The following is a 228,686-nucleotide window of genomic DNA, read 5'->3' as shown; positions in this document are numbered from 1 at the left end:
AGACAACTTTAACGGCGAGTGCTCCGAGGTGGGTATGTACTTGGCTATGGCCAGAGTGGCACACCGTGAGGGCTATCCGGAGATCGGTCTGTACTGGGAAAAGGCCGCTTATGAAGAGGCAGAGCACGCTGCCAAGTTCGCCGAGATGCTGGGCGAGGTGGTGACCCCCTCTACCAAGAAGAACCTGGAGATGCGTGTGGCTGCCGAGAACGGCGCTACCCTGGGCAAGTTTGAGTTGGCTAAGAAGGCTAAGGCTGCCAACCTGGATGCGATTCATGACACCGTGCACGAGATGGCTCGCGACGAGGCCCGCCACGGCAAGGCCTTTGAAGGTTTGTTAAAGCGCTATTTCGGCGAATAAGTACCCGGTATAAAAATAGCCCTGCGGTGTGTGCCGCAGGGCTATTTTATATTGATTTACCTTTTGCCTCCCATGACAAGGGCGGCTCGTGTGGTTATTCCACCGTTACGGATTTTGCCAAATTCCGAGGTTTATCTACATCCAGACCGTTTTGCTTGGCGATATAGTAGCTAAGCAGCTGGTAGGGCAAAATGGACACGGCAGGTGCCAGCAGCGGGTGGGTTTCCGGTACGCGGATCATGGTGTCAATATCTGACGCCCGCACATCTCGGTTGGTGACCACCAGTACCTTGGCGCCTCGGGTGATGACCTCTTTCAGGTTGCTGACGGATTTGTCCACCAGCGCCGGGTCCGTAATGGTGCCGATGACGGTGGTGCCCTTTTCAATCAGGGCAATGGGTCCGTGCTTCAGCTCGCCGCTGGGGTACGCCTCCGAGTGGATATAGGAGATCTCTTTCAGCTTCAGCGACGCTTCCAGGCTGGTGGTGTAGTCGCTGCCCCGGCCGATAAAGAACACATCGGTCTCTCGATGGATCTTGTCTGCAAAGGCTTTCACTTGGGGCGCGCACTTGAGTGTCTCTTCGATCAGTGCCGGCAACTCCAGCAGATCGGCTTTTAGGTCGGCGGCCACACCGGCGCCCAGACCCAACAACTCGGCAAAGTGAATGGCCAGCACCGCCAGCAGCACCACTTGGGCAGTATAGGCCTTGGTGGAGGCAACGGCGATTTCCGGTCCGGCGTGGGTGTAGACGGTGTAATCCGCTTCTCGTGTAATGGAGGAGCCAATCACATTGCTGACGGCCAAGGTGGCGGCACCGGCAGCCTTTGCCAGCCGCAGGGCGGCAATGGTATCGGCAGTCTCGCCGCTTTGGCTGATAAAAATGCACAGGGTGTGGTCATCTACCAACGGGTCCCGATAGCGGAACTCTGACGCCACATCCACCTGGGTGGGAATATGGGTCAGGTGCTCAAACATGGGCTTGGCCGCCAACCCCGCGTGCATGGCGGTACCGCAGCCGATAATGTAAATTTGGTGCAGATTTTGCAGCTGCGCCGCAGTGAAGTCCAGCCCGTCCACTTGGGTGGGCGCACCGGCGGTTACACGGGTACCGATGGTTTCCCGTACGGTAGAGGGCTGCTCGTACATTTCCTTGAGCATAAAGTCCGGGTAGCCGTTTTTCTCCGCCGCGGTGGCATCCCAGTCAATGCGCTGGTGCTTCTTCTCAAAGGGGTGCAGCTGTTCGTCATAGAAAGTGATATTCTCTCGGGTGATGACTGCGTACTCCTGGTCATTCAGCAGGTAAAAATCCTTGGTGTAAGACAGAATGGCCGGAATATCCGAGGCAATGTAATTCTCTTTGTACCCAATGCCGATGACCAAGGGGCTGGATTTGCGCACCACAATCATTTGGTCGGGCGTTTCGCTGCACAGCACCTCAATGGCATAGCTGCCCTCCAGCCGCTTGCACGTCCGCTGGGTAGCCCGCAGAAAGCGCTCCTCTGCCGGTCCTTTGTCTGCAAAATAGTAGTGGGCAATCAGGTTGGGGATCACCTCGGTGTCTGTTTCGCTTTTGAAGGTGCAGCCCTCCAGCTCCAGCTCACTGCGCAGATCCTCATAATTCTCAATAATGCCGTTGTGTACCACGGTAAATACCCCGCGGCTGTCCAGGTGAGGGTGGCTGTTCTCCTTGCTGGGCTTGCCGTGGGTGGCCCAGCGGGTGTGGGCAATGCCCACGGTACCGGTGAGGGCGTCCAGCTGCGGATCCTGGTACAGATTACGCACCCGACCGGTGTTTTTCACCACCGTGGGAGTGCCGTCCTCCAGGGTGGCAATGCCGGCAGAGTCGTATCCTCTGTACTCCAGTTTCATCAGTCCACTAAGTAAAATCGGACTGGCCTTTTGGCCGCCGATATAACCTACGATACCGCACATAATTGCGTACCTCCATATTGTGCCTTACCATATAGGTAGGACTAAAATGTGGATTTTGAAAAGACAAAACCCAGTCTATTATAGCAAGTAGGTAGGGAGATTTGTGGCATTTTATGAAAAATTCACTTAATGTTCACAATTCGCATAAGTGTGCAATTACGGTCGCGTATATCTGTATAAGCGGCAAAATATCGGACAAAATAAAGAAAATCGTCTGTCAAAGCCGGTCAGAATCCCCCGCTTGTCAGGGCTTTACAGGTGTGTTACAATAAAGAAAAAGGGAGGGAACCCAGTGAAGATCAAATTGAATCCGGATAAAGAGATGGTCAAAACCGTGCGAGAGGGCTTAAAGCGCACCGGCGGCTACTGCCCCTGTATGCTGGAGCGTTCGCCGGACACCAAGTGTATGTGCAAGGCGTTCAGAGAGCAAAAGGAGCCGGGTTTTTGCCATTGTCGGTTGTATTATAAAACAGAGGAGGATGACTAAAATGGCCGTTATGACCGTTACAAAAGAGAATTTTCAGGAAGAAGTGATGCAGGCCGGGTGCCCGGTGCTGTTGGATTTTTGGGCCACCTGGTGCGGCCCGTGCCGTATGGTGTCGCCCATTGTGGATGAGATCGGCGCAGAGGTTACCGGCGCCAAGGTGGGCAAGGTGAATGTGGACGAGCAGCCGGAGCTGGCCCAGGCCTTTGGCATTGCCAGTATTCCCACTTTGTTGGTGATTCGGGACGGCCGTACGGTTAATCGTGCCGTAGGTGTTCGCTCTAAGGAAGAGATTTTGCAAATGCTGGACTGATACGGAACATATAAAAAGCGACTGCACTTTTTGCGCAGTCGCTTTTCTTTGTCTTTTTGCGATTTTATTATGCTTTTTTCTTGTCCTTTTTGCTGACGGCGGTATTCTCCTGGCCGCGGAACACCACGAATTTGTCATAGAGGAATTCCGTGATCATATTGGTGGCCATAGTCAGCCCCAGCACAATGTAGTTGATGGCACTCACATCCGCAAACTTGGCGGTAAAGTAATTGCCCAGCAGGGTGGAGATGGGGGTAAACACCAGGTAAAAGGCAAAGACCTTTAGCATGGCCACCGGCACATTGGCGGCGGACTTAAAGGTGAATTTGCGGTTAAAGGTGAAGTTCCACACCACAGACAGGATCAGGGCGGTCAGGTACATGGGGCCGTACTCATTTTGCATGATCCTGGCAAAGGTAGCGTTGCTCTCCATGGCGCTTTGAATGGCAGGCAGCTTGACGACCACCTCGCTCAGAAGGGTAAAGGTCAGCACCTGGATAATGCCGGCGGAGGCGGAGAATAAGGCAAATTTGATAAATTGACCAAAGCTCTGCTTTTCTTTCTTTTCAGTGGTATTGCTCATAAATTATGCTTCTTCTTTCTCTGTTGCAGGGGTTTGGGGTTTCTTCTTGCGGTGAATGATAAAGCGGTTACAGGGATAGGTCCACAGCGTGGGGATCGCCATACCGATCAGCTTAATAACCATGTCCCAAAAGCCGCCGGTTAGGTTGTGCCCTTGGGCAAAGGTGGTCATAGCAGAGCCGATCCAGCCGTTGGCAAAGATGGTAAACACCACCATAATGGCATAGAGGATCATACTAAGTGTGGGGTTCACATCTGCCTTAAAGGTGATCTTTCGGTTTAGGATAAAGGCGATGCCGTAGCCCACGGTGGTGGAGATTAGGTAGGTGTACAGATAGCCCTTGGACTCAATGCCGATCATATTCAGCGCGTCGTTGGTGATGGGCTGATCCAAAAAGGGCTTAAACACCGTTGCCAGCAGTACCATGTGTACCACCAACTCTACGGCCGAGGAGCCGCCGCCGGCAATCATAAACTTAATGAATTTCCAGATTTCTGCGTGCTTCTCTGTCCAGCGGACGAAGGCGTTGTCTTTTTTCTTTTCGTTCATAATGGTCCTCCGTTACAGTAGTTTGGCCAGTAGAATGATCAGGGCGACGATTACCGCCAGCCCCACCACAGTCTTCACGATCATGGGAATGGCTGCGTCCATGGTGGCCGGAGCCTTGCTGGACAGGTAATCAAACACCGGGCGGTGCACCTTGGTGCCCACCAATTCTTCATAGGTGCGGGTGTAGGTGTCGTAATGCGTGGGGTCGTCCTCATGCAGAACAAAGCAGCGCACGCCGCGCTTGGTGCGGTTGCCGTACACATTAAAGCCGGCGGACTGGGTAAAGCCCAGGTCCATATCCTTGTACCGGCCAACAAAGCTGTTTTTGTGGTCGTGGCCTACAAACACGCCCAGAATATCGCCCTTTTCGTGCAGGGCATCAAACTCGCCGTTGTTGATGTCCGGAATGGAGGGCGGCTCCTCCAACATATCGCCGGGACGGCAGGTATCGCCCAGCTTGTAGAATTCGTTTTTATGGGTGCGGAAGGCTTGGATGGCGCCTTTCTCGCTTTTTTTCACCCGTCGCAGCACATGGTAATACTCCGGCATGGGAATGTGCTGGAATACCAAAGAGGGCACATAGTGGCCGGTTTCTGCCTTCAGTGCGTCCCGGGTCTTGCGATACCAGTCGATAATGGCCGGATCAAAGGCCTCATACCCGCCGCCCTTGGCGTCGGTGCCGGTGTCGAACAGGTACAGGTTCATCACCGTGCGCCCGGAGCCGTCAGAGGCGGTCAGGGGCACTGCGTAGGTGCCGCCGCCGGGAATGCCCTCTGCTTGCTCTCCGATACAGCCGGGCAGGGATTTGTAAATGTCGTTAAATTGGTCCGCATTGCTGATGCCCACTTGCCGATCGTGGTTGCCAAAGGTAACGGCAAAGGGAATGTGGCGCCGGGTTACCGGCTCCAGCAGGGCGGTAATGGTCTTGGCCACAGCGGCCTCCAACTCTTTTTTGGTCTTGCCCTTGTAGGTCACGCCGTAGCCCTTGATTTGGTCGCCGGTGTAGATGACCAGATCCGGGTGCTCCGCCTCCACCGCCGCGTCCAGCAGTGCCAGGGTGTCCGGTGAGATGGCCGGAATCTCTTGCATATCGGTGATTTGCATGATTTTCAAGGTGCCGTCCGATTTGAATTGCATCGCATTTCCCCCTACAGTCAATGATTTTTAATCCAAAAAGAGGACGCGGCGGAATGCTTATAAGTCAGCTCCGTTGCGTCCCCGGTTGTTTTTATTGTAGCATTTCCCTGTGCCGCTGTCAATATTTTGTTGTTCTTGTCTGTTTTCGACGGCGCATTTTTGCCGGTCTTGTGTGGTATGTAGGTACTATCTATATTTAGAATTTATATGTGCGGAAATATTATGTTGCAACTATACTAATTCTGTGATATATTGGAAGAAAGGAGGATTAAAAAATGAAAAAGTTAGGGATATTTGTGTGTATGTTGGCGATAGTGACCCTTTTTGCTGCTTGTGGGGACACCACGCAGAAAACGGATTCAGACGCGACAACTGTGCCTTCGGCTTCGGAGAGTGTGGATAATAAAGAATCAAGTGCGGAAAAGAGTAGCGTATTTTATGAAGACAAAACATTGAAGGCAACATATAAAGGCATATCGGAAATGTCGGGTATTGTTATGCTCAATGTCACATTGGAAAACAAAACGGATGAAGAGATTACCGTTTTACCGATGGATTCTTCCGTAGATGATACAATGGTACAGTTTACCAGCGGTGTGCCTGCTACGATGCAGGGCGGGAAGAAGATGAACCAGGCATGGATCATCGGTACTAAGCCTAAGAAAGATGTTTCGCTTTCTTTGTCTATTTGTGATAAGGATATGCACGAGTTAAAACGAACGGATGTTTTGACAATTGACACAAAATAATATAGATATAGGTAAGGACCGGCTACTGATGAGTAACCGGTCCTTTGTTTTATTGTGTTAAAAGTTGTGTGTTGCTAAGCAAAGTTTATAAATTGCGGCGGCACGGCGGGAACGGCAAATTCGTGGTGCTCCAGCACCCGCATAATGGGTTGGGTTCGGGCCAGCGCACAGGCGTCAATTTCCAGCAGCACAAAGGTGGCGTCTTGTCCGATACGACCCACCTTCCAGTAAAAATAGCTGCTGTTTGCGATGTAGTCCGGGTCGTCGGTGATGTATACATAGCCGCCCCGGTTGGCCGGGCGCAGTCCGTGGGCGTGAATATCGGCCATATTGTCCAGTATCGTCCAGTGGTACAGCCGAGCACCGGGTGCCGGGCAGTAGGGTGCTGCAAAGCGGACTTCCTCCCGGCGGCGAGGATTCAGCAGTCGTTCCGTCAGATAAGAGGAGCAACCGTAGGCCAGCACTGCCTGCACAAAAGCCCGGCGGCTGTTGTGCCCGGGATAGCGGCGGACCATTTGCCGGGTGTCCCCAATGCGCGCCCAGACCGGGCCGCCCTTGCGCCGCACCGCCAGCTTGTAGCGCAGCTTTTCCCCAAGGGAGCGCCGCTGCGGGGGCATGTATGCAATTTTCACCGTGCGCATAGGCCGCTCCCATCTCCTTTGCTGCAAATTCGTACAGTTTCTCTGCTACCATGGTACACAAAACGGAGCAAAATTGCAAGCCCCCTGCGTTTCGTACATTGCGGCAGTATTACGGATAATAAAAAATGCGGGCCGATGTAGGCATCGACCCTACAAAGCAGTTACTGATCTGCCGCCCGCCGGTCTTGACTTTTGGCTCTTACATTAAGACATAAACAATTTTAATATCTTATATTGACAAGGCGTAAATATTATGCTATATTCTACTTGAAAGGGGAAAATGATATGAATACGTTACAGTTTGACAAATGCCCCGCTTGCGGCGGCGTGCTCTATACGGCAAAAGTGGCTTGCGAAAATTGCAAGGCGGAATTTCCGGTGACTCAACCGCTGTCGCGGTATGATACACTGTCTGCACCGCTGTGCGCATTTTTAGATTGCTTCTTAAAGAATCAGGGCAATATTAAGGCGGTAGGTGAAGAACTGGGTATTTCCTATCCCACGGTCAAGCGACGGCTGGATCAACTGTTGAACGCCTTAGACCTGACCGAAAAAAGCCAGTCGGAACCTGTGCATTTAGACCCGGCGGCATTCGGTCCTGTTCACCAAGACAGCAATATTCCGTCTGAGATCGTGCGGTACAAGCTGTTTGCAGCGGGCGGTGCGGTGACAATACCGCTGCTGGATGGAAAGCCCTGTCAAATTATTGCTGACCCGGAGGGCAAAACCTTTGTCAGCGACAAACTCAGTCAAAAAACATTCTCAATGGAATATACGGTGCTTGACACCATTGTCCAACTGCTGCTAAACAGCAAAAACTATACTGCGCCTAAAGGCAACGGTCATGGCAAAGCGGACAAGGTGGGCTATGGCAAATGCACAGAGGATACAGTAATGGGCGCCATTGCTGTAAAGTATTTTCGCAAGCAGTACGGCGAGTCCACCTATGACCCGGTATTTGTCCTGGCCGCCGTGTTGGACTGGGCAGGGATAGCGACCAACCAGCGCGGGTATTTAACCCTTACGCCGGCATATTTGGAAAAATGCCATTTATGAAAAACGCTGCTCATGCAATGGCTATCGCAGCCGCCTGCTTACTTGTGCTCACTTGTCCGTTTGTGCCCCGCGGTACGCCCACAACGCATATAACACAAACAGAATGCACAACAACCCATACGGTGCAAGCAGAACGCACAATAACGGCAGTCTGTACACAGGCCTCACATAAAGAAACCACCAGCCGGGAGCAAACCAAACATAGAATCGCCAAAAAAAGAGCCACCCTAGATGTCAGTTCTGACACTTATTATCATGTGGTAGAGAATACGGTTCGGAAATATGTTGAGCCTGCGGGCTATACCGTTACTCGAATTTCCCGCTTGCAAATACCCTATTTTAATATCGAGTGTCGGGCACAGCAAAAAGAGGTGGGCGCATTGCCGGAAACCGCTTTTAAGATCACCCAAAAGATTTACAACGACCTTTTGAAGTATGACTTTTCTGCGCCTGGCGATATTTTGCAACGGACAAATGAAATTTTGTCCATCTCTTATATTGTCTATGACGGTGCACAGGCAAGCACCCGCTTTGATATTCAATTTAACCTGGCTCAAATCGACCGAACCAAATCCTTTGTAGAAAACCTGACCCTTAAGCAGTTGATCCGGTATCCAAGCATACCATAGAAAATATTGCCACGGATGCCAATCCCCCGATGCCTTAAAACGGCACGGGGGATTTTTGTTTTGCTCGCCGGGTTTACGTGATATGGTACATTGCGGCGGTATTCCGGATAATAAAAAATGCGGGGCGAGGCGGGCAAAAGAAAAAAGCCGATCTCAAAAGAAATCGGCTTTTGGTGGACACGAAGGGAGTCGAACCCTCGACCTCTGCAATGCGAATGCAGCACTCTCCCAACTGAGCTACGCGCCCGTGTGGCTATTATTATACCACGCAGGTGGCGGCAGGGCAAGGGGTAAATTAAAATTTATCGTGCCAATTCCGCCGCGGCGATCCGCTGCCGGGTGCGTGGCAAAAAAACTTCCCTCGCAAGGCTCTGCAAGGGAAGTCGGTGGCAAAATTACTTTTGCTTTTTCTTGATTTTATTCAGCTTGGCGTTGATCTCTAAGATCTGCTCCTTGGTAAACAGGCCGCCGGCCATCATGCACACGCGCTTGACGGTGAAGCCCTTGCCCATGTCAATCAAGCTCTTGTTGATTTTCATGCCCTTGGCCATATCTGCCATGCCGCCGGTGGAGCCGCCCTTGTTCTTCTTCATATTGGCCCGCACCATTTGCACGATCCGCAGGGCCAGCAGCTTGCCCCGGGTGGTGGCCAAAATATCGCCGATGGTGTCGTTAATGCTCATATAGCCGGGCGGGGTCTCGATCTCAAACCAGTTGATGACGGCGCCCTCCTCTTGGAGCACATAGTCCCGGTTGGGCTCATTCACATGGCGCAGGTGACTCTCGTCCGTGCAGTCCCCGGCCTTGGCGGTCAGGGTCGTCTCGCCGCTGTTTGGCACATCAAAGTAGAAAAACGGATATTCTCCCTTTTGCTGCACGCCCAGGCTCTTGCCGTTGGCAAACAGCTCTACCTGGGGCTGGTTGGTGTAGACGGTGACCTTGGTCACATCCTCGGTGCGGTCCACATACCGCTTGCCGCAAATGTGGACGAACGGCTCCTTGGACAGCCAAGCCTTGTAAGCATAGAACGCGTCTTTCTTATACTGCCGGTCAAAGGTTACCAAGCCCTTGTGGTTCATACCGTTCTCGCCGCCCTCGCTGCGGGCATCTGCGGCAAAGTCAAACATATTCCACACATGGGTGGACCACATCCAGGGGCGCGCGGCGATTTGGCGGATTACATCCTCGTGATACTTGGCCTGGTACTCCTCGGTGTAGTCGCCCTGCTGGGGGTCAGAGGTGTGCCAGTTCAGCGCCTCACAGCCGTACTCGCTCATGCCTACCGCCCGATCCGGGTACTTCTTGTGAAATTTGTCAAACCAGGGGCCGTACATCTCGGTTTTGCCGCCGTACCAGCCAAAGTAGTGGTTGTAGGACAGCACATCGGCGATCTGTACGTATGCCTCTCCGGGATCGCACATACTCAGCACCGCTATGGTTGTGGGGCGGGTGGGGTCCATTTTATGCACCAGGTCGTTCAGCGCCCGGTGGTTCTCCAAAAGGGAGGGATCCGACGCGCCGTTCATGGTGATTTCGTTAGACAGACCCCACACCACAATGCTGGGGTGGTTGCTGTTTTGGCAGATCAACTCCGTCATTTGGCTGATGGTGTTGGCCTTGCCCCCGGGCATGTGACGGGAGATATAGGGAATTTCTGCCCAGACCACCATACCTCGCTCGTCGCACAGGTCATAAAAGGTCTGGCTGTGTTGGTAATGGGCCAGGCGAATGGTGTTGGCGCCCAGCTCGCAGATCAGATCCATATCCTCCGTGTGCTCCTTGGCGGTGAGGGCGTTGCCGATCCCCGGCCGATCCTGGTGGCGGGAGACGCCGCGCAGGGGATAAGGTTTGCCGTTTAAGATAAAGCCCTTTTGCGGATCAATAGCAAAGCTGCGGCAGCCAAAGCGGGTGGCAATTTCGTCTACCGCTTTGCCGTTTTGCAGCAAAGTGACCGTCAGGGTATACAGGTACGGGTCCTCCGTGCCGTGCCACAGGTGGGCGTTTTCTATTTTGATGTTGGTCTTTGCATCGGCAGCGTCCGCATCGGCTTCTGCCACCGGGTCGCCGTTCCTATTGGTGATGGCAAAATGCACGGTGCAGCCTGCCGGTGCAGTCACATACGCCGTGGCAGCCACCGTGGCGTCGGTGCCTTGCATGGAGGGTACCACTTGCACGCCGGGAGCGCCGTAGTAGTCCAGGTCAAAGTGGCTCTCTTCCACGCCCAGCACGGTTACATCCCGGTAAATGCCGCCGTAGAAGGTGAAATCCGCCATCTGGGGATATACCGTTTCATTGGGGCTGTTGTCTGCATAGACCACCAGCAGGTTTTCCGGCAAAATTTCCGGCAGCTTGGCACGGAAGGTGGAGTAGCCGCCGTCATGCTTGGCAATCTGCCGACCGTTCCAGTAGACCTGGGCGCTGCTGTTCACGCCGTCGAATTGCAGGTAATGCACCGGGGCGCTGCCCAGTTCATCGGCGGTGAGTGCCTTGGCGTAGGCGCACTTGCCTCTGTAATAGTCGTTGCCGCCGTCCTGGCCGTCTGTGCCGTTCCAGGTGTGGGGTAGGTCCACCGACTCCCAGTCTGTGGGCAGGGCTGTGGGGGTACTTTGGGGCTTTTTGCAAAAGCGCCAGTCTTTGTTTATGTTGATGATTTGTCGCATAGGGTTGCCTCCGGGTGGATTATTTTACTTTTTCCTGGGCGTTGTCGTCCAGATTATACAGGAAATGCATACTGATCAGGCTGATCAGTGCGCCAATAAAGGGCAGGAACGCGGTGACGAAATAGATCTTCTCCGGTACACCGGCAGCCTGCTCCAGGGCGCCCAGCTTTTGGTCATAGCCGGTCATACCGATGGCCCAGCTGACTACGGCGGCGCCTACACCCTGGGCAATTTTGCGGAACAGGGAATAGGTGGCGTAAATGGAGCTTTCCTCCCGGCGGCCGGTTCGGCGCTCCTGGTAGTCGATGCAGTCTGCCACCAGCGCCCACATCAAGGTCAGGTAAAAGGCAGAGCCAAACATGGCGATGGCCACCAGTACGATCCAAACATAGGGGTTACGGATCCGCACAAAGGCAGCCACGCCGGCAGAGATGGCCGACAGGACAAAGGGATAGGTGCACAATTGCTTTTTGGTGAATTTCTTGAGCATGGGCTTTACCAGCAAAATGCCCAGCGCCACCGGACATCCGGCCAGCATGGTAGCAATGGTGATCAGCTTGGTGTTCTGGAAATAACACATAAAGATATAGGGCATGGAGGTGGTCACCGTCATCATCAGCGCCAGGTATGCCACGGTGCTGATGGTCACGCCCATCATGGGTTTGTTCTTAAAGAAAGAGCCAAGAGTGGCAAAATAGTTGAACTTCTGTTTCTCCAGGGGCTGTGCAGCGGCAATGCGCTCGGTGGTCATGCGCCGCAGCAGGTAGAAGGATACCAAACCGATGGCACCCATCACGCCCACAAAGATGATGAACAGCTCACCGCGGGGATTGTCGTTCTTGTCATATACCAGCAGGGGCAGCAGGATCATAATGGGAATCTGGGCACACATAGCGCCGATACTCCGCCACTGGGACAGGGAGGAGCGGCCCGCCGGGTCGTTGGTAATGCAGCTTTGCATGGAGCCGTAGGGCACATTCACGCTGGTGTACGCCACGCTCCACAGGCAGTAAATGCCCAGGCACATGGCGATCTTTACCCCGTAGGGTGCACTGGGTGCATAAATGAACAGGGCGATACTGGACAGCAGCAGCACCGGGCTGGCCCACTTGATCCAGGGCTTAAATTTACCGTCCTTGCCGGGTTTGGTGGCATCGCACAGACCGCCGATAATGGGGTCGTTGATGGCGTCAAAAATTTTGCCCAGCAGAATGAGAATGGCAAAGTGCTTGGGATCAATCTTCATACAGGTGACATAGAACAGCATCAGGTAGCTGTTAATGAATGCAAAGCTCATATTGCATCCAAAGTCGCCAAAGGCATAGCCGATCTTATCGCGCATACCAAAGGGGCGCAGTTGTTTGTTGGTGCTCATATCCATATCGGTTCCCTCCAAATTCCTATTTTGTACGGTGTGCACATCTCTTTTTATTATACATATTCTATAAAAAAATGCAATGGAAAGTGATGGGATTCATCCATTTTGTGTATAATGCGGCAAAAGGAACCGGATTTGTCTAAGATTTTTCAAGCAAAGAAAAAGGGCGGCTGCGGTGCAGTCGCCCTTTTGATTTATTGCTGTTTGAACACACGCTTAGGATCCTTGACCAGCAAGATCGCCAGCCAGGCGATGGCGCCCAAGGTTACGGCAGAGAGACCCAGCAGACTGTCGTTCAGTATCTCGCTGAAGCTCTGCTGAAAATACGCCGCCCCTTCGCTGAAGTATTCAAAGAAGAAGTCCACCAGCCACATCAGCCCGGCGCCCCAGTAGATCAGGCACAGCGTGCCCAGTCGGTAGGTTTTGCGCTTTTCGCAGGCGTACCAAGCCACGGTGGCCGCCACGGCAGCCATCAAGGTTAGCAGCAGGCACATATTAACCCTCCTGTGCAGCCGTTTTGGCGCGCTTTTTGAACTTGGCGCTGACCACGGCAACTGCCACGCCCCATACAGCGGTGACAACGGCGCTCATAGTCACACCCACCGTAGCCATTTCATGGAGCATGACCGTTTTGTCCTCTGGATTGCTCATGGCCGTTAGAAACGGTGCAAACAGAGTCACCTCGCCGTGCCACAGATGCTCAAAAGCCAGCAACAAAATGCCGCCCCACAGCAGACCGGACAGCAAGAACAGCTTGCGGCTCCAGGTAAATTTCTTCTCCTGGGCAGGTGCCTCAGTGCCCACAGCTTCATGGGCGGGCAGCGTGAGCTTTTCTTCCTTTTTCTTCATGGTCAGCGCCACAGCGGTGACCACCACGGCCTCAGCGGCCGGTACTAAGAAACATGCCATTTGGTTATCCTCCCGATATTGCGCCGTTGGGCGCTTACTTGATGTTTTCATTTTACCACGGCGGCGGGGCAGTAGCAACCCACCGTGGGGGATTTTTTTAGTCTTTATACTGCCCGGCGAATTTTGTGCGCAGGGTCATGCGTAGCACATTCTTTGCCGTGCGTTGCAGCTCGCCCAAGGTGATGCCGTCGGGCTTGCCCAGGGTCGCCAGCAGACTGCCGTCGTTGGGCGCTGACTTGCTGATGGCGGTTTTGGCGCCGGGCATCAGCACATCAACCTGTGCCCGCACCCGGTAGCCGTTGTCCCGCAGCTCCGGGAACTCCGGCGAGGGGGCGTAGCGCATCCACCAGTCGGTCATCACATTGCCGGTGTAGCCCCATTCCTCCCGCAGCAGGGCGGTGCACAGCTGGTAGTTGTAGTGGCTCCACACGCCGTTGATCTTGTTGTAGCTGGTCATCAGGTTCTTGGGATGTGCTTCTTTTATGCAGATTTCAAATCCCCGCAAATAGATCTCCCGCAGGGCGCGGGCGCTGACTACGGAATTGTTGTGGTTGCGGTTATATTCCTGATTGTTGCAGGCAAAGTGCTTGGGGCAGGCGGATACCGGAGCGCTTTGCAGACCCTGTACCACCGCGGCGGCCAGCTTGCCGGTGACCAGCGGGTCCTCGGAGAAGTATTCAAAATTGCGCCCGCACAGCGGATTGCGGTGGATATTCATGCCCGGCGCCAGTAGCACATCGGTGCCCTTGTCCACCATCTCCCGCCCCATGGCGGCGTACAGGTCCTGTACCAGCGGCAGGTTCCAGCTGCAAGCCAGGGCGGTACCGCTGGGCAGCAGGGAGCAGGTGGCCCGCAGGCGAATTCCGGAGGGGCCGTCGGTGGTGATTACCGGGGGTATGCCTTTTTGGCGCAGGCTGTCGCTGACCCCGGCCATGGCGCCCGCATTGCCGGAGGCACCCAGTGGGCTGTCCATCATGCCCTCGCCGCGACTGAGCAGTTCCATCTCCGTGGTAGACAGCTGCGCCACAAAGTCATCCAAGCTGACGCTGCCCTCGGCCACATCTGCCAGCACAAAGCCCTTGTTGCCGGTGACCGGCAGGGCAGGGGGCAGATGATCCAGGATCTCCTGCTTTAAGTCTACGGTGGCGGTGGGCACCGGAGCGTAGGACCGGGTCACTTTGCCGTTTTGTTCTGTGGCGGTGAGTCGGTCAAAGCCGCTGTCCGCCGGGGGCGCCAGCAACTGGCAGCACTGCTCCAGCACCAGCGTGTCCGCCAGGTGCAGGTCAGCGCAGGGGACAGCGCTGCGCACATCTGTACCTAGGCAAAAAGTGTAGTCCCCCGCTTCCAGCAACCAGGCGTTTTTGTGCCCGGCAGCGCCGCTGTCGTCAAAGCTGGCAAAGTGCCGATAAGGGGCGGTGAGGGTCAGGCTTTGGTGCTTGCCGGGGGCCAGTTCCTCCGTTTTGCCAAAGGCGATGAGCACCTTGGCGGCCTTGCCCAGTGTACCGCAGGGACAGCAGGCGTACAGTTGTACCACCTGTTTGCCGGGCAGGGCGCCGGTGTTCTCCACCTGCACCTGCACGGTGACCGTTTGGTCCTTGATCTCTGTTTTTTTCACCTTACAGGCAAAGTCCGTGTAAGACAGACCATAACCAAAGGGGTACAGCACCCGCTCCGGCGCAAAGGTCTCAAAGTACCGATAGCCCACAAAAATATCTTCTGTATAGCGGTTCTCTGCTTTGTTGCCAAAGTTCTGTGCCGGGTAGTCGGCGTAGGTTTTGGCGATGGTGTCCGTCAGGTGGCCGCTTGGGTTCACCTGCCCGGTGAGCACATCCGCTACCGCGTTACCGCTTTCCATGCCCAGCTGCCAGGCCAGCAAAATGGCGCTGATCTTGTCGCCGTAGGCGTCGATTTCCGCAAAGTCCATAATGCTGCCGATATTCAGTACCAGCACCACTTTTTGAAAGGCGGTGGTCACTGCGTCCAGCATGGCCTTTTCTTTATTCGTCAGGTAAAAACTGCCTTTTTTCAGCGTGTTTTCCCGGTCCTCACCGGCGCTGCGGCCAATCACCACCACGGCGGTTTGGCACCGCTTAGCAGCCGCCTGTACCCAGTCTTGCTTCACCGGCATTTCTGCATAATAGCGGGGCCAGTGCCCCCAAAATCCCGGGTCCGGGTCGTTGACAGAGGCGGTGCACCAGCTTTCATAGGCGGCCAGTACGGTGCTGTCCAGCTGCACACCGGCGTTTACCAGCCCTTGCACCAGGTTGATACTGTACGGGGCGGAAACATCGCCGCCGCTGCCGTTGCCTACATAAAAATAGTTCTTCTGCACCCGGCCAAACAGCGCCACCGGCGCAGACAGATCCAGGGGCAAAGTGTGGTTGTTGTTCTTCAGCAGCACGCAGCTTTCCGCACCGGCTCGTCTGGCCAGCGCCGCCACCTCCGGATTGCCCGGTTCACCGGTGATCCGTCCGCTTTGCTGCTGTGCCAGCTCCGCCCCGCCAAAGGTTTGCAGCACTTTGCGCACCGCCTTATATCCCCAGTTGGTCATAACCGTACCTCCATTATGAAAATCTATGCCCATCATAGCAAATTCCGCCGAGAATTACAATAGGAATCAAAAAAGCGGCGTGTATCGCACACAGCAAAAAACAAAACGCATTTGCTGCACCAAGACAAAAAAACACGGACACTCAAGGGAGTGTCCGTGTAGGTTGCTTGGCGTGAACTTATTTCAGCTCAACGGTAGCGCCAACCTCAGTCAGCTTAGCCTTCAAAGCCTCAGCGTCAGCGGTGGGCATTGCTTCCTTAACGGTAGCGGGAGCGCCGTCAACGATAGCCTTAGCTTCCTTCAGACCCAGGCCGGTAGCCTCACGAACGGCCTTGATCACCTGAATCTTGTTGGCGCCAACATCGGTCAGCACAACATCAAACTCGGTCTTCTCGTCAGCAGCAGCGGCGCCACCCTCAGCGGGAGCAGCTGCAACGGCGACTGCGGCAGCAGTAACGCCAAAGGTCTCTTCGATTGTTTCCTTGAGCTCTTTAAGCTCCAGAACGCTCAGTTCTGCGATGGAATCTACAATAGCAGTGATTTTCTCGGTTGCCATGATAATTACCTCCGTAAATTATAATAAAAATTAAATTATTCTGCTGTTTCTTCAGCAGGAGCTTCCTCAGCGGGAGCAGCCTCTGCGGGAGCCTCTTCGACCTCTGCAGCGACGGGTGTTGCACCGCCCTTTTCTTCCAGTGCTGCAACGGCACGGGCAATGCAGGCGATGGGCTCAACAACAAGACTTGCGATCTGAGCCAGCATGGCCTCTCTGGAAGGCAGCTTGGAAAGCGCAATAACCTCGTCCAGAGCGATCACTTTGCCGTCCAGATAACCGGACTTAATGGCAAAATTGTCGTGGCCGTCTGCAAACTTTTGCAGAATGCGGGCAGATGCCACATAGTCATCGTCACAGGTGGCGATGGCGGTGGTGCCTTCCAACACAGACTCAAGGCCTTCCAGACCGGCAGCCTCAGCTGCTCTGCCCAAAAGGGTGTTCTTTACGACAGTGTAGTGCACACCGGCCTCACGCAGCTCGTGACGCAACTGCGTGTCATCGGACACGGTGATGCCTTTGTAGTCAACCACTACACCGGCGCAGGAATTCTTGATCCGGTCAGAAAGAGCGGCAACCTGCTGCTTTTTCATTTCAAGAACTGCTGTACTTGGCATAAAACATAACCTCCATAAGTATTTGCCGCAAAATGCGGTCTTTATGGCTGTTTAGCAAAACAAAAAGTGCATTCCGATGTACCTCGGAATGCACAAAATGACATAGATATTGCACCGCAGGGTGCGAACCATGCACATTCATTCCTCGGCAGGCGATCAACTTACGCCAAACGGCACCTGCTGTCTTTGGCTGAACAGCGATAGTATTTTAACACAAGGCACGAGCCTTGTCAATACCCAAAAACTTATTGAGCAGAAACAGTACCAACTTTGTTGGGGTTGATACGCACGCCGGGGCCCATGGTGGAAGCCACGGCAACGGACTTAATATACTGACCCTTCAGTGCAGCCGGCTTTGCCTTGATGATGGCGTCCAGCAGAGCGTTGAAGTTCTCCAGCAGCTTCTCCTGCCCAAAGGAAGCCTTGCCGATGGGGCAGTGAATGATGTTGGTCTTGTCCAGACGGTACTCGATCTTACCGGCCTTAGCCTCGGTTACAGCCTTAGCCACATCCATGGTTACGGTGCCGGCCTTGGGAGAGGGCATCAGACCGCGGGGGCCCAGCACTTTACCCAAACGACCAACGAAGCCCATCATATCCGGGCTGGCAACGGCCACATCAAAGTCCATCCAGCCGCCCTGGATCTTCTCTACCAGGTCAGCGTCGCCAACGATGTCAGCGCCGGCCTCGGTAGCAGCCTTGGCCAGGTCGCCCTTGGCAAATACAGCCACGCGCACGGTTTTACCGGTGCCGTTGGGCAGCACCACAGCGCCACGCACCTGCTGATCAGCGTGACGGGAGTCAACGCCCAGGCGAATGTGTGCTTCAATGGTTTCGTCAAATTTAGCTGTGGCGGTCTTAACAGCCAGGTCAAGTGCCTCAGCGCTATCATACAGATTGGAGCGGTCTACCAGCTTGGCGCCGTCCACATATTTCTTTCCGTGTTTCATTACAAATTACCTCCAGTGGTTAATCGGATCTTTCCTCCCACAAGGGACTCAGTCTTCTACTACAATACCCATGCTGCGAGCAGTGCCGGCGATCATGGACATAGCGGCCTCCAGAGAAGCTGCGTTCAGGTCGGGCATTTTGGTCTCAGCGATCTTCTGGACCTGCTCCTTGGTGATGGTGGCTACCTTGTTCTTGTTGGGAACGCCGGAAGCCTTGTCAATGCCGCAAGCCTTCTTGATGAGAACGGCTGCGGGCGGGGTCTTGGTGATGAAAGTGAAAGAACGATCTTCATAAACGGTGATCACTACGGGAATGATCAGGCCGGCGTCGTTCTTGGTTCTCTCGTTAAAGTCCTTGGTGAAAGCCACGATGTTTACACCGTGCTGACCGAGAGCCGGGCCAACCGGGGGGGCAGGGGTCGCCTTACCGGCCGGGATCTGAAGTTTAATTAAACCTACTACCTTCTGTGCCATAATAATTTTCCTCCTAAATTGTGGTCATTGGCGGGGCGCTGTGCGCTCCTCCCACGCACCGCAAAAAGCGGTGATAATCAGCGGCAAGCCGCGTATTACCAAATGTTAGTCTTTGACCTTTTCAAGCTGGTCAAGCTCAAAATCAACTGATGTTTCGCGCCCAAACATGGAAACGGTGACCTGTGCGCTGTTGTTGGGAATGTCGATGGCGTCCACAGTGCCGGAGAAGCCCTCCAGCGGGCCGTCGATCACATTGACCAGATCGCCTACGGCGTAGTGCACCTCTACGGTGACCTTCTCCACGCCCAGCTTGCGCACCTCTTCCTCCGTTAAGGGAACAGGCTTGCTCTCCGGACCTACAAAGCCGGTGCAGCCGCGGGTGTTGCGCACCACATACCAGCTGTCGTCGTTCATCACCATTTTGATGAGCACATAGCCGGGGAAGATCTTGCGCTCCACTTCCTTCTTGGTGCCGTCATCTTTGATTTCTACCACCGTCTCGGTAGGGACGACCACATCCTGAATCCAATCGTGCAGGTTGCGGTTCTCTACCACGGTCTCAATGTTGCTGGCTACCTTGTTCTCATAACCGGAAAAGGTGTGGGCAACATACCATTTTGCTTCTTCCATACTAAACAGAACCTCCGTAAATTGCTGTGATCCGAATGGGGGCGCTGCCCCTGCGTGCGTTCGGGTCTTTATTTGGTGGTCTGTTCGGTGGTGGCCTCAGCCAAAGCCGCCGAAGTGGTTTTCTGGGTAGTGGTTTCGCTGGCAGCGGTGGTGGTCTCGCTGTTGGTCTTCAGGCTCTTAATGCCCTTCATACCCAGGGTCAGGCCGGTGTCTACCAAATAAATGCACACGCCGACGATGATCACGACTACCAGTACGGTTAAGGTGTTTTTGAGCACGTTCTTACCGTCTGACCAAACGACTTTTTTACCCTCTGATTTTACGCTTTTGAAGAATGAACCAATGGATTTGAACGGATTTTTCTTGGCTTTTTTTGCCTTTGACTTATCTGCCTTGGCGTCGGACTTTTTGGCAGGCTTGCTGCTCTTTTCCGGCTTTGCAGACGCTTTCTTTTCGTCAGCCATTGTCAGTCCTCCTGTTATTTCGTTTCTCTGTGCAAGGTATGCTTTTTGCAGAAACGGCAGTACTTGTTCATCTCAAGTCTGTCGGGCGTATTCTTCTTGTTCTTCATTGTGTTGTAGTTGCGCTGTTTGCACTCTGTGCAAGCTAAGGTAATCTTAACTCTCATTAATAAGCACCTCCGTTGTATTTCGATTGTGTGTGAATCTCCCTCGTTGCGCCACGCAATGCGCACCTAAAAATGGGCAAAAAATAAAACCCCACTTACCGAGGTACAAACACTATACCACAACCGCACCCGTTCGTCAAGGGGAAAATCAAAATAAAAGCCGCTTTCATGCAAGGCGGCGCAAGAATTGTTTGCATTTGGCGGCGGAATATATTATGATATGTATATTCTATATAAGGGAGGCGAAGATATGCGGGTACTGATCGTGGGCGGCGGCGCAGCGGGATTGTGCTGTGCCATACGGTTGCGGCAACTGGACCCGGCGCTGCAGGTCACGGTACTGGAGCGGCTGGAGCAGCCGGGCAAAAAGCTGCTGGCTACCGGCAACGGCCGGTGCAATTTGACCAATATGCAGGCGCCCCACAGCCGGGCGGTGCTGGATTTCTTTGCCTCTCTCGGTTTGATGACCCGACAGGAGGATTTGGGGCGCGTATATCCTTACAGCCTGCGGGCAGCCACGGTGCAAAATTTGCTGCTGGACGCCTGCCGCACCTTGGGCGTGCGCTTGGTTACCGGCTGCCGGGTGGAAAAGATCCTCCCCGGCTTTACGGTGCAGACGGATAAGGGCGCCTTTGCCGGTGACAAGGTGGTGGTGGCCTGCGGCGGGCAGGCGCAGCCGGCACTGGGCAGCGATGGCAGCGGCTATGCCTTGCTGCAAGATCTGGGTCACAGCTGTACACCCCTGTATCCGGCGCTGGTGCAGCTGACCTCCTCCAGCAAATACCCTCGCAAGCTCAAGGGGCAGCGCACCCGAGCGGCAGTAGCCGTCACTTTGGACGGTGAAACCGTGGCGAAGAGTCAGGGCGAGGTGCTGTTTACCGATTACGGTTTGTCCGGCATTGCGGTGATGGATGTAAGCTGGGCGGTGGGGCAGAACTTTGCCCGCCCCTGGCCGCAAAAGTGCTGCGCAGTGCTGGATTTGGTCCCGGAGTGGAGCGAAAATCAGCTCTTGTCTTACCTGCGGCAATTCGGCTCCCTGCGAGGGATCCTCAGCGCAGAGGTGACGGAGATTTTGGAAAAACAGGCGGCGGGCGACCCGGCTCGGCTGGTGCAGATCGCCAAGCACTGGCAGCTGATCGTTACCGGCACCAAGGGCTACGCCTTTGCCCAGATCACCGGCGGCGGTGTGCCCCGGACGGAATTAGAGGGCTTTGCCTCTCGGCGGGTGCCCGGGCTGTATATTGTGGGCGAGGTGCTGGACGAGCAGCAGCCCTGCGGCGGTTATAATTTGAATTTTGCCTTTTACAGCGGTCTGGCGGCCGCCGGGCAGATAGTGGAGAAGCGGAATGATACGAGTAAGTGAGTTGCGTCTGGAACTGGATGAGGACGAGAGCCTGCTGCGCAAAAAGGCAGGCAAGGTGCTGCGCACCGATCCCAAATATATTGAAAAACTGACGATTTTTAAAAAGAGTGTGGACGCCCGCAAAAAGGACGATGTGCACTTCTCTTATACGGTAGATGTGACCCTGGGGCTGGACGAGGCCCAGGTGCTGCGCCGCTGCCGCTCACCGAAGGCCAAGGCGGCGGAAGAATACAAGTACACCCTGCCGGTGAACCGGCGGCAGTCCGCTTTTCGCCCGGTGGTGGTTGGTTTTGGTCCGGCGGGTATGTTTGCCGGCCTGATCTTGGCTGAGGCAGGACTGCGCCCCATTGTGTTGGAGCGCGGCAAGGATATTCAGCGCCGCCAGCAGGATGTGAACGCCTTTTGGCAGCAGCATATTCTCAACGAGGAGAGCAATGTGCAGTTCGGCGAGGGCGGTGCCGGTACTTTTTCTGACGGCAAGTTGACCACCGGCATTAAAAGCCCCTTTATTCGCCAGGTGCTGCAAGAGCTGTATGAGGCCGGTGCGCCGGAGGAGATTTTATGCGCCGCCAAGCCCCATATCGGCACGGACCGACTGACTGTGGTGGTGCAGAATATTCGCAAAAAAATTGAGCGCCTGGGGGGCGAGGTGCGCCTGGAATGTCGGCTGGAGAATTTGATCTTAGCCAACGGCTTTATCCATGGGGTCACTTACAGCCATTTGGGTCAAACGGTGGATATGGAGACGGATGCGGTGATCCTGGCCATCGGCCACAGTGCCCGGGACACGGTGGAAATGCTTTATAAAAACGGCGCGCAAATTATCCAAAAGCCCTTTAGTGTGGGCGCCCGCATTGAGCACCCCCAAAAGCTCATTGACAAGGCCCAGTACGGCGCTTTTGCCGGTCACCCTAAGCTGGGGGCTGCGGATTACAAGCTCAGCTGCCACGGTCTGCACCAGCGAGGGGCGTATACCTTTTGTATGTGCCCGGGGGGCACGGTGGTGGCCGCCGCCAGCGAAAAGGGCGGCGTGATCGTCAACGGCATGAGCACCCTGGCCCGGGACGGCGAGAATGCCAACTCGGCGCTGCTCGTGGGTATTGATCCGGTGGACTTCCCCTCGGAGCACCCGCTGGCGGGGATGTATTATCAGCGAGAGATTGAGCAAAACGCCTTTGCCCTGGGCGGGGGCGATTACCGTGCACCGGCGCAGCTGGTGGGCGATTTCTTAGCGGATCGGGAAAGTCGGGCGCTGGGCAATGTGCAGCCCACCTGCCCTACCGGGGTCACGCTTACCAACCTGCGGTACTGCCTGCCGGACAAGGTGCGTACCACCATGCAGGCGGCCATTACGGAGATGGACAAGCGGCTCCACGGCTTTGCCCTGCCGGACGCGGTGCTTACTGCGCCGGAAACCCGCTCCTCCAGCAGCGTGCGGATTTTGCGGGACGAATTTTGCCAGTGCAATCTGCGGGGGGTGTACCCCTGCGGTGAGGGCGCCGGTTACGCCGGTGGCATTGTGTCCGCCGCCGTGGACGGCATAAAATGCGCCCACGCTGTGCTGGCGGATGCGCATTAAGAATAAAGTAATAGGTATAGAAAAAGCACCCCGACGGGGGGTGCTTTTTTGATGGATGCGAAAGACGAAAATCCCCCAGTCAGCTACGCTGCCGGCGCCTAACGGGCGCCGGTTAGGTGGCGGCATTGCCGTATGGATTTTGTGTATTGTAATCTGTCAGTAAAAATAGGCTGCTTACTTCAACTGCAACAGGCGGCGGACAAAGTAGATCACCAGCCCAAAGGTGGCCAGCAGACCCACGGCGGCCAGTACAAGAAAAATCTTATATCCATTGCCCAGGGAGGCCAGCGCCACCAAAGAGAGCAGGGCGCTCACCGCCAGCTTTACCCAGCCGATCATGGTCTTTAATGTGCGGTAGACGGCGGTGCGGTTCTCCTCCGTTACGGTCACGCCGGTGTTCCAAATCCCGGGGAACTGCTCTAAAATCGTGATCAGCACATACAGCACCCACCCCAGCACCGGCAGCTGCCACAGGGTGGTGCGGGGGGTCCAACTGTCTATTTGGCCGTCGGCAGCATAGTGCCCGGGAATGGTCATGGGAATTTGCGACCAGCGCACCAGCAGGTACAGGGTAACGGCTGCCAGGCAGGTCACCGCCGCTATGTTTAACAAAATATCCGTTTTTGTGTTTTTGATTTTCATACCGTGACCTCCATGGGAAAATGGAATCCTCTGTTTTGCCGCCCTTGTAAAGGAGGGAGGCTTGGGGGTGAAAATACGATTTGATATGCCGTGTCTCACCTTCTATATACCATATCGGAGAAGAAATGGCAAGAGGTTGGCGTTTTTAGGTGACGGGTGGTGATTTTGTCTAACATTCAAGGTTATTCTTGACTAACCAAGCGGCCGGGTGGTATGCTTTTGTCACAAAAGAAGTACCCGCTTGAGGGAGTAGTTTGCACGCCGTGGGCGTGTGGCAAGTCAACAAACTGACTGCGGCGCTGTGCCGGGTCTGGCTTGTCTTAATGAACGAGACTCTTGCACGCCTGTTTTTCGTGCAGCAGTCTTTTATTTTTTACCCAAAAGACCTAACGCACGGCAACGGCGGTAGGTCTTTTTCTTTGTAAAAATGAAGCAGGAGGACTTTCTATGCAGGCATTTACCGCAGAAAAAACGGAGCTGCTGGCAACCTACGGTGCAGACGCGAACCGGGGGCTGACAGAAGCGCAGGCACAGAAAAACAAAGAACAGTACGGCGCCAACGCCCTCACCCGACGCAAGCCGGACTCGCTGCTGAAGCGTCTTTGGGATGCAGCCACGGAGCCGATGCTCTTAATGCTTATTGCAGCCGGGCTGATCGCCCTGGCGGTGAACATTGTGCGCCGGGTTACCGGCGGCGAGGCGGACTTTTTGGAGTGCGTGGGCGTGTTCGTAGCCATTGCTTTGTCTGTGGTGATCAGCGTAGTGATGGAGGGGCGCAGCGCCAAGGCGTTTGAGGCCCTGTCCAAAATCAACGCGGATATGACCGTGCGCGCGGTGCGGGACGGCCAAACCGTTACCCTGCAAAGCGCCCTTCTGGCGGTGGGCGATGTGGTGTTGCTGTCTGCCGGAGACAAGGTGCCGGCGGACGGACGGCTGCTGGAGAGCACCGCTTTGCGGGTGGATGAATCTGCCCTTACCGGTGAGAGCTTTCCGGTGAAGAAAGACAGCGAACTGGTGCTTACGGACGAAAAAACGCCCTTGGCGGAGCGGGCCAATATGCTTTATAGCGGCACATTCGTTACCGAGGGGAACGGACGGCTGCTGGTGACGGCGGTGGGCGACGCTACGGAATTTGGCAAGATCGCCGGCGAGCTGGGCAATGCAGAAAAAAGCAGCACCCCCTTGCAGGAGAAGCTGGCCCGCCTGGGCAAGACCATTACCGTGCTTGGCGTGATTGCAGCGGGCATTGTGTTTGCGGCTCAGCTGATTTTCTTTGCCCTCCACGGCGGTCTGCATTTGGAGGCGGTGATGGAGGCGTTCATCACCAGTATCGTGCTGATTGTGGCGGCGGTGCCGGAGGGACTGCCCACCATTGTGGCGGTGTCTCTGTCTATCAATATTATCAAGCTAAGTAAGCAAAACGCCCTGGTGAAGAAGATGATCGCCTCGGAGACCATCGGCTGTATCAGTGTGATCTGCTCGGACAAGACCGGTACTTTAACGGAAAACAAGATGACCGTGCGTGCCTTTTATGACACCCGGTGGCATAAAGAAGCGGCAGCGTTGCAAAACGAATACCTGACCCATAATATCTGCCTGAACACCACGGCAGACTTGGCACCGGACGGCGGCTTTATCGGCAATCCCACGGAGTGCGCTATGCTGCGGTTCTTTGAGCAGGCAGATACCGGCAACACCTACCGTCGGGAGCGGGAGGACCACACCCGGCTGTGCGCGTTTCCTTTCTCGTCCGAGCTCAAGCACATGACCACCATTTCCAATGTGGACGGGCGCATTCTCTCTTATGTAAAGGGCAGCCCGGAGTGCGTGCTGGATATGTGTGCCTTGAAACCTGACCGTCTGGCGGAACTGTGCCGGGTGCTGGTGCAGGCAGAGGAGCAAGCCATGCGGGTGATCGCCTTTGCCCATAAGGAGTTGGCGGAGATGGAGGACTTCTCTGCAAAGGAGGCCCACCGCCGAATGGAAAGCGATATGGTCTTTGACGGCTTTGTGGCCATTGCGGACCCGCTGCGCAGCGATGTGTACGACGCTGTGGCCGCCTGCCGCAGCGCCGGGGTGGGGGTGAAGATTCTTACCGGTGACAATATCGTTACCGCCACCGCCATTGCCAAGGAACTGGATCTGCTGGCGGACGGTTGTGTGGCACTGGAAGCCAAAGAAGTGGAAGAAATGAGCGACCGCCGGCTGCAAAAAATGCTGCCCAAGATCAGCGTGATTGCTCGCAGCACCCCTACGGTGAAAATGCGGGTGGTGAAGCTGCTGAAAGCACGGGGTGATGTGGTGGCTGTCACCGGCGACGGGATCAACGACGCACCGGCGCTGAAGAACGCTGATGTGGGGATCGCCATGGGCATTTCCGGCACGGAGGTGTCCAAGGAAGCCAGCGATATTGTGCTGTTGGACGACTCCTTTGCCACCATCGTTAAGGCCGTGGAATGGGGCCGCAATATTTATGAGAACTTTAAGCGGTTCATCAGCTTTCAGCTGACGGTGAATATTGCCTCTGTGATTTGCGTATTTGTGTCTGTTCTAATGGGGCTGCCGGCGCCCTTTACCGCCTTGCAGCTGCTGTGGATCAATATTATTATGGACGGCCCGCCGGCCCTGACCTTGGGACTGGAGCCTGGATACAGTGACCTGATGCGCCGCCGCCCCACCAACCGCAGCGAGAATATTATCTCCAAGGGTATGCTGGCGCGGATCACCGCTACCGGCGTGTATATGAGCGTGGTGTTCCTGCTGCAATACAAGCTGAATTTCCTGGGTGCTGCCCAGGGCGAGATGACCACCGTGCTGTTCACCCTGTTTGTGCTGTTTCAGCTGTTTAATGCCTTTAACTGCCGGGAACTACACAGCGAGAGTATCTTTTGCCACCTGTTTAAGAACAAGCTGATGCTGTTGGTCGTGGGCTGCACCTTTGTGCTGCAAGTGCTGATCATCCAGTTTGCCGGTGCGTTTTTTGGCACCGTACCCCTGGGGATCACCATGTGGGGCAAGCTGTTTGCTCTGGCATTCTCCGTTATCGTCCTTTCTGAGGTCATTAAGGTTTTTGCCCGTCTGTTCCAAAAGAAAAAGGCATAACAAAAAGCATAATCATTGGATAAAAAACAAGACCGTGTGTACGAAAAGGTACATACGGCCTTTTGTGATTTTTGATTTTATCCGAAGCGACCGGTAATGTAGTCCCGGGTGCGGGGGTCGGTGGGGGTGTCAAACAGCGTCTTGGTCGGGGCGCACTCCACCATCTCTCCCAGCAGAAAAAAAGCGGTTTGGTCGCTGATCCGGGCAGCCTGCTGCATATTGTGGGTTACAATGGCGATGGTGTACTTCTTTTTCAGCTCCAGCGCCAGCTCCTCAATTTTGGCGGTGGAAATAGGGTCCAGGGCAGAGGTGGGTTCGTCCATCAGCAGCACATCCGGCTCCACTGCCAGTGCCCGGGCAATGCACAGCCGTTGCTGCTGCCCGCCGGACAGGGCCAGGGCGCTTTTTTTCAGTTTGTCCTTCACTTCGTCCCAAATGGCGGCGCTGCGCAGCGCCTGTTCCACAATTTGGTCCAGCTCCCGCTTTTTTCGCCTGCCGTGGGTGCGGGGGCCGTAGGCGATGTTGTCATAGACGGACAGAGGAAAGGGGTTTGGCTTTTGAAATACCATACCCACCCGGCGGCGCAGCAGGTTCACATCTGTCTTTTTGGCATAAATATCTGCGCCGTGGAGCAGCACTTTGCCGTCTATGCGGCAGGTGTTGATGGTATCGTTCATGCGGTTCAGACACCGCAGCAGGGTGGATTTGCCGCAGCCGGAAGGGCCGATCAGGGCGGTGATTTGCCGCGCCGGGATCTCCAGAGTGATGCTTTTCAGCGCCTGGAAGTCACCGTAATATAAGTTTAAGTTTTGCACAGAGAATGCAGTCATTGGCTGTCTCCTTTCTTGTGTTTGCCCAGTAGCAGATCGGACAGGGCGTTAAGCAATATGACCACCGCCAACAACACCACGGCAGTGGCATAGGCGGCGTCCGTATAAAGTCCCTCCCCGATGAGGGCGTACATGTGTACCGCCAAGGTGCGCCCGCCGTCGGTGAGCCCGGCGATTTTGGCTACCGTGCCGGCGGTGTAGATCAGGGCGGCGGTCTCACCCACAATGCGGCCTACGGACAGCAGGACGCCGCCGAGAATACCCGGCAGCGCCGTAGGCAGCAGAATTACAAACACCGTGCGCAGCCGTCCGGCACCCAGGCCAAAGCTGGCCTCCCGGTAGCTTTGGGGTATGCTGCGCAGAGCCTCCTCCGTGGTACGCATAATGGTGGGCAGGATCATAATGGCCAGGGTCAGCGCTCCGGACAGCAGCGACAGACGCAGGTGCAATGCCTTTACAAACACCAGGTAGCCGAACAGACCGTACACAATGGAGGGAATACCTGCCAAGGTCTCTGTGGTTAGGCGAATGGGCGGCACCAGCCGGTTGCCGGGCTTGGCATATTCCGTCAGGTAAATGGCGGCGCCCACCCCCAGGGGCACGGCAATCAGCAGGGTCACACCGGTCATGGTCAGGGTGTTTAGAATGGCCGGCAGCATGGACAGGTTCTCCGTGGTATAAGTGGGGCTGAACATAGACAGCCGCAGATGGGGCACGCCCCGTACCAGCACATACGCCACCAGCAGCAGGAATACCCCGGCAGTGAACAGCACACAGGCCCACAGGGCGGCCCGCACCAGTGCGGCGCGGGCGTTTTTGCGGCGCTTTAATTTCGCTTCCATAGGCGCCCTCCTTGCTTTAGAATGGAAAACAGCAGGTTGATAATGAGAATAAAGACAAACAGCACCACCCCGGTGGCGATCAGCGCTTGGCGGTGCAGATCGGCGGCATAGGCCATTTCCAGCACAATGTTGGCGGTGAGGGTGCGCACGCCGTCGGTAAGGCTCTTGGGGATGATCGGTTGATTACCGGCCACCATACTAACGGCCATGGCCTCGCCGATGGCCCGGCCGATCCCCAGGATCACCCCGGCGCTGACGCCGCTTTTGGCTGCCGGCAGCAGGGTGCCCAGCACAGCCCGCTCCTTGGTGGCGCCCAGAGCCAGCGCCCCTTCGTAGTAGCTGTTAGGCACCGCTCGCAGGGCAGACTCGGACACATTGATGATGGTGGGCAGGATCATAATGCCCAGCACCAGGGAGGCGGTCAGCACCCCTTTACCGGAAGTGCCGAACAGTGCCTGCACTGCCGGCACCAGTACCGTCAGGCCAAAAAAGCCGTACACAATGGAGGGGATACCCGCCAGCAGATTGACCGCAGGCTTCAGCACCCGGTACAGGGGCGCAGGGCAAAATCGAGCCAAAAACACGGCGGTGCCGATACCAAAAGGCACGCCCACCACAATGGCTCCGGCGGTTACATAAATGCTGCCTATGATCATAGGGAAGATACCGAATTCGTTTTGCAGCGGGCGCCAGTTCTGCCCGGTGAGAAAGGGCAAAACCCCAATTTGGCGAAAGGCGGGCGCGCCCCCGGCAAACAGAAAAATACAGATAAAGATCACGGCCAGTACGGACAGTACCGCAGCCAGGGCAAACACCAGGCGCATGGCCGTTTCTTTGATTTTTGCAGTCATAAAAATCCTTTGCATATATGGCAATTGGGGCGCCACAGCGCCCCGTTTGATTTGATTTTGCTTTTATTTTACATCTGTCCAGTCCGTAACGGCACCGGTGTAAATTTGGCACACGGTGTCCGCAGTGGCGGCTTTAAGAGGATTGGCCTTGTTGACGATCACCGCTACGCCGTCCATAGCGATCACGGTGGCGTTTACGCCCTTGGCGGTTTCCGTGTCTTTCAGCTCCCGAGAGGCCATGCCGATGTCACAGGTGCCGTCGGCAGCGGCGGTGATCCCGGTGGTGGAGTCGCTTTGCTGTACCTCTATCGTAGTGCCGGCGTTGATCTTTTGGTACGCCTCCGCCAATTTTTCCATTACCGGGGTAACAGAGGAGGAACCGGCCACCAGCACCTTGCCCTTGGCACCGCTGCTTTTGAATGCACCGGTATTGGATCGGCTCACATAGTGGTTATCCTCAATGATCTTTTGGCCGTCGGCGCTTTGAATGTAGTTGATAAAATCCTTGGCTGCCGGGCTTAGATCGTCTTTGGTGACGATGTTAAAGGGGCGGGAGATCTTGTAGCTGCCGTTCTTTACATTCTCGGCAGTAGGCTCTGTGCCGTCAATGGTCAGGGCCTGCACCGTGTCGTTCAGGCTGCCCAGGGACACATAGCCGATGGCGTTCTTGTTGCCGGCCACGGTGGTGAGCATAACGGCGGTGCTGTTGGTGATCTCTGCTGCGGTGGTGGTCTTGTCTATCTTATTGCCGTTTGCGTCTTTTTCCTCGATCCCCAGCAGCTCTATAAAGGCGCCCCGGGTGCCGGAGCCTTCCTCTCGGGATACAACGGTAATGCTGCCGGTAACGCCGGCGGTGGCGTTCTTGTTTCCCTTGTCACTTTTTCCGGCGGAACAGCCGGCGAATACGCTGCCCACCAGCGCCCCGGCTACGGCCAGGCTTAGCAGAACTTTTGCGGTTTTATGGGTTCTTTTTTGTTTCGTCATGATACATTCTCCTTTTTCGCACTTGGTGTGATTTTTGCAGCGTTGGCTCGCTGCTCTGGTTTTAGTATAGCCGGATGATGTTAAAACCGCGCCCACTGCTGGGTAAAAGATAGGTAAAAGATTTTTTTCATTTGTTAAGGTTTGTTAAGGAAAATGTGTGAAAATGGGAATAATCTTGCATTTTGTACAAAATTCCTGCCGCAGAGATAGGAATTCGGGGCGGGGATTTGTTTACTTTGCCTATGTCAATTTTTACCGATTTGTGCTATAATAGTGATGTTCAAATAGAAAAACAGGCGAAAAAACAGTGTATTATTGTATTATCAAGAAAGGTGAGTGTCATGCAAATCGGTACTTTCGTGCATTACAGTACCAAGGGCATCTGCCAAGTGCGCGAAATTGAAACCATGAAGTTCTCCAGCGAGACCAAGGACTACTATGTGCTGGTGCCTGTGTTTGACCGGAACTCCAAGTATTACGTGCCCACGGATTACGATCCCCAGCGGATCAAAATCCGCTCAGCCATTGCCCCGGCAATGGTGGAGGAATTGATGGGCTATGCCAAGACCTGCCAGCCCTATGAGTGGGTGAGCAACGTCCACGAGCGTAAGGCCAAGACGGAGGAGATCCTCCACAGCTCGGATCATAAGCGCATTTTGCGGTTGATTAAGACTCTTCGCTGCCATGAGGAGCACCAAAAGCAGATCGGCAAGAAAATGTATCTTTCAGACGCCAAGGCGCTGCGCAGTGCGCTGCATATCATCAGCGATGAGTTTGCCTTTGTGCGGGGGGAAGATCCCAAGACCGTAGCCGCATATTTAGAAGCGGTATAAATCCAGATTATAAAAAAGCGTCGTATCCTGAGGATACGGCGCTTTTTTGCGCCTTTTTGGCAAACCAGTGCGTCTGTAAATGACGGATTTTATGCATGTTTTACCACAACCGTTCAAAACCGTGCAAAGAAAGCAGCTTTATTTGCATAAATTGCCTAAAAGAGCAGGCGCTCACTGTGCGGAATGAACGAAAATGAAGGATTGAACTTGACGGCTTTTGCTTACCGTGGTACACTTTGGGTGTAAGGACGAGGGCGACAAACGCCCGGAAAATTCAGAAAGGAACCGTCTATGCTTACCCAGGAAAGACACTTGCAGATTTTGGCCCAGTTAGAGGAAAAAGGGACCGTATCCGTTGCGCAGTTGACCCAGCTTTTGGGCGCCAGCGAAAGCACGGTGCGCCGGGATCTGATTGCGCTGGATCGGCTGGGCAAGCTGCACAAGGTGCATGGCGGCGCCACTTTGACCCGGCGGGATTTTATTCGCCGGGAGGAGAAGCTGGACGAAAAGCTGCAGCTGCACATGGACGAAAAAGAGATGATCGCCGCTTACGCCGCTGCCCAGGTGGACGATACGGATTTTGTATATTTAGACGCCGGCAGCTCCACCCTGTTAATGATCGACCACTTGCAGCCGGGTGCCACCTTTGTGACCAACGGTCTTCTTCACGCCCAGCGGCTGGTGGCCAAGGGTATGAAAACCTATGTGCTGGGCGGTGAGCTGAAGCACTCCACCGATGCCATCATCGGTCTGGCGGCAGCCAAGAATTTGCACAACTACAATTTTTCCAAGTGTTTCATCGGCACCAACGGTATTGCCATTCGTCAGGGATTTACCACGCCGGACACGGACGAGGCCTACTTAAAAGCGGCGGCCATGGAGCGCAGTTTCGTCAGTTATGTGCTGGCAGACGCCAGCAAGTTTGACAAAGTATCTACCGTGAGCTTTGCGCCCCTGGATCAGGCGGCGATCATCACCGATCGGCTGCCGGACCCGGAGTACGGAGAACGCACGGTGGTAAAGGAGGTTGCGTTATTATGATCTATACCGTAACGTTGAACCCGGCGCTGGACTACATTCTGCGCCTGCCCCGGTTGAGCAGCGAGGATGTAAACCGGGCGGACAGTGCCCAACTGCTGTGTGGCGGCAAGGGAATCAATGTGTCCATGGTGCTGTCCGGACTGGGAGTACCCACCCGGGCACTGGGGTTCGTGGCCGGATTTACCGGCCGGGCACTGGAGCAGATGCTGCAGGCCCAGGGGATCCAAACGGATTTTGTGCCGCTGGCAGCGGGCAACACCCGAATCAATGTGAAGATCTTTGCCGATCGGCAAACGGATATTAACGCCCCCGGCGCCCAGCCGGCAGAGGCGGAAGTGGAGGCTTTGTTCCACAAGCTGGAGGGACTGATGCCCGGCGACTTTTTGGTGCTGGCCGGGGCGGTACCCAGCCAAATGCCCGGCTCCATTTATGAGCAAATCTGCGCCAAGCTGCAAAATAAAGGCGTGCATATTGTGGTAGACACCACCGGCGACGCGTTGCTGGCAGTGCTGGATTACCACCCGTTTCTTATTAAGCCCAATCACCACGAGCTGGGCGAGATCTTTGGCGAGGACATTCGCCCGGACGATGAAGAGAAGATTCGCTTCTTTGCAGCCAAGTTGCAAGAGAAAGGCGCACGCAATGTGCTGGTGAGTCGCGGCAAGTACGGCGCCACGCTGCTGGCAGAGGACGGCAGCACCCACTCCGTGGGCGTGGTGCCCGGCAAACCGGTGAACAATGTAGGCTGCGGCGACTCAATGGTGGCCGGGTTCCTGGCCGGGTACGCAGACAGCGGCGATTACAAGACGGCGCTCCAGTGGGCTTCCGCCGCCGGTAATGCCTCCGCCTTTTGTGAGGGCGTGGCAGACGGCGATACCATTCGCCGGTATAAGACACAGTATTTTGCCGACTGAGAGCAGTCGGAGAATAATTAAATGTGCAGGGCGACGCCCTGTGTAAGGAGGGTTCTCTATGAAGATTAAAGATTTGCTGTCTCCTCGGGCGATCCGGCTGAACGCCCCGGCTGAAAGCAAAAGCCAAGCCATCGACGCGCTGGTAGAGCTGCACGCGGCAGCAGGCAACCTAACGGACCCGTCGGCCTACAAGGCGGCGATCCTGGCGCGGGAGGGGCAGGGCACCACTGCCATCGGCGAGGGTATTGCGGTGCCTCATGCGAAGAGCGACAGCGTGGCCCATGCGGCACTGGCGGCGATGACCGTGCCCGGCGGTGTGGATTATGACGCCCCGGACGGCAAGCCCAGTTCGCTGCTGTTTATGATCGCGGCTCCGCCGGACGGCGATGTGCATTTGGAAATTCTCTCTCGCCTGATGGTGATGCTTATGGAGCCGGAATTTTGCGATCGGCTTCGTGGCGCCAAAACGGCAGAGGAATTTATTGAAATTATTGACGCCCAGGAGCGGGCCAAGTACCCGGAGGAGACCCCGGAGGATACGGTGGTAACCGCACAGGCGGCTCCGAAAGGCTATCGTATTTTGGCGGTGACCGCCTGCCCCACCGGCATTGCGCATACCTATATGGCTGCCGAGGCGCTGGAAAAGGCCGGTGCGGCCATGAATTGCCCCTTAAAGGCAGAGACCAACGGCTCCGGCGGCGCTAAAAATGTACTCACCCGCCGAGAGATCGCTGACTGTGACGGTATTATCATTGCAGCAGATAAAAATGTAGAGATGGACCGCTTTGACGGCAAGCCGGTATTGCAAACCACGGTTTCTGCCGGTATTAACAAACCGCAGGAGTTAATCCAAAAGGTGCTGGACGGTAAGGCTCCCATTTACCACGCAGAGGGCGGCGCAGCCCCCGTCGGGGATGACGATGAGAAAGAGAGCTTCGGCCACAAGGTGTATAAACACCTGATGAACGGCGTATCCCACATGCTGCCTTTCGTGGTCGGCGGCGGCGTGCTGATTGCTCTGGGCTTCTTGATTGATACATTGGCCGGTAACGCCAATGCCGGCGGCAACTTCGGCCAGACCAACCCGGTAGCGGCGGTGATCTTTTGGATCGGTAAAGCGGCATTTAGCTTTATGATTCCCATTTTGGCCGGGTATATTGCCCAGTCCATTGCGGATCGTCCCGGTTTGCTGCCCGGTATCGTTGGCGGTTATTTGGCCACCATCGGCGCCACGCTGCAGTCGCCTACCGGCGATGACAAGGCTGTGTCCGGATTCTTGGGCGCGCTGCTGGCCGGTTTTGTGGCCGGTCTGTTGGTCAACGGACTGAAAAAGGCCTTCTCCTGGATGCCCAAGAGCATGGACGGCATTAAGCCGGTGTTCCTGTATCCCCTGTTCGGCACTGTGTTGATCGGTCTGTTTATGTTGCTGATCAATCCCTTCGTGGGGTATATCAACTTGGCGTTGTCTGCCGGACTGAAAAGTCTGGGCGAAACCTCCCGCATTCTCCTGTCCGTTGTTCTGGCGGCTATGATGGCCACTGACATGGGCGGCCCGTTCAACAAGGCGGCTTATGTGTTCGGTACGGCTTCCGTCGCCACCGGCGATACCTGGATCATGGCGGCGGTGATGATCGGTGGTATGGTGCCGCCTATCGCCATCGCTTTGTCCACCACCTTTAACAAGAAGAAGTGGACCAAAGAGGAACTGAAAAGCGGTCCGGTCAATTATGCGATGGGTCTGTGCTTCATCACAGAGGGCGCGATTCCTTATGCGGCGTCTGATCCGCTGCGCGTGATTCCGTCCTGTATGGTTGGCTCTGCCGTAGCCGGTTTGGTCTGCGCGCTGTTTGGCTGTGCTTGCCCGGCACCCCACGGCGGTGTTTTCACTTTCGCAGTTGTGGATCATCCTCTGGGCTATATTGTGGCTCTGGTTGCAGGCTCTGTGGTCGGTGCGTTGATGCTGGCCCTGCTGAAAAAGAATAAAACAGAGAAGGAGAGAGCATAATGGTATCTCAGGTAACAAAGGTGATCAATAAAGAGGGCTTCCATATGCGCCCGGCAAATATGTTCGTTAAGGAAATGACTGCATTCCAGAGTGATGTGCATCTGATCTTAAACGGCAAGGACATTAACGCCAAGAGCATTATGAACATTATGGCCGGCTGCATTAAGTGCGGCAGCCAGCTGGAAGTGCGGGCCGACGGTCCGGACGAAAATGAGGCGCTGGCCAAGGCGGTCAGTCTGATTGAGTCCGGCTTAGGCGAGGCATAAGAAATTTTGCACACAGGGAACGGCTCTTTGGGGCAGTTCCCTGGCTGTGTTTATTAAGTTGAACAAGGAGAGGGAGCGATACCATGCTAAGAGGAACAGGCGTAAGCGAGGGCTGCGGCATCGGCAAGGCCTTGATCATTCAGCACCGGTCGCTGGATTACAGCGGCGTGGTCTTTGGCGGCGCCCAGCAGGAAAAAGAGCGGCTTCGGGCAGCCATTAACGCATTTATGCAAAAGACGGAGCAGCTGCGGGATCGTCTGCAAGCCTCTGCCGGAGAGAAAGAGGCAGCGATTTTAGACGGTCACATGGAGATGCTGCGGGATCCGTTTATGCTCTCCCAAATGGAGGAGATGATCGACGGCGGCGCAACGGCGGAAGCGGCGGCTGATGGGGTGTGCAACCAATTTATCGCCATGTTTTCCGGCATGGACGACGAGCTGACCCGTCAGAGAGCCAGCGATATTGCCGATGTGCGAGAGGATCTGCTGGGTATTATGCTGGGTGCGGAGCAGGTGGATTTGGGTGCCATTGAACCGGGCACGGTGCTGGTGGCCCACGACTTTACCCCCTCTATGACCGGCAAAATGAACCGGGAGCATGTGGCAGCCATTGTGGCAGAGGTGGGCGGTATGACCTCCCACAGTGCCATTTTGGCGCGGGCCATGGGCATTCCGGCGGTGCTGTCCGTCAGCGGTGCAGTAGAGGCGTTGCACACCGGCCAATGCGTGGCGGTGGACGGCTTTCGCGGCACAGTGCTGCCGGAGCCTACGCCAGAGCAGACGGCGGAATTTAAGCGGCGGCAGCGGGAATATTTGGCAGAGCGAGAGGCGCTCAGCCGCTATTGCAATCTGCCTACCGTCACCAAGAACGGCGTGAAAAAGGCCGTGTACGGAAACATCGGCAAGCCGGAAGATGTGCAGGCGGTGGTGCAAAACGGCGGTGAGGGTATCGGCCTTTTCCGCACGGAATTCCTGTTTATGGATCGGATGTCCCGCCCCACGGAGGCAGAGCAGTTTGAGGCTTACGCCACGGTGGCCAAGGCCATGAACGGCCGGGAGGTCATCATCCGTACGCTGGACATTGGCGGTGATAAGGAAATTCCCTACTTAGAGATTGAAAAAGAGGACAATCCGTTCCTGGGACACCGGGCCATTCGCTACTGTCTGGACCACCCGGATTTGTTTTGCGACCAAATCCGCGCCATTTTGCGGGCAGCCAAGTTCGGCGACTTAAAGCTGATGCTGCCTCTGATCACCTGCAAGGAAGAGATCCTGGCAGCTAAAAAGCTGATTGAGCAGTGTCTGCGGGAGCTGATCGAAGCCGGCGAGGATGTGCACCCGGTGCCGGTGGGTATTATGGTAGAAACCCCGGCTGCGGCGCTGACTGCAGCGGAGCTGGCCAAGGAAGCGGACTTCTTCTCCATCGGCACCAATGATCTGACCGGCTATGTGATGGCAGTGGATCGTGGCAATCAGGCGGTGGCGCGGCTGTACGATCCTATGCAGCCGGCAGTGCTCTCTGCCATTGAAATGACCATTAAGGCCGCCAAGGCCGCCGGTATTCCGGTGGGTATGTGCGGCGAGGGGGCGGCGGACCCCCGACTGATCCCCCATCTGCTGGAGTGGGGACTGGACGAATTCTCCGTGTCTGCCGCTTCTATTCTGAAAACCCGCAAGATGATCAGCGAGGAAGAAGCGTAAATATCGTACCCTTTTACGGCTCCCCTTGGAAACAAGGGGAGCTGTCGCATTTTGCGACTGAGGGGATAAAACGACCGTAGGGCGGGGGCTTGCTCCCGCCGCATACCCCTGCTGGGCACGCGTCGATTAAAATGGAATGTGTATTGCAAAGGGGTGTAGCGTATGCTATACTGAGAATAGAAAATCGGGGCGGTTTACCGCTTTTTGCGCCGAGAGGAGGTTGCAGCCCATGCAAATGCTGTATATATGGATTCTTGCCGCCGTCGTATTTGGCGTGCTGGAGGGGATTACCGCCCAGCTGGTGTCCATTTGGTTTGTGCTGGGCGCGGTGGCTGCGGCTGTTGCGGCAGCCTGCGGCGGGGCTGTTTGGCTCCAGGGGGTGCTGTTTGTGGCGGTGTCCGTGGTGGCGCTGCTGGCCACCAAACCGCTGGTGAAGAAGTACCTGCGCCCTCGTATTCAGGCCACTAACGCGGACCGCTGCGTTGGCCGAACCGGCGTGGTTCTGGAAGATATTGACAATTTAGCCGCCACCGGACAGGTGAGAGTGTGCGGCAGTGTGTGGTCTGCCCGCAGTACGGACGGCGCGCCCATTGCCGCCGGAACCACGGTGGTGGTGGATCGCATTGAGGGCGTAAAGCTGATGGTGCGCCCTGCCAAGGCTCCGGTGGGCAAAGTTTAATCTTGTTATCCATTTTTATCTATATAGAATGAAAGAAAAGGAGAATTTGTATGTTAAAGTGGATCATTTTAGCTGTGGTCATTCTGGCGCTGATTGCGCTGGTGCTGGCCAACATTCGTATAGTGCCCCAGTCCAAGGCGTTTGTTTTGGAGCGGCTGGGCACTTTCTACGCCACCTGGGAGACCGGTCTGCATGTAAAAATTCCGTTCATTGACCGGATTGCCAAGACCGTTTCTCTTAAGGAGCAGGTGGTCGACTTTAAGCCCCAGGCGGTGATCACCAAGGACAATGTGACTATGCAGATCGACACGGTGGTGTTCTTCCAGATCACGGACCCCAAGCTGTACACCTACGGTGTGGAAAGCCCCATTTCTGCCATTGAGAACCTGTCTGCCACCACGCTGCGTAATATTATCGGCGAGATGGAGCTGGACAGCACCCTCACTTCCCGCGACACCATCAACACCAAGATCCGGGTGATTTTGGACGAGGCCACGGACCCTTGGGGTATTAAGGTGAACCGGGTGGAGTTGAAAAACATTATCCCGCCCCGGGAAATTCAGGACGCCATGGAAAAGCAGATGAAAGCGGAGCGCCAGCGCCGCGAGGCCATCTTGACCGCCGAGGGCGAGAAGCAGAGCCGTATTTTGGTGGCCGAGGGACACAAGGAGTCCAAGATCCTGGAAGCAGAGGCAGAAAAGCAGGCGGCCATCCTTCACGCCGAGGCTGTGAAAGAAGCGAAAATTCGCGAGGCCGAGGGTGAGGCTGCAGCCATTGAGGCGGTGCAAAAGGCCACCGCAGATGCTATTCGCCTGCTCAATGAGGCCAACGCCGGTGATGCGGTGATTAAGCTGAAAGCGCTGGAGGCGTTCTCCAAGGCTGCCGACGGGCAGGCCACCAAGATCATCATTCCGTCGGAAATTCAAGGCCTTGCCGGTTTGGCAGAGGGCGTTGTGTCTGCCGTGCAGAAATAAACAGATAAATGGGTATAAAAATGGAAACAGGGAACGGTGTGTACCGTTCCCTGTTTTTTGCGGGCGGCAGATTGCCGCCCCTACCGTAGGGCGGGGGCTTGCTCCCGCCGCTCCTTTTTACGCAAAAACACCCCTATGGCTCTTGCGGGTCATAGGGGTGTTTGGCATATTTATTGCGCTTATTTCTTGCTGTTCATACGCGCTGCGGCAGCGGTGACGAAACCGCGGAACAGCGGGTGCGGGCGGTTGGGACGGCTCTTGAATTCCGGATGGAACTGACCGGCCACAAACCAGGGGTGATCCGGGATTTCCACCATCTCTACAATGTGGTTATCCGGCGAAGTACCGGCAAAGATCATGCCCCCATTCAGCAGGTCCGGGCGATAATCATTGTTTACTTCATAGCGGTGGCGGTGGCGCTCATAGATCATAGAGGCGCCGTACAGGCTATAGGCCTTGGACTCCGGGTTCAAGGTGCAGGGGTACTGACCCAGGCGCATGGTGCCGCCCATGTCCGTTACATCCTTTTGCTCCGGCAAAATGTCGATCACCGGGTGGGTGGTGGACGGGTCGATCTCTGCCGAGTTGGCGTCTGCCATGCCCAGCACATCCCGGGCAAATTCAATAATTGCAATCTGCATACCCAGGCAGATTCCCAGGTAGGGCACGCCGTGGGTGCGGGCGTAGCGGCAGGCGTTGATTTTGCCTTCTATGCCACGGGAGCCAAAGCCGCCGGGTACCAAAATGCCGTCCATATCGCCCAAGATGGCGTCCAGATCCACATCATCGCCCTCCAGGGTCTCCGAGTCGATCCAGTGAATATCCACGGCGCTGTGGGTGGCAATGCCGCCGTGCTTCAGCGCCTCGTTGACGCTGATATAGCTGTCGTGCAGCTCCACATATTTGCCCACTAGAGCGATTTTGACCGTCTGTACCGGGTGGCGCAGCGCGTCCAGCATTTCCTGCCAGTCGGCAAGATCCGGTGCACCGGGGCAGTCAATGCCCAGCTTGCGGATCACCACATCGTCCATGTGCTGCTGGTGGAGCATGATGGGCACGGCATAGAGAATGTCGCAGTTGTTATTTTCAATGACGCACTCCGGATCCACATTGCAGAACAGGGAGATCTTGTGCTTGATCTCATCCGTCAGCGGGTGCTCCGTGCGGCAAACGATAATATCCGGATTGATGCCGATGGAAAGCATTTCCTTTACACTGTGCTGGGTGGGCTTGCTTTTCAGCTCATCGGAGGCTGCCAGGTAGGGCACCAAGGTCACATGGATAAACAGGCAGTTCTCTCGCCCGGCTTCCACGGCAAATTGGCGAATGGCCTCCAAAAACGGCTGGCTCTCAATATCGCCTACGGTGCCGCCGATCTCTACCAGGCATACATCGGCGCCGGTGTCTGCGTTGCGGGCGATGGAACGCTTGATCTCATTGGTCACATGGGGAATGATCTGAATGGTCTGGCCGCCATACACGCCCTTGCGCTCGTCGGTGATCACTTTCCAGTACACGCGTCCGGAGGTCAAGTTGGAGTTTTGGCTCAGGGACTCGTCAATAAAGCGCTCGTAGTGCCCCAGGTCCAGGTCCGTTTCCGCGCCGTCGTCGGTAACGAATACCTCGCCGTGCTGTACCGGGTTCATGGTGCCCGGGTCCACATTCAGGTACGGATCCAGCTTCTGCGCGGTGACCTTTAGCCCTCTGGACTTCAGCAGTCGGCCCAGGGAAGCGGCGGTAATACCCTTGCCCAGCCCGCTGACAACGCCGCCGGTAATGAAGATATACTTGGTTTTGCCCAATGAAATCACCCTTTCTGTGTTGTAGTCTGTATATAAAATGATATTGGGTCGATCAGTAAATGACCTTTTTGTCGCTTTTTGCCGTGCAGGTCAGGTGCACGCCCAGCTTTTTCAGCGTGTTCTCATCCACGGAGGACAGCAGCACGGAACAGTGCACTTCGCAGTCCCGCAGCTTGCCCAGTTGTTCCAGCGCCAGGGCGGCATTGGGATCCGTCACCGCGCACATAGACAGGGCAATGAGCACCTCGTCCGTATGCAGCCGAGGGTTGTGGCTGCCCAGGTGGCGGGTCTTTAGCGCCTGGATAGGACGGATCACCTGCGGCGAGATCAGCAACGTTTCGTCCGGAATACCGCCCAGGTGCTTTAAGGCGTTGAGCAGCATAGCGCTGGCGCAGCCCAGCAGCTCGGTGGTTTTGCCGGTGATCAAATCGCCGTTTTCCAGTTCAATGGCGGCGCAGGGCGTGCCGGTGTTTGCCGCAGTCCGGGTTGCAGCTGCCGCGCAGGCCCGATCGTCGGTATTCAGTCCCGCCTGACCCAGTAGCAGCTCTAATTTATAAATTTCGTCGCTGCATTCCTTGCCGCGCAGCGCGTTGCAGCAGGCGGTAAAGTAGCGGCGCAGAATTTCCTCTTTGGCGGCGGTGCAGACGGCGTCGTCATCCACAATGCAGTTGCCGGCCATATTGACTCCCATATCCGTGGGGGACTGGTAGGGGCAGGTACCATAGATCTTTTCAAATGTGGCTTTCAGCACCGGAAAGATCTCCACATCCCGGTTGTAGTTCACCGTGGTCTGGCCGTAGGCCTCCAGGTGCCAGGGGTCGATCATATTTACATCCCCCAGGTCCGCGGTGGCAGCCTCATAGGCCAGGTTCACCGGGTGGTTCAGAGGAATGTTCCAGATGGGGAAGGTCTCAAATTTTGCGTACCCGGCCTTAATGCCCCGCCGATTCTCATGGTACAGCTGGGACAGGCAGGTGGCCATCTTGCCGCTGCCCGGACCGGGGGCGGTGATGATTACCAGGGAGCGCCGGGTCTCAATATAATCATTTTTGCCATAGCCGGCGTCGCTGACGATCTTGCTGATGCTGGCCGGGTAGCCGTCGATCAGATAGTGGTGGTACACCGCCACGCCTGCCGCCTGCAGCCGGGCCTCAAAGGCGTCCAGCTTGGGTGAGGGGGCGTACTTGGTGAGTACCGCTGAGCTGACGGTCAGCCCCTTGGAACGGAACGCCTCGATCAGCCGCAGGGTGTCTATATCATAGGTAATGCCCAGATCGCCACGCACTTTGTCTTTCTCAATATCCTGGGCGCTGACTACAATGACGATCTCCGCCTGGTCCTTTAGCTGCAGCAGCATTTGCAGCTTGCTGTCCGGCTGAAAGCCCGGCAGTACCCGGCTGGCGTGGTAGTCGTCAAACAGCTTGCCGCCGAATTCCAGATACAGCTTGCCGCCGAATTCGGCAATCCGCTCCCGAATACGACCGGATTGCATCTCTAAATATTTTTGATTGTCAAAACCTACTTTTTTCATAATCCCTCTACTTACGCACGAACATTAAAATAAGAAAAACGGCTGTACGCCTGTACAACCGTCTGTACTTATACATTATACTGGAAAGTGCCCGCCAAATCAATAGCCAGTTCTATTTTTTTGACAAAATCAGTCTTTCTCTGCGATGGGATGGCTTTTTTCTGCCTGCAGCTTTTTGCAGTCCACCGCCAGTCGCCAAACCCACAGCCCCACAGCTACCGCCAGCAGCACGATGAATACCGCCATGCCCGGTCGGGTGTAAGCGTGGAGAAAGCGCAGTACGGTAAAGAGGGGGAACAGACCGGCACCTGCCAGCGCCGCCAGAGCCTCTATCCGGTTGGCTGTGTTCAGGTGTTGCATCTCCGTGCGGTAGCGCACCAGCCCGATGAGAAAAACCATGGCTCCCACCACCAGCACAAAGGCCAGCACCAGCAGGTAAATCTCAATAAACATATAAAAGGGCTTGACCCAAAACAGCCGCACCTCGGTGATCAGCCCGATCACGCTGCCCGCCACCAACAGCGCTCCGGCCACGATCTTGGCCACCTGGTAGCGGCCTTGGGCACGGCGGGCTTCTGCGGCGCTGACGCTTTGCTGAATCTGCGCCGGTACTTCGCCGGTGAGCAGCTCGTCAATGGTGATGTCCAGGGCAGCAGCCAGTCCCGGCAGCAGCGAAATATCCGGAAAGCCGTCGCCGTTCTCCCACTTGGAGACGGTGCGGTTGCTAACCTGCAACTGGGCCGCCAGTTGCATTTGGGTCAGCCCCAGCGCCTTGCGGTGGGTGCTGATGGTGCGCCCAATCTCTTTTGCGTCCATATCTGCGGTGCGGGGACCGTTGGTTCCCGCTCTCCTTTCCCTTGTTTACGGTTTTATTGTAGCAGAAAGGGAGAATCTTTGCAACAGGCGGACGGTGGAAGTTGTCCACGCTCCGTGGAACTGCAATTTTTTTGGCTTTATACCGCGGCTTTTCTTTACATAGTCCCGGGTGCGGGTTATACTGGTAACAGAAAGACGGTGGTGGCAAAATGGTACAGCTTTATTACGGTGACGGCAAGGGCAAGACCACGGCGGCGGTGGGCGCAGCAGTGCGCGCGGCAGGTGCCGGGAAGTCGGTGCTCTTTGTATCGTTTTATAAGGATGGCTCCTCGTGCGAGGTGGCGGCGCTGGAGCGGCTGGGGGTGCAATGCCTGTTCCCCCGGGAGCAGTTCCAAATGTTTTGCCCGGTGACGGCAGAGAAGCAGGCGGCCTTGGCAGCGGATTATGCCCGGCTGCTAACGGAGATTGACGCGGTGGCGGCGGATTGCTTTTTGGTGGTGCTGGACGAGGGGGCAGATGCCTTTGCCGGTGATCTGCTGCCTCGGCAAGCGGTGCTGGACCTTTTGCAGCGCCATGGCAAGGACCGCGAAATCATCTTGACCGGCCACAGCCTGCCGGCGGACTTGGCGCCCTTGTGCGATTATGTTACCCGTATGACCAAGGAACGCCACCCCTTTGATACCGGCGCGCCGGCACGGCGGGGGATCGAATACTGAATACCCGTTGCAAATGGCTGCCGTTTGTGGTAGGATGATATTGTTGACCGAACCATACACTTTTTTGCATTATGAAGGGGGATTCATTTATGCGCAACCATGAGGTAACCACCATCCAGCCGCTGCTGGGACCGGATGGGATTTTGCAGGAGCCGGGTTGGTCTCGGCGGCCGTTGCAGCTGTACAGTCGGGCGGATATTAAAAAGCGCCCCACCCGCATTAAGGAGTGGGACTACTATTCGGTGCTGTCGCCCTCCGGGGACTTTGGCGTGTGCTTTACCCTGTCGGATGATGGGTACATTGGCTTGCAGTCCGTGACTTTTTTGGACTTTAAGCATGCCTTTGAGCACACGGAGACCATTTTGAACGCCTTTCCCATGGGTAAGCTGCACATGCCCACCGTGTCCTCCGGCGGCAGTATCCGCTACTGCGACAAAAAGCTGGGTATGCAGTTTAATTTGGATTTTGAGCAGCGGGAGATCAAGTGCCACTTTAAGAATTTCTATAACGGCAAGCCCCTGCGGGCGCAGATCTTCTTAGAGGACCCACTCCAGGACTCCATGGTGATCGCCACGCCCTGGCTGGAGGACCCGCACGCGTTCTACTATAATCAAAAGATCAATTGTATGCGTGCCCGGGGCAAGGTGGAGTTTGACGGCAGAATTTATACCTTTGACCCGGCTACGGACTACGGCGCTTTGGACTGGGGTCGCGGCGTGTGGACCTATGACAACACCTGGTACTGGGGCTCCGGCTCCGGCACGGTGGACGGTCACCGCTTTGGCTTTAATATCGGTTACGGCTTTGGCGACACCTCCGCCGCCTCGGAGAATATTTTGTTCTACGACGGGGTGGGGCATAAGCTGGACGATGTAACCTTCCTGATCAGCGATAATTACACAGATCCCTGGAAGTTTACTTCCTCGGACGGTCGGTTTGAGATGGACTTTGTGCCCATTATCGACCGGGCGGCGCTGCTGGATGTGAAGCTGATCTGCTCCGACCAGCACCAGGTGTTTGGCCGCATGAGCGGCACCGCCGTGCTGGACGATGGCACCAAGGTGGTGCTGAAGGACTTCCTTTGCTTTGCAGAGAAAGTGCATAATAAGTATTAAGAAAGTGACAGAAGATGGCAAAAAAGGAACTGAAAACCAATGTAATGCGGGTGCTGGACAGCAAAAAGCTGGCCTATAACCACTATACCTATGATAATTCTACCGTGAACGGCGTGGAGGTGGCACGGCTGCTGGGCCAGGAACCGGACCGAGTGTTTAAGACCTTGGTGACCCGGGGCAAAAGCGGCGGCTTCTTTGTGTTTATGGTGCCGGTGGCGGAAGAACTGTATCTGAAAAAGGCGGCTCGCGCCTGCGGCGAAAAGGCGGTAGAAATGCTGCCCCAAAAAGAGCTGCTGCCCCGCACCGGCTATGTGCACGGCGGCTGCTCGCCCATTGGGATGAAAAAGCAGTTCCCCACCTATATCCACCAAACGGCGGCGGATTATGACACCATCTTCTTCTCTGCCGGGCGCGTGGGCGCCCAGGTGGAGTTGCCCCTGTCTGCTCTGCAACAGGCTCTGCCTGTCACCCCGGCGGATATTATTAAAGCATAAATCAGCAAAAAGCCCTTGCTTCGCAGTTGCAAAGCAAGGGCCTTTTTATGCCCTCTGTAAAGGAGGCGTTTAGCACACGGAAAAGTCTGCATTTTTTTCAAATAATCTGTTAAGTGTACGCTGTCGGCGTATAGCTTTTGATAGGGTGTTTACCTATAATAGAGGTGCAAAATACAATTTCTGTTGGAGGTCAAGAATATGAAAAGAGTGCTTAGCTTGGCGCTGTCTCTGGTGATGCTCTTGAGCGTTACCGGCGGACTGGGCCTTACGGCGTATGCGGGGGACACCTATTATGAAACGGAGGATAATGACTATTACACCTCTGCAGATTATGTGCCGGTGAATTCTACCATTTATGGTGCGTGTAAAGAATATGATTCTGATTGGTATAAGTTCACCTTATCTTCTCCTGCCAAGGTGAATGTGCAGTTCTCTTTTAATCGTGCAGATGCAGATGGAGATTGGAATGTGTCTCTACATAAATATGATGGTAACGGAGAATATACTCGTTTAGATTATAAAGATGTCAATGTGTATGACGGAAGTTATACTTTCTCCTCAGAAGGACTGCCCGCTGGGACATATTTTGTAGAGGTTTATGGCTATAATTCTGCATGCAATCGACAGTATAGTGTAACGCCCAAGTGCACTTATGTGTCAAACTGGGAAACGGAATTCAATGACTATTATACTTCGGCGGATCCTCTTTCTATAGGAACAACACGCTATGGTGTCTGCCGGGAATATGACAATGATTGGTACAAGTTTATTCTGAATTCCTCTTCCAGTGTTTCAGTGACATTTACACATACCAAGGCAAGCGCTGATGGAGATTGGAATGTATATTTGTACAAATACAAAGGCGATGGAGAATACGCTCAAGTGGCTTATAAGAATGTTTGTGTCAGCGATGGTAACTATACATTTCCGACTCAGGGACTATCTGCAGGAACTTATTTTATACAGGTTTATGGTTACAATTCCGCCCTTGGTCGCCAGTATGGCGTGACCGTGAACTACTCTGTCGGCAAGCCGGGCAAATTCCGGGTGAGCAGTCGGGGCAGCAATTCGCTGAAACTGGCGTGGAACAAACCGGCCGGTGCCACCGGCTACCAGTTGCAGCGCAAGAGCGGCAACAGCTATAAGGCCCTGGCAACGGTAAAAGGCACTTCTTATACCCATAAGAGCCTAAGCGCCGGTGCCGGTTACACCTACCGGGTACGGGCATACCGCACAGTGGGCGGCAAGAATTATTACAGCGGTTGGGCGTATATGACCGCTTATACCAAGCCGGCCACACCCAATTTGACCGGTCTGAGTGCCACTAAGAGCGGCCATAAGATCAAGGCCACCTGGAAGAAAGTGGGCGGCTCTGCCAGCGGCTACCAAATCTATTGGGCCAAGGACAAGAACTTTAAGAAAATGGTGTCCAAGACCACCGTGTCCGGGCAGAAGAAAACCAGCTATACCGGCAAGAACTTCACCAAGGGCAAACGCTATTATGTGAAGGTGCGCGCTTATAAGACGGTGAAGGGCAACAAGATTTACGGTGCTTGGTCTAATGTGCGCAATGTAAAGGCAAAATAATCCGTTTTTAAAACGACAAATCAATCCCACAGATTGGGATGGAAAAGCAAAGACCTCGCCGGTGGCGGGGTCTTTTGTAGGTTACAGGCAATTTTGGATATAGCGGCAATAATCGGCCAGGGGGTCCAGGGAGGTCAGGTCGTAGAGCATACGGGCGCCCACGGTATCCTCCAACTCATTAAAGACCCAACGGCCTTGGTGGCGCACAAAGTCGATGGCGTAGTAATCCGCCTGCACCAAGGCGGCGATGTCGCGCACCTGCGCCCGTTCTGCCGGAGAGAGGGGATAGACCGCAGCGCTGCCCCCCAGGCAATAATTGGAGCGAAAGTCTGTGGCGGAGCGGCGCAGGCAGGCGGCGTAGATTTCGCCTCCCAGCAGCCACACCCGCAGGTCCTGCCCGGGGGTATCTGCCACCGCCTGATAGACCAGGTTGCCGTCCTGTGGCGGCACCGGCTCGCCGGACCGGATCAGGCGCACGCCCTGCCCGCCGTGGCCGTCCTTTGGCTTCACCACCATAGGCGGCTCCGTTTGGTCGATGGGTAAGATCTCCACGCCCTTTGCCGCCATAAAGCGGTAGCAGGCGTCCTTATCGTTGGCCAGGGCGCAAAAGGCTGCCGGGTTAAACACCCGCACGCCCTGCGACTCAAATCGCCGGGCCACCGCCGGGTCGTTGGTACGGTTGATGACAAAATCCGCCGGGCCGTTGTAATCCGGGGTGTGCAGTTCCGCGCCCAGCAGCGTGTGGAATTTAGTTACAGAAAATGTGTTGCGCCGTGCCTCCTCCGGCGAATACAGCACCACGCCGCTCATTGCAGCGCCTCCTGAATGGCTCGGAACAGCAGGGGCGCTGTGTCAATGCCGGTGCACTTTTTCAAATTTACCAAATGGGCGTTGGAATTGACCTCGCACACGGTGCCGTCGTCCAGCAGATCCACCCCGCCGAATAGCAGCCCCAGCTTTTCCGTTGCGGCCAGCGCCAGCGTTTCCTCCTCCCGGGTGGGGGTGTAGGGACGCATTTGGCCGCCGTTGGTAATATTGGCCCGGAAGTCCGCCGGGTTGTACCGCTCCATGGCGGCTACGCACCGGCCGCCGATCACCTCGATCCGCTTGTCGTGTCCGGCGCTCTCTTTGCAGAATTTTTGCAGCAGGAAGGGGCGGGCGGTAATATGACGCTCGATCTCTTCCTTGCTATGGCACAGAAACACCTGGGCGCCAAAGGAGCCGTAGCATTCCTTAAACACCAGCGGCAGCCCCAGGTGCTCTATGGCCCCGTCAATAAACGGAGAAAAATTGTTGTCCTCAAAATAAGTTATGGGTGCCACCATGGTCTCCGGCTGGGGCACGGTGCAAAGCAGGGTTTGGTAGGTCAGCGCCTTGTTGTCGCACAAGGCAATGGCCTTGGCGCTGTTAAACACCGGCAGCTCCTGCTGTTCCAAGGCGTGGGCCAACGACACATCCTTGTCCCAAAACAGTACAAAGTCTGCTTTGGGCACAGCCAGACGCAGCTCCAAATTGGAGTAGATTTTTAGATCGATCCCGCAGGCTTTGGCGCCGGCAAGCAGCAGTTTGTCCTGCTGGGTATATTTTTCGCTGTGCAAAAAGGCGTTGATGGCTAAAATTCCCGTCATTTTGTTACATCTCCATAGGTAAATTGGCAGTAATATTGTAGCATTGAGCATTGCTTTTTGCAATGCAAGGGTGTAAAATATTGCTATCATCTCGGCACGACCGGGTATAAAGGAGAATGGCTATGACGGAGTACAAACTGAAATACGGTTGCAACCCGAACCAAAACCCTGCGCGCATTCACATGGACGGGCAGGCGCTGCCCTTTCAGATCCTGAACGGTGCAGCGGGCTACATCAATCTTTTAGACGCATTCAATTCCTGGCAGCTGGTGCGGGAATTAAAGGCGGCCACCGGGCTGCCCAGCGCCGCTTCCTTTAAGCATGTTTCTCCCGCCGGTGCGGCGGTGGCGAAGCCCTTGACGGCAGCGGACCGCCAGGTGTGCTTTGTGCCGGAGGGGCTGGAGCTGAGCCCCATTGCCCAGGCGTATGTGCGCGCTCGCGGCTGCGATCGGGTGTCCTCCTTTGGCGACTTCGCCGCCCTTAGCGACGAGTGCGATGCCTCTGTGGCCCAGTTCCTGGTAAAGGAAGTGTCCGACGGCATTATCGCGCCTTCTTACAGCGACGAGGCGCTGGAGATTTTGAAGAAAAAGCGCCGTGGCAACTATCTGATCATCCAGATGGACCCGAACTATGTGCCCCAGGAGACGGAGACCAAGCAGGTGTTTGGTATTAAATTTGAGCAAAAGCGCAACGATGCCAAGATCTCCATGGATCTGTTCAACGAACTGCCCACGAAGATAGACACCTTGCCGGAGAGCGCCAAGATCGACCTGCTCATCAGCATGATTACCCTAAAATATACCCAGTCCAACAGCGTGTGCTATGCCAAGGACGGCCAGACCATCGGCGTTGGCGCCGGGCAGCAGAGCCGAATCCACTGCACCCGCCTGGCCGGCAACAAGGCAGACAACTGGTGGCTGCGAAATAGTGAAAAAGTGCGCACTTTGCCCTTCATTGACGGCATTCGCAAGTGCGAGGCAGACAACGCCATTGACCTGTATATCAGCCCGGAGAGCGATAAGCTGCTGGCAGACGGCGTATGGCAGCGGTACTTTACGGAGAAGCCGGCGCCCTTTACTGCGGAGGAAAAGGCAGCTTGGCACAAAGAACTCACCGGCGTGAGCCTGGGCTCTGACGCGTTCTTCCCCTTTGAGGATAACATTGAGCGTGCGGCAGAGAGCGGCGTGCAGTACATTGCCCAGCCCGGCGGCTCTGTGCGGGACGGCGATGTGATCGCCTGCTGTGACGACTTCGGTATGGCCATGGCCATGACCGGTATTCGTCTGTTCCATCACTAATGAAAGAGCAAGTGCTTGTGTGCCCCGTCTGCGGCGGGGCACTTTTGCGTACAGAACGGCAGTACACTTGCCCGGCGGGCCACAGCTTCGATGTGGCAAAAGAGGGGTATGTGAACCTGCTTTGCACCTCTAAATCTGCGGATAAAATGGGCGACAGTAAAGAGAGCGCCGCTGCTCGTCATGCCTTTTTGGAGCGTGGGTACTACGGCTGCCTGAAGGAGGCGCTGACGCCGCTGTTGCATGGCAATGTGCTGGATATTTGCTGCGGTGAGGGGTACTATGACAGCGTGCCTGCCGACGGTGCGCTTTACGGCTTTGATTTGTCTAAGACGATGGTGCGCCTGGCGGCTAAGCGAAAGAACGGCGGCCAATACTTTGTGGCGAATTTGGCTCGTATGCCGGTGGCAGAGGGTAGCATTGATACGGCACTGCATTTGTTTGCGCCCTTTCACGATCGCGCGTTTGCTCGGGTGTTGGCGCCCGGCGGGCGGCTGTACAGCGTGACCCCCGGTGCGCACCATTTGTGGCAGATCAAAGAGACGGTGTACGATCGGCCTTATCCCAATGACGAGATCGTGCCGAAAAGTCCGCTCCTGGAGATGGAACGGCAATTCCGGGTGGCGCAGGAAGTGCAGATCCCCGCGCCGGATTTGCAAACCCTGTTTGCCATGACCCCTTATTATTATCGTACCGCACCGACGCTGCGCCAGCGGTTGGATGCAATAGAACAGCTGCCGGTGACCTTGGACTTTTTGGTGACGGTGTACAAAAAAAGATGACCCGTCTTGCAAAGGGGTAGAATTTTTGGTAAAATAAACAGAACAACACAGTGAAGGAGTACGGCCTCATGGATCTGAAAACAGCAAATCGCCTGCAACAACTGCGCAAGGAGAACGGTTACAGCCAGGACGCCTTGGCGGAGAAATTGGGGCTAAGCCGCCAGGCAATCTCCAAGTGGGAGCGTGGCGAGTCCTCACCGGATACAGACAATTTAATTGCATTGGCCGAGCTGTATCACATGACGCTGGACCAGTTGTTAGGTGGCGAGCCGTCTTTGCTGACGCCGCCGCAGCCTTCTCCCCGCCAGGCCGCTGCTGTGGCGCAGCCGGCAGAGCAGCCGAAAACGAAAGAGAAGCGCCACGCCCTTCACGGTAAACTGGGCAAGAGCCTGTTTAAGTTCCCGTTCCCGGCAGTGGTGGCTATTGTGTATGTGGCTTTGGGGCTGACCGTTGGCTGGCACCCTACCTGGCTGGTCTTTCTGCTGATCCCCATTTACTATCATTTTGCCGGCGCTTGTATGACCAAGAGCCAAAAGGCCTTTATGATGGCACAGCCGATTCCGGAAGTCATCATCACCGTGTTTCTGGTACTGGGTGTTTGTGCAAAGTTGTGGCACCCGGCCTGGGTGCTGTTTCTAATCATTCCGGTGTACTACTGGCTGGTGGCCGTGTATGTGAAAAAGCCCAAGAAAAAATAAGATAGGCAATACAAAAACCGCCCCTGCGGTCCGTTTCGGATCACAGGGGCGGTTTCGTTTATTGATTTGGCGGCGAAAGCCGTAGGGCGGGCATGATCCCTTTTGGGATTATGCAGGCGGTAGATTGCCTTTCATATAGATTCGAATACCAATCGCTTTATTCCAAATACAGCACCGGCTCGCCGGTCGTAAGGGTAGCGGGTAGGTCCAGCACACGCTGATTTTTGGACCCGCGAAAGGCCAGGGTAATATCTGCCAGTTCTTCCTCATACCGTCCGTCCACCAATATGTTGATCAGTCCCAGCAACTCCCGGGTATGGGGGGTGCAGGCGCGGCATTCGCCGCTTTTGCCCAGCAATTCTTCTAAGGTAAAGCCGGTGTAGCACCACACGGTCTTGCCCGGTAAGGCGGTGCGGAACCGACGAAGAAATGCCAGCAGCGGCGCTTGATTTTCCGGCTCAAAGGGCTCGCCCCCCAGCAGGGACAGGCCGCTGATCCAGCGGGGACGGGTGGCCTCAATGATATCGTCCTCCACCGCTTGGTCAAAGGGCTTGCCGTACAGAAAGTCCCAGGTGACGGCGTTAAAGCAGTTTTTGCACCGATTGCGACAGCCGGAAACAAACAGAGAGGTGCGCACGCCCTCTCCGTTTGCAATGTCATTTTTTTTAATCTCTGCGTAATTCATCTTATAAGTGCAGGACCCGGTCCTTGATCTCCTGGGTACGGCCCTGGTTCCAATACTGGGTGCCGATGTAACCGCAGGTGCGGCGGGCCACATTCATCTTGTCCTGATCGGTGTTGCCGCAGTTGGGGCACTGCCAGATCAGCTTGCCGTCCGCATTTTCTACGATCTTGATTTCACCGTCGTAGCCGCAGCACTGGCAGTAGTCGCTCTTGGTGTTCAGCTCGGCGTACATAATATTGTCATAGATATACTGCATCACCTGGAGCACCGCCGGAATGTTCTGCTGCATATTGGGCACCTCCACATAGCTGATGGCGCCGCCGGGGGACAGCCGCTGGAACTCGCTTTCAAATTTCAGCTTGGTAAAGGCGTCGATGGGCTCGGACACGTGCACATGGTAGCTGTTGGTGATGTAATTCTTGTCTGTTACGCCCTTGATGATACCAAAGCGCTTTTGCAGGCACTTGGCAAATTTGTAAGTGGTGGACTCCAGCGGGGTGCCGTAGATGGAGAAGTCAATGTTTTCCTGCTTTTTCCACTTGTCGCAGGCGTCGTTCAAGTGCTGCATCACGGACAGGGCAAAGGCCTTGCCGCCGCCCTCATCGTCCGTATGACTCTTGCCGGTCATATAGCGGGTGCACTCATACAGCCCTGCATAGCCCAGGCTGATGGTGGAGTAGCCGCCGTACAGCAGCTTGTCGATCTTCTCGCCCTTTTCCAGGCGAGCCAGTGCGCCGTACTGCCACAGAATGGGCGCCGCGTCGGACAGGGTGCCCTTCAGTCGATTGTGGCGGCACATCAGCGCCCGGTAGCACAGCTCCAGCCGCTCGTCAAAGATCTTCCAAAACTTGTCCATATCCCCGCCGGAGGAGCAGGCAATGTCTACCAGGTTCAGAGTTACAACGCCCTGGTTGAACCGGCCGTAATATTTGGGCTTGTTGGTCTTGGGGTCTATATACGGGGTCAGGAAGCTGCGGCAGCCCATGCAGGTGTAGCAGTGGCCTTCTCCGTTTTTATCCACCTTATATTCCAGCATTTTCTTTTCGCTGATATAGTCCGGTACCATGCGCTTGGCGGTGCACTTGGCGGCCAGCTCGGTCAGGTACCAGTAGGGGGCGCCCTCATGGATATTGTCCTCCTCCAGCACATAGATCAGCTTGGGGAAGGCGGGGGTGATCCACACGCCCTTTTCGTTCTTCACGCCCTGGATCCGCTGGCGCAGCGTCTCCTCAATGATCATGGCCAGGTCGGCCTTTTCCTGGGCATTCTTGGCCTCGCCCAGGTACATAAACACGGTCACAAAGGGTGCTTGGCCGTTGGTGGTCAGCAGGGTGACCACCTGGTACTGAATGGTCTGCACACCACGACGGATTTCGTCCCGCAGGCGCTCCTCGGCGATCTTGTTGATCTGTTCTTGATCGGCAGTGGCGCCGAAGGCCTCAGCCTCTTTTTGTACAGAAGCGCGGATCTTTTCCCGACTGATCTGCACAAAGGGCGCCAAGTGAGCCAGGCTGATGGACTGGCCGCCGTACTGGGAGGAGGCTACCTGGGCTATAATCTGGGTGGCGATGTTGCAGGCGGTGGAGAAGCTGTGGGGCTTCTCAATCATGGTGCCGCTGATCACGGTACCGTTTTGCAGCATATCCTCCAGGTTCACCAGGTCGCAGTTGTGCATATGCTGGGCAAAGTAGTCGCTGTCATGGAAGTGAATAATGCCCGCCTCGTGAGCCTCCACAATATCCTGGGGCAACAAAATGCGCTTGGTGATGTCCTTAGACACCTCGCCGGCCATATAGTCCCGCTGCACGCTGTTCACGGTGGGGTTCTTGTTGGAGTTTTCCTGCTTGACCTCCTCGTTGTTGCACTCAATGAGGGAGAGAATCTGGTTGTCGGTGGTGTTGGCCTTGCGGATCAGGGAGCGGGTGTAGCGGTAGCGCACATAGCGCCGGGCCACCTCAAAGGCACCCTGTGCCATGATTTGGTCCTCCACAATGTCCTGAATTTCCTCTACGGACAAGGCCCGGTTGGCCTTTACCGTCTTGAATTCCACATACTCGGCGATCTCCTGAATTTGCGATGCGGTCAGCTCCTGCTTCTCACAGGCGGCGTTGGCTTTGGTGACGGCTACTACGATTTTGTTCAGGTCAAAATCCACTTCGCTGCCGTTTCTCTTGATGATCTTCATACCATATCCCCTTTTCTCAAACTTATTACAAAAAGATTACAAATCTCGTTCGCAAGCGTGGTTCTATTGTAGCACGCACAGGTGCGCTTGTCAATATGCAAAACCACAATATATTGGGTTTTATTTTGACAATATGGCACAAAATACGGATATATAGATATTGGACAATTGGCGCAAAATGGGTCTGAAAACGGCGAAAACGCCCGCCGTTATGCGAAAAAAGGTTACAAACCGGTACCTGTGGGCATAAAAAATGCCCCAAGATCTTGGGGCAGAAGGGTGATAATCCCTCAGTCAGCTGCGCTGACAGCACCTAACCGGTGCCCGTCCCCTCTGTCGCTGTGCGACATCTCCCCGCACTGCGGGGAGTCACCCTTTACAAGGGAGCCTAAAAAGATGAAACCGATATGCCTCCCTTGTAAAGGGAGGTGGCGACGCCGTTAGGCGTCGACGGAGGGATTGTTGTGTTTGCCATGAGAATAAAAAATGCGGGCGGATGCTATCCGCCCCTACGGTATTGTGGGGTCCCAAAAAGGTTTATCGTAGGGGCGGCAATCTGCCGCCCGCGGGGTTTTGTTATGAAAAATATACGGTATTTGGCTTATCCCACCCGGGCGCTTTGCAGCAGGGCGGCGTCGGCGGGGGAAAGGGCGGCCTGTTTTTCGGCTTTATACAGGGTCAGCAGCAACAGGTTGTCCCCGGCGGGCAGGGCGTAGCAATAGGCATACCAGCTGCCGGTCTCCGTGGGCAGGTCGCTCATAATATAGGTATAGCGGGTGCCGCTCGGCAGCGTGCCGGTGCCTTTTTCTTTATATTCCACGCCGTTGTAGTCTTTGTTCAGCTCCAGGTTGTCAAAGGCGGTCTGGTCTTTGGCGGGCACGATTACGCCTACCAGCTCCGCATATTTGCTGCCGTTTTGGTACAGGATGGTGTCTTGGGCGGTCAGGTCCGCCGTTAGATTCAGGGTTACCGACAGGTGTTCTTTGTCTTGGTATTTGGCGGGGGTGTAGGCGTCCCAGTCCTGGGTCTGCATCACCGGTGCTTGCAGGGTGACCGGCGTGGTGGGCGCAGCGGTGGGCTCTGCCGTGGCAGCCTCTGTGGTGGGGGTTGTGGGTGTTTCGTTCTTGTCGGCACAGCCGGTAAACCCGAAAAGCAGGGCGGCCGTCAGCAGCAAGGGCAGAATGAATTTTGCGGATTTTTGCATAGATGCACACCTCATTTCCTCTTTGCCCTCATTGTAGCGGATTTTGCCGGGAATTGCAAGCAAAAAGGACGGCCGCGCACCGGCGGTCGTCCTTTTCTGTGTTACATATAGGTTTTGTTATTTCGCAAGGGCGGCTTTCATCTCTGCCACATAGGCGCCCACTTTTGCCGGGGCGTCCTTGCCGTACTTGGCCACCAGCTCCACAATGCCGGAGCCGACGATCACCCCGTCGGCAAATTGGCCCATTTGGGCGGCCTGCTCCGGGGTGTGAATGCCAAAGCCCACGGCCACCGGCACATCGCTTACCCGGTGGGCCAGCTCCGTTACGGCGGCCACATCGGTCTCGATCTTGCTGCGGGTGCCGGTTACCCCCATGGAGGACACCTGGTACAGGAAACCCTCTGCCTCCTTGGCGATCATCATCACCCGCTCGTGGCTGGTGGGCGCTACCAAAGAGATCACAGCAATGCCGTACTTTTTGGCAATATCGGACAGCTCGTGCTTTTCTTCATACGGCAGGTCCGGCACGATCACGCCGGAGATTCCGCTGTCCGCTGCCCGCCGGCAAAACCGATCGTAGCCATACCGGAACAGCACATTCAGGTAGGTCATAAACACCAAGGGAATGTCCATTTGGGCAGATACCTCTGCCACCAGGTCAAACACCTTGTCCGTGGTGACCCCCTGTGCCAGGGCGCGAATGTTGGCCTCCTGGATTACCGGCCCCTCGGCAATGGGATCGGAGAAGGGAATGCCCACCTCAATCAGATCGCAGCCGTTCTTTGCCATTTCTAAGAGAATTTGGCGGCTGGTGTCCAGGTCCGGGTCACCGGCGGTGACAAAACCGATAAATGCCTTTTTGTTTTCAAATGCAGACGCAATATTCTTATTCATGTAAATCGACCCCCCTGTATCTTGCAATGGCGGCCACATCCTTATCGCCGCGGCCGGACAAATTCACGATCATAATCTGGTCCTTATCCATCTTAGGCGCCAGCTCCATGGCGTAGGCCACCGCGTGGGCGGACTCAATGGCGCAGATAATGCCCTCGGTGCGGGCAATGTACTCAAAGGCATCTACCGCTTGGTCGTCGGTGACAGGCACATATTGGGCACGGCCAATGTCGTGCAGATAGGCGTGCTCCGGCCCAACACCCGGGTAGTCCAGCCCGGCGCTGATGGAGTACACCGGCGCAATCTGGCCAAACTCGTTTTGGCAGAAGTAGGACTTCATACCGTGGAACACACCCTCGCTGCCGCAGGTCATGGTGGCGGCGTTCATGGCAGTGTCCACCCCCTTACCGGCAGCCTCGCAGCCGATCAGCTGCACACCCTCGTCCGGGATGAACTCATGGAAGATACCCATGGCGTTGGAGCCGCCGCCTACGCAGGCCAGCACCGCGTCCGGCAGCCGCCCCTCTTTTTCCAAAATTTGCTGGCGTGCTTCTCTGCCGATGACGCTTTGGAAGTCACGAACGATCATGGGATAGGGGTGGGGACCCATCACAGAGCCCAGCACATACAGCGTATCGTCTACCCGGCTGACCCACTCCCGCATGGCCTCGTTTACTGCGTCTTTTAAGGTGCGGGTGCCGCTCTTTACCGGGTGCACCTTAGCCCCCAGCAGCTCCATACGGTAGCAGTTCAGCGCCTGACGAATCGTGTCTTCCTCGCCCATAAAGACCTCGCACTCCAGCCCCATCAGCGCAGCGGCGGTGGCGGTGGCTACGCCGTGCTGACCGGCGCCGGTCTCGGCGATCACCCGGGTCTTGCCCAAGCGCTTGGCCAGCAGGCACTGACCCAGTACATTGTTGATTTTGTGGGAGCCGGTGTGGTTCAGGTCCTCGCGCTTTAAGTAGATCTTGGCACCGCCCAGGTCCTTTGTCATTTTCTCTGCATAGTACAGCAGGCTGGGACGACCGGCGTATTCCCGGTTCAGGGTGTCCAGCTCGACGCAAAAGTCCGGGTCGTTTTTGTAATGCTCGTATGCTTTTTCTAAATTTTCGATTTCGTGCATCAGGGTCTCGGGAATGTATTGCCCGCCGTGAATGCCGTATCTGCCTTTACTCATGGTGTACGCTCCTTACCAGTTTTTGCATTTTGTTTTTATCTTTCACGCCGTTTGTCTCTGCGGCGGAGCTAAGATCTACGCCGTAGGGAGAAAAGGCGGCAATGGTTTCTGTCATATTTTCTGTGTTTAGTCCCCCGGCCAGGAAAAACGGTCGGTCACAAGGGGGGATCTGTCGGTCTTTGGGGGCAATGCCATCGCCCCGCCCGCTGTCAAACAGCAGGTAGTCTACCGGATAGCTGCCCGGTGGCGCCGGTTGGTCCTCGCCGGTGACAAAGACCTTGATTTTTTTCGCCCCGTGGATGGCGGCGCAGTCTGCCGGACTTTCCTGGCCGTGAAACTGGACTGCATCGATGGCCCCGCAGTCTACGCAGGCTTGAATGTATGCCGGCGTTGCGTTGACAAACACCCCCACCGGCACAATGCCCGGGTCCAGCTGCGCCCGCAGAGCCAGCGCCTGTTCTTTGGTTATGCTGCGGCGATAGCCGGGAGAGAGAATAAAGCCGATATAGTCCGGACGGCTCTCGTTGGCGGCGGCAATGTCTGCCGGGGTGCGCAGGCCGCAAATTTTGATCCTGGTCATCTCAGCAGGGCCTCCACCGCTGCCCGTCGGTTCGGGGCGCGCATCAGCGCCTCGCCGATCAGAGCGGCGTCCGTGCCGTTTTGGCGCAGCACTTCTATATCCGCCGGGGTGGTAATGCCGCTTTCGGACACAAAGCGAATCCCCGCCGGCACCAGTGCACGGTAGCGGCTGCTGTTGTGCACATCTACGGTAAAGTCCTTTAAGTTTCGATTGTTGACCCCGATCACCCGGGCGCCGGCAGCCAGCGCGCTGGCGATTTCTCGGTCGTCGTGGGCCTCCACCAGGGCGGACAGCCCCAGGGTGTCGCAAATTTCAATATAGCGGCGCAGGGTGTCCGTGTCCAGCAGGGCACAGATCAGCAGCACCGCCCCGGCGCCCAGCACCTTGGCCTCATAGATTTGGTAATCATAAAGGGTAAAGTCCTTACGCAGCACGGGAATGGGCACTGCCGCTGCAATCTCTTGCAGGTAGCGGTCGTTTCCCAGAAAGTAGTCCGGCTCCGTCAGGCAACTGATGGCAGCAGCTCCGGCGGCTGCGTAGTCCCGGGCAATGTCCAGGTAGGGGAAGTCCGGGCTGATGAGGCCCTTGGAGGGACTGGCCTTTTTCACTTCACAGATCAGGCTGACCCCCGGTGTCTCCAGCGCCCGCTCAAAGGCAAAGTTCCCTTTGGGCAGCGCCAGGGCACGGCTTTTTACAATGTCTAACGGCGTATCGGTCATCCGCCGGGCATAGCGTGCCCGGGTGGCGTCTGCCAGTCGGTCTAAGATCATTGGTCGTCCTCTTCATTGGTTATGCGGATAAAGGCTTGCAGCTTTTTGTAAGCGCTGCCGTCGTCGATCACATCCTGTGCCTTTTGCATAGCGTCTTTCAGGCTCAGGCCGTCAATGGCCACATAGATGGCCGCACCGGCGTTTAGCACGGCGGCGGTGCGCTGCGCAGGGGTGGACTTGCCCAGCAAAATATTCTTGGTGATTTCTGCGTTTTCCAGTGCGGTGCCGCCTACCAGGTCGGCCTTGGTGCAGCGGGTCAGGCCAAAGTCCTCCGGCTTTACGGTGTAGCGCTCCACCTTGCCGTGGCGCAGCTCCGCCACCTCGGTCTCGCCGCAGGCGGAGATCTCGTCCAGTCCGTCCTCGCCAAAGACCACCAGGGCGTCGGTGACCCCCAGCTGGTTCAGAGCGGCGGCGATTTTGTCTACATAATCGGCGTTGAACACGCCCAGCACCATGCGGGTGGCGTGGGCCGGGTTGGTCAGCGGACCCAGCACATTAAAAATGGTGCGAATGCCCAGTTCCCGGCGTACCGGCGCCACATATTTCATGGCGCTGTGGTACTTTTGGGCGAACATGAAGCAGATGTTCTCCTCCCGCAGGGCACGCTCCATCGTCTCTTTGCTGGCGTTGATGTTGACGCCCAGCGCCTCCAGACAGTCGGCAGCGCCGCTCCTGGAGGAGGCGGCCCGGTTGCCGTGCTTAGCAATGCGTACCCCGGCGGCTGCGGCAATAATGCCGGCGGTGGTGGAGATGTTGAAGCTGCCGGATTTGTCGCCGCCGGTGCCTACAATGTCCAGAATGTCACCGTCGCTGTCCAGGGGCAGCGCCTTGGAGCGCATGGACTCGGCGGCCCCGGCGATTTCTTCGTCCGTTTCACCCTTGATGGACAGGGCGGTGAGGAAGGAGGCGATCAGCGCCGGGCTGGCCTGACCGGTCATAATTTCGTCTACGCTTTCTTTCACCTGGTCGTAGGTTAGGTTTTCTGCCTGCATCAGCTTTTCAATGGCTTCTTTGATCATGTTTATCCCTCCAAAAAGTTGCGGATCAGTTGCAGGCCGTCCGGGGTCATCACCGACTCCGGGTGGAACTGCACACCGTAAATTTCATATTCTTTATGCTGCACCGCCATAATTTCGCCGTCCGGCGCCGTAGCGGTCACTTCCAGGCAGTCCGGCAGGTCCGTGGCTGCCAGGCTGTGGTAGCGGGCCACGGTCATGGGACTGCTGAGTCCGGCAAACAGGCCGTCGGGGCAGGTGATCGTCATGTTGCATTCCCGGCCGTGCATCAGTTCCTTGGCGTAGGTAATGCGCCCACCAAAGGCCTCGCAAATGGCCTGGTGCCCCAGGCATACCCCCAGCATTTTGCACTTGCCTGCCAGGGCCGGGATCAATTCCTCGCACACCCCGGCGTCTGCCGGTCGGCCCGGTCCGGGGGAGAGGATCACCGCTGTGGGGTGCAGCGCCTCAATCTCCGCTACGGTTAAGTCGTCGTTGCGGATCACCTGCACCTGCGGGTCCAGGCTGCCTACATATTGATACAGATTGTAGGCAAAGGAGTCGTAATTATCAATCAGTAGGGTCATTGGGCGTCACCTGCGCTTTCTCGTACCGCCTGTACCACAGCCATAGCTTTGTTGATACACTCGGTGTGTTCTTTCTCCGGCACGGAGTCGGCCACGATCCCGGCACCGGAGCGAATGTACACGATCCCGTCCTTCTTATAGGCAATGCGAATGGAGATACAGGTGTCCATATTACCGGTCAGGTCAATGTAGCCGATGGCACCGCCGTAAATGCCCCGCTTGCTGCCCTCCAGCTCATCAATAATCTGCATGGCGCGGAACTTGGGCGCCCCGCTAAGGGTTCCGGCAGGGAGCACCGCCTCAATGGCGTCCAGCGCGGTCTTGCCCGGCGCCAGCTGCCCCTCCACCTCAGATCCGATGTGCATCACATGGCTGAATTTCAGTATTCTGTGGTAAGCGCTGACTTTTACGGAGCCAAAGGCGCTGACCCGGCCCAGGTCGTTGCGCCCCAGGTCCACCAGCATATTGTGCTCGCTTAGTTCCTTTTTGTCTTGCAGCAGTCCGGCCTCCAGCGCCGCGTCCTCTGCGGGGGTCTTGCCCCGGGGGCGGGTGCCGGCCAGTGGGTAGGTAAACAGCTTGCCGTCGGTGAGTTTGACCAGTGTTTCCGGCGAGGCACCGGCGATCTCAATATCGTCGGACGAAAAGTAGAACATATAGGGAGAGGGATTTTGCCGCCGCAGAATTTGGTAGGCGTCAAACAGGCTGCCCTCCATTTTGGCGCTTAGGCTGTTCGACAGCACCACCTGGAAAATATCGCCCTCCCGGATATAGCCCTTGGCTTTCTCCACCATCGCGGTGTAAGCGGCCTGGTCAAACTGGGGGGCAAAGTCCGCTTGCAGCCGTGCTTTCGGCGGGCAGGGGGCTGACGGACTGTCTGTGACCAGGCGGCACATGATCTCCAGCTCCTTTTGCCCTCTGCGATACCCGGCCTCCGGATCGCGGGTATTCATATTGAAAATGAGAATGATTTCCTCTTTCACATGGTCAAAGGCAATGACCTTGTCAAAGAGCATCAGGTCCACATCGTTAAAGTTGCCGTCCTCTGCGGCGGTCAGCTCCAGCCGCGGCTCGCTGTATTTGGCATAGTCGTAGGCAAAGTAGCCCACCAGACCGCCGGTAAAGGTGGGCAGCTCCCGCAGTCGGGGGCTTTTGTGCCGCTCCAGCAGGGCAGCAATATGGGGCTTTGGACTGCCGGTAAAGGTGCGCGAGCCGTTCTCGTCAATGACGGTGCCTTTGCCGTCCTTGCAGTGGATCTCCGCCTGGGGATCAAAGCCCAGGAAGGTGTACCGCCCGGAGCTTTCCTTGTCTTCGCAGGACTCCAGCATATAGCAGTGGCGGCTGACGGTCTTTAGCTTTTGCAGCACCTGCGTGGGGGTCACCGTGGCCGGCAGGGTGGTGCTCAAGGGCACGGTGTTGTACTTCTCGGCCAACCACAAAATCTGCGCTTTCGTGGGTTTCAATTCCATTCTACTGCTCCTTTCGGTGTTCACAGAGCCGGTAGAAAATAAAAAAACCTTGGCAGTCAAAAAGACTGCCAAGGACGAATAACTTGATTCGCGGTGCCACCTTGGTTTACGGTGCGAAAGCACGCATACGCTCTGCGAGATACCATCATATCTCCGGCCACTGACGCAGGCCATCTCGTCACGGAATACTGGGCAAATTGCCGTTCACCGTGCCCTCAGCGGTCCATTTAATGCGCTGCATTTCCACCCCATTCCCAGCAACAGGGGCTCTCTGTGGGCGCACGGTGCATTTTTATCTCCGCCTCATCGGTTTTCATTCACTTGTAGAGTCATTGTATCAAAGTCCCGCCCGTTTGTCAATAACAATTTTGCAAAGGCGCTCTCCGGGGTGGTGCTTGTCCATACGCCCGGCAGGTGAGCGGCGGTTACATAGGCGGCAGCGGGCTTTGGGGTCACAAAGAAACAGGGTACGCCGGCTTCCTTGCAGCGATGGGCAAATGCGGTCGCCGGCTCCGGTACGGTGGCACTGTGGTACATGCGGTGGAGCACCGCATCCACGCCGGTCAGATCAAAGGCACCGTAGTCTATGCCCGGGTGGGGCGTGATTTGCAAAATGCGGCGCCGGTGGAACGCCGGGGCCTGGACCGGCACAAAGGGCACCGATGCGTGGTGGAACCGATCGTTGCAGTCCGCCTCGGTGGTGGCCCAGGCCGGATGCAGTCCGTCGTAGGCAATTTGCACACCGTCTTTGGCACCGCTTAGTAAATATTGCACCGCCAGGTCCAGGTTGGGCAGGGCGTTGCTGTCCGGTGCCTCCGGCGGGGTGCCCGCGGCCACCAGCGCCAGCGGCTTGTCCGGCAGCAGGTGGGCCAGCAGCGCGGCTGTGTAGGTGAGGGTGTCGCTGCCGTGGAGCAGCACCACGCCCCGGCAAGCGCTGTAATCGATCCCCTGCATATAGGTGCAAAGCTGCTCCAGGTACGCCAGGTCGGCATGCTCGGAAAAGCGGTCAAAGGCCGCTCGGCCGATCAGATCTACCCCCGCCGGGGGCGTATATAGGTTTAGAATCTTCAGCGGTGCGTCCGCCGTAATGGTGGAACCGGCCTTGGCGCCGATGGTGCCGCCGGTGCCGATCACCAGGATTTTTTGTTTCGTCATAGGATCACCGCTTTTATTATGGCACAAATATCGCCCGGTTACAAGCGGGCTTTACAAATGACTGGGCGGGGAGTACAATAGATATAGAATTTGTTCGAGGTGAGCGTTATGGATAAGCGAAAAGTTGTGATCATCGGCGCCGGGCATGTAGGCTCCCACTGCGCCATGGCTTTGGCCTTTGGCGGCGTGTGCGAGGAGATCGTGCTGCTGGATACGGATTTGGAGAAAGCCCGCGCCAACGCCATGGATGTGGCAGACGCCTGCTTGTTCACGCCCGGCAGTTGCACCGTGCATGTGGGGAATTATGATGACTGCAAAACGGCGGATATTATTGTTATTTCCGTGGGTCAGCCCCGCAAGCCCGGGCAAACGCGGCTGGACATGCTGGACGACTCGGTGCGTATGCTCCGGGATGTGTGCAGCCACTTAAAGCCGCTGGATTATCAGGGCATTGTGATTACCATTACGAACCCGGCGGATATCATTGCGGATTTTACCCGCAAATCCCTGGGGCTGCCCCGGGAACGGTGCTTCTCTACCGGCACACTTTTGGATACCGCCCGGCTGAAGCGCACCATCAGCGAGCTGGCCGGTGTGGATCGCCGCAGCCTGACTACCTGCTCCTTGGGCGAGCACGGCAATTCCTCGCTGATTCCCTTCTCCTCCACCACCATCGGCGGTCGGGATTATACCGCCCTGCGCCGGCAGGATCCGGTGCGCTACGGCAAGCTGGATGAGGATCTGATTTTGGAGCGCACCCGCCAGATCGGCAACGAGATCATTGAAGGCAAAGGCTCCACGGAATTCGGCATCGGCGCAGCGCTGGCGGATATGGTCAAGTGTATTCTCCGGGACGAGCACCGGGTGCTGCCTGCTTCCGTGCTGTTGCAAGGGGAGTACGGTCAGCAAGATCTGCACGCCGGTGTGCCCTGTGTCATCGGCAGGGACGGCATTGAGGATATTATCGAGCTTCCCTTGAACGCTGCGGAACAGCAGGCGTTTGAGGAGACCTGCACCGTAATTCGCACCCACATTGCCCGCGCCGCCAAGGTGGCTGCCGAGGCGTGATGTTTGCGGTGGGGAATGGCTCTCCACTCTACGATTAACCGAGTTTGCGGCGGGAGCAAGCCCCCGCCCTACGGGGTAGGGGCGGATATCATCCGCCCGCAAAATCCATCAGTCGCGCAGCGACAGAGGGGACGGGCACCGGTTAGGCGGTGGAGGGATTGCAGGCAGATGTCACCATGCTGTATATAAATAAAAAGCAGGACCATTCTTACGGTCTTGCTTTATTTTTTGTCCGTGAGGTAGAGAATGTAGTCGGCGCTTACCTGATAAAAGGCGGCCAGCCGACAGATCAGCTCGTCGGTTAGGGGCTGTACTTCTCGTTCCAAATAACTGTATTTGCGCTGCGTAATGTCCAAGGCTGCAGCCACCTGCTCCTGCGTCAGATCGTGGTCGGTGCGCAGGTCTTTTATGCGTGTTTTCACATCATCACCCAACCACAGTATAGCCTAGATAATATTTGTCTATTGACTTTTAGATAAATATTATCTATAATTGAATATACGAAAGAAAAATGCAGGATAGGAGGAATAAAAATGAAAGGGTTAGCCGTGCTTTTCTTTTGGGTCTTTGTGGCTTTTTTGGTGTGGGTGATTGTAGCGAAGAAGAAAGGCGGTCCCATGAAAATACAGCTGATCGTTTGTATTGCGGCGTTTGCGTTGTTTGCTTTATGCACCGGTTTGTCCGGCGGAAAAAGTGCGTCGACTAAGCCGGAACCTACCATCACAGCGCCTGCGATAACAGAAGCCACCACTGCAAAGCCCACGGTGGACACGCTGGATTTTGAGATCACTGCCGGAAAACACGGTACATACGGTAAGGATCTGGTGCTGAATAAAGATACGGAATTTGAGGATCATATCATCGGATATTTTGTGCCCGCAGGTACTTATCAGGTGACCAATGTGGATGCGTACCCTACCCAGATGACCGTGTACCAAAATAAAAAGGTTAAGCAGGGCGAATGGGAAGAATGGGCGAACGGTAAAGCTTATTTGCTGGATGTGCAGGAGACCAAGTCCGTGACCATTCCGGAGGGCTATTTTATTAAGGTCACGGAGCCGACCCACATTCACCTGGTTCAGAAAAAATAAGGGAAAGGAGAGAAGAATATGGTTTGTCCAAATTGCGGCAGCACCAATGTGCTGGTGACCAACGAGCAGACAAATGGCAAAACAAAGACCAAAAAGCGGGGGATCATTCCCAATATGCTGTATAAAATGCTGCGCCTTTTCTGCTGTCTGATGATTTTTGGCTTTTTTATGCCCAAGACGATGACCAAGAGCAGCACCAAGTTTAAGAATGCAACCGTAGGCATTTGCCAGGATTGTGGGCATAAGTTTACCGTGAGTAAAGGATAAAATTTGTGGAGTACGCGGCGGGAGCAAGCCCCCGCCCTACGGTCAACTGAGGGAGCGCCCTCATAATATAACGCAAAAAGAAACCCCCACACGCCGGGCGTGCGGGGGTGATTTTATGCCGTTTTTGGCTTATTTGGTGGCTTCTTCCACAGCCACTGCGCAAGCCACGGTAGCGCCTACCATGGGGTTGTTGCCCATACCGATCAGGCCCATCATCTCAACGTGAGCGGGAACGGAGGAGGAGCCGGCGAACTGTGCGTCGCCGTGCATACGACCCATAGAGTCAGTCAGACCGTAGGAAGCGGGACCGGCAGCCATATTGTCCGGGTGCAGGGTACGGCCGGTGCCGCCGCCGGAAGCCACGGAGAAGTACTTTTTGCCGTTCTCCAGGCACCACTTCTTGTAAGTGCCGGCAACCAGGTGCTGGAAGCGGGTGGGGTTGGTAGAGTTACCGGTGATGGAAACATCTACGCCCTCGTGCTTCATAATGGCAACGCCCTCAAGCACATCGTTGGCGCCGTAGCACTTTACGGCAGCGCGCTCGCCGTCGGAGAATGCCTTTTCTTCCTCAATCTTCAGCTCGCCGGTGTAAAAATCATAATCGGTCTTTACATAGGTGAAGCCGTTGACACGGGAGATGATATAAGCAGCGTCCTTGCCCAGGCCGTTCAGGATGACCTTCAGGGGCTCTTTGCGAACCTTGTTGGCGGTACGGGCAATGCCGATTGCGCCCTCAGCGGCAGCAAAGCTCTCGTGGCCGGCCAGGAAAGCGAAGCACTTGGTGTCCTCGTGCAGCAGGCGGGCGCCCAGGTTACCGTGGCCCAGACCTACATTACGCTGCTCGGCAACGGAACCGGGAATGCAGAATGCCTGCAGGCCGATACCGATGGCTGCAGCAGCCTCGGAAGCGGTGGCCACACCTTTTTTCAGTGCAACGGCCACACCCAGGGTGTATGCCCAGCTGGCGTTATCAAAAGCGATGGGCTGCACGCCCTTTACGATACCGTCTACATCAATGCCCTTGGACAGGCAAAGATCTCTTGCCTCCTCCAGGCTGGAGAGACCGTACTCGGCAAGGCACTTTTCGATCTTGGCAAGTCTTCTTTCCTTGCCTTCAAACTTTACATCATTTGCCATGGTATTGTCCTCCTTCTCTTATTCTTCTCTGGGGTCAATGTACTTTGCAGCGTTAGCAAAGCGACCGTAGTTGCCAATGTTTGCCTCGTAAGCCTCGTTGGGGCTCTTGCCGTGACGAATATCCTCCAGCATTTTGCCCAGCTTTACGAACTCATAGCCGATGACCTCGCCCTCTTCGTCCAGAGCCATGCGGGTCACATAACCCTCAGCCATCTCCATGTAGCGCACGCCCTTCAGCTTGGTGGAGAACATGGTGCCCACCTGGCTGCGCAGACCCTTGCCCAGGTCCTCCAGAGCAGCGCCGACAACCAGACCGTCCTCAGAGAATGCAGACTGAGAACGACCGTAAGCCAGCTGCTTGAAGATCTCGCGCATAGCCACATTGATGGCGTCGCACACCAGGTCGGTGTTCAGGCACTCCAGCAAGGTCTTGCCGGGCAGGATCTCTGCGGCCATAGCGGCGGAATGGGTCATACCGGAGCAGCCCACAGTCTCCACCAGAGCCTCCTCTACGATACCGTTCTTCACATTCAGGCTCAGCTTGCAGGCGCCCTGCTGGGGTGCGCACCAGCCGATACCGTGAGAGAAACCGGAGATGTCGCTGATCTGGTAGCTCTTGACCCACTTACCTTCTTCAGGAATGGGAGCCGGACCGTGATGCGGACCCTTTTTAACGGTACACATCTGCTCAACTTCATTTGAATAAGTCATGATGATTTACTCCTTCCAACAATACTTAATAATTTATCAAAATTACCAAGGTTATTATAACCATTTTTTTGCTGCGCTTCAAGACTAAAACTATAAAAAAATGTCGCTATTTGTAAGAATGTTTTAAGCAAGTTGTTGAAAGTTTTGCCCCAATACAGTATAGTATAGGTAAAAGAATGACTTTGAGGTGACTTTTTATGCAGATCAAACCGGGCTTTGCCATGCGCAAGATCGCCGGCAGCAACATAGTGGTGCCTGTGGGCGCCGCCTCGTCGGATTTTAACGGTATGATTACCCTGAACGATACCGGGGCTTTTCTTTGGAACTGCTTTTTGCAGCCCACCACCGAAGCGCAGGTGGTTGAGGCGCTGATGCATGAGTATGAAGTGGAACGGCAGCGTGCTGCCGCGGATGTGGCGCATTTTGCCGCGCTGCTGCGGGAGAACGATTTGCTGGCGGAATGAGAAATTGCGGGCGGCAGGTTGCCACGCCTACGAGGAGTCATCCTTGTACAAAAGGAAAGGTTGCAAATTCTATGCCCCCCTTGCAAAGGGTGACTCCCCGCAGTGCGGGGAGATGTCGCGTAGCGACAGAGGGGATGGGCGCCCGTTAGGCGGAAGCGGCATAGCCGCAGGGGGGATTGCGCCAGAGGCGATGGGAAATCCCTCCGTCTGCTCGCAAGCTCGCATCCACCTCCCTTTACAAGGGAGGCAAAAAGGTTGTCATATCGCACCTGTCTGTTAACAAAGGCAGGTGTTTTTTTTGCAAAAAAATGTCAAAAACGGGAAAAAAGGGGCGATTTATTGACATTGATTCCGTTTTCGTGTACTGTTATAAGTACAGGTGTTAGTTATTTAGCACTGTATCATAACAAACACGCTCGTTTTGCGGGCATGTGAAAAGGGGTATCGTATGTCCAAGCGGAATTCCGGGAATAATCCGGAGGAAAAAACAGATCTGCGTATTCGGCGCACCAAAAAGTCCATTCGGGATGCCTTTTTTGAATTGATTGACGAAAACGGATTTGATTCCGTTACAGTCAAGGATATTACCGACCGGGCGCTGATCAGCCGGAATACCTTTTATTTGCATTATGAGGACAAGTTTGATCTGCTTAATAAAATCAGCAATGAGCTGATGCGCAAAGTGTATTGGCGGGTGAGCAAAGATCTGATCAAGATCAAGGATCTGGACTTTACCATTGATTGCACCGCCGCACTGCTGATCAGTATTCAACGGGTGATCGACGAGGATCGGGATTTGTATCGGTTGCTGTTGACGGATCCGGGCACCGTGGTGTTCTCTGAAAAGATCGAGAAAACCATTCGCACGGCGTTGGACCTGATCAAAGGGGACATTGAGGGGATCAGTGACCTGAGCATTGAATATATTATTACCGGTATGAAAGGGGTTATTCGTTACTGGGTGACCCATGATGATATGGATATACAAACCGAGGCGTACAATTTTGCCCGGATTCATCTGGGCTCCATTTTGGAGATTATTCGTCACAGCAAGGATGTAAAGCACGGACGGGTTCCCCGGGAGAGCTATTGATATGTCCGGCAAAAAGCCAAAGCGTTCTTCCAAGAACTTAAAGATCAACACCCGCATTGTGCTCACCACCGTGCTGGCCATTGCCATACCGCTGGTGCTGGTGGCGCTGGTGTGTCTGGGGCTGCTGCACAGCACCTCCCACACCTTTCAGTTGGCGGCGGAGACGGCGGACAGGTACAGCCTGGTCAACCAGATCGGCTGGAATCAGACGGTGAGCAACCTGTCCGATGTGTTGCTGCGCACCAAAGATACGGATGCAGAAAAGCTGGCGGATATTACCGCCTACGCCGCACCGCTGGAGAAGCGGGGCGTGGCGCTGGAAATTCGACGGGGTGACAAGGTATTTTATCGAAGCGCTGGGTGCAAGGATGTGCTGGGGCGTGCCCGGCAGATCGTGGCCTTTGATTCGGAAAAAAATGTGTACCACTTCGGCCAGGACGGGCTGGTGATCGTCAGTCATGTGCAGGCCGGGGATCAGCGCTGCCGCCTGGTGCTCACCGGCACCGGCTATACGGTGGCGGATCAAACGGAGCCGACGGCGCGGGGCACGCTGTCGCGTCTGTTGATGGGGCGTACCGGATTGGTGGTGCTGGCCATTGTACTGATTTTTGCCGCTGCGGTGGCGGCGTTTTCTTTCTTTACCAGCCGCACCATTGTGCGCCCCATTCAGAAGATTGCCCGGGGAGCGGACGCCATTGCCGGCGGCAATCTGGATTATCAGATCGACTATGACTCTACCAATGAGTTGGGCCAAACGGTGGAGAGCTTTAACGCCATGCGCCTGCGGCTGAAAGAGACCATTGAGAGCCGCGAAAAAAGCGAGCAATTGCGGCGGGAGATGACCGCCGGCTTTGCCCATGATCTGCGCACTCCGCTTACCAGCATTAAGGGCTACGCCGAGGGGCTGCGGGACGGCATTGCCAACACGCCGGAGAAGCAGCAGCGGTATTTGCAGACCATTTACGACTCCGCTGTGCAGACAGAGAAAATTCTCGATGATCTGCTGGCGCTGTCCAAGCTGGAGCTGGGCAGCACAGGCAACGATCGCTCCATTGTGCAGCTACAAGCGGTGCTGGATGATGCTGCGCCGGAGCTGACGGCTTTTATGGAGGACCGCGGCTGTACCTTTGCGCTGGAGAATCACTGCCCGGCAGATACGCAGATTGAGATCGACACGGACGCTTTTCGCCGGGTGTTTTTGAACATTCTGGGCAATGCGGTTAAGTACGCTCGCCCGGGTGTGCCCGGTCGGTTGGCATTGACGGCCACCGCCTATGATCGGGTGGTGATCCTGGAATTTGCAGACAACGGCATTGGCGTGGATAAGGATCAGCTGCGCAAGATTTTTGACGCCATGTACCGCACGGATCCGGCCCGCAGCCAGGTGAGCCAGGGCAGCGGACTGGGGCTGGCAGTGTGCAAGCAAATTGTAGAGCAGAACGGCGGCTCCATTTGGGCCCGCAGTCATACGGATGCGGGGCTGTCGATTTTTATTTCGTTACCCAAAAGGGAGCGTGTTGCAGATGAAGCAGATATTGATTATTGAGGACGACCCACGCATTGCCGGGCTGGAGCGGGATTATCTGGAGGCGGCAGGCTTACAGGCATCGGTGGCAGCGGACGGCCCCTCCGGACTGCGCACGGCGTTGGATGGTCGGTTTGACCTGATTTTGCTGGATATTATGTTGCCGGGAATGGATGGACTGGAGGTTTGTCGCTCCATTCGCCGGGAGCAGAATGTACCGATTATCTTAGTCAGTGCCAAGAAAGAGGATTTGGACAAGATCAAGGGCCTGGGCGTTGGTGCGGATGACTATGTGGTTAAGCCCTTTTCCCCCAGCGAGTTGGTGGCCCGGGTGCTGGCGCATATCAGCCGGTATGAGCGGCTCACCGGCGACGGCGCTGCGCACCCGCCGACCAAGGACGCAGTGCTGGAGAGCGGTGCCCTGCGGTTGGATCCTGCCACCCGCCGTGCTTGGTTTCGGGAGCAGGAGGTGGCGTTGACCAATAAGGAGTTTGAGCTGCTGTATTTTTTGGCCGGCCACCCGGACGAAGTCTTTAGCAAGGAACAGCTGTTTGATCGGATTTGGCAGTACAACAGCTTGGGCGAGACCTCTACCGTCACCGTTCATGTGAACCGGATTCGAGACAAATTCAAGGAGCTGGATTCTAATTTAGATCTGATTCATACAGTGTGGGGTCGTGGCTATCGCTTTGTCCCCGCTGCGGTGTAGATGAATAAACCAAATACCCCTGAACCGAAGTGTTGGTTCAGGGGTGTTTGGTATTAGTCTAACAGTTTGGCTCCCTTGGAGCGATTGCATTTCCAGCATAAAGTTTGCAAGTTGTCTACACTGGTCATACCGCCTTTTGAGATGGGGACGATATGGTCGATCTCCAGCAGCAAGTGTGGCTCTTCCTCAACACTGACGCCACATTTTTGACAAGTATAATGGTCACGCTGTTTAATGGATTCACGCAACGCCGGAGTCATCAATGCACGCTGCCCTGCGGCAGACTTTTTGAACTTGATGGTATCAGACAAATATTGTACAAATTTCTCCAAATTTGGAATATCCATAACAATGTCATAGGCAAAAGAACTGTTGCCGCCAGAGCTGGTGTATTGAAATGTGTACTTGGGAAAGTACATGTTGCTCAGGTCAATGTCCTGAAAACCCAGTTTGCGCAATAGCCGTCTGCGCGAAAATTTCATAATGATTTTCGGAATGTCATTTTGAATTTGTGCGAGTATATCATTTCGCTGCTGTACCAGTAGTTGCTTACCTTGCTCAACGGCGGAAAATTTGTTTAAGACGGACTCAAACATTTCCAAAGTGTTTTCGTTCGGCTTAATATTGAAGTATTTGCACAAATACTTGAACGGCTGATTTTGTGCATTGCTGCAAACCTGGCGAGAGCAGTTATATACAAATTTGGATTGTTTGCGGGCATTGAACGCTGGGCGACGGTAATTCCATTTGCTGTTGTTTACAAAAGTTGCCTGACCGTAGTCTATATGTTGTATTTCTGAATAGCAATCTTTCAGCGTTTCGATATGTTCGTTTAGCGCATTGCAATCATTGGTGTAGCTGGAAATGCGCTCTTTAATGGATAGAAATTTTTGGCTTTTGTAATACACGCTTTGGTAAATCAGCCAAACGATCAGCAGTAGAGGAATACCAAAGCAAATAAAGACTGTAAGAATGAAAGAAATGGTGTACGCAGCAGTTTCCATAAAATTATCCCCCTAAGAATAAAAAGTGCGCAGCAAAGCCACGCACAAAAAACGCATGGTTTGCTGCGACACAAGTGATTCTGCATAAGGCATGCGAAAATCCCACGCATTTTTATCGAGAGATAAAAAAAGCATGTCCTGTATGCAGAAAAAATATTCACTTGTGTCGCAAGGCTATTGTACCATGAATCTGCTGTGTTTGCAACTAAAAAATTATTGAGATAAAGAATGACCGCACCATTTCCGGTGCGGTCATTTTTGTATTTTTGTTTTTGTCACACAAACACAAAGTGGATCAGGAGCATATAGCCGATGGTGCCCACAGCGATGCTCAGGAGGGTGTTTTTGCGCCACAGATGCACCCCGGCGGTGAGCGCCACGGCGATCAGCTGGGGCACAATGTAGTTCACATTGCCCTGCTCAAAATCCTTAAGACAATAGACGATGAGAATGCCCAGGATCGCTACCGGCAGCACATTGCCCAGGTACTGCACGAACTTGGGCACCTGCTTTTTGCCCCCAAACAGGGCAAATGGAAATAGGCGGGTGGCAAAGGTACAGACGGCGGCCACCAGCACCATGATCAGCAAATGGGTGTTGGTCATTTGGCAGCCCTCCGTTCCGGATCAAAGAAGGGGCGACCGGCGGACAGCACCGCCACGGTCAGCACCAGGGAGGGAAGCAGGAATTTGTCTGCCCCGAAGATCAGCAGGCACAGAATGCCGGCGCACAGCCCCAGAGCGCCGATCAGCCCGGCGCGACCCTTTTGGTTGCGGATCAGGTCAATAAAAATCACCACAAACAGGGCGGTCATAGAGAAATCAATGCCGGTAAAGTCCATGGGCAGGGCGGCGCTGAGCAGCGAGCCCAGCACGGAGCCGATGATCCAGTACACATGGTCAAGCTCGCCGATGAGAAAGCGCGCCCGGGGCTCGTCCACCCCATCCGGCACAGACAGGATGGAGGCGTTTACCGAGTAGGTTTCGTCCGTTAAAGTAAAGATCATAAAAGGATAGCGCCAGCCGCCGGCCTTGAACTTTTCAATATAAGACAGGCCATAGAACATGTGGCGGGTGTTGATAAACAGCGTCATCAGTGCGGTGGTGGCCAGCCCGGCGCCGGAGGAGATCAGCGACACCAGCAGAAACTGGCCGGACCCGGCATACACCAGCAGCGAGATCAGCGCTGCCCACACCCAATTGTAGCCGGCCTTAAACAGCATGATACCGAACGCTGCGCCTAAAAACAAGTAGCCGAACAGCACCGGCAGTGATTGCTTGAACGCAAAGCGCAAAGTCGCGCTTTTGTTATATTTCATAATTCCCTCTCCGCATACATAAAATGTGCACAACGATTATACCACCTTTTGCGGAAGAATCAAGGGTGAAGTGCGGTGGCGTGGGGATTTGCAGCGCGTGCTTGCGTCTTTTGTCTATCGTACCGTATTTGATTTGATGCTTGGTAGGGGCGGCAATCTGCCGCCCGCAAATTCCTCAGTCAGCTGCGCTGACAGCGCCTAACTGGCGCCCGTCCCCTTTGTCGCTGCGCGACATCTCCCCGCACTGCGGGGAGTCACCCTTTACAAGGGAGCCTAAGGTGTTGTAACCGATTTGCCTCCCTTGCAAAGGGAGGTGGCTGCGAGCTTGCGAGCAGACGGAGGGATTGGACGGCGGGAGCAAGCCCCCGCCCTACGGCAAGTAAAACAAAAAAACTGCCCCTTGATTTTCAAGGGGCGATGTTATTATACATTCACTTTTCCGTGCCCAGCAGGGCGGTGTATTCCCGTGGGGTCATACCGAATCGGCGCTTAAACAGGGCGATAAAATGGGATTGGGAGGAGAAGCCCAGGCTGTAACACACCTGCTCGGCGGCGCAGCCCTCCCACAGCAGGGTTTTGGCCAGCTCCAGCTTTTGGGCGGTCATATAGGTGCTCAGATTTACGCCCAATTCGCATTTGAACAGATGGGAGAGATAGTCCGGCGACAGGCCGCAGTGGGCGGCCACGGCAGCCACCGTCAGCTTGCGGTCCGGGTTTTTGTTGATATAGGCAATGCAGCGGCGCACATGGGGTGAGTAGGTCAGGTCCTTTTGCGCCCGGCTGACCATATTGGTCAGTTCAATGGCGCCGTCCACAATGGCGGCGTGCACGGTGCGCTTGGTGCTGGCCGCGTCAATGCGGCGAATAAAATCGTCCGAATACGCATAGGCGTTGCTTTCGCCCAGTCCTCCTTGAATGGCGTAGCGGGTGGCCAGGGTGATAAAGCTGACAGCCATATATTTTTGCTGCTGCAAGTCGTTCTCTGACATTTGGCCTACGGTAATATTTTGTATGCCGATCTGCCCCAATTCGTAGATCAGCTTTTTCAGATCACCCCGTTGCAGGCAGGAGAACAGGCGCACCTCGTCCCGGTATGGGGTATGGTGCAGTCGCTCCAGCGCGTGGTGCCCGGTTTCTTCCTTGACGCTTTTCGGGATCACCCGAATACTCATTAAAGATGCACTATCCATTTGAATTCCCCCTAAGTGCAGTATAGCTGCCCGGAGGCTGTCCGTCAACCGGGGCGGCGCAAGTCGATGGGGATTTGTTGTATTTTCGCGGCTTTTTGATAGACAAAATAGGGGGGTGTGCTATGATAGCGTTGGAAAGGAGTGACCAAAATATGAAAAGTAAGACCAAGACTCTGCCTACCGACGCGGTGCTGCGGGATATGCTGAAACAAGCCGGACTGGACAGCGCGGGGGTGCAATTTCGGCTGCTGGGGGACGGTATGTTCAACGCCGTTTTTGCAGCGGAGACAAACCCGCCGGTGGTGATGAAGATTGCGCCCAGACCCCAGGTGCCGGTGATGACCTATGAGCGGGATATGCTGGCCACCGAACTTTACTGGTACGATCAGATCCGGCAGCACACGGAGATTACCGTGCCGAATATTCTGTATAGTGACCCGGCGGGCAACCTGTGCGGCGCGCCCTGGGTGGTGATGGAGCGACTGCCCGGGGTGCACCGAGACAAGTGCCCGCTGCCAAGTGCGGAGAAACACCGGCGCACGGCGGAGATGTTGGCGCAGATCCATAATGTGTCCGGCACGGGCTACGGTTATGTGCAAAATGGACTGTATGAGAACTGGGCGGACGCTTACATTTCCATGATCGAGAACCTGCTGGCAGATGCCCGGCGTATGGGCAAGACCAGCCGCCGCGGGCAGCGCCTGCTGGCGTATGCCCGGCAGTATCGGGCGGTGCTGGCGACGGCACCTTGCGTGATGGTGAATTTTGATCTGTGGAGCAGCAATATCCTGTGCCATACGGTGGGCGGACAAACCCGGTTTGCCTGGATCGACCCGGAGCGCAGCCTGTGGGGCGACCCGGTGCTGGACTTTTTGCCGCTGGAGTCCTTTACCGCGCCGCTGGACAAAAAGATTTTGTCCTTGGCAGCCCACAACGCCCTTTGCCGGGTACCGGTGCAGGTCAACCGAGAGACCCGGCTACGCTACGCCTTTGCCCAGGGGTTGCTGGCGTTGATCCAGGAAGTGGAAAAATATTATCGCTATACGCCCTTGAGCCAGGGCTGGATGGTGGATATAGGTGGTGCTTCTGTGGCTTACAAGGCGGCCTTTGCCGCTTTGCGCCGTGGGTAAGGGCGGGCGCCAAAAGGCGCAGGACAAGGCGCAGGCGCTGACCACTGCGCCGGTGACCGGCCGTCTGTTGCGGCACCTGCCGTACACTCTGGCTTCGCTGCTCTTTAGTGCCTTTTATAATGTGGCGGACACGTTGTTTGTCAGCCACGGGGTAGGCGACCTGGCGGCTGCGGGAATCAGCGTGGTCTTTCCCCTGACGGTTTTGCAGGGCGCTATTGCCCAAATGGTTGGCGCCGGTGCCGGGGCGATGGTGTCGCCCTGTTTGGGGCAAAAGGACTACCGGGCGGCAGGCCGGGTCACAAAAAGCGCCATGGCGTTCTTTTACACCACAGCGCTGGGGATCACCTGTATTTGCTTGTTGTTTCGCACGCCGCTGCTGCGGCTGTTCGGTGCCACGGCAGAGATCTTGCCTTATGCTCGCACCTATTTTACTATTTTGGCGGCGGGCAATGTGTTCTCCACCGGGTTTTCGTCTATTATACGGGCGGAGGGGCGTATGGATTACAGCCTTTGGATCTGGCTGTTGCCTACCGGGGTGAACTTGCTGCTGGATTGGTTGCTGATCTATCGGCTGCACCTGGGCATTGCCGGTGCGGCCTGGGCCACGGTGATCGCCCAGGCGGCGAGCTTTTGTATGAGCGTATTGTTTTTCACCCGGTTTTCCTGCCAGCAATTCCGTGGCGTGCGGGCGGATCGCGCCACCGTGGGGCGGATCTTGACTCTGGGGCTGCCCACCTTGGTACAAATGGGCAGTCTGTCTGTTGTGCTGGTGGTGATGAACGGTTTGTTGGCGCCTCGGGCAGGCACAGTAGGTGTGGCGGCCTTTGGCTATGTGAGCCGGTTGGCGGAATTTGCCTTGGCGCCGTTCTCCGCTCTTTGCTTGGCAGCAGCGCCTATTATCGGCAGCAGCTACGGCGCCGGACTGCACTGCCGGGTGCGCCAAACGGTGGTGCGCACGGTGCAGTTGGGATTGGTGTATGCGGTGGTTGCTGTGGCAGTGTGTTATGCTTTGAGCGGAGCGCTGCTGGGTATTTTTACTCGCGATCCGGCGATCGTGCAATTTGGTACCCACTGCTTGCGGCGGTTGGCACCGGCTCTTTTGTTCTTGCCGCCGGTACTGACGGTGAGTGCCTATTTCCAGTCGATAAACCGAGCCAAATCGGCGCTGGTTACTGCCGGTGCGCTGCCGTTGTGCCTGTGCGTGGGTGCGTGCCTGGCGGCACCCCTGGGCACCGGGGCTGTTTGGTGGGCCGTGCCCATTGCTGCCGCCGTTTGCGCCGTATTTTGCGGGGCGCTTTATATTCGGCAGGCAGGGAAAAGAAAGCGTCGGGCTTTGTAGCTGGTGTGATGTTGTTTGTAATTTTCGGTAAGGGGGCAGATTGCCGCCCTTACGGTTTTGGATATACAAAATAAAAAGGAACGGCATTGCCGTTCCTTTTTCATTATTTATCTATACCTAAGAGAATGTCTACTGCATTTTGCAGATTTGGTTTTTCTCTGTAAGCGGTAATGACTTGGCGCTCGTGCTCGGTCAAGTTTTGTTCCGGTGTCGGCAAATCTAACAATTCGCTGGGTGAAACCTCCAGCGCACGGCACAGCTTGGCCAAAATATCTGCGTTTGGGCGACAGGCGCCTTGCTCCCAGTTGGACAGGCGACCGCTGCTGATATGCAAACGGTTGGCCAATTCGACTTGCGTTAGGCCGCGTGCCTCACGGAACTGGCGAATTCTGGCACCGATTTCATACTTCAAGACCATCACCTCTGTATTGATTATACACAACAAAATTGAAAATTCAACACCGTTTTAAAGAAATATTGTAATTAAATGTTGACAATAAAGAAAGTCTTTATTATAATTGTATTGACTACAGAAATTCTTTAGAATGGTGATGGATATGTGCGTTTATGAACGAGTGCGATTATATCTGCGCAAAAATCATATCCATCTGCACACCATTGCCAAGCAAAGCGGCATGTCCGGGGTGGCGTTTTATGCAATGCTGCACGGTTGTCGCCCTTTGTATGCGGACGAATTGCGAGCCATTTGTTTGGCACTGCAGGTGCCGCCGGAGACTTTTATAGAAGGTTGGCAGTCAAGAATAGAAAGTTGGAGGGAAAGAGAATGAGCGATCAGGTACAAGACTTGAAGAAAGCGCTGAATTTAGAAGTGTTTATCCGGGACAAAAAGGACGAACTGAACCGGCTGGAGCGGGAGCAATTCAAACAAAAGCCGGATCCCCCGCAGCACCAAACGATCCAACCGGCGTATCCGGAGAAACCAAAGCCGGATTATGGATATTATTTGCGGCACTATAACACGAAAGCGACTCGGGTACTGAAAATATATCATGTAAAAAATGTATCATCGGCGATTTTGGTATGGTTTGTTATTCAAATTATGCTCTCTGTCGTTAACTTTATTGCCAATCGTATTCCAATTGAGACGGTTAGTCATATCGTAAATGGAATTGCTTATTTAGTCGATTTGGCACTGATTATTCCGCTTCTGATTTTCTTCTTTTCCAGTCGATTTGATTACAGAAAGAAAAAGGAAGATGTGCGCAGCGCTATGGCGGCGGAACAGCCGGACTATGTGGCGGCTTGCAAGGCGGCAGATGAACAGGCTGCCCGGGCTCAGCAAGAAGAAGACGCACGATATGCGGCGGCAAAGAAAAAATACGAAGAAGAAACTATGCCCCAGTATGCGCAGGCGCTGGATGCTTGGACAAAACGCAAGAATGCTGAACTGATTAAAGGGCAGCAAGAACTGGATGCGGCGGTACAGCAGCTAATGGCTCATTATGAGCAGACCAAAATACTGCCTCTGTCTTACCGGCGTATTGATGCTATGCAGCACATTTATGATACCGTTTCTACATCCAACTGCACTATTCAGCAGGCCATTGACCTGTACGATCGGCAGGAACAGTACAAACTGGAGCAGCAGCGACTGTATCAGCAGGAAGAGGCTAATGAGTTGCAGCGAGAGGCCAACGCACAAGCCGCGGAACAGGCCAGACTGATGGAAGAGCAAAACGATATTGCAGATCGTGCCAGAAAAGAGGCCAATATTGCCGCAGTGGTCGGAGCCGTGCAGCGCCACAGTATCAATAAGAAGCTGAAGGAAGTAAGTGATCCAAAGAAGTAAGTAATCCAAAGAAGATAAAATAGAAAATCCCCGAGCTGCTGCCCGAGGATTTTTCTGTTTGGCTGTATTTAGCACACCGGTTACCTTGCTCCCTTAGTCGCTGCACTACATTATCTCACTGCACCTCAGGGAGTCACCCTTTACAAGGGGGCCTAAAAGGTTGCAAAACAAAGCCTCCCTTGTAAAGGGGGAGGGGTTGGACGGCGGATGCTGTTTTTGGAACAAGCCAAACAAAAAAACGCGCCCCTTGCAACAAGGGGCGCCAAAGGGTTTGAATTATTCTTTTTCTTTCTGTTCTTCCCGGGGCAAAATGTCCTTTCGGGCGGGGGTGAAGAATTCTAGCCAGCGGGTATCCCGATAGACCCGGCAAAAAGCGTGGGGCACATTGCCGGGCACCTGCACAATGTCGCCGGCGTGCATACGGCGCACTTCGTCGCCCACCTGCATATCAATCTCGCCCTCCAGTAGGTAATCCACCTGGGTGTGTGGATGGCTGTGGGGCGGCTGGGCAGTGCCAGCCTTGCACTCCATTAAGACGAACATATAGTTTTTGTCGCTGCACAGCAGCTTCCGCCGGGCGGTGGGCATCAGCTGCTCCCAGGGCAGATCCTGGTACGGGTTCAGTTGCATAGGAATATCCCCTTTTCGTTAGGATAACTTCACTATACACCCGGGCAGGAATTTATGCAAGAAAAAAGGTGTTGACTTTAACGCTTTTATGTGCTAAACTAAAATCATCATAAATTTACCGAGAAAAGGGGTTATTACAATGAATAAGGTTGTGAAGAAGATCGCTGCCGTGGCGCTGTCCGGGCTGCTGGTGGCTTCTGTATTTGCCGGTTGTTCCGGCGGCAGTGCCAAGGACACTTATACCGTAGGTATCTGCCAGTCCATGCAGCATCCGGCACTGGACAAGGCTACCGAGGGCTTTAAGAAGGCGCTGACGGACAAGCTGGGCGACAAGGTGACTTTCAAAGAGCAGAACGCCGCCGGCGATTCCACCCTGTGCTCCACCATTGTTAACCAGTATGTGTCTCAGAATGTGGACCTGATCATGGCCAACGCTACGGACGCACTGGTGGCTGCCCGCACGGCAACCAACACCATTCCGATTGTGGGTACCTCCGTCACCAGCTACGGCGTGGCTCTGGGTCTGAAGGACGAGACTGCCACCAAGACCGGGATCAATGTGACCGGTACCGCCGACCTGGCGCCGCTGGATAAGCAGGCCGCCATGGTTAAAGAGTGGGTGCCGAATGCCAAGAAAGTGGGTATTCTGTACTGCTCAGCGGAGAAGAACTCCAAGTACCAGGCTACCGTTGTGGGCGCAAAGCTGAAGGAAATGGGCCTGGAGGTGAAGGAATACACCGCTGCGGACTCTAACGAGATCGCTTCTGTGACCAAGCTGGCTTGCCAGAACAGCGATGTACTGTATGTTCCCACAGACAACACCATGGCCTCCAGCGCCAAGACCATTGACAACATTGCAAAGCCTGCCGGCGTACCCATTATTGCCGGTGAGGAGGGCATTTGCTCCGGCTGCGGTATAGCCACTCTGTCCATCAGCTATTACGACATCGGCTACAAGGCCGGCGAAATGGCTTATGACATTCTGGTTAACGGCAAAGACCCGGCAACCATGGACATTGAGTTTGTGCCGGAAAACAAGTTGACAAAGGAATATGACGCCGCCCGCTGCAAGGCACTGGGCGTGAAGGTGGTAGACGGCTACAAGGCAATCGAAAGTTAAACATTGCCACGATGCCGGGCAGCAGAAATGCTGCCCGGTTTTTTGTGTGGTTGATTAGCGTGTGGTTCGGTGGTGGAGAGATTGGTGTCCTCTACTTGATTTTTTACGGCGGATTTGGTAAGATAGGACTACGCTTTGCGAATTTAGCACTTTAAATTGAAGGAGATTGTGCAATGAGCGGATTTTTAGCTTCTTTGCCCGGTGCTTGTGCCCAGGGTATCATCTGGGGTATTATGGCAGTGGGCGTGTATTTGACCTTTAAGGTTCTTGATTTGGCCGACTTGACGGTGGACGGCAGCTTTGGTACCGGCGGCGCCGTGCTGGTGGTGTGTACCATTGCAGGGATGAACATTTGGCTGGCTATGCTGCTGGCGTTCTTGGCCGGGTGTATTGCCGGACTGGTTACCGGTATTTTGCATACCAAGTTTGGCATACCGGCGATCTTGGCAGGTATTTTGACCCAGCTGGCGCTGTATTCCGTAAACCTGCGGATTATGAGCGGTCGTGCCAATGTGGCGCTGAATATTGATGAATACGGGATCTTGGTATCCCTGCGGTATATTCCCAAATCCATTCTCGTCGGCGGTGCTTTTGCGCTGGTGATCATTGGGTTACTGTACTGGTTCTTCGGCACGGAGCTGGGCGCCGGTGTGCGCGCCACCGGGTGCAATGAGGCCATGGCCCGCGCCAACGGCATCAACACCGGGTTCAACAAGGTGCTGGGACTGGTGCTCTCCAACGGCATTGTGGCATTGTCCGGCGGCCTGCTGGCCCAGTATCAGGGCTTTGCGGACATTAATATGGGCCGTGGCGCTATCGTTATCGGCCTGGCGGCTGTGATCATCGGCGATGTGATCTTTGGCAAGCTGTTCAAGAACTTTGCTCTGCGCCTGCTGGCAGCGGTGCTGGGCGGCGGGATCTACTATATTGTCATTCAGTTGGTGCTGCAAATGGGTCTGAACGCCAACGACCTGAAGCTGTTCTCCGCTTTGGTGGTGGCGCTGTTCCTGGGCGTGCCGTACTGGAAAGGGCAGCTGAGCGCCAAGCATGTAAAGACGAATAAGGGGGGCAAGGACAATGCTTAAAATCACAGGTGTACAAAAGACATTTAACCCCGGCACCATCAATGAGAAAAAGGCCCTTTGCGGCATTGATCTGACCTTGAACGAGGGCGATTTTGTAACGGTAATCGGCGGCAACGGCGCCGGCAAATCCACGATGCTGAATATGATCGCCGGTGTGTATCCGGTGGACTGCGGTTCCATTGTGATCGACGGCAAGGATGTGACCAAACTGCCGGAATACAAGCGCGCCAAGTTCATCGGCCGTGTGTTCCAGGACCCCATGACCGGCACGGCTGCGGATATGCAGATCGCCGAGAATTTGGCCATCGCCGCTCGCCGTGGCAAGGGGCGAAGCCTGCGTTCCGGCGTTAGTAAAAAAGAAAAGGTTCAGTATGCAGAGATGCTCAAGGAGCTGGATCTGGGGCTGGATACCCGCCTGACCTCCAAGGTGGGCCTGCTCAGCGGCGGTCAGCGCCAGGCGGTGACCCTGTTGATGGCCACTTTGAAGAAGCCGAAGGTGCTGCTGCTGGATGAGCACACCGCAGCGCTGGACCCCAAAACCGCCAAGAAGGTGCTGGATCTGACGGAGAAGATCGTGGCCCGAGATCACCTGACTACCATTATGATTACCCACAATATGAAGGACGCCATTGCCATCGGCAACCGGCTGATTATGATGAACGAGGGCAAGATCATCTATGATGTAAGCGGTGAGGAGAAGAAAAAACTGACCACCAAGGATCTGCTGGATAAGTTTAAGATTACCTCCGGTGAGGAGTTTGACAACGACCGGGTGCTGCTCTCTACCGAGGCGGGGGAGTAAGTCCATCAAGCAAAACAAAAGACGGAACCATGTAGAGTGGTTCCGTCTTTTTTGCGCTTTTTACAGGGGGACACCCGGCGGCGATTGTCTATATCCGGATCTCGTTGCCCGGCACACAGTCTTACTATACCACGCGCATACCGGCCGGACTTCAGAAAAGCCACCGGGTTTATTAGAAATACTGCGATTTTCGCCCCACCGCCGGTAAAATAAAAAGCAGCCCGGTGGACTGCTTTTTATTTATGGAATTTTGGTAATCGGTTCCTAAAGCAATTGGTCCAGGCGGGCAAATAGCCGCTTTTGACGGCCACTTTTTGAGAGCTTATATTGGCAATATCCGTGGTGTAATAGGGCACCACACCTCGAGCCAAAGTCTCTATGGTCAGCATATTCACCAGCTTTACCTCGATGCCGTTGCCGCGATAGGCAGGGCGCACATCCACGCCAATCTGCCACATTGTCTGGCTATCTGCGCTGACACGGTTCCTGCTTTATTTATCAGGTATCTGGCTATAACAATGGTTTTGTTGTTATTGTCCATTGTACTGCTTAAATACGGTGATTTTATCCGGAACCTCATCTGACACGGTGATTTCTATGTTGAATGTATTTCCCTTATAGTCATTTTCGTATGTATAAACATTGTCGCCGTCGGAATCGTAATTGCTTGAAAGTTCGTTGCCGAGTCTTTTGCTCCAATCCGTTTTTTTTGAATTCCCGTCCAAACCAAAAGCAGTGTATCGGTTGCGCGTATCGTCGGTGTAATTTATGGCGATGCTGTAAATATTGTTCGTGCCGTATTCACACATAATCACAATGTCGCCGAAAGTGTGCCTTGTGTAAGAATCCAAATTCTTTTCAGCCTCGGTTTCATTACCCAAAACCTTTTTTGCATCCTCTAAATCACCCGAAAATAAATCGCTTATTTCCGTCTTTTCAATTTGTGCGGATGTTGTTGTATTTTCCGTAGTGCTTTCGGTTTGATTCAGATTGATTTCAATGGATTTATTGCCTGCTTTTTCACCAGTTTCCTTGGTCTTTTTATACAAGTCCTTATCCATTTTCAAAATGTTGACCTCAAATAGAGTGTCTTGACTGGAAACTGTGACAGTCTTTAATCCGGCAAAAAATCCGTTGATATACCATCCAGTTGTTTTTTCGTTACACATGCTGTTATATATAACTTTATACACTTCATCTATTTGGCTTTCTTCAATTCCTTCATACGCACATAACGCCAATGCCGTATTTAATGCCATGTTGCCGTATAGGTCATCTTTGCCTTGACCATTACTAAATACAGTGGTGACATCAATTACGGGGCGAACATCAATAATCTTGCCATTGAGACAGTCAATATAGAATCCCATAATGTGATTGTTATTTGCAGTATAGGTATATGTTATCACATCACTGTCTTCATGTTCGGTTTTATTGTCATATTTATAAAAATTGTCAGCGTTTTCGGAGTCTACTTCGCTTTTGTCGGCTAAACTTTTAAGAAGGCTATTTATTTTGTCGACGAAATCATCGGGCGATTCATCATAATAGTAGTATATTCCGCTGTTTTCCGCGATTTCGGTGTCGCTTTTTATCCATTTTGAAGCTGAATCTGCCGCTTTGTCTGTGCTGTCGCTGGATGGCATCAGCATTGCTATTGCAACCAATAATATATTTATCCCTAAAAAGACACCAAGACAAATTAAAACAACCTTTTTTACTTTTTTCTTTTTCTGAGCTTTTGCATCAACATCATTTTCAACTTGAACAGCAACTTTGTTTTTGCAGTTTGGGCATTGTATGTCCGTGTCATTCATCATCGCTCCGCATTTTTCGCAGTATTTCATATATTGACTCCTATAATAAATTCATGGCGTATTGTAATGCAATAAACCGCAAATCACTTTTTGCACTTCCAATGCTTAATGTTACAATTCCTGAGCTTTCGTTATAGCTGAATATCAGCGTGCCCGAATTGCCGTATGATTCGTTTTCGCATTTTTTTGCATAAAAAACTTACTAAATTTCTGATTATCTTTTCATAAGTTGGTAAATGCCGATATATCCCGTATTTTAGGGCTTTATCGGTATTTTCTTTTTGGAAGATACCTTGCATAAGCTGGCATTTACCAGCATGAAAATGCAACCAAAAGTAGTAAATGAGTAGTAAATATAAGCTCCGATATTAACAAGCCAGTCTTTCCAGTTCCGCTTTTGCAGATTGAAATGTACCGTGTGCGTAATAGCCAAGTGTCATGGTTATGTTAGCGTGTCCCATGAGATATTGCAGGGTGTTTGGGTTCATTCCTCTATTTGCCATATTCGTACAATAAGTATGCCTGAATGAATGTGGTGTGATGTTCGGTAACTTATCCGTGTGATACTTGTTATATTTCTTAATCAATCCTCGCACCATACCCTCATAGTTTCCTGCAACTTTAGGCAAGCCCTCACGGTTTAAGAATAGGAAATTGCTGTAACCACCTACAATCAGCGGTTGTGCTTTTCCTCTGCTCTTTAGTATTCTTTGGATTGCTTGATAAGCCCGTTCTGTCAATGGAAGTTCCCGTTTTCCGTTTTTGGTCTTTGGTGTTTCAATATAGTAGCCTATTTCGCTATCTTTCAATAGCTGGTGGTCTATATTGAGTATTCTGTTCTGCATATCAATATGCGTCGTCAGTCCGCAAAATTCAGAAATACGAAGTCCCGTTTCCAGCAGAAGCACAACCTCATCATAATACTTGCTGTAAATCTTGTCCTTTTCCATAAAGGCAAGCAGGCGTTCTTCCTGCTCTGGTGTAAGGATAACTTTCTGCTCCGTATCATCTTCCAGAACATCACTTAGCTTAAATTCAAACGGGTTCTTTCTGATACAGTCGTCTTGTATCGCCATGTAAAATGACGCTTTCAAGGAACGCTTATAGTTATCAATCGTTTTATAGGCATATCCTTTTTCACTCATTCTGATAGCCCATTCTTTAGCGTCCGATTGCTTCACAGTATCAATCGCCCTCATACCCAACGGGTCGTTTTTCAGAGCGTTCATAAGATACTGTCGTCCTTTTTCAGTAGCCCTTTTGATGTTCTTTCTTTGGCTGTTCTTCTTGTCGTAGAGCTGGCAGACTGTCATTTTACCGCCGACTGTGTCGATACCGTCGTTAAGGTCTTTTTTTATCTGTGCTTCTTTTTCCCTCAACGATATATCATCACGCTTTCCAGCAGGTGTCTTGTCTGTCGGTACAAGTTTCCAAGAATAGACAAATTGTGGCTTTCCGTATATATCGGTATATTTATAAACGTATCTTCCGTCTTTTCGCTGGCTCTCTCCATTACGCAAATTGCGATTTTTACCGTCTTTTCGTTTTACATTAGACATAGTGTAAAGCTCCTTTCCGTCATGGAATGAGCCGTGATACGCTATATTTATTATACCATATCTACGGCTCAATGACATTAGATTTCGTCCAATGTATCTATGATTTTTTCAAATTGTTTTCGCTTAATCTGAATACGGTTACCGTTCACGATAACCCAGCCAGCGTCAATATTTTCTTCGGCTAATTTACGCAATTTCTTTTCGCCAATGCGGAAGTATTTGGACGCTTCTTCAATCGTCAGCGTATATTTTTCCCAGATAGGCACATCAGTATTGTTCATAATCTATGCACCCCCTTTACTGTGTGTCATTTTTTACAAGCAGGCAGACGGCTTTGGAAAGCTCCGTTAGTATCTCAACTATTCCCATTCTTGTGGGCAGAACCGCACCATGCGGACGTATCATTATTCTGTGAGGATAGGTCGTGGCAAAACGACTTTTCCAACAGTCGCTCTCGGATCACTGCGTGGGTCGCTCGCTTTCTTTTGAAAAGGTCGTGGCGTACAGTCCCCGTGGCTCGCTATCTCACAAACGTATCTGTCTGCTTTATTCAGTTGTCAAAGAGCTGTGGCGAAAGCGTGTTGCTTTCATGTAAAAGCAGGGGCAGAGCAGGAAAGAGGGGATTGAACAAATCATGCTCTGCGGTTACTGCTTGTTATTCTTCGGTTTCTAAAGGAATATCAAAGTCCAAAATCATTTTGATAAGTGCTTCTCTGATACGTCCTTTTAATTCCATGTCTACGACTATGCAGACATTACCATATTTGTCGTAGAACGGACGCAAACAACATTTTGATATGTACGGGTCATACAACGCCAGTATCTTTTCAATCGCATTTACGTTGCCGTCCACAGCCGACGAAATAAGGTAAAATGACGGGCGTGTGTTATTCATCATTCATGTTCTCCTTTAATTTTTTCTTGATTTCTTCAAGTGAGTTCTTCCTACTGCGGAACGACGTTGAACGGTTAATCTTTAATCTGTCGCCGATTTCTGTATCGCTCATGCCTAAGAAGAAATACATCAACAAGATTTCTCTGTCTTTTTCAGACAGATACTTAATCGCTTCTGCTAAATCATCATCAAGGACACGAACCTCAATACCACATACATCAAAGGCGGTATAATCGCTTTCGTATTCGTCCCAGACTGCCAGCTTTTCTACGACGATTTCTGGAAGTTCACAATAGGAAATTTCCTTATTTCTTCGTCGCTTTAATTCTTTGCGATAATTACGGACAATGCCTTTCACTACACGTTTGAGCTTGCAGTCAAATTGACATTGTATTGTCTTTTGGAAGTCCGACGGTTTCATATCATCACACCCCCTTTCCGTTATGACGTGAAAAGTGTTTATCCCTCTTTCCGCACCATATCTGTACAGCAAGGTGTGATTTGTTGCATGATTTTGAAAAAAAATGAAAAAATTTTTTCGGGTACAAAAAAAGCCCGCACAAAACATATAGTCTGTACGAGCTATTAAAGCTGTGAGATATTCAGTTGTTAATAAAATGCTGTTAGGTAGTGTATGACCGTATAAGATTATGCTTAAAACTTTCCATGACACAAGCCCCCTTACAGCACTTGATTTCTATTAAACTTTTGTCTTTTTTGTAATCTTGTAAATATATTCTTCTGGAGTAGGGCGTTTATTTCCAAAATACTTTCTGAAATTCTCCTGCACTTCTGGGTCGGTGCTGTTCATAGCTTCATCAATCGTCGCTTCAATATCAGCTCGAACATCAGCTAATGACACACCGCCAGCTTTTGCACCAGCTTTCAATGCTTTTTTAATATCTCGTTTTTTAAGTCCTATCATAGTATTACCTCGTCACAATTTACTGAATGTTTTAGAAATGTTTTTCAAAATGCTTATATAGAATAATCCCTAAAAATGTTTGCAGTAGGAATAAACCAAATATAATGCCTATAATCCATGCTTCAATATGAAGTAACGCAAGTACAAAAGCAACAAACAAGTACACGAAAGTCATTAACTGATATACTAAAGAACCAGCTTTCATTCTTAAAAATATTTTTCTTTCATCAACATTATTGATGTGATTTTCTCTATTTATATTTTGTAATTTTTCTTTATTTTTTGGCATTTCATAATAACAAATTTTCAATAATTGAACACCAGAAGCAAAAGCTAAACCGAACCCCATTGCGTAAAAAAGTGTAGCGTAATAATCAGTATCAATAACGAAATATCCAAAACATATAAAGATTATACCTATAATAATCTCAATGATAAATGATAATTTTTTCTTCATTGTTAATTCCACCTTTCAAAAGACTACATTTTCTGTATTAAAAAAATCGTTTTATGGTTGTTCAAATTATCCTGAATGTAAGTTTACTTTAGCTGAACATTTTAGAAAGAAAAAACTAACCAAAACGAATGTAAAAGAATTACTGGAGGGAAAAGAAACCCTGGTAAAAGGAATCAAAAACAAAGAGAAAAAGCCCTACAATGCCGTTGTAAAAATTGGGGAAAAGGGATATATTGATTTTATATCTTTCTCAAAATAAACATAAAAGCCCTTTAAAGAGGGCTTTTATATATTAATCACAAATCACTTATCACAAATCACTTATCACAAATCACAAGTGATTTGTGATTGTTGATGATAAAATAAGAATAAGAAGAAATAGAAAGAAGTGAGTGATTGTGGGAAATTTAGGCGCACAAAAAGAAAAACGAAATGATACACCAATCAGTGCAAAAAAAGATATAATGGGAGATAAGACGGTTCGTGTTCGTGCTGACTTGCACCATATCATAAAAATCGAAACAGCAAAGAATGGCGGAAACGTAAAAGAAGTTATGGAAATAAGACTTAGAAGCAAACTTAAGAGTGTGTTGATATTGCAGTATCTTAAAATTTTGTGTATAATAGGAATTGAAGTTAAATTAGATGCTAAAAATTTGTAATTAAGAAGGAGGGATTCGTCATGTTGGTATTCCAAATGCGTAATGTAGATAAAACATCTACTATTTTGAAACAGACTAAAAACAGTGATTACGCAGATAAATAAATACGTTAGATTAATTCCTACCAGTGACTAATCTTATGACTTTTTAAACAGATAACTAAAATTACAAACAAATCGTTTAACTTCTGTATTTATTTACAGATGTAATCACTTCAGGAGTGATTACATGAACAAAAATATAAAATATTCTCAAAACTTTTTAACGAGTGAAAAAGTACTCAACCAAATAATAAAACAATTGAATTTAAAAGAAACCGATACCGTTTACGAAATTGGAACAGGTAAAGGGCATTTAACGACGAAACTGGCTAAAATAAGTAAACAGGTAACGTCTATTGAATTAGACAGTCATCTATTCAACTTATCGTCAGAAAAATTAAAACTGAATACTCGTGTCACTTTAATTCACCAAGATATTCTACAGTTTCAATTCCCTAACAAACAGAGGTATAAAATTGTTGGGAGTATTCCTTACCATTTAAGCACACAAATTATTAAAAAAGTGGTTTTTGAAAGCCATGCGTCTGACATCTATCTGATTGTTGAAGAAGGATTCTACAAGCGTACCTTGGATATTCACCGAACACTAGGGTTGCTCTTGCACACTCAAGTCTCGATTCAGCAATTGCTTAAGCTGCCAGCGGAATGCTTTCATCCTAAACCAAAAGTAAACAGTGTCTTAATAAAACTTACCCGCCATACCACAGATGTTCCAGATAAATATTGGAAGCTATATACGTACTTTGTTTCAAAATGGGTCAATCGAGAATATCGTCAACTGTTTACTAAAAATCAGTTTCATCAAGCAATGAAACACGCCAAAGTAAACAATTTAAGTACCGTTACTTATGAGCAAGTATTGTCTATTTTTAATAGTTATCTATTATTTAACGGGAGGAAATAATTCTATGAGTCGCTTTTTTAAATTTGGAAAGTTACACGTTACTAAAGGGAATGGAGATAAATTATTAGATATACTACTGACAGCTTCCAAGAAGCTAAAGAGGTCCCTAGCGCCTACGGGGAATTTGTATCGATAAGGGGTACAAATTCCCACTAAGCGCTCGGGACCCCTTGTAGGAAAATGTCCTAAGTGTGGCAACAATATTGTATTAAAAAAATCGTTTTATGGTTGTTCAAATTATCCTGAATGTAAGTTTACTTTAGCTGAACATTTTAGAAAGAAAAAACTAACCAAAACGAATGTAAAAGAATTACTGGAGGGAAAAGAAACCCTGGTAAAAGGAATCAAAAACAAAGAGAAAAAGCCCTACAATGCCGTTGTAAAAATTGGGGAAAAGGGATATATTGATTTTATCTCTTTTTCAAAATAAACATAAAAGCCCTTTAAAGAGGGCTTTTATATATTAATCACAAATCACTTATCACAAATCACAAGTGATTAATCACAAATCACTTGTGATTTGTGATTCTTAATGATACAATATTACTATACAAAAAAAGAATGGGGCGTAGTTATGGAGAAGGAAAAACTAAAAATACTTGAAGAATTAAGACGTATTTTTATCTAAATAACGAGCTGTTATAACCCATGTAATTTGTCCGATAGCAATAACTCCTGCTATCGAAAAAAACACAACTTTACTCATATATCCCATAAAGACAAGAGCAAATAATACAAGAACCAATAATGTAAGTGTTACTTTATAAGCATTCGCAAGAGAAGCATTAGTAATTGCGATATTTCTTTCATCATTTTCTAATATTTGCATTTCTTTTGTTGGCTTACTGAATATATCACAACCCATAAAAATCAATATTATTCCAATAAGCGTTGTACCATAGACAACCAAATCTGGACGAGGTACGGGCAATAGTTGGTGTACGCCTAAACCATAAGTTAGTAAACCACCTAAAAAGATTATTACACCGATAAATAATTCAACTTTTTGTATCTTATGTTTCATTTGCTTTCCTCCTCATAAATAAATATTTCTTCAATACTCATTTGAAAGTACCTTGCAATTTTAAAAGCTAAGATAATAGAGGGATTGTAGCGTCCATTTTCTAAAGAGCCTATTGTTTGACGAGATACTTCAAGAGCAGTCGCTAAATCTTCTTGTTTAATACCTCTTTGTTTTCGTAATTCTTCTAAACGATTTTTCACAACATACCCCTTTCTTGAACAAATGGAATGTTTGCTTTCCTTTTCTAATCTTATGATACTCCTGCAAGTAAAGAATGTCAAGCAAACTTTCCATATTTTATTATCCTACAATCTTCCAGTTGCTATCCTTATGTAGCACAAGTTCATACTGCGATATTTGTGTAGCCTTTGTCTGATTATCAAGGAATTTCACAGCAACTTTGACTTTCACATTGTCCCCGTCCTTTGTAAAGATAGGGTTTACCAGTTCAGCATAAATGTAGTCCCTGCCGATAGGCTCAAGCACATTTCCCGATACATAGTAGGCAAGCTCTTTTTCTGTGGCTGTCGGGTACAGCTTAAAGAATGTTTCAAGAAATGCAGTAGCGTCATTGACGGTATCAGCGTCTACACTTGCATTTGCTTCTGGTGTCTTAGGCTCATAATCTGATTTCTCGATTGCTGGTGCAAGGGTAGGGTTCTGAACGATTACCATATCCCCGTCAGCGTCTACATGGACTTTTACGGTATAGGTTGCTTTCACATTGCTTGTCTGTTCTCCCTCTTTTATCTGCTGATCCACTTCGTAGGTAGCAGAAAAAGTGTCCGTTCCCGACTGTTCAATACTCCATACAATCACATCTGTAACTGTGGAGCTGGTCGGTATATCGGTTCTAATGGTATCCACATTCAAGTCCTGCAATTCCTTTGTCAGATAACCGCTGATTGCCTGCGTCCTTGCTTCAATCGCTTCTTTGCTGTTACTCCATGTGTAGTAGGGCTTTGCAAAGTTCTTCACAAAATTTTCTATCCCGTTGGTGTCCTGCAAGCGAAGCTCTATGATTTCTTTTTCATGGGTCGTGTGCTGGTCGATAGCCGTAAAATTCTTATACGCCCCAAAGCTCACGCTTGCGATAAGCACCACCCACAATGCAATCACGGATTTTTTATGTGTGCCTACCTTGAAAGTACGCACCTTTTTTTCTTTGGGTTCTTTGATAGTTTCTGTCTGTTTCTTATTCTTTCTAAACATGATGAAATCCTCACTTTCTATTGTTTTACTCGTCCTGCACCGATTAAGTGCTGTTGCCAGTAACTACTACTTAGGTCTGCATATCCTATCGGGTCGCCTGCGTGGTACATCTGTGTCGGCGAAACAAGAATACCGACGTGTGTTACATAACTTCCAGCGTTATAGGTAGAATGGAAAAATACCAAGTCCCCAGCCTTTGCCTGCGAAAGTGGAAGATGTTGGGTTGCGTCATACTGTGCTTGTGCGGTTCTCGGTAAGGAGATACCAGCTTTTCCATAGCACCATTGCGTCAGTCCCGAACAGTCAAAAGAAGTGTTGGGATTGCTACCGCCATACACATATTTCCAGCCTTGATATTTTAACGCTTCATTCATGACCTTTTGTGCCAGCTCTCCCGATACCTGCGGAACAGTTAAATACTGATTGACTAATTCGACGTAAAATTGATTGCCATACTGATACCGCCAACCCCCGTTCTTCGCAACGGCTATCGGGTTGGTGTAGGTTACTTTCTTTCCACCCGATTTCTCACGGGCGAAGCTCTCTGCAAGGTTAAAGGTGTGTTTCTTTCCTTTTCCTGCCACATATCCCACATAACCACCGCCATAGTTATAGGACTGTATCGCTACATTCAAATCGTCGATACCTTGATTTTTACAGGAAGAAAGCAGGGACGCAAAATACTTACACCCCTGCTTGATTGAGCTTTCCGTATCTAAAGAGTTGGGCGGTAAACCAAGACTTTCTGAACTCTGCATAACATCTTCTGCCGTACCGCCACTTTCTACTTGAATGATAGCCAGTAGCACGTTGACATACTCGGAGATACCGTTTTCTCTGGCGTATTTTTCCACCATAGGCTGATGTTTCAAGACTTCTGCGGATAAATTCATACCCGTAATGCCAGAAGAAAAGTTGCTGTTCTCGTCGTCGCTGTCCGCACTAATGAGGACACCAAAGAAAAGGACTATGGAAAAGAGGATAGGAAACAGACTGCCAATAAGAGCGATATGTTTCAGTTTCATTTTTTCTTCTGTCCTTTCTTCGTTACAAGGTTACGGTTCTTTTCGGTATGTTCCGTTGTACGCTTTGATTGTTCAAAGGTCTGTTTCTTTGTAGTACGCTCTGCTTTGTAATTCTGGCGTGTTTCCTGCGATACTACTTTTTCTACATTCTGCCTATGTACTGGCTGTGCAGGCTGGGTCGCTTTCTTATCAGAAGCACCAGAAGATAACGGACGCTCTTTCACAACATTTGTCTTGACTGGTTCACTTGCTTTTGAAGTGGTCGCTGTGGCAGGACGTTTCACTTCCTGCATTTTTTCCGCACTCGGCTTTGGAATGGTTGAAGCTGTGGCTGGTCGCTCATGGGGACGGGTAGCTCCCGTTGTCGCTGATCCGTCCGTCTTTCTTTGTCTTGCTTCTTGTGCCTTTTGAAGCTCCATACGTTTGTCAGCGATATTCTGTCTATGCTGTTCCTGCTTTTCCAAGCGTCCCGTCTGTCTGGACTGCTGTTCCTGCACCATGCCACGCTTGAAGTCTGATACGCTGGACTTTGCCTTTTCCTTTGCGGAATACACCGCATAAGCGGTCTGTGTCGGCATATCCTTGATATTCTCTTTGACAGCGTTAGCCTTGTCTTTCACTTTATTTTTCGTATCTAAGACAGCACCCACCTTTGAGCCTGCACGCTGTCCCATGCTGGAAGTGGTATTGCCCCGATTTTCTTTAGAAGCCGTATTTTTTCTTTCGGCTCTCTTGCCAGCAACGGCACTTCCAGCTACCGCACCAGCCACACCACCCGAAATACCGCCAGCACTTACCGCCCTTGCAATACGGTGTTCCATACGCCTAGCCCTATGTCGCATAAACAGATACGGTCTGCGGAAAATTCTTCGTCCCATGTTTTGACTGTCGCCAGCATTAAGTGAGAACATACTCATTAAGTCGCCCAGTTTCATATAGATACCAGCAAAACACACTATCTGCAAGAACGCCACCATAAAGAACGGGTAGTCTGTGGAGATGTTATAAAACATACTGGAAATGCTGAACGCCACCGTTACAATGAGCGTTATTCCTGCCCGTGTCATTATGGTATTAAATACCCTCACGATTGCCTGCTTTGCCATGCTTTCATAGCTCGGTATCATGGAAAGTAGAAAGCTGATAGGTAAAAACATTGCAAAGATAATAAAGAGTATCTGGCTGAACAACATCATACCCGTAAGCAAGAATACAAATATCGTGATACCTAAGTTAAAGAATAGCAGGAAGAACACCATACCTAAACGGTTTACGACCTGCGGTATCGTCAGATTGTTGTTGTCATTGTCCTCGATTTCTGTTTTCACGACTTCCTCTCTGGTCTTGCCGTCCTCGTCCTCTGGACTTACTGATACCAGAGCTTCTACACGGTCTGTCCCGATTTCCTCTGCGTTGCTGTTACCAAATTGAAGCAAGAGCCACGGCTGTTCCACTTGAATGGAAAACAAGCTGTCCCGTATCAAGTCCACGCTGTCCTTGCCCTCGCTGTCAGAGTTGGGGAGCATGATTTTTGTTCCCAAGTCCAAAGAAGCGGTACTGATGTCTGATGAAAATTCATTTATCTTCTTGATGTAATCGGGAGCGTAGGCAATAAAGGAAGCGGACAACACGAACACCACCACAAAGTTAATAACAGCGTGAAGTGCCTTGCTGGTTTCGCGTTTGATAAGTCCCGTATAGGCAACATAAAGTCCCACTATTAAGATAATGAGAAGCAGGAAACCGACATAGAAGCCCGTAGAAGAAAAGCCGTTCTCGGTAACGCCTGCAAGGGTCTGTATGCTTTGTCCGATACTGTCTGCCATATCGTTAATAAAATCAAGTTTGTATGCTTCCTGCACCACATAGCCCGTAGCATTGCTTAAATAAAGGCTTATCGTCCAGACAAAATTGGTAATGCAGTAAAGTCCGTACTGCACCGATTTTCCGATACCGTCCAGCCAGTTCCATGGCAACCACGACCAGCTATTATCCACATAAAAATCAAGCTGGTAATTCGACAGCGGATATTTTGAGTAAAGATTTTCTGCGTTTATGGTATCGTCCACAAGCCCCGTCGCATGAGCCACCGTCCCCAGAAGTGAGAGCAGGATAAGGGAGAGTGCCACGACAAACAGAGCCATTTTGAGAAAGTGAAGTATCTTCCTTTTTGTGAACGCACCTTTTATCCTTTCTTTCATCACTCCACCTCATTTCTCTGTACGGGCGGTCTGGTATCAAAGGCGTGTAGCAGTTCTTCAAAGACTGGGTGTATCTGCACCACACCGACACGCCCGTATAAGTCCTGCAATAAGCATTGTCCGTTCTCCAAATCACGCAAGCGTTTCTGGTTGTTCTCGTCGTCCTTGTCGATACCGAAAAATTCTAAGGTCTGCTTTATCTCGTTGATGTCAGTAGAACGAAAGGCAAACTTCAAGCCGATATTGTTTTTCAGACTTTCCTTTGACACGTCGCCAGAAGATTGTGTAACAAAATAGACGCCTGCCTGCATAGCTCGTCCAGCACGCACCAGCTTATTTGATAAAGTTTCGCCTTGTGCCACATTTAAGAACGCCCACGCTTCGTCAAGGTCTACAATCTTAAAAATGCTTCTGTCTGAATGGATAAAATCAAGGGCAAAGGTACTAATCACAATCAGCATAGACACCGACAATAATTCAATGGTCGTGTATTCCTCAAATGTTGTATCCTTATCTGGTAATACTAAGTCCGCTACTTGAATGATATTGAGTTGGTTATCCAGACTGATTGCATTTTCCACCGTACCGTCTGAAAACAGCAGGTGTGCAAAGTCGTAGTCCGTGAAGCTGTCGATATGTTCTGCGATATTTCTTGATATGGGTGTATCTTCACGGCGTAGCTCGTCTATCACATGGAGCAAGCCCCGACTGTCGCTCTGGGTAACGGAGCGTACCGCCTTACGAAGTACAGGGAATTTTTCGCCGTCCCTAGAGGAAATACCCGTAAGGAATGTTAAGATGTCGATTGCCAGACTTTCAGCGTCTTTTACATTCTTCATAATCACGAACGGGTCAAGAAGTCCTGCATTGTCCTTGTCGCTGGTAAGGTTTACGATATTGATTTCATGGGCGATTTCTGGGAGCGTTTCTTTCCAGTTGCCCCTCTCAGCTTTGGGGTCTAAAATGACTGCTTGACCGCCAAACAGCACCGCATAATATACCAGAAGATTGTTGCAGAATGACTTTCCACCGCCAAGCGAACCGACAAAAGCAGAAGCAAGAGCGTTTGTTACTGTACCTTTTACACCCTGCGAAGCTAACGACGGTTGCAGGTACACATTTCTTCCCGTATCAACGGAATAGCCCATATAGATACCCGTAGTTTCCCCTAACTGCTGGGTCGCACCAAAACCAAGACCTGCCAAGAAATCTGATTTTACATACTGCACGTAGTCATTGATATATCGCTTGCTGGCAGGAAGAAATTCAGAATGAAGCCCCAGCATATCCCCAGCAGGACGCACCAGCTTTACATTGAGGTCGTCGTAAAAATCTTTGACTTCATCACAACGGCGTTTTAATTCGTCCAAATCATCAGCCGATACACGCACTACATAAGAGAGCTTATACATACTTTCTTTTGTCTGGTCTAAGTCCGTTTCCAGCTCATCCACGCTGTCTAATGCGTCCACCACATTTGAGCTTGTTTCACTTCCTGCTTGATAAGCGTGATTGTCAAGGTCTTTCAATTCCTTTTTCTTGTTGCGGACGGTTGTTAATGCTTTACGGTTCTCCACGATTTCTACATTCATAGAAGTATCAACGGGGAATGTGAATTGCTGTTGCTGGAAATAGAAGATTTCAGACGACGGAAAATCAAGCTCGCCAACAATCGCATTGACGGTAAAGTAGGACACATAGCTTTCCCTGTCCTCATGTTCCAATCGCAAATACCGCTGGCTTTCCTCAATCACACACCTTGTCGGACGGATAAGGTCGTAGTATTTTATCAGCGTTTCTTTCTGTAATTTCTTCTTTGGTAGCTGGTACTCATAATCTTCATAGGCGATACCGTCCCTGCCGTAAAGATGTTCCATGAGATACCCAAAATCATGGATTTCCAAGCGACGCACCTTAAAGCGACGGGAGATTTTATTTTCCAGCAACTTTTCCATTTTCATATAACGGTTGATTTCATCATTCGGCATGGAAACAAAGTCATTCATCAGCGTGTGGTTCACTTCATGGAGAAATTCCTTGAATGTCAGCCACGCCGATTTTTTGATGTTCTTCAGATTGAGCTGTTCTTCCGTAACCATGAGCTTAAAGCCAAGAAAAAAGCGGTAGTCCACTTGATTGTCCCCAATCATTGATACTAACGCTTCGGTCTGTTCGTCTATCTTCTGGCAGGCAACTTCCTTTAATTTCCCCGTAACCAGCTTCTTTGACTGCTCCTGCATACTTCGTATTGAGCTTTCCGTTGCAATCTGCAACGCATGAATTTTTCCCTCACGGGACTGTGCGATAAGCTGTCGGAAACTGTCATGCACGATAAATTTCTGCTCTGCGGATAGGAAAGAATAGTTGTATGGTATCAGCTCATAATAAGCAAACACCTCATTGTCCTTATTCCAGACAAGGTTATTGTCAATATATTTTATCGGGAACATAGTTCACACTCCTTACTGCCGTGATTGTTTCATTGAGTATCTGCTTATGCAGTTTTACGGCTTTTCCTGCATAAGTGATTTTCGGTCGCAGGGCATAGGTTATCTGTGATTTCAAAAAGCTGTACGGCTTCTTTCCGTCAAAGGTTTTCTGCGACATAAACCATGTGAGAGCAACGGGAATACCAAAGTATTTGAGAAATGCTCCCTCAATCATGGAAAGTGGGGGAATATCCCCAAACAGAATAATGAGAAATTCCGTAATCACAAACCATGTAATCTGTGTAAAGGTAACGGGAAAGGGTAAGTTAAAGTCATTGATTGCATACAAGACTTTTTCCACGTTCCAGATACCCGTATAAGATTTAATCTTTTTCAAGTTCTTTCAGCTCCTTTCGTAAGTTTCTAAATAGAAAAGGACAGCCATTTTCAGACTGTCCCTTAAAGAGAAATACGCTGTCAGTAACAACAATGCTTGTCGCTGATCTTCCAGCGTTAATATGGTATCTCGCACATACCTCGGCTTGTTTCAATAAAGCAACCGCCCATATCCAAATCTCGCCCGTAGGCTTCATAGTCAATGTAATTCTGTAAGCTGGGTGGAATGTCCCCAAGTGCCTGCAATTCGTCTATGTAGTAATAGGCAACGTCTGTCATAGTTTCACAGTCGGGATAATAATAAATATCGTCCTTGTGTTCCACGACTTCTTCCAGCGTCCCGTAGTGGCTGATAAATTCGTCCAGACACTCTACAATATAGTCGGGAAGTTCCTCTATCATTTCATACATCTCATTGAGTTCTTCAATGGAAACATACTCGCCAATCGCAATGGGGAAGTTGTCGGTATCATGGATAGCGTATTCCTCATACTGTTCATTCAAGCCGATTTTTTCTTTCACATCTTCCTCGTCAATGGGGAACGTGAACCAAGCACCGACTAAATAGCCCTCATTGTATTTGCCAAGATTAGCAATGTAAACCGCCATATCATCAATCATAAGCACCACCTCATTTCCTACTCTGGCAGTTCAAAGATACCGTGTTCTGTTACTAAAAATTTCCCGTGTTCCTGCAAGTGAGAAGCGTAGGCTTCAAAGTCAAAGTAATATTCTTGACAGTCCTCGGATAAATGCTTAAATGTCGGGTCGTTCATCAGCTTTTGCCTTGCAACATCTATCATGCTTTTGCAGTCGGGATAAACCGTAATCACGTTCCTGCAAATATAAAGTGCTTCTAAATTTTCATACACGGTAAGAAGTGATACATATTCTTCCTGCATATCGCTTGAAAGCTGGCGGTACATAAAATCTAATTCGTTGAGCTGGTACACGCTTGTATGTTCGTGGACTTCATCAGCAAAGGGCAGTACCTTTTCGATAATGCGGTAATCCCCACTTTCTGCACCGACACCTAACTTTTCTTCAAACTCTGCAACATCTATCGGCAGGTCAAACCAGTATGATGTTGTTTCTTCGCCAGTTGTTCCTTTCGTTTCCACCAGCACCCTTGTTTCCTGCATTGTTCCTCACGTCCTTTCTGTTGTTTCATCACATCTTGTAAGGTCTGGTACGACATACCAAACACATATTTAGAAAAATCTTCTAACTGTCTTTCTTCATAATCGGCAGGGTTCAGTCGTTTCATTTCCTGCCACACCTTACGCTTGTAAGAGGGCAGGTCGGAAATATAATCACAGCCGACTTTCGTCTGCATATCCTTAAAAATATCGCTCATTTCATCACTCCAATCTAAAATTTAGGTAAGAAAAAAGCAGTCAATCCTAAGACTAACTGCTTTGTGTGTATGGATATGAAATTGTCAAACTGGGATTTATCAATATAAACTACCATGGAAAAATATAATAAAATACCAAAGTACTTAATACAATTCCGACAATATACATTTTTCTATAGTTTACTTTTTTGAAAAATATTATGGTAAACACAACAGCTCCTATAATATCCATTAACAACTGAAATAGGAATGTTTGATGTTCCAAAAAATAAATAAAAACTGCTATTGTTTCAGCAAATAATGCTCCTACTGGTAAAGAATATAATACTGAACTAAAAATATGTTCCCTATTCCAATAGTACAGAATAAATGCTGCTATTGCACAAGCGATTGACCAAACAGTAAACAATATGAATAGCCCAAAGCGGAATCCGCCGGAAAACATAGGTATAAACATTCCTAATATTGCTTGTAAAGCATAAAAACTTAATGTCATTCCAAACATATACAAGAACGAACTAATTCCTGCACAAATATTTGAGGTGCTTAACATAACGATGATAGTATTGGTAATAATCCAAAAACCAAACAATGTTTGAGGTGATGAAAAACTCCATAGTGTATCTGCGGGAAAATAATCTAACAGTCTACATATACACCCTACTAATATACCAATTACAAATATCGCTGTATAAGACTTATATGTATTTCTTAGTTTTATATTTGACACAATAGTTTTCCTCCTAAGTTCAAATTCATATTTGTCGTTTTCTTCATATCCATATTATATCACTCACATATTAGCACTACAATAAAATTTTATGCACCGATAATCTTGTTGAACAGCTCTAACAGTACATCTTTCACACCGCCGGCATTGAATACCAAGCCGACAGCAATCAAGGCAACTACCAAGAAGCCAATGAGCTTTGAAAACTCACGCTTGAACCCTAAGTAGATACCGATAACCACAATCGCCATAAGCACTAAGCTCTGTGCGTTTGATAAAAACCATTGATATAAATTTTGTCCGAAATTCATTTAATTGTCCTCGCTTTCTTTTAATTGTTCCATTTCATAGTCAGCTTCTTTGCCGACATTCAAAATACACATCAAGACTACGCCGATACCCATTCCCATAGATACCAGCAGGAAGTCTTTTAATAATACCCACATTTTTTATCACTCCTAACTTTCTACTAAATCTTTTGCAGGGGTCGTCTGCTGTTTGATTATCATTTCATGCTTTTCTGTGAGCTTTGCCTGCTGTTCGATTGTTTCCATGTAGTCTGTACCGTTTCCCTTATCAATCTTTTTCAGCATTTTTAAGGTCGGTGCTACCTGCCGTTGTACCCACCGCAATGTGCGGTCTAAGGTGTAAGGCTCTGGTTTTGTCGTCAGCTTCAAGCTCTGTCTGTTATCGCCGATAAACCAAGCCCAGCGGTCATTGAGCTTCCAGTCATTTTTTCGCTTGTCGGGTTCTTCATCAACAAACCGCACATACTGATTGATGATAGAAAAAGCGGTCTGTTCTGCGTCATAATAGGTCAGTAAATCTCGTACCGCATAATAGGCTCGTTCATTGCGAAGCCGTATTTCAAAACGGTTGATAATGTCGGCTTCTTCCAGAGGTGTCCCTAACTTGACGTACTGCTCATAGTCCTTTTCATAGATACAGAAATACACATCTGATTTCAGCGACCCAAGATAAAGGGTACGCCCCATATATTCTCTGTCGTCCTCTCTGTGCTTGATAAGCTCGCCCGACTGGTAAAACTTATAGCTTCTGGACTTTCCGATATATTCCCGTTTCCTGCATTTTTCCGCAAGCTCTGGAATATCCAAAATGCCCGTATGGTCGTTGATAGCAAGGTCGATACGCTTCATCACGCCACCGTCTATAAGTGCGTCCATAAGAAAGTCATACCAGCTTCTTTGCTGTGCCAGCAGGTAACTTTCAAACTGCCTGCAACCACGCCCCTTTAACTCTAAAAGGACACCTTTTTCTTCGTCAGCCGACGTATAGATAAAGATGTCCCCTAAAGAGTAATGCTCCGTATAACTGTAACGCCCGTAATTTTCATGGAGCATATAGTTGATATTCAGTTTTAATATATCTTTGATGATGTGCTGTATATCCAGCGTGGGAAAACGAATTTTCACATAATCAAACAGCATGGTAAGCGGTGCTTCTGGATTGAACTTTGCCAGTTCTTTATGCAGAGTATTCAGAAGTTCCTTTGACGGCTTCATTTTTCCGCTTTCTATCTTGTTGAGATATTCTCTTGTGATACCAGACGCCACCGCCAGCCTGCCTTGTGAGATACCGTAAGCAATCCGTTTTTCCCGTAATTCTTTTATCCATTGTTCTTCATTCAGAACCATACCCCCAATCTGTCAAGTGTGAAGTTTTTTAAGGCGACTTCACAGCCGATTTTTGCTAGGAAACCATGCGATAAGCCTTATGTTTCCTGTGTTTTTCGTCTATTGTCTATTTGCAAACGTACCCCTCTGTTAGATACCGAGGGGTTTTACCTGCTGGCGTGGCTTACGCCACACCAGCAACGGCTAGTCCGTGCCGTCGCCTTTCGCTTCGCACGTCGCCGTCCCGTCCTGCCTTGCTTGTGAAAGAAAGCCGATAGTCTGCAAAAAATCATGTCCTTTTGGAACTAAAGGCGTGTAAAACTCACTTATAACGCTTGTTCCCACATCACAATAGCCACGTCCCTTGATACGCTTCTGAAAAAATTGCTTTTTCACATCTGAACCGAACAGCATACCGTAACCTAATTCGCTGATACGCCCCAAGCCCACACGGAAATTGAAGTTATCTCTGATACCGTCCGAGAAATACTTTGCGTCTGGACGCTGGCAGGCAACGATAAGGAAATAACCTGCTTGTCGTCCTAACATAACGATTTTCTTTAACTGGCTAAGTAAGCTCACACTTTCTTTCGTCCCCAGCATTTCAAAAAATGCTACATATTCATCAAAGATAAGAAAGCAGGGTGGCAGTCCCAGATAGGCATAGTTTTCGCCCGTCTTATAGTTCGGGTGTTGCTTCATTTCCTCACTTCGCTGTACCATGCCCTCATAAAAGGCATTGACACAGTCTATCATTTCTTCTTTGGTGTGATACACATTTCCCATAACTGTTCCCAAGTCCGCAAGGTCAGCGTTCTTCGGGTCTAAGATATAAAGGACAGCGTTTGTATGCAGTAAGGCTTCAATGAGCGTCAGCAGAAAATAAGTTTTACCACCACCAGTCCCACCAGCAATCAGAGCGTGAGGGAGTGCGTCATATTCCCAGACAAGATTTTTCATCAATCTAAGACAACCGTTTTCTGCCCGTACTTCATCAATGGTAATGCGGTTCGCTATCATATCATAAAGCAGGGTATATTCGATATAGCCGTCATGCAGGGTCTTGTCGGTCAGCTCACAATACAAGCCACTTTCCAACTTATCCTCCAACCGTAAAAGCTGGTCTTGATATTTTCCCAGCGTAATTTCACAGCGGATATGAAGAAGTCCTTTTTCCATTTGATAATAAATCTTTGGAAACCAGACGATTTTTTCCCTTGATCTGCTTTGCAGGTCAGTAAAAAAACCGCTGTCTTGTACGGTATCGGCTTCATACCACTTATTTTCCAGTATCATTCTTGCCAGCTTTTGACGGTGCAGTAGCTTCTTGAAACTGTCGTAACAGAAGCGGTAATACAGAAAAGCGACCAATGCACAAACACCAGTCGCTATCAGTATGGTTATGAAGTTGTAAAGGGAAAGCGTAAAGCCATTGTCTAATAAGCTGAAATGTTCCCAGTCGGTACGCATGAGCTGTTTGCTATTCAGTAGCAGGAGAACTGCCACGAACACAAACAGAAGCGTCTCTATGGAAAAATGATAAACAAGGTGCTTGTCGCTGGCTCTGATACGGTGTCCTTTGTTCCAAATCATACGCATAAATCAATCACTCCTTTCTGGGTATGAAAAAAGCAGTCAATCCTAAGACTAACTGCTTTGTGTGTAGGGATATAAAATTGTAAAACTAAGATTGCATTTCAGATATGGATTTGAAACCCCTCATAGCTGAATATACCATTCCCTTGTTTTAATTTCCCTTCATTTGACAAGTTGTGAAAAGCTGTCTCTATCTTGTCAATTATAGTAACTGGAATAGATAAATGATGATGTCCTGGCAAAATTCGACTTATCTTTAAAGATTGAATTTTTCTAACAGACTTCCAAAATTCTTGTGGGTTTGTTGATGGATAAAAAGCATCAAGGCAACCGCTATATATCAAATCGCCGGAATACAGATATTTTCTATCCGCTTCATAGAAACAACAATGTCCGGGAGAATGACCGGGCGTGTGAATAACTACCAACTTTCTGTTCCCTAAGTCAATACAATCTTCATCATGTAAAATCATTTGCGGAACCCCTTGAAAAATCTGATATTTCTCTACCTTAAAATCCGAGGGGAAATCACATGGATTGCACATAATATTGTTTTTTACCACTTGCAAAGGTATAGGGAATTTGACCGATAGCCATTCTTTTTCTGCTTCATGAACTGCAATAGACCGAAAATATTTATGTCCACCGATATGATCCCAATGAACATGAGTAGTGATTACTGTAACGGGCAGTTTCGTCAATCCATCAATAACCTCTCTGATGTTGGAAACACCTAAACCTGTATCAATCAGAATGGCTCTTTTTGTCCCACACAATAGATAACAATGTGTTTCTTCCCAGTGTTTGTATTCGCTGATGACGAATGTATCTTGGTCTATTTGTTCGACGGTAAACCAACTGTCCATATACTATTCTCACTCCCTAAAAATTTTAATTTGTCGCTTTCTTCATACCCATATTATAACAGTTCCGTATATCCTCTACAACGAAAATCTATTCAGCAAGTCTATTTTTTCGGTTGTCCCTGCGGTGTATGGTTCTGTGTATTGCCTGCGTTCTGGTTGCTTTTATTCTTCAATACAATATCCTCTGCCTTTACATACCAGTCCACATCTGCACCCGTATAGGTTTTTCTTGATACCGTATCGGCTACTGGATTGACAAGCTCCACAACCGCATTGTACGGAAATTCCCTTAACGGTACTTCTGGCGGTACGGACACGGGGATAATTCCACCATGCAGACTGCACTTCAAATCATAGATACGCTTTTTAAGCTGGGTACTCGGTGTCCCGTCCTCATTCTGCAAGAACACATCTCGCACCGCTGTAAATTTTAATTCTCCAAATGTTTTCTCTTTGTCAATAACAAACCCGTTTGATAATCTCATAAATTCTTCACTCCTTTACTTTTCTTCAACTGCTACAATATCATCAGCAAGCAACACATAATCGGTATGTCCCATATCCCCGATTGCGTAACCTCTGCCATATAACTTCGGATTGACAAGTTTTACTTTCTGTTCATACTTGAAATGCTTTTCGCCAGCCTGCACGGGAATTTCTACCACAACATTTTCGCCTTTTTGTACGTCAGAATAAAGGTTATAGCTTCGTCTGGCTAAGACCCTGCGGTTATTTTTATCTCTTTCAAAGACTGGCTCACTTTCGCCTGCAAATTCAAGAGTTCCAAAAGACTGTGCCATATCTGGCACGACATATTTCATTTCCATAGTGTTTTACCTCATTTCTTTCTATTTTTGATAAGTTTTTTGATTGTGATTTCTTATTCTGGCGGTTTGGGAAGTACCAGCAATCCCCCAGATAGTAAAGGGTAAAATCAATGCTTACGCACCCTTGACTATCCGTGTTCTTGCAGGTAAGTAGCAGACAATCCAGAATAAGCGGAAGTCTGCCGACACGGTATCGGCGGAGAACGTGATTTTTCTTTTCTCATACCGTTACCGCCTTATGATTTCTTCATTTTACGGCGTTTGCAGAAGAAGATACCTGCCAGTCCAGCACCAGAAGTCAAAAGAAGTGCAAGCAGTCCGTAAAGGTTTGTGCTATCGCCAGTTTTTGGACTGTCTGTTTTATGCGGTGTATCTGGTGTCTGTGGTGTTTCGGGTTTCTTTGGTTCTTCTGGGACTTTGGTTTTTTCCTTAAAGGTAATCGTCTGTCCCTTATCCTCAATATCCTTATGCTCGGTAACTTTCTTCGGCTCGTCTGGATTGCTTAAATCGTACAATTCTTCAAAAGTTACAAGCTGTTTGCCGTCAAGAGAAGTAGCGTCAAAGGTAAAGGCAACTTCCACTTTCATAGTTTCGCTGTCAGCAGTAAAAGTGTAATCACTTTTCACACGTTTTCCATTGATAAGAAGCTCTGCATTTTCTTCTTTCAACATCTGCCAGCCCACAAGTTTGTACTGTGTACCGACTTCTAAGCCCTCTAAGATTACGGTATCAATGATTGTAACGTCTTTTCCAGCTTCAAGCTCTTTGTTGCCGTCCTTATCCGTAGCAGTCGTATGAATTTTGACGATACGCTCTGTGATAAGTACCGTCTGTCCGTCGTCCTCAATGTCTTTATGTTCCGCAACTTTTACGGGTTCGTCTGGATTGCTTAAATCATACAATTCTTCAAAGGTAACAAGGTTTTTGCCACCTAAAGCAGACGCATTAAATGTATAGGAAATTTCCACTTTCATTTCTTCATCATCAGCGACAAAGGTATAATCATTTTCCACACGTTTTCCATTGATAAGAAGTTCTACATTTTCTTCTTTTAACATCTGCCAGCCTTTTAACTGATACTTTGTGCCTTTTGTAAGTCCGTCTAATTTGACAGTATCAACAATCGTAATCTCTTTTCCTGCAAGGATAGTCTTTTCGCCGTCTTTGCTGGTCGCTGTGGTATGGATAGAGATTTCTTTTTCGTATTCATCAGTCAGCGTTCCTAAATCAATCACAAGGTTATTTCTTGATACCACGATTTCAAAAGGTGGGATAAGTTCAAAACCTTTGTTACTATCAGAGCGTAATTCTTCAATGATATAGGTATCATAAGGTAACGCACCTTTGCTGTCATCTGGTTCAGAAGTTCCAAACCACACACCGTCCTCACTGGTCTTTCCTGCGTTTGTATTGTGCTTATGAGAAGCCCATTCAGCAGAAGTGGAGAATTGCCCGTTATCATCAGTTACCACGACATGATTTTCGCCCGTCATCTTGCTTGTGATCCTAAAGGGAACATTAGCAAGACGCTTGTGTGTACCTGCACCGATTTTTACACCCTCAATATCTCCACGCTTAATCTGATTATAGATAGAATGAGCTTCGTCGGTTAAGTCCACGATTTTTCCATTTTCTGTGATTGTAAAATCAATCGGCTTTGCACCGTCAGTTAAGTAACCGTCGGGAGCTTCACTTTCAACGATACGGAATTTTCCATAAGGTAAAAGGTCAGAAGAAGTAGAAGCGACACCCTCAATATCGGTATGGATTGTTTTTACCACTTCATTTTTCTTGTATAATTTGCCCTCAACCAATACCGCATTATCATTTAAGGAAATGATGTCAAAAGCAGTATCTTTCAAGGTAGCACTTCCTTGTGGCTTTGTATCGCCCGTTTCTAAATCTCGTTTCTGAATTTTCACACCACCACGGATAACCTTGTCTGATACAGAAAACTGGTTACTTCCAGTAAGTACGGCAAAGTCGCCGTCCTCGGTAATCTGTGTTACATATAAGCCTTTTATCTGTTCGGACTTATCGCCAGCCTGCATATATGCACCGTCTAACAAGTAGCCGTTTGGAGCTTTCGTTTCCTCAACGGTTAGCGTTCCAAGTGGAAGAACCGCCTTGCCGTCCTGCATATAGAAGCTATCGCCAGATACCTTGTATGCGTCCGCTAATTTTGCGATGTAGTGAGTTGTCCCGTCGCTGTCTGTTTCAGCGATTGTCTTTGTAACCCATGTACGAGTAGCTTCGGCAGGGAGATTGTCTTTATTATAGAAGCCTGCATAATACTTCCATGTAAATTCCGCACCTGCTAAAGAAGCGTTCCCTTGCGGATTGTCTTTCTGTGTTTCCATATCAATCTTGAAAAGCTCAATCAAAGTGTCCGTTACTTTTGGCGTATCTGATACTTTCAAAATTGCTGTCTTTCCAACTTCAACCTTTAAGGAATATATGGTTTTATCTACTTTATATCCTGCTGGTGCGGATAACTCCTTGATATAAACTGTGCCAGCCTTTACCTCTACAACATCTGTATTTCCGTTTTCATCAGTCGTAAGGGTGGCAAGCTGTTTCGTACAGTCCTTATCAGAAAAGACACCATAGGTTGCACCTGCAATAGAGTAATTCCCGTTACCGTCGGTAATGCTGGTATTACTGGAAGTCTTTTGCAGTTTCGCATTTCCGACATTCAGCTTCGCCCAGAATTGTCCTAATTCCTGCCCCTCGCCAGAGTAGATATAACCGCCACATTCATAGCGTCCTTTATTTTCTTTGATAAAGGCTTTTGCACCAGAGAAAACTTCGTCCTGTGTTGCCTTTGGAATTTCATCATAAGAAGCTCGCACGTTATCACATTGCCAGCCAAAATGTACGCTCAATCTCTGCCAGACTACACATTGTTCCAACAGATAGACTTGTTTGTAGTTCAGTTCCTTGTGAGCTTCGCCATACTGTTTGACATACTCTAAGGATAACGCCACATCTGAAATCTGGTCAGCACTCATGCGTGAGCTTGCGTCAGCTCTGGTCTTGTAACCGTTCTTAAAGTTTGTGTTAATGTCGATACAATAGGCAGTTTCGCCCTCGACTTTCATATAGCCCTCATTGAATGTCGAACCGATAGAACCGTCATTCATTACTTTTTCAATGATACCGACACGCTCTGCACTTTCCGTCCAGTATTGCTTACTTTCTGCATGGACGGGTGTAGTCGGTAAAGCAGTAACGACAGTTGCAAGAGCTAAGAAGCCCGTACACAATCGTTTTAACATCTTTTTCATAAATCTAATGCTCCTTTCATTTTGGGTAATAAAATAGCCGTCCAATAAGAACGGCTGGAAATAGAAAAGGAACGTCATGTTAGGCGTTCCATAGTCTATGAGTTATTCAATTTTTTCTTATTTTAATACTGATGTGCTGTACCATATCTTTGCATATCTAGGAAAACTTGCGTATCAAGGCTCATTCAATGGTAGTAAATAAGTAGTAAATTGATGTATTTGTTCCCTTGAAAATGCTGATAGATACTGTGTTTTAGCGGATAATCAGATTTTTATTGTGTTTTTACAATACACAATATTCTCCTTGATTCTTCTTGTGGACAAATACACTATTTTTCTTTATTATGGTGCATATCCACTTCAGAGCAAGTTGTACCGAAAATTTTGCAACGATAATCGCCGGCTTTAGTGCCAAGAAATAATTCCTTTTCCCAGTTATGGTCGCACTTTTCACCGCACCAATTTCTTTCCAATTTGTCAGCTTCATCCATTTGAATCATTTTTCATTCTCCTTTCCAATGTAACAACAAAGTTAAAGTATTCCTATTTTTTAAAGTGTAGTAATATGTGACTTATACATCAAAATAATGTAGTCCATCGTAAGTCAAGTCGAAACCGACAGCATACATACTCATATATCGCACATTATTGATAAGTCCTTCATTTTTCAACTTATCAATAATCATTCGCCCATCTTTATCAATGGGAATACAATTAACCGAGTTGAGTTGATTTTTCTTTTCGATTGCTTTCTTTAGAAATTCTTCAAAATCTTTCATACACATTCCTCCAAGCAATGTACAACATAATCTGCATTATGTTGTAATCTGTCTGCTCAAACGACTCCTTCAAAGCGAAAAAAGTCAAGAAATCGCAACAAATTAAGCCTTCTCCTTATTGTTAAAAAAGGTATGAGCGAAAGGGCTTTGTTGTCATGTCTATTTTATTTAACAATACTTTACAATTCGTCAATATTATGCTATATTTTATGTGTACAGTTGTGTTTTCTGTGCTAAAAAGAAATTTAAAACAACATAATGCAGATTATGTAGCAAGTCGCCGAATCCGGTGGCTTTTTCTATATGATCAAGTGCATATTTTCCATTCTTTTGCGGTGTTCCGTGCCGGTGGAAATGATATAAATTCGAGTTGTATTGATACTGCTGTGACCGAGAATATCCGCAAGTTTCGCAATGTCTTTTTCAATCCCATAAAATGTGCGTGCAAACAGGTGGCGAAGATTATGCGGAAACACCTTTTGCGGATTTACATTTGCATCTTTGCACAAGGCTTTCATCTCTCGCCAAATGTTCGTGCGGTTTATGGGTTTACCGTTTTTCGTTACAAAAATCATACCGCTTTTTATTCCTTGCTCTGCTGCATAGCGGAGCAATTTTTGTTTTAGTTCTTTCACGATAAAAACCGAGCGTGTTTTTGCCTTGCAGTTTACGATTGCCTCGCCACATTTTACCGCCTCAACCGTGATGTATTGTAACTCACTGACACGAATGCCTGTTGCGCAAATCGTTTGAATAATTAAATTCAATCGTTCGTTTTTCTTTTGTTTTGCCGCTTGGCACAAGCGCTTATATTCTGCTCTCGTCAGTTCTTTTTCTTCCGAGCAAAATACTTGCTGTTGAAGTTTTAGTGATTTCACTCTCAAATCAAACCAATTCAAAAATGCAAATAGACTGTTGATACTTGCAAGCATTGAGTTCACACTGCGTACAGCATAGTTTTCCTGCAAATGATTTTTGTAGGCAATCACGGTTTCTTTTGTAATGACCTCGTTTTGTGCATAAACCGAAAACGCTTTCACATCACGAATATATTTTTCAATCGTTGCCGTACTTTTCTCTTGCAGCTCTAAATTCTTTCTAAAATCATCAATAATATCTGCCGTTAAAATTCGTCCTTCCATTGTATTTACCTCCGGGTGTTTTTTTACATTTTACCCGAAACGCGTAAAAACAAAAATTGCCACTTTAAAAAGCAATAATACAAAAATAAGGCAGGGATTACCCCCTGCCTTTCTGCCGTTGTTTGTAGTTAAATATAAAAAAGCAGCCCGGGGGCTGCTTTTTGCCATGCATTATATATTATAGGTCATTAGGGTTTGGATGAAGTGGGTATCCAGGAAATTACGCTGGTAGCCGGTGGAGAAGCCCTGGTTCTCCAGCGCGTCTACCAAGCGGCGGGAGAAGGTGTCGTACACCAGGACAAACTGTTTTTCGTCCGCCAGGTCCTGTGCCTCGGACACCAGCTGCAAAAGTTCCTGCTTTTGGGCGGCGGCGTTGCCAAAGAGCGTGAGCACCTGCACCGGCTTTTCCCTGGGGATCATCACGCCCACGATATTGCGGGTTACATTCCGGTGAGATTGGATCCGCCGGAAACGGTCGCCGGAGAGCATGGACAGGGTGCCCATGGACGGAGAGCGGTACTCCGGTGCGTTCTTGGGCAGCAGCACGCCTACTGCGTGGGCCGGATCGCTGACCAGCACGGTGCCGGTTTGAATCCAGCGGGGCAGGTTGTGCTCCATATAGCGGGTGATGAATTTTTCCCGCTTGTCCCGATCCGGACAATAATACATCATCAGCGGGTGCGACAGCAGCGACGCCCCTAAGAACTCCACCAGCGGTGCTTGTTCTTTTTTATTCCAATGGGACAGCTCCATTTTTCCTTACCCTTTCTTATGCTTCCGTCTTTTGGCTATGCTGCCGGCGCAGTTTGCGCACCACCAGCAGGAACATCACCACGCTCATGGCGGTGCACACCAGGTCGGCCACGGCCTGGGACCAGATAATGCCATCCAGACCAACCGTCTTATTCATTATAATCAACAGCGGGAAATAAATCAATCCCTGTCGGCTGAGGGACAAGATCATACTTTGGGTGCCCTTGCCCATGCCCTGGAATGAGAAGTTCAGCACGAACATACAGCCGATCACCGGGCCGGAGATCATCAAGGCACGCAGCATTTTGACCCCATAGTCGATTACGGCCGGATCGTCGATAAACACGCTGACCACCTGGCGGGTAAAGATAAAGTATATCACGGTGATTACTGTGCCCAGCACAATGTTGCAAACGCAGGAAAAGCGAATGCTGTGGCGCATACGGTCCAGTTTGTTTGCCCCGTAGCAGTAGCCCACCAGCGGCTGCACGCCCTGCGCCAGTCCCAGCTGCAGCATCACCACCAGCATATTGGCCTTCATGGTAATGCCCATGGCTGCTACCGCGTTGTCGCCGTACGCCTGCAAGAAGACATTGATGAGCATGTTGGAAATGCTCATCAGCAAACTGTTAATGGCGGCAGGCAGTCCAACGGTAATGACCCCGCGGGCAATGCCGCCCCGCACCCGATAGCGGCCGGGGCTGATGGATAAAATGGACTTGCCCCGCAAAAAGTAAATCAAGAAGAATACCACGCTGACCACATTGCCGATGACGGTGGCAATGGCAGCGCCGGCTACGCCCTGACCGGTGCCAAAGGGCATGGCCAGACCAAAGAGCTTGTCGCCCTTGTTCAAAATAAAGATCGGGTCCAGCACAATATTGACCACCTGACCGATAATGCTGCCGATCATAGATACCCTCGCGGCGCCCTCGCCCCGCACCAGGTTGCCCAGCATCACAGAGGACACAATAAAGGGAGAGCCGATGGCCACATACTTCAGATAATCGGCGGCGTAGGTAAAGGTGGCGTCCGACGCGCCCACTGCGTACAGTACCGGCTTGCGGAACACCAAAAACAGCACGGTCATCACCAACCCAACGCCAATGGCACTGTAAACGCAAAAGCTGCTGATGGTCTTGACCCTCTCTGTCTTTCCCTCGCCCAGAGAGCGGCTGACAAAGGCGCAGCCGCCTACACCGAATAGGTTGCCACAGGCGATAAACAGCAAAAACAGCGGCATGGTCACCGATACGGCGGCCACCATATTGGCGTTGCCGGTCTGACCCACAAAGAATGTGTCTGCCAGGTTATAAACGATATTCACCAGCATGCCCATCATGCTGGGCAGCGCCAAAGTGCGCACGGCCCGGGGTACGCTGTAACTTTCAAAAACTTGGGTATTGTCTTTCATTGATCTTTTATGCCTTCTTCTCGTAGAGCGCGTTAGCCAGGGCTGCCATTTGAGACATGGTCAGCTGTTCGGCCCGCGCGGTGGCGCTCAGTCCTAAAGATTGGAACAGCGCCGTCAGTTCTGCCTTGGGCACGCCCAGGGCGGCGTTCAAACTGTTGGCCAGGGTCTTGCGCCGCTGCAAAAAGGCGCCCTTGACCACACGGAAAAAGTAGCCCTCGTCCGTCACCTGCACCGGGGGCTGCTGCCGCCGGGTCAAGGCAATCACCGCAGAGTCTACATTGGGGCTGGGGTAAAAGCTCTCTCGCCCCACTTCAAACAAGATCTCCGCCTGCGTATAGTATTCCACCGCTGCGGATACGGCACCGCAGTCCCGGGTGCCCAGGGGAGCGCATAGGCGCTTGGCCGCCTCCAGTTGCACCATCACCACCAGCCGTTCAATAGGCAGATCGCTTTCCAGCAGGCGCATCAGCACCGGGGTGGTAATGTAGTAGGGCAGGTTGGCGCACACCTGCAAGCGGTCACAGCCGGCGAACCGGTCGGCAAACAGCGACTGCAAGTCCATTTGCAGCACATCGCCGGGCACCACCTGCACATTGGGGCAGTCTGCCAGGGTCTCGGCCAGCACATCCGGCAGGCGGCGGTCCAGCTCCACGGCGGCTACTCGACCGCACACGGCAGACAGCTCTTTGGTGAGCACGCCGATGCCCGGCCCGATTTCCAGCACGCCGGTACGGTCGTCCGCTTCCAGAGCTGCTGCCATACGGGGACACACGGAGGGGTCGATCAAAAAGTTCTGCCCCAGCGCTTTGGAAAAAGTGAAGCCGTGACGGGTTAATATTCTCTTTATTGTATTATAATCATATAAATCCATACAACCGCTCCTCTAACGGTTGCCTATTCTACCACACTTCGGCAGAATTTACAATAATATGCTTGACTTTTTGTGCAAGTGTGCTAAAATACATCATAAGCCGCCTAACGATAGGCGACTAAATGAATAAAAAGGAAGTGCCTGCATGGAGCTGAAACCCTGTCATCGCCGTCCGTTGCGACCGGATGAGATCGGTCCTCGGGTGATGGAACTCTCTAAATATTTGCGCAAGAATTTTAATGCCGCCGTAGCGGAGCAGGGCCTGTTTTCCGGCCAGCAGGATATATTGCTGCTGCTGATTCGGCAACCGGGTATGACCCTGGGCCAGCTGAGCCGTGCCCTGGGGGTGGCCAGCGCTACCGCCTCCGTGTCTGTCAAGCGCATGGAAAAGGCCGGGTTTATTGAAAAGCGGGTGGACGAAAAGGACGCCCGGATTGTGCGGCTGTATCCCACTCCGGTGGCAGAGGACGCGCCGAAAAAGATTCACCAAAAAATGAACGCCATGGAGCAGGTGCTCACCGCCGGTATGAGTGAGGAACAGGTCCTGACTTTGGCCGGCCTGTTGGAGCGTGCGCTGCAAAATGTGGGCAAAGAAAACCCGTAAGTGTGAAAGATAGAGAAGAAAACAGAAAGGAGAACCGAATGTTAAAGAAGTTATCCAAATATATGAAAGGGCTGTGGGGACTGGCAGCCATCAGCGCCGCCGGTATGATCGTAGAGGCTATCTGCGAGCTGGCACTGCCGTCCCTTGCCAACAGCATTTATCAAAAGGTGGACACCGCCGCCTCGCCGGAGAGCGTGCGTACTGCGGTGATCCTCAGCGGCTTGGCCATGCTGGCGCTGGCACTGTTAGGCTTTTTTGGCGGTGTGGTGACCATGAAGACCTCCGCCAATGTGAGCCAGCGGTTTGCCTACCGGCTGCGAGGGGATATGTACCGCAAGATCAGCCATTTTTCCTTTAAGAACATTGACCAGTTCTCTACTGCGTCGCTGACTACCCGTATGACCAACGATGTGACCACCTTGCAGAATGTGGTGATGATGTGCCTGCGGATTTTAGTGCGTGTGCCGGCGTTGGCGGTGGTGGCCGCCTGCTTTGCGGTGTCCATCAATCCCAGAATGAGCGCTATGCTGCTGATCTTGCTGCCGATTTTGATTGTGGTGGTGGCCTGCATTTTGAAGTTTGGCTTCCCCATGTTCCAAAAAATGCAGAAGAAGATCGACAACGTAAACCGGGTGGTGCAGGAAAACCTAATCGGTATGCGTGTGGTCAAGGCCTATGTGCGGGAGGACCGGGAGAAAGACAAATTCCATGACGCCTCCGATGATTTGGCTGCCCAGGGCGCCAAGGCAGCGGGCCTGATTGTGACTGTGATGCCGGTGATGATGCTGATGCTCAATGCCGTAGTGGTCTTTGTGTATTATAAAGGCGCTTTAGAGGCCAACGCCGGCGTGATGGAAGTGGGCCAAATCTCCGTCTTTGCTTCTTATGTGATTCAAATTCTGATGAATTTGATGATGATCTCCATGATGCTGCTGCAGCTGGCTCGTGGTAAAGCCTGCGGCGACCGTGTGGTGGAGGTGCTGGATACAGAAATTGACATTACCAATCCGGAGAACCCCTATTTGCCGGAGAACCCCAAAGGGGGCGTAGAGTTCCGGGATGTGAGCTTTAAGTATAATACGCAGGGCCACGGGGACGATATTTTGGAGCATATCAGCTTTACCGCCAAGCCCGGCCAGATCATCGGTATTGTAGGCGGCACCGGCTGCGGCAAGAGCAGTTTGGTGAACCTGATCCCCCGGCTGTATGATGCCACCCAAGGGCAGGTGCTCATTGACGGGGTGGATGTGCGTAAGTACGACCTAACCGCTTTGCGGGAGATGATTGGCGTGGTGCTGCAAAAGAACGTGCTTTTTAGCGGCACCATTAAGGAGAATATCCGCTGGGGTAAGAAAGACGCCACAGACGAGGAGATTGTGGCGGCTTGTCAGGCAGCGCAGGCCCATGACTTTGTGCTGGCCCAGCCCAAGGGGTACGATACGGATTTGAGCCAGGGCGGGCTGAATCTGAGCGGCGGTCAAAAGCAGCGGCTTTGCATTGCCCGCGCCATGATCAAGCACCCGAAAATTTTGATCCTGGATGACTCCACCTCCGCCGTAGATACGGCAACGGAGGCCAAAATTCGGGAGAGCTTCTATAAAGATTTTAAGGACACCACCGTGTTCATTATTGCCCAGCGGGTCAGCTCCGTGCAGGCTGCGGACCAGATCCTGGTATTGGACGACGGCCAAATCAAGGGGATCGGTACCCATGAGCAGCTGCTGGCCGACAACGAGATCTACAAGGAGATCGTAACCACACAGGCGAAAGGAGTGAGCGAATAATGCCGGGTCCCAGAAGAACGGATTTTAAGAAACCCAAGAATGCCAAAAAGACCTTTGGCCGCATTTTGCAGTATGCGGGCAAGAGCAAATTTATGTTGCTGGCGGTATTCGTGATGCTCATTGCCAGCACGGTATGCTCCGTAGGTGCCTCCTACTGGCTGAAGCCTATTTTGAACGACATTGATGCCTCCATCCGGGCAGGCAATTTTGCCACCGTGGGTGTGCAAAGCCTAATGCGTAACCTGGCCATTGTGTCGGCGCTGTATATTGGCGCGTCCCTTTGTACGTACATTCAAAGCAAGGTGATGGTCAAGATCGCCTACAAGACCACCAACCTGATCCGCAAGGAGCTGTTTGACCACATGCAGACTCTGCCCCTGCGGTTCTTTGACACCCAGACCCACGGCGAGATCATGAGCCGCTACACCAATGATGTGGATAATATTCAGATGATGCTGGAGCAGTCTATGGTGCAGCTGGTGTCCTCCGCCTTTACCTTTGTGGGCATTGTGGTGATGATGATTGCCCTGAGTCCGCCGCTGTTTTGTATTTCGCTGGTGTTTATGATTATTATGCTGGTGACGGTATCTAAGATCGGCAAAAAGAGCAAGCATTACTTTCAGGCGCAGCAGGCCAATTTGGGCCAAATGAACGGCAATATTGAGGAGTCCGTTGAGGGCATGCGGGTCATCAAGGTATTTAACCATGAGGACCAGGCCATTGCGGGCTTTGAGCAGTACAACGAGGCGTTTCGCTCTGCGGCCACCAACGCCAACTTTTATGCGGGGCTGATGGGCCCGGTGTCCAACGGAATCAACAACGCCGGTTATGCTCTGATCGCTTTGTTCGGCGGGCTGCTGGCCCTGACCGGGCGGCTGGACATCGGCACATTCTTTACTTTCCTCAGCTATGCCAAGCAATTTACGCAACCCATTAACCAGATCGCCAATCAGATGAACACCATCTTTTCCGCTCTGGCCGGTGCGGAGCGAGTGTTTGAGATGATGGACACTGCCTCCGAAGAGGACCAGGGCACCGTGACTTTGACGGTAACCGGTGCCGGGGAGGAGAAACGGTGGTACTGGCAGGACGGCGACCGCCGGGTGCCGGTGCATGGGGCTGTGGAATTCCACCATGTGACCTTTGCCTATGTGCCGGAGAAGGTGGTGCTCCATGATATTAGCCTGTACGCCAAAGAGGGGCAGAAGATCGCATTTGTAGGCTCCACCGGCGCAGGCAAGACCACCATTACCAATCTGATCAATCGGTTTTACGATATTCAGGAGGGCACCATCACCTATGATGGTATTGACATTTGCCGGATCAAAAAGGACGATTTGCGCCGTAGCTTGGCGATGGTGCTGCAAGACACCCACCTGTTTACCGGTACGGTGATGGAGAATATCCGTTACGGTCGGCTGGATGCCACCGACGAGGAATGCATTGCCGCAGCTAAGCTGGCCTCTGCCCATTCCTTTATCCGGCGGTTGCCAGAGGGCTACCAGACCATGCTCACCGGCGACGGCGGCAACCTGAGCCAGGGTCAGCGCCAGCTGCTGGCTATTGCTCGGGCGGCAGTGGCAGACCCGCCGGTGATGGTGCTGGACGAGGCCACCTCCTCCATTGATACCCGCACAGAGAAGCACATTGAGCACGGTATGGATCGGCTGATGGCCGGCAAGACCACCTTTGTGATCGCCCACCGGCTCTCCACGGTGCGGGAGTCTAACGCGATTATGGTGCTGGAGGACGGCCGCATTATCGAGCGGGGCGACCACAACGCCTTGATGGCCCAGCAGGGTCGCTATTACCAGCTGTGCACCGGTAAGGCCAAGCTCAGTTAAATACAAGTTCATTCGGTAGGGTGCGGTGCGATACTGCACTCGCTACGAAACAGTCCCCCGGACTGTTTCTCCCAAATGCTAACGCATTTGGAGCCTCGTGTCTCTTGCACTGCGTGCAATTCACTCATCGCACCCTACAAATATTTAACCTTTCTGCCTCCCTTGTAAAGGGAGGTGGATGCGAGTTTGCGAGCAGACGGAGGGATTATATATTTATCCCCTCAGCCACTTCGTGACAGCTCCCCTTAATGAAAATAAGGGGAGCCTTTTTGTTTGTAAAGGCTGGGGGATTCGCTTTTGTTTTTTACATTTGTCGTATTTCGTTAAAAATTTGGGCAAAGGGTGGAGTTCGGCTATTGGAAAACCGTGTGTCGGTGCTACAATGAGGGCAGAAAGGAAGTGGCACTATGAACAAAGTGCTGGACAAATTCTTTACCAAAGCAGACAACGGCACCGTGCGGCTGTATGATTACGATGTGACCCATTTGTGGCTGGCGGGGCTGGTGTATGCCCATATCGGCTACTGGGTGGAGAACCTGTTTCGCCTGGTGTCTAAGGGCGTTTTGGACTCCCGCAATCAGCTGCTGCCCTTCCTGTTTTGCTACACCATTGCCATGTGGGCCATGTACCTGGCCCTGGGCACCACCAATCACCCGCGCTTCTTCAGCCACCGGGTACTGGAGGGCAACACCCGCCGGGATAAAATATTGGCACGGATCTACTATTTTACTGTGGTGTTCCTGTTTGTCTTTTTCGGCGAGATCGTGGTGGGCAGCATTTTCGAGCAGGTGTCCGGCATCTCCCTGTGGGATTACAGCGGCATTCCCCTGCATGTGACCAAGTACACCAGCATTCCTACCTGTACCGCCATGAGCCTGGGCGTGGCTGTCATTATGGGCAACTTCTTTGAGGGACTGATGAAGAAAATTCAGCGTATTCCCTACCGCACCACGGTGCAGCTGGACTATGTGCTGGGGACGCTGATTCTGGCGGACTGGCTCATTATGATGGTGAGCATCAATGTGTTTAAGAAAGCGCCGGCCTACTGGTCTGTGCAACTGTTGAGCTTCAAAGATCTGTTGGCGCTCTTTATAAAATAACAATAAACAACCCCCTGTGTGCTTTGCTTTTTGCCACCGATTATGGTATAGTGAGTGGACAGGGGGGTTGTTATGCCGAATTTTACCAAGATAGCCATTCAGCAGTCCTTTCTGCGGCTTCTAAGCCAAAGACCCATTACCAAGATTACGGTTAAGGATATTGTGGAGGACTGCGGTATCAATCGCAATTCGTTCTACTACCATTTTCAGGACCTGCCCCAACTGCTGGAAACGGTGATCATAGAAAGCGCGGATGAGATCATCTCTCGCATACCGGAGAGCTTTTCTCTGGAAGAGGGACTGACGACGGTGCTGGAGCGGCTGGTGGAGAACAAGCGGGTCATTCGCAACATTTGGGTGTCGCCGGATCGGGCGTTTTACGAGCAGAATTTAATGCGGGTGTGCAATTATGTGGTCAGCCGCTATATTGCCTGCCGCTCGGTGGACCTGCTGCGTACCCTGCCGGAGGAGGAGCTGGCGCTTCTTGTGGATTTTTGCCAGTGCGAGCTGTTCGGCCAGGTGACCAACTGGCTCAATCAAAATATGGTCTATGATATTGTGGCCCATGTGCAGGCTCTGTGCCGGCTGTTCGAGGGCAGTATTGCCCAGGCGCTGGAGGCAGCGCCAATGGAGGCGTAAGAAATTTTTTGTTCACAAATGCGGCTACATTTTGTGCTCGGTGGCAGCCCGGTGCGCCCACAGCCCCAAGGGATAGCAACTATGGCGCGGGGCACGGTTTTGTGGGTCAAAGAATTTTGAAAAAAGACTTTACAAGCGATTACCAAGATGATATAATCAGAAATGAAGTTAGAATATCTATGGCAGAACTATATTCTCAAAGAGGTGTATGAAAATGAAAAAGATTCTTTCCATCCTGCTGGCTGCTATGCTGGCATTCTCTGCACTGGGTGCCACTTCTATGATGGCTTTCGCTGCGTCTAACACCGTGGCCAGCCCGGAGCACACCACCAGAGACAATGACAAGATCGGCCAGGTAAACGGTAAGGTCAGCGACGATGTGGACTATGAGGTAGATCCCACCGATCCCACCAAGATCAGCTTTACCTACACCGGCAACGGTGACTTCCAGAATTGGCAGTTCCCGGGCATGACCGAGGGCAAGGACTACAAGGTGATCTCCGTAGACGGCAACACCATCACCATTCAACTGATCAACGGCTATGAGGGCGATGTAATTGGTAACGCCATCGTAAACTTCGAGGGTGAGACCACCACCAAGAAGGCGCCCCGGAAGGACAAGAAGAGCCGTTCTCCCAAAACCGGCGCAACCATGGCTACCGGCCTTGCACTTGCCGGCGCAGGTGCAGCAGTTCTGGCTGCCATGAAGAAAAAACAGGACGCTGAATAAGACGAACTGCAAAAGCCTGTTTGCCATACGGTAAACAGGCTTTTTTTAATGAAATACGGCGACAATGCCAAGGAGCGACACCCAAGCAATGGATAATCAAAAAGAACCGAAAAAAGAGGAGAAGCGCAACACCGGGCGGATCATACTGCTGATCATTGCCTTGGTGTGCCTGATTGCCGGGCTGGCCTATATCGGTGTGGATCTGTACCAGCAGTACACCGCCCGCCAGGAGGATCGGCGCAGTCAGAGTATGGTAACGGAAGCGCCCAGTACCACCGGCGAGAGCAAAAAGCCCACCAATCCGGTAAATTTCAAAAAGCTGCAAAGCCAAAATGACGAAATTTACGCTTGGATCCAGGTGGACGGTACCGAGGTGAACTATCCCATTGTGCAAAGCACGGTGGATGATGAGTTTTACCTGACCCACAGTGCCTATGATAAAAGCTGGCTGGCCAGCGGTGCCGTGTTTACCCAGTCGCAGAACACAACTACCTTTAACGACTCGGTGACCCTGGTGTACGGTCATAACGGCTTTAGCGAGAGCATGTTTACCTCACTGCATAAGTTTGAGGACAAGTCTTTCTTTGACAGCCACCCGTATTTTTACATTTATATGCCCGGCCACAAGCTGACCTACCAGATCATCTCTGCCTTTAAGTACGATGATCGGCATATTATGAACAGCTTTTCTTTCCAAGATGTGACGGTGCGCAGTGACTTCTTTGCCATGCTGCAAAATCCGGATTCTGCCTTGAAGAATGTGCGCACGGACCTGAAGACCACTGTGGATAAGGACAGCCATGTGGTGATCCTGTCCACCTGCTTTACCGGCACCAGCCAGCGGAGCAGCAGATACCTTGTAAGCGGAGTGTTACTGAAGAATGAAGAAACCGATTGATCCCAATTTGGAGCGCTTTGAAGACAGCGTGTTCTCCCTAACCGGTGGCGATGATACCTCCGGCGTAAGTTACCGCGCGCCTCAATTTGAAATGAAAGAGACTTCGGCTGCCGCAACCCCCGGCGAGTACCACGCCTCGGAGAACCACCGCCAGCGGGCGGAGGCCACAGGCGCGCCGGTGGAACCGGCGCCCGGCGGTGAGGAACACCACCATCATCACCATAGCGACAGCCATAGCCACAGCCGTCACGGCAAGCACCGTCGGCACCACCATCACCACCATCACCATCATCACCGGCACCATCGGCTGCCCAAGGGCGCCCGGGTAGTGATCGGCATTTTGGTGGCACTGTTGATTATCGTTGCCCTTGTGGTGGGTGCGTTCCTGATCCTGAACTACGACGGCGAGAAGAAGATGACCAATACCACTGCCGCCACCGACTACCAGGAGACCATTGAATATAAGGGCCACACCTATGTGTATAACGAGAATGTGGTGACCATGGCGTTCCTGGGTGTAGACAAGCGAGAGCTGGGCAAGGCGGAGAACCATACTTCCACAAACGGTATGGCGGATACGGATATTGTGGTTGCCATTGACAAGGTCAGCGGCAAAACCTCTATGATCGCCGTGCCCCGCGACACCATGGTGGATGTGGATGTGTTTGACAAGGACGGCAATTTCAAAAAGACCAAGGAAATGGAGCTTTGTATTGCCTATGCTTACGGCGACGGCTTCGGCACCTCCTGCAAGAATGTGACCAAGTCTATCAGCCGTATTCTCTACAATGTGCCCATCGATAAGTATTTTGCCTTGGATCTGAACGGGATCCAGCCCATTAACGACTCTATTGGTGGGGTGAAGGTGCAGTCCCTCTACGATCTACCGGACTACGGGGTCAAGAAGGGCGACACCGTGCACCTGACCGGTGATCTCACCGAGGCCTATGTGCGTACCCGTGATATGGATGACCTGAACGCTTCCTTAAATCGTACCCAGCGCCAGGTGCAGTACCTGAACGCCTTTGCGGACAAAGTGCGAGGCAGCGTCACCTCAGATTTTAGCGTCATTACCAATTTGTACAATACCGCTTCCGATTATTGCACCACGGATCTGACTGTGTCCAATGTGACTTACCTTGGCTCTTTGCTGCTGCAAAAGGGCGTTACCGACTTCCAGTCCTATACCTTGGAGGGGAAGATGAAAGCGGTGGACAATAAGGAATTCAAGAATTATGTGTACGCCGGTTTTTACCCGGATAAAGACAGTTTAATGCAGACGGTGCTGGATGTGTTTTACACCCGGATCCGATAAGGTCGAAAAAGTGGGGGCTCTGTGGAACAGGGTCCCTTTTTGCCACTTATAAATTTGGAAAAACTATTGAACAGCCGCCGTTTAAGTGTTAAAATACAGATGAAATCTTTTTGAAGGAGTTATCATTATGGACCAAGCAACCAAAAAGGCGCTCCAGATCTACGCCGCCAAGATCCGTCTGGGCATTGTAGACAGCACCAACAGCGCCAAATCCGGGCACCCCGGCGGCAGTTTGTCCTCCGCGGATGTGTTCGCATATTTGTATGGCAAAGAAATGCGTGTGGATCCCAAGAATCCCAAGTGGGCGGATCGTGACCGCTTTGTTTTGTCTAAGGGTCATTGCGCCCCCGGTCTGTACAGCGCCCTGGCATACAAGGGCTTTTTCCCGCCGGAGGACCTGACCACCCTGCGCCATATTGGCTCTTATTTACAGGGTCACCCCAATATGAACACGGTGCCCGGCGTGGATATGAGCACCGGCTCTTTGGGTCAGGGCATCAGCGCCGCCTGCGGTATGGCCAAGGGCGCCAAGTTCCTGGGCAAGGATGATATTCGGGTGTACACCCTTTTGGGCGACGGTGAGATCGAGGAGGGCCAGGTTTGGGAGGCCATGATGTTTGCCAACCAGTACCACCTGGATAACCTGTGCGTGATCATTGACTGGAACGGCTTGCAGATCGACGGTCTGTGCAAAGATGTGATGTGCGCCGAGCCGATTGATGAGAAAGTAAAGGCCTTTGGCTTTGATGTAGTCACCGTTGACGGCAATGATTTTGACCAGCTGGAGAGCGCTTTTGATGCCTTCCATAAGAGCACCAAGCCCTTCTGCATTTTGATGAAGACGGTGAAGGGCAAGGGCGTGTCCTTTATGGAGAACGAGTGCGGTTGGCACGGCAAGGCCACCAACCCGGAGGAATACAAAACGGCAATGGCAGAACTGACTGCCAAGCTGCAGGAATTGGAGGCGTAACCATGGCAGAAGTAAAGAAGATCGCAACTCGCGAGAGCTACGGCAACGCCTTAAAGGAACTGGCTGCGGGCGGCGCCGATAACCTGGTGGTGTTGGACGCAGACCTGGCCGGCGCAACCAAGACCGGCATTTTTAAGAAAGCCTATCCGGATCGCCACTTTAACTGCGGCATTGCTGAGGCGGATATGATGAGCGTGGCCGCCGGTTTGTCTACCATGGGGCTGGTACCCTTTGCGTCCAGCTTTGCCATGTTCGCTGCCGGTCGTGCCTTTGAGCAGGTGCGCAACAGCATTGGCTATCCCCATTTGAATGTAAAGATTGGTGCTACCCACGCCGGGATCAGCGTTGGCGAGGACGGTGCGTCCCACCAGTGCTGTGAGGACTTTGCCCTGATGCGGGTGATCCCCGGTATGACCGTGATTTGTCCGGCAGACGATGTGGAGGCTCGGCAGGTGGTAAAGGCCGCCTATGAGATGGAGGGCCCGGTGTATATGCGCTTTGCCCGCCTGGCTACTGAGGTGTTCCACAACGAGGATTATCAGTTTGAGATCGGCAAGGCCGAGGTGATCCGCGCGGGCAGCGATGTGTCCATCATTGCCTGCGGTCTGATGGTGCCGGAGGCTATGGCTGCCGCAGAGCAGCTGGCCGCCAAGGGCATTTCTGCCGAGGTGATCAATATGGCTACCATTAAGCCCTTGGACGAGGCTGCCGTTTTGGCAACTGCCAAGAAGACCGGCAAGGTCATCACCGTAGAGGAGCACAGCATTATCGGCGGTTTGGGCGAGGCCGTTTGCTCCGTGCTTAGCGAGCAGCTGCCCACGCCTGTGCGCCGTATCGGCGTTAACGACGAGTTTGGCCACAGCGGCCCCGGTGCAGATCTGCTGGTGCAGTTTGGCTTGTGTGCCGACCATATTGCCCAGGTGGCTGCCGACTTTGTCAAATAAAATCAAGTCCAAAAATACCGCTTGCGACCTCGAGCCGCAGGCGGTTTTTTGTTGCAAAACGGGCGGTTCTATGCTACTATGAGCTTGCAGGCATATACTGTTATTGCAGTTTGGCATACAAGGAGGAATTTTTATGAAACTTGCCATCGTGATTCTTGTTGTGGTGGTACTGCTGGTGCTGTGGCTGGCAGGCACTTACAACGGCTTAGTGAAGAAGAAAAACGCTGTGGAGGAGGCGTTCTCCACCATGGATGTGTACCTGAAGAAGCGGTGGGATCTGATCCCGAATTTGGTGAATACTGTAAAGGGCTACGCCGCTCATGAGGCCCAGACTCTGCAAAATGTGGTCGCCGCGCGTGCAGGCAGCTATGCTGCCCTGTCCACGGAGGAGAAGTTGAAAGCCAATGCAGAGCTTTCCGGCGCCATTGCCGGGTTCTCTGCCGTGGTGGAGCAGTACCCGGACTTAAAGGCCAACCAAAATTTTTTGGATCTGCAAAACCAGCTGCGCCAGGTGGAGGCAGATATTGCCAATGCCCGCAAGTATTATAACGCTACGGTCAAGCAGTTGAACAACAAGATTGAGATGTTCCCGTCCAATATTGTGGCCGGTCTGTTCCGTTTTGAAAAGCGCAGTATGTATCTGGTGGACGACGCCGCCCAGCGGGAGAATGTGAAGGTAGAATTCTGATGAAGAAGATCATCACTTTGTTACTGGCACTGGTGCTGTCCCTGTGCGCCCCGGTTTGCGCCCTGGCAGCCACGCCGGACGAGTCCGATTTTTTGTCCCGGTACGCCCAGGAGCCCTATGTGATCACCGACTGCCAAATGCAAGTGGTGGTCAGTGAATACAATGTGCTGGCGGTAACGGAGACCTATCAGGTGTATTTTAATGAAGCACGCCACGGCATTTATCGCTACCTGCCCTTGCGCAACCAGTTGACCCGTACGGACGGCTCTACCGCCGTGGTCACTGCCCGGGTCAGTCATGTGGACACCGGTGCGGACGAATGCAGCCATGAGGTCAGCAACGACAAGTACGTGCTGCGCCTGGGCAGCGAGGATGAGACCATCACCGGCCCCCACACCTATACCATTCGCTACAACTACGACTTGGGGCTGGACACGGTAAAGAACGCGGACGAGTTGTATTATAATCTGGTGGGCACCGGGTGGGACACCTATATCCGCCGGGTGCAGTTCTCTGTGACTATGCCGAAGGATTTTGACCCGGCCAAGCTGGGCCTGAGCACCGGCAGCTACGGCACCGCCGGAACCCAAAATGTAACCTACACCGTGCAGGACCGTACCATCAGCGGTACGGTCACGCAGGCGCTGGAACCGGGTGAGGGGCTGACCTTGCGCCTGATCCTGCCGGATGGGTATTTTAAGTTCGATGATACCAAGTATAACCTGACCATTGCTATGATCGCCGTTTTGCCGGCGCTGGCAGCGCTGATCGTGCTGGTACTGTTTTTGAAGTTCGGCCGGGATAAGCGCTATGCGCCCACGGTGGAGTTTTATCCGCCGGAAGGGCTGAACAGCGCAGAGGTGGGTCTGTGGTACAAGGGCAAGGCCACCAATGAGATGGTGCTGTCCCTGCTGGTGTACCTGGCGCAGCGCAATCATATTGCGATTCACCCCGGCAAGCGCAAGCGAGACTTTGTGCTCACCAAATGTCATGGCTATGTGGGACAAGATACCAATTTGGCAGTATTTATGGACGGTCTGTTCCCCGACGGTCGCACCCGCACAGATAATAAACAGCTGAAAAACCATTTTTATGAAACGGTGGGTACCATACGGGCCGACCTGAACAGTACGGAGAGCCGCAGTCGCTTTTTTGACAAAACCAGTATTTATTTGAAGCGGTTGTCCTTTGTACTGCTGGCGCTGAGCGCAGCCGGCGGCGCCTATTTCAGCCACCGGGCGCTGGACGATTCTCTGACTTTGGCACCGAGTATTCTCTATGCTATGCTGGCGGGCACCCTGTGTTTGGCGCTGGGGCTGATCCCCGCTTGCTGTATGCTGCGGCGCACGGATGAGGGCGCCAAAACCCTGGCACTGATTCAGGGCTTTCGCAGCTTTTTGGTAACGGCGGAGAAAGAGAAGTTAGAGGCGCTGGTGGAGCAGGACCCGGAGTATTTCTATCATATTCTGCCCTATACTTACGCCCTTGGGGTCAGCGACAAGTGGATCAAGAAGTTCGAGTCCATCGCCATGCAGCCGCCTCGGTGGTATAACGGGACCGATGTGTGGAGCTATGTGCTTTTTGATCGTATGTTGCGGGATACCCTGCGGGCAGCCAACGACAGTATGGTTTCTCAGCCCGGCGGCAAAGCCGGTTCCTTTGTGAGCGGAGGCGGTGGCTTTACCGGCGGCGGTGTTGGCGGCGGAGGCGGCGGCAGCTGGTAACACCGCTTGCTGTTGTCTGTTGTAAAGGCAGCCACTGCCGGAGAAATGGATGTACGCGCTACGAAAGAATAAATACAAAGCAGGCGCACCCGCCGGGTGCGCCTGCTTTTATGGTGGAGATGGCGGTAATCGAAACCGCGTCCGAATATACGCCTGCAACGCTTTCTACGCATATAGTTTGTCGCTGGGGGTTCCCCTCACGCTTCGCCGGCAAACAGACTGGGCGCTACGGTAGTTCCTAATTCCTGACGGGGGCCGGAACGCTCCTCCGTGCAAGTTCGCCACTAAACGACGCTCTCATCCCTGCCGTGGCCCTCAGAGCGAGAACGCTGGCTGCAATTAAGCAGCCAGAGCTACTGTTTTATGATTGTCAGTTCAATTTAAGGTGTTACTTTTTAAGCGGTGCAACTCCGCTATGCGCTTACGGTGCTTCTTTATACCCGTCGAAATCCTTTCATCCCCATTTTATCTATATTTTGGTGCGGTTAGTCCCGCTGCCGATCCTTCAGTGCACGGTCAATGTCTCGCTGAGAGGCCTTTTTGGCAGCCACTGCCCGCTTATCATAGAGCTTTTTACCCTTGCACAGGCCGATCTCCAATTTGGCGCGGCCCTTGATAATATACAGCTGCAAGGGAATGACAGACAGCCCCTGCTGCTGGCTGTCTGCAGCCAGGCGGAGGATCTCTTTCTTATGCAGCAGCAGCCGCTTACGGCGCATAGGATCCCGGTTGAAAATATTGCCGTGGTCGTAAGGGGAAATATGCACCCCTACGGCATACATTTGGCCCTCGTCAATGCTGCACCAGCTGTCTTTCAAATTCACTTTGCCCTGGCGAATGGACTTAATCTCCGTGCCGAAAAGCTCCAGTCCCGCCTCGTAAGTGTCCAGCACAAAATAGTCGTGGAACGCTTTTTTGTTGCGGGCAATCACTTGCTTTGCTTCTCCCAAAGCGCCCACTCCTTTCTGTTTTTGTTAAATCAGGCTGCGCCCCTCCAAGGCTCTGGATAGGGTGACCTCGTCGGCATACTCCAAATCTGCGCCCACCGGAACGCCGTAGGCCAGGCGGCTGACAGTAATGCCCATGGGCTTCAGCAGCCGGCTGATATACATAGCGGTGGCCTCGCCCTCTACGGTAGGATTGGTGGCCATAATGACCTCCTCCACCGTGCCGTCGTTCAGTCGCGCCAGCAGCTCCTTAATGCGGATCTGGTCCGGACCGATATTGTCCATAGGCGAGATGGCGCCGTGGAGTACATGGTAGGTGCCGTTATACTCGTGGGTGCGCTCAATGGCGGCCACATCCCGCGGATCCTCCACCACGCAGACCACGCTTTTGTCCCGGGCCGGGTTTTTGCAGATGGGGCAAAGCTCCTCCTCTGCCAGATTGCAGCAGATCTTGCACTGGTGGATCTTGGTATGGGCTTCGGTAATGGCGTCGGTAAAAGCCCGGGTTTCTTCGTCTGACAAACCCAGCACATAGAACGCCATGCGTTGGGCAGTCTTGTGACCAATGCCCTGCATACGCTCAAACTGGTCTACCAGATTTTGCAGTGCGGCTAAATTATATCGCATACCGCTTACCGATTAAAGACCGGGAATGTTCAGCCCGCCGGTAACGGCAGACAGCTCTTTTTCCGAGTCCTCGTCGATCTTGCGCATGGCCTCGTTAATGGCTGCCAGCAGCATATCCTCCAGCATTTCCACATCCTCCGGGTCTACCACTTCCGGGTTGATGCCGATGGCTTTGATCTCGTGCTTGCCGTTGGCGGTTACTTCCACCATGCCGCCGCCGGAAGAGACCACATATTCTTTCTCCTCCAGTTCGGCCTTTTTGGCCTCAATGTTCTCTTGCATCTTCTGGGCCTGGCGCAGCATGGACTGCATGTTCTGCGGTCCGCCGCCCATACCCTGGGGAAGTCTTGCTTTCATAGTATGCTCCTTTAATGTTCTTCGATTTGAATATGATTTTCCCGTGCTTTGCTCAGCAGGTCCTCTAACGGGTCCCGCCGGGGCGCTTGCTCGGTGGATTTTTTCTTAAACAAACCCAGCTTGTAGTTGTGGCCGGTGAGCTCGTGGAGAGCCGCGCGAATGGCCTTGGCGTGGGTGGAGATCTTGATGAACTCCTTGATGGTGGGATTGGGACTGTCGATCAGGAAAAACTCGCCCCGGGTGTAACCCTGGGAGCCACTGAGCACGCCAAACAGGGCAATGTCTGTGCGGTGTAGAATTTCCATCAAATCCGCCCACTGCATAAACAGTTTCTGCTCGCTGTCCGCTGCGGGGGCGGGGGAAGGTGCCGCGGCTGCCGGTTCCAGAGGGACAGGCGGTTCAGGCTGTACAGGCGCAGGCTCCGGAACAGGTGCAGATACAGGTTCCGCAGAAGTCGCAGATATAGGCTCCGGCTCCGGCGCAGGTGCTGCCGCTGCGGGCGTGGGCTGCGGGGTGGGTGGCGCAGTCGGTTGTGCCGGTGCAGGGCGCGCCGCCGGAGCGGGGGACTGCACGGTCTTGACCGGTGCGGCAGGCACGCCGTTTTGCATCGCTCGCTCCAGAGCAGACAGGCGCTGGTTGATAGAGTCCGAATCCGCCTCCAGCTTTGGCTCGCACAGGCGGACAAAGGCCATTTCCATCTCAATCCGCGGGGTGGCGCCGCCCTTGATCTTTACCAAAGTAGACTGGAACAGGTCCAGCCCACGGAGAATTTGGGCCAGGGTAAACTGCCCGGCACTCTCCTCAATATGCTTGTATTCGTCATCGGTACAGATGATCAGCTCGCGGCTTTTCTTCACCGTTTTGACCATCATAAAGTTGCGGAAGTGATTGATCATCTCCACGCACAGCCGTTCCATATCATAGCTGTTCTCATGGAGCTGAGCCAGCTCTCCCACAGCAGCGCTGCTGTCCCGGGCCAGTACGGCGTCAGACAGGCGATAGAGCGCCTCGCGCCCGGCCAAACCGGCCACTTCGCTGACCAGCTGGGCAGTAATCTGCTTGCTGCGCCCGGCGCATTGATCCAAAATGGACAGGCCGTCTCGCAGGGCACCGTCTGCAATGCGGGCGATCAGGGTGGCAGCATCCGGTGCCAGTTCCATGCCCTCCAGTCCGGCCACCTGCTGCAAGCGCACCGCCATAGTCTCCGGCTGAATACGCTTAAAGTCAAAGCGCTGGCACCGGCTGAGAATGGTGGCAGGCAGCTTGTGCACTTCTGTGGTGGCTAAAATAAAGATCACATGAGCAGGCGGCTCCTCCAACGTCTTGAGCAGGGCATTGAATGCCCCGGTGGAGAGCATGTGCACCTCGTCGATAATGTAGACCCGGTACTTGCCGCGGGTGGGGGTGTAGTTGACCTCCTCCCGCAGGTCGCGGATATTGTCTACGCCGTTGTTGGAGGCGGCGTCGATCTCTACCACATCGTAGATGGTGCCGCTGTCCAGCCCTTTACAGATCTCGCATGCGTTGCAAGGCTCGCCGTCCACAGCGTTGGGGCAGTTTACCGCCTTGGCCAAGATTTTGGCGCAGGTGGTCTTGCCGGTGCCGCGGGAGCCGGTAAACAGATAGGCGTGGGAAATGCGACCCTCTTTGATCTCGTTTTTCAGCGTGGAGGTCACATGGTCCTGGCCGTACACATCGGCAAAGACCCGCGGGCGGTATTTACGATATAAAACCTGGTACATAGGGACCTCCTGAATAATGAAAAAGGCAGAGCCGCCATAGGGTATAATGTAACGTACAGACTGGTCTGCGGCGCACAGAAACATCCACTTATTGCTGCTCGGTTCCCCGCCTGACAAGGTTCGTAGCATCCCGTCGCACAGGGCCCATACGCTACATTATAAACTATGGGCAGTGCTCTGCCTTTTGTGCATTACAGTATAGCACAGATCTACTCTGAAATCAATACCTTTTCGATCGCACCGTAATAAATGGCGTGAAAATCGTTTTGCGCATAGTTCTGCATAATGCCGGAGTCCAGGAACTGGGACGGCTCAAACGCGCTGACCGCCACCTTGCGGCACACCAGCACCAGCTTAGCCTCCTCAAAGTAAGGGGCTTTTTCGTAGTAGCAGGGGGTCAGGCCGGTGGCCTCTACCTTGTTGATCTCCCGCCCGCTTTTGCTGCCGCAAAGACGCAGGGCGTCCTTGTACTGCTCCGGGTAAAAACTCAGGGTAAAGTAGTTGTTCTCGTCCAAAAACTTCTTTGTATAGCGCTGGGGTCGAATATAAATGGTGGCCATATCCTTGCCCCACAGCTCGCCGATACCGCCCCAGCTGACGGTCATGGTGCCCAGCGCATCGCCGCGCCCGGCGGTGACCAGCGCCCATTCGTCAGCCAGCAGGTGGACCAGATTTTCTTTTACTTCGCGAATATCAATTTCTTTCATTGCCATAAAATTACACCTCATTTATATTATAGCATAAAGTCCGTTTTATGCAAGGGAAAGGCGGTGAAAAAGAAAAGCGGCGCTCCCATGAGCACCGCTGTTTTCTATGATTTTTACAGCTTCAGCAGTTTTTTGGCGTTGTTGTAGAATACATCCTCCTGCTCCTTCTCCGTCAGGCCGCTGGTCAGCACCTTTTGGATCTCCACCGAGGGGTGGTGGAAGGGAGAGTCAATGCCAAACATAATGCGATCAGTGCCTACGGTTTTGTAGGCCTCGGCAATCTTGCAGCCCATGGGCATACCGCTCATTTCCAGATACAGGTTGGGATAGCGTTTGGCCATCTTAATGGAGGCGTCGATATACACCCCATGGCCGTGGCCCATGTGGATCATGGTTACCGGCACATCCGGGTATTGCTCGGCTAGCAGGGCAATGCTCCAAGGCAGGGAATACGGCGGGTGGCCGCAGTGGATAAACACCGGGATCTTGTGCTCCCGGGCAAAGTCCATTACCGGGTACACCACCGGATCGTCAGCCACAAAGCTGTCAAACAGGGGCTGCATTTTAATGCCCATAAAGCCCTCGTCGCACACATAGTGGTGCAGCTTCTCCGGTACATTGTCCAGCAGGGGATTGACCCATACAAAGGGCACGATCTTGTCCGGGTATTTGTGGAACGCCTTGGCCACCGTGTCGTTGTCCCGGAAAGACGCGCCGGTGAGAAAGGTCTTTTCAATTTCGTACTCATCCATTTGTTCCAGCAGCTTCTCTGCGGTAAAGGCCACGCCGGCCCAGCCGCCAAAGGAACCGATATGAGAATGTGCGTCTATCTTCTTCATGCCGCTTTGGCCTCCTTACCTGCGCCGCCGGCCATACGCTGTAATTTGGCACCTGCGCCGCTCTTGGTTAAAATCACGACCAGTACGCCGGCAACCGCAATGCCTACGGCGGTCTGGATCGCCAGTTCCGGCAGGGTGGTCAGTGCGTAGGTCTTGTCATACATCAGCACCTTTGCCAGGGTGTATGCGCCGATCTGGAACGCACCGCCCGCAACGGCACCTACGCCGTAGCCCAGCAGGCTGCGGTGCATGGCTTTTTCTGCGATCAGGCAGCAGATGGCCACGGCCAGGCATTTGATGATAAAGGTGGGAGCCATCCAGGCGGCATAGCCCAGGGCCAGATCAGCCAGGCAGGCGCCCAAACCGGCAGCGGGGGCTGCCTTTTTGCCGCCCAGCAGCCAGGCGGCCAGGAAGATCATCATATCGCCCAGGTGGGTGTAGCCGGTACCCAGGGGGATCTTGAAAGTGAATGTGAATACAAACACCAGCGCGGCCATCACGGCGGTAAAGGTGATGTAACGGACATTGACTTTTTTAGACTGTTGCATACAAAGTCTCCTTTTCTTTTAAGATGTGTCTATTTTACGACCATGGTGTCCCCTTTTCAATATACAAAATACAGAAAAATTCCGTGTACAGTTGGCGTAGGGTTGACATTGGCCGCCCGGTGTGCTACCATACCCGGACAAACGGATGTTGTGTATAATAATATTGTAATAAATAAAAGGAGACGCGGATATGGAGCAAAAGAACGCCCTGTTTGAGCAAATGCCGGTGCGTAAGGCTTTCTTTAAGCTGGCGCTGCCGGTGGTGCTGAGTATGGTGGTGTCGCTGGTGTACAATATGGTGGACACCTATTTTATCGCCAAAACCGGCAATGCCCACCTGGTGGCCGGTGTGGCGCTGGGTTCGCCGGTGTTTACCCTGATGATCGCCGTAGGCGATATTTTCGGCCTGGGTGGCAGTTCTTTTATCTCCCGCTTGTTTGGCCAAAAGCGGGACCAAGACGGCAAGCGACTGAGCGTGTTTTGCTTTTACGGTGCGTTGTTTACCGGCGTGGGCATTACAGCGCTACTGTTGCTTTTGCGCACGCCGCTGCTGACGGCGCTGGGCGCCCAGGCAGACACGGTGCAGTACGCCCGGGATTATTATACCTGGATCGCCGTCGGCGCGCCGTTTATCATTTTGTCCTTCACCCCGTGTAACCAGCTGCGTACCGAGGGATTTGCCAACGCGTCCATGATCGGCTCTGTTTTGGGCGCTGTGGTGAATATTGTGCTGGATCCGGTGTTGATCTTTGGCTGCAAATTGGGGGCTGCCGGCGCGGCCATTGCCACGGTGATCGGCTATGTGTTTACGGATCTGTACTATGTGTGGTTCCTGGTACGGCGCAGCCGCCATTTGTCTGTGAATATTCGGCTGCTGCGAGTGAGCCGCCAGGAGGTGGGTCAGGTGTTTGCCATCGGTATACCGGCTTCCATTACCAATATTGCCCAGAGCTTTTGTATGCTGATCACCAACCGGTTTTTGGTGCCTTACGGTACGGATAAGGTGGCGGCCATGGGCATTGCGCTAAAGGTGAGTATGATCGCCGTGCTGGTGCTCATCGGCTTTGCTTTTGGGGTGCAGCCGCTGATCGGCTACAATTACGGCGCCCAGAATTACCGGCGGCTGCGCCAGGTGCTGCGCTTTTCTTACCAGTTTACGATTGGGCTGGGTTTGGTGCTAACTGTGATTGTCTTTGCTGCTGCGCCGCTGCTGATCCGCCTGTTTATGCAGGACGGCAGCGTGTACGACCTGGGGGTTGCCATGCTGCGGCGGTTGTTGCTGGGCACCGCATTTTATGCCTTTACCCTGGTGACCACTTGTGTTTTCCAGGCCACCGGCAAGGCGGTGGGCGCCTTCGTGCTGTCCATTAGCGGTCAGGGCGTGATCTACGGTCTTGTCATTTGGGCACTGAGTAGTATTTGGGGCTATGATGGAGTGATTGTTACCCAGCCGGTGGCAGATGTGCTCACCTGTCTGCTGGCGGTGGTGCTGTATTTCACCTCCCTTCATCGGGTCATTCGCAAGGGCGTGGCGGAACAAAAGGAACCTTAAATCGTGTGTTTACATTTTATTCATAGATTGTTAACGAATTAGACAAAAATAGACATCGTTCCTATGGTAAAGTTAAAGTATCGTATTATGCGAGGGCAAATTGGTCTTTGCATGCCTGTTGCTGCATAAATTTTGCTGTGCAGGATAGGCTGCCTTTGGGAGAGGGTAGCGGCGTGCCGCTGTGGACCGATGCGCTATAGGAAAGGGGTATTTTTATGGATCTAAAACACATTATTGATCAAAAAGACCACTATGCGGACTACATGGTGGATGAGATCACCCACATTTGCCGGGATTTTGAAAAGCGCGAGCCTGGCTCTAAGGGTGAGCAGCAGGCCTGTGAATACATGGCCCAGGTGCTGAAGAAAGACTGCGGCTGCCAGCGGGCAGATGTGGAGTCCTTTAAGGAGAACCCCGGCTCGTTCTTTGGTTGGATTTACTTTACCATCACCTTTGTGTTGGCGGCCATTGTTTGCTTTTTCTTCTGCCCATTGTTGTCTGCGGTGCTGATTGTTGTGGGTCTGTTCATTGTATTTATGCAGTTTGGTCTGTACAAAAAGCTGGTTGACCGCTGCTTCCCGGAAAAGACCGGCCATAATGTAACGGCTGTGAAGCAGTGCACCGGCGAAGTGAAGCGCCGTATTTTCTTTAACGGTCACCCGGACGCGGCCTGGGAGTGGCCGGTGAACTACAAGCTGGGCGGCGTTGGCTTTGAGGGTCACGCCATCATCTGCGGCGTAGGCGCAGTGTACTATTTGGTGCTGTCCATTATGTATATGGCACAGAAAGGCCTGACCTTCTCCGCCATTGATCCCCATTCCGGCCTGTTTAAGGCGGCTATGTGGGGGCTGCTGTTTGTGCCGTTCTTAGTGGGACTGTACTGGATGTGGAACAAGAACCGCATTGTAGACGGCGCCAACGATAACTTGTCCGGCTGCTATATGGGCATTGCTGTGATGAAGGCGTTGCAGGACGCCGGTATTACCCTGGAGAACACGGAAGTGGGCGTGATCCTGTCCGGCTCCGAGGAGGCCGGTCTGCGGGGCGCTAAGGCATGGTGCGAGCAGCACAAGGGCGAGTTTGACGATGTGCCCACCTTCATTTTCTCTTACGACACCATTCACGATCCCAAGTTCCTGATGACCAACTATCGGGATCTGAACGGCACCGTGAAGGCAGATAAAGATGTGTCCGACCTGTTTATGGAGGCAGCCGCCGCCATTCATGTGCCCTGTAAGAAGGGCTGGGTGCCCCCGCTGGGCGGCGCTACCGACTCTGCGGCCTTTGCCCAGGCCGGGTTCCGTGCCACCGGCGTTACCGGTTTGAACCACAAGCTGGAGGACTATTACCACACCCGCCGGGACACCTACGACAACATGAACAAAGAGGGTCTGGCCGGCTGCTTTGCCGTCAGCGTAAAGGCGCTGGAGATGTTTGATAACGGTGCCAAGCAGTAAGTCTATACATATCATATAAGAGAGAACGCCTGTTCCGTTTGGTGCAGGCGTTTCCTTTTTTCTTTGTCAAAGTTCATTCTTGACAAGGGTAATTGAATTTGCTAAAATAAGCACCATCGAGTAGCAAAAAAGCGTAAGTCCGGATAGGACTTGCGCTTTTTTTGTTTGCCGATTTTGGCAAAGGAGGTAATGATTTATGCCAAAAACAAAAGGACAGGGTTTGGTGTTTGGAATTTTGATGTCTGTAACCATGGCCTACGGAATGGAAGTGTACAATGTAGCGCTGAAAAGCGGCGTTTTGCAGCATGTGGGCGGCTTTAGCGATATGCGCAATACCGTGTTTTTAGATGCGCTGAAGGAAGCGTCCTATATGTGCCTCTTTGTGTTTTTATTTTCTAACCTGTGGGGGAATCGGTTGGGTGCCAAGCTGGCTGACAAACTGGTCAGCCCCCAAGACAGCCCGTTTTTGCAAATGCTGGCCCGTTCCTGCTGTACGGTACTGGTTATGTGCCCTACAATGAGCCTTGTGGCGACTGTGTTATTTCAAGTGATTTTGGGCCATCAACCGGTGGTGCAGCTGCCGGCCATGTGGGTAGGTACTGTGTTGAAAAACTTTCCCATGGGGTTGCTCTGGAATCTGTTTGCAGCCGGACCGGTGAGCCGTGCGCTGTTGCGGCAAATTTTTCATAAGCATGGGGAGGCAGAGTAATGGAAGACAAAGAAAAGCTGTGGACCAAAGATTTTGTTTTGGTTATTATTATCAATTTTTTGGTGTTTTTGAATCACTTGATGATCCTGTCAACCTTTCCGTTTTTTATTGAGCGTTTGGGATATTCGGACACGGTATCCGGCGCCTGCGCTACGGCATTTTCGCTGGTTGCCGTGTTGGCACGGCCGTTTGTGGGGTGGCTGCTGGACACCGGCCGCCGCCGGGTGCTGCTGGGTGTGGGGCTGATTGGTATGGCACTGATGCCTATGGGGTATCTGGTGATTTATACGGCATTGGCTTCCCTTGCTTTGGCAATTCTGCTGCGTATGGTGCATGGGCTGTCGCTGGCGTGTGCGAATACCTCTACCTCTACGATGGCCACGGATATTTTGCCTCGCTCCCGCTTTTCGGAGGGTATGGGTATGTTTGGCATGGCTACGGCGTTGGCCACTGCCTGCGCACCGGCTATCGGTGAAGCGCTGATGAAGCGGGGATTTGGCGCGCTGTTCGGCGTGGCTGCCGGCTGTATGGTGCTGTCTTTGGTGTTGCTGTTCTGTTTGCGTACCAAGCCGCTGCCGCGGGTAAAAAAACCGCTGCGCCCGGGCGATTTAGTAGAACCGTCGGCTTTGCCGGCGTCTGTGGTTGTGTTGATTTTTTTGTTGACTTATGGTGCGCTGGAAAATTATATTTTGAAGTTTGCTGCCGCACAGCCCGGAATTACCGTGTCCGGCGGACTGTTCTTTACGGTTATGGCGGTACTGCTGTTTCTCTCTCGTGTGACAATCGGCAAATTGGCGGACAAACGGGGCGAGGCGCTGTTTGTGTATAGCTGCAACGGGCTGATGCTGGCGGCGTTGCTGCTGTTGGCACTGGTGCCGGGGAATGTTACCTTTTTAATAGCGGCGGCGCTGTCCGGCTATGCCTTTGGCGGCATTGAACCGGCGCTTCAATCTATGGCGGTACATACGGCACCGCCGCAACGGCGAGGCGCTGCCAATTCTACCTTTCTATGTGCCTATGATATCGGAATCGGCCTCGGCGGCGGTTTGGCCGGCTTGCTGATTGATCGGGTGGGCTATGGCTCTATGTTTGGCGTAATCGCCGTGGCCAATGTGCTGTCTGTGGCGGTATATGTACTGTGGGGGCGGCGGCATGCGTCCTCTATGACCCGTGCCATCTGTGCCGGCGAAAAAAAGTAAACGAATACAAACAAAGAACCGGTCGGGACCTGATGGTCTCGGCCGGTTTGTGATTTAGGTATTATTCCTGGGTGGGTTTTTCTTTACCCGGAGCGCCGCAGCACTTTTTGTACTTCTTGCCGCTGCCGCAGGGGCAGGGATCGTTGGGGCCTACCTTCTTGCCCTTACGCACGGTGGTGTGGGTGGCGGTATCGTCCCCACCGGCAGAGGTGGCAGTGACCTTAGCCACGGCCTTGCGCTCTACATCTTCCCGGCGACGGGGCACCAGGGTCAGCAGCATGCGCACGGTGTTCTCCCGAATGGCGGCGGTCATCTCGTCAAACATATCGTAGCTCTGCATACGGAATTCCACCACCGGGTCACGCTGGGCGTAAGCCCGCAGGTGAATGCCCTGCTTCAGGTCGTCCATGGCGTCAATGTGGTCCATCCACAGCACATCTACATTGCGCAGCAGCACCATGCGCTGGAACTCGGTGAACATCTCGTCGCCGATCAGCTCCCGCTTTTCTTCCAGCCGCTTCAGACCCCGCTGGGTCAAGGTATTCACCACATCGTCCACGGTCAGCTCATCCACATTCTGGAAATCTTCGTCGGTGGTGAGCCAGCCCTTGTACTTCTCTTTCAGTCCGGCGATATTCCAGTCTGCCTGGGTCTCGCCGGAGCAGTAGTTGCCCACATTCTCGGCAATGTTGGTTTCCAGCATACCGCGGATCTTCTCCGTCAGGTCAATGCCGTCCAGCACCTGGTCACGCTGCTTGTAGATCAGCTCACGCTGGCGGTTCATTACATCGTCGTACTGCAAGGTGTTCTTACGAATACCAAAGTTGCGGCCCTCTACCTTCTTTTGGGAGGACTCTACGGTGCGGGAGATCATCTTGGACTCAATGGGCATATCCTCATCGTCGGTGAGCCGGCTCATCATGGCCTGCATACGCTCGCCGCCAAAGAGACGCATCAAATCGTCCTCCAAGGACAGATAGAACTGGCTCTCACCGGGATCACCCTGACGACCGGAACGGCCGCGCAGCTGGTTGTCGATACGGCGGGAGTCGTGGCGCTCGGTGCCCAAAATGTACAGGCCACCGGCTTCGCGCACTTTGTCCGCTTCTTCCTGAATTTCTTCTTTATACTTCTTTTCCAGATCCTGGAAAGTCTTGCGGGCGTTCAGGATCTCCTGATTGTCCGTCTCGGCAAAGCCGGTAGCCTCTGCAATCAGCTCATCGCTGAACTGCATCCGCTTCATCTCTGCCTTGGCCAGGAACTCGGCGTTACCGCCCAGCATAATATCCGTACCACGACCGGCCATATTGGTGGAGATGGTCACTGCGCCGAATTTACCGGCCTGGGCAATAATCTCTGCCTCGCGCTCGTGGTTCTTGGCGTTAAGCACATTGTGCTGGATATGCTCTTTCTTCAGCAGCTTGGACAGCTGCTCGCTCTTCTCAATGCTGATAGTACCCACCAGCACCGGCTGGCCCTTTTCGTGGCAGGCCTTGATCTGCTTGATCACGGCCCGGAACTTGCCCGCCTCGGTCTGGAAGATCACATCCGGGTGGTCCACACGGATCAGCGGCTTGTTGGTGGGGATCTCCACCACATCCAGCTTGTAGATCTCGCTGAACTCGGCAGACTCGGTGGAAGCCGTACCGGTCATACCGGACAGCTTCTCATACAGACGGAAGTAATTTTGGAAGGTAATGGTGGCAAGCGTCTTGCTCTCGTGCTCCACCTTAACACCCTCTTTGGCCTCAATCGCCTGGTGCAGACCCTCGTTGTAGCGACGGCCCAGCATAATACGGCCGGTGAATTCGTCTACGATCAGCACCTGACCGTCTTTGACCACATAGTCAATATCCCGGCGCATGACGCCGATGGCCTTGATGGCCTGGTCAATATGGTGCAGCAGGGTGGTGTTCTCAATATCCATCAGGTTGTCTACATGGAAGTAGGCCTCTGCTTTCTTCACGCCGTCCTGGGTCAGGGTGGCGGTACGGGCCTTCTCGTCTACGATAAAGTCGCCGTCATAGGTGGCCTCCGTGTCCTGCTTCTCGTCCATTTTGGCAACCTTCACCATCTTCAAGGTGCGGGCAAAGGCGTTGGCCTGGCGATACAGGTCGGTGGATTGCTCGCCCTTACCGCTGATGATCAGGGGGGTACGGGCCTCATCGATCAAGATGGAGTCTACCTCATCTACGATGGCAAACACATGGCCGCGCTGCACTTTTTGCTCCTTGTACTGGACCATATTGTCTCGCAGGTAGTCAAAGCCCATCTCGTTGTTGGTGCCGTAGGTGATGTCGCAGTTGTAGGCCTCCTGGCGCTCCTCATTGGTCTTTTCGTGAATAATCAGACCTACGCTCAGCCCCAAGAACCGGTACAGCTTGCCCATCCACTCGGAGTCACGCTTGGCCAGGTAGTCGTTGACGGTGACAATGTGTACGCCGCGGCCGGTCAACGCGTTCAGATACGCGGGCAGGGTCGCCACAAGGGTTTTACCTTCACCGGTCTTCATTTCCGCGATACGGCCCTGGTGCAATACAATGCCACCGACGATCTGGACGGGGAAGTGCTTCATACCCAGCACACGCCAGGCAGCCTCACGGCAGACGGCAAAAGCGTCCGGCAAAATGTCGTCCAAAGTCTCGCCGTCCGCCAACCGGGTTTTTAAGACGGCGGTTTGTGCGGTCAGCTCTTTGTCGTCCATGGCCTGGTACTTCTCCTCCAGGTCCAGCACTTTCTGCTTGGTTTTGCCCAGGCGCTTGACTTCCTTTTTAGAGTAATCGCCAAACAGGGCAGTAATGAGTTTGTTTGCCATTTATTTTTCCACCTTATTGTGTATTTTCCAAAAATGATTTTGAAACGGTGCCTGATTTTTGCAGGCGTTAACAATCATTGTACCACAATTTGGCAAGATTGTCACTAAAAATATTATTTTTATATAATAATTACGGCACCAAAGGTCAGTTGCTTGTGCTCTCTGTGGTGCTTTTGCTGCCGGTGAGTCCGGAGGTCAGGGACTTGACCGCTTGCAGCGCACCGCCGGAGACGGCGTTCTCCGCTGCGTCATCAAAGCCCAGCATCAGGTTCTTTTTGCCGGCGGTAACGGTTAGGGTCACACTTACCGGGGCGGACTGCATCTTGGCAATGGCAATGCTGTCCGTCAGGCTTTTTAGGGAGGTGTTCAGCCAGGTCTCGTTATTCAGCAGCCCCAGCATTTGCAGCGCAGAATACTTGCTTACCAGCGCCTTGGTGAATGCCGACGCAGTGTCTTTTAAGTCCTTGTTGCGCACGCTGACGGTGACGGTCTTGGCGTCCAGATCTATGCTCTCAATGTTATATTCCAGGTTCTTGAACAGTGCCTTGCCCAGGTCCGCAAATTGGTCGTGCTTGTTGGCATAAGAGATGATCACGGACAGGGTCTTAGAGTCTACATATTTTTCCAGCTTCTTGGTATTAAAATCTTTCAACGCTGAAAACGCTTGGTCCACGGTGGCGGTTACATTCTTTTCCGTCATGGCGGTGGAACCGGAGCAGCCGGCAAAGGAGAGGGCCAGCAGCAGCGCCAGCACCAGGGAAAGTAATTTTTTCATGGCGATGTTCCTTTCAAATTGCTTATAATATTATACAGAATACCGCCGCCTTTTGCAAGAGCCGGAGCGCAGTGTTTACACCCCGTTCAAACACCGGCGAAAGTCGAGAATGGGAACTTTAACGCAAATATTGCATATTGAAAGCATATATGGTATAATCTACAAATAAATACACTCCATGTTGCGCACCGGGGCGTTTTTTCTCCGGTGGCAGCGCGGATTTTGATAATCAAAGTGAGAACGGATCTTATGGATAAAAAAAGCAAAAAAAAGTGGTTTGGTCCCACCAAGATCAAGCGGCTGTTTGATATTTGCGCCTCTTTTTTGGCGCTGGTGGTGCTGTCGCCGCTGTTTTTGGTGATCTGTATTGTAAACCTGTTTACCCCGGAGTGCTCTGTGTTCTTTAGTCATGAGCGGCGGGGACGGCGGGGCAAGCCCTTTACCATTTACAAGTTCCAGACCATGAAGAACAACACCCCCAACTGCGCCACCGGCGAGTTGGAGAACCCGGAACAGTACATTACAAAATTCGGCAAATTCCTGCGCAAGACCAGCCTGGACGAGTTGCCCCAGCTGTGGAATATCCTCAAAGGGGATATGAGTTTTGTGGGGCCGCGGCCGCTGATCTCCAGCGAAATGCGCGCCCACCGGCTGCGACTGGAATATGGGGTATATCGCTTTCGGCCCGGGCTCACCGGCTGGGCCCAGATCAACGGGCGTGACAGCATTTCTCTGTTGCGCAAGATGAAACTGGACAAGGAATACTGCGACAACTGGAGCCTGAAACTGGACCTGATCATTTTGCTGCGCTCCGTGGGCGCAGTGGTTAAGCAAGAGGGGTTCCACGAGGGCACCTATCATCGCCGATAAGGCAAAGAAAGTATTAACATTCCAGGAGCGGAGATACGGATATGGAAAGAAATTTTGTTGACGGTTATGTAGAGTGGCAGGCCAACCCGGAGATCACCGGGGTAAACCGGCTGCCCCAGCACGCTACCTTTATGCCCTACGCCAGCTTTGAGGAGGCGCAAAAGGCAGAACGCTATGCCTCCTCTCGGTGCAAGGTGCTAAACGGCAAGTGGAAGTTTAAGCTCTATAAAAACTATGCGTACCGGCCGTCGGACTTTGCCCAGGTGCATTACGACACCCACAACTGGGACACGGTGCAGGTACCCGGCTCCTGGCAAATGCAGGGCTACGACCAAAGCCAGTATTGCAATGTGCGTTATCCCTGGGAGGGGCACGAGGATATTTGCCCTCCGGCAGCCCCCACCAAGCACAATCCGGTGGGCTGCTATGTTAAGCGTATCCATGTAGGCGCCGATCTGCTGCAAAAGCGGGTAGTGCTGTGCTTTGAGGGTGTGGAGAGCGCTTTTTATCTCTATGTTAACGGCCAGCGGGTGGGCTACAGTGAGTCCAGTTTTAATCGGGCTGAGTTTGATGTGACCCGCTATCTGCAAGAGGGATCCAATGTGATCGGCGTGGAGGTGTACCGTTGGTGCACCGGCTCCTGGCTGGAGTGCCAGGATATGTGGCGCCTGGGCGGTATCTTTCGGGATGTGTATCTTTATACCACCGAGCGGGAGTACATTCGGGACTTTGTGCTGAAAGCCCAGCCGGACGGCGAGATGAAAGACGGCTTTGTGGAGGTGCTGGTGAAGACCAACGGCGCCTACGAGGGGCTGTCGCTGGATATGAGCGTGCTGGACGCAGCGGGCAACACCGTGGCGCTGGATTGCCAGTACGCCAATGAGGACCACCGCACGGTGCTGCGGGCCATTGTGGCCGGGGCAGACTTGTGGAGCAGCGAGCACCCGGCGCTTTACACCCTGGTGCTGACCTTAAAGAACAACGGTGCGCCTATTGAATATATTTCTACCAAATTCGGCTTTCGCAAGGTGGAGATCCTGGACGGCGTGATCCGTATTAACGACCGGCGTGTGGTGTTTAAGGGCACCAACCGCCACGAGTTTGACTGCCGCACCGGTCGGTATATCACCGAGGAAGTGATGCGGGACGATCTGGAGAAGATGAAGCGGGCCAATATGAACGCGGTGCGCACTTCTCATTATCCCAACTGTCCCCGGTGGATGGAGCTGTGCGACGAGTACGGTATTTATGTGATTGATGAGAACAATATGGAAAGCCACGGCACCAACCGCTCCACCATCATTGGCTGCCCCCAGATTCCGGACTCCCGACCGGAGTGGGAAAAGGCGTGTATGGATCGGATTCAGGCGCTGTATGAGCGGGACAAGAACTGCACCTGCGTGGTGTGCTGGTCCATGGGCAATGAGAGCCTGGGCGGCGAGACACCTAAGAAAATGTACCGCTATTTGAAAAATGTGGATGATACCCGCTTTGTGCACTTTGAGTGCCACGGCGACCCGGAGGAGCAAAGCTTGTCCGATGTGCAGAGCAAAATGTATGCCAAACCCCAGGAATGTGAAGAATATGCTCTGACCCGGCGGGACGGTCGGCCGTACCTGCTTTGCGAGTACACCCACGCCATGGGCAATTCTTGTGGTTCTACGGACGAATATACCACCCTGTGGGATAAATATCCCTGCCTGCAAGGCGGCTTTGTGTGGGACTGGGTGGATCAGAGCATTCTCACCAAGGACGACCAGGGACGGGAATACCTGGCCTACGGCGGCGATTTTGGGGACGAGCCCAACGACGGCCATTTCTGCGGCAACGGGCTGCTGTTTGGTGATCGGCGGATCACCCCCAAGTATTACGAAATTCAAAAGCTGTATCAGTATGTGGACTTCTGTGCCGTGGACCCGGTGCGGGGCCAAGTGGAGATCAAAAATAAATACCTGTTTACGGATTTGGCTGATTTTGAACTGTACTGGTGTCAGTGCAGTGATAAAGGCGTGTTCCGGGACGGGGTTGTGGAAGTGCAGCTTGCGCCCGGTGAGAAGAAGGTGCTGGACCTGGAACTGGGTCGCCCCTGCAACACGGAATTCTATTTGAATTTGGAGCTGCGCACCAAGGAAAAGACCCTGTGGTGCCCGGCGGGCTTTGCGGTGGCCAAGGAGCAGTTTGTCATTGACGCCTTTGCCAACACATACGATGAATTGGTGGCGGACGCACCGCTGCTGGTGGACGATACCTACGGCTCTCTGCGGGTGATGAGCGATGATGTAAACATTCGCTTTGAGCGCCGGGAGCGCAACCAGCTGGTGAGTATTAAGGTAGGCGGCGAGGAGCTGCTGCAAGGACCTATGCGCTTTAACTTCTGGCGGGCGCTGACGGATAATGACCGAGGCACCCGGGCCGGTTCTCGGCTGGGCTGCTGGCGAGACGCCGGCGACACCCCCGGGATTTACAACAACACCAAGTGGTCTATTGAGAATTACAAAATTTTGGACGGCGGCAAAAAGGTGGTTGTGGTCAGCGGTGCTACTGTGTGCACCCAGCCGGAGTGCAAGGGCCAGGTGGTCTACACCATTACCTCCAAGGGTATGGAGGTGGATATGCAATTCTTCCCCAATGACGCTTTGCCGGAGATCCCGGAGGTGGGGCTGCTGTTTGAGTTACCGCCGGATTTTGAAAATCTGACTTACCTGGGTGCCGGGCCGGAGGAGAACTATATTGATCGGTGCAACGCAACGCAGATCGGGCTGTACAACACCACGGTTACCGACCTTTATACCGATTATTTGAAACCCCAGGAGTGCGGCAATCGCACTGGTGTGCGCTACGCCACCCTGGTGGGGCAGAAAAAGGTGTTTAGCCTGGTGGCGGAGCCGGTGATGGAGCTGAATGTGAGCCACTGGCTGCCCAAGGAGATTGAGAATACCTGGCACGGCAAGGATCTGCCCCCGGTGACCAAGACCGTGGTGCGCTGCATTGCCCGGCAGCAGGGCGTAGGCGGCTACGACAGCTGGGGCGCCCACTGCAATGAGAAATACAAGAACAAGACCGATAAGACCTATCGCTTAAAGTTCCAGATCCGGTTTTAATCACCAGTAATCGGCCGATTCTTAAAAAAAGATAAAGTTTTACAGGACATTACGCCCTTTATTAAACTTATGGCTTGACTTTTTGATTCCTTAGTATTATATTTGATACACAGAATTTGACTGAAATTGCAGGAACTGCTGCCTTTCGGCGGCATACTGCGTATAGAGAGGTTAAGTATTATGGCTTTCAAAGAAACAGTGACGGCTGTTGTCGTAAAAAACGCGATCAAGTATGCGCGTAAGGATTTTGATAAGAACGCACCCCGCATTCTCAGCCTGATGGAGATGGCGGATGTAAAGAAGGTTAATCGTTCCACCTATGCCGGTCTGCACAAGGTGCTGGATGACCCGAATAACAACTGGATGCGCTTTGCCAGAGATTTGGTTTGCAATACAGATGAGCATGTGCTCAATCAGCTGGTTCAGCCGCTGATGAATGTAGCCATTAACAGCTACACCAAGCGTATGGCTGCCATTGAGAAGTACGGCTGCAATGTGCCGTGGGCAATCCTGATGGATCCCACCGCTGCCTGCAACCTGAAGTGCACCGGCTGCTGGGCTGCCGAGTACGGCCATACCAGCTCTCTGTCTTACGACGATCTGACCCGTATTATCACCCAGGGCAAGGAGCTGGGTACATATATGTATCTGTACACCGGCGGCGAGCCTACCATGCGCCGCAAGGATCTGATGCGTATTTGCAGAGAGAACCCGGACTGCGCATTCCTGAGCTTTACCAACGGTACGCTGATCGACGACAGCTTTGCTGATGAGATCCGCGAAGTAGGCAACTTCTACCCGGCCTTCTCTATTGAGGGCTACGAGGAGGAGAACGACTTCCGTCGCGGCGCCGGCACTTTCCAAAAGTGCACGGCCGCCATGAAGCGGCTGAAAGATCGGGGCGTGCCCTTTGGCGCCTCCCTGTGCTACACCAGCAAAAACACCGATGTGCTGGCCTCTGACGAGTATATGGACTGGCTCATCGACCAGGGCGTTAAGTTTGCCTGGTTCTTTACCTATATGCCCACCGGCAACGGCGCGGTAACCGATCTGATGGTTAGCCCGGAGCAGCGTGCGCTGATGTATAAGAAGATGCACGAGTGGCGCCACACCAAGCCCATTTTTGCGCTGGACTTTTGGAACGACGGCGAGTATGTGCAGGGCTGTATTGCCGGCGGCCGCCACTATTTCCATATTAACTCCAACGGCGACTGCGAGCCTTGCGCCTTTGTGCATTACTCCAATGTGAATATTAAGGAATGCTCCGTGTTGGACGCGCTGCAAAGTCCGCTGTTTATGGCGTACAAGCGCAACCAGCCGTTCTCTAACAATATGCTGCGCCCCTGCCCGGTGCTGGATAACCCCGGCGCCATCAGCAAAATGGTGGCAGAGACCGGTGCTTATTCTACCGAGATGCAGCACCCGGAGTCGGCCAACGAGCTGTACGACAAGACCATCGGCGCTGCCAAGGCCTGGAAGGTGAAGGCAGACGAGCTGTTTGACCGTGACAAGTTCATTGCCAAGCATGTGAAGGACGAGAATATGTACAACTTCGAGAAATCCGACGACGAGCGGGAATTCCAGGAGTTTGAAAAAACCGAGGCATAATCAGAACGGGCGCGACGCACGCTGTACTGTAGAGGTACGGTGGCGGCGTGCCCGATTTTTGCCATAAGAAGATAGGAAGAGTATGCTTTTTTCAAGAAAAAAAGAGTTTGGCGGCACCTATTCGTATTTGATTGTAGGGCTGGGCAATCCCGGACCTAAGTACGAGATGACCCGCCACAACGCGGGCTTTTTGGCGGTGGATCTGCTGGCGCTCCAGGAGCATGTGGATATTAAAAAATTAAAGTTCCACGCCCTGGTGGGCGATGTGCGCCTGGGCGGAGAGCGGTGCTTGCTGATGAAGCCGCAAACCATGATGAACCTGAGCGGCGACGCAGTGGCCGAGGCGGCGAATTTTTATAAAATTCCGCCGGAGCGGGTGCTGGTGCTGTTTGACGACATCAGTTTGGATGTGGGTCGTACCCGGGTGCGCCGTAAGGGCAGCGCCGGGGGACACAACGGCATAAAAAGTATTATTGCCCGGTTGGGCAGCCAGGACTTCCCCCGGGTGAAGATCGGCGTGGGGCAAAAACCCACCCCGGCGTATGACCTGGCGGACTGGGTGCTGGGCCGTTTTCCCAAAGAGCAAGAGCCGGCGCTGAAGACGGCGCTGGAGCACGCCACGGCGGCGGTGCGGCTGCTGGTGGAGGGCAAAACGGATGAGGCCATGAACTTGTATAACCGCTGACAGCAAAAGCCCTGCGGGGCAGAATAGGAATGAAAGAATGTCTTGCTTTTCAGGTATACTGAATCAAAGTGATGCGTTTGCCAGCCTCAATCGGGCGTGGACCACCGGGTCCCGACCAGTTGGGGCCGTTGGTCTTTCGGAGACCGGTAAAGCGCTGGTGCTCCACGCACTGTATGAACAACAAAAAAAGCCCCTGCTGGTGCTCACGCCGGACGAGGCCTCTGCCGTTAAATTGACGGAGGATCTGCGCACCCTGCAAGGGGATGTGTTGTTGTACCCGGCGCGGGAGATGAACTTTGTGCAGGTGGCGGGTGCCAGCCATGAGTACGAGCTGCTGCGGCTGGATGTGCTGTCCCGCATGGCTGCGGGGGCGTACACGGCCGTGGTGGCGCCGGTGGCAGCTGCCTGCCAGCTGACCATGCCCCCGGCGGAGCTGCTGGGGCGCACCCGCACGGTAAAGGTGGGGGATGATGTGCCCCCCGGCCAGCTGGTACAGGCGTTGGTGGCAGCGGGCTATGTCAGGTACGACCAGGTGGACGGCACCAGCCAGTTTGCTTTGCGTGGCGGTATTTTGGACATTTTTCCACCTGGGCGCACAGAACCGGTGCGGCTGGAATTCTGGGGCGATACCATTGAGAGTATGACCGCCTTTGACCTGGCTACCCAACGGCGGACGGAGGCACTGGACAGCCTGCGGATCACCCCATCGGCAGAGGTGCTCTTTGCCGATGCGGAAAAAACCGCCAAGGCAATAGAAGCGCTGGCTGCCGGGCTGCGGGGCAAGGCCACCAAAGCCCGGGAAAAGCTGCTCACAGACGCAGACACCCTGCGCAAAACCGGCACCCTGCCTTGTAAAGATAAATATTTACCCCTTGTGTATCAGTCAAACGGATTGTTTGATTATTGCAACGGTCTGCTGGCGGTGTGCGACTCGGCAAAAGTGAAAGAGAAGTGCAATAACGCCAATCGGCTGCTGCAAGAGGATATGAAGTGGCTGGTGGAGCAGGGCAGCCTGTGCAAGGGGCTGGACCGGTATACGGTTGATTTTGACACGCTGACGGAAATTTATACAGAAAAGAAAGCGCTGTATCTGGACTCCATGCCTCGGGGCAGCTTTGACACCCCGGTGGGGCATTTGTCCGACTTCCGGCTGCAAACCCTGGGGGTATGGAGCGGCACCATGGCCCAGCTGACGGAGGAGCTGCGCCCCTTGGCGGAGAAAAAGTACACCATCTGCCTGCTGGCAGGTACGGAGCGGGCCGGGCGCGCTTTGGCCACGGACCTGCAAAGTGAGGGCTTTTCCGCAGAATTCTACCCGCGCTTGCCGGAGCAGTTCCAGACCGGCACGGTGCATGTATGCCCGGGCAGCCTCAGCGGCGGGGTGCAAATTTCGGATATTCGCTTTGCCCTGTTTACCCACGCCCGCACCGGGCAAAGTAAAAAGAAGCACAAGCGTGCTCGGGGCAAAAACGCCATTCACTCCCTGGACGAATTGCAAAAAGGCGACTATATTGTGCACAATGTGCACGGAATTGGCGTGTTTGAGGGCATTCACTCCCTGGAGCTTAGCGGGGTGAAAAAGGATTATATTAAAATCAGCTACGCCAAGGGCGACACCCTGTATGTGCCGGTGACCCAGTTGGATTTGGTGTCCAAGTACATTGGGCCTAAGGAAGATACAAAGGTGAAGATCAACCGCCTCGGCTCCGGCGACTGGCAAAAGACCAAGGCCAAGGTGCGCGCCTCTGTGCGGGATATGGCCAAGGAGTTAATTGCTCTCTACGCCAAGCGGATGAGTACCCCCGGCTATGCCTTTAGCCCGGACGGGGATATGCAGCGGGACTTTGAGTTGCGCTTTGCCTATGATGAGACCGACGATCAGCTGCAAAGCGCGGCGGAGATCAAGGCGGATATGGAGCGGCCGTCGCCTATGGACCGGCTGCTGTGCGGCGATGTGGGCTTTGGCAAAACGGAGGTGGCTCTGCGCAGCGCCTTTAAGTGCATTGCAGACGGTAAGCAGTGCGCCATTTTGGTGCCCACCACGGTGTTGGCTATGCAGCATTACCAAACGGCTATGCGCCGGATGGAGCCGTTTCCGGTGCGGGTGGAGATGCTCTCCCGCTTTGTGTCCCCCACTAAGCAAAAGCAGATATTGGAGGATCTGGCGCACGGCGGGGTGGATCTGCTGGTAGGTACGCACCGGATTATCAGCAAGGACATTCGCTTTAAGGATCTGGGGCTGCTGATTGTGGATGAGGAGCAGCGCTTCGGCGTGGCACAAAAAGAGAAGATCAAAGAGAAATTCCCGGCGGTAGATGTGCTGACTCTGTCTGCCACTCCCATTCCCCGTACCTTGAATATGGCTATGAGCGGCATACGGGATATGAGCGTGCTGGAGGAGGCTCCCGGCGACCGGCACCCGGTGCAGACCTATGTGATGGAGTACGATTTTGGGGTGCTGACGGAGGCCATGGAAAAGGAACTGGCACGGGGCGGTCAGTGCTACTACTTGCATAATAATATTGATACCATTGAGCACACGGCGGTGCAAATCCAAAAGGCACTGCCCGGCGCGCGGGTGGGCATTGCCCACGGTCGTATGACCGAGGAGCAGCTTAGTTCCGTTTGGCAGCAGCTTTTAGACGCCCAGTTGGATGTTTTGGTGTGCACCACCATTATAGAGACCGGGGTGGATATTCCCAATGTAAACACCCTGATTATTGAGCACGCAGACCGCATGGGACTGGCCCAGCTGCACCAAATTCGCGGCCGGGTCGGGCGTTCCTCTCGCCGGGCGTTTGCCTACTTTACTTACACCCGTGGGCGGGAGCTGACGGATATTGCTACCAAGCGGTTGGAGGCCATTCGGGAATACACGGAGTTCGGCTCCGGGTTTAAGATTGCTATGCGGGACCTGGAGATCCGCGGTGCCGGTTCTCTTTTGGGCAACCGCCAGCACGGCCATATGGAGGCGGTCGGATACGATATGTACTTAAAGTTGTTGGAGGAGGCCGTGGCGCTGGAGAAAGGCGAGGCGCCTGCCCAAAACGAGGAGCAGGAGTGCCTGATCGACCTGCCGGTGGACGCCAATATTCCCGAGGCGTATATCCCTGCCACCAATCAGCGGATCGCCATGTATAAGCGCATTGCGGACATTGCCGGCGACGCAGACGCCAACGATGTGTACGACGAGTTGACGGACCGGTACGGCAAGCCGCCCCAAAGTGTGTACGGGTTGGTGGAAATTGCGCTGTTGCGCAATCGGGCGCTGGCGTTAGGCTTAACGGAAATCAGCCAAAAAAACGGCGCGGTGCTGTTGTATTTCAGTAATCTGGAACCGGCATGGATCCCGGCGCTGAACAAGGGTATGTACGGCCGGGTGCTGCTGTCTGCAGGCAAAAAGCCCTATATCGCCTTAAAACCACTGCCCCAGGAATCGGTGGTAGACACCCTGCGCACCGCCATGGAAATCATGGAGGCGGAGAGCCGGGCGGCCAAAGCGGCAAAAACAGAATAACCCCTTTGTATAAAACAAAACACCTTGGCGCATACTACTGCCGAGGTGTTATTTTTATGGCTACATCAAAAAAAGATAAAAATGAAAGCAAAAATCTGCGGACCCTGTTCTCGGTGATCTGCCTGTCCATCATCGCTCTGGGACTGATTGTGTATTTCTCCTCCCAAGGCAGCGGCAAGACCCCGGTGGGCGAGCCTACTTCCGTGACGGAGACCACTTCGGCGGCTGCGGTGCAGCACCGGGTAGAGGGTGTAACGGAGACCGCCCCCGCCACTACGGCAGGCACCACGGTGGCTGCCACCCGGGGCACCACCACTACGGAGCCGGCGTCCATGCAGCAGTCGGATACCAATATGCCTTACAAGAGTTTTTACAAATATCCGGTGTCCGAGAGCGTGCAGCAAAGCTACAATGAGGAGCTGACATTTAACCGCACCATGGGGGACTACCGTGCCCATGCGGCAGTGGACTTTAAGGCCAACAAGGGTGCCAAGGTGACCGCCATCAACGACGGCCTGGTGCTGTCCGTTAAGACGGACGCCCTGCTGGGCAAGGTCATCACCATTGACCACGGGGGCAACCTGGTGGCCCAATACTGTGGTATGGATGCAGTGAATGTGTCTGCCGGAAATTATGTGACTCTGGGTCAGGATTTGGGCACCCTGGGCACCGTACCTTTTGAGGCGGAAGAGACGCCCCACCTGCACTTGATTACCACCATGAACAAGGAGACGGTGGATCCGCTGAAGGTGATGAGCAAGACCAAGGATTGATAAAACGGAATAAGTAAGCAGAAAAAGTCGGTGTTTTTTACCGGCTTTTTTCTTTTTATAGAGCCTTTCGTCTATAACCCGGCGGTTTTCAAGGGTATAGGTGAAGGGCGCTTTTTCGGTGCGGCGCCCTTTTGCAGGAGGTGAGCCGATGGGCAGACGAAAGAAAAAGAGCATACGGCAGGAATACACCGAGGGTTTAAGGCACCTTGCCTTTGGCGAAATACAGGATGCGGTACGGCTGCTGTATGCCCCGGAGGAGCAGATCTTGCCGGCGCTGGGGGAGATGGATCTCTTTAACATCAGCGAGATCAAGCGCCCTAAGGGCGGCGGTATGGAGATCAAATTCTTTGATCGGCTCAAGGCGCTGGAGAAGCTGCAAGCCCTGGAGGCGGCTGAGGGCAACACGGCGGCTGCCTTTTACCAGGCACTGGAGGCCGGTGCCAAGTGCGTTTGGCAGGAAGGGGGCGCCGGGGATCGTGACAGCGTTTAAGCCCTTTTCGCCCAAGCAGATGCAGGCACTGACCTGGTGGTGCCCGGGGTCGCCCCACAGCGGCAAAAGCGGCATTATCTGCGACGGCGCCGTGCGCAGCGGCAAGACCCTGTGCATGAGCCTTTCCTTTGTCAGTTGGGCGTTCTATCGCTTCCGCGACACAGCCTTTGCCCTGTGCGGCAAGACGGTCGCTTCTCTAAGACGGAATGTGCTCACCCCGCTGACGGAGCAGCTGACGGCGCTGGGCTTTACCTGCACTTTTAAGATCAGCCGCAGCGAGCTGACGGTGTGCCGGGACGGACGGGAGAACCGCTTTTATCTGTTTGGCGGGCGAGACGAAAGCTCTGCCGCTTTGATCCAGGGTATGACCCTGGGCGGCGTGCTGCTGGACGAGGTGGCCTTAATGCCCCGCTCCTTTGTGGAGCAGGCGCTGGCCAGGTGCTCTCTGGAGGGGGCCACCTATTGGTTTAACTGCAATCCGGAGCACCCCTATCATTGGTTCTATAAAGAGTGGATCCAAAAAGCGGCGGAAAAGCAGGTGTTGTACCTGCACTTTCAGATGACGGACAATCCCTCTCTGTCTCCGGCGGTGCTGCGGCGGTACAAGCGACTGTACAGCGGCACCTTTTACCGCCGGTTCGTAGAGGGGCGCTGGGTGGCGGCAGACGGACTGGTGTACCCCATGTTTGACCCCAAGCGGCATGTGGGGGCGCCGGCATCGCCTGCCGGGCCCTGGTATCTCTCTTGCGACTACGGCACGGTCAATCCCTTTTCCCTGGGGCTGTGGTGCCGAGACGGAGATGCCTGGTGCCGGGTGGCGGAGTATTACCACTCCGGTCGAGCCACCGGGGTGCAACTTACCGACGAGGAATACTATGCCCACCTGTGCGAATTGGCGGGAGATCGGCCCATTGCGGCACTGATCATTGACCCCTCCGCCGCCAGCTTTGCAGAGACGGTGCTGCGCCACGGCCGCTATCCGGTACTGAAGGCGGATAACGATGTGGTGGCGGGCATTCATCGGGTGAGCCGGGCACTGCAACAGGCGCAGATCAAGATTGCCCCCGGGTGCAAGGACGCATTGCGGGAGTTCTCCCTGTACCAGTGGGACAACAGTCTGCGCCGGGACGCACCGAAAAAAGAAAACGACCATGCAATGGACGACATTCGCTACTTTGTTTCTACCGTATTGAACGGTGAGGAGCCCGGCGGCGTATGCGCCCTTGCGGTAGAAAGGAAGTGATGTTTTGGGACGCTTTCGTTCCAAAGCGGGCGCCAAAAAAGGAGCAGGGGACTGCTGTGCGGTGCAGACCGGGCACCCGGCGGGTCAGCCCTTTTGCAGCTGGCAGTCCTACGGAGCGGTGACGGCGGACGCTGCGCTCTATCGCAATCTGCGAGAGAACATTCCCATTTTGGACGCGGCCATCGGCAAGCTGGTGCGCCTGACCGGCGGGTTCAGCCTGGACACCGGCAGTGATGGGCTGAATGCGCAGTTAAACCGGGATTTGTCCGGGATCAATGTGGGCGGCAACCAGCAGGGGATTGAGGCTTTTATCGCCACTTATTTGGATCAACTGCTCACCTACGGCAGCGCTGTGGGCGAGATGATCACCGACGGGCGGGAACTGTATGCTCTGTATAACGGCGACACCCGCAATTTGGAAGTGCGCCGCGCGGGGAACGGGCTGGATCTGTGCTTTTTCAGCGGCGGAGAGCCGCTGCCCCGGCCGGAGCTGCTGCTCTACTCCGTGCTGAACCCGGAGCCGGGGGCTGTGGCAGGCACCAGTCTGCTGCGGGGACTGCCCTTTGTGAGCCGGATCTTGTTGCAAATTTACAACACCATCGGCCAAAACTGGAGCCATGCCGGTAATCTGCGCTATGCGGTGGTGTACCGACCGGGCAACGACGCGGCGGACCGTGCCTATGCAGGGCAGCGGGCACAGACCATGGCCCGCTCCTGGCAGGAGGCTATGGACGCTTCGTCCGTGAAGGACTTTGTGGCGGTGGGCGATGTGGATGTAAAGGTGATCGGCGCCGACAATCAGGTGCTGGAGAGCGAGATTCCTGTGCGCCAAATGCTGGAGCAGATCGTGGCCAAAACCGGGCTGCCGCCCTTTATGTTCGGTCTGTCCTGGTCTACCACCGAGCGGATGAGCCGCCAACAGGCGGACCTGCTCACCACGGAGCTGAAGAATTATCGGCGTATTTTAACCCCGGTGATCGAGAAGATCGGGCGCACCTATTTGCAGTGCTGCGGCAGCGGCGCTCCCTTCCAGGTGGTGTGGCAGGATATTACCCTGCAAGACCAGACGGATACGGCCCAGGCCCATTTGTATGAGGCCCAGGCGGAGAAAATCAAAAAGGAGACGGAGAAATTATGACCGGCGGTTATGTAGAAAAGAGTTTTGCACCGGCGCCGGCGGATTTAGAGGCCATCGGCGCCTTTACCCGCCGCGCGTTTGCGCCGGAGGAGCTGTATGTGTTCTCCGTGGTGCTGTGCAACAACGATGTGGATCGGGATCATGAAAAGTTTACCCGTCGGGCGCTGGAGGAACTGGGTGCCCTGTTTGTGGGCAAGACCGGGATCTTTGACCACTCTATGAAAAGCGGCGACCAGGCGGCACGCATTTATGCCACGGCGGTGGTACCGGTGCCCGGGCGCAAGACTGCGGACGGCGAGAATTTGGTGACCTTACAGGCTAAGGCCTATATGGTGCGCACCCCCGGCAATGCGGAGCTGATCACCCAGATTGACGGCGGAATCAAAAAGGAAGTGAGCGTGTCCTGTGCCATGGGCAGCGCTGTATGCTCCCTGTGCGGTGCGGATCGGCGCAGCGGCGGGTGCAGCCATGTGCCCGGCAGAAGCTATGACGGCAAGGTGGCCTTTACCGTGCTGTCCGACGCCACGGACGCTTACGAATGGAGCTTTGTGGCCGTGCCTGCCCAGCGAGAGGCCGGTGTGGTCAAGCACTATGACAGCAGCAAAGGAGACAAGACTGTGACAGAGAACGATGTACGCAAGACCCTGCAAAACAGCAAAGGCGCTGTGACCCTCACCTGCGACCAAGCGCGAGCGTTGGCGCGACAGCTGGACACCCTGGAGCAGGAGGCCCAGTTGGGCAAAAGCTACAAGCAGGAGCTGGCTTCCCAGGTGGTACGTCTGTGCGCCGGGGTGCTGCCTCAGATGGAGCTGGGCGTGTTTGAGGGCGTGGCCCGGGTGATGACTGCCAAGGAGTTGCAGGCCTTTAAGGCCGCCTTTGAGGCTGCCGATCGCCGTGCCAATATGCCGTCGCCCCAGCTGGCGTCCGGCGGCGAAAAAAAGAGCAACAACCAGGCTTTTGTAATTTAAGGAGGAAGAAACCATGGCAATTTATTTTGACGGATTTGACGACAAGATGCTTAGCTTTTACAGCGAGTCCGGCCGGGTGGGTATGCTGGCATACCCGGTGGCCAATAAATATGTAAAAGAGTGCGACAGCAAAAGCCCCAACTTTATGGGCTTTGTACGCAATGTACAGGGCAACCTGGTGGGCGTGCAGCTGGGCGGCTATGTGGAGTGCAAGTTTACCGGCATCGCGCCCACGCCCGGCTACTGCGGCCTGATTGCCGACGGCAGCGGCGGCGTAAAAGTGGACGAGGAAAAGGCGGCAATCAAGCGCCTGGTCCTTTGGGCAGACGCCACCACCGGCATGGTCGGTTTTATTCTTTAATACAGGAGGTAATGTAAGATGGCTTATGATAATCTGAAATTGGAAAAGGGACTGTACACTACCGGCAAAAGCTTTACCCAGGCGCTGGAACAGATCGACCCTTCGGAAAATTACGCAGGCACCCCGCTGGAAGGGCTGGACGCCTATCAGCGCCAGCTTAAGCGCTTTGACATTAAAGTCAGTGGCATCGGCTCCGACACGGTGTCCAAATTCTTCCAGACTTCGGACTCTGCGGCGCTGTTTCCGGAGTATGTGAGCCGAGCGGTGCGCCAGGGTATGGAGCAGGCGGATGTGCTGCAAAAGATCGTGGCCACCACCACGGTGATTGACGGTATGGACTACCGCGCCATTGAGAGCGTGGAGAACGGCGAGCGGTTGACTGCCGCCGAGGTGGCGGAGGGTGCGTCCCTGCCTACCACTACGGTGCAGGTGAAGGATACGCTCACGGAGATGCACAAGCGAGGTCGTATGCTGGTGGCCTCTTATGAGGCGGTGAAGTTCCAAAAGCTGGATCTGTTTACCGTGACCCTGCGCCAAATCGGCAACTGCATTGCAGAAGGGCAGCTGCTGGACGCTTATGCGGCGCTGATCGGCGTGCATGATAGCGGCATTACTTTGGAGGGCGGTCTGACTTATGCCGGGCTGGTGGATCTGTGGAACGCTTTTGAGGGCTTCAATATGACCACTCTGCTGGTGAGTGCCCGGGATACCGCCTCCATTTTGAAAATGACCGAAATGCAGGATGCAATCGCCGGCAACGACTTCCACGCCACCGGTCGGGTGGTGACTCCGCTGGGCGCGGAGCTGATCAAGCACAAGATGTTCCCCGACAATACCATTTTGGCGCTGGATCGTACCTGCGCACTGGAAAAGGTGCAGGCCGGTGATGTGGTCACCGACTTTGACAAGCTGATTGATCGCCAGCTGGAGCGGGCGTCCATCACCGCCATTGCCGGGTTCTCGCCCATCTTCTCCGGCGCCGTTCAGATGCTGACCCATGCCTAAGCCAAACTGTATGGATATACAGGCGGTCACAGAGCGGTTGCAGCTGCTCTCCGGAGAGACGGCGGAGCAGCTGACCCAGTGGGCACCGGTGATCGCCTCGGCGGTGCGCATGGTGGAGCTGCGTATGTTTGACGGGACGGATCCGGCGGACGAGCGACTGATCCACCTGGCAGCGGTGAAAGCGCTGCGTATGCTGGAGCAGTCCCGGTGGTTCCAAAGCGGCGACGATGTAACCGCCTTTACCGCCGGCGATGTAACGGTGCAGCAAAGCGGCCAGCACAAGGCATCTGCCCTGATGCTGGAGGATGCGGAGCAGGCGTGTAGAGGCCTGCTGCGGGACGACGCCTTTGCCTTTCTCAGCGTATGACACCGGCTGCACATATCATTAAAAATCAGTTGACCCGGGCAGGCAACAGCGCCTGCCTGGTCACCGAGGCGGGTCGATCCCTTCCGTTTTTCTGTACTCTGCAACAGACCTGGCGGAAGAACAAGTCCAATTTTACGGATCGGCAAACGCCCATTGGGCGGGTGGACAAGGATTTTTACCTGTACATCGGCCCCTTTGATCGGAATATCCTGAAACTGCCGGAGGACGCGGTGCTGGAGACCGGTGACCGATCTTATTATTTTATCAAGCGGGAGGCGGTCTGTATGGGCGGCCAGCTGCTGTATTATACCGGCGTGATGAAGCGCTTGCAGGAGGGGAGTTATGAAGTGGACAACGGATCCGGTGACGCAGGTACTGGCGAAGCTGCGGGATAGCGCTGCCCTGCAAGGGGTGGACTTTTGCCGGGCGTATCCGGACCAAATGAAGCCCAGCCGCCTGCTGCGCCCGGTGGTGGCGGTGCGCCTGGCGGAGATGGACGGCACCAGCGACGCAGTGGGTGAGGAGAGCCGGGCCGGTCAGATCGCTCTGTGCTTTGATCTGTATGCGCCCCCGGCTGCCGGTACTGGGGCTCTGCAACAGGTGCTCTCCGGCATTTGCCGCACGCTGCTGGATCGGCGGGTGTGTGCGGTGTCGGCCGGCGCGCCCCAGGCGGACACGTACACCGGCTGCCTGCACCTGCGAGCCACCTTGACCTATCGGGAGGATTTAGAAGATGGAGACGGAGAGTATGAACGAACAGAATAATGCCTATATTGAGGCGCTCAGCGAGTATCTGCGCCTGGACGCCCGCCGGTATGACGGCGGGGAGGTGTAGATATGCAGGCACTGATGCGCATGCGCTTTGGACCGTACACCTTTTTGCAAAATCCCGCCCAGCTTCAGGTGGAAAATCGGGCGCTGCAACAGGAGGAACGGCTGCTGTCCGGCGGGGTCTGCGTGACCCCGGCCGGGCGCCGGGCCACGGTGATCACCGGCAAGGGCTGGTGGTACGGCGGCCGTGCGCTGGAGATGGCCCAGGTGCTGCGGCGGCTGCTTTTGCCCGGACAGGCCCACTGGCTGTTCGCCCCCGGGGCGGAGCCTATGCGGGCGTATTTGACCCGGTTTGATTACACTTGCACCACCGCCCGGGACGGGGTGCAGTACAGCTTTACTTTTACGGAGGACTGTGACCCAGCGCCCCGGTATGCTCCTTACGGCAGCACCCGGGTGCGGCAGGGGGAAAACGCCTTTGACATTGCGGTGCGCACCGGTGTGTCGATAGACACCATTGTGGCACGGAACCGCTTGGCCTCGCCCTTTGATCTGACCCCCGGGGAAAAGGTGGTGTTGGCGTGACATTTGAACTGGAATTTTTGGACGGCAAGCGGGCGGTGCCCCGGCAGCTGCTGTCTTACCGCTGGAGCGGCGATGTGACTGCCGGTTGCGACGGACTGCGGCTGCACTTTTTGTGGGACGACGACCTGCCGGAGGTGTACCGGGTGCGGGGTTTTGCGCCGGACGGTGCGTGCTGCTTCTTTGGCTATGCGGACCAGCAAAAGCTGACGGTAACCCCCGGGCAACGGCGGGGCTTTGTGTATGCCCGCTCCTCAGCCTGTCTGCTGCTGGACAATGAGGCGCTGCCCATTAGCCTAAACGCACCCAATGTGGACCAAATGGTCCACCATTACGCGGCACCCTTTGGCTTTACAGCGGCTTTGCCTGCCGGCACCGCCCCGGGGCAATATACGGTGGAGAAGGGCACCAGCTGCTTTGGCGCCTTGCAGGGCTTTATGCAGGTGCTGGGCGCCAAGGGCGTTTTTGTCGATCCGGAGAACCGGCTGTGTGTTTACGGCAGTGAGACACCGGTGACTTTGCCCGGGGATCAAATCACCTCGATTACGGCGGTGACCGAGCGGGGAGAAGCGCCGGGGGTATATGCCTATAAAATTGCCAGCGCGGAACCGTACTGCCGCCGATTGGAGGCCGGGTATTTTGCGGACAAAAAGATCAGTCGTCGCCGCTATGTCAATGTGGCGGCCTATCCGCCGGAGCAGCGCCAGCAGGTGCTGCTGCGCAAACTGGAGCAGGCGGCTGCCCGGTATCGGCGGCTGGAGGTGGTGCTCACCGGTGCCCATCGGCTGCCGCTGTATGCCCCGGTGGTGCCAAAGGACGGTGTGCCGGACAGCGCCGGGTTCCGTATTTTTCAGCGGGAGATCACCGGCACCGCTCGGCAGGTACAGACCCGGCTGGTGCTGTGCTGCCAACCGAAATTGGAGGCGATGTACTATGTGGCTGAATGAGCGTGCCCGCCAAACCGGCGGCGCCGGATATGAGTGCGCCGGGGTGACCCTGGGCGGCAGTCAGGTGGAGACGGTGGCCTCTGCCCATTTGCGGGAGACCCCGGTGTATGCTCCTTACGGCTATGCGGCCAATGTGCCTGCCGGTGCCCAGGTGCTGCTGCTCTCCGGCGGAGAGGACGGCGCAGTGGTTGCCGGCGCTCGTATGGGCAACGCCGATCTGGCGCCCGGCGAGGTGGAGTTGCGCGGCCCCGGCGGCGCGGTGGTGCGCCTGTGCCGGGACGGTACGGTGCGGATAAACGGTCTGGTCATCAATGAAAAAGGAGAAATCGAACCTTGATCTATGCAGTGGAAAACGGCGATTATGCGGTTACGGATCATGTTCCTCGGCGGCTGGACACACCGGAGAATCTGGTGCAGTCTTTGCGCCTGCTGCTGACGCTGCCCCGGCAGGGCTATTATCCTCGGCCGGTAGGCGGGGTGGGCGGCTGCGGGGCAGATCTGTTGCCGGACGAACTGCTGGCGCTGGGTCGCCGGGCCGTCTGTGATGTGCCCGGCGTGCTGGTGCTGGGGGTGCGCACCGCAGACGGCAGCGCGGTCTTTCGTCTGTGGGTGCGTGAGGAAGAACGGGAGGTGACGGTTGCCCTATGAGAGCGACCTATCAAGAAATAACGGACAAAATGCGGGCGGCATTTTTCGACGCTTGCGGCGAAAAGCCGGAGGATCTGCCGGAGCTGGACGCCCGCTTTCGCAGTGTGGCAACGGAACTGTATGCCCTGTCGGTGTTTGGCGACCATGTGCAAAGCCAGGTGTTTGCCGATACGGCACGGGGTGCGGATCTGGATCGGCACGCGGCGGATGTGGGCTTACAGCGCAAGGGTGCTTCTGCCGCCGCCGGGGTGCTGACATTTTCGTTGGCGCAAGCAGCAGAGGCGGCGGTGACCGTACCGGCAGACACGGTGTGTTCTGTGGCCGGGCAGCCCTATTTGCAGTTTGCCACCACCAAGGCGGCTACCATTCCTGCCGGAGAATGGACGGTGGATGTGCCGGCCGTTTCTCTGGGCAAGACCACTGCCCATAACGTGGAGCCGGGGTGCATTACCGTGATGGTCAATCCTCCGGCGGGCATCCGCTCGGTGACCAACGCCAATCGGTTTTCGGGCGGCGCGGCGGTAGAAACGGATACCGCCCTGCGCCAAAGGATTTGTCAGGTGCAGCAGGTGCCGCCCAATGGGGTGAACACCGCCTGCTTGTCCGCAGCGGTGGAGCAGCTGGATCGGGTGCTGTCGTGCAAGGTGTGCCCCGGCGGTTCCGACTATATCGTTACGGTATATGTGCGCAGCCGTCAGGGTCAGGTGGACGACGAACTGCGCCTGGCGGTGACGGAAAAGTTGGATATTCTCACGCTGGCCGGGTGCTTTATTGATGTGCAGGAGGCAAAAAAGCAACCGGTACAGCTGGTGTGCTCGGCGCAAATTTTAGCAGGAGCGGACCCGGCAACGGTGCGCTCTGCACTGGAAAATCAGCTGAAAGAACTGTGCTCCGCTCGGGTGATCGGCGGCAGCTTGCATCCCTCCGCCCTGGCGGCAGCGCTGCAAACGGACGGCCTGTGCGGCACCCCGGAGGTGCATGCGGCAGGTGAAAAGGGCGGCGTGATCCCTTGCAGCACCGGCGCGTACCTGGAGGTGACGGCGGTGGAGGTGACCTGCTATGTTTGAGACGGTGCTGGGTCGTTTGCAGGCACTGGCGCAGGCAGAGGGCTTTGACCCGCAACCGGGCACGGTGATCGACGGCGAGCTGCGAGCCTACGCGGCGGGGATCGCGCTGGTCTATGATCAACTGACGGACGCCCGGGAGGGCGCCTTTGCCGCCACTGCTGCCGAAGAAAATCTTTGGCGCTGGCTGACGGTTCGCGGTTTGCTGCCGGGCGATACCCTGCAAGAGACCCGCCAAAAGCTGCTGGCGCGGCGGCAAATGCCCTGGGGCGATTTTTCTTTAGCGGGCTTTCAACAGGCACTCAGCGATCTGTGCGGCGCGGGGGCAACTTATCATTGCACGGACGGCAATCTGGAACTGGTGATCCCTGCCGCCGGGCGGGTCCATTTGGGTCGCCTGCTGCGGGACTGGGTTCCACCTTTTCTCTATGCCCATTTGTCGGGCAGCGGGCGCACCTGGAATGCGTTGGACGCAGACGCGGTGCCTTATGCCGTCTTTGACCGGGCAGCGCTGCCCTTTGATATTTTAGATACGGAGGATTAACATGAGCAGTACCAACAAAACCACCAACTTAAAACTGAATGACTGGGTGGGTACCGATGTGCCTCAGCGAGAGGATTTTAACGCGGATAATCAGCGGATTGATAAGGCCATTGGCGACCACACCGGCAACACCGCGGTGCACATCACCCAGGCGGAGCGGGACCTGTGGGGTCTGCCGTTCTACTATTACAACTATTTCGGTAACGGCAAGGCCACACGCAAGGTGGAGGTCCCCAGCCCCTTCCGCCCTCGCTTTGCCATTGTCTTTGCAGACGGTATGGCGCCCTCTGTGTGCAAATTCTCCAGCAGCGCCAACTACCACTATGTGGCCTTTGCCAGCCAGACCCGCGGCACCATCGGCATGACGCTGGATGACACCAGTTTGACGGTGAACCAGTCCGTGTCGCCGGTGACCGGCCAGGAGTATGCTTGCCTAAATCAGAACGGCACCACCTATGCCGTCTTGTTTTTTCGGTAAAGATCCCCTTTCTTTTTTGGTGAAGGTGTGCTATACTGAACATAGACTCGGTGCGGTGTACCCAATTTTGCAGCGCCGGGCAAGGGGGCTTTACCATGTCTGTAAAAGTAATTACCGTTGGTCGAGAGTTCGGCTCCGGCGGGCGCTCCGTGGGCAAGGCTGTTGCTGCGGCGCTGGGCTGGGATTATTATGACCAGGAGCTGGTGCGCCATGTGGCGGAGAAAACCGGTTTTGCCGAGCGCTATATTGAGGAGACCGGCGAGTATTCCGCCAGCAAGAGCCGCTTGGCCTATGCCTTTTCATCCGTTGGTTCGCCGGAGGTGATGAACGGCCTGTCTGCGTCTGATTATTTGTGGACGGTGCAGCGCAAGGTTATTCTGGATTTGGCAGAAAAAGGCAACTGCGTGATCGTGGGCCGCTGCGCGGATTATATTCTGGAGGACCGGGACGATGTGCTCAATGTGTTTGTGCACGCCGGTAAGGACTACCGGGCCAAGCGCATTGTGCTGCTTTACGGCGAAACGGATAAGCCGCCGGCCAAACGCCTGGCGGAGAAGGACAAAAAGCGCGCGCTGAATTACCGGCATTATACCGGCCGGGCGTGGGGCGATGTGCACAATTACGATCTGTCCTTGGACTCCGGCCGCCTGACCCCGGAGGGCTGCGTGGAGATTATCACCCGCGTGGTGCAGGAGAAGAACAAGTAAATCGGTACAGCAAAGCGCACGCGGTTTCTGCCGTGTGCGCTTTTTGTGGGTTTGCGGTTGTTATAGGACAATCTTTTGTCAACGCCCGGCGGCGTTGCCACCTCCCTTTGCAAGGGAGGCAAATCGGTTTCAAAATCTAAGCCCCCCTTGTAAAAGGGGGAAGCGGCGCAGCCGCAGGGGAGGTTCGCCGCAATCGTCTTACTTCTGGAATTGGCAAGCGGCAGGTTGGCGCAGCATTTCTTCGGCAATTTCCTGTACAAAAAGTCTCTTTACATTTGACGGGGAATAGGCTATAATGAGGGCGCATTGTATCCGTAGAGAAAAAACGAACTTTCTCGGGGCGGCGCACGGTTTGCGTGGTGCGCGGCTTGGAACAGTAGCAGAAAGGAAAATCGAATATGAAAGTGAACGCAAAAAAGATCGCAGGCGTAGGTCTGCTCACGGCCCTGGTGGTGGTATTGCAGCTGCTGGGCTCATTTATTAAGTTCGGCACCGTGTCTATCTCCCTGGTGCTCATTCCCATTGTGGTGGGCGCTGCCCTTTACGGTGTAGGTGCCGGCGCTTGGCTGGGCGGTGTGTTCGCCGTGGTGGTGCTGTGCCAGCCGGATACGGCGCTGTTCCTCAACATGAGCATTTTTGGCACCATTTTAACGGTGATGCTCAAGGGCATTTTGGCCGGGGCATTGTCTGGGCTGGTGTATCGGGTGCTAAGCAAGAAGCATAAGTACGCCGGCGTGATCTGTGCCGCTGTGGTGTGCCCGGTGGTGAATACCGGGATCTTCCTGCTGGGTTGTCGATTGTTTTTCTTTGACTGGATCTTGCAGAATGCAGGCGGCGCCAATGCGTTCATTTTTATGATCACCGGCTTTGTGGGGCTGAATTTCGTGGTGGAATTGGCTGTGAATGTGGTACTCAGTCCTGTGATTGTGCGGCTGGTGAATATCAGCAAAAAGCAGTTAAGTTAAGAGAAAGAAGGTGCGGCTATGATTCTGGCCATTGATGTGGGCAATACCAATATAGTCATGGGCTTTATCGAGGGCGATACCATTGTGGACAAATATCGCCTGTCTACGAGCAGTAACGAGACGGCGGAGGAGTATGCCATCAAGCTGCACAGTGTGCTGGATCTGATGCACCTGGAGCCGTCTGCGCTGGAGGGCGCCGTACTGGCTACGGTGGTGCCGCCCCTGGCTCGCACCATCTCTAAGGCTGTGGTGTTGGTTACCGGCAAAGCACCGATTTTAGTGGGTCCCGGAGTCAAGACCGGACTGAATATCAAGACCGATAACCCGGGCGAACTGGGTGCGGATATGGTCGTGGGCGCTGTGGCTGCCATTGCCAAATACCCGGCACCCATTATCCTTTTTGATCTGGGCACGGCCACCACTGCCTCTGTCATTGACAAGAACGGCAGTTTTATCGGCGGGGCGATTCTGTGCGGAGTCAAGACCGCCCTGAGCGCCCTTGCCACCGGTACGGCCCAACTGCCTCAAATTGATATTGCAGCGCCGGCCAGCGCCATTTCCACCAACACGGTGGATTGTATGCGCTCCGGCACCGTGTACGGCACGGCTGCCATGATTGACGGCATGGTGGCGCGCTTTCAGCAAGAGCTGGGTCAACCGGCTAAGGTGGTGATCACCGGCGGGCTGGGTGCGGCCATTGCCAAATACTGTACCGTGGACGCTGTGGTGGATCGGGATCTGTTGCTGGACGGTCTGCGTATCGTGTACCAAAAAAATCAGAAATAAAAAACGGCGCACAGGGCGACCTGTGCGCTTTTTACATGAAACTGCATACAATATATTGGAAAAAAAGAACCTAAAGGAGGGGCATTATGGCTGTATTTCGTCCGTTTCGGGCATTTCGTCCGCTGCCGGATTATCAGGCGCTGATTCCGGCGCCGCCCTATGATGTGCTCACTGCCGCCGGGGCGCGGGAGCGGGCAGCGGGCAATTCGCTGTCCTTTTTACATGTAGATAAGGCAGAGATTGACCTGCCGCCGGAGACGGATCCGTACAGTCCGGCGGTGTATGAGAAAGCCCGGGAGAACCTGCTGGCGCTGGAGCATACCGGCGCGCTGGTGCAGGATCCGGCGCCTTGCTTTTATATTTACAAGCAGGTGATGAACGGCCGCGCCCAGGTGGGGCTGGCAGGTTGCGCCGGGGTGGATGATTACTTAAACGGCGTGATCAAACAGCACGAGCATACTCTGGCCGCCAAGGAGGCGGACCGAATCCGCCATGTGGACACCTGCGACGCCAATACCGGTCCCATTTTCCTGACCTATCGCCGCTCCCCGGCGGTGGAGTTGGCGCTTTCTACTTGGATGAGCGAACACACCCCGGTGTATGATTTTGTGCAGGATGATGTGCAGCAAACGGTGTGGGTGGTGGATAGTGCGCCCCTGTGCGAAAAGCTGCAAGGGTTGTTTGCCGCCATCCCGGCGCTGTATATTGCCGACGGCCACCATCGCTGCGCCTCCGCAGTAAAAGTGGGACTCAAGCGGCGGGAAGAAAAACCGGATTATACCGGGCAGGAAGAATTTAATTTTTTCTTGGCGGTGGCGTTCCCGGACAGCGAGCTGGAAATTTTGCCTTACAACCGGGTGGTGCGTGACTTGAACGGTCTGTCACCGGATGCACTGATTTCCCAAATTGAGCAGCGGTTTATCGTAAAGCACAGGGATGAGCCGGTAGAGCCGGAACAAAAGGGCACCTTCGGTATGGTGGTGGATCGGGAGTGGTACACCTTGCAAATCAAGCCGGCGCTGGTGCCGGATGACCCGGTAGGCGCTTTGGATGTGTCGCTGCTGCAAGACAATTTGCTGTCGCCCATTTTGGGTATTAAAGACCCAAAGACAGATCCGCGTATTGATTTTGTAGGCGGGATTTACGGTGTGCGGGCGCTGGAGAAACGGGCCAAAACGGATATGAAGCTGGCGTTCTCGCTCTATCCCACCACCATTGCGGAACTGATGGCGGTGGCGGACGCCGGGCGCATGATGCCCCCTAAGTCCACCTGGTTTGAGCCAAAGCTGCTTAGCGGTTTGTTTGTGCATTCGCTCTCCACAGACGGAAAAAAGGCTTGACATTTGATTATAATATGCTATTATAGTTATCGGTAATTTGTAAGTTATTCAGTGAGAGTGGTCCCCGGGGACCGCTCTCCTGTTTTTGTAGGGAGGTTTTTCATTGGCAGGCAAGGGAAATGTGGTATCCCGTGTGCAGGCGTTGTGCGCCCCCATTGCGGCCGATCTGGGGCTTTCGCTCTGGGATGTGCGGTTCGTAAAAGAGGGCACGCAGCACTATCTGCGGGTGTTTATTGACAAGGACGGCGGTGTGAGTATGGACGACTGCGTGGCTATGAGCCGGGCACTCCAGGATCCGCTGGATCAGGAAGATCCCATTAAGGAGGCCTACACCTTGGAGGTCAGCTCTCCCGGTATTGAGCGGGAGCTGGTGCAGGACAGCCACTTTTTGCAGTATATCGGCGCGCCGGTACTGGTGCGCACCATTCGCCCGGTTGACGGGGCGCGGGATTTCTCCGGCACGCTGGAGCAGTATAATAACGGTGAGATAACCGTTCGCCTAACTTCCGGCAAAGCGCTGTGTGTACAAAAGAAGGATACAGCCTTTGTGAAGTTGGACGATTTTAATATAGCAGATTTTGAACAGGATTTTCAGGGATAAAGGAAAGGTGATCGGAAAATGAGTAAGGAATTATTTGATGCGGTGCAAATGCTGGCGCAGGAGAAGGGAATCCCGGAGGATTACCTGTATGAAAAAATTTCTGCCGCCATCGTGGTGGCTGCCAAGCACGACTACAACGGCAAGGACATTGTCCATTGCGACATTGACCCGGAGAAGCAGCGCTTTAAGGTGTATGTGACCAAGAATGTGGTTGAGGAAGTGGAGGACCCGGACACGGATCTGACTTTGGAAGAGGCCCAGGCCATCAAGAAGAGCGCCAAGGTGGGCAAGACCATTGACATTCCGCTGAAGACCAAGGAGTTCGGCCGCATTATCGCGCAGACTGCCAAGCATGTGATCCGCCAGGGCATTCGCGAGGCGGAGCGGGGCAAGCTGATGGAGGAGTTCCAGAGCAAGAATCAGGAGCTGATCTCTGCCAAGGTGCTGAGGGTAGACCCGGTCACCGGCAATGCCACCTTGGAGATCGGCAAGAATGAGGCTGTGCTGCCCAAGGCCGAGCAGGTGCCCGGCGAAGAGTTGGTAGAGAACAGTCTGATCAAGATTTTTGTTGTGGATGTAAAAGATGGCAGCAAGGGTCCCAAGATTATGATCAGCCGTACCCACCCGGGTCTGGTGCGCCGCCTGTTTGAGCAGGAGGTGCCGGAGATCTTTGACGGTACTATTGAGATTAAGTCTGTCTCTCGTGAGGCCGGATCTCGTACCAAGATCGCCGTATTCAGCAAAGAGGAAGATGTGGATCCGGTAGGTGCCTGCATCGGTCCTCGCGGCCAGCGTGTGTCCAATATCGTGGACGCTTTGGGCGGCGAGAAGATCGACATTGTAAAGTATAACGACGATGTGCCCACTTACATTGCTGCCGCTTTGGCGCCGGCTGATGTGGTTGGGGTAGAGATCTTGGATGAGGAAGCCAGAAGCTGCCGTGCCACCGTGCCGGATGATCAGCTGAGTCTGGCCATCGGCAACAAGGGGCAGAATGTGCGCCTGGCTGCCAAACTCACCGGCTGGAAGATTGATATTAAGCCGGAGTCCGGCTTTTACGACGGCACGCAGCAGTAAGCGGCTGCCTGCAAACAGGGAGGCGGAAAGATGAAAGCAAAGAAAGTGCCTGTGCGTATGTGCGCCGGTTGCGGCGGACGATTTGACAAGCGCGACCTGGTGCGGGTGGTGCGCACCCCTCAGGGGGATGTGCAGCTGGATCTCACCGGCAAGATGGCCGGGCGGGGCGCCTATGTGTGCCACGATCCTGCCTGCTTGCAGAAGGCGCGGAAGAAGCGGGCCTTTGAGCGGGCGCTGGAGGTGACCATCTCTGACGCGGTCTATGACCGTATGGAGGCGGAGCTGAAAGATGAATAACGCCAAGTGGCTTTCTATGTTGGGGCTTGCCCGCCGTGCAGGCAAGCTGGCTATGGGGCACGACCTGGCCTTGCAGAGCGTACGCGACGGCAAGGCGCAGCTGGTGCTGACGGCGCGGAATGCGTCGCCCCGGCTGGTCCGCGAGTTTGAGACCGCCGGTCAAAAGCGTGCCAAAGCCCCCCGCATGCGTGCCCTGCCCTGCACCATAGATGAGATACACTTTGCCCTGGGTTATCGGGCAGGGGTACTTACGGTGGAGGACGCAGGCTTTGCAGCACGCATTGAAGAATTATTGCAACAGGAGGAAAAGGAATGGTCATAAAAGTAAAAGTATCCGATGTCGCTGCCGGTTTCGGCGTACAGAATAAAGAAGTTTTGGATCTGCTGGCCCAGTGCGGCGCGGCCAAGAAGTCGCCGTCCACTGTGCTGGAGGAGGGGGAGCTGAACGCCCTCTTTGACCGCATTACCAAGACTCACAGCGTAGAGAATTTTGACAAGTTCTATGCGCTGCGGTCCAATAAGCCTAAGAGCCAGGCGCCGCAGCAGAAAAAGGAGAAGAAGCCCCAGTCCGCCGGTAATACGGAGAAGGACAAGAAGCGCCAGAGCCAGGCTGCTATTTTGCAGATGGCGGAGCAGGCGGCTAAGCGGGCTGAGGAAAAGGCCAAGAAGAAGGCCAATCAAACGCCCCAGGCGCGCACCAAAGGCGAGACTCGCCATGTGGACACCCGAGTGAACAATGTGGATCTGGAAAAGTACAATCAGAAGTACGAGGATATTGCCCCCGCTTCCAACATGGGCGATTACCAGAAGAAGCAGAAGCTCAACCAAAAGAGCAAGCAGTACCGCAAAAAGCGGCCCCAGGGTATGCGCGCCCGCTCCAAGAGAGAGACGGAGGCCCAGCGTCTGGCCCGCATTGCGGAGCAGCGTAAAAAGCAGCAGATCACCATTAAGGTGCCGGAGGAGATCACCGTGGGTGAACTGGCAAGTCTGTTGCGTATGACGGCTACCGAAGTGATTAAAAAATTGATGAGTCTGGGCGTGATGGCCAGCGTGAACGAAGTAATCGACTACGATACTGCAGAGATTGTGGCTACCGAACTGGGTGCCAAGGTGGAGAAGCAGGTTGTGGTCTCCATTGAGGAGCAGATCATTGAAGAGGACGACGAGAACGACGAGAATGCCGTGAAGCGCCCGCCGGTGGTTTGCGTGATGGGCCATGTTGACCATGGTAAGACTTCCATTTTGGACGCCATTCGTCATACGGATGTGACCTCTACCGAGGCCGGCGGCATTACCCAGCACATCGGCGCTTATCAGGTAGAAGCGAACGGCGAAAAGATCACCTTCCTGGACACCCCCGGCCACGCGGCCTTTACCGCCATGCGTGCCCGCGGTGCCATGGCTACGGATATTGCCGTGTTGGTTGTGGCTGCGGACGACGGCATTATGCCCCAGACCATTGAGGCCATTAACCACGCCAAGGCAGCGGGCGTTGAAATTATCGTTGCCATTAACAAGATGGATAAAGAGGGCGCCAACCCGGATCGGGTGCTGCAGCAGCTTACCGAGCACGAACTGGTGCCGGAGGAATGGGGCGGCAATGTGATTTGCGTGCCTGTGTCTGCCAAGACGAAGATGGGCATTGACAAATTGCTGGAGACCATTTTGCTGGTAGCGGAAATGCAGGAGCTGAAGGCCAATCCGGACCGTTCCGCCAAGGGTACGGTGATCGAGGCCAAGCTGGATAAGGGCCGCGGTCCCATTGCCACCTTGCTGGTGCAGAACGGTACGCTCCATGCCGGTGATGTGATCGTAGCCGGTATGGCAGTGGGTAAGGTGCGCGCCATGACCGATTATCGCGGTCGTAAGGTGAATTCGGCCGGACCCAGCGTGCCGGTGGAGATCATGGGCCTGGACAGTGCGCCTATGAGCGGCGATGGATTTAACGCCGTGTCCGACGAGCGGCTGGCCCGCCAGTTGGTGGAACAGCGTAAGGAAGCTGCCAAGGAAGAAGAATTCAGCGCCTTCCATAAGGTGACGCTGGACACCCTGTTTGACACCTTGCAGGCCGGCGAGCTGAAGGCCTTTAATGTGGTTATCAAGGCCGATGTTCAAGGCTCTGTTGAGGCTGTAAAGCAGTCCCTGCTGAAGATTGAAAACGACGAGGTGCGGGTTCATGTGATCCACGGCGCCGTGGGCTCCGTCAGCGAGAGCGATGTGATGCTGGCCGCTGCCTCCAATGCCATTATCGTAGCGTTCAACACCGGCGTAGACCCGGTGGCCAAGGAGAACGCAGACCGGGACGGCGTGGAGATCCGCAGCTACAATATTATTTATGACGCCATTGAGGAGATTGAGGCGGCTATGCGCGGTATGCGCGCCCCCAAGTACAGAGATGTGGACACCGGCACCGCCGAAGTGCGCGAGGTGTACAAAATTTCCTCTGCCGGCACCATTGCAGGCTCCCTGGTCACCAGCGGTAATATCCGCCGGGAGGGCAAAGTGCGCTTGGTGCGTGACGGCAAGCAGCTGGCCGATGTGCCGCTGAAGGGCTTAAAGCGGTTTAAGGACGATGTAAAGGATGTATCTTCCGGCTATGAGTGCGGCATCAGCCTGGAGGGCTGGGACGATATTCAGCCCGGCGATGTGCTGGAGTGCTATGTGGTCGAGGAGTACAGAGACTGAGTAGGAGTGCAAAATGCCCGGTTATCATATTGACAGAATTACAGAGGATATTAAGCGGGAGATCGTGGCAATCCTGCGGGAACTAAAAGACCCGCGGATCAGCGGTATGCTTACGGTAGTAAAGGTGAGCGTTACCAACGATCTTAGCTATGCCAAGGTGTATGTGAGCGCCATGGAGGGCATGGAGGCGGCCAAGGCGTCCGTTAAGGGCCTGACCGCCGCCCAGGGCTATATTCGCCACGAGCTGGGCCGGCGGCTGCACCTGCGCAAGTGCCCGGAACTGCGCTTTATTGCCGACGACTCCATTGAAAAGGGCTTTGCCCTTTGGGATAAGCTGAAGGAACTGGAACATGAGGATTGATGTAAAGGAATGTGCCCGGCTGTTGCTGGAGCAGGACGACATTTTAATTCTGACCCATGCCCACCCGGACGGAGACACTTTGGGCTGTGGCTTTGCCCTTTGCCGGGCGCTGCTGCAAAAGGGCAAGTTCGCCTATGTGAAGAACGAGGCAGACATTCCCCCCAAGTACAATTATCTTTTTGACGATATTGTGCCCATAAAGTTCACCCCCCGGTTTGTGGTGGCGGTGGATGTGGCTACCGAGGGGCTGCTGGGTGCCATTCAGGGCAAGTACCATATTGATCTGTGTATTGACCACCACGGCACCAACACGGATTATGCGGATCGGCTGCTGCTGGACGACGGTGCCGCTGCTGCCAGCGAGATCATCTACAAGGTGATCCGGGAGATGGGCGTGCCCCTGGATAAAGGCATGGCCAACTGCCTGTATACCGGCATTTCTACGGACACCGGCTGTTTTCGCTACGCCTCTGCCACGGCGGAGAGCTACCGCATTGCAGCGGATTTGATTGAAGCCGGGGCAGATAACGGCCGGATCAATCGAGTTATGTTTGAGACCAAGACCAAGACCTATGCCCGACTGGAACGGCTGGCACTGGAGTCTATGCGTTTTTACCTGGACGAGCGGGTAGCCATTATCACCGTGACCCAGGAGATGTACCACTTAACCGGCTCCAACGAGCAGGAGACAGAGGGGTTAGCGCCCCTGACCCGCCAGATTGAGGGCGTGGAAGTGGGCATTACCATTCGAGAGAAGCCGGACGGCACATGTAAAGCCTCTCTGCGCACCTTTGAGAGCGTGAACGCGGCGGAGATTGCCAAGGCCTTTGGCGGCGGCGGTCATCCCCAGGCGGCGGCTTGCAACCTGGATATGGATGTAAAGACCGCTCGCGCCAAGCTGGTGGAGAAGTGCGGGGAACTGCTGGTATGACCGGCGTTCTGTGTATTTGCAAGCCGGCGGAGATCACCTCTTTTGGCGTGGTGGCTAAGGTGCGGGGGATCACCCGAGAGCGCAAGGCGGGTCATACCGGTACGCTGGATCCTATGGCTACCGGCGTGCTGCCGGTGCTGTTGGGCGGCGCCACCCGCTTTCTTGACTATTTGCCGGACAGCAACAAGCGCTACCTGGCCACCTTCCGCCTGGGAGAGACAACGGACACCCAGGATTGTACCGGCACGGTGCTCACCCGCCGGCCGGTCACTGCGGATCGGGCGGCTGTTGAGGCGGCGCTTTCTGCCTTTCGAGGCGAGATCATGCAGGTGCCGCCCATGTACTCGGCGGTAAGCGTGGACGGTCAGCGATTGTACGAACTGGCCCGCCAGGGTAAGACCGTGGAGCGGGCAGCCCGCCCGGTGACCATTTTGGATCTGCGCCTGACGGCAGCGGAAGAAGAAAAAAATACCTATACCATAGATGTGACCTGCACCAAGGGCACCTATATTCGGACCTTGATCCACGATTTGGGACAGGCTTTGGGCTGCGGCGCGGTGATGACCGCCTTGCAGCGCACCTGCGCCATGGGTGTGGAACTGGCGGATTGCGTAACTTTAGAGCAGCTGCAAGCCCTGCGAGACAGCGGCGGTGATTTTGCCCCCTGTCTGCGCCCGGTGGACGAACTGCTGGCAGCGTATCCGGCCTTGCAGGTAACGGCGCCCCAGGCACGGCGCTTTGGCAACGGTGGTGCGCTGGATGCGGTGCGATTGCACCGGCAGCTGACGGAGCCCTATTACCGGGTATATGACCCGGCGGGTGTGTTCCTGGGGCTGGGCAGTCCGTCGGCAGACGGCAGCCAGCTGCAAGTGGTGCGCGTGATGGTAATGAGATAAATTTGTATGCAAGAGTGTGAGAACCAAAAGAGAATAACGGCGGTGGCTATCGGGGATTTTGACGGTATGCACCGGGCACATAATATTGTGTGCACCGGAGCGGAGCGGGTGATCATCTACTGCGTGCACAACCGCTTTTCCCTGCTGCAAAAGAGCATTTTCCAGCGTCGCTACCCGACGGCGGTGTTTGCGGATTTTAATGCCATTTGCAATATGGAAGGTCGGCAGTTTGTGGAGGATGTGCTGATCGGTCGATTTGGCGCCGGTATGGTGCTGTGCGGGTTTAATTTCCGCTTTGGCAAGAACGCTGCCTGGGATGCAATGCGTCTGCGGGCGTACCTGGAGGATCGGGGCATTTGGGTGCGTATCTTGGAGCACCAGGACTACCAGGGCGCGCCGATCAGTTCTACCCGTATTCGGGCGGCGGTGCAGGCAGGCGAGATGGAGCAGGCTGCGGCCATGCTGGGCTACAACTTTACTTTTGAGAACCCGGTGCTCCACGGCGACGCTCGGGGTCGCACCATCGGCTATCCCACCATCAACCAGCAGTACCCGGATGGATTGGTGCTGCCCAAGTTCGGTGTGTATGAGAGCCGCATTTCGGTGGGAGACACCTGGTATCGGGGCTTTACGAACCTTGGCGTGCGCCCCACCTGGCAGGTAGAGACCCCCTTGGCAGAGACTCATATTTTTGACTACAACGGCGACCTGTACGGTCAAACAGTGCAGGTGGAGCTGGTGCGTTATTTGCGCCCGGAACAGAAGTTTTCTTCCATCGGGGCGCTGCGGGAGCAACTGGATCATGATAAAAGCAGTATTCTTTGATTTTGACGAGACTTTGCAGGACCGTACGGCGGCCTTTGAGCGGTATATGGACGGCTTTTTTGCCCGGTTTTTTCCCGGTGTGACCGGTGAGGAACTGGAGGAGAAAAAGCACCAAATGCGCCAAAGCGGCAACGGCGGCTATGTGGATCGGGTAGAGTGGTACAAAGGGCTGATTGCCCTTTGGCACTGGACGGACGCCCCTGCGGCAGAAGCGCTGGCGGAACATTATGACCGCACCTTCGGCGACTGCTGCGTGATCTTCCCGGACGCGGTGCCTATGTTGCAGGCGCTGCGGAAGAAAGGCATTGTGACCGGCGTTATCACCAACGGCCCGTCGTATTTGCAAAATCACAAGATGGACGAAAGCGGCCTGCGGCCTTATCTTGATCTGGTGGTCGTCAGCGGCGATGTGGGGGTTCACAAGCCGGATCCGGCGCTGTTCCTCTACGCCTGTGACAAAGTGCAGCTGCCTCCGGCAGACTGTATGTATGTAGGTGACCACCCGGTAAACGACATTGCCGGTGCCCTGTCTGCGGGTATGCAGGCGGTGCGGATGAACTGGGGTTGGTTTAAGGACCAAGACCTGCGCGCGGATGTGCCGGTGATCGGGAAGGTCAGCGATGTGCTGCAATATGTGTAATGCCAATTGCCTCCACTATATGTAGAAATAGATGAAAGAACGCCGCCCGGTGTGCAAGTTTTGCTTGACAGGGGCGGCGCTTTCTGTTATACTACATAGGCTGTTCCGTGGAACAGTAATCCTTGCCGTGCACAGGATGTACGGCCAAAAGACCAGAAGGAGGTGCTTTAGAATGGCATTGAAGAACTATGAAATCGTATTGGTTTTCTCCCTGTCCAAGGGTGAGGAGGCTGCTCAGGCGCTCAAGACCAAGTTTACGGATCTCATCAGCAAGCATGGCACTCTTGGCGAAGTTGAGGAATGGGGCAAGCGCAAGCTGGCTTATCCGATCAACTACGAGACCGAGGGTTACTATGTGATCGCTCAGTTCAGCAGTGAGGAGTCTTTCCCGGCAGAGCTGGATCGTGTGATCAACATTACTGACGGCGTGCTGCGTTCTCTGATCGTCGCTAAGGGCGAGTAAGGGGGAGCACATGATCAATGTAGTGGCTATCATGGGTCGCCTGACCTATGATCCGGAACTGAGAACAACGCCCACAGGCGTTTCTGTCGTGCGTTTTCAGGTAGCTGTGGACCGCAACTTTCAGCGGGCCGGCGAGGAGCGCAAGGCAGACTTCATTGATGTGACCGCCTGGCGCCAAACTGCGGAATTCGTATCTAAGTATTTCCGCAAAGGCTCCATGATCGCTGTGGAGGGCTCTATCCAGACGGATAACTTCACCGATAAGGACGGAAACAAGAGAAAGAGTGTACAGGTCGTTGCCAGCAATGTGTCCTTCTGCGGCTCTAAGGCAGAGAGCGGCACTACCGGCGCAAACTCCAATCCCGCTTTTGCGCAACCGGCGCCCAGCTACGCCAGCGCAGATAACAGCGATTTTGAAGAGATCGTGGATGACGACGACGATTTACCATTTTAACGAAGGAGGAAACCAAGCATGGCTTACAATAAAGGCGGCGCTCGCAAAGGGCGCAAAAAGGTGTGCGTTTTCTGCGTAGAAAAGGTAGACGAGATCGACTACAAGGATGTGACCAGACTGAAGAAATTCACCTCTGAGCGCGCCAAGATCCTGCCTCGTCGTGTGACCGGCACCTGCGCAAAGCATCAGCGTGAGCTGACCACCGCTATCAAGAGAGCGCGTCAGATCGCCATTATGCCTTATACCGCTGACTAATTGCAGTACAGTAGAACCTCAAGTTTTTTACTTGGGGTTCTTTTTTATGCAATTTATAGAGCGGGAGATAAAAGAAGCGGGACGGCTGTTTGAGCCGTCCCGCGTGTTTTTGGATTCGCTTTTACCATTGGTATTTGGTCAGGTGGCCTTTAGAGGTCAGTGCCGGGTAGCCCCATTGGCGCAGCACCTCGTAGGTGCCCACCGCCACGGCGTTAGAAAGGTTTAGACTGCGGATCATGCCTCGCATAGGCAGCCGCACGCACCGGTCGTGGTTGGCTTTCAGCAGCTCCTCCGGCAGCCCCTTGGTCTCTTTGCCGAACACCAAAAAGGCGCCGTTTGGGTACTGCATATCGCTGTGGGCGATCTCCGCCTTGGTGGAGAAGTAAAAGAATTCTGCCCCGGCGTTCTGTTCAAAAAATTCCTCTTGGCTGTTGTAGTAGGTAATGTCCAGCTTGTCCCAGTAGTCCAGCCCGGCGCGCTTGACCTGCTTGTCCGTAATGGTAAAGCCCATGGGTCCTACCAGGTGCAGCCGTGCGCCGGTGGCAGCGCAGGTGCGGGCAATGTTGCCGGTGTTTTGGGGAATTTCCGGCTCGATGAGCGCAATGTTAAGCCTGTATTCCATCTACATATACCTCCGCTACATTCAGATTTTCGTCAACAAACAACAGATCGGCGTACTTGCCGGTGGCAATGGAACCGATCTGATCGTCCATACCGATGGCACGCGCCGGGTTGATGGTGCAGCTGCGCAAGGCGGTTTCAAAATCAATGCCAAAGCGCAGCAAATTCTTAAATTCCGTAAACAGGTCGGTAATGGAGGCGGCAATGGTACCGTCCTCCAGCACCGCATAGCGGCCGTTCTCTTTTACATACACAGTCTGGCCGCCCAACTCGTAGGTGCCCGGTCCCAGCCCGGCGGCGCGCATGCTGTCGCTGATGACGCAGGCTCGGTCCTGCCCCAGCAGGCGAAAGGCGTTGCGCAGCATAATGGGATCAATGTGACCCCCATCGCAGATCAGCTCACAGGTGACCTCCGACCGATCCAGTGCAGCCCCCGGCAGCCCCGGCGCCCGGTGGCTCATGGGCGGCATGGCGTTAAACAAGTGGGTCACATGGCCCGCCCCCGCGTCAAAGGCGGCGTTTGCTTCCTCTGCGGTAGCACAGCTGTGCCCCAGGGACACTCGGCAGCAGCCGCTGATCTGGCGGATCAGGTCGGCGCTGTCAAAGGCTTCCGGCGCCAGGGTAATCAGCTTTACACTGCGGCCGGAGGCGTCAAACAGGGCGTTCCATTCCTCCACGGTGCCCGGGCGAATGTAGTCGCCGTTTTGAGCGCCTTTTTTGGCAGGGGCAATAAACGGCCCCTCCAGGTTCACGCCCAGCAGGCGGGCGCCGGCCTCCTTGCCCATATAGCCACGGGCGGTGACGAGAATATCCGTCAGCTTTTCTCTGGGCAGGGTCATGGTGGTACCGCAAAAGGCGGTGACCCCGCACTTAGCCAGGGAGGCGCTGATCCGATCCATACTGCTTACCGTGCCGTCGGAAAAATCACCGCCCCCGCGGCCGTGTATATGAATGTCTACAAAGCCCGGCAGCAGGGTGTAACCCTGCATATCCCGACCCTCCTGCTCCAGCACACCGATGGCGGTAATGCGGCCGTTTTCCACCTGAATATCCGCCACATCTTTTTGGAACACTTCGTTATAAAAGGTCACATTCTTAAAAATCATTCTGCATTCTCCTTGGCAATTTCCGCAGCCAGCTTCGCCAGTTCCTCAAAGTGGCTCATTTGGCAAATGCGGCGGCGGAACCCGGCGCCACCCCGCAGTCCCTTGGTGTAGTAGGCGGCATGGTGGCGCGCCTCCATCATGGCGGTGCGCTCGCCCTTATATTGAATGGTGCGGTCAATATGGCGCAGCATAACGGCCATACGCTCATGAATGCCCGGCTCCGGCAGCACCCTTGTGTCTGTTAAATAAGCGTTGATTTGGCGAAACAGCCAGGGATTGCCCATGGCGCCCCGACCGATCATAATGGCGTCGCAGCCGGTTTGTTCCAGCAGCAGGGCAGCGCTTTGCACATCGGTTACATCGCCGTTGCCGATTACCGGAATGTGCACCGCCGCTTTTACCCGGCGAATACAGTCCCAGTCTGCGTGGCCGCTGTACATTTCTTCTCTTGTGCGGCCGTGTACCGCCACGGCGGCAGCGCCGTTTTGCTCTGCGATTTGGGCCAGCTCCACCACATTGGGGTGCGCCTTGTCCCAGCCCTTGCGCAGCTTCACCGTTACCGGCAGGTCAACGGCCTCTGCCACCGCGTAGATGATCTCACCTGCCAGCTGCGGGTCTTTCATCAAAGCGGAGCCTGCGCCGTTGTTTGCGACCTTGGGCGCCGGACAGCCCATATTGATGTCAATGGCTTGTGGCTCAAATTCCAGGCACAACTTGGCCGCCTGCGCCATCACCCGTGGCTCCGTGCCAAACAGCTGAATGGCGGCGGGGCGGTCGCTGCCCAGGGTCATCAACTCCCGGCTTTTCCGGTCGCCCATTACCAGCCCCTTGGCGCTGACCATCTCCGTGACCGTGTACGCGGCGCCAAAGTCCCGGCAGATCTCGCGAAACGCCCGGTCGGCCACCCCTGCCATAGGGGCCAAAAATGCCTTGCTATCGGGCGGTAAATTTGTAAAGTCCATGGTATCTCCTGCCTTTTCTGTCTTACTAATATACCACATAAGGAATTGTAATTCAAATCAAACTGTGATAAAATAAAAAACAGAGTGCGCCCGGGCGTTTGACCGGGGCCACAGCGCGATTTTTAGGAGGGCTTTCATGAATCTTTTGGTGCTGGACGGGAACAGTATCGTCAACCGTGCCTTCTACGGCATTAAGCTGCTGACCACCAAGAGCGGCTATTATACCAACGCCATTTACGGCTTTTTGAATATTCTGCTTAAGTTGCAGGACACTTGCCACCCGGACGGTGTGGCGGTGGCCTTTGATGTGCATGAGCCTACTTTCCGCCACAAGCAGTATGCGGACTATAAGGCCGGGCGTAAGCCCATGCCGCAGGAGCTGCGGGCCCAAATGCCTGTGCTTAAGGAACTGCTTACCGCTTTGGGCTACACCACCGTGGAGTGCCCCGGCTGGGAGGCAGACGATGTTTTGGGTACTTTGGCTGCCGCTTGCCGAGACAGCGGCGACGCCTGCTTTATTGCCACCGGGGATCGGGACGCTTTGCAGCTGGCCCACGGCGGGGTGAAGGTGCTGCTGGCGCGTACCAAAATGGGTCAGGCAGTGACCGATGTGTACGATGAGGCGGCCATTGCCGCCGAGTATGGCATTGCCCCCCAGGCGCTGATCCAGGTAAAAGCCCTGCAAGGGGACAGCTCGGACAATATTCCCGGTGTGGCCGGGGTGGGCGCCAAGACGGCGCTGGATCTGGTGCAGCGCTTTGGCACGCTGGACGCCATTTACAAGGATTTAGACACACTGGATATTAAGCCCGGCGTGCGGGAAAAGCTGCGGCGGGACAAGGATAAGGCATATCTTTCTTTGAATTTGGGCACCATTCGCACCAATGCGCCTATTGATGCTGTCCCTGCCCATTATGCCGTTACCGGCGGCGACCCGGCGGCAGCGGTAGCCTTGTTTCGCAAATTGGAACTGTTTTCTCTCATTGATAAATTCAATTTGGATCGGGATCTGGTGCCCGGCGGGGAGACGGAAGCCCCTGCCCCTGCCCACCAGCCGGAGCGGCTCACCTGTGTGGACGCGGATGATCTGCTGACCCGCTTGCGTAAGGCGGGGGATGTGTATGTGGTGCCCCAGATGGCAGAGGGCACGGTAACGGATCTGTTCTTCCCCCTGGGGGACACGGTGTTCGTAATGCCGGCAGACACACCGGAATTCGGCTATTTTGTGCGCACGCTGCTGGCAGAGGATACGGTGCGCATTTTTGGCTACAACACCAAGGAACTGCACCGCCTGGCACAAAAGCAAGGGGTGCGGTGCGGAAATATCTGCGGCGATTTGCAGCTGTCTGCCTATCTGCTGCGCCCATCGGACGCCAAGTACGATTTGGCCCAGCTGGCGCTGGAATACAATGTGCCGGTGCCGGCGTACCGCAACAGCCTGGATCAGGAGGAGCCGGCGGTGGCGCTGGCGGTGATCTTGCCGGAGCTGTTTGCCAAGACGGACGCTTTGATTGACGATGCCGGGCAGCGCAAATTGTTGACGGAAATCGAACTGCCCCTGGCCGGTGTGCTGGCACGTATGGAGTGCGCCGGATTTGATGTGGACAAGGCGGGAATCGAGGCATTCTCCAAGAAGCTGAGCACCCGCATTTCCACCTTGACGGATGCCATTTTTGAGGCGGTGGGTCACGAGTTTAATATCAACTCGCCCAAGCAGTTGGGCGTTGCCCTGTTTGAGGACCTGGGTCTGCCTTGTAAGAAAAAGACAAAAAGCGGTTATTCCACCAATGCCGAGGTGCTGGAGGGTCTGCGCTCTGCCCACCCGGTGGTGGAAAAAATCATGGAATATCGCACACTGACTAAGCTGAAAAGCACTTACTGCGACGGTCTTCTGAAAGTGATTGATACGGACGGGCGGATACACACCCGCTTTAATCAGGTGGAGACCCGCACCGGGCGAATTTCCTCTTTGGAGCCTAATTTGCAGAACATTCCCATTCGCACGGATCTGGGGCGGGAAATGCGCAAGTTTTTCATCGCCGCCCCCGGGTGCCGACTGGTGGACGCGGACTATTCCCAAATTGAACTGCGGGTGCTGGCGTCCATGGCTGAAGATCAGACGATGATTGATGCTTTTAACAGTGGCGCGGATATTCACACCGCCACGGCGGCGCAGGTGTTTGGTCTGCCGCCGGAGATGATCACCCCCCAACTGCGCAGTCGCGCCAAGGCGGTGAACTTTGGCATTGTTTACGGCATCGGCGCCTTTTCGCTGGCCAAGGATATTGGGGTCAGCAACAAAGAGGCCAAGGAATATATTGACTCCTATATGCACACCTATCAGGGCGTGGCGGCCTATATGCAGCGGATGATTGACGCCGCCAAGGACACCGGCTATGCCACCACGCTGTTCGGTCGGCGGCGGTATCTGCCGGAGCTGGCTGCCAGCAACCACATGCTCCGCGCCTTTGGAGAGCGGGTGGCACGGAATATGCCGATCCAGGGCACTGCGGCTGATATTATTAAGATTGCCATGGTGCGGGTGGATCGGCGGCTGTATGCCGAGGGAATGGAGAGCCGCCTGATCCTCCAGGTGCACGATGAACTGATCGTAGAGGCGCCGGAGGCAGAGGCCGACCGAGCACTGCAAATTGTAACGGAGGAGATGGAGCACGCCTGCGATATGGCGGTGCTGCTGCGGGCCGACGGCAAGATCGGCCAAACTTGGTATGATGCACATTAAAGACCACCAGCTGCAAATTTTGCCCTTTGCCCCGGCGCATCTGGACGGGGTGGAGCGGCTGGAGCAGCTGTGTTTTGCCCACCCCTGGCAGCGGGCGGATTTAGAGACCCAGCTGACCAGCCCCTGCGCTCGCTTTTTAGTGGCGGTGCTGGGAGATAAAGTGGTAGGCTACTTGGGGGTGCAGGTGGTCTGCGGTGAGGGCAGCGTCACCAATGTGGCGGTGGATCCCACCTATCGCCGCCGGGGTATTGCCCGGGCGCTGTTCGGCGCCTGCTTTGCCACCGGGGAACTGGATTTTTTGACTTTGGAGGTGCGGCCGTCCAATGAGGCGGCGCTGGCACTGTACCGGGAACTGGGCTTTCAGCCGGTGGGGCGGCGCCGGGACTTCTATACGGATCCGACGGAGGACGCGCTGCTGCTGACAAAAACCTTTAAGAAAGAGGAACCGGATGGGTAAAAAGAAAGACAAACTCTATAAATTAGAGCCGGAGACCAAGGCGATGATCGCCGCTGTGCGCAGCGCCGTGGAGGACTGCGCCGCCACCGGGCTGTATGGTCGGTTTATGGGCTTTGAGGAGAGTCACACGGCAGATGATTACCGCTTAACCGCCGTGTTCGACTGCGGCGAATACCGGCTGCGGCTGCGGTATCTGCCCTCGGTGATGCTGCTGACCGACAATTTTTTGGACATAGACCTGGACTACGGCGACGCCGGGCGCTTTACACTCTATGATGTGTTCAATGTGCTGGAGATCGAGGACTTTAACCAGTATTACCACAGCGGCTTTTCCACCACCGGCGAGGTGCCGGGCCTGGTGCGGGAGCTGCTGGAGGCGGTACATAAGTACGATTACGACTTGTGCCGGGCGGCAGAACCGCAGCTTTTGGCGCAGATGAAAGCCAACCGCCTGGCGGATATGAAAGCCGTGCGAGGCAAGCACTTTGACCCCAATGACCCGGATGGGGAAGAGCAGGAGATCTTGGGCATATTGCCTACGCACCCGATGGTTACCGCCGTGTCCGGCGCAACGGACAGCGCCAAGCTGCTGCGGCACTTGGAAAAGGCGGAGGCTAAGGGCCGACTGGACACCCTTTATGAACGCCGCCTGCTGGACTATATGCGCCGGGGCAATACGGTGGTGGACCAAACCGAGCAAGCCAAGCAGGATTTTGAGCGGCAGTATAAGCGCTGCGCCCGCAAGGTGAATGGGATGATTGCTGTTGTGGGGCTGATCGTGGCCATGGTGCTGGTGTTCGGCCTGCGTGCCCTGCTGTTCCGGGGCACCCGGCTGGTGGAGTACACGCTGCCCATCGGTACGCTGGAGATCAGCGTGAGCACGGCCAAATGTATTTTGTTCGGGCTGATCAGCGCAATCGGTATATTTAGTACCGGCAAGGTGCTGCTGGGCACGCCCTTGATGAAGCGCTTTTATCCCAAGGACGAAAAAAGCCGAGCCTATTATGCTCGGGAGAATGAGAGTGCCCGCACCGGCAAGCAGGTAGCAGAGGCTGTTGTAGGTATGCTTTTAATGGTACTGCTGTCTGTGTATGCGGCTACCAATAATTTTGGCATTGGCGCGGAATATGTGCGCTATTCCCCGGACGGCTCTCTCTTCCAGGTGGTGCAGGTGGAGAACCGGAACCTGCGGGTTTACAGAGTCGAGGGCGAGACGGACGAGGACGGCACATTCGCCCCGGTGGAGAACGGCTACGCCATTTCGGACGGCAAGGATCATTCCTACTATGTGGGCGAGTTGGTGCCCGGCGGCCCGACGGAGAAAAAACTGCTGGCCATTGCGGAGAAAAACGGCCAGACCATACCGACGGTCAAGACCCAAGAGGATATTAAAAAATGAGAATTTTAGGAATTGAAAGCTCCTGCGACGAAACGGCGGCAGCCGTGGTGCAGGACGGACGGCAGGTGCTGTCCAATGTGATCGCTACCTCGCTGGAGGAGCATAAGCTGTACGGCGGCGTGGTGCCGGAGATTGCCTCCCGCCGCCATGCAGAGAGTATCAGCGGCGTGGTGCGCCAGGCGCTGGCGGACGCCAATTGCGATATGTCAGGGATTGACGCCATTGCGGTGACCTATGCCCCCGGGCTCATTGGCGCCCTGCTGGTGGGGGTGAACTTTGCCAAGGGGCTGTCTATGGCTACAAATACACCCCTGGTGCCGGTGCACCACTTGCGCAGCCATGTGGCAGCCAATTACATTACCGGCGATCTGCAACCGCCGTTTCTTTGCCTGGTGGTCAGCGGCGGCCACAGCCACATTGTAGCGGTGGAGGACTACACCACTTATAAAGTGCTGGGCAAGACCCGAGACGATGCTGCCGGCGAGGCGCTGGACAAGGCCGGGCGCACCTTGGGGTTGCCGTACCCCGGCGGGATCAGCATAGACAAGATCGCCCCCACCGGGGACGAGAATGCCTTTGCCTTTCCCCACCCGCGGCTGGACACGCCCTATGATTTCTCGTTCAGCGGGCTAAAGACTGCGGTAATCAACACCGTGCACCGGATGGAGCAGAAGGGGGAGACCCTGCCGGTGGCCGACCTGGCTGCCTCGTTCCAAAAGGGCGTTACCGATTGCCTGGTGGAGAAGCTGGAAAAGGCCGCCACGGACTACGGCTACACTTCCATTGCCCTGGCCGGCGGTGTGTCCGCCAACTCCCGCCTGCGCCGAGAGACGGACCGCCTGTGCCGCCAAAAGGGCTGGCAGCTGCATTTGCCGGCACTGAAATACTGCGGTGACAACGGCGCCATGGTGGGCGCCCAGGGCTACTATGAGTATGTGTCCGGCGTGCGCGCACAACCGGATCTGAACGCTTATGCAACTATGCCAATTGATCGGCCGACTTTTTGAAAAAATTGTGAAAAAGTCCTAATTAGAAGCCGTATCTATTGAATTTTTTGCCGCTTTTGGTATAATGATAGTAACAAAAAATGCACTGATTTTTTGGATTTTTTGCAAATAACTTAAAGGAGAATAGAGTTATGGAAACAACTTTGACTTCCAACAAGTCCCTGCTTGCGTGGCTGGACGAAAAAGTGGAACTGACCAAGCCCTCTAAGATCGTTTGGATCGACGGTTCTAAGGAACAGATCGACGCCCTGAAGGCGGAGGCTGTGGAAACCGGCGAGATGATCAAGCTCAATGAGGAGCTGCTGCCCGACTGCTATCTGCACAGAACCGCAGAGAACGACGTGGCCCGTGTGGAGGACAGAACTCTGATCTGCTCCAGAAAAGAAGAGGATGCCGGCCCCACCAACCACTGGATGGAGCCCTCTAAGGCTTATAAAATGCTCTATGACATCGCTGCCGGTGCTTACGAGGGCAGAACCATGTATATCATTCCCTATTCCATGGGTCCTGTTGGTTCTCCCTTCTCCAAGGTCGGTATCGAGATCACCGATTCTATCTACGTTGTGCTGAACATGAACATCATGACCAGAGTGGGCAAGGCTGTTCTGGATGTACTGGGCGACTCTAACGACTGGGTGCGCGGTATGCACTGCAAGTGCAATGTGGATCCGGAGAAGCGCTGGATCTGCCAGTTCCCGGAGGACAACACCATCATTTCCGTGAACTCTGCTTACGGCGGCAATGTGCTGCTGGGCAAAAAGTGCTTCGCTCTGCGTATCGCTTCTTACCTGGGTAAGAACGAGATGTGGCAGGCTGAGCATATGCTGATCCTGGGTCTGCAAAAGCCCTCAGGCGAGATCAAATACCTGTGTGCTGCTTTCCCGTCTGCTTGCGGCAAGACCAATCTGGCTATGCTGATTCCGCCGGAAGGCTATCAGAAGAAGGGCTACAAGATCTGGACCGTTGGCGACGATATCGCCTGGATCCGCAAGGGCCCGGACGGCCGCCTGTATGCCATCAACCCGGAGAACGGCTTCTTCGGCGTGGCTCCCGGCACCAATATGAAGTCTAACCCCAACGCACTGAAGTCCACCATGAGCGGCACGATCTTCACCAATGTTTGCCACAATATGGACAACAACACCGTGTGGTGGGAAGGCCTGGATAAGAATCCGCCTACCAATGCCATTGACTGGAAGGGCAATCCCTGGAACGGCCAGACCAGCGACGAGAAGGGCGCACACCCCAACAGCCGCTTTACCGCTCCTGCAAAGAACTGCCCCTGCATTTCTCCCGAGTTTGAGAACCCGCAGGGCGTGCCGATCTCCGCTTTTATCTTCGGCGGTCGTCGTGCAAAGCTGACTCCTCTGGTGTACCAGTCCAAGAGCTGGAACCACGGCGTGTTCGTGGGCTCCGTTATGGGTTCTGAGACCACTGCTGCCGCTACCGGCGCTGTTGGTGTGATTCGTCGTGACCCCATGGCTATGCTGCCCTTCTGCGGCTACAACATGGGCGATTATTGGAAGCACTGGATCGAGATCGGCCAGACCCTGGATCCCGATAAGGCTCCCAAGATCTTCAATGTAAACTGGTTCCGTAAGGACGATGAGGGCAACTTCCTGTGGCCCGGCTTCGGCGACAATATGCGCGTTCTGGACTGGATCGTTGACCGTTGCGAGGGTAAGGTGGATGCGCAGGAGACTGCGATCGGCTACCTGCCTTATGCCAAGGATATCAACCTGGACGGCCTGGATATGACCGAGGAGCAGCTGGACAAGATCCTGGATGTGGATAAGGACGCTTGGGAAGAAGAGCTGAAGGGCGTTGAGGAGCTGTACGCAAAGTTCGGCGATCATCTGCCTAAGGAACTGGCCGACGAGCTGGCTACCGTAAAAGCCAACCTGGAGAAATAAGTTCCGATGATCAATCAAAAGAACGGGTACTTCGGTATCCGTTCTTTTTGCGTTTGTAAACCGATTTGCCTCCCTTATAAAGGGTGACTCCCCGCAGTGCGGGGAGATGTCGCGCAGCGACAGAGGGGATAAAATAAATTGAATTTCGTAGGGCGCGATGTTTTCATCGCACCGCATAAGGAATTCAAACAATCACAGGGCAGCCCTTTGCTCTTTCTTGCAATCCACTGTGGGATTTGGTAAAATGAGGGCGGAAGGTGAGATTATGAAAAAGATCAGTAGTGCACTGCTGGCGGCACTTTTGCTGCTGGCAACGGTGTTTACCGGCGCGCCGACGGCCATGGCCGCTGGGGTGAGCGTGAATGCCACGACGGTAACGGTATATTTTTTGAACCAGGAGTTCCGAGAAAAGATCAGCCAACCGGCAGCGTACCCCGCCAGCTTTCAGCTGAAGGTCACCGGCGCTGACAAGGCCGCTTACCGGGTAACGGCAGGGGAGTCCGCCACGGTCAGCAGTACCGGACTGGTGAAGCCGCTGTGCACCCGTTACTACTGGTACGGCAATGTGGGCAGCACCGCACCTACCCCTGGCAAGACGCCGGACCGGGTGACCGAGTCTTACACCGCCGGGGACAGCACCGTGCAGGTGACTGCCGGGGGCAAGACCTTTCGCGTGACGGTGCATGTGCAGAGCTATGCCCAGGTGTATGTGGACAGCGTGATGCAGGACTATATTGCCAAGAACCTGCCTGCCAATCCCACCGATTACAATAAAGCAGAGACGGCGGCCAAGTTTGCTGCTCAGTATGAATACAGCGCCAATTACAGTAGCTATTTGTCCATGGTGATTCTGGGCGGCGGCGATTGCTGGGCCAGTACCGGGGCGGTCAATCGTATGTGCAGCCTGATGGGGCTGCCCGCCTGGACTCGCAACGGCAACAAAGACGCCGGCGCAGGCAGTGGCCATGTGAACACATTGGCGCAGTGCGCAAACGGCACTTATTACCAAATTGAGGCCGGTTTTGACGCTACGGCGCCGCGCCCTTATGAGATCAAGTCCCGGACCTCTCTGTTTAGCTATCGCTCCTCTGCTGCAGGGGCGACGGTGTATCAGTATGACGGCAAGACCATGCCCACTACCCTCATTGTGCCGGACACGGTGGACGGCAAAGCAGTGGTGGGGATCGGCGACGGCTTTTTGCGCAATGCGGACAGTGTGACCCGGGTGGTGCTGCCAGAGACAGTCACTTCCATTGGCGACGGCGCCTTTAACAGTTGCAGCCAGCTGCGGCAGCTGAATTTGCCCGCCATGCTGGGCACGCTGGGGGCGTACGCCTTTACCCGGTGCCCCAAGTTGACCCGGATCACCAGCCGCTCCGCCGCATTCCCGGCGGAAAATGGCGTGATTTATAACGCAGACCGCACGGCGTTGCTGTATGCGCCGGGGGCGGTGTCAATGACCGTGCCCTCTACCGTGACCCGCATTGGCGACCATGCTTTTTACTACGGCGAGCAGTTGCAGTCTGTTACCTTGCCTGTCGGTTTGCAGTCCATCGGTAAGGACGCTTTTGCCGGTTGCACGGACCTGCAAACGGTGAAGGTGCAGGGTACGGCGCTGACGGAGATCCAGCGAGAGGCCTTTGCCGGTTGCCGCAAGTTAAAGTCCCTGACCCTGCCTGCCAGCGTGCAGACCCTGGGCGAGCGGGTGTTTGCCTATATGGCCTCGGACTTTGTGCTGTACGGTCCTGCTACCGGCGCGCTTGCTGATTATGCGGCGGCCAATAATATTCTTTATAATCATACCCACAGCTTTGCTTTGACTTCTACCGACCCGGCCACCTGCGAGAACGCCGGAAGCAAGACTTATACCTGCACCGCTTGCAGTGCCACCAAGACGGAGACCATACAGCCCTTGGGCCACCAGCCGGTGCAGGCGCTGTACCCGGCTGATTTTCAGTATGACGGCTCGGTGATGACCTATTGCATACGCTGCCACTGGGTGCTGGAGGATAGCCGCACCATTGCCCATGTCACCGAGGTGAAGCTGTCTGCCACTACCTATACCTACAACGGCAAGGTGCAAAAACCGTCTGTGACTGTAAAAGACAGTAAGGGCAAAGCCCTGAAGAATGGTACGGATTATACCGTCAGCTATCCCAAGGGCATGAAGAATGTGGGCAAATATACCGTAAAAGTGACCCTCAAGGGCAATTACAGCGGCAGTAAGTCCATGACCTATAACATTAACCCCAAGGGTACCAGCGTGTCTAAGGTGAAAGCTGCCAAGAAAGGTTTTAAGGTCACTTGGAAAAAGCAGGCGACGCAAACTACCGGCTACCAGGCGCAGTACAGCACCAGCAGTAAGTTTAAGAAAGCCAAGACGGTGACGATCAGCAAGAATAAGACCACTTCTAAGAGTGTGAGCAAGCTGTCCGCCAAGAAGAAATATTATGTGCGCGTGCGCACTTATAAGACCGTCAAGGTGAACGGCAAAAATGTAAAGCTCTACTCCGGGTGGAGTAAGGCCAAGAGCGTGACCACCAAGAAATAAGAAAAACCGGCGGATTTTCTCCGCCGGTCTGTTGCACCTTGCACAAGATTTTGCATAGCGGCGGGCAAGTTGTGAATAATATAACAAATCTGCAGACAGAGACCAATTTTTTCTTGCAATATAGGGGCAAATCGGCTATAATTGTATCGGTAAAAATATCAGACTTTTCTAAGAAGACAGATTAACTTGAAGGAGTTGTTATTTTATGAACGCACTGAACAAAAAATCCGTTGAAGATTTGGATGTTAAAGGCAAGCGCGTACTGGTACGCTGCGACTTTAATGTTCCGCTGAAAGACGGCGAGATCACCAATGACAAGCGTATTGTGGCTGCACTGCCCACCATTAAGTACCTGATGGAGCAGGGCGCCAAGGTGATTTTGTGCTCCCACCTGGGCAGACCCAAGGGCGAGTATAAGCCTGAGTTCAGCCTGGCTCCCGTGGCTAAGCGCCTGAGCGAGTACCTGGGCGTGGATGTGCCGCTGGCTGAGGACGAGAATGTGGTCGGTGAAAATGCTAAGAAGATGGCTGCCGACTTGCAGGACGGCCAGGTGATGCTGCTGGAGAATGTGCGTTACCGTGCAGAGGAGACCAAGAACGAGGAGAACTTCTCCAAGGAGCTGGCTTCTTTGGCAGACCTGTTTGTGAACGACGCATTCGGCACCGCACACCGTGCCCATTGCTCCACCACCGGTGTGGCTTCTTACCTGCCGGCTGCCTGCGGTTATTTGATCCAAAAGGAGATCCGGTTTATGGGCGGCGCACTGGCAGATCCCAAGCGCCCGCTGGTTGCCATTCTGGGCGGCGCTAAGGTGTCTGACAAGATTGGTGTGATTTCTAATTTGATCGACAAGTGCGATACCATCATCATCGGCGGCGGTATGGCTTATACCTTTATGAAGTACCTGGGCCACAACATCGGCACCTCTCTGCTGGAGGCTGACTGGGTGGACAAGGCCGGCGAGATGATGCAGACTGCCAAGGATAAGGGCGTGAAGTTCCTGATCCCCATAGACAATCGCTGCGGCAAAGAGTATAAAGAGGATACCGAGGTTTTGGTTTGCAAGTCCGACGATATTCCGGACGGCTGGATGGGCCTGGACATCGGTCCCAAGACCGAGAAGCTGTTTGCTGACGCCATTGACGGCGCAGGCACTGTGATTTGGAACGGCCCCATGGGTGTGTCCGAGTGGGACAATTTCGCCAGCGGCACTATCGCTGTGGCTAAGGCTATTGCAGACAGCGGCGCCATCTCCATTATCGGCGGCGGCGATTCTGTGGCTGCTGTGACCAAGCTGGGCTTTGCCGATCAGATGAGCCACATTTCTACCGGCGGCGGCGCTTCTTTGGAATTCCTGGAGGGCAAAGAGCTGCCCGGTATCGCTGCATTGCAGGATAAGGACTAATTGCTAAATCTATTTTTTCTATAAAAGAGGTAAGTGAATTATGAACAAAGCACTTCGTAAGGCCGTCATTGCCGGCAACTGGAAAATGAACAACACCCCCGCAGAGACCACTGCTCTGCTGGAGGAGATGAAACCCCTGGTGGCAGACGCGGATTGCGATGTAATCATCTGTGCACCCTTTGTGGATCTGCAGGCTGCCCTGGACGCCACCAAAGGCTCCAACATTCAGGTGGGCGCTGAGAACTGCCACTGGGCAGAGAAAGGTGCTTTCACTGCTGAGGTGTCCGCTCCCATGCTGAAGGCCATGGGCGTGCCCTATGTGATCATCGGCCACAGTGAGCGCCGCCAGTATTTTGGCGAGACCAACGAGACCGTGAACAAGCGTGTGCGCGCTGCCCTGGACAATGGGCTGAAAGTGATCCTTTGCGTTGGTGAGGTGCTGGAGGAGCGCGAGCAGGGTGTCACCTTTGAGGTGGTCGGCATGCAGACCAAGATCGCTTTGCAGGGCGTCAGCGCGGAAGAGCTGAAGAATGTGATCATCGCGTATGAGCCGGTATGGGCCATCGGCACTGGCAAGACCGCTACGGCGGATCAGGCTGATGAGGTGAACGGTTACATCCGTTCCGTTATCGCTCAGCTGTACGGCCAGGCTGCTGCAGATGCTTTTGTGGTGCAGTACGGCGGTTCTATGAATGCCGGCAACGCAGAGGAGCTGCTGGCGAAGGAGCATGTAGACGGCGGACTGATCGGCGGCGCTTCTTTGAAGGCCAAGGACTTCTCCGTGATCGTGAAGGCTGCTTCTAAATAAAAATCAATGGCTGGGGGGAGTTGCGGCGACGGTCGCTGCTCCCTCTTGCTTTGTCACTTTATCCGTGAAAGGAAGTTATTACTATGTCTAAGAAACCTTATGTGCTTTGCATTATGGACGGCTTCGGCAAGAACCCGTCCCAGCATGGCAATGCCATTGCCATGGCCAAGAAGCCCAATTTGGATAAGTTGATGGCCGAGTGCCCTTATACCTATATCGGCGCCTCCGGTATGGATGTGGGCCTGCCGGACGGCCAGATGGGCAACAGCGAGGTGGGCCACACCAATATGGGCGCCGGCCGCGTGGTGTACCAGGATTTGACCCGCATTTCCAAGGCGTTTGCCGACGGCGAGGCCTATAAGAATGCGGCGCTGGTTGGCGCCATGGAGAATGCCAAGGACAAGGCCCTGCACCTGATGGGCCTTGTGTCTCCCGGTGGCGTACACAGCCATATAACCCATCTGTACAATCTGCTGGAGATGGCCAAGGAACAGGGCGTTTCCAAGGTGTATGTGCACGCTTTTCTGGACGGCCGTGATGTGCCCCCCGCTTCTGCAGCGGAGGATTTGGAACAGCTCCAGGCCAAGATGAACGAACTGGGCGTTGGTAAGATCGCCTCTGTGATGGGTCGTTTCTACGCCATGGACCGTGATAATATTTGGGACCGTGTGGAGAAAGCCTATGCCGCTATGGTGTACGGCGAGGGCGTGCAGGCTACGGACGCGGTGGCGGCCGTGCGTGCGTCTTATGAGACGGTGGACGAGGACGGAAAGCACCTGACCGATGAGTTTGTGCTGCCCACCGTTGTTGGCAACGAGGGCCGTGTGCACAGCGGCGAAAGCGTGATCTTCTTTAACTTCCGGCCGGACCGTGCCCGGGAGATTACCCGCGCCTTTGTGGATCCGGCATTCACCGGCTTTGACCGCAAGGGTGGCGCCTTGAACCCCTATTTTGTGTGCATGACCCAGTATGATGCGGAGATGCCTTGCGTGCATGTGGCCTTTGGTCCGGAGAGCCTGGAGAACACCTTTGGCGAGTACCTGTCCAAGCAGGGCAAGACCCAGCTGCGAATCGCCGAGACCCAGAAGTATGCCCATGTGACCTTCTTCTTCAACGGCGGTGCAGAGGAGCCGTATCCGGGCGAGGATCGCATTTTGGTGCCCTCTCCCAAGATCTCAACCTTTGACCTGATGCCGGAGATGAGCGCACCCCAGGTGTCTGAAAAGCTGAACGAGGCCGTGCGCAGCGGCAAGTACGATGTGGTGATTGTCAACTTCGCCAACTGTGATATGGTGGGTCACACCGGCATTATCCCCGCCGCCGTTAAGGCTGTGGAGACGGTGGACGCCTGCGTTGGCAGCTTGGTTCAGGCGGTCAAGGATATGGACGGCGTGCTGTTTGTCACTGCCGATCACGGCAATGCAGACAAGATGCTGGACGAGAACGACGAGCCGTTCACGGCCCACACCACCAACCCGGTGCCCTTTATCGTGGTGAACTACCCCTGCACCCTGCGTGAGGGCGGCAAGCTGTGCGACATTGCTCCCACCATGCTCAAGGTGATGGGTCTGCTCCAGCCGGCAGAAATGACCGGTACCTCTATCGTAGAGTAATTTTAAGTCCCTTTGGCGGCGGTGCACTTGCACCGCCGCTTTTTCGTTTTATAAATGGTTAGCGACGAAGGGTTGCTGCAACCGGGAACATTGAATCGCTTTGCCATAGATTTAACCTTTACACCCGGGTGCCGAATGGCGTATAATAATGGCAAAGGGGAGATGGCTATGACATTAAAACAACTGGAATATGTGGTCAAGGTGGCGGAGTGCGGTACCGTCAGCGGGGCGGCCAAGGCGCTGTTTGTGGCCCAGCCCAGCCTGAGTGCCGCCATTCAGGAGTTGGAGAGCGAAATGCACCTGACCCTGTTCCACCGCACCAATAAGGGCGTGGTCGTGACCAAAGAAGGCGAGGTGTTCCTGTCTTACGCTCGCCAAATTTTGGAGCAGACGGCGCTGCTGGAAAGCCGCTACAAGGGCGACCCGGTGCGCAAGCAGGCCTTTTGTGTGTCTACCCAGCACTATTCCTTTGCGGTGAACGCCTTTGTGGACCTGATCCGGGAGCGGGGCGGCGACCGCTACGACTTCTCTTTGCGAGAGACGCAAACCTATGAGATCATTGAGGATGTGGCACAGCGCAAAAGCGAGATCGGCCTGTTGTATCTCAATGACTTTAATCGCACGGCGCTGCAAAAGCTGCTGCGGGGAGCCGATTTGGATTTTACGCCCCTGTTTACCGCCCACGCGCATGTGTTTCTCAGCAGCGATCACCCGCTCTCCGGTGCCCGGTCAGTGTCTTTTGACGATTTGGCGGAGTATCCTTATTTGTCCTTTGAGCAGGGGGACCACAATTCCTTTTATTTTTCGGAAGAGATCTTCAGCCCGGCAGTGCGCAGCAAAAATATCCGGGTGCGGGACCGCGCCACCCTGTTTAATTTGCTGATCGGCTTGCAGGGCTACACCGTGTGCAGCGGCGTGATCGACAGCAAGCTGAACGGCGAGAATATTGTAGCCGTGCCCCTCACCGGCGTGGCGCCCATGGAGATCGGCTATGTTTTGCCGGCCGGCGTGCAGCCGGGCAGCCTGTGCCGGGCGTATATTGAAAATTTGAAGCAGTATGTGCCCATAGACTGAAGCTATGGCAAACAACTGAATATCCGTATTTTACAATAGCGAAAACCTCCGTTATACTATAAGCAACGACAACAACCAAACGGAGGACAAAAATATGTACAGCAAGAACGCACCTTTTCGCTATGATTTTGTAGGCAGCTTTTTGCGCCCGGCGCCCATTAAGGCCGCCCGCGCCGCTTTCGCCGCCGGTGAGCTGGACGCTGCCGGGCTGAAAGAAGTGGAGGACCGGGAGATCCGCAAGCTGATCTCTCACCAAAAAGCCGCCGGGTATCACACCATTACCGACGGCGAGTTCCGTCGCAGCTATTGGCACCTGGACTTTATGTGGGGATTGCAAGGACTGCAGGAGATCACCCTGGACCACGGCTATATTTTCCACGGGGAGGAGACCACCCCCGGCTCTGTGCAGGTGGTGGGCAAGATCAGCGGCGAGAATCACCCCTTTGTGGAGCATTTTAAATTTGTAAAGCAGTTTGAAGATGACAACACCGTTGCCCGCCAGACCATTCCCGCACCGGCGCAGCTGTATGCAGAGCTGTTCCGGGAGGATAACGGCAAGGCCACCCGCGCGGTTTATCCGGACGATGACGCACTGCTTTCCGATATTGCCGCCGCGTATCGCCAGGTGATCGCCGATCTGTATGCCGCCGGTTGCCGCAATGTGCAGTTGGACGACTGCACCTGGGGTATGTTCTGCGACGCCGGGTATCAGCAGTTCCTGGCAAGTACCGGCGCTAAGCTGGAGGACCAGGCAGAGAAGTACCTGCAACTAAACAATGCTGCCCTGGAGGGCAAGCCGGCGGACCTGGTGGTGACCACCCATGTGTGCCGGGGCAATTATCACTCCACCTGGGCCAGCTCCGGCGGCTATGCGCCTATTGCACCCATTCTGTTTGCCAAGGCGCATGTGGACGGCTTTTATCTGGAGTTTGATGACGCCCGTTCCGGCGATTTTGCACCGCTGCAGTTTGTTGCCCCGGGCAAAAAAGTGGTGCTGGGCCTGGTGACCACCAAGTCCCCGGTGCTGGAGGATCCGGAGGCGGTAAAAGCGCGGATCGCCCAGGCAGCAGAGCTGGTGCCCCTGGAAAACTTGTGCCTAAGCCCCCAGTGCGGCTTTGCCTCTTGCGAGATCGGCAACAAGCTGACGGATGATGAGCAGTGGGCCAAGCTGAACCTGGTGCGCACCGTCGCCCGGCAGGTTTGGTAAGATCAAATTTATCAAAATCACACAAAACGGCAAGGGAGTCCTTGCCGTTTGTTTTATTTTTGCCACCAATTTGACCTTTTGTAGTGTAATCTTCCCCGGATTTTAATTTTTTTTATTGCAAGGCGGAGCAAAATCAGATACAATAAGGATAGAAAGGATGTGTGCCAATGAGCCAGATTTATACAATACCTTGTAACAGAAATGAAGATGTGTTTATCCACGCGATTCCCGGCCATTATGTAACCGCTTCCGCCCACCTGAATTACTATGTGGGCACCTCGGACATTAAGCATAATCGGGTGGTGTCTGTGGAGGCTGCCAAGCTGCTGGCCGAGTATTACAGCGTGCGGAATATGGATGTGGACACGGTGCTGTGCCTGTATGAGACCCAGGCGCTGGGCGCTTATATGGCTCAGGAACTGGCAAGCCCCAGTATGCTGGCGCCCAACCCGGACTTGCAGGTTTATGTGTTGGGTCCGGAGTATGACACCCAGGGCAATATGATCTTTCGGGACAATTTGCGCCGGATGATCCAGGGCAAGAATGTGGTGGTGCTCATCTCCTGTATCACCAGCGGCCGCACGGTGGAGCGGGCGGTACAGAGCGCCCGGTATTACGGCGGCAATGTGATTGGCATTTCCTCCGTGTTCAGCGCAGCCAAGGAACTGTGCGGGCTGGAGGTCAACACTCTGTTTACCCCGGAGGATCTGCCCAATTATTCTTATACAGCCGCCAAGGACTGCCCCATGTGCAAGGCCGGTCAGCCGGTAGACGCCATTATGAACGGCTACGGCTACTCCAAACTGTAAAATTTGGGTTGACAAAATCGGCGCGCGTGTTATAATAATCTTACTGAATATACAGTACCCACAAAAGACTGTGAAGCAGAAAAAGACCTGCGTTTTCCTGCACAGAGAGGCGGCGGACGGTGCAAGCCGCACAGGGAACATAGGTGCATAGCTCTCTGCGGAGTTGCTCTTCTGAATAGAAATCAATAGGAAGAGCCGTTTAACCTCGTTATCGGTTGAGGCATTGCTTGATGCCAAAGGGCAGATTTTTTCTGCTGAAGTAGGGTGGTACCACGCATAGATACTGCGTCCCTATCCATTGGGGGCGCAGTTTTTGTTTGTGCCTCCCCAACAGAGAAAGGAGAAACTGTGATGATGAACCAAGGCTACAAGAAGTATAAGCCCTTTACCCCCATTGATTTGCCGGACCGCCAGTGGCCCAACCATGTAATCGACCATGCGCCCATTTGGTGCTCGGTAGATCTGCGTGACGGCAACCAGGCGCTGGTGGACCCGATGAATTTGGAGGAAAAGCTGGAATATTTTAAGACCCTGATTGAAGTTGGGTTTAAGGAGATCGAGGTGGGCTTTCCCTCTGCCAGCGAGACGGAGTATGAGATCCTGCGTACCCTGATCGACGGCCATTATATCCCGGACGATGTGACCATTCAGGTGCTGGTGCAGGCGCGCCCTCACCTGATCAAAAAGACCTTTGAGGCCATTGACGGCGCCAAGAATGTGATCGTGCATTTTTACAATTCCACTTCCACTTTGCAGCGCAAGGTGGTATTTAAGACGGATATGGACGGCGTGATTCAGATCGCTGTGGACGGCGCCCGCTTGATCTATGAACTCACCGAGGAGGAGAAAAAGCGCCACCCGGAGATGAACATTCGCTTTGAGTATTCGCCGGAGTCCTTTACCGGTACGGAGATGGACAATGCGGTAGAGATCTGCCGCCGGGTGATGGAGGAGCTGCATATTACCAAGGAGAACCCCATTATCCTGAACCTGCCCTCCACTGTGGAGGGCTCCTCTCCCAACGGTTATGCAGACCAGATCGAGTATTTCTGCCGTCACCTACCCAACCGGGACGCGGCCATTATCTCCCTGCACCCCCACAATGACCGGGGCGAGGGCGTGGCTGCTACGGAGCTGGCGCTGATGGCCGGCGCCGATCGTGTGGAAGGCACCCTGTTTGGCAACGGTGAGCGTACCGGCAATGTGGATGTGGTGACCCTGGCGCTGAATATGTGGACCCAGGGGGTAGATCCTAAGCTGGATTTCCACAACATCAATGCAATCAAGGAAGTGTATGAGCGCTGCACCAAGATGCAGGTGCCGCCCCGCCAGCCTTATGCCGGCGAGTTGGTGTTTACCGCATTCTCCGGCTCTCATCAGGATGCCATCAACAAGGGCAAGATCTATATGGAAGAAAGCGGCACCCCTTATTGGGAGATCCCGTACCTGCCTATCGACCCGGCAGATGTGGGCCGAGAGTATGAGCCCATCATTCGGATCAATTCTCAGTCCGGCAAGGGCGGCACTGCCTTTATTTTGGCCAACAACTATGGCATCAAGATGCCTAAGTCCATGCACCCGGAGTTTAGCGCCGTGGTACAAAAAGCCTGCGACGAGAAGGGTAAGGAACTGAAAGCGGAGGAGGTCTTTGACCTGTTCCAGCAGGAGTATCGCAATGTGTGCGGCCCCTACCGCCTGGTGAATTACAAGATCAGCGAGGAGAAGAACGAGCAGGACGATCTGACCCATGTGCATTTCTCCGGCGAGCTGAAATACAAGGACAATGCGCCGGTGCAGATTGAGGGCAACGGCAACGGCCCGGTGGCTGCGTTCTGCGACGCTATGAACCAAACCGAGGTGGCCAGCTACCAGTTTGTGGATTACAGCGAGCACGCCATCTCCGTGGGCTCCGACTCCAAGGCCATCAGCTATATTCACTTAAAGAACCCACAGGGCAAGGACATTTTCGGTATCGGCGTCAGCCACAACATCGGTTATGCGTCCATGAAGGGCATTATCTGCGCCATCAACCGTGACCAACCGGATACTATGCGGGACGATACCATGCCCGGCATTTTTGAGGTTTGCTAAGACAGAAAGGGCAAGAACATGAAGAATTACAAAATCACCGTGTTGCGCGGTGACGGCATTGGGCCGGAGATCGTGAACGAATGTATCAAGGTGCTGGACAAGGCAGGGGAGAAGTTTGGCTTCTCTTTTGACTACAATGACCAGCTATTGGGCGGTTGTGCCATTGATGCCACCGGCGTGCCCTATCCGGCAGAAACGGCGGCAGCCTGCAAAGCATCTGACGCGGTGCTGCTGGGCGCTGTGGGCGGTCCTAAGTGGGACGACCAGCCGGGCAGCAATCGACCGGAAAAGGGTCTGTTGGCCATTCGTGAGGACCTGGGTCTGTTTGCCAATCTGCGCCCGGCCAAGATCTTCGCCCCGCTGAAGAGCGCTTCTCCTATTAAGGAGGAGATCATCGGCGACGGGTTGGACATTCTCATTGTACGCGAGCTGACCGGCGGCATTTACTTCGGCGACCGCGGCACTTATGAGGAGAACGGCGTGGTGGGCGCGTATGATACGGAGCGCTATACTTACCCGGAGATCAAGCGCATTGTCAAGGCCGGTTTTGAGTATGCCATGAAGCGGGACAAGCGGCTGACCTGCGTGGACAAAGCCAATGTACTGGACAGCTCCCGCCTGTGGCGTAAGATCGTAGAAGAGACCAAGGCGGATTACCCCCAGGTGGAGGTGTCCTATATGTATGTGGACAACTGCGCTATGCAGCTGGTGCGCAATCCCAATCAGTTTGATGTGATTGTCACTTCCAATATCTTTGGCGATATTCTGTCTGACGAGGCGTCTATGATCTCCGGCTCCATCGGTATGCTGGCGTCTGCTTCTCTGGCAGAGGGCACCTTTGGCTTGTACGAGCCTATCCACGGTTCCGCACCGGATATTGCCGGCCAGGGCAAGGCCAATCCGCTGGCAACCATTTTGTCCGGCGCCATGATGCTGCGCTACACCTTTGGCGAGATGGAGGCTGCCCAGGCCATTGAGGACGCGGTGGATCAGGCACTGACCCAGGCCCGCACCCCGGATATTTACGAGGAGGGCTTCCGTCCGGTGACCACCGCCCAAATGGGCGACTTGGTGGCCGGCCTGCTGTAATCGTTTGGTAAATCAAAGGACCGATACACGGTGTATCGGTCCTTTTTATGTGCTTGCGGCGTTTTATCATATTACATCGGTTATAAAATTCCTGTCGGGTGGGGACTTGCTCCCGCCGGTATTTATGCACATCCACATACAAAAGACCGCCCCGGATGATCCGAGACGGTCTTTTATGGATTCCGATTTTTACTTTTCCACGACTTTACCGCCGTTATTGGCAGAGGCGTAGCCGATCCAGCTGCGACCGGGGTTCAGTTTTAAGGGCTGACCGTCGGTGGTGGTCAGGGACAGCTTGCCGTCCTTTTTGCTCCACTTGATCTCGGTATAGGTGCCCTGAGAAGCGAGCACACCCTTGCCGCCGGCCAGATCGTAGTTACAGTAGGTCTCGCCCTTACCGCTGCCTTTGTAATTGGCCTTGGTGGTGTAAGAGGTGTTGTCAAACAGCACGATCAGGTTCTTCATCTTTACATCCGTTTCATAATCGGTGCTGTGGTACATTTTGTCATCGCTTTTATAGGTCCAGTCGCGGGTGCGGGTGCGATTAGAGAAGGTCAGCGCCAGTGCGTTGCAGGGATCATCACCCACGGCAGTTGCCTTTTTGTTAAAGTCGAAGGTGGTAAACTTGGCCTCGTTGACCTTGGTGCGGATCTTCTGCTCTTTCAGGGCAGAGGCGATTTTTTTGCCGCGCAGCACACCGGTGTGCTCGCTGGCTACATTGCGGGTTTGGTCTCTGGTAAACAGATCCACCTTGCCGCTGTAAGTCATCTGGTTAATGTGGTCCACATTGTCCTGGGCAAACACGGTGTTAGCGCCTACATAGCTGCCTTTGCTCTTGCTCTGACCCCAGTGGATAAAGACGGCGTCAAACATCTCGGAAAAGCGAATGTACGGCGGGCGGGCGCTGCGCATAGGGCCGATCTTGTCCGGCACAGAGGTATAGTCGGCAAAGAGCCACAGCATACGGGTCTCGCCGCCTTCCACTTCGCCCTCTACGATAATATCCGGGGAATTGATCCCCCACTGGGGACGGGCAGCCTGGGCGTTCTCTACCACCAGGGCCACCGGGCGCTTGCCTACCGCGTTCTCATTGTAGTCGTTCTCACCGGTAAAGGGGTTCACCACGGCCACCGTTGCCTGGGTGGTGGCTTCGGTAGCGGCATTGGTCACGCCGGAGGTTGGCTCCTCGTTTTTGCCACGTACCACGCCAAAGTAAATGCCCAGGGCCACGGCAATCACAACCACAACAGCCACAACGGCAATAATAATTTTCTTTTGCTTATCGTTCTTCTTCATTTCTTCCTCCGGATATTCATCGTCACCAAGGGGTCGGGTCGGGGGCGTGTAGGTTGCCTCTGCCCGGGTCTCCTCCGTGCCGGAAAATACATTGGTATATACATCTTCTCTGCCGTCTGCGGTGGGTGTGGTCTCCGGCATAGCGGAGGCGGCCGGTGTTTCCTTTGCTGCCTCTGTGGGCAGGGTGGGATTCTCCGGCAAATCCTTCGGCGCAGGCGTGGGGGCGTCTGCGTGGTCAAACAGCGGCATATCTACGGTCTGAGGCGGCTCCGGCTCTGGGGGCGCATCCTCTGTGTGCGGGTTTTGGTGGTTCCGAATTTCGTTCAGAATATCATCCAGCTCATCGGAATCATGCATAAAACTCCTCCTCTCACAACAATGTTGTCACCTTATTTTACCATAACTGCCGTCGGATTTCACTATATTTTTTGATTTTTATTGATTTGGCACGGGCATTATAGTAAAATAGGAGCCACGGAGGGACATTTTTATGGCAAAAACAATCCCTATGATCATTACGAATTCGGACATTTTGGTGAAGGATCGGGACACGGACGATTTTAAGACTTTCTCCCTGCCGGGCACGCCGGTGGTGGCCAATATTCCTTTTTATCATCATTATGCCGCCAAGATCAGCGAGACCCAGCATTATTTTAAGGAATTTATCAAGAGTATGTACGGCAAAAAGCTGTCCAAAAACATTTTGGCAATCCTGGTGCCGGACGATACCACCGCGCTGGAATCTATTTTTATCAACGAGCTGTTTCTCAATTCCGACGCCTGTAAGGCAGTGGCGCAGATGAAAATGGGACAAGCTCTCTCCAAGACAGACGAAAGCTATGTGAGCATCTCCAAATCCGGGCGCAATCTGGTGCTGCTGTATGTGAAGAACAACGAGGTAATCGTCAGCCGGTATTATGATGCAAACGGCTATGATCCGGCTGTGGTGAAGGCAGACGCTGCCCGATTGCATATTGATATTGAATACAAGCAAGTGCCGGTGTATGTGAATAATTTTAATATGAATATGGACGAGTTCTTGGATATGGGAACGGTGATTTCGCCTAAGGATTTTATGGAAAAAATTGCCGCCGTGGATGTGGCCAAGCTGTGAGTAAATACAGCGCCCCTGTGCAAACTATTACCGGTGCCGCGGCACCGATTGCACAGGGGTGATTTTTTATGGCGAAGAAGAACAAAAAGGAAAAACGGCAGAGAAAGGGTAAGGAAGTCATTGACCTGACCTCCTATATCAGCCCGGAGATGTTGCAGGCAGATGTGGACGGCAGCTACACCGGCGTGCCGCGGGAAACGTATTATGAGGACATTCCCGCAGAGCCGGTACAGGATGCGGACGATCTGTAAAGTGCAAAAAAGCGCATTGCAAGCCTTGCAATGCGCTTTTCTCTTTGTACTTATTTCTTCTTGAACTTGTCAAAAAAGCCTTCTTTAGGCGGGTTCTTGGGGGGCGTGTAGCTTTTATCAAAGGTACGCAGCAGTTCCTTTTGCTCGTGAGTCAGACCGGTGGGAATATCTACAATGATCTGTACATATTCGTCGCCTTTGCCCACACTGTTCAGCCGCTGAATACCTTTACCCTTCAGCTTAAACACGGCGCCCGGCTGTGTACCGGCAGGCATATTGTACTTCACATTGCCGTCCAGGGTGGGCACCTGTAATTCTGCGCCCAGGGTGGCCTCGGTAATGCTCACATGCTTGTTGTACCATACATTATAGCCGTCCCGGGTAAAGTTCCTGTGCTTCTTGATCCGCACTTCAATGTGCAGATCACCGGCAGGGCCGCCGTTCATACCGGCGTCGCCGTTACCGCGCACGGTCACAACCTGGCCGTCATCAATCCCGGCGGGAATGTTGATTTCAATTTGCCGCGCGGCACGCACCTTGCCCTTGCCGCCGCACTTTTTGCAGGGGTCGTCTACGATTTTGCCCCGGCCGCCGCAGCGGGAGCAGGTGTGCTGGCTGTTCATTACACCGAAGGCGGTGCGCTGCTGCACATTGACTACGCCGCGTCCTTGGCAGTCCGGGCAGGTCTTGGGACTGGTGCCTTTCGCCGCACCGGTGCCGCCGCACGCAGAGCAATCCTCGACCCGCTGGGTGCTGACGGTCTTTTTGCAGCCCTTGGCTGCTTCTTCAAAGGTCAGGGTCACAGACGCTCGCACATCCCGACCGCGCACCGGCGCATTGGGGTTGCGCCCGCCAAAGCCGAAGCCGCCGCCTCCACCGCCAAAGATGGAGGAGAAGATATCGCCCAGGTCAATGTCGCCGCCGTCAAAGCCAAAGCCACCGCCGCCGTAGCCGCCCTGTCCGGCACCGTAGTTGGGGTCAACCCCGGCAAAGCCGAATTGGTCGTATCGAGCTTTCTTTTGGGGATCGCCCAGCACCTCGTAGGCCTCGTTACATTCCTTGAATTTGGCCTCGGCCACCGGGTCGTCCGGGTGCAGGTCCGGGTGGTACTTCTTGGCGGTTTTGCGGTATGCTTTTTTGATCTCATCCTCCGAGGCGCCTTTGCTTATGCCCAGCACCTCGTAGTAATCTCGTTTTTCTTCAGGCATAGTAGCCTCCGTCGTTTAGATTTCAGTATAGATAACGGTATAGGCAGGCGGCAATACTGGTGTATTACCGCCTGCCGCCGTTCCTGAGAGGGGATTAGTTATCGTCCACCTCGGTGTAGTCTGCGTCGGTGTAACCGGCGTCATTGCCGCCCTGTGCTGCATCTGCACCGGGTGCTGCGCCGGGCTGGGGACCCTGCGCGCCCTGGGTGGCTTCATAGATCTTTTGAGACACCTCGTAGAACTTGTTGGTCAGGTCCTCTTCGGCGCTCTTAATGGCGTCTGTGTTGTCGCCCTTCAGTGCTTCCTTCAGCGCGTCCAGCTTGGTGTTCAGCGCGCTCTTGTCGTCATCACTGAACTTGTCGCCGTTCTCGCTGAGCAGCTTCTCGGTCTGGTAAACCATCTGGTCTGCGTTGTTGCGCAGGTCTACGGCCTCTCTCTTCTTCTTATCCTCGGCGGCGAACTGCTCTGCTTCCTTCACTGCCTTGTCGATGTCGTCCTTGCTCATGTTGGAGGAGGCGGTAATGCTGATGTGCTGCTCCTTGCCGGTGCCCAGGTCCTTGGCGCTTACATGCACAATGCCGTTGGAGTCAATATCAAAGGTCACTTCGATCTGGGGCACACCGCGGCGGGCGGGCATAATGCCGTCCAGGTGGAACATACCCAGGGTCTTGTTGTCCTTGGCAAACTCACGCTCACCTTGCAGCACGTGCACCTCCACGGAGGTCTGGTTGTCGGCTGCGGTGGAGAAGATCTGGCTCTTCTTGGTGGGGATGGTGGTGTTGCGCTCAATGATCACGGTGTTTACGCCGCCCATGGTTTCAATACCCAGGGACAGGGGCGTCACATCCAGCAACAGCAGGCCCTTTACATCGCCGCCCAGTACGCCGCCTTGCAGGGCAGCGCCCATAGCTACGCACTCATCCGGGTTAATGCCCTTAAACGGCTCTTTGCCGCTGAACTTCTTAATGGCTTCCTGTACGGCGGGAATACGGGTGGAACCGCCTACCAGCAGGATCTTGTCAATGTCGTTCATGGTCAGGCCGGAGTCGCTCATGGCCTGGCGAACCGGGCCCATGGTAGCCTCTACCAGGTCTGCGGTCATTTCGTTAAACTTGGCTCTGGACAGGGTGGTCTCCATGTGCTTGGGGCCGGTAGCGTCTGCGGTGATGAAGGGCAGAGAGATCTGCGCCGTGGTCATACCGGACAGGTCGATCTTGGCTTTCTCTGCGGCTTCCTTAATGCGCTGCATAGCCATTTTGTCGCCGGACAGGTCAATGCCCTGTTCTTTCTTAAACTCGGCAACCAGCCAGTCCATGATTTTCTTATCAAAGTCATCGCCGCCCAGGTGGTTGTTACCGGCTGTTGCCAGGACTTCCTGTACGCCGTCGCCCATCTCAATGATGGATACATCGAATGTACCGCCGCCCAGGTCGTAGACCATCACTTTCTGGTCGTTTTCCTGGTCGATACCAAAGGCCAGCGCCGCAGCGGTGGGCTCGTTGATGATTCGCTTTACTTCCATACCGGCGATCTTACCGGCGTCCTTGGTGGCCTGGCGCTGCGCGTCCGTAAAGTAAGCGGGTACGGTGATGACCGCTTCCGTTACCTTGTCGCCCAGGTAGCTCTCTGCGTCGCTCTTCAGCTTTTGCAGAATGATAGCGCTGATCTCCTGGGGGGTGTAGGCCTTGCCGTCAATGTTGACTTTGTAGTCGGAGCCCATGTGGCGCTTGATGGAAGCGATGGTACGCTCCGGATTGGTGATGGCCTGGCGCTTTGCCACATTGCCCACCATGCGCTCGCCGTCCTTGCTGAACGCCACCACGGACGGGGTGGTGCGGGCACCCTCTGCGTTGGGGATCACTACGGCTTCGCCGCCCTCAATCACGCTGACGCAGCTGTTTGTTGTACCTAAATCAATACCAATAATCTTAGACATAATGGAATACCTCCTGCTTATTGTTAATTTGCTGTTTTGACCATTGCCGGTCGGATGATCCGATCATCCATTTTATATCCCCGTTGAAAAACATCGGTAATGACATTTTCATCCAGGTTCTCATCCTCCACATGCATCACTGCATGGTGCAGGTTGGGGTCAAAGGTTTCGCCCGGGGCGCCGTAAGCGGTGACGCCCAGCTTCTCCAGGGTGGCAGTCAGACCGTCAAAGGTCATTTGCACGCCCTTTTGCAGGCCCTCAAAGTCCTGCTGGGTGGCGCCCAGCGCCCGCTCCAGATTGTCAAACACCGGGAGAAATGCCTCCACGGTCTTGCCGGTGGCGTAGGCGTAAGTATCGCCCTTTTCTTTATCGCTGCGCTTGCGGAAATTGGCGTATTCCGCCGTCAGCCGCAGCAGCTGATCTTTTGTGTCTGCCAGCTCCTTTTCCAGCGCCGCCGTAGGGTCGTCTGTTTGGGTCTGGTTGTTTTCTTCCGCCTGTGGCGGTGTGGTTTCGGTTTCTGTTTCGGCAGCGGCAGCCTGGGTGTTTGGCTTTTCCTCTGCCTGCTTCTTTTTAGCCATTGGTTATACCTCCTTCAGCAAGAAGATCTGTGGTTTTATTCATAACATACTGTGCCCGGGGCACAATGGTGGCGTAGTCCATGCGGGTGGAGCCGATCACGCCCAGAACCGCGCGCTGTTGGCTGTTGTAGTGCAGACTGCACAGCATGGTGGCTGTGTTTTTCAGCTCAAAGTACGGGTTCTCCTCACCGATAAACAGAGCACTGCGCGCCGGGGCGTCAGCAAATTGCTTCGCCAGGGTCAAAAAGCGTGGCCGGTTGGTGAGAAAGGTCAGCAGCTTATATACCTCGTTGCCCAGTTCCTCGTGAGAGAGCAAATTGGTCTCGCCGGCAAAGAGCAGGCTGTCCTGCCGCGTTTCCGCGCACAGGGCGCACAGACTGCTGAGCACCGGCAGCATATCAAAAATGCGGCTGCCCAGGGTTACGGCTGTGCTTTGCACCGTGGCAATGCTTACATCGCTGAGCCGGGTGCCGATGAATGTGCTGTGCATCACATCGTAAAAGGCGGCCATAAATCCGTCGTCCGCCGGGCAACTGAGCCGGCAAATCGAAGATTTGATACGCCCACCGGCGGTAAGCATGACCAACATGGCGCGGCCGCCTCCGGCAGGGATTAACTGCACGCCCTGAATCACATCGCCGGCGTCTGCCAGTGCGCAACTAAAGGCGGCGCAGTGGGTGGCGTCTGCCAGCAGATCCGCCGCATCAGCCAACAGGCGCTGGGCGTCTCCGGCGTTGACGGACAGGCGTTCGTCGATCTTGGCTGTCTCATAAGGGGACAGCGCCTTAGGCTCCATTAGGTGATCCACATAAAAGCGGTAGGCATTCTTGCCCGGCACACGGCCGCCGCTGGTGTGGCGCTGTTCCAGGTAGCCCAGGTTGCTCAGGTGCGCCATTTCGTTGCGAATGGTGGCGCTGGATACAGCGTAAGGCAAAAGGTTGCACAGAGTTTTGGAGCCGATAGGCTCGCCTGTCTTGATGTAATACTCAATAATCAGGCGGAGTATGGCGGCTCTGCGTTCACCAAGCATTCCTTTCACCGTCCTTTACTGTGTTAGCACTCTATGTGCCTGAGTGCTAACTGTCTTTATATTATATCCATTTTGTCGTTTTGTCAACACCTTTTTTGCAAAATTTCAAAAAATTCACGGCTTTTTCATTTTTTGTTTATGGGTAAGATCCGCCTGCCGTCTTTTTATTCTTATTGGTATAAAAAAAGAGCACCCATAGGGTGCTCCTTGTGTGGATTCTCTTTAAGTGTTATGCAGCAACGGACTTTTCCGCAGTTTGCATGGCCGCTTTTTGCGCAGCGGCGCGTTTTTCCGTATCTGCCTTCTTGGTGGAGTGGCTGGCAGCGGAAGCTTGCAGCAGTTTATCGTTTTGCACGATCTCCTGCGTGGCTGCCTTGCTGTCGTCGATCTCCAGTATACGGAATACCTGTTCCTGCTCTTCCGGTGCGGTTACTGCGGTTTTGGCGGCGGTGTACTGTTTGGGCTTGGGCTTGCTCTTTTTCTTGGCACTGCCCTGATAGGTGTAGATGAAGCCGTAAAAAGTCTGGCCGTAATGGTAGGTGTAGTCGGTGACGGTCTTGGTGTCAAAATAGGTGCCGCCGTAGTGGGACTCGGAAATGGTAATGCTGCCGTTCTTGTGGATCTGCTCCACCACGGCCACATGGTTGCTCCAAACCACCACTGCGCCCACCTTGGGCTTGCTGCCGTACTTGTAATAGCCGCCCTGCTTGTTAATGCTCCACCACTCGCCGGCGTTGCCGTGGGTGATCTTGGGGGCCTTGCCGTTCATCTCGTACACCCGGCCGTAGGCGTAGGCCACGCAGTTGGGCATACCGTAGCCGGTCTGGCTGTAACGGTTCAGCTTGCTGTTATAATAGGCGTTGTCTGAGGTGGGGGCAGTCAGCCGGGGCTTGTAATGGCTCCTTGCGGACTCTGCCGACACGGTAGACGGGAATACTATGCAAAAAATAAGCAGAGAAATAAGGGCTATGATTGCCTTTTTCATCAAAAACCTCCCTTTGTTGGGCCTATGCCACAACAACGGTGAGGATTGTAACACATTTGTAACTTTTTAATCTATGGTAAATCTATACAACGAATTTGTAACCATTCTGTAATAATTAAGCAACTTCCACAAACTTGCCCCTTTTCCCTTGACAAAACCGCCTTAGTATTGCAACACTTGTCTAATACTGCTCTTGAGTTGCATAAAATAGGACAAAAAAACCGGCGCCCTCCGTTCTGCCGCCGGGGAGCGGCAGGGGAGAGCGCCTGTGCGTTTGTTTTGCTTTATTATAATATATAACTTATAACATTATAATAGGCATGGCCGTTAAATGCGGGCTACGCCGTCCTTCCGTGCAGCTTCTGCCACAGCGGCGGCCACGGTGTCCTTGATCCGGGGATCAAAGGCGTGGGGCAGAATATACTCCGGTTTTAACTCTGCATCGCTGACCAGGGAGGCGATGGCATACGCGGCGGCAATCTTCATATTCTCCGTAATGGCAGCGGCGCGCACATCTAACGCCCCGCGGAAGATACCGGGGAATGCGACCACGTTGTTGATCTGGTTGGGGAAGTCGGAGCGCCCGGTGCCTACAATTTTGGCACCGGCAGCGGCTGCCTCATCCGGTAGAATCTCCGGCGTGGGGTTGGCCATGGCCAGCACAATGGGATCCGGGTTCATGGTGCGGATCATCTCCTGGGTCAGCACACCGGGTGCAGACACGCCGATGAAGATGTCCGTGCCCTTTACCGCTTCTGCCAGGGTGCCCTGTACCTTGCCCTTATTGGACACGGCGGCGATCTCTGCCTTGCTGGCGTTTAATTTATCGCGGCCTTCGTAGATGGCGCCGGTGCGGTCACACAGGATCACATCGCCCAGACCCAGGGTCAGCAGCAGCTTGGCAATGGCAATGCCCGCAGCGCCGCTGCCGTTGATCACGGCCTTACACTGATCAAGGGGCTTGCCGGTAATTTTTGTGGCATTGATCAATGCGGCAGAGACCACAACGGCGGTGCCGTGCTGATCGTCGTGGAAAATCGGAATATCGCAGCGTTCTTTCAGCTTCTGCTCGATCTCAAAGCAGCGGGGCGCGGCAATATCCTCCAGGTTGATCCCGCCAAAGGAACCGCTGATATTATACACCGTCTCTACAAATTCGTCCACGTCCTTGGTGCGTACACACAGGGGGAAGGCGTCTACGCCGCCGAATTCCTTAAACAGCACGCATTTGCCCTCCATAACGGGCATACCGGCCTCCGGGCCAATGTCGCCCAGACCCAGTACCGCAGAGCCGTCGGTGATCACCGCCACCATATTCCAGCGGCGGGTCAGCTCCCAGCTTTTGTTGTAATCTGCCTGAATCGCCAGACAGGGTTCGGCCACACCGGGGGTGTAGGCCAGGGACAGGGCGTCCTTGTTGTCCACCTTGGCCCGTGCCACCACTTCAACTTTGCCTTTCCACTCACCGTGGAGTCTTAATGATTCTTTTCTGTAATCCATAGTTACCTCGCTTATTCCCAGGGGAACTTGTACTGGGTCAGACCCAGTTCGTCCCGAACTTCCAAAATTTCTTTCTGCACAGAGTCGTTGATGGGCACACCGCTGTCCTTGCGCTGCTGCCAGATCTCCCACTCTTTTTCGCCGGCGGTGAAAATGCGGTCGGCGCCGGGCGCTTTTTGAGAGGCACGCACACTGCGGAGGATTTCGCCGGCTTTTTTGCGGGTCAGCTCCTGACCCAGGAAGTGATCGGTGTCAATGGCAATAAAGAAGTGACCCAGGTGATAGGGGCGAATGTTGCCGTTCTCGTCCTTGCCGTCCAGATCTTTGCCGTAGGCACCGTCTTGCAGCACGGCAGAGAGCAGCTCGATCACCATGGCGTAGCCATAGCCTTTGTAGCCGCCCAGGGCTTCGCCAATGCCGCCCAGGGTGGTCAGTGCCGCGTCGCCGCTGCGAATCTTCTTCAGCGCCTCGCCGCTGTCGCCGGAGATGGGCTGGCCGTCCCGCCCGATTACCGTGCCCGGATGCACGTCCTCGCCAATGCGGGCGTAATATTCGATCTTGCCGTTCTGGGTGATGGAGGTGGCGCAGTCGATGAGAAAGTCAAAGTCCTCGTCGGTTGGAATGCCTACGGTCAGCGGATTGGTGCCGAACATACCCTCCACACCAAAGGTGGGCGCCACAGAGGGGCGGGCGTTGGTGCCGGTGATGCCGATGCAGCCGGCCTTGGTGGCCATGGTGGCGTAATAACCGGCAATGCCGTAGTGGCAGCTGTTGCGCACGGCCACCATGCCCATACCGTATTCCTTGGCCTTATCAATGGCCATCTGCATGGCCCGATGGCCGATCACCTGACCCATGCCGTTGTGGCCGTCTACCACGGCGGTGGTGGGGGTTTCCTTTAAGATCTCAAACTGGGTCACCGGATTTTGGATCCCGGCTTTGATCCGATCCAGGTAAATGGGCTTAAACCGGTTGCAGCCGTGGCTTTCAATCCCGCGGCGGTCGGACTCCAGCAAAACATCCGTGCAGATCTTAGCGTCCTCTGCGGGAATGCCGTAGCCGATGAAAGCGTCTGTCACAAAATTGGTGATCAGATCCCAGGGTACAATGACTTTTGACATAATGGGTTCTCCTTGTTGTGAAATAGAATTTGGGTGCGGTTTTGCCGCAAAATAAAAAGAGGAACAAAGCACCCGTTGCCGCGCGCTTTGTCCCCCCTGATTAACTTGTGTATAAATCGGTATGTTTAGCGTTCCCAGTTTCTGGAGCGCTCTACCGCCCGCTTCCAGTCGGTGTACTTCCGGTTGCGTAGCCCCTCTTCCATGGAGGGCACAAAAATCTTGTCTACTTGGCGGTTGGCCTCGATCTCCGCCGTGTCTTTCCACACACCGGTAGCCAGCCCGGCACAGTAGGCAGCGCCCAGGGCTGTGGTCTCCACATTCTTGGGTCGATTCACATTTACGCCGGTCATATCCGCCTGCATCTGCATCATAATATCGCTGACGGAAGCGCCACCGTCCACCCGAAGGTCCTTGAGGATAATGTCGGAATCCTTCATCATGGCTTCCAGCAGGTCGGTCATTTGGTAGGTAATGCTTTCCAGTACCGCGCGGCATACATGGAATTTGTTGATCCCACGGGACAGACCGATCATGACCCCGCGGGCATACATATCCCAGTAGGGAGCGCCCAGCCCGGTAAAGGCCGGCACAAAGTACAGTCCGCCGGAATCTGGCACCATGGCGGCGAATTTGTCGCACTGGGGCGCGTTCTCAATCAGCCCCAGCTCATCGCGCAGCCACTTGATCACACTGCCGGCGTTAAAGGCGGAGCCTTCCAGCGCATAGGTGATCTTGCCGTCCAGTCCCCAGGCAATGCCGGAGAGCAGGTTGGAACGAGAGTCTACCCGCTTTTCGCCGGTGTTCATCAGCAAAAAGCAGCCGGTGCCGTATGTATTCTTGGCCTGGCCGGACTCAAAGCAGCCCTGGCCGAAGAGCGCACCCGGCTGGTCACCGATGGCGCCTGCAATGGGCACACCGGCAATGTCCTCAATGCCGGTGATCTTAGCCACTTCGCCGTAAATGCAGCTGGATGGCTTTACCTCCGGCAGCATGGACATGGGAATGCCCAGCTTTTCACATAAAAACGGGTCCCAACACAGCTTGTCAATGTCAAAGAGCATGGTGCGGCAGGCATTGGAGTAATCGGTCACATGCACTTTGCCGTTGGTCAGGTTCCAGATCAGCCAGCTGTCAATGGTGCCGAACAGCAGCTCGCCCCGCTCCGCCTGCTCCCGGGCGCCCTCCACATGGTCCAAGATCCACTTGATCTTGGTGCCGCTAAAGTAGGCGTCGATCAGCAGACCGGTGGTGCTCTTTACATAATCGTTCAGCCCCTGCGCCTTCAATTCCTCGCACAGGTCCGCCGTGCGGCGGCACTGCCACACGATGGCGTTATAAATGGGACGACCGGTCTCCTTCTCCCACACCACGGTGGTCTCTCTCTGATTGGTAATGCCGATGGCAGCGATCTCCTTGGGATCCACCGCTTCCTTGCGCAGCACGGTCAGTATGGCGCTGATCTGGCTAAACAGAATTTCCATCGGGTCGTGCTCTACCCAGCCGTTCTCCGGATAGTGCTGGGTGAATTCGTTTTGCGCCTTGGCGACGATCTCACCCTTTTTGTTGAAAATGATGGCTCTGGAACTTGTGGTTCCCTGGTCCAGGGCCAAGATATACTTCTTTGCCATAAAGATTCCCCTCTCCATGTCGGTAAGACCGTGCATCGCCGGCGCTTTTTCCCCTAAAAAAGCGGAAAGGCAGATGCACGATCATCTGCCTTTCTATTTTACTTGAATTTCAGTGAATTGTCAATTCAAACAGGGCAACTTTGATAAAAAATCCACACTTTTTGCCGCAATTTTTGACAGGAATTGACAAATGGTGAAAAATGCAAATCAGATGTGATCCTCAATGTAGTTGACAATGTCGCCCACAGTCTCGATCTTCTCGATAATCTCGTCCGGTACTTCAACCTTGAACGTATCTTCCACACTCATCACGATGTCGATGGCGTCCAGACTGTCGGCCCCCAGGTCGTCTACCAGCAGGCTCTCCATGGTGATGTCCTCCGGGTTGCACTCCAGCTGCTCCACCAAAATGTTCTTCATTTTATCCAGTACCATAACTGCTCATCTCCAAAAAACTGTTGTTAATACAAGTCTTATATGCTATCATATTATATAATTCCTATAAAAAAGTCAATGCTTTCGGCAATATTTTTTTGGGCCGGGAGCGGAAAGGGCAAAATCATGACGCACTATGCACTGATCGGTCACCCGCTGGGTCATTCTCTCTCTCCCCAAATTCACCGGGCGCTGCTGGCTGCCGCCCACCTGGAGGGGGACTACCGGTTGTTGGATATTGCACCGGAGGATCTGGCGAACCGGCTGCCGGAACTGCAAACGCTGCGTGGATTTAATGTTACCATTCCCCACAAGCAAGCAGTGCTGTCGGCTATGGCAGAACTGGACGAAAAGGCGGCGCTCTTTGGGGCGGTGAATACGGTGGCGGTGCGGGACGGCAAATTCTACGGCTACAATACGGACTGCTACGGCTTTTTGCGCTCTCTGTCCGCAGCGGGCATTCCGCTGGCCGGACGCGTGCTGGTACTGGGCACCGGCGGCGTGGCTCGTATGTTTGCCTTTGAGGCGGTGCTGGCAGGTGCGGCGGTGACCCTGGCTGCCCGCACACCGTCGAAAGGTTGTGCCTTGGCGGCGGAAATTGCCGAAAAATGCGGCCGCGCGGTGACGGTGACGGATTTCAACAGCGTGACCGGTGACTGGGATCTGATCGTTAACGGCACTCCGGTGGGGATGTTCCCTAAGGTGGACGCTTGCCCGCTGGAGCCGGGTGTGCTGGCCCACACGGCTGCGGTATTTGACGCCATTTATAATCCAATGGAAACCCGGCTGCTGCGCCTGGCTCGGCAAAACGGCGCCAAGGTGGTGAACGGTCTGCCCATGCTGGTGTGGCAGGCAGCGGTAGCCCAGGAGATTTGGAATGATGTGACCTATACCCCTGCCCAGGTGCAGCGGGTGATCGAGCAAATGGAGGAACTGCTGTAATGAATATTGTGCTTTGCGGCTTTATGGGCAGCGGCAAGACTGTGGTGGGCAAAGAGCTGGCCAAAATTATGGGTCGCCGGTTTGTGGATACGGATCAGATGGTGGAGGCCCGCAGCGGCGTGTCTATTCCGGCTATTTTTCAGGTGCACGGGGAAGACTATTTTCGAGAGCTGGAGCGTGCAGCCTGCGCAGAGGCGGCAGAGATTCCCAACTGTGTGATCTCCACCGGCGGCGGGGCACTGACCTTTGACGAGAATGTACGGACCCTGCGCACCACCGGCAAGATCGTGCTGCTGGACGCGTCTTTTGATGTGATCTGTCAGCGGGTGGGCAACGGCGCCAATCGCCCTTTATTTCGGGATCCGGTGCAGGCCAAGGCGCTGTATGACGCCCGCCAGGCCAAGTATCGTGCAGCGGCAGATTATGCAGTGGACGGCGACGCCTCTGCCCGCAAAACAGCGCTGACCATTGCCGATCTGTTTCGCTAAAGGGTACATTTTGTACCAAATTCGCACTTTAAGTTGAAAAATGCGGCGGCGTGTGTTATAATGCCTTAGTTATATCCGGTGTTTGGCTGCGTTAGGCAGCGCAAAATTATTGCCGCCCTGAGCGGATCGAGGTGTATCTATGCCGAAGGTAAAAAAATTAAAGCGCGCGCTTGCGCACGATACACGGGTGTTCCAAAAGTATCGAAACCTGCTAATGGAGCTGACCCGTAAGAATATTAAGTTAAAGTACAGGGACTCCTGGATCGGTATTTTGTGGAGTTTTTTGCAGCCGCTGCTGAACATGATCGTGCTTTCCGTGGTGTTCAGCGGAATCTTTGGCCGCAGCAACAAGGGCGTGATCTGCTACCCGGTATTCCTGTTTACCGGCCGGTTGATGTTTGATTTCTTTACATCTTCCACCAAACAGGCGATGACCTCCTTCCGCCGCAATGCGGGGATCATCAAGAAGGTCTATGTGCCCAAGTATATGTATCCGCTTAGCTCCATTCTCTCTTGCTATGTAACCTTCGCTATCTCGCTGCTTTGCCTGGTGAGCGTGTGGATCTTCTTTAAGCTCACCGGAATCAGCAACGGCCACGCCCTGCACCTAAACGGCTACGCGGTGCTGTTCTTTGTACCCATGTTTATTTTGCTGGTGTTCTGCACCGGCGTGGGTATGATCCTGTCCGTGCTGTCCGTTTATTTCCGGGATGTGGAGTATATTTGGGATGTGCTGTGTCACCTGCTGTTTTATATGGTGCCCATCATTTATCCTCTGCACCGCATTACCTCCGACTGGATCGTGGTGCTTATTAAGATCAACCCACTTTATTCGATGATCGAGCTGTTCCGCCAGTGTATTCTGTATGGCCAAATGATGACCTGGAATTTGCTGCTGTATGCCTCGGTGGTATCGCTGGTCACCCTGGCTGTCGGGCTGTTCGTCTTTAATAAGTGTAGCGACAAGCTGATCTTCCACCTGTAAAGGGAATGAATAAACCCCATTGCCAATCCTTGGCAATGGGGCTTTTTATGTTATTTTGCAGTTACGCCGTAGTGCTTCCGTATGTCGGCGGTGAATTTTTTGGCGTGGTCCAGCGCCTCTTGGGAATAGACCAGGTAATCGTATTCTGTAACCTGCTGAAAGGTCAGCGGCGTGGTTGGCAGTGGGCGGGTTTGTGTGCGATCCAGGCAAAAGCTGTACAGCGTGGCGTCCGTGGCGTTGGTGGTGGCCTGGTATTCTCGGCAGGGTAGGGTGCGTTGGTACAGGTCCATGTATTCCATAGGACGGACAAACAGCAGGTATTTGTGCCCTACAGCCAACGGCAGAGCGATGCCGGTGTCGCAGTGCAGCTTGCCGTCGCTCATTTTTTCCATGGACATGAGTAGATACAGCACCACCGTGTTGCCTGCCTGCTCCCGATCGGTGGTCTTTAGCACCTTGGCGGTGTAGCGCAGATTGTTATAGGTGGGCTGCATACCGGTGATCTCCACTTGCAGGGGGATCCGGTCTTGCAGCTGCTCCACCGCTGTGCTTATGTCTAACATTTCGGCCGCCGCATCATAATCAGCCCGGTTGTCTGTGGGCAAGTCGCAAACAGCCGCCGCCACTTTTTCCGGGTCCTCCAAATCGTGGGCGCGGGTGGCCCGCAGCACAATGCCGAATATTACGGCGCACACCAGCAGGATCAGGCAGCCCAGCGCCAGTCCTTGCTGCATGGTCAGTTGTTTTTTACGCAAGGTGCCCCGCCTCCATTCGCAGTATTTTGGTGCATAGGTGCTCCAGACTGGCTCGGTCGTGGCTGGCGATCACAAAGGTGGTGCCTGCCTCCCGGTTCATACGAAGAATTTCTTCTTCCAGCACCTGTACGCTGTCATCGTCCAGCGCGTTGGTGGGTTCGTCCAGCAGCACCAATTCCGGTTGGTTCATCAGCGCCTGGATCAAGCTGACCTTTTGGCACATACCCAGCGAATATTTTTTCATAGGACGCCGATCCGTGGGATCCAGCCCAAAGCGGGTGAGCCAGCCGTCCAGTTCGCCGTCACTGATCTTGTGATCGGACAGGTCGTTGAGCATTTGCAGGTTTTGGCGGCCGCTTAGGTATTCGTAGAGAAATACATTCTCGATCACCAGCCCTACATGGGGCGCATAGACCCCGTTGCCCACCCGGGTGCCGCCTACGGTGGCTGTGCCGGTGGTGGGGGTCATCAGCCCGGCAATGGCCCGCAGCAGCATGGTCTTGCCGCAGCCGTTTTGCCCGGCCAGGCCGTAAATACCGCCGCTTTCCAGCGTCAGGTCTATGTGGTCCAGCACGGTTTTGCCCCGCAGAGTCTTGGTATAGTCTTGCAATATGATTTTTGGCATAGTCCACCTCACAAAATATCTTTTGTCTTTAGCACCCGGCCCCATAGCAGCAACCACACCGCCAGCAGTGCGCTGCCTGCGGCGTAGTAGCCCCACAGGGGATAGGCAAAGAGCGTTTCGTCCGTGGGAAATGCACTGCACAGGCACCAAAGCACCGGATTGTATTGGCGCAGCGGTACCGGTAGCAAAAACAGCGCCATTACCGCCAGCAAAAAGGCGGCGGCACCCAGCAGTACGCCTGCTTTTTCGCCCCGGGTCACGCACAGACCGGCGCACAGCACCGCAAAGCCAAAGAGCACCAGCGTGTCGCTAAACAGGCTGATCCCCATTAGTCGAACTGCGGCACCGGCAGGCAGGGCGTGGACGGCCACCGTGGCACACAGACCCTGCGTGCTGCAATACAGCAGGTTGTACAGCAGAGTTACTGCCAGCAGCCGCCCCATTTCTGCCCGGTAAAAGCGCAGATAGCGTCCCCGGCGGGTGGCGATGAATACCCCTTTTACTTGGTATTCCCGACTGAACAGCCCGCCCAGCAGGGGCACGCCGATGAGCAGGTGCAGCAGACTGCGCAGCACTTGGGGATCGGTGCTGTTCTCCGTCAGCATCAGCTCTGTTCCCTCCCGGGCGGTCAGATAGGCCGCAGTCCAGGTATTCGCAGGGGTCTGGTGCAGCTGGAACAGACTGTGCAGTCCGCCCAGCAGCAACCCCAGTGCACAGATGACCAGCGGGTATCGGTTGTAGGCAAGGGTGCGCTTCATAAGCAGTTCCTCAATTTCTTTGGTACGATCAGCGCCGGTAGGAATGCCAGTGCCAGGTAAAAGGCCATACAGATGGCAAAACCGGCAGGGGTCTGGACGGTGGGGTTCATCCCGTATAGATAGCTGAGAATATTCAGCGGCCAATCCGGCGTTAAGATCAGCAGATATTCAATGCCCTGTACCACCAAAAACATGATGGTGTAGGTGAAAATGCGGTTGCGAACAAAAAAGGAGAATTGCCAGGCTGCCACCGCAAACAACCCGGCGACCAGGGCGGACAGCAGCATATAAAGTAGATAGTACAGATAAGGCGAGTACAGATACAGATGCTGGAAAAAGAAGTGCGGATCACTGACATAATTCCAGTATGTATAGTCTTGAAACAGATCCCAGCCGTAGCGCTGGGTGCCGTTTAAGGGAAAGGCGATCAGGCACAGCCCCATATTCAGCGCCTGGGTGGCAAATATAGGTAAAAAGCCGCCGCAAAAGACGGCGACCAGTTTGGAGCGATAGTAACAGCCAATGCCCATTTTGCCCAGCAGCGGCGCCAGTAGGTGATTGTTGCGCTCATACAGAGAACTGTCTGAAAAAGAAATGCAGGCCAAAATCGGGAACAGATACATAAAGTACGGTGCGGTAAAACTGAATCCGTGAGTAGAATACGCACTGTACGGCGTGGGCTGGGCAATGGCGTCCAGGTGAATGTTGCGTAGGCACATGGCCACAAAGTAGCCCACGGCATACAACACCCCAAAGGCCATAGCAACCCAAAATCCCGGCGACCGCACCAGCAGCCGCATTTGACAGCGCAAGCATTTTTTCATACGATCCGTCCTTTCTGACGGCAACCGTGCAGCAGTTGCTTTGCCTGTTCTTGTTCTATAGAATTACCCTTTATACCGGCGTGTATTGGTCGCCTGCCGGTCTGTCATAGGCAGTTTTTTAACTTTTTCGGTACGATCAGTGCCGGCAGCAGCGCCAGTGCCAGGTAAAAGATTATACAGAGCGCCATGCCGACATAGGTTTGGCCGCCGGGGTAATAGCCCAGCAGATACTCGTTGATATGCAGCGGCCAATCCGGCGTTAAGATCAGCAGATATTCAATGCCATGTACCACCAAAAACATGATGGTATAGGTAAAAATGCGGTTGCGAACAAAAAAGGAGAATTGCCAGGCCGTCACTGCAAACAGACCCGCTACAAAAGAGGAGACCACCATGAAAAAGAAGTAGTATAGATAAGGAGACGCGATGTAAAGCCGCTTAAAGAGGAAAAGGGGATCGTTGACAATGCCCCAGTATGTATAGTCTTGAAACAGATCCCAGCCGTAGCGCTGGGTGCCGTTTAAGGGAAAGGCGATCAGGCACAGCCCCATATTTAGTGCCTGGGTGGCAAATATGGGCAAAAAGCCGCCGCAAAAGACGGCAACCAGTTTGGAGCGATAGTAACGGCCAATGCCCATTTTGCCCAGCAGCGGCGCCAGTAGGTGATTGTTGCGTTCATACAGGGAACTGTCAGAAAAAGAGATACAAGAAAGCAACGGCAGCAGCATTAAAAAATATGGCGCTGTAAGGCTAAGCCCTTGATTTGCATACGCACTGTACGGCGTGGGCTGGGCAATGGCATCCAGGTGCATGTTGCGTAGGCACATGGCCACAAAGTAGCCCACGGCATACAACACCCCAAAGGCCATAGCGACCCAAAATCCCGGCGACCGCACCAGCAGCCGCATTTGATAGCGCAAGCATTTTTTCATGGGATCCGTCCTTTCCATGCAAATTGAAAAGTTCCTTCTATTATATAGTGTGGCAAAATGGGAAAATACGCCAAAAATATCCTATAAATTTACAAAATTCGATGAAAAGGTATAAAAATAGACGGCAAATAGCTGCCGTCTGATGATGGGGTTACAACTGATTTTCTTCTTGATAGGCTTTGCTTTGCTCCACATGGGCCACATCCGGAATGGGGGTGTGCATTTCTGTTTTGCCGTCCGGCTGGACGGTGGGGTTGGTAATATTTTCGCAGTAGCGGGCGGTGACCTCGCCGGTGGTCAGGGCGTACTTCTCGCGATAATCCCGGTAACGGCCGGGTGCGTGGCGCACCGGCGCGTCCCAGTTATTCAGGCTGTTTTCCGTTTGGGGAAAGTGGCGGTTATTCTGCATGGTTGCACAGCTGTGCCGCCACGGCCTTTAAGTCCTCCAGGGAATTGATCTTGGCGCCGGATTGAATGATATTCTCTTTTACGCTCTCCGGCAGGGCGTTAAAGTATTGGTTCATCTCCGGCGTTAAATGAAATAAATCGGGCATACTGAAAACCTCCTTCGGTTTTAGTATGCCCGTTTTTTGCGCTCATTTGTTGTTTGATTTTTCCAATTTTTGAGGCTTTTCGTAAGCGGCCAGCAGCGCACCCAGCAGGACCACCAGGGCGCAGAGTATGTCCTTGGTGCCGGGGACCTGGTGCAAAAGCAGGTAAGAGAACGGCAGCGACCAGGCGGCGTAAGTAATGTTCAGGGGCATGGCCTTGCCGGTGCCCAGCTTGCCCAGCGCCTTGTAGTAGCACAGATAAGAGGCGGTGCCGCACAGGGCGGACAGGGCGATGATCCACAGTGCTCGCGTGCCAAACAGCCCGGCGGTAAAGCCCCAGCCCTTGCAGGCCGGCAGCAAAACAATGGCATAGGTCAGCGCCGACACCGGCTGGCGGATTTGCAGTGCCTGGGCGTTGGTGACGGTGCTGCTTTGCAGTCCGTAGGTGCAGATGACCCCCTCCGCTGCCCAGCCGATACAGCACAGCAGTGCGCAGCCAAAGCCCAGTAGCTGTCCCTTTGGCAGCGCCGCGCCGGGGGTGTAGCCCAAAGCGATCACCCCGCCAATACTCAGTGCCAGACCGATCAGGCCGGTAGGGCGCAATTTTTCCTTTAAGAAAAAGTGGGCCAGCACCGTGCCCAGTGCCGGGTACAGTGCGGAGATGATGGCGGTGTACGCCGGGCCGATGGCGTTGATGGCCAGCACATAGCCGGTCATACCCACCGGGCCGCCCAGTAGTGCGCCCAGCGCCACAAAGCGGCCGCCCCGGGTGCGTAGCGCTTGCCATACTGCCTTGTATTGGCGGCGCAGCCCGGTATAGCCCAGCATCCACAGGGAAGAGCACAGGTCGTGCAAAAAAGTGCTGGCAAAGGGTGCCAGTATCGCTGCTCTGGGGTCGCCGGTAAACACCGGCAGCGCCAGAGCCATGCCCAGTATGACCGTGTCCAGCGCCCAAAGGGCGCCACCTGTCAGTCCGGTTAACATAGGCTCCTCCTTAGTCCAGTAATTCTGCCAAAATGGTGTTGGATACCAACATACCCCGGGGGGTTAGGGCAATGCGACCATTGGCGCGGCGCATAAATCCCCCGGCAATGTACGGCGCCGGATCGCGGGTGAGCCAGTTCTCCGGTATGCCCCGGTTCAGTCGCAAGCCTAAGAGAATTTGCTCCTCTCGGTCGCCGCCGGGGCCTTCGTCCTGCCAGATCCAGTCCCGGTCAAAGTAAAAGCGCCTACCGTTCCACAGGGAGTGGGCGCTGGGTCCCAGTCCCAAGTACGGCTCCAGCAGCCAGTATTTCAAGTTGTGGCGGCTCTCGTACCCCGGGCGGGCAAAGTTGCTGATCTCGTACTGGGCAAAGCCCAGTTGTCCCAGCCGCTCCACCGTTTGCAGGTACATTTGGCACACGGTGTCCTCCTCCGGCAGCGCCAGCTTGGCTTGCAGGCGGTCAAAGGGGGTACCCGGTTCGATCTTCAGCAGATAGGCGCTGATGTGGGTCACCTGCATACGCGCAATAAAGGCAAAGGTTTCCTCCAGGCTGTCCGGGGTCTGTTTGGGGGTGCCCAGCATCACATCCAGGCTAATATTGGTAATGCCTGCCGCCTTGGCTGCCGCTACGGTGCGGGCCACTTCCCCGCTGCCGGCACGGCGACCCAGGGCGAACCGTTCCCGATCCACGGCGCTTTGCATACCGATGCTCACCCGGTTGATCCCCGCCGCTGCGTACTGCTCCATATCCCCGGTCAGGTCCTTGGAGGGGTTGCACTCGACGGTGATCTCCGCCGCCGGGTCAATGGCAAAGTGATCCCGCACCGCCTGCAAAATGCCGGTGAGCACCTGTGGCTCCAGGATGGAGGGGGTGCCGCCGCCAAAGTACACGGTGTCAAAACTGCCGGTATAGTCTTGCATTTGCCCTCCCAGCTTCTCGGCAAAAGCGTCGGCGGCTGTCGGGGTGTACTTGGTGCTGTAAAAATCGCAGTACGGGCACTTGGAAAAACAAAAAGGAATATGAATATAAAGACCTGCGGCCATACTTCACACTCCTTTTTGCGTTCATTTTTGATTTATTTTTTGCGGCTTTCCGCTTTCAGTCGCAGGGATTTGTCCAAGATCATCTTGCGCAGACGAATGCTCTTGGGGGTCACTTCCAGCAGCTCATCGTCTGCCAGGAATTCCATGCTCTGTTCCAGAGACAGCGTGGTGGGGGGCACCAGTTTCAGCGCCTCGTCGGAGCCGCTGGCTCGGGTGTTGGTTACATGCTTCTTCTTGCACACATTGCACACAATGTCCTCGTCCTTGGCGCATTCGCCCACGATCATGCCCTCGTACACCTCTACACCGGGACCAACGAACAGCCGCCCTCGGTCCTGGGTGTTCCACAGGCCGTAGCCGCTGGTGGTGCCGGTCTCGTGCACCACGATGGAGCCGTGGGTGCGGGTGGCAATCTCACCCTTGTAGGGTTCATACCCGCCAAACAGCTGGTTCATAATGCCGTTGCCGTTGGTGTCCGTCAAGAACTCGCTGCGGTAGCCGATCAGCCCGCGGGCGGGGATCTTGATCTCCAGGTGGGTCATGCCGGTGGAGCGGGTGTCCATGTTCTCAATCTCGCCTTTGCGGGAGCACAGCTTCTCCATCACGGCGCCTACATAGGCCTCCGGCACTTCAATGATGGCCAGTTCCATAGGCTCCAGGGTCTTGCCGGTCTGGGGATCCTTTTTCAGAATGACCTGGGGACGGCTGACGGCGAATTCATAGTTCTCTCGCCGCATGGTCTCAATGAGAATGGACAGGTGCAGCTCACCTCGGCCGGATACCTTAAAGGTGTCCATACTGTCCGTTTCTTCCACCCGCATGGACACGTTGGTCTCCACTTCCTTAAACAGGCGGTCCCGCAGGTTGCGGGAGGTGACATACTTGCCCTCACGCCCGGCAAAGGGAGAATCGTTGACCATAAAGTTCATGCTGATGGTGGGCTCATCAATCTTTACAAAGGGCAGCGGCTCCACGCACTCCGGGGCGCACAAGGTCTCGCCGATGTTCAGGTCCGCAATACCGGCCACGCAAATCAGGTCGCCCATGACCGCTTCCTCTACCGGCACCCGCTTCAGCCCCTCAAATTGGTACAGCTTGGTGACCCGGATATTTTCCCGGGTATCATCCCGGCGGCACAGCACATAGGGCGCGTTGACTTTTACGCTGCCTCGCTCCACACGGCCCACGCCGATACGGCCCACATAGTCGTCATACTCCAAAGAGGAGAACAGTACCTGGGTGGGACCCTCCGGGTCGCCCTGGGGAGAAGGAATGTACTTTAAGATGGCGTCCAGCAGCGGACGCATATCGCCGCTGCGCACCTCCGGCTCTGTGCCGGCGTAGCCGTCCTTGGCGGAGGCGTAGATCACCGGGAAGTCGATTTGGTCATCGTCTGCGCCCAGCTCAATAAACAGGTCCAGTACCTCGTCTACCACCTCAGCAGGGCGGGCGCCGTCCCGGTCAATCTTGTTGACCACCACCAGCGGCGTCTTGTGCAGACCCAGCGCCTTTTTCAGCACAAAGCGGGTCTGGGGCATACAGCCCTCAAAAGCGTCCACCAGCAGCAGAACGCCGTCTACCATGGTGAGAATACGCTCTACCTCGCCGCCAAAGTCCGCATGGCCGGGCGTGTCTACAATGTTGATCTTGGTGTTGTTATAGTGAATGGAGGTGTTCTTGGACATAATGGTAATGCCCCGCTCACGCTCCAGGTCGTTGCTGTCCATGACCCGCTCTTCCACCACTTCATTTTGGCGGAAAGTGCCGCTTTGGCGCAGCATTTCGTCCACCAGAGTGGTTTTGCCGTGGTCAACATGGGCAATGATTGCAATGTTTTTTATATCTTTTCTTGTACTCAAAGTGCTCACCCGAATTCTTATTTATTCTTTTTGATATTAAAGCTGTCTCGCAGAGCAACGGTGCGGTTAAACACCGGTGCGCCGGGGGCAGAGTCCTTGTCCATACAAAAGTAGCCGTCCCGCATAAACTGGAACCGATCGCCGGCCTTGACCGTGGCCAGTGCCACCTCGCCGTAGCCTTGCTTCTCGGTCAGACTGTCCGGGTTTAGGTTCTCCTCAAAGGAGTTGACGCCGCTGTCGTCGCTGGGGTTCTCCACGTTAAACAGCCGGTCATAGATCCGGGCGGTCAGGGGGGTGTTCTCTTTGGCGCTGACCCAGTGAATGGTGCCGCGTACCTTGCGCCCATCCGGGGCGTCGCCGCCAAAGGTGGCCGGGTCGTAGGTGGCGTGCACGCAGGTCACATTGCCATTTTCGTCTGTGTCATAACCGGTGCAGGTCACCAGGTAGGCCTTGTACAGCCGTACCTCGTTGCCCGGGTACAGACGGCGGTATTTCTTGATGGGCTCGGCCATAAAGTCGTCCCGCTCAATGTACAGCTCCCGGCCAAAGGGCACGGTGCGCTTGCCATATTCCGGGTGGTCCGGGTGATACTCCACTTCCAGGGCCTCGGTCTTGTCCTCCGGGTAGTTGTCGATCACCAGTTTAATGGGGTCCAGCACCGCCATGGCTCGGGGAGCGGAGGTGTTCAGGTGCTCCCGTACGCAGGCCTCCAGCAGGGCAAAGTCCACCACGCTGTACGCCTTGGACACGCCGATGCGCTCGCAGAAGTCCCGTACCGCCTCCGGCGGATAGCCCCGGCGGCGCATACCGCTGAGGGTGGCCATACGGGGATCATCCCAGCCGCTGACGATGCCGTCCTGCACCAGCTTTAAGCACTTGCGCTTGCTGGTGAGGGTGTAGTTCAGGTTCAGCCGGGCAAACTCGATCTGGCGGGGCTTTTGCCCCTCGATCAGCTCGTCCACAAACCAGTTGTACAGCGGGCGGTGGTTTTCAAATTCCAGAGAACACAGAGAGTGGGTCACGCCCTCTCTGGCGTCCGACAGGGGATGGGCAAAGTCATACATGGGATACACGCACCATTTGTCGCCGGTGCGGTGATGGTGGGCGTACATAATACGATAAATGATCGGGTCCCGCATATTCAGGTTGGGGGAGCTCATATCGATTTTGGCACGCAGCACCTTGCTGCCCTCCGGGAACTCGCCCTTGCTCATGCGCATAAACAGGTCCAGGTTTTCCTCCACGGAGCGGTTGCGGTAGGGGCTCTCTTTGCCCGGCTCGGTGAGGGTGCCACGGTAGGCACGCATTTCCTCCGGCGTCAGCTCGCAAACAAAGGCCTTGCCTTTCTTGATCAGCTTGATGGCGCAGTCAAAGAGAAAGTCAAAGTAGTCGGAGGCATAGTACAGGTTGTCCCACTGAAAGCCCAGCCATTGAATGTCCTCTTTGATGGCGTCTACATACTCGGTGTCCTCTTTGGTGGGGTTGGTGTCATCCAAGCGCAGATTGCACACGCCCTTGTACTTTTCCTTTACCCCAAAATTGATGCAAATGGCCTTGGCGTGGCCAATGTGCAGGTAGCCGTTGGGCTCCGGGGGAAAGCGGGTCTGTATGCTGCTATATACCCCGTCCTCCAGGTCTTTATCAATAAAATCGTGGATAAAATTAGAGTTTTCTCTGATCTCCTCAGCCATGGTACTCCTCCTTGTAGTGCGCCAGTGCGGCGTTTAGTCTGGCTTGTGCGGTCTCTTGCCCCAGCAAAGCCAGTATAGCGTGCAGGTCCGGGGTGTTGGTGCGCCCGGTGAGCGCCACCCGGATTACGGTAGACACATCGCCTACATGGCCCTTGAACGCTGTGGGGTCCTGCTTGTATTCTTTCACATTGGGGGTGCAGCCCACCTGCGGGCACAACGCCTTGATCTTGGCAAACCAGGTGTCTTTGTCGTCTGCGGTGTCCACCAGGTCTTTGTACTGCTCCAGCACCTGTACTGCCAGTGCCGGATTCGCATTGCCGGTCAGGTCGTAGCAGGGGGTAAAGGTTTGGTCGTAGAAATAGCTGATGTAGTCCGCCAGATCGCTCCATTTGGCAATGTCCTTGCGGGGCTTTTTGCCGCCCCGGTCAATGCTGAGCACTGCCACCGCGTAGGCCGGATCGCTGTCAAACAGCGCGGCCAGTTCCGGCTGGTGCCGATCGGCCCAGGCGTGGGCCAGGTCAAACACTTCCTGTGCAGTCATTTTGCTGATGACGGTCTTGGACACATCCGTCAGCTTAGCCATATCAAACAGGGCGCCGGACACGCTCATTTTCTTTAAGTTAAAGGGGAAGTCTGCCAGGTCTGCTGTGGGGTTGGCACGCCGCCAGTCCTCAAAGTTGGAGTTGGCAATGGTCATCATATATTCGTTGACCGCTGCTGCCGGAATACCCATTTGGTCGTAGTAGGTAACGGCCGCTTCCGGGTCCTTACGCTTAGAGAGCTTGCGCTTGCCGCCGTTTTCTTCCTTAAGAATGGGGGCAATATGGGCGTATTTCACCGGGCGGAAGCCTAAGAGTTTGAACAGCTGCAGGTGCAGGGGCACAGAGGCGATCCATTCGTCACCCCGCACCACATGGGTGGTTCGCATCAGGTGGTCGTCCACCGCGTGGGCAAAGTGATAGGTGGGAATGCCGTCGGTTTTCAGCAGCACCACATCAATCACATTCTCCTGCATTTCGATTTTGCCTTTGATCAGATCGTCAAAGCGCACCTTGCCCTCCGGCTTGCCGGGAGAGCGCAGGCGCAGGGTCCAGGGCTTGCCGGCGTCTATATTGGCCTTGATTTGGTCGTAGGTCAGATCCCGACAGTGGGCGTAGGGACCCCAGTAGCCTTTAATGTCCTCGTTCTCCTGCCGGGCGTGCAGGTCTTCCAGCTCCTTCGGGGTGCAAAAGCAGGGGTAAGCCAGCCCTTCCTCCACCAGAGATTTGCCGTAGCACTGGTAAATGTCTTTGCGCAGACTTTGGGTGTAAGGGCCGTAGGCACCGCTTTCGCTTCCGTCGCCCATCACGCCTTCGTCCGGTGTAATGCCGTAGATTTGCAGCGCAGAGAGCATGGTCTCCACCGCGCCCTCTACCTTGCGCTTTTGATCCGTATCTTCCACCCGCACATAGAACACGCCGTCGGTGCAGCGGGCAGTGCGGTATGCCGCCGCGCAGGAAAACAGATTGCCAAAGTGCAAAAAGCCTGTTGGGCTGGGCGAAAAGCGGCTGACTCTGGCGCCCTCTTTCAGCTGCCGGGGCGGGTATTTGGCTTCGTAATCCGCCGGGGTCATGGTAATATGGGGAAAGAGCAGCGCTGCGATTTTTTCATTTTCCGTCATGATTTCACCTACTGTTCCGGCCAACGGGCGATAGTGCCGTTTTGCGCCGGATATAAAATTACAGCCTATTATGACATATAAATGGAAAATAATCAATATAAAAGGCGGGATTTTTCTTGAATTCTCCCGCTTTTTATGGTAAATTAAAATCAAATCTGCACCGGGAGGCAAAAAAGATGGCTGCATTACCCAAAGACCCGTTTATTTTGTTTAGCGTAATCAATACCAAATTGCGGGATTTTTATCCCAGCCTGGACGCTCTGTGTGCAGACTTGCAGGTGGACCGGGCGGCGCTGGAGGACCAGTTGGCTGCCATCGGCATGACCTATGACCCGTCGCAAAACAAATTTCTGTAAAAAACACTTGCAACCGCGCGCATTTTGTGTTATCCTATTGTAGCAATAAATCGAGGTGTGGCTCAGTTTGGTAGAGCACCACGTTCGGGACGTGGGGGTCGCAAGTTCAAATCTTGTCACCTCGACCAAAAAGGACGGCTTTTTCAGCCGTCCTTTATTTCTTTCTGTTTCCATTTTTGGCTTAGTTAAGCCAAATTTCCGCTTGTGTAAAAAATGAGAGAAAATAAAAAACTTTTGGCGTTGCAGTACTTATTGCAGTACTTGGTAATGCGAGGTATAGAAAAAGCCGGGCAGTTACTGAACTACCCGGCCTTTTTTTACATCAGCATTGTCGATATTGGAATTATGCGGATAATGTCACCATTTTTGGCTTTAATGCCAACAGAAAGTTGTTTGTAGCGCAGTCCATCATCCACTAAAACAGCTTCGATGCTCACATAGTCCGCAGTTTCAACCAAATCTTTGGTATCTTCCACAATCATTTTTCATTCCTCCTTTGTTTTTTGTTATACTACAAAGGAAGATGTGTTGTCAAGCGTTTTTCATTGAACTTGGTAAAAATTGCAACTTACTCACTTGCCTCTATTTTTAGCCCAGTAAAGTTCATAGCTTCAAAAATCCTGTTAATATGCTCGAAAGCTATGTCCTGTATTTCATCAAGGCAATGATCAAGAATATAATCTCTTAGCTCTTTTGTATCCTCCGGATGCATATTACATTCATAAATAAATTCCGCAGTTGCGCTTACGATTTTTTCAGCGTCCTTCTTATCCTTTTCATACACAGACGCATTAAAAGCCAGCAGTAGAGTATCATCATCCCCATTCAATGGGAATTTGGGTGAAACAAAGCACTCTATTGCCAATTCTTCTTTTCCATCCTTAATCAACTTAGTATCAACTGCAATTTGACTTATTTTGTATGCTTGCAATTTCAAATTATAGTTCATTGATTTACCCCTCCGCTCGTAATTAGATTTCTATTTATGCCATAAGAAAATCCATCTTCGCCTGATTTATAGGCATCTTTATCAATGGAAAATTGTGGAGCATGCTCTGTCCGAGACAGCCTTGATGGGACAAGAAAAACAACCATTGGATCAGTCGTTTTTTTCAATGAGGCTCGCAATGCCTCATTCACATACGCATTTAATGTCATATCGCGTTTGGTTGCTGCCGCCCATATATCCCTGTGCAATTCCGGACTTACTCTTACATTGAATGAGCCGCTAAAGCTTTTGTTTGGATCTTTGCCCTCCTCTTCGCAAAATTCCAAATAATCGTCCACCGCCTCTTTGAAAGCTTGTTCCACCTCGCCTGCGTTTTCGCACTCAAATGTGACTAAATCACGAATGCCCTCTATTTTGCCGAAAAGGATTTGGTCTTCTTGGCTATATTCCACATTCGTAAAATACCCTTTGTACTGAATAACATTGCTCATTTAATATCACCATTCCTTTCCATAGCAGCAATTATGCTTCTAATCGCAGCTTTTCTAACATACGCATCGGATCCATGAGGTTTGTGAAGAAATATTGTCGTTTTTTCTACATCATCCCTCTTTATAAATCCTACTCGAGAACCAGATGTTTTCCCTTTATTATTCTCACTATAACCGTAATGTTTCATGATTTTTCTTAATTCCTCATAGGTAAAATCACTTGGAACTAACAAAAACCGTTCCCAGAGCTTTTCAAACTGGCTCAATCTTTCCCACCTCTTTGCAACTAATTTGCAGTTGCATTCTATCATAAGAGTATGTGAAATTCAATAAAAACATGAATTTTTTTATCTTTTTGTCATATTTTTTGATAAAAAACAAAAGAAGCCCACCGATTACTCGGTGGGCTTTCTGCTTTACTTGATGAATTTACGGTCAATATCCTTTTCCCAGATACACAGCCAGCCGGAGGGACAGCGTGCCCACAGGTTGCCGGTGCTGAGTAGCTTGGTCTCCAGCACGGTGATGGTGGTGCCGGAGCGCAGCATAGCGTCTGCTTTCGACTTACTGCTTGTAGCGTGTCGCCGGCCGTCCGTGGTCAGATCCTTGACCTTCTTGCGTTCGGCAGCAGCACCTGCGCCCTTATAAATACCACGAACTGCTGTGGTGGTGTATGTGCCCGGCTTTATGGTGGGTGCCTTAGGGCTTGCCTTACGGTTGTTCACATCGTTTTCCGCATACACCGTCTTGCCACCTTTGGCGTTGGTGAACAGCCAAATGCCACTAATATCGGAAGCAAGGGCGGCAGGCTGTACATACACTTCTCGGGCGTTCTTCACTTTGGTGTATTTGCGCCGGTTGGCAGTCATGGTGAATTTGCCATCATACCAGTACGGATCTAATACGATCAGGTTACCGGACTTATCCAGGCCGCCGATATAGATATAATGCCCGCCGTTGGAGAACAGCTGCTTGCCGCCACCGCTGACGCATACAATGGCCTTGCCACCGGCTTTCAGGTGGTTCTTCAGGTCGGCAACGGTCTTTGCCCGCTTGCTTACGATGGAGTAATGCTTCTCCAGGTACACTGCCACCGTGTCCATATCGGTGCCATCTGCGGACCGTGCGCCCATCAATAGGCACTTCTGTGTCCAGGCTGCTGTGTCTAAGCCGGTAAAGCCGAAGTTATGGAGCACCATAAGACTGGCGCACACTCCGCAACCACTGGTATAGATACAGCCGGAAGTGCCGTATTTATAGGGGTGGGATTTGCTGGGATAACGGATAGACTTGCATTTTTCCGTGGTCTGTCTGCAATAGTACAGCTTACTCATGACTGACCGCCTCGCTTTCTGCGTTCTCTGACCGCTCCAGCGCAAGGGTTTCGTCCGCCTTTAGTGCAGCCTTGGTGAAGCTGTTGTTCTTCCACCAGGCGGCAAGGGAAGCCACCACGGCTACCACTGTTGACACAGCGGTGTACACCTCATCGTCACTGAACGGCAAAGGGTTCTTGCCAAAGGCATTCAAGAGTACATTCAGCAGAGATACCGCCAACACGACGGTTCTTGCGATTGTTCCTGCGGTTACTTTCATTTTTTAGTCCTCCTTTTGTTGTGGCTCCTCCGGGAGCGCAATAATCTCATTATAAAATCTGGTCATCATACCATTGCCGCCCAGGGCGTGGTATGCGTCATACACCTTGACCATGGCTTCCTTGGCGTACAGGGGGCAGTAGCCCCGCTCTGTGTGCTTGTCGTGCTGCCGTATGATCTCGGCGCGCAAAATGGACTGCAAGCCGTTTTCGATGGCTATGTACCGGGCTGTGGTGACTTCGTCAATTGCTTTTTTGCTCTTTTTTCTTGCAATCAATGAAGCAATCACAGCGGACACGGCGCTGCCCACCACCGTTGACACGGCAGCGGTCAGGGCGGCCGTGACGAATGCGCTATACATCGGTCTCACCCCCTTGCAAGGCGTTGATCTCTGCCCGGTATGCTGCCCGCTGCTTGCGGATCGGCGCATATTCATCTT

Annotated in this window: 235 protein-coding genes, 2 tRNA genes, 2 other RNA genes, 4 pseudogenes and 2 other annotated features (2 of these 245 only partly in view); of the genes and pseudogenes, 118 read left to right on the top strand and 125 right to left on the bottom strand. The window is 53.8% G+C overall.

Annotated elements, in window-relative coordinates; all coding sequences use genetic code 11:
• Positions 1-361: the 3' portion of an NADH peroxidase gene (locus OGM59_08365; protein UYI90711.1), read on the top strand. 176 nt of this gene lie to the left of the window's left edge; the window shows 361 of its 537 coding nt (coding positions 177-537); its start codon lies off the left edge, out of view; the stop codon is at positions 359-361.
• Between the two features lie 94 nt (positions 362-455).
• On the opposite strand, the gene glmS is transcribed toward OGM59_08365, so the two are convergent.
• Positions 456-2,294, bottom strand: coding sequence for a glutamine--fructose-6-phosphate transaminase (isomerizing) (gene glmS / locus OGM59_08360; protein UYI90710.1), 1,839 nt, complete (start codon positions 2,292-2,294; stop codon positions 456-458).
• Between the two features lie 292 nt (positions 2,295-2,586).
• Here glmS and OGM59_08355 point away from each other — a divergent pair, with 292 nt between their 5' ends.
• Positions 2,587-2,781, top strand: a complete 195-nt coding sequence (locus tag OGM59_08355; GenBank protein UYI90709.1) for a ferredoxin thioredoxin reductase catalytic beta chain — start codon at positions 2,587-2,589, stop codon at positions 2,779-2,781.
• Between the two features lies 1 nt (position 2,782).
• A complete protein-coding gene (trxA, locus tag OGM59_08350) occupies positions 2,783-3,091 on the top strand; it encodes a thioredoxin (protein UYI90708.1) in 309 nt (102 codons plus the stop codon).
• 67 nt (positions 3,092-3,158) lie between these two features.
• Here trxA and OGM59_08345 read toward each other — a convergent pair whose 3' ends face one another.
• The 3 genes from OGM59_08345 to OGM59_08335 are packed head-to-tail and all read right to left on the bottom strand — an operon-like array spanning position 3,159 to position 5,360.
• Positions 3,159-3,674, bottom strand: coding sequence for a hypothetical protein (locus OGM59_08345; GenBank protein UYI90707.1), 516 nt, complete (start codon positions 3,672-3,674; stop codon positions 3,159-3,161).
• Between the two features lie 3 nt (positions 3,675-3,677).
• Complete coding sequence (locus OGM59_08340) at positions 3,678-4,223, bottom strand: GtrA family protein (GenBank protein ID UYI90706.1); 546 nt, start codon at positions 4,221-4,223, stop codon at positions 3,678-3,680.
• A gap of 12 nt (positions 4,224-4,235) precedes the next feature.
• Positions 4,236-5,360, bottom strand: coding sequence for a metallophosphoesterase family protein (locus tag OGM59_08335; protein ID UYI90705.1), 1,125 nt, complete (start codon positions 5,358-5,360; stop codon positions 4,236-4,238).
• Between the two features lie 275 nt (positions 5,361-5,635).
• Between OGM59_08335 and OGM59_08330 the strand changes: the two genes are divergently transcribed.
• Complete coding sequence (locus tag OGM59_08330; protein UYI90704.1) at positions 5,636-6,109, top strand: hypothetical protein; 474 nt, start codon at positions 5,636-5,638, stop codon at positions 6,107-6,109.
• Between the two features lie 74 nt (positions 6,110-6,183).
• Here the strand turns inward: OGM59_08330 and OGM59_08325 are convergent, their stop codons facing one another.
• The gene (locus OGM59_08325) at positions 6,184-6,750 is read right to left on the bottom strand and encodes a hypothetical protein (protein ID UYI90703.1); all 567 of its coding nucleotides are present in this window, start codon (positions 6,748-6,750) and stop codon (positions 6,184-6,186) included.
• A gap of 285 nt (positions 6,751-7,035) precedes the next feature.
• Between OGM59_08325 and OGM59_08320 the strand changes: the two genes are divergently transcribed.
• Complete coding sequence (locus OGM59_08320; protein ID UYI90702.1) at positions 7,036-7,806, top strand: DUF2089 domain-containing protein; 771 nt, start codon at positions 7,036-7,038, stop codon at positions 7,804-7,806.
• The gene (locus tag OGM59_08315; protein ID UYI90701.1) at positions 7,803-8,435 is read left to right on the top strand and encodes a hypothetical protein; all 633 of its coding nucleotides are present in this window, start codon (positions 7,803-7,805) and stop codon (positions 8,433-8,435) included. The genes OGM59_08320 and OGM59_08315 overlap by 4 nt, the downstream gene beginning before the upstream one ends.
• A 171-nt stretch (positions 8,436-8,606) precedes the next feature.
• Here the strand turns inward: OGM59_08315 and OGM59_08310 are convergent.
• The 13 genes from OGM59_08310 to rpmG all read right to left on the bottom strand — a co-directional run bounded on the left by OGM59_08310 (position 8,607) and on the right by rpmG (position 19,785).
• Positions 8,607-8,682: transfer RNA gene (locus tag OGM59_08310), tRNA-Ala, on the bottom strand.
• A 148-nt stretch (positions 8,683-8,830) separates the two neighbouring features.
• The gene (locus OGM59_08305) at positions 8,831-11,095 is read right to left on the bottom strand and encodes a glycoside hydrolase family 2 protein (GenBank protein ID UYI90700.1); all 2,265 of its coding nucleotides are present in this window, start codon (positions 11,093-11,095) and stop codon (positions 8,831-8,833) included.
• A 19-nt stretch (positions 11,096-11,114) separates the two neighbouring features.
• Entirely contained in the window at positions 11,115-12,476 is a 1,362-nt protein-coding gene (locus OGM59_08300; protein ID UYI90699.1) for a glycoside-pentoside-hexuronide (GPH):cation symporter, read from the bottom strand.
• A gap of 191 nt (positions 12,477-12,667) precedes the next feature.
• Entirely contained in the window at positions 12,668-12,967 is a 300-nt protein-coding gene (locus OGM59_08295; GenBank protein UYI90698.1) for a hypothetical protein, read from the bottom strand.
• A 1-nt stretch (position 12,968) separates the two neighbouring features.
• The gene (locus OGM59_08290) at positions 12,969-13,382 is read right to left on the bottom strand and encodes a hypothetical protein (protein ID UYI90697.1); all 414 of its coding nucleotides are present in this window, start codon (positions 13,380-13,382) and stop codon (positions 12,969-12,971) included.
• Between the two features lie 97 nt (positions 13,383-13,479).
• Positions 13,480-15,933, bottom strand: coding sequence for a glycoside hydrolase family 3 C-terminal domain-containing protein (locus OGM59_08285; GenBank protein ID UYI90696.1), 2,454 nt, complete (start codon positions 15,931-15,933; stop codon positions 13,480-13,482).
• A 178-nt stretch (positions 15,934-16,111) separates the two neighbouring features.
• Positions 16,112-16,489 (bottom strand): 50S ribosomal protein L7/L12, encoded by a 378-nt coding sequence (rplL, locus tag OGM59_08280; GenBank protein ID UYI90695.1) that lies wholly within the window; start codon positions 16,487-16,489, stop codon positions 16,112-16,114.
• A 35-nt stretch (positions 16,490-16,524) separates the two neighbouring features.
• Positions 16,525-17,103, bottom strand: coding sequence for a 50S ribosomal protein L10 (gene rplJ / locus OGM59_08275; protein UYI90694.1), 579 nt, complete (start codon positions 17,101-17,103; stop codon positions 16,525-16,527).
• A gap of 51 nt (positions 17,104-17,154) precedes the next feature.
• Positions 17,155-17,311: a sequence feature (ribosomal protein L10 leader region), on the bottom strand.
• Between the two features lie 37 nt (positions 17,312-17,348).
• Positions 17,349-18,053 carry a 50S ribosomal protein L1 gene (gene rplA, locus OGM59_08270; protein ID UYI90693.1) on the bottom strand — a complete coding sequence of 235 codons (705 nt, stop codon included), beginning with the start codon at positions 18,051-18,053 and terminating at the stop codon, positions 17,349-17,351.
• A 48-nt stretch (positions 18,054-18,101) separates the two neighbouring features.
• Entirely contained in the window at positions 18,102-18,527 is a 426-nt protein-coding gene (gene rplK / locus OGM59_08265; protein ID UYI90692.1) for a 50S ribosomal protein L11, read from the bottom strand.
• Between the two features lie 105 nt (positions 18,528-18,632).
• Positions 18,633-19,157 (bottom strand): transcription termination/antitermination protein NusG, encoded by a 525-nt coding sequence (nusG, locus tag OGM59_08260; protein UYI90691.1) that lies wholly within the window; start codon positions 19,155-19,157, stop codon positions 18,633-18,635.
• A gap of 68 nt (positions 19,158-19,225) precedes the next feature.
• Positions 19,226-19,621: a preprotein translocase subunit SecE gene (secE, locus tag OGM59_08255; GenBank protein ID UYI90690.1), complete on the bottom strand. Its 396-nt coding sequence runs from the start codon at positions 19,619-19,621 to the stop codon at positions 19,226-19,228.
• Positions 19,622-19,635: 14 nt separating this feature from the next.
• Positions 19,636-19,785, bottom strand: a complete 150-nt coding sequence (gene rpmG, locus OGM59_08250; GenBank protein UYI90689.1) for a 50S ribosomal protein L33 — start codon at positions 19,783-19,785, stop codon at positions 19,636-19,638.
• A 250-nt stretch (positions 19,786-20,035) separates the two neighbouring features.
• Between rpmG and OGM59_08245 the strand changes: the two genes are divergently transcribed.
• Positions 20,036-21,148 (top strand): aminoacetone oxidase family FAD-binding enzyme, encoded by a 1,113-nt coding sequence (locus OGM59_08245; protein ID UYI90688.1) that lies wholly within the window; start codon positions 20,036-20,038, stop codon positions 21,146-21,148.
• Complete coding sequence (locus OGM59_08240) at positions 21,132-22,727, top strand: hypothetical protein (GenBank protein ID UYI90687.1); 1,596 nt, start codon at positions 21,132-21,134, stop codon at positions 22,725-22,727. Before OGM59_08245 ends, OGM59_08240 begins: the two co-directional genes overlap by 17 nt.
• Positions 22,728-22,901: 174 nt before the next feature.
• Here OGM59_08240 and OGM59_08235 read toward each other — a convergent pair whose 3' ends face one another.
• Positions 22,902-23,369 carry a DUF1648 domain-containing protein gene (locus OGM59_08235; protein ID UYI90686.1) on the bottom strand — a complete coding sequence of 156 codons (468 nt, stop codon included), beginning with the start codon at positions 23,367-23,369 and terminating at the stop codon, positions 22,902-22,904.
• Positions 23,370-23,816: 447 nt separating this feature from the next.
• On the opposite strand from OGM59_08235, the gene OGM59_08230 reads away from it, so the two are divergent.
• Positions 23,817-26,471 (top strand): calcium-translocating P-type ATPase, PMCA-type, encoded by a 2,655-nt coding sequence (locus tag OGM59_08230; GenBank protein UYI90685.1) that lies wholly within the window; start codon positions 23,817-23,819, stop codon positions 26,469-26,471.
• A gap of 77 nt (positions 26,472-26,548) precedes the next feature.
• Here the strand turns inward: OGM59_08230 and pstB are convergent, their stop codons facing one another.
• From pstB to OGM59_08210, 4 genes are all read right to left on the bottom strand, one after another.
• Positions 26,549-27,301 carry a phosphate ABC transporter ATP-binding protein PstB gene (gene pstB / locus OGM59_08225; protein ID UYI90684.1) on the bottom strand — a complete coding sequence of 251 codons (753 nt, stop codon included), beginning with the start codon at positions 27,299-27,301 and terminating at the stop codon, positions 26,549-26,551.
• The gene (gene pstA / locus OGM59_08220) at positions 27,298-28,143 is read right to left on the bottom strand and encodes a phosphate ABC transporter permease PstA (protein ID UYI90683.1); all 846 of its coding nucleotides are present in this window, start codon (positions 28,141-28,143) and stop codon (positions 27,298-27,300) included. Before pstA ends, pstB begins: the two co-directional genes overlap by 4 nt.
• Complete coding sequence (pstC, locus tag OGM59_08215; GenBank protein UYI90682.1) at positions 28,128-28,994, bottom strand: phosphate ABC transporter permease subunit PstC; 867 nt, start codon at positions 28,992-28,994, stop codon at positions 28,128-28,130. The genes pstA and pstC overlap by 16 nt, the downstream gene beginning before the upstream one ends.
• Positions 28,995-29,057: 63 nt before the next feature.
• Positions 29,058-29,978 carry a substrate-binding domain-containing protein gene (locus tag OGM59_08210; protein UYI90681.1) on the bottom strand — a complete coding sequence of 307 codons (921 nt, stop codon included), beginning with the start codon at positions 29,976-29,978 and terminating at the stop codon, positions 29,058-29,060.
• Between the two features lie 341 nt (positions 29,979-30,319).
• On the opposite strand from OGM59_08210, the gene OGM59_08205 reads away from it, so the two are divergent.
• From OGM59_08205 to OGM59_08170, 8 genes are all read left to right on the top strand, one after another.
• Positions 30,320-30,811 carry a CarD family transcriptional regulator gene (locus OGM59_08205; GenBank protein UYI90680.1) on the top strand — a complete coding sequence of 164 codons (492 nt, stop codon included), beginning with the start codon at positions 30,320-30,322 and terminating at the stop codon, positions 30,809-30,811.
• A gap of 291 nt (positions 30,812-31,102) precedes the next feature.
• Positions 31,103-31,852 (top strand): DeoR/GlpR family DNA-binding transcription regulator, encoded by a 750-nt coding sequence (locus tag OGM59_08200; GenBank protein UYI90679.1) that lies wholly within the window; start codon positions 31,103-31,105, stop codon positions 31,850-31,852.
• Positions 31,849-32,766, top strand: coding sequence for a 1-phosphofructokinase (gene pfkB / locus OGM59_08195; protein ID UYI90678.1), 918 nt, complete (start codon positions 31,849-31,851; stop codon positions 32,764-32,766). The genes OGM59_08200 and pfkB overlap by 4 nt, the downstream gene beginning before the upstream one ends.
• A 58-nt stretch (positions 32,767-32,824) precedes the next feature.
• Positions 32,825-34,771: a fructose-specific PTS transporter subunit EIIC gene (locus OGM59_08190; GenBank protein UYI90677.1), complete on the top strand. Its 1,947-nt coding sequence runs from the start codon at positions 32,825-32,827 to the stop codon at positions 34,769-34,771.
• Positions 34,771-35,037 (top strand): HPr family phosphocarrier protein, encoded by a 267-nt coding sequence (locus OGM59_08185; GenBank protein UYI90676.1) that lies wholly within the window; start codon positions 34,771-34,773, stop codon positions 35,035-35,037. The genes OGM59_08190 and OGM59_08185 overlap by 1 nt, the downstream gene beginning before the upstream one ends.
• A gap of 83 nt (positions 35,038-35,120) precedes the next feature.
• Complete coding sequence (ptsP, locus tag OGM59_08180) at positions 35,121-36,737, top strand: phosphoenolpyruvate--protein phosphotransferase (protein ID UYI90675.1); 1,617 nt, start codon at positions 35,121-35,123, stop codon at positions 36,735-36,737.
• Between the two features lie 229 nt (positions 36,738-36,966).
• Positions 36,967-37,416, top strand: coding sequence for an NfeD family protein (locus OGM59_08175; GenBank protein ID UYI90674.1), 450 nt, complete (start codon positions 36,967-36,969; stop codon positions 37,414-37,416).
• Between the two features lie 50 nt (positions 37,417-37,466).
• On the top strand, positions 37,467-38,390 hold the full coding sequence (locus OGM59_08170) for an SPFH/Band 7/PHB domain protein (protein ID UYI90673.1): 924 nt from the start codon (positions 37,467-37,469) through the stop codon (positions 38,388-38,390).
• Between the two features lie 179 nt (positions 38,391-38,569).
• Here OGM59_08170 and OGM59_08165 read toward each other — a convergent pair whose 3' ends face one another.
• From OGM59_08165 to OGM59_08155, 3 genes are all read right to left on the bottom strand, one after another.
• A complete protein-coding gene (locus OGM59_08165; GenBank protein UYI90672.1) occupies positions 38,570-40,192 on the bottom strand; it encodes a CTP synthase in 1,623 nt (540 codons plus the stop codon).
• A gap of 52 nt (positions 40,193-40,244) precedes the next feature.
• Entirely contained in the window at positions 40,245-41,723 is a 1,479-nt protein-coding gene (locus tag OGM59_08160; GenBank protein UYI90671.1) for a DUF1846 domain-containing protein, read from the bottom strand.
• Positions 41,724-41,852: 129 nt separating this feature from the next.
• Positions 41,853-42,539, bottom strand: a complete 687-nt coding sequence (locus tag OGM59_08155; protein ID UYI90670.1) for a helix-turn-helix domain-containing protein — start codon at positions 42,537-42,539, stop codon at positions 41,853-41,855.
• 209 nt (positions 42,540-42,748) lie between these two features.
• On the opposite strand from OGM59_08155, the gene OGM59_08150 reads away from it, so the two are divergent.
• The 4 genes from OGM59_08150 to OGM59_08135 all read left to right on the top strand — a co-directional run bounded on the left by OGM59_08150 (position 42,749) and on the right by OGM59_08135 (position 46,451).
• On the top strand, positions 42,749-43,255 hold the full coding sequence (locus OGM59_08150; GenBank protein UYI90669.1) for a cob(I)yrinic acid a,c-diamide adenosyltransferase: 507 nt from the start codon (positions 42,749-42,751) through the stop codon (positions 43,253-43,255).
• Positions 43,256-43,344: 89 nt separating this feature from the next.
• Complete coding sequence (locus tag OGM59_08145) at positions 43,345-44,370, top strand: DUF2804 domain-containing protein (protein UYI90668.1); 1,026 nt, start codon at positions 43,345-43,347, stop codon at positions 44,368-44,370.
• 14 nt (positions 44,371-44,384) lie between these two features.
• On the top strand, positions 44,385-44,864 hold the full coding sequence (gene ybaK / locus OGM59_08140) for a Cys-tRNA(Pro) deacylase (protein ID UYI90667.1): 480 nt from the start codon (positions 44,385-44,387) through the stop codon (positions 44,862-44,864).
• A gap of 198 nt (positions 44,865-45,062) precedes the next feature.
• Positions 45,063-46,451 carry a fibronectin type III domain-containing protein gene (locus OGM59_08135; GenBank protein UYI90666.1) on the top strand — a complete coding sequence of 463 codons (1,389 nt, stop codon included), beginning with the start codon at positions 45,063-45,065 and terminating at the stop codon, positions 46,449-46,451.
• An 81-nt stretch (positions 46,452-46,532) separates the two neighbouring features.
• On the opposite strand, the gene OGM59_08130 is transcribed toward OGM59_08135, so the two are convergent.
• Positions 46,533-47,261, bottom strand: coding sequence for a hypothetical protein (locus OGM59_08130; protein ID UYI90665.1), 729 nt, complete (start codon positions 47,259-47,261; stop codon positions 46,533-46,535).
• The gene (locus tag OGM59_08125; protein ID UYI90664.1) at positions 47,258-48,079 is read right to left on the bottom strand and encodes a RimK family alpha-L-glutamate ligase; all 822 of its coding nucleotides are present in this window, start codon (positions 48,077-48,079) and stop codon (positions 47,258-47,260) included. Before OGM59_08125 ends, OGM59_08130 begins: the two co-directional genes overlap by 4 nt.
• 122 nt (positions 48,080-48,201) lie before the next feature.
• On the opposite strand from OGM59_08125, the gene OGM59_08120 reads away from it, so the two are divergent.
• The 3 genes from OGM59_08120 (at position 48,202) to OGM59_08110 (ending at position 50,854) form a co-directional block, all read left to right on the top strand.
• The gene (locus OGM59_08120) at positions 48,202-49,377 is read left to right on the top strand and encodes a phosphoribosylaminoimidazolecarboxamide formyltransferase (GenBank protein ID UYI90663.1); all 1,176 of its coding nucleotides are present in this window, start codon (positions 48,202-48,204) and stop codon (positions 49,375-49,377) included.
• A gap of 44 nt (positions 49,378-49,421) precedes the next feature.
• On the top strand, positions 49,422-50,156 hold the full coding sequence (locus OGM59_08115) for a methyltransferase domain-containing protein (protein ID UYI90662.1): 735 nt from the start codon (positions 49,422-49,424) through the stop codon (positions 50,154-50,156).
• A 68-nt stretch (positions 50,157-50,224) separates the two neighbouring features.
• Complete coding sequence (locus tag OGM59_08110) at positions 50,225-50,854, top strand: helix-turn-helix domain-containing protein (GenBank protein ID UYI90661.1); 630 nt, start codon at positions 50,225-50,227, stop codon at positions 50,852-50,854.
• Positions 50,855-51,011: 157 nt separating this feature from the next.
• Here the strand turns inward: OGM59_08110 and nrdG are convergent, their stop codons facing one another.
• From nrdG to OGM59_08055, 11 genes are all read right to left on the bottom strand, one after another.
• The gene (gene nrdG, locus OGM59_08105; protein UYI90660.1) at positions 51,012-51,539 is read right to left on the bottom strand and encodes an anaerobic ribonucleoside-triphosphate reductase activating protein; all 528 of its coding nucleotides are present in this window, start codon (positions 51,537-51,539) and stop codon (positions 51,012-51,014) included.
• A 1-nt stretch (position 51,540) separates the two neighbouring features.
• Complete coding sequence (nrdD, locus tag OGM59_08100; protein UYI90659.1) at positions 51,541-53,724, bottom strand: anaerobic ribonucleoside-triphosphate reductase; 2,184 nt, start codon at positions 53,722-53,724, stop codon at positions 51,541-51,543.
• A 601-nt stretch (positions 53,725-54,325) separates the two neighbouring features.
• Positions 54,326-54,928 (bottom strand): hypothetical protein, encoded by a 603-nt coding sequence (locus OGM59_08095; GenBank protein UYI90658.1) that lies wholly within the window; start codon positions 54,926-54,928, stop codon positions 54,326-54,328.
• 117 nt (positions 54,929-55,045) lie between these two features.
• On the bottom strand, positions 55,046-55,822 hold the full coding sequence (gene trpA / locus OGM59_08090; protein ID UYI90657.1) for a tryptophan synthase subunit alpha: 777 nt from the start codon (positions 55,820-55,822) through the stop codon (positions 55,046-55,048).
• Positions 55,815-56,999 (bottom strand): tryptophan synthase subunit beta, encoded by a 1,185-nt coding sequence (gene trpB / locus OGM59_08085; GenBank protein UYI90656.1) that lies wholly within the window; start codon positions 56,997-56,999, stop codon positions 55,815-55,817. The genes trpA and trpB overlap by 8 nt, the downstream gene beginning before the upstream one ends.
• Entirely contained in the window at positions 56,992-57,579 is a 588-nt protein-coding gene (locus OGM59_08080; GenBank protein ID UYI90655.1) for a phosphoribosylanthranilate isomerase, read from the bottom strand. The genes trpB and OGM59_08080 overlap by 8 nt, the downstream gene beginning before the upstream one ends.
• On the bottom strand, positions 57,576-58,349 hold the full coding sequence (trpC, locus tag OGM59_08075; GenBank protein UYI90654.1) for an indole-3-glycerol phosphate synthase TrpC: 774 nt from the start codon (positions 58,347-58,349) through the stop codon (positions 57,576-57,578). The genes OGM59_08080 and trpC overlap by 4 nt, the downstream gene beginning before the upstream one ends.
• Positions 58,346-59,368: an anthranilate phosphoribosyltransferase gene (gene trpD / locus OGM59_08070; GenBank protein UYI90653.1), complete on the bottom strand. Its 1,023-nt coding sequence runs from the start codon at positions 59,366-59,368 to the stop codon at positions 58,346-58,348. The genes trpC and trpD overlap by 4 nt, the downstream gene beginning before the upstream one ends.
• Positions 59,369-59,370: 2 nt before the next feature.
• Positions 59,371-59,931 (bottom strand): aminodeoxychorismate/anthranilate synthase component II, encoded by a 561-nt coding sequence (locus OGM59_08065; protein UYI90652.1) that lies wholly within the window; start codon positions 59,929-59,931, stop codon positions 59,371-59,373.
• Positions 59,928-61,397 (bottom strand): chorismate-binding protein, encoded by a 1,470-nt coding sequence (locus tag OGM59_08060; protein UYI90651.1) that lies wholly within the window; start codon positions 61,395-61,397, stop codon positions 59,928-59,930. The genes OGM59_08065 and OGM59_08060 overlap by 4 nt, the downstream gene beginning before the upstream one ends.
• A gap of 303 nt (positions 61,398-61,700) precedes the next feature.
• Positions 61,701-62,552 (bottom strand): asparaginase domain-containing protein, encoded by an 852-nt coding sequence (locus OGM59_08055; GenBank protein UYI90650.1) that lies wholly within the window; start codon positions 62,550-62,552, stop codon positions 61,701-61,703.
• Positions 62,553-62,660: 108 nt separating this feature from the next.
• Between OGM59_08055 and OGM59_08050 the strand changes: the two genes are divergently transcribed.
• Positions 62,661-63,620, top strand: a complete 960-nt coding sequence (locus OGM59_08050) for an L-lactate dehydrogenase (GenBank protein UYI90649.1) — start codon at positions 62,661-62,663, stop codon at positions 63,618-63,620.
• A 221-nt stretch (positions 63,621-63,841) separates the two neighbouring features.
• Here OGM59_08050 and OGM59_08045 read toward each other — a convergent pair whose 3' ends face one another.
• Positions 63,842-64,042, bottom strand: a complete 201-nt coding sequence (locus tag OGM59_08045; protein ID UYI90648.1) for a helix-turn-helix domain-containing protein — start codon at positions 64,040-64,042, stop codon at positions 63,842-63,844.
• A gap of 111 nt (positions 64,043-64,153) precedes the next feature.
• Between OGM59_08045 and OGM59_08040 the strand changes: the two genes are divergently transcribed.
• Both OGM59_08040 and OGM59_08035 read left to right on the top strand, forming a co-directional pair.
• Positions 64,154-64,711, top strand: a complete 558-nt coding sequence (locus tag OGM59_08040) for a hypothetical protein (protein UYI90647.1) — start codon at positions 64,154-64,156, stop codon at positions 64,709-64,711.
• Positions 64,712-64,729: 18 nt separating this feature from the next.
• Positions 64,730-64,978, top strand: coding sequence for a hypothetical protein (locus OGM59_08035; protein ID UYI90646.1), 249 nt, complete (start codon positions 64,730-64,732; stop codon positions 64,976-64,978).
• Positions 64,979-65,107: 129 nt separating this feature from the next.
• Here OGM59_08035 and OGM59_08030 read toward each other — a convergent pair whose 3' ends face one another.
• A complete protein-coding gene (locus OGM59_08030) occupies positions 65,108-66,115 on the bottom strand; it encodes a GGGtGRT protein (GenBank protein UYI90645.1) in 1,008 nt (335 codons plus the stop codon).
• A gap of 18 nt (positions 66,116-66,133) precedes the next feature.
• On the bottom strand, positions 66,134-66,826 hold the full coding sequence (locus OGM59_08025) for a hypothetical protein (GenBank protein ID UYI90644.1): 693 nt from the start codon (positions 66,824-66,826) through the stop codon (positions 66,134-66,136).
• A 197-nt stretch (positions 66,827-67,023) separates the two neighbouring features.
• On the opposite strand from OGM59_08025, the gene OGM59_08020 reads away from it, so the two are divergent.
• From OGM59_08020 to OGM59_08005, 4 genes are all read left to right on the top strand, one after another.
• Positions 67,024-67,290 carry a PqqD family protein gene (locus OGM59_08020; GenBank protein UYI90643.1) on the top strand — a complete coding sequence of 89 codons (267 nt, stop codon included), beginning with the start codon at positions 67,024-67,026 and terminating at the stop codon, positions 67,288-67,290.
• A gap of 448 nt (positions 67,291-67,738) precedes the next feature.
• Positions 67,739-68,383, top strand: coding sequence for a TetR/AcrR family transcriptional regulator (locus OGM59_08015; protein UYI90642.1), 645 nt, complete (start codon positions 67,739-67,741; stop codon positions 68,381-68,383).
• Position 68,384: 1 nt separating this feature from the next.
• Positions 68,385-69,929: a HAMP domain-containing histidine kinase gene (locus tag OGM59_08010; protein UYI90641.1), complete on the top strand. Its 1,545-nt coding sequence runs from the start codon at positions 68,385-68,387 to the stop codon at positions 69,927-69,929.
• Positions 69,907-70,617: a response regulator transcription factor gene (locus OGM59_08005; protein UYI90640.1), complete on the top strand. Its 711-nt coding sequence runs from the start codon at positions 69,907-69,909 to the stop codon at positions 70,615-70,617. The genes OGM59_08010 and OGM59_08005 overlap by 23 nt, the downstream gene beginning before the upstream one ends.
• Positions 70,618-70,670: 53 nt before the next feature.
• Here the strand turns inward: OGM59_08005 and OGM59_08000 are convergent, their stop codons facing one another.
• From OGM59_08000 to OGM59_07985, 4 genes are all read right to left on the bottom strand, one after another.
• A complete protein-coding gene (locus OGM59_08000; protein UYI90639.1) occupies positions 70,671-71,621 on the bottom strand; it encodes an HNH endonuclease in 951 nt (316 codons plus the stop codon).
• 275 nt (positions 71,622-71,896) lie between these two features.
• Complete coding sequence (locus OGM59_07995; GenBank protein ID UYI90638.1) at positions 71,897-72,226, bottom strand: AzlD domain-containing protein; 330 nt, start codon at positions 72,224-72,226, stop codon at positions 71,897-71,899.
• Positions 72,223-72,939, bottom strand: a complete 717-nt coding sequence (locus OGM59_07990; protein UYI90637.1) for an AzlC family ABC transporter permease — start codon at positions 72,937-72,939, stop codon at positions 72,223-72,225. The genes OGM59_07995 and OGM59_07990 overlap by 4 nt, the downstream gene beginning before the upstream one ends.
• Positions 72,940-73,370: 431 nt before the next feature.
• A complete protein-coding gene (locus OGM59_07985) occupies positions 73,371-74,129 on the bottom strand; it encodes an AraC family transcriptional regulator (protein ID UYI90636.1) in 759 nt (252 codons plus the stop codon).
• A gap of 152 nt (positions 74,130-74,281) precedes the next feature.
• Here OGM59_07985 and OGM59_07980 point away from each other — a divergent pair, with 152 nt between their 5' ends.
• Positions 74,282-75,259, top strand: coding sequence for an aminoglycoside phosphotransferase family protein (locus OGM59_07980; GenBank protein UYI90635.1), 978 nt, complete (start codon positions 74,282-74,284; stop codon positions 75,257-75,259).
• Positions 75,210-76,598, top strand: coding sequence for an MATE family efflux transporter (locus tag OGM59_07975; GenBank protein UYI90634.1), 1,389 nt, complete (start codon positions 75,210-75,212; stop codon positions 76,596-76,598). The genes OGM59_07980 and OGM59_07975 overlap by 50 nt, the downstream gene beginning before the upstream one ends.
• A gap of 103 nt (positions 76,599-76,701) precedes the next feature.
• Here OGM59_07975 and OGM59_07970 read toward each other — a convergent pair whose 3' ends face one another.
• Positions 76,702-77,010 (bottom strand): helix-turn-helix domain-containing protein, encoded by a 309-nt coding sequence (locus OGM59_07970; protein UYI90633.1) that lies wholly within the window; start codon positions 77,008-77,010, stop codon positions 76,702-76,704.
• A gap of 372 nt (positions 77,011-77,382) precedes the next feature.
• Here OGM59_07970 and OGM59_07965 point away from each other — a divergent pair, with 372 nt between their 5' ends.
• Entirely contained in the window at positions 77,383-78,408 is a 1,026-nt protein-coding gene (locus tag OGM59_07965) for a hypothetical protein (protein ID UYI90632.1), read from the top strand.
• Between the two features lie 276 nt (positions 78,409-78,684).
• Here OGM59_07965 and OGM59_07960 read toward each other — a convergent pair whose 3' ends face one another.
• On the bottom strand, positions 78,685-79,038 hold the full coding sequence (locus OGM59_07960) for a cupin domain-containing protein (GenBank protein ID UYI90631.1): 354 nt from the start codon (positions 79,036-79,038) through the stop codon (positions 78,685-78,687).
• Positions 79,039-79,177: 139 nt separating this feature from the next.
• Here OGM59_07960 and OGM59_07955 point away from each other — a divergent pair, with 139 nt between their 5' ends.
• From OGM59_07955 to OGM59_07945, 3 genes are all read left to right on the top strand, one after another.
• A complete protein-coding gene (locus OGM59_07955) occupies positions 79,178-80,158 on the top strand; it encodes an ABC transporter substrate-binding protein (protein UYI90630.1) in 981 nt (326 codons plus the stop codon).
• Between the two features lie 173 nt (positions 80,159-80,331).
• The gene (locus OGM59_07950) at positions 80,332-81,243 is read left to right on the top strand and encodes an ABC transporter permease (protein ID UYI90629.1); all 912 of its coding nucleotides are present in this window, start codon (positions 80,332-80,334) and stop codon (positions 81,241-81,243) included.
• Positions 81,236-82,045 (top strand): ABC transporter ATP-binding protein, encoded by an 810-nt coding sequence (locus tag OGM59_07945; GenBank protein UYI90628.1) that lies wholly within the window; start codon positions 81,236-81,238, stop codon positions 82,043-82,045. Before OGM59_07950 ends, OGM59_07945 begins: the two co-directional genes overlap by 8 nt.
• 236 nt (positions 82,046-82,281) lie before the next feature.
• On the opposite strand, the gene OGM59_07940 is transcribed toward OGM59_07945, so the two are convergent.
• The 8 genes from OGM59_07940 to OGM59_07905 form a co-directional block, all read right to left on the bottom strand.
• Entirely contained in the window at positions 82,282-82,503 is a 222-nt protein-coding gene (locus tag OGM59_07940) for a hypothetical protein (protein ID UYI90627.1), read from the bottom strand.
• Positions 82,504-82,575: 72 nt separating this feature from the next.
• Positions 82,576-83,892, bottom strand: a complete 1,317-nt coding sequence (locus OGM59_07935; protein UYI90626.1) for a hypothetical protein — start codon at positions 83,890-83,892, stop codon at positions 82,576-82,578.
• A 338-nt stretch (positions 83,893-84,230) separates the two neighbouring features.
• Positions 84,231-85,421 carry a site-specific integrase gene (locus OGM59_07930; GenBank protein ID UYI90625.1) on the bottom strand — a complete coding sequence of 397 codons (1,191 nt, stop codon included), beginning with the start codon at positions 85,419-85,421 and terminating at the stop codon, positions 84,231-84,233.
• 77 nt (positions 85,422-85,498) lie between these two features.
• Entirely contained in the window at positions 85,499-85,702 is a 204-nt protein-coding gene (locus tag OGM59_07925; protein UYI90624.1) for an excisionase, read from the bottom strand.
• A gap of 374 nt (positions 85,703-86,076) precedes the next feature.
• Complete coding sequence (locus tag OGM59_07920; protein UYI91770.1) at positions 86,077-86,316, bottom strand: helix-turn-helix domain-containing protein; 240 nt, start codon at positions 86,314-86,316, stop codon at positions 86,077-86,079.
• Positions 86,309-86,737, bottom strand: a complete 429-nt coding sequence (locus OGM59_07915; protein ID UYI90623.1) for a sigma-70 family RNA polymerase sigma factor — start codon at positions 86,735-86,737, stop codon at positions 86,309-86,311. Before OGM59_07915 ends, OGM59_07920 begins: the two co-directional genes overlap by 8 nt.
• A gap of 279 nt (positions 86,738-87,016) precedes the next feature.
• The gene (locus tag OGM59_07910) at positions 87,017-87,241 is read right to left on the bottom strand and encodes a hypothetical protein (GenBank protein ID UYI90622.1); all 225 of its coding nucleotides are present in this window, start codon (positions 87,239-87,241) and stop codon (positions 87,017-87,019) included.
• Positions 87,242-87,272: 31 nt separating this feature from the next.
• Entirely contained in the window at positions 87,273-87,698 is a 426-nt protein-coding gene (locus OGM59_07905) for a hypothetical protein (GenBank protein UYI90621.1), read from the bottom strand.
• Positions 87,699-87,732: 34 nt separating this feature from the next.
• On the opposite strand from OGM59_07905, the pseudogene OGM59_07900 reads away from it, so the two are divergent.
• The 5 genes and pseudogenes from OGM59_07900 (at position 87,733) to OGM59_07880 (ending at position 89,756) form a co-directional block, all read left to right on the top strand.
• Positions 87,733-87,957: pseudogene (locus OGM59_07900) on the top strand (topoisomerase C-terminal repeat-containing protein).
• 133 nt (positions 87,958-88,090) lie between these two features.
• Positions 88,091-88,258, top strand: a pseudogene (locus tag OGM59_07895) (peptide-binding protein).
• Between the two features lie 122 nt (positions 88,259-88,380).
• Positions 88,381-88,464, top strand: a complete 84-nt coding sequence (locus tag OGM59_07890; protein ID UYI91769.1) for a 23S rRNA methyltransferase attenuation leader peptide — start codon at positions 88,381-88,383, stop codon at positions 88,462-88,464.
• A gap of 124 nt (positions 88,465-88,588) precedes the next feature.
• Positions 88,589-89,326 carry a 23S rRNA (adenine(2058)-N(6))-methyltransferase Erm(B) gene (erm(B), locus tag OGM59_07885; GenBank protein ID UYI90620.1) on the top strand — a complete coding sequence of 246 codons (738 nt, stop codon included), beginning with the start codon at positions 88,589-88,591 and terminating at the stop codon, positions 89,324-89,326.
• Positions 89,327-89,495: 169 nt separating this feature from the next.
• Positions 89,496-89,756 (top strand): annotated as a pseudogene (locus OGM59_07880) (topoisomerase DNA-binding C4 zinc finger domain-containing protein).
• A gap of 177 nt (positions 89,757-89,933) precedes the next feature.
• Here OGM59_07880 and OGM59_07875 read toward each other — a convergent pair.
• The 25 genes from OGM59_07875 to rsmA form a co-directional block, all read right to left on the bottom strand.
• Positions 89,934-90,350: a hypothetical protein gene (locus OGM59_07875; GenBank protein UYI90619.1), complete on the bottom strand. Its 417-nt coding sequence runs from the start codon at positions 90,348-90,350 to the stop codon at positions 89,934-89,936.
• Positions 90,347-90,550 carry a helix-turn-helix transcriptional regulator gene (locus tag OGM59_07870; protein ID UYI90618.1) on the bottom strand — a complete coding sequence of 68 codons (204 nt, stop codon included), beginning with the start codon at positions 90,548-90,550 and terminating at the stop codon, positions 90,347-90,349. The genes OGM59_07875 and OGM59_07870 overlap by 4 nt, the downstream gene beginning before the upstream one ends.
• Before the next feature lie 100 nt (positions 90,551-90,650).
• Positions 90,651-91,562, bottom strand: coding sequence for a conjugal transfer protein (locus tag OGM59_07865; protein UYI90617.1), 912 nt, complete (start codon positions 91,560-91,562; stop codon positions 90,651-90,653).
• A 17-nt stretch (positions 91,563-91,579) separates the two neighbouring features.
• Positions 91,580-92,587 carry a bifunctional lysozyme/C40 family peptidase gene (locus OGM59_07860; protein UYI90616.1) on the bottom strand — a complete coding sequence of 336 codons (1,008 nt, stop codon included), beginning with the start codon at positions 92,585-92,587 and terminating at the stop codon, positions 91,580-91,582.
• Positions 92,584-94,788, bottom strand: a complete 2,205-nt coding sequence (locus tag OGM59_07855; protein ID UYI90615.1) for an MFS transporter — start codon at positions 94,786-94,788, stop codon at positions 92,584-92,586. The genes OGM59_07860 and OGM59_07855 overlap by 4 nt, the downstream gene beginning before the upstream one ends.
• Positions 94,788-97,238, bottom strand: a complete 2,451-nt coding sequence (locus OGM59_07850; protein ID UYI90614.1) for an ATP-binding protein — start codon at positions 97,236-97,238, stop codon at positions 94,788-94,790. Before OGM59_07850 ends, OGM59_07855 begins: the two co-directional genes overlap by 1 nt.
• Positions 97,216-97,614 carry a conjugal transfer protein gene (locus OGM59_07845; protein ID UYI90613.1) on the bottom strand — a complete coding sequence of 133 codons (399 nt, stop codon included), beginning with the start codon at positions 97,612-97,614 and terminating at the stop codon, positions 97,216-97,218. Before OGM59_07845 ends, OGM59_07850 begins: the two co-directional genes overlap by 23 nt.
• A gap of 116 nt (positions 97,615-97,730) precedes the next feature.
• Positions 97,731-98,234 (bottom strand): antirestriction protein ArdA, encoded by a 504-nt coding sequence (locus OGM59_07840; GenBank protein ID UYI90612.1) that lies wholly within the window; start codon positions 98,232-98,234, stop codon positions 97,731-97,733.
• Between the two features lie 17 nt (positions 98,235-98,251).
• Positions 98,252-98,755, bottom strand: coding sequence for an antirestriction protein ArdA (locus OGM59_07835; protein ID UYI90611.1), 504 nt, complete (start codon positions 98,753-98,755; stop codon positions 98,252-98,254).
• Positions 98,674-98,970 carry a conjugal transfer protein gene (locus OGM59_07830; GenBank protein UYI90610.1) on the bottom strand — a complete coding sequence of 99 codons (297 nt, stop codon included), beginning with the start codon at positions 98,968-98,970 and terminating at the stop codon, positions 98,674-98,676. Before OGM59_07830 ends, OGM59_07835 begins: the two co-directional genes overlap by 82 nt.
• Before the next feature lie 109 nt (positions 98,971-99,079).
• Positions 99,080-99,700, bottom strand: coding sequence for a hypothetical protein (locus OGM59_07825; GenBank protein UYI90609.1), 621 nt, complete (start codon positions 99,698-99,700; stop codon positions 99,080-99,082).
• A gap of 89 nt (positions 99,701-99,789) precedes the next feature.
• A complete protein-coding gene (locus OGM59_07820; protein ID UYI90608.1) occupies positions 99,790-100,011 on the bottom strand; it encodes a hypothetical protein in 222 nt (73 codons plus the stop codon).
• Positions 100,012-100,146: a DUF3789 domain-containing protein gene (locus tag OGM59_07815; protein UYI90607.1), complete on the bottom strand. Its 135-nt coding sequence runs from the start codon at positions 100,144-100,146 to the stop codon at positions 100,012-100,014. It abuts the gene before it with no gap.
• 12 nt (positions 100,147-100,158) lie between these two features.
• Positions 100,159-101,355 carry a replication initiation factor domain-containing protein gene (locus tag OGM59_07810; protein ID UYI90606.1) on the bottom strand — a complete coding sequence of 399 codons (1,197 nt, stop codon included), beginning with the start codon at positions 101,353-101,355 and terminating at the stop codon, positions 100,159-100,161.
• 183 nt (positions 101,356-101,538) lie between these two features.
• The gene (locus OGM59_07805) at positions 101,539-102,933 is read right to left on the bottom strand and encodes an FtsK/SpoIIIE domain-containing protein (protein ID UYI90605.1); all 1,395 of its coding nucleotides are present in this window, start codon (positions 102,931-102,933) and stop codon (positions 101,539-101,541) included.
• 98 nt (positions 102,934-103,031) lie between these two features.
• The gene (locus OGM59_07800; GenBank protein ID UYI90604.1) at positions 103,032-103,796 is read right to left on the bottom strand and encodes an MBL fold metallo-hydrolase; all 765 of its coding nucleotides are present in this window, start codon (positions 103,794-103,796) and stop codon (positions 103,032-103,034) included.
• A gap of 101 nt (positions 103,797-103,897) precedes the next feature.
• A complete protein-coding gene (locus OGM59_07795; GenBank protein UYI90603.1) occupies positions 103,898-104,281 on the bottom strand; it encodes a YdcP family protein in 384 nt (127 codons plus the stop codon).
• 15 nt (positions 104,282-104,296) lie between these two features.
• The gene (locus tag OGM59_07790) at positions 104,297-104,623 is read right to left on the bottom strand and encodes a YdcP family protein (protein UYI90602.1); all 327 of its coding nucleotides are present in this window, start codon (positions 104,621-104,623) and stop codon (positions 104,297-104,299) included.
• 236 nt (positions 104,624-104,859) lie between these two features.
• On the bottom strand, positions 104,860-107,910 hold the full coding sequence (locus tag OGM59_07785; GenBank protein UYI90601.1) for an SrtB-anchored collagen-binding adhesin: 3,051 nt from the start codon (positions 107,908-107,910) through the stop codon (positions 104,860-104,862).
• Positions 107,911-108,239: 329 nt separating this feature from the next.
• Complete coding sequence (locus OGM59_07780) at positions 108,240-108,410, bottom strand: hypothetical protein (protein UYI90600.1); 171 nt, start codon at positions 108,408-108,410, stop codon at positions 108,240-108,242.
• A gap of 72 nt (positions 108,411-108,482) precedes the next feature.
• Positions 108,483-108,689 (bottom strand): hypothetical protein, encoded by a 207-nt coding sequence (locus tag OGM59_07775; GenBank protein ID UYI90599.1) that lies wholly within the window; start codon positions 108,687-108,689, stop codon positions 108,483-108,485.
• 299 nt (positions 108,690-108,988) lie between these two features.
• The gene (locus OGM59_07770) at positions 108,989-109,831 is read right to left on the bottom strand and encodes a site-specific integrase (GenBank protein ID UYI90598.1); all 843 of its coding nucleotides are present in this window, start codon (positions 109,829-109,831) and stop codon (positions 108,989-108,991) included.
• A gap of 171 nt (positions 109,832-110,002) precedes the next feature.
• Positions 110,003-110,584 carry a hypothetical protein gene (locus OGM59_07765; GenBank protein ID UYI90597.1) on the bottom strand — a complete coding sequence of 194 codons (582 nt, stop codon included), beginning with the start codon at positions 110,582-110,584 and terminating at the stop codon, positions 110,003-110,005.
• 16 nt (positions 110,585-110,600) lie between these two features.
• Entirely contained in the window at positions 110,601-111,998 is a 1,398-nt protein-coding gene (locus OGM59_07760; GenBank protein UYI90596.1) for an MATE family efflux transporter, read from the bottom strand.
• Between the two features lie 7 nt (positions 111,999-112,005).
• Positions 112,006-112,869 (bottom strand): 16S rRNA (adenine(1518)-N(6)/adenine(1519)-N(6))-dimethyltransferase RsmA, encoded by an 864-nt coding sequence (rsmA, locus tag OGM59_07755; protein ID UYI90595.1) that lies wholly within the window; start codon positions 112,867-112,869, stop codon positions 112,006-112,008.
• Between the two features lie 145 nt (positions 112,870-113,014).
• Here rsmA and OGM59_07750 point away from each other — a divergent pair, with 145 nt between their 5' ends.
• The 12 genes from OGM59_07750 to OGM59_07695 all read left to right on the top strand — a co-directional run bounded on the left by OGM59_07750 (position 113,015) and on the right by OGM59_07695 (position 126,109).
• Positions 113,015-113,473: a MarR family transcriptional regulator gene (locus tag OGM59_07750; protein ID UYI90594.1), complete on the top strand. Its 459-nt coding sequence runs from the start codon at positions 113,015-113,017 to the stop codon at positions 113,471-113,473.
• Between the two features lie 38 nt (positions 113,474-113,511).
• Positions 113,512-115,257, top strand: coding sequence for an ABC transporter ATP-binding protein/permease (locus OGM59_07745; GenBank protein UYI90593.1), 1,746 nt, complete (start codon positions 113,512-113,514; stop codon positions 115,255-115,257).
• Positions 115,257-117,101: an ABC transporter ATP-binding protein/permease gene (locus OGM59_07740; GenBank protein ID UYI90592.1), complete on the top strand. Its 1,845-nt coding sequence runs from the start codon at positions 115,257-115,259 to the stop codon at positions 117,099-117,101. The genes OGM59_07745 and OGM59_07740 overlap by 1 nt, the downstream gene beginning before the upstream one ends.
• A gap of 407 nt (positions 117,102-117,508) precedes the next feature.
• On the top strand, positions 117,509-118,201 hold the full coding sequence (locus OGM59_07735) for a putative ABC transporter permease (GenBank protein UYI90591.1): 693 nt from the start codon (positions 117,509-117,511) through the stop codon (positions 118,199-118,201).
• A 72-nt stretch (positions 118,202-118,273) separates the two neighbouring features.
• Positions 118,274-118,840 (top strand): TetR/AcrR family transcriptional regulator, encoded by a 567-nt coding sequence (locus tag OGM59_07730; GenBank protein ID UYI90590.1) that lies wholly within the window; start codon positions 118,274-118,276, stop codon positions 118,838-118,840.
• A gap of 214 nt (positions 118,841-119,054) precedes the next feature.
• Entirely contained in the window at positions 119,055-119,570 is a 516-nt protein-coding gene (locus tag OGM59_07725; protein UYI90589.1) for a hypothetical protein, read from the top strand.
• An 88-nt stretch (positions 119,571-119,658) separates the two neighbouring features.
• Positions 119,659-120,468 (top strand): class B sortase, encoded by an 810-nt coding sequence (locus OGM59_07720; GenBank protein ID UYI90588.1) that lies wholly within the window; start codon positions 119,659-119,661, stop codon positions 120,466-120,468.
• Positions 120,452-121,783, top strand: coding sequence for an LCP family protein (locus tag OGM59_07715; GenBank protein UYI90587.1), 1,332 nt, complete (start codon positions 120,452-120,454; stop codon positions 121,781-121,783). The genes OGM59_07720 and OGM59_07715 overlap by 17 nt, the downstream gene beginning before the upstream one ends.
• A 127-nt stretch (positions 121,784-121,910) precedes the next feature.
• Positions 121,911-122,753 carry a transketolase gene (locus OGM59_07710; GenBank protein UYI90586.1) on the top strand — a complete coding sequence of 281 codons (843 nt, stop codon included), beginning with the start codon at positions 121,911-121,913 and terminating at the stop codon, positions 122,751-122,753.
• Positions 122,754-122,755: 2 nt separating this feature from the next.
• Complete coding sequence (locus OGM59_07705) at positions 122,756-123,697, top strand: transketolase family protein (protein UYI90585.1); 942 nt, start codon at positions 122,756-122,758, stop codon at positions 123,695-123,697.
• A gap of 133 nt (positions 123,698-123,830) precedes the next feature.
• Positions 123,831-124,385, top strand: a complete 555-nt coding sequence (locus OGM59_07700) for a LemA family protein (GenBank protein ID UYI90584.1) — start codon at positions 123,831-123,833, stop codon at positions 124,383-124,385.
• Complete coding sequence (locus OGM59_07695; protein UYI90583.1) at positions 124,385-126,109, top strand: DUF2207 domain-containing protein; 1,725 nt, start codon at positions 124,385-124,387, stop codon at positions 126,107-126,109. Before OGM59_07700 ends, OGM59_07695 begins: the two co-directional genes overlap by 1 nt.
• Before the next feature lie 111 nt (positions 126,110-126,220).
• Here the strand turns inward: OGM59_07695 and ssrA are convergent.
• From ssrA to OGM59_07650, 9 genes and pseudogenes are all read right to left on the bottom strand, one after another.
• Positions 126,221-126,571, bottom strand: a transfer-messenger RNA (tmRNA) gene (ssrA, locus tag OGM59_07690).
• A 23-nt stretch (positions 126,572-126,594) separates the two neighbouring features.
• On the bottom strand, positions 126,595-127,059 hold the full coding sequence (gene smpB, locus OGM59_07685; GenBank protein UYI90582.1) for an SsrA-binding protein SmpB: 465 nt from the start codon (positions 127,057-127,059) through the stop codon (positions 126,595-126,597).
• 24 nt (positions 127,060-127,083) lie between these two features.
• The gene (gene recR, locus OGM59_07680) at positions 127,084-127,683 is read right to left on the bottom strand and encodes a recombination mediator RecR (protein ID UYI90581.1); all 600 of its coding nucleotides are present in this window, start codon (positions 127,681-127,683) and stop codon (positions 127,084-127,086) included.
• A gap of 12 nt (positions 127,684-127,695) precedes the next feature.
• Complete coding sequence (locus OGM59_07675; protein UYI90580.1) at positions 127,696-128,040, bottom strand: YbaB/EbfC family nucleoid-associated protein; 345 nt, start codon at positions 128,038-128,040, stop codon at positions 127,696-127,698.
• Between the two features lie 11 nt (positions 128,041-128,051).
• On the bottom strand, positions 128,052-129,782 hold the full coding sequence (gene dnaX, locus OGM59_07670) for a DNA polymerase III subunit gamma/tau (GenBank protein ID UYI90579.1): 1,731 nt from the start codon (positions 129,780-129,782) through the stop codon (positions 128,052-128,054).
• A 14-nt stretch (positions 129,783-129,796) separates the two neighbouring features.
• Positions 129,797-130,008, bottom strand: an RNA gene (gene ffs, locus OGM59_07665) — signal recognition particle sRNA large type.
• Positions 130,009-130,066: 58 nt separating this feature from the next.
• Positions 130,067-130,387: pseudogene (locus tag OGM59_07660) on the bottom strand (flavin reductase).
• Between the two features lie 215 nt (positions 130,388-130,602).
• Positions 130,603-131,328, bottom strand: coding sequence for an amidohydrolase family protein (locus OGM59_07655; GenBank protein UYI90578.1), 726 nt, complete (start codon positions 131,326-131,328; stop codon positions 130,603-130,605).
• Positions 131,325-131,876 carry an ECF transporter S component gene (locus OGM59_07650; GenBank protein UYI90577.1) on the bottom strand — a complete coding sequence of 184 codons (552 nt, stop codon included), beginning with the start codon at positions 131,874-131,876 and terminating at the stop codon, positions 131,325-131,327. The genes OGM59_07655 and OGM59_07650 overlap by 4 nt, the downstream gene beginning before the upstream one ends.
• 190 nt (positions 131,877-132,066) lie before the next feature.
• Between OGM59_07650 and OGM59_07645 the strand changes: the two genes are divergently transcribed.
• From OGM59_07645 to OGM59_07630, 4 genes are all read left to right on the top strand, one after another.
• The gene (locus OGM59_07645; protein ID UYI90576.1) at positions 132,067-133,428 is read left to right on the top strand and encodes an MATE family efflux transporter; all 1,362 of its coding nucleotides are present in this window, start codon (positions 132,067-132,069) and stop codon (positions 133,426-133,428) included.
• A gap of 215 nt (positions 133,429-133,643) precedes the next feature.
• Positions 133,644-134,885, top strand: coding sequence for a M28 family peptidase (locus OGM59_07640; protein UYI90575.1), 1,242 nt, complete (start codon positions 133,644-133,646; stop codon positions 134,883-134,885).
• Positions 134,886-135,081: 196 nt separating this feature from the next.
• Positions 135,082-135,594, top strand: a complete 513-nt coding sequence (locus tag OGM59_07635) for a DUF2798 domain-containing protein (protein ID UYI90574.1) — start codon at positions 135,082-135,084, stop codon at positions 135,592-135,594.
• Positions 135,594-136,793, top strand: a complete 1,200-nt coding sequence (locus OGM59_07630) for an MFS transporter (GenBank protein ID UYI90573.1) — start codon at positions 135,594-135,596, stop codon at positions 136,791-136,793. Before OGM59_07635 ends, OGM59_07630 begins: the two co-directional genes overlap by 1 nt.
• 61 nt (positions 136,794-136,854) lie before the next feature.
• Here OGM59_07630 and secA read toward each other — a convergent pair whose 3' ends face one another.
• Both secA and OGM59_07620 read right to left on the bottom strand, forming a co-directional pair.
• Positions 136,855-139,608: a preprotein translocase subunit SecA gene (gene secA / locus OGM59_07625; protein ID UYI90572.1), complete on the bottom strand. Its 2,754-nt coding sequence runs from the start codon at positions 139,606-139,608 to the stop codon at positions 136,855-136,857.
• 145 nt (positions 139,609-139,753) lie between these two features.
• Positions 139,754-140,383: a hypothetical protein gene (locus OGM59_07620; protein ID UYI90571.1), complete on the bottom strand. Its 630-nt coding sequence runs from the start codon at positions 140,381-140,383 to the stop codon at positions 139,754-139,756.
• A gap of 249 nt (positions 140,384-140,632) precedes the next feature.
• Between OGM59_07620 and OGM59_07615 the strand changes: the two genes are divergently transcribed.
• The 39 genes from OGM59_07615 to rpsR all read left to right on the top strand — a co-directional run bounded on the left by OGM59_07615 (position 140,633) and on the right by rpsR (position 174,826).
• A complete protein-coding gene (locus tag OGM59_07615) occupies positions 140,633-141,253 on the top strand; it encodes a sugar transferase (protein UYI90570.1) in 621 nt (206 codons plus the stop codon).
• 41 nt (positions 141,254-141,294) lie between these two features.
• Entirely contained in the window at positions 141,295-144,354 is a 3,060-nt protein-coding gene (locus OGM59_07610; GenBank protein ID UYI90569.1) for a DUF4981 domain-containing protein, read from the top strand.
• 180 nt (positions 144,355-144,534) lie between these two features.
• Positions 144,535-145,962, top strand: a complete 1,428-nt coding sequence (locus OGM59_07605; GenBank protein UYI90568.1) for a radical SAM protein — start codon at positions 144,535-144,537, stop codon at positions 145,960-145,962.
• Positions 145,963-146,044: 82 nt separating this feature from the next.
• The gene (gene pth / locus OGM59_07600) at positions 146,045-146,647 is read left to right on the top strand and encodes an aminoacyl-tRNA hydrolase (GenBank protein ID UYI90567.1); all 603 of its coding nucleotides are present in this window, start codon (positions 146,045-146,047) and stop codon (positions 146,645-146,647) included.
• Positions 146,648-146,684: 37 nt separating this feature from the next.
• Positions 146,685-150,164, top strand: coding sequence for a transcription-repair coupling factor (gene mfd / locus OGM59_07595; protein ID UYI90566.1), 3,480 nt, complete (start codon positions 146,685-146,687; stop codon positions 150,162-150,164).
• 56 nt (positions 150,165-150,220) lie between these two features.
• A complete protein-coding gene (locus OGM59_07590) occupies positions 150,221-150,937 on the top strand; it encodes a M23 family metallopeptidase (protein ID UYI90565.1) in 717 nt (238 codons plus the stop codon).
• Between the two features lie 148 nt (positions 150,938-151,085).
• Positions 151,086-151,427: a hypothetical protein gene (locus tag OGM59_07585; protein UYI90564.1), complete on the top strand. Its 342-nt coding sequence runs from the start codon at positions 151,086-151,088 to the stop codon at positions 151,425-151,427.
• The gene (locus OGM59_07580; GenBank protein ID UYI90563.1) at positions 151,414-152,670 is read left to right on the top strand and encodes a PBSX family phage terminase large subunit; all 1,257 of its coding nucleotides are present in this window, start codon (positions 151,414-151,416) and stop codon (positions 152,668-152,670) included. Before OGM59_07585 ends, OGM59_07580 begins: the two co-directional genes overlap by 14 nt.
• A 4-nt stretch (positions 152,671-152,674) precedes the next feature.
• Positions 152,675-153,808: a serine/threonine protein phosphatase gene (locus OGM59_07575; GenBank protein ID UYI90562.1), complete on the top strand. Its 1,134-nt coding sequence runs from the start codon at positions 152,675-152,677 to the stop codon at positions 153,806-153,808.
• Positions 153,805-154,776, top strand: a complete 972-nt coding sequence (locus OGM59_07570) for a hypothetical protein (protein ID UYI90561.1) — start codon at positions 153,805-153,807, stop codon at positions 154,774-154,776. The genes OGM59_07575 and OGM59_07570 overlap by 4 nt, the downstream gene beginning before the upstream one ends.
• Before the next feature lie 13 nt (positions 154,777-154,789).
• A complete protein-coding gene (locus OGM59_07565) occupies positions 154,790-155,137 on the top strand; it encodes a hypothetical protein (protein ID UYI90560.1) in 348 nt (115 codons plus the stop codon).
• Between the two features lie 18 nt (positions 155,138-155,155).
• Positions 155,156-156,142, top strand: coding sequence for a phage major capsid protein (locus OGM59_07560; GenBank protein UYI90559.1), 987 nt, complete (start codon positions 155,156-155,158; stop codon positions 156,140-156,142).
• Positions 156,135-156,509: a hypothetical protein gene (locus OGM59_07555; protein ID UYI90558.1), complete on the top strand. Its 375-nt coding sequence runs from the start codon at positions 156,135-156,137 to the stop codon at positions 156,507-156,509. Before OGM59_07560 ends, OGM59_07555 begins: the two co-directional genes overlap by 8 nt.
• Positions 156,506-156,904 carry a hypothetical protein gene (locus tag OGM59_07550; GenBank protein UYI90557.1) on the top strand — a complete coding sequence of 133 codons (399 nt, stop codon included), beginning with the start codon at positions 156,506-156,508 and terminating at the stop codon, positions 156,902-156,904. The genes OGM59_07555 and OGM59_07550 overlap by 4 nt, the downstream gene beginning before the upstream one ends.
• Complete coding sequence (locus OGM59_07545; protein ID UYI90556.1) at positions 156,852-157,274, top strand: hypothetical protein; 423 nt, start codon at positions 156,852-156,854, stop codon at positions 157,272-157,274. The genes OGM59_07550 and OGM59_07545 overlap by 53 nt, the downstream gene beginning before the upstream one ends.
• A gap of 72 nt (positions 157,275-157,346) precedes the next feature.
• On the top strand, positions 157,347-157,865 hold the full coding sequence (locus tag OGM59_07540) for a LysM peptidoglycan-binding domain-containing protein (protein ID UYI90555.1): 519 nt from the start codon (positions 157,347-157,349) through the stop codon (positions 157,863-157,865).
• Positions 157,862-158,809: a hypothetical protein gene (locus tag OGM59_07535; protein ID UYI90554.1), complete on the top strand. Its 948-nt coding sequence runs from the start codon at positions 157,862-157,864 to the stop codon at positions 158,807-158,809. Before OGM59_07540 ends, OGM59_07535 begins: the two co-directional genes overlap by 4 nt.
• On the top strand, positions 158,796-159,146 hold the full coding sequence (locus OGM59_07530; GenBank protein ID UYI90553.1) for a hypothetical protein: 351 nt from the start codon (positions 158,796-158,798) through the stop codon (positions 159,144-159,146). Before OGM59_07535 ends, OGM59_07530 begins: the two co-directional genes overlap by 14 nt.
• The gene (locus OGM59_07525) at positions 159,143-159,457 is read left to right on the top strand and encodes a hypothetical protein (GenBank protein UYI90552.1); all 315 of its coding nucleotides are present in this window, start codon (positions 159,143-159,145) and stop codon (positions 159,455-159,457) included. The genes OGM59_07530 and OGM59_07525 overlap by 4 nt, the downstream gene beginning before the upstream one ends.
• Complete coding sequence (locus tag OGM59_07520) at positions 159,454-160,524, top strand: baseplate J/gp47 family protein (GenBank protein ID UYI90551.1); 1,071 nt, start codon at positions 159,454-159,456, stop codon at positions 160,522-160,524. Before OGM59_07525 ends, OGM59_07520 begins: the two co-directional genes overlap by 4 nt.
• Entirely contained in the window at positions 160,517-161,065 is a 549-nt protein-coding gene (locus OGM59_07515; GenBank protein ID UYI90550.1) for a YmfQ family protein, read from the top strand. The genes OGM59_07520 and OGM59_07515 overlap by 8 nt, the downstream gene beginning before the upstream one ends.
• Before the next feature lies 1 nt (position 161,066).
• A complete protein-coding gene (locus tag OGM59_07510) occupies positions 161,067-161,543 on the top strand; it encodes a hypothetical protein (protein ID UYI90549.1) in 477 nt (158 codons plus the stop codon).
• Positions 161,544-161,638: 95 nt separating this feature from the next.
• On the top strand, positions 161,639-162,250 hold the full coding sequence (locus tag OGM59_07505) for a cytidylate kinase-like family protein (GenBank protein ID UYI90548.1): 612 nt from the start codon (positions 161,639-161,641) through the stop codon (positions 162,248-162,250).
• Between the two features lie 398 nt (positions 162,251-162,648).
• A complete protein-coding gene (locus tag OGM59_07500; GenBank protein UYI90547.1) occupies positions 162,649-163,215 on the top strand; it encodes an ECF transporter S component in 567 nt (188 codons plus the stop codon).
• A gap of 18 nt (positions 163,216-163,233) precedes the next feature.
• The gene (locus OGM59_07495) at positions 163,234-164,001 is read left to right on the top strand and encodes a type III pantothenate kinase (protein UYI90546.1); all 768 of its coding nucleotides are present in this window, start codon (positions 163,234-163,236) and stop codon (positions 163,999-164,001) included.
• An 86-nt stretch (positions 164,002-164,087) separates the two neighbouring features.
• The gene (locus tag OGM59_07490) at positions 164,088-165,341 is read left to right on the top strand and encodes a DUF1015 family protein (protein ID UYI90545.1); all 1,254 of its coding nucleotides are present in this window, start codon (positions 164,088-164,090) and stop codon (positions 165,339-165,341) included.
• A gap of 103 nt (positions 165,342-165,444) precedes the next feature.
• The gene (locus OGM59_07485; protein UYI90544.1) at positions 165,445-165,942 is read left to right on the top strand and encodes a ribosome maturation factor RimP; all 498 of its coding nucleotides are present in this window, start codon (positions 165,445-165,447) and stop codon (positions 165,940-165,942) included.
• An 18-nt stretch (positions 165,943-165,960) separates the two neighbouring features.
• Positions 165,961-167,019, top strand: coding sequence for a transcription termination factor NusA (gene nusA, locus OGM59_07480; protein ID UYI90543.1), 1,059 nt, complete (start codon positions 165,961-165,963; stop codon positions 167,017-167,019).
• A 30-nt stretch (positions 167,020-167,049) separates the two neighbouring features.
• On the top strand, positions 167,050-167,316 hold the full coding sequence (locus tag OGM59_07475) for a YlxR family protein (protein ID UYI90542.1): 267 nt from the start codon (positions 167,050-167,052) through the stop codon (positions 167,314-167,316).
• Positions 167,309-167,638 carry a ribosomal L7Ae/L30e/S12e/Gadd45 family protein gene (locus OGM59_07470; GenBank protein UYI90541.1) on the top strand — a complete coding sequence of 110 codons (330 nt, stop codon included), beginning with the start codon at positions 167,309-167,311 and terminating at the stop codon, positions 167,636-167,638. Before OGM59_07475 ends, OGM59_07470 begins: the two co-directional genes overlap by 8 nt.
• A complete protein-coding gene (infB, locus tag OGM59_07465; protein ID UYI90540.1) occupies positions 167,629-170,001 on the top strand; it encodes a translation initiation factor IF-2 in 2,373 nt (790 codons plus the stop codon). The genes OGM59_07470 and infB overlap by 10 nt, the downstream gene beginning before the upstream one ends.
• A gap of 13 nt (positions 170,002-170,014) precedes the next feature.
• Positions 170,015-170,362 carry a 30S ribosome-binding factor RbfA gene (rbfA, locus tag OGM59_07460; GenBank protein UYI90539.1) on the top strand — a complete coding sequence of 116 codons (348 nt, stop codon included), beginning with the start codon at positions 170,015-170,017 and terminating at the stop codon, positions 170,360-170,362.
• Complete coding sequence (locus OGM59_07455; GenBank protein UYI90538.1) at positions 170,352-171,293, top strand: bifunctional oligoribonuclease/PAP phosphatase NrnA; 942 nt, start codon at positions 170,352-170,354, stop codon at positions 171,291-171,293. The genes rbfA and OGM59_07455 overlap by 11 nt, the downstream gene beginning before the upstream one ends.
• Positions 171,290-172,189, top strand: coding sequence for a tRNA pseudouridine(55) synthase TruB (truB, locus tag OGM59_07450; GenBank protein ID UYI90537.1), 900 nt, complete (start codon positions 171,290-171,292; stop codon positions 172,187-172,189). The genes OGM59_07455 and truB overlap by 4 nt, the downstream gene beginning before the upstream one ends.
• Positions 172,190-172,195: 6 nt before the next feature.
• Positions 172,196-173,014, top strand: coding sequence for a hypothetical protein (locus OGM59_07445; protein UYI90536.1), 819 nt, complete (start codon positions 172,196-172,198; stop codon positions 173,012-173,014).
• Complete coding sequence (locus OGM59_07440; GenBank protein UYI90535.1) at positions 172,992-173,654, top strand: HAD family hydrolase; 663 nt, start codon at positions 172,992-172,994, stop codon at positions 173,652-173,654. Before OGM59_07445 ends, OGM59_07440 begins: the two co-directional genes overlap by 23 nt.
• 172 nt (positions 173,655-173,826) lie before the next feature.
• The gene (gene rpsF, locus OGM59_07435; GenBank protein ID UYI90534.1) at positions 173,827-174,117 is read left to right on the top strand and encodes a 30S ribosomal protein S6; all 291 of its coding nucleotides are present in this window, start codon (positions 173,827-173,829) and stop codon (positions 174,115-174,117) included.
• Positions 174,118-174,127: 10 nt separating this feature from the next.
• Positions 174,128-174,571: a single-stranded DNA-binding protein gene (locus tag OGM59_07430; protein ID UYI90533.1), complete on the top strand. Its 444-nt coding sequence runs from the start codon at positions 174,128-174,130 to the stop codon at positions 174,569-174,571.
• Between the two features lie 18 nt (positions 174,572-174,589).
• On the top strand, positions 174,590-174,826 hold the full coding sequence (rpsR, locus tag OGM59_07425; GenBank protein ID UYI90532.1) for a 30S ribosomal protein S18: 237 nt from the start codon (positions 174,590-174,592) through the stop codon (positions 174,824-174,826).
• 121 nt (positions 174,827-174,947) lie between these two features.
• Here the strand turns inward: rpsR and trmL are convergent, their stop codons facing one another.
• The 3 genes from trmL to dusB are packed head-to-tail and all read right to left on the bottom strand — an operon-like array spanning position 174,948 to position 177,515.
• The gene (gene trmL, locus OGM59_07420) at positions 174,948-175,448 is read right to left on the bottom strand and encodes a tRNA (uridine(34)/cytosine(34)/5-carboxymethylaminomethyluridine(34)-2'-O)-methyltransferase TrmL (protein UYI90531.1); all 501 of its coding nucleotides are present in this window, start codon (positions 175,446-175,448) and stop codon (positions 174,948-174,950) included.
• Positions 175,432-176,553: an N-acetylglucosamine-6-phosphate deacetylase gene (nagA, locus tag OGM59_07415; protein ID UYI90530.1), complete on the bottom strand. Its 1,122-nt coding sequence runs from the start codon at positions 176,551-176,553 to the stop codon at positions 175,432-175,434. Before nagA ends, trmL begins: the two co-directional genes overlap by 17 nt.
• Positions 176,550-177,515 carry a tRNA dihydrouridine synthase DusB gene (gene dusB, locus OGM59_07410; GenBank protein ID UYI90529.1) on the bottom strand — a complete coding sequence of 322 codons (966 nt, stop codon included), beginning with the start codon at positions 177,513-177,515 and terminating at the stop codon, positions 176,550-176,552. Before dusB ends, nagA begins: the two co-directional genes overlap by 4 nt.
• 136 nt (positions 177,516-177,651) lie before the next feature.
• Here dusB and polA point away from each other — a divergent pair, with 136 nt between their 5' ends.
• The 14 genes from polA to leuB all read left to right on the top strand — a co-directional run bounded on the left by polA (position 177,652) and on the right by leuB (position 197,681).
• Entirely contained in the window at positions 177,652-180,258 is a 2,607-nt protein-coding gene (polA, locus tag OGM59_07405; protein ID UYI90528.1) for a DNA polymerase I, read from the top strand.
• Positions 180,245-180,715 (top strand): ribosomal protein S18-alanine N-acetyltransferase, encoded by a 471-nt coding sequence (gene rimI / locus OGM59_07400; protein UYI90527.1) that lies wholly within the window; start codon positions 180,245-180,247, stop codon positions 180,713-180,715. The genes polA and rimI overlap by 14 nt, the downstream gene beginning before the upstream one ends.
• On the top strand, positions 180,708-182,114 hold the full coding sequence (locus tag OGM59_07395) for a hypothetical protein (protein ID UYI90526.1): 1,407 nt from the start codon (positions 180,708-180,710) through the stop codon (positions 182,112-182,114). The genes rimI and OGM59_07395 overlap by 8 nt, the downstream gene beginning before the upstream one ends.
• Positions 182,111-183,121: a tRNA (adenosine(37)-N6)-threonylcarbamoyltransferase complex transferase subunit TsaD gene (tsaD, locus tag OGM59_07390; GenBank protein ID UYI90525.1), complete on the top strand. Its 1,011-nt coding sequence runs from the start codon at positions 182,111-182,113 to the stop codon at positions 183,119-183,121. The genes OGM59_07395 and tsaD overlap by 4 nt, the downstream gene beginning before the upstream one ends.
• A 131-nt stretch (positions 183,122-183,252) precedes the next feature.
• Positions 183,253-185,034: a phosphoenolpyruvate carboxykinase (GTP) gene (locus OGM59_07385; protein ID UYI90524.1), complete on the top strand. Its 1,782-nt coding sequence runs from the start codon at positions 183,253-183,255 to the stop codon at positions 185,032-185,034.
• Between the two features lie 265 nt (positions 185,035-185,299).
• Positions 185,300-187,585, top strand: a complete 2,286-nt coding sequence (locus tag OGM59_07380; protein ID UYI90523.1) for a leucine-rich repeat domain-containing protein — start codon at positions 185,300-185,302, stop codon at positions 187,583-187,585.
• Positions 187,586-187,790: 205 nt separating this feature from the next.
• Positions 187,791-188,990, top strand: a complete 1,200-nt coding sequence (locus tag OGM59_07375; protein UYI90522.1) for a phosphoglycerate kinase — start codon at positions 187,791-187,793, stop codon at positions 188,988-188,990.
• Between the two features lie 40 nt (positions 188,991-189,030).
• Entirely contained in the window at positions 189,031-189,798 is a 768-nt protein-coding gene (gene tpiA, locus OGM59_07370; protein ID UYI90521.1) for a triose-phosphate isomerase, read from the top strand.
• An 83-nt stretch (positions 189,799-189,881) separates the two neighbouring features.
• A complete protein-coding gene (gene gpmI, locus OGM59_07365; GenBank protein ID UYI90520.1) occupies positions 189,882-191,411 on the top strand; it encodes a 2,3-bisphosphoglycerate-independent phosphoglycerate mutase in 1,530 nt (509 codons plus the stop codon).
• 168 nt (positions 191,412-191,579) lie between these two features.
• Positions 191,580-192,485, top strand: coding sequence for a LysR family transcriptional regulator (locus OGM59_07360; GenBank protein UYI90519.1), 906 nt, complete (start codon positions 191,580-191,582; stop codon positions 192,483-192,485).
• Positions 192,486-192,579: 94 nt separating this feature from the next.
• A complete protein-coding gene (locus OGM59_07355; protein ID UYI90518.1) occupies positions 192,580-193,692 on the top strand; it encodes a 5-methyltetrahydropteroyltriglutamate--homocysteine S-methyltransferase in 1,113 nt (370 codons plus the stop codon).
• Positions 193,693-193,859: 167 nt separating this feature from the next.
• Positions 193,860-194,501, top strand: coding sequence for an orotate phosphoribosyltransferase (locus OGM59_07350; GenBank protein ID UYI90517.1), 642 nt, complete (start codon positions 193,860-193,862; stop codon positions 194,499-194,501).
• A 61-nt stretch (positions 194,502-194,562) separates the two neighbouring features.
• Positions 194,563-194,797 (top strand) — a binding site (T-box leader).
• A 58-nt stretch (positions 194,798-194,855) separates the two neighbouring features.
• The gene (leuA, locus tag OGM59_07345; GenBank protein ID UYI91768.1) at positions 194,856-196,592 is read left to right on the top strand and encodes a 2-isopropylmalate synthase; all 1,737 of its coding nucleotides are present in this window, start codon (positions 194,856-194,858) and stop codon (positions 196,590-196,592) included.
• A gap of 18 nt (positions 196,593-196,610) precedes the next feature.
• Positions 196,611-197,681 (top strand): 3-isopropylmalate dehydrogenase, encoded by a 1,071-nt coding sequence (gene leuB / locus OGM59_07340; GenBank protein ID UYI90516.1) that lies wholly within the window; start codon positions 196,611-196,613, stop codon positions 197,679-197,681.
• Between the two features lie 189 nt (positions 197,682-197,870).
• Here the strand turns inward: leuB and OGM59_07335 are convergent, their stop codons facing one another.
• Positions 197,871-199,334: a DUF3048 domain-containing protein gene (locus OGM59_07335; protein ID UYI90515.1), complete on the bottom strand. Its 1,464-nt coding sequence runs from the start codon at positions 199,332-199,334 to the stop codon at positions 197,871-197,873.
• 133 nt (positions 199,335-199,467) lie between these two features.
• Between OGM59_07335 and OGM59_07330 the strand changes: the two genes are divergently transcribed.
• Both OGM59_07330 and OGM59_07325 read left to right on the top strand, forming a co-directional pair.
• The gene (locus tag OGM59_07330) at positions 199,468-200,091 is read left to right on the top strand and encodes a hypothetical protein (GenBank protein UYI90514.1); all 624 of its coding nucleotides are present in this window, start codon (positions 199,468-199,470) and stop codon (positions 200,089-200,091) included.
• A 68-nt stretch (positions 200,092-200,159) separates the two neighbouring features.
• The gene (locus OGM59_07325; GenBank protein UYI90513.1) at positions 200,160-200,342 is read left to right on the top strand and encodes a hypothetical protein; all 183 of its coding nucleotides are present in this window, start codon (positions 200,160-200,162) and stop codon (positions 200,340-200,342) included.
• Positions 200,343-200,392: 50 nt separating this feature from the next.
• On the opposite strand, the gene dnaJ is transcribed toward OGM59_07325, so the two are convergent.
• The 9 genes from dnaJ to acpP form a co-directional block, all read right to left on the bottom strand.
• Positions 200,393-201,550 carry a molecular chaperone DnaJ gene (dnaJ, locus tag OGM59_07320; protein UYI90512.1) on the bottom strand — a complete coding sequence of 386 codons (1,158 nt, stop codon included), beginning with the start codon at positions 201,548-201,550 and terminating at the stop codon, positions 200,393-200,395.
• Positions 201,551-201,644: 94 nt separating this feature from the next.
• Positions 201,645-203,486 (bottom strand): molecular chaperone DnaK, encoded by a 1,842-nt coding sequence (gene dnaK, locus OGM59_07315; protein UYI90511.1) that lies wholly within the window; start codon positions 203,484-203,486, stop codon positions 201,645-201,647.
• Positions 203,487-203,509: 23 nt separating this feature from the next.
• Positions 203,510-204,064 carry a nucleotide exchange factor GrpE gene (grpE, locus tag OGM59_07310; protein ID UYI90510.1) on the bottom strand — a complete coding sequence of 185 codons (555 nt, stop codon included), beginning with the start codon at positions 204,062-204,064 and terminating at the stop codon, positions 203,510-203,512.
• On the bottom strand, positions 204,057-205,094 hold the full coding sequence (hrcA, locus tag OGM59_07305) for a heat-inducible transcriptional repressor HrcA (GenBank protein UYI90509.1): 1,038 nt from the start codon (positions 205,092-205,094) through the stop codon (positions 204,057-204,059). The genes grpE and hrcA overlap by 8 nt, the downstream gene beginning before the upstream one ends.
• A gap of 229 nt (positions 205,095-205,323) precedes the next feature.
• A complete protein-coding gene (locus OGM59_07300; GenBank protein UYI90508.1) occupies positions 205,324-206,079 on the bottom strand; it encodes a CHAP domain-containing protein in 756 nt (251 codons plus the stop codon).
• 327 nt (positions 206,080-206,406) lie between these two features.
• A complete protein-coding gene (locus OGM59_07295) occupies positions 206,407-207,579 on the bottom strand; it encodes an NAD-dependent malic enzyme (protein ID UYI90507.1) in 1,173 nt (390 codons plus the stop codon).
• Between the two features lie 11 nt (positions 207,580-207,590).
• Entirely contained in the window at positions 207,591-208,700 is a 1,110-nt protein-coding gene (locus tag OGM59_07290; protein UYI90506.1) for an Ldh family oxidoreductase, read from the bottom strand.
• Positions 208,701-208,825: 125 nt separating this feature from the next.
• Positions 208,826-210,328, bottom strand: coding sequence for a glycerol kinase GlpK (glpK, locus tag OGM59_07285; GenBank protein UYI90505.1), 1,503 nt, complete (start codon positions 210,326-210,328; stop codon positions 208,826-208,828).
• 207 nt (positions 210,329-210,535) lie between these two features.
• Complete coding sequence (gene acpP / locus OGM59_07280) at positions 210,536-210,763, bottom strand: acyl carrier protein (protein UYI90504.1); 228 nt, start codon at positions 210,761-210,763, stop codon at positions 210,536-210,538.
• A 126-nt stretch (positions 210,764-210,889) separates the two neighbouring features.
• On the opposite strand from acpP, the gene aroE reads away from it, so the two are divergent.
• The 3 genes from aroE to OGM59_07265 all read left to right on the top strand — a co-directional run bounded on the left by aroE (position 210,890) and on the right by OGM59_07265 (position 213,178).
• On the top strand, positions 210,890-211,705 hold the full coding sequence (gene aroE, locus OGM59_07275; protein ID UYI90503.1) for a shikimate dehydrogenase: 816 nt from the start codon (positions 210,890-210,892) through the stop codon (positions 211,703-211,705).
• Positions 211,705-212,193, top strand: a complete 489-nt coding sequence (locus OGM59_07270) for a shikimate kinase (GenBank protein ID UYI90502.1) — start codon at positions 211,705-211,707, stop codon at positions 212,191-212,193. The genes aroE and OGM59_07270 overlap by 1 nt, the downstream gene beginning before the upstream one ends.
• Before the next feature lie 139 nt (positions 212,194-212,332).
• Positions 212,333-213,178 (top strand): ABC transporter permease, encoded by an 846-nt coding sequence (locus tag OGM59_07265; GenBank protein UYI90501.1) that lies wholly within the window; start codon positions 212,333-212,335, stop codon positions 213,176-213,178.
• 50 nt (positions 213,179-213,228) lie between these two features.
• On the opposite strand, the gene OGM59_07260 is transcribed toward OGM59_07265, so the two are convergent.
• The 12 genes from OGM59_07260 to gltX form a co-directional block, all read right to left on the bottom strand.
• Positions 213,229-213,933: a hypothetical protein gene (locus OGM59_07260; GenBank protein ID UYI90500.1), complete on the bottom strand. Its 705-nt coding sequence runs from the start codon at positions 213,931-213,933 to the stop codon at positions 213,229-213,231.
• Entirely contained in the window at positions 213,926-214,558 is a 633-nt protein-coding gene (locus tag OGM59_07255) for an ABC transporter ATP-binding protein (protein ID UYI90499.1), read from the bottom strand. The genes OGM59_07260 and OGM59_07255 overlap by 8 nt, the downstream gene beginning before the upstream one ends.
• 8 nt (positions 214,559-214,566) lie before the next feature.
• Positions 214,567-215,316, bottom strand: coding sequence for a hypothetical protein (locus OGM59_07250; protein ID UYI90498.1), 750 nt, complete (start codon positions 215,314-215,316; stop codon positions 214,567-214,569).
• A complete protein-coding gene (locus OGM59_07245) occupies positions 215,313-216,140 on the bottom strand; it encodes a hypothetical protein (GenBank protein ID UYI90497.1) in 828 nt (275 codons plus the stop codon). The genes OGM59_07250 and OGM59_07245 overlap by 4 nt, the downstream gene beginning before the upstream one ends.
• 104 nt (positions 216,141-216,244) lie before the next feature.
• The gene (locus OGM59_07240) at positions 216,245-217,072 is read right to left on the bottom strand and encodes a hypothetical protein (protein UYI90496.1); all 828 of its coding nucleotides are present in this window, start codon (positions 217,070-217,072) and stop codon (positions 216,245-216,247) included.
• Positions 217,073-217,223: 151 nt separating this feature from the next.
• Positions 217,224-217,481 carry a hypothetical protein gene (locus tag OGM59_07235; protein UYI90495.1) on the bottom strand — a complete coding sequence of 86 codons (258 nt, stop codon included), beginning with the start codon at positions 217,479-217,481 and terminating at the stop codon, positions 217,224-217,226.
• Positions 217,471-217,626, bottom strand: coding sequence for a hypothetical protein (locus OGM59_07230; protein ID UYI90494.1), 156 nt, complete (start codon positions 217,624-217,626; stop codon positions 217,471-217,473). The genes OGM59_07235 and OGM59_07230 overlap by 11 nt, the downstream gene beginning before the upstream one ends.
• Before the next feature lie 42 nt (positions 217,627-217,668).
• The gene (locus OGM59_07225; GenBank protein UYI90493.1) at positions 217,669-218,607 is read right to left on the bottom strand and encodes a DMT family transporter; all 939 of its coding nucleotides are present in this window, start codon (positions 218,605-218,607) and stop codon (positions 217,669-217,671) included.
• Between the two features lie 10 nt (positions 218,608-218,617).
• On the bottom strand, positions 218,618-219,649 hold the full coding sequence (hemW, locus tag OGM59_07220; protein UYI90492.1) for a radical SAM family heme chaperone HemW: 1,032 nt from the start codon (positions 219,647-219,649) through the stop codon (positions 218,618-218,620).
• A gap of 32 nt (positions 219,650-219,681) precedes the next feature.
• Positions 219,682-221,508 carry a translational GTPase TypA gene (typA, locus tag OGM59_07215; GenBank protein ID UYI90491.1) on the bottom strand — a complete coding sequence of 609 codons (1,827 nt, stop codon included), beginning with the start codon at positions 221,506-221,508 and terminating at the stop codon, positions 219,682-219,684.
• Between the two features lie 17 nt (positions 221,509-221,525).
• A complete protein-coding gene (locus OGM59_07210; GenBank protein UYI90490.1) occupies positions 221,526-223,199 on the bottom strand; it encodes a glutamine--tRNA ligase/YqeY domain fusion protein in 1,674 nt (557 codons plus the stop codon).
• Positions 223,192-224,859: a glutamate--tRNA ligase gene (gltX, locus tag OGM59_07205; protein ID UYI90489.1), complete on the bottom strand. Its 1,668-nt coding sequence runs from the start codon at positions 224,857-224,859 to the stop codon at positions 223,192-223,194. The genes OGM59_07210 and gltX overlap by 8 nt, the downstream gene beginning before the upstream one ends.
• Before the next feature lie 176 nt (positions 224,860-225,035).
• On the opposite strand from gltX, the gene OGM59_07200 reads away from it, so the two are divergent.
• Both OGM59_07200 and OGM59_07195 read left to right on the top strand, forming a co-directional pair.
• The gene (locus OGM59_07200; protein ID UYI90488.1) at positions 225,036-225,215 is read left to right on the top strand and encodes a DUF4250 domain-containing protein; all 180 of its coding nucleotides are present in this window, start codon (positions 225,036-225,038) and stop codon (positions 225,213-225,215) included.
• Positions 225,216-225,266: 51 nt separating this feature from the next.
• Positions 225,267-225,343, top strand: a tRNA-Pro gene (locus OGM59_07195).
• Positions 225,344-225,532: 189 nt separating this feature from the next.
• Here OGM59_07195 and OGM59_07190 read toward each other — a convergent pair.
• From OGM59_07190 to OGM59_07155, 8 genes are all read right to left on the bottom strand, one after another.
• A complete protein-coding gene (locus tag OGM59_07190) occupies positions 225,533-225,697 on the bottom strand; it encodes a hypothetical protein (protein ID UYI90487.1) in 165 nt (54 codons plus the stop codon).
• 86 nt (positions 225,698-225,783) lie between these two features.
• The gene (locus OGM59_07185; GenBank protein ID UYI90486.1) at positions 225,784-226,164 is read right to left on the bottom strand and encodes a hypothetical protein; all 381 of its coding nucleotides are present in this window, start codon (positions 226,162-226,164) and stop codon (positions 225,784-225,786) included.
• A complete protein-coding gene (locus tag OGM59_07180) occupies positions 226,161-226,655 on the bottom strand; it encodes a type II toxin-antitoxin system HicB family antitoxin (GenBank protein ID UYI90485.1) in 495 nt (164 codons plus the stop codon). The genes OGM59_07185 and OGM59_07180 overlap by 4 nt, the downstream gene beginning before the upstream one ends.
• Positions 226,652-226,921 carry a hypothetical protein gene (locus tag OGM59_07175; GenBank protein UYI90484.1) on the bottom strand — a complete coding sequence of 90 codons (270 nt, stop codon included), beginning with the start codon at positions 226,919-226,921 and terminating at the stop codon, positions 226,652-226,654. Before OGM59_07175 ends, OGM59_07180 begins: the two co-directional genes overlap by 4 nt.
• A 150-nt stretch (positions 226,922-227,071) precedes the next feature.
• A complete protein-coding gene (locus OGM59_07170; protein ID UYI90483.1) occupies positions 227,072-227,989 on the bottom strand; it encodes a C39 family peptidase in 918 nt (305 codons plus the stop codon).
• Positions 227,982-228,248, bottom strand: a complete 267-nt coding sequence (locus OGM59_07165) for a phage holin (protein ID UYI90482.1) — start codon at positions 228,246-228,248, stop codon at positions 227,982-227,984. The genes OGM59_07170 and OGM59_07165 overlap by 8 nt, the downstream gene beginning before the upstream one ends.
• A gap of 3 nt (positions 228,249-228,251) precedes the next feature.
• Positions 228,252-228,608 carry a hypothetical protein gene (locus OGM59_07160; protein ID UYI90481.1) on the bottom strand — a complete coding sequence of 119 codons (357 nt, stop codon included), beginning with the start codon at positions 228,606-228,608 and terminating at the stop codon, positions 228,252-228,254.
• Positions 228,601-228,686, bottom strand: partial view of a hypothetical protein gene (locus tag OGM59_07155; GenBank protein UYI90480.1) — the 3' portion only. The gene runs 97 nt beyond the window's last position; 86 of the gene's 183 nt are visible here — the last part of the coding sequence; its start codon lies beyond the right edge, outside the window; its stop codon occupies positions 228,601-228,603. Before OGM59_07155 ends, OGM59_07160 begins: the two co-directional genes overlap by 8 nt.

It is taken from the genome of Oscillospiraceae bacterium (genome assembly GCA_025757685.1).
GTDB lineage: Bacteria > Bacillota > Clostridia > Oscillospirales > Acutalibacteraceae > CAG-217.
The sequence above is the reverse complement of the archived record's forward strand: the minus strand, read 5'-3'. Positions and strand labels throughout refer to the sequence as shown.

Coding starts and splice junctions, on each gene's coding strand:
- glmS (UYI90710.1), bottom strand. CDS start 2,294: ATGTGCGGTATCGTAGGTTATATCGGCGGCCAAAAGGCCAGTCCGATT.
- trxA (UYI90708.1), top strand. CDS start 2,783: ATGGCCGTTATGACCGTTACAAAAGAGAATTTTCAGGAAGAAGTGATG.
- OGM59_08345 (UYI90707.1), bottom strand. CDS start 3,674: ATGAGCAATACCACTGAAAAGAAAGAAAAGCAGAGCTTTGGTCAATTT.
- OGM59_08340 (UYI90706.1), bottom strand. CDS start 4,223: ATGAACGAAAAGAAAAAAGACAACGCCTTCGTCCGCTGGACAGAGAAG.
- OGM59_08335 (UYI90705.1), bottom strand. CDS start 5,360: ATGCAATTCAAATCGGACGGCACCTTGAAAATCATGCAAATCACCGAT.
- OGM59_08330 (UYI90704.1), top strand. CDS start 5,636: ATGAAAAAGTTAGGGATATTTGTGTGTATGTTGGCGATAGTGACCCTT.
- OGM59_08325 (UYI90703.1), bottom strand. CDS start 6,750: ATGCGCACGGTGAAAATTGCATACATGCCCCCGCAGCGGCGCTCCCTT.
- OGM59_08320 (UYI90702.1), top strand. CDS start 7,036: ATGAATACGTTACAGTTTGACAAATGCCCCGCTTGCGGCGGCGTGCTC.
- OGM59_08315 (UYI90701.1), top strand. CDS start 7,803: ATGAAAAACGCTGCTCATGCAATGGCTATCGCAGCCGCCTGCTTACTT.
- OGM59_08305 (UYI90700.1), bottom strand. CDS start 11,095: ATGCGACAAATCATCAACATAAACAAAGACTGGCGCTTTTGCAAAAAG.
- OGM59_08300 (UYI90699.1), bottom strand. CDS start 12,476: ATGGATATGAGCACCAACAAACAACTGCGCCCCTTTGGTATGCGCGAT.
- OGM59_08295 (UYI90698.1), bottom strand. CDS start 12,967: ATGTGCCTGCTGCTAACCTTGATGGCTGCCGTGGCGGCCACCGTGGCT.
- OGM59_08290 (UYI90697.1), bottom strand. CDS start 13,382: ATGGCATGTTTCTTAGTACCGGCCGCTGAGGCCGTGGTGGTCACCGCT.
- OGM59_08285 (UYI90696.1), bottom strand. CDS start 15,933: ATGACCAACTGGGGATATAAGGCGGTGCGCAAAGTGCTGCAAACCTTT.
- rplL (UYI90695.1), bottom strand. CDS start 16,489: ATGGCAACCGAGAAAATCACTGCTATTGTAGATTCCATCGCAGAACTG.
- rplJ (UYI90694.1), bottom strand. CDS start 17,103: ATGCCAAGTACAGCAGTTCTTGAAATGAAAAAGCAGCAGGTTGCCGCT.
- rplA (UYI90693.1), bottom strand. CDS start 18,053: ATGAAACACGGAAAGAAATATGTGGACGGCGCCAAGCTGGTAGACCGC.
- rplK (UYI90692.1), bottom strand. CDS start 18,527: ATGGCACAGAAGGTAGTAGGTTTAATTAAACTTCAGATCCCGGCCGGT.
- nusG (UYI90691.1), bottom strand. CDS start 19,157: ATGGAAGAAGCAAAATGGTATGTTGCCCACACCTTTTCCGGTTATGAG.
- secE (UYI90690.1), bottom strand. CDS start 19,621: ATGGCTGACGAAAAGAAAGCGTCTGCAAAGCCGGAAAAGAGCAGCAAG.
- rpmG (UYI90689.1), bottom strand. CDS start 19,785: ATGAGAGTTAAGATTACCTTAGCTTGCACAGAGTGCAAACAGCGCAAC.
- OGM59_08245 (UYI90688.1), top strand. CDS start 20,036: ATGCGGGTACTGATCGTGGGCGGCGGCGCAGCGGGATTGTGCTGTGCC.
- OGM59_08240 (UYI90687.1), top strand. CDS start 21,132: ATGATACGAGTAAGTGAGTTGCGTCTGGAACTGGATGAGGACGAGAGC.
- OGM59_08235 (UYI90686.1), bottom strand. CDS start 23,369: ATGAAAATCAAAAACACAAAAACGGATATTTTGTTAAACATAGCGGCG.
- OGM59_08230 (UYI90685.1), top strand. CDS start 23,817: ATGCAGGCATTTACCGCAGAAAAAACGGAGCTGCTGGCAACCTACGGT.
- pstB (UYI90684.1), bottom strand. CDS start 27,301: ATGACTGCATTCTCTGTGCAAAACTTAAACTTATATTACGGTGACTTC.
- pstA (UYI90683.1), bottom strand. CDS start 28,143: ATGGAAGCGAAATTAAAGCGCCGCAAAAACGCCCGCGCCGCACTGGTG.
- pstC (UYI90682.1), bottom strand. CDS start 28,994: ATGACTGCAAAAATCAAAGAAACGGCCATGCGCCTGGTGTTTGCCCTG.
- OGM59_08210 (UYI90681.1), bottom strand. CDS start 29,978: ATGACGAAACAAAAAAGAACCCATAAAACCGCAAAAGTTCTGCTAAGC.
- OGM59_08205 (UYI90680.1), top strand. CDS start 30,320: ATGCAAATCGGTACTTTCGTGCATTACAGTACCAAGGGCATCTGCCAA.
- OGM59_08200 (UYI90679.1), top strand. CDS start 31,103: ATGCTTACCCAGGAAAGACACTTGCAGATTTTGGCCCAGTTAGAGGAA.
- pfkB (UYI90678.1), top strand. CDS start 31,849: ATGATCTATACCGTAACGTTGAACCCGGCGCTGGACTACATTCTGCGC.
- OGM59_08190 (UYI90677.1), top strand. CDS start 32,825: ATGAAGATTAAAGATTTGCTGTCTCCTCGGGCGATCCGGCTGAACGCC.
- OGM59_08185 (UYI90676.1), top strand. CDS start 34,771: ATGGTATCTCAGGTAACAAAGGTGATCAATAAAGAGGGCTTCCATATG.
- ptsP (UYI90675.1), top strand. CDS start 35,121: ATGCTAAGAGGAACAGGCGTAAGCGAGGGCTGCGGCATCGGCAAGGCC.
- OGM59_08175 (UYI90674.1), top strand. CDS start 36,967: ATGCAAATGCTGTATATATGGATTCTTGCCGCCGTCGTATTTGGCGTG.
- OGM59_08170 (UYI90673.1), top strand. CDS start 37,467: ATGTTAAAGTGGATCATTTTAGCTGTGGTCATTCTGGCGCTGATTGCG.
- OGM59_08160 (UYI90671.1), bottom strand. CDS start 41,723: ATGAAAAAAGTAGGTTTTGACAATCAAAAATATTTAGAGATGCAATCC.
- OGM59_08155 (UYI90670.1), bottom strand. CDS start 42,539: ATGGACGCAAAAGAGATTGGGCGCACCATCAGCACCCACCGCAAGGCG.
- OGM59_08150 (UYI90669.1), top strand. CDS start 42,749: ATGGTACAGCTTTATTACGGTGACGGCAAGGGCAAGACCACGGCGGCG.
- OGM59_08145 (UYI90668.1), top strand. CDS start 43,345: ATGCGCAACCATGAGGTAACCACCATCCAGCCGCTGCTGGGACCGGAT.
- ybaK (UYI90667.1), top strand. CDS start 44,385: ATGGCAAAAAAGGAACTGAAAACCAATGTAATGCGGGTGCTGGACAGC.
- OGM59_08135 (UYI90666.1), top strand. CDS start 45,063: ATGAAAAGAGTGCTTAGCTTGGCGCTGTCTCTGGTGATGCTCTTGAGC.
- OGM59_08130 (UYI90665.1), bottom strand. CDS start 47,261: ATGAGCGGCGTGGTGCTGTATTCGCCGGAGGAGGCACGGCGCAACACA.
- OGM59_08125 (UYI90664.1), bottom strand. CDS start 48,079: ATGACGGGAATTTTAGCCATCAACGCCTTTTTGCACAGCGAAAAATAT.
- OGM59_08120 (UYI90663.1), top strand. CDS start 48,202: ATGACGGAGTACAAACTGAAATACGGTTGCAACCCGAACCAAAACCCT.
- OGM59_08110 (UYI90661.1), top strand. CDS start 50,225: ATGGATCTGAAAACAGCAAATCGCCTGCAACAACTGCGCAAGGAGAAC.
- nrdG (UYI90660.1), bottom strand. CDS start 51,539: ATGAATTACGCAGAGATTAAAAAAAATGACATTGCAAACGGAGAGGGC.
- nrdD (UYI90659.1), bottom strand. CDS start 53,724: ATGAAGATCATCAAGAGAAACGGCAGCGAAGTGGATTTTGACCTGAAC.
- OGM59_08095 (UYI90658.1), bottom strand. CDS start 54,928: ATGCAAAAATCCGCAAAATTCATTCTGCCCTTGCTGCTGACGGCCGCC.
- trpA (UYI90657.1), bottom strand. CDS start 55,822: ATGAATAAGAATATTGCGTCTGCATTTGAAAACAAAAAGGCATTTATC.
- trpB (UYI90656.1), bottom strand. CDS start 56,999: ATGAGTAAAGGCAGATACGGCATTCACGGCGGGCAATACATTCCCGAG.
- OGM59_08080 (UYI90655.1), bottom strand. CDS start 57,579: ATGACCAGGATCAAAATTTGCGGCCTGCGCACCCCGGCAGACATTGCC.
- trpC (UYI90654.1), bottom strand. CDS start 58,349: ATGATCTTAGACCGACTGGCAGACGCCACCCGGGCACGCTATGCCCGG.
- trpD (UYI90653.1), bottom strand. CDS start 59,368: ATGATCAAAGAAGCCATTGAAAAGCTGATGCAGGCAGAAAACCTAACC.
- OGM59_08065 (UYI90652.1), bottom strand. CDS start 59,931: ATGACCCTACTGATTGATAATTACGACTCCTTTGCCTACAATCTGTAT.
- OGM59_08060 (UYI90651.1), bottom strand. CDS start 61,397: ATGGAATTGAAACCCACGAAAGCGCAGATTTTGTGGTTGGCCGAGAAG.
- OGM59_08055 (UYI90650.1), bottom strand. CDS start 62,552: ATGACGAAACAAAAAATCCTGGTGATCGGCACCGGCGGCACCATCGGC.
- OGM59_08050 (UYI90649.1), top strand. CDS start 62,661: ATGGATAAGCGAAAAGTTGTGATCATCGGCGCCGGGCATGTAGGCTCC.
- OGM59_08040 (UYI90647.1), top strand. CDS start 64,154: ATGAAAGGGTTAGCCGTGCTTTTCTTTTGGGTCTTTGTGGCTTTTTTG.
- OGM59_08035 (UYI90646.1), top strand. CDS start 64,730: ATGGTTTGTCCAAATTGCGGCAGCACCAATGTGCTGGTGACCAACGAG.
- OGM59_08030 (UYI90645.1), bottom strand. CDS start 66,115: ATGGCAAATGATGTAAAGTTTGAAGGCAAGGAAAGAAGACTTGCCAAG.
- OGM59_08025 (UYI90644.1), bottom strand. CDS start 66,826: ATGACTTATTCAAATGAAGTTGAGCAGATGTGTACCGTTAAAAAGGGT.
- OGM59_08020 (UYI90643.1), top strand. CDS start 67,024: ATGCAGATCAAACCGGGCTTTGCCATGCGCAAGATCGCCGGCAGCAAC.
- OGM59_08015 (UYI90642.1), top strand. CDS start 67,739: ATGTCCAAGCGGAATTCCGGGAATAATCCGGAGGAAAAAACAGATCTG.
- OGM59_08010 (UYI90641.1), top strand. CDS start 68,385: ATGTCCGGCAAAAAGCCAAAGCGTTCTTCCAAGAACTTAAAGATCAAC.
- OGM59_08005 (UYI90640.1), top strand. CDS start 69,907: ATGAAGCAGATATTGATTATTGAGGACGACCCACGCATTGCCGGGCTG.
- OGM59_08000 (UYI90639.1), bottom strand. CDS start 71,621: ATGGAAACTGCTGCGTACACCATTTCTTTCATTCTTACAGTCTTTATT.
- OGM59_07995 (UYI90638.1), bottom strand. CDS start 72,226: ATGACCAACACCCATTTGCTGATCATGGTGCTGGTGGCCGCCGTCTGT.
- OGM59_07990 (UYI90637.1), bottom strand. CDS start 72,939: ATGAAATATAACAAAAGCGCGACTTTGCGCTTTGCGTTCAAGCAATCA.
- OGM59_07985 (UYI90636.1), bottom strand. CDS start 74,129: ATGGATAGTGCATCTTTAATGAGTATTCGGGTGATCCCGAAAAGCGTC.
- OGM59_07980 (UYI90635.1), top strand. CDS start 74,282: ATGAAAAGTAAGACCAAGACTCTGCCTACCGACGCGGTGCTGCGGGAT.
- OGM59_07965 (UYI90632.1), top strand. CDS start 77,383: ATGAGCGATCAGGTACAAGACTTGAAGAAAGCGCTGAATTTAGAAGTG.
- OGM59_07960 (UYI90631.1), bottom strand. CDS start 79,038: ATGCAACTGAACCCGTACCAGGATCTGCCCTGGGAGCAGCTGATGCCC.
- OGM59_07955 (UYI90630.1), top strand. CDS start 79,178: ATGAATAAGGTTGTGAAGAAGATCGCTGCCGTGGCGCTGTCCGGGCTG.
- OGM59_07950 (UYI90629.1), top strand. CDS start 80,332: ATGAGCGGATTTTTAGCTTCTTTGCCCGGTGCTTGTGCCCAGGGTATC.
- OGM59_07945 (UYI90628.1), top strand. CDS start 81,236: ATGCTTAAAATCACAGGTGTACAAAAGACATTTAACCCCGGCACCATC.
- OGM59_07940 (UYI90627.1), bottom strand. CDS start 82,503: ATGTGGCAGATTGGCGTGGATGTGCGCCCTGCCTATCGCGGCAACGGC.
- OGM59_07935 (UYI90626.1), bottom strand. CDS start 83,892: ATGAAATACTGCGAAAAATGCGGAGCGATGATGAATGACACGGACATA.
- OGM59_07930 (UYI90625.1), bottom strand. CDS start 85,421: ATGTCTAATGTAAAACGAAAAGACGGTAAAAATCGCAATTTGCGTAAT.
- OGM59_07925 (UYI90624.1), bottom strand. CDS start 85,702: ATGAACAATACTGATGTGCCTATCTGGGAAAAATATACGCTGACGATT.
- OGM59_07920 (UYI91770.1), bottom strand. CDS start 86,316: ATGAATAACACACGCCCGTCATTTTACCTTATTTCGTCGGCTGTGGAC.
- OGM59_07915 (UYI90623.1), bottom strand. CDS start 86,737: ATGAAACCGTCGGACTTCCAAAAGACAATACAATGTCAATTTGACTGC.
- OGM59_07910 (UYI90622.1), bottom strand. CDS start 87,241: ATGATAGGACTTAAAAAACGAGATATTAAAAAAGCATTGAAAGCTGGT.
- OGM59_07905 (UYI90621.1), bottom strand. CDS start 87,698: ATGAAGAAAAAATTATCATTTATCATTGAGATTATTATAGGTATAATC.
- OGM59_07890 (UYI91769.1), top strand. CDS start 88,381: ATGTTGGTATTCCAAATGCGTAATGTAGATAAAACATCTACTATTTTG.
- OGM59_07875 (UYI90619.1), bottom strand. CDS start 90,350: ATGAAACATAAGATACAAAAAGTTGAATTATTTATCGGTGTAATAATC.
- OGM59_07865 (UYI90617.1), bottom strand. CDS start 91,562: ATGTTTAGAAAGAATAAGAAACAGACAGAAACTATCAAAGAACCCAAA.
- OGM59_07860 (UYI90616.1), bottom strand. CDS start 92,587: ATGAAACTGAAACATATCGCTCTTATTGGCAGTCTGTTTCCTATCCTC.
- OGM59_07855 (UYI90615.1), bottom strand. CDS start 94,788: ATGAAAGAAAGGATAAAAGGTGCGTTCACAAAAAGGAAGATACTTCAC.
- OGM59_07850 (UYI90614.1), bottom strand. CDS start 97,238: ATGTTCCCGATAAAATATATTGACAATAACCTTGTCTGGAATAAGGAC.
- OGM59_07840 (UYI90612.1), bottom strand. CDS start 98,234: ATGATTGATGATATGGCGGTTTACATTGCTAATCTTGGCAAATACAAT.
- OGM59_07835 (UYI90611.1), bottom strand. CDS start 98,755: ATGCAGGAAACAAGGGTGCTGGTGGAAACGAAAGGAACAACTGGCGAA.
- OGM59_07830 (UYI90610.1), bottom strand. CDS start 98,970: ATGAGCGATATTTTTAAGGATATGCAGACGAAAGTCGGCTGTGATTAT.
- OGM59_07820 (UYI90608.1), bottom strand. CDS start 100,011: ATGAATTTCGGACAAAATTTATATCAATGGTTTTTATCAAACGCACAG.
- OGM59_07815 (UYI90607.1), bottom strand. CDS start 100,146: ATGTGGGTATTATTAAAAGACTTCCTGCTGGTATCTATGGGAATGGGT.
- OGM59_07810 (UYI90606.1), bottom strand. CDS start 101,355: ATGGTTCTGAATGAAGAACAATGGATAAAAGAATTACGGGAAAAACGG.
- OGM59_07805 (UYI90605.1), bottom strand. CDS start 102,933: ATGCGTATGATTTGGAACAAAGGACACCGTATCAGAGCCAGCGACAAG.
- OGM59_07800 (UYI90604.1), bottom strand. CDS start 103,796: ATGGACAGTTGGTTTACCGTCGAACAAATAGACCAAGATACATTCGTC.
- OGM59_07795 (UYI90603.1), bottom strand. CDS start 104,281: ATGAGATTATCAAACGGGTTTGTTATTGACAAAGAGAAAACATTTGGA.
- OGM59_07790 (UYI90602.1), bottom strand. CDS start 104,623: ATGGAAATGAAATATGTCGTGCCAGATATGGCACAGTCTTTTGGAACT.
- OGM59_07785 (UYI90601.1), bottom strand. CDS start 107,910: ATGAAAAAGATGTTAAAACGATTGTGTACGGGCTTCTTAGCTCTTGCA.
- OGM59_07780 (UYI90600.1), bottom strand. CDS start 108,410: ATGATTCAAATGGATGAAGCTGACAAATTGGAAAGAAATTGGTGCGGT.
- OGM59_07775 (UYI90599.1), bottom strand. CDS start 108,689: ATGAAAGATTTTGAAGAATTTCTAAAGAAAGCAATCGAAAAGAAAAAT.
- OGM59_07770 (UYI90598.1), bottom strand. CDS start 109,831: ATGGAAGGACGAATTTTAACGGCAGATATTATTGATGATTTTAGAAAG.
- OGM59_07765 (UYI90597.1), bottom strand. CDS start 110,584: ATGGAGCTGTCCCATTGGAATAAAAAAGAACAAGCACCGCTGGTGGAG.
- OGM59_07760 (UYI90596.1), bottom strand. CDS start 111,998: ATGAAAGACAATACCCAAGTTTTTGAAAGTTACAGCGTACCCCGGGCC.
- rsmA (UYI90595.1), bottom strand. CDS start 112,869: ATGGATTTATATGATTATAATACAATAAAGAGAATATTAACCCGTCAC.
- OGM59_07750 (UYI90594.1), top strand. CDS start 113,015: ATGGAGCTGAAACCCTGTCATCGCCGTCCGTTGCGACCGGATGAGATC.
- OGM59_07745 (UYI90593.1), top strand. CDS start 113,512: ATGTTAAAGAAGTTATCCAAATATATGAAAGGGCTGTGGGGACTGGCA.
- OGM59_07740 (UYI90592.1), top strand. CDS start 115,257: ATGCCGGGTCCCAGAAGAACGGATTTTAAGAAACCCAAGAATGCCAAA.
- OGM59_07735 (UYI90591.1), top strand. CDS start 117,509: ATGAACAAAGTGCTGGACAAATTCTTTACCAAAGCAGACAACGGCACC.
- OGM59_07730 (UYI90590.1), top strand. CDS start 118,274: ATGCCGAATTTTACCAAGATAGCCATTCAGCAGTCCTTTCTGCGGCTT.
- OGM59_07725 (UYI90589.1), top strand. CDS start 119,055: ATGAAAAAGATTCTTTCCATCCTGCTGGCTGCTATGCTGGCATTCTCT.
- OGM59_07720 (UYI90588.1), top strand. CDS start 119,659: ATGGATAATCAAAAAGAACCGAAAAAAGAGGAGAAGCGCAACACCGGG.
- OGM59_07715 (UYI90587.1), top strand. CDS start 120,452: ATGAAGAAACCGATTGATCCCAATTTGGAGCGCTTTGAAGACAGCGTG.
- OGM59_07710 (UYI90586.1), top strand. CDS start 121,911: ATGGACCAAGCAACCAAAAAGGCGCTCCAGATCTACGCCGCCAAGATC.
- OGM59_07705 (UYI90585.1), top strand. CDS start 122,756: ATGGCAGAAGTAAAGAAGATCGCAACTCGCGAGAGCTACGGCAACGCC.
- OGM59_07700 (UYI90584.1), top strand. CDS start 123,831: ATGAAACTTGCCATCGTGATTCTTGTTGTGGTGGTACTGCTGGTGCTG.
- OGM59_07695 (UYI90583.1), top strand. CDS start 124,385: ATGAAGAAGATCATCACTTTGTTACTGGCACTGGTGCTGTCCCTGTGC.
- recR (UYI90581.1), bottom strand. CDS start 127,683: ATGCGATATAATTTAGCCGCACTGCAAAATCTGGTAGACCAGTTTGAG.
- OGM59_07675 (UYI90580.1), bottom strand. CDS start 128,040: ATGAAAGCAAGACTTCCCCAGGGTATGGGCGGCGGACCGCAGAACATG.
- dnaX (UYI90579.1), bottom strand. CDS start 129,782: ATGTACCAGGTTTTATATCGTAAATACCGCCCGCGGGTCTTTGCCGAT.
- OGM59_07655 (UYI90578.1), bottom strand. CDS start 131,328: ATGAAGAAGATAGACGCACATTCTCATATCGGTTCCTTTGGCGGCTGG.
- OGM59_07650 (UYI90577.1), bottom strand. CDS start 131,876: ATGCAACAGTCTAAAAAAGTCAATGTCCGTTACATCACCTTTACCGCC.
- OGM59_07645 (UYI90576.1), top strand. CDS start 132,067: ATGGAGCAAAAGAACGCCCTGTTTGAGCAAATGCCGGTGCGTAAGGCT.
- OGM59_07640 (UYI90575.1), top strand. CDS start 133,644: ATGGATCTAAAACACATTATTGATCAAAAAGACCACTATGCGGACTAC.
- OGM59_07635 (UYI90574.1), top strand. CDS start 135,082: ATGCCAAAAACAAAAGGACAGGGTTTGGTGTTTGGAATTTTGATGTCT.
- OGM59_07630 (UYI90573.1), top strand. CDS start 135,594: ATGGAAGACAAAGAAAAGCTGTGGACCAAAGATTTTGTTTTGGTTATT.
- secA (UYI90572.1), bottom strand. CDS start 139,608: ATGGCAAACAAACTCATTACTGCCCTGTTTGGCGATTACTCTAAAAAG.
- OGM59_07620 (UYI90571.1), bottom strand. CDS start 140,383: ATGAAAAAATTACTTTCCCTGGTGCTGGCGCTGCTGCTGGCCCTCTCC.
- OGM59_07615 (UYI90570.1), top strand. CDS start 140,633: ATGGATAAAAAAAGCAAAAAAAAGTGGTTTGGTCCCACCAAGATCAAG.
- OGM59_07610 (UYI90569.1), top strand. CDS start 141,295: ATGGAAAGAAATTTTGTTGACGGTTATGTAGAGTGGCAGGCCAACCCG.
- OGM59_07605 (UYI90568.1), top strand. CDS start 144,535: ATGGCTTTCAAAGAAACAGTGACGGCTGTTGTCGTAAAAAACGCGATC.
- pth (UYI90567.1), top strand. CDS start 146,045: ATGCTTTTTTCAAGAAAAAAAGAGTTTGGCGGCACCTATTCGTATTTG.
- mfd (UYI90566.1), top strand. CDS start 146,685: ATGTCTTGCTTTTCAGGTATACTGAATCAAAGTGATGCGTTTGCCAGC.
- OGM59_07590 (UYI90565.1), top strand. CDS start 150,221: ATGGCTACATCAAAAAAAGATAAAAATGAAAGCAAAAATCTGCGGACC.
- OGM59_07585 (UYI90564.1), top strand. CDS start 151,086: ATGGGCAGACGAAAGAAAAAGAGCATACGGCAGGAATACACCGAGGGT.
- OGM59_07570 (UYI90561.1), top strand. CDS start 153,805: ATGACCGGCGGTTATGTAGAAAAGAGTTTTGCACCGGCGCCGGCGGAT.
- OGM59_07565 (UYI90560.1), top strand. CDS start 154,790: ATGGCAATTTATTTTGACGGATTTGACGACAAGATGCTTAGCTTTTAC.
- OGM59_07560 (UYI90559.1), top strand. CDS start 155,156: ATGGCTTATGATAATCTGAAATTGGAAAAGGGACTGTACACTACCGGC.
- OGM59_07555 (UYI90558.1), top strand. CDS start 156,135: ATGCCTAAGCCAAACTGTATGGATATACAGGCGGTCACAGAGCGGTTG.
- OGM59_07550 (UYI90557.1), top strand. CDS start 156,506: ATGACACCGGCTGCACATATCATTAAAAATCAGTTGACCCGGGCAGGC.
- OGM59_07545 (UYI90556.1), top strand. CDS start 156,852: ATGAAGTGGACAACGGATCCGGTGACGCAGGTACTGGCGAAGCTGCGG.
- OGM59_07540 (UYI90555.1), top strand. CDS start 157,347: ATGCAGGCACTGATGCGCATGCGCTTTGGACCGTACACCTTTTTGCAA.
- OGM59_07530 (UYI90553.1), top strand. CDS start 158,796: ATGTGGCTGAATGAGCGTGCCCGCCAAACCGGCGGCGCCGGATATGAG.
- OGM59_07520 (UYI90551.1), top strand. CDS start 159,454: ATGAGAGCGACCTATCAAGAAATAACGGACAAAATGCGGGCGGCATTT.
- OGM59_07515 (UYI90550.1), top strand. CDS start 160,517: ATGTTTGAGACGGTGCTGGGTCGTTTGCAGGCACTGGCGCAGGCAGAG.
- OGM59_07510 (UYI90549.1), top strand. CDS start 161,067: ATGAGCAGTACCAACAAAACCACCAACTTAAAACTGAATGACTGGGTG.
- OGM59_07505 (UYI90548.1), top strand. CDS start 161,639: ATGTCTGTAAAAGTAATTACCGTTGGTCGAGAGTTCGGCTCCGGCGGG.
- OGM59_07500 (UYI90547.1), top strand. CDS start 162,649: ATGAAAGTGAACGCAAAAAAGATCGCAGGCGTAGGTCTGCTCACGGCC.
- OGM59_07495 (UYI90546.1), top strand. CDS start 163,234: ATGATTCTGGCCATTGATGTGGGCAATACCAATATAGTCATGGGCTTT.
- OGM59_07490 (UYI90545.1), top strand. CDS start 164,088: ATGGCTGTATTTCGTCCGTTTCGGGCATTTCGTCCGCTGCCGGATTAT.
- nusA (UYI90543.1), top strand. CDS start 165,961: ATGAGTAAGGAATTATTTGATGCGGTGCAAATGCTGGCGCAGGAGAAG.
- OGM59_07475 (UYI90542.1), top strand. CDS start 167,050: ATGAAAGCAAAGAAAGTGCCTGTGCGTATGTGCGCCGGTTGCGGCGGA.
- OGM59_07470 (UYI90541.1), top strand. CDS start 167,309: ATGAATAACGCCAAGTGGCTTTCTATGTTGGGGCTTGCCCGCCGTGCA.
- infB (UYI90540.1), top strand. CDS start 167,629: ATGGTCATAAAAGTAAAAGTATCCGATGTCGCTGCCGGTTTCGGCGTA.
- rbfA (UYI90539.1), top strand. CDS start 170,015: ATGCCCGGTTATCATATTGACAGAATTACAGAGGATATTAAGCGGGAG.
- OGM59_07455 (UYI90538.1), top strand. CDS start 170,352: ATGAGGATTGATGTAAAGGAATGTGCCCGGCTGTTGCTGGAGCAGGAC.
- truB (UYI90537.1), top strand. CDS start 171,290: ATGACCGGCGTTCTGTGTATTTGCAAGCCGGCGGAGATCACCTCTTTT.
- OGM59_07445 (UYI90536.1), top strand. CDS start 172,196: ATGCAAGAGTGTGAGAACCAAAAGAGAATAACGGCGGTGGCTATCGGG.
- OGM59_07440 (UYI90535.1), top strand. CDS start 172,992: ATGATAAAAGCAGTATTCTTTGATTTTGACGAGACTTTGCAGGACCGT.
- rpsF (UYI90534.1), top strand. CDS start 173,827: ATGGCATTGAAGAACTATGAAATCGTATTGGTTTTCTCCCTGTCCAAG.
- OGM59_07430 (UYI90533.1), top strand. CDS start 174,128: ATGATCAATGTAGTGGCTATCATGGGTCGCCTGACCTATGATCCGGAA.
- rpsR (UYI90532.1), top strand. CDS start 174,590: ATGGCTTACAATAAAGGCGGCGCTCGCAAAGGGCGCAAAAAGGTGTGC.
- trmL (UYI90531.1), bottom strand. CDS start 175,448: ATGGAATACAGGCTTAACATTGCGCTCATCGAGCCGGAAATTCCCCAA.
- nagA (UYI90530.1), bottom strand. CDS start 176,553: ATGATTTTTAAGAATGTGACCTTTTATAACGAAGTGTTCCAAAAAGAT.
- dusB (UYI90529.1), bottom strand. CDS start 177,515: ATGGACTTTACAAATTTACCGCCCGATAGCAAGGCATTTTTGGCCCCT.
- polA (UYI90528.1), top strand. CDS start 177,652: ATGAATCTTTTGGTGCTGGACGGGAACAGTATCGTCAACCGTGCCTTC.
- rimI (UYI90527.1), top strand. CDS start 180,245: ATGATGCACATTAAAGACCACCAGCTGCAAATTTTGCCCTTTGCCCCG.
- OGM59_07395 (UYI90526.1), top strand. CDS start 180,708: ATGGGTAAAAAGAAAGACAAACTCTATAAATTAGAGCCGGAGACCAAG.
- tsaD (UYI90525.1), top strand. CDS start 182,111: ATGAGAATTTTAGGAATTGAAAGCTCCTGCGACGAAACGGCGGCAGCC.
- OGM59_07385 (UYI90524.1), top strand. CDS start 183,253: ATGGAAACAACTTTGACTTCCAACAAGTCCCTGCTTGCGTGGCTGGAC.
- OGM59_07380 (UYI90523.1), top strand. CDS start 185,300: ATGAAAAAGATCAGTAGTGCACTGCTGGCGGCACTTTTGCTGCTGGCA.
- OGM59_07375 (UYI90522.1), top strand. CDS start 187,791: ATGAACGCACTGAACAAAAAATCCGTTGAAGATTTGGATGTTAAAGGC.
- tpiA (UYI90521.1), top strand. CDS start 189,031: ATGAACAAAGCACTTCGTAAGGCCGTCATTGCCGGCAACTGGAAAATG.
- gpmI (UYI90520.1), top strand. CDS start 189,882: ATGTCTAAGAAACCTTATGTGCTTTGCATTATGGACGGCTTCGGCAAG.
- OGM59_07360 (UYI90519.1), top strand. CDS start 191,580: ATGACATTAAAACAACTGGAATATGTGGTCAAGGTGGCGGAGTGCGGT.
- OGM59_07355 (UYI90518.1), top strand. CDS start 192,580: ATGTACAGCAAGAACGCACCTTTTCGCTATGATTTTGTAGGCAGCTTT.
- OGM59_07350 (UYI90517.1), top strand. CDS start 193,860: ATGAGCCAGATTTATACAATACCTTGTAACAGAAATGAAGATGTGTTT.
- leuA (UYI91768.1), top strand. CDS start 194,856: ATGAACCAAGGCTACAAGAAGTATAAGCCCTTTACCCCCATTGATTTG.
- leuB (UYI90516.1), top strand. CDS start 196,611: ATGAAGAATTACAAAATCACCGTGTTGCGCGGTGACGGCATTGGGCCG.
- OGM59_07335 (UYI90515.1), bottom strand. CDS start 199,334: ATGCATGATTCCGATGAGCTGGATGATATTCTGAACGAAATTCGGAAC.
- OGM59_07330 (UYI90514.1), top strand. CDS start 199,468: ATGGCAAAAACAATCCCTATGATCATTACGAATTCGGACATTTTGGTG.
- OGM59_07325 (UYI90513.1), top strand. CDS start 200,160: ATGGCGAAGAAGAACAAAAAGGAAAAACGGCAGAGAAAGGGTAAGGAA.
- dnaJ (UYI90512.1), bottom strand. CDS start 201,550: ATGCCTGAAGAAAAACGAGATTACTACGAGGTGCTGGGCATAAGCAAA.
- dnaK (UYI90511.1), bottom strand. CDS start 203,486: ATGTCTAAGATTATTGGTATTGATTTAGGTACAACAAACAGCTGCGTC.
- grpE (UYI90510.1), bottom strand. CDS start 204,064: ATGGCTAAAAAGAAGCAGGCAGAGGAAAAGCCAAACACCCAGGCTGCC.
- hrcA (UYI90509.1), bottom strand. CDS start 205,094: ATGCTTGGTGAACGCAGAGCCGCCATACTCCGCCTGATTATTGAGTAT.
- OGM59_07300 (UYI90508.1), bottom strand. CDS start 206,079: ATGAAAAAGGCAATCATAGCCCTTATTTCTCTGCTTATTTTTTGCATA.
- OGM59_07295 (UYI90507.1), bottom strand. CDS start 207,579: ATGGATTACAGAAAAGAATCATTAAGACTCCACGGTGAGTGGAAAGGC.
- OGM59_07290 (UYI90506.1), bottom strand. CDS start 208,700: ATGTCAAAAGTCATTGTACCCTGGGATCTGATCACCAATTTTGTGACA.
- glpK (UYI90505.1), bottom strand. CDS start 210,328: ATGGCAAAGAAGTATATCTTGGCCCTGGACCAGGGAACCACAAGTTCC.
- acpP (UYI90504.1), bottom strand. CDS start 210,763: ATGGTACTGGATAAAATGAAGAACATTTTGGTGGAGCAGCTGGAGTGC.
- aroE (UYI90503.1), top strand. CDS start 210,890: ATGACGCACTATGCACTGATCGGTCACCCGCTGGGTCATTCTCTCTCT.
- OGM59_07270 (UYI90502.1), top strand. CDS start 211,705: ATGAATATTGTGCTTTGCGGCTTTATGGGCAGCGGCAAGACTGTGGTG.
- OGM59_07265 (UYI90501.1), top strand. CDS start 212,333: ATGCCGAAGGTAAAAAAATTAAAGCGCGCGCTTGCGCACGATACACGG.
- OGM59_07255 (UYI90499.1), bottom strand. CDS start 214,558: ATGCCAAAAATCATATTGCAAGACTATACCAAGACTCTGCGGGGCAAA.
- OGM59_07250 (UYI90498.1), bottom strand. CDS start 215,316: ATGAAGCGCACCCTTGCCTACAACCGATACCCGCTGGTCATCTGTGCA.
- OGM59_07245 (UYI90497.1), bottom strand. CDS start 216,140: ATGAAAAAATGCTTGCGCTGTCAAATGCGGCTGCTGGTGCGGTCGCCG.
- OGM59_07240 (UYI90496.1), bottom strand. CDS start 217,072: ATGAAAAAATGCTTGCGCTATCAAATGCGGCTGCTGGTGCGGTCGCCG.
- OGM59_07235 (UYI90495.1), bottom strand. CDS start 217,481: ATGCAGAATAACCGCCACTTTCCCCAAACGGAAAACAGCCTGAATAAC.
- OGM59_07230 (UYI90494.1), bottom strand. CDS start 217,626: ATGCCCGATTTATTTCATTTAACGCCGGAGATGAACCAATACTTTAAC.
- OGM59_07225 (UYI90493.1), bottom strand. CDS start 218,607: ATGTTAACCGGACTGACAGGTGGCGCCCTTTGGGCGCTGGACACGGTC.
- hemW (UYI90492.1), bottom strand. CDS start 219,649: ATGGCCGCAGGTCTTTATATTCATATTCCTTTTTGTTTTTCCAAGTGC.
- OGM59_07210 (UYI90490.1), bottom strand. CDS start 223,199: ATGGCTGAGGAGATCAGAGAAAACTCTAATTTTATCCACGATTTTATT.
- gltX (UYI90489.1), bottom strand. CDS start 224,859: ATGACGGAAAATGAAAAAATCGCAGCGCTGCTCTTTCCCCATATTACC.
- OGM59_07200 (UYI90488.1), top strand. CDS start 225,036: ATGGCTGCATTACCCAAAGACCCGTTTATTTTGTTTAGCGTAATCAAT.
- OGM59_07190 (UYI90487.1), bottom strand. CDS start 225,697: ATGATTGTGGAAGATACCAAAGATTTGGTTGAAACTGCGGACTATGTG.
- OGM59_07185 (UYI90486.1), bottom strand. CDS start 226,164: ATGAACTATAATTTGAAATTGCAAGCATACAAAATAAGTCAAATTGCA.
- OGM59_07180 (UYI90485.1), bottom strand. CDS start 226,655: ATGAGCAATGTTATTCAGTACAAAGGGTATTTTACGAATGTGGAATAT.
- OGM59_07170 (UYI90483.1), bottom strand. CDS start 227,989: ATGAGTAAGCTGTACTATTGCAGACAGACCACGGAAAAATGCAAGTCT.
- OGM59_07165 (UYI90482.1), bottom strand. CDS start 228,248: ATGAAAGTAACCGCAGGAACAATCGCAAGAACCGTCGTGTTGGCGGTA.
- OGM59_07160 (UYI90481.1), bottom strand. CDS start 228,608: ATGTATAGCGCATTCGTCACGGCCGCCCTGACCGCTGCCGTGTCAACG.